189 protein-coding genes and 1 tRNA gene (2 of these 190 cut by a window edge) are annotated in these 230,686 nt (G+C 34.2%); 113 read left to right on the forward strand and 77 right to left on the reverse strand.

Annotated features, from left to right (window positions below; genetic code table 11):
* From ACEN2K_RS04535 to ACEN2K_RS04545, 3 genes are all read left to right on the forward strand, one after another.
* Positions 1 to 158, forward strand: the end of a protein-coding gene (locus ACEN2K_RS04535) for an arsenate-mycothiol transferase ArsC (RefSeq protein WP_441758133.1). Its footprint begins 475 nt before the window's first position; only the last 158 of its 633 coding nucleotides appear in the window; its start codon lies off the left edge, out of view; it ends in the stop codon at positions 156 to 158.
* Between the two features lie 2 nt (positions 159 to 160).
* Positions 161 to 1,231: an ACR3 family arsenite efflux transporter gene (gene arsB, locus ACEN2K_RS04540; RefSeq protein ID WP_441758134.1), complete on the forward strand. Its 1,071-nt coding sequence runs from the start codon at positions 161 to 163 to the stop codon at positions 1,229 to 1,231.
* Between the two features lie 204 nt (positions 1,232 to 1,435).
* Positions 1,436 to 2,023, forward strand: coding sequence for a DUF4202 domain-containing protein (locus tag ACEN2K_RS04545; RefSeq protein WP_441758135.1), 588 nt, complete (start codon positions 1,436 to 1,438; stop codon positions 2,021 to 2,023).
* A 120-nt stretch (positions 2,024 to 2,143) separates the two neighbouring features.
* Here the strand turns inward: ACEN2K_RS04545 and ACEN2K_RS04550 are convergent, their stop codons facing one another.
* The 4 genes from ACEN2K_RS04550 to rocD form a co-directional block, all read right to left on the reverse strand.
* A complete protein-coding gene (locus ACEN2K_RS04550) occupies positions 2,144 to 3,448 on the reverse strand; it encodes a M28 family peptidase (RefSeq protein WP_441758136.1) in 1,305 nt (434 codons plus the stop codon).
* A gap of 338 nt (positions 3,449 to 3,786) precedes the next feature.
* Complete coding sequence (locus ACEN2K_RS04555; RefSeq protein ID WP_441758137.1) at positions 3,787 to 4,134, reverse strand: hypothetical protein; 348 nt, start codon at positions 4,132 to 4,134, stop codon at positions 3,787 to 3,789.
* An 851-nt stretch (positions 4,135 to 4,985) separates the two neighbouring features.
* Positions 4,986 to 5,948: an arginase gene (gene rocF, locus ACEN2K_RS04560; protein ID WP_441758138.1), complete on the reverse strand. Its 963-nt coding sequence runs from the start codon at positions 5,946 to 5,948 to the stop codon at positions 4,986 to 4,988.
* Between the two features lie 11 nt (positions 5,949 to 5,959).
* Complete coding sequence (gene rocD, locus ACEN2K_RS04565) at positions 5,960 to 7,210, reverse strand: ornithine--oxo-acid transaminase (RefSeq protein WP_441758139.1); 1,251 nt, start codon at positions 7,208 to 7,210, stop codon at positions 5,960 to 5,962.
* Positions 7,211 to 7,443: 233 nt separating this feature from the next.
* On the opposite strand from rocD, the gene ACEN2K_RS04570 reads away from it, so the two are divergent.
* The 4 genes from ACEN2K_RS04570 to ACEN2K_RS04585 all read left to right on the forward strand — a co-directional run bounded on the left by ACEN2K_RS04570 (position 7,444) and on the right by ACEN2K_RS04585 (position 10,867).
* The gene (locus ACEN2K_RS04570; protein WP_441758140.1) at positions 7,444 to 7,896 is read left to right on the forward strand and encodes an Lrp/AsnC family transcriptional regulator; all 453 of its coding nucleotides are present in this window, start codon (positions 7,444 to 7,446) and stop codon (positions 7,894 to 7,896) included.
* A 105-nt stretch (positions 7,897 to 8,001) separates the two neighbouring features.
* Positions 8,002 to 8,775 carry a dienelactone hydrolase family protein gene (locus ACEN2K_RS04575; RefSeq protein WP_441758141.1) on the forward strand — a complete coding sequence of 258 codons (774 nt, stop codon included), beginning with the start codon at positions 8,002 to 8,004 and terminating at the stop codon, positions 8,773 to 8,775.
* Between the two features lie 31 nt (positions 8,776 to 8,806).
* A complete protein-coding gene (locus ACEN2K_RS04580; protein WP_441758142.1) occupies positions 8,807 to 9,841 on the forward strand; it encodes a DUF3667 domain-containing protein in 1,035 nt (344 codons plus the stop codon).
* A 6-nt stretch (positions 9,842 to 9,847) separates the two neighbouring features.
* A complete protein-coding gene (locus tag ACEN2K_RS04585; protein WP_441758143.1) occupies positions 9,848 to 10,867 on the forward strand; it encodes a M28 family peptidase in 1,020 nt (339 codons plus the stop codon).
* 141 nt (positions 10,868 to 11,008) lie between these two features.
* Here ACEN2K_RS04585 and ACEN2K_RS04590 read toward each other — a convergent pair.
* From ACEN2K_RS04590 to ACEN2K_RS04605, 4 genes are all read right to left on the reverse strand, one after another.
* Positions 11,009 to 11,084: transfer RNA gene (locus ACEN2K_RS04590), tRNA-His, on the reverse strand.
* 76 nt (positions 11,085 to 11,160) lie between these two features.
* Positions 11,161 to 11,877 carry a bacillithiol biosynthesis deacetylase BshB1 gene (gene bshB1, locus ACEN2K_RS04595; protein WP_441758144.1) on the reverse strand — a complete coding sequence of 239 codons (717 nt, stop codon included), beginning with the start codon at positions 11,875 to 11,877 and terminating at the stop codon, positions 11,161 to 11,163.
* Between the two features lie 85 nt (positions 11,878 to 11,962).
* Complete coding sequence (locus tag ACEN2K_RS04600) at positions 11,963 to 13,042, reverse strand: isochorismate synthase (protein ID WP_441758145.1); 1,080 nt, start codon at positions 13,040 to 13,042, stop codon at positions 11,963 to 11,965.
* A gap of 42 nt (positions 13,043 to 13,084) precedes the next feature.
* Entirely contained in the window at positions 13,085 to 13,513 is a 429-nt protein-coding gene (locus ACEN2K_RS04605; protein ID WP_441758468.1) for a PaaI family thioesterase, read from the reverse strand.
* Positions 13,514 to 13,630: 117 nt separating this feature from the next.
* On the opposite strand from ACEN2K_RS04605, the gene ACEN2K_RS04610 reads away from it, so the two are divergent.
* The 17 genes from ACEN2K_RS04610 to ACEN2K_RS04690 all read left to right on the forward strand — a co-directional run bounded on the left by ACEN2K_RS04610 (position 13,631) and on the right by ACEN2K_RS04690 (position 49,122).
* Entirely contained in the window at positions 13,631 to 15,148 is a 1,518-nt protein-coding gene (locus tag ACEN2K_RS04610; RefSeq protein ID WP_441758146.1) for a hypothetical protein, read from the forward strand.
* 207 nt (positions 15,149 to 15,355) lie between these two features.
* Positions 15,356 to 17,911 (forward strand): endonuclease, encoded by a 2,556-nt coding sequence (locus tag ACEN2K_RS04615; protein WP_441758147.1) that lies wholly within the window; start codon positions 15,356 to 15,358, stop codon positions 17,909 to 17,911.
* 112 nt (positions 17,912 to 18,023) lie between these two features.
* The gene (gene purL, locus ACEN2K_RS04620) at positions 18,024 to 21,707 is read left to right on the forward strand and encodes a phosphoribosylformylglycinamidine synthase (protein WP_441758148.1); all 3,684 of its coding nucleotides are present in this window, start codon (positions 18,024 to 18,026) and stop codon (positions 21,705 to 21,707) included.
* A 235-nt stretch (positions 21,708 to 21,942) separates the two neighbouring features.
* Positions 21,943 to 22,476 (forward strand): PaaI family thioesterase, encoded by a 534-nt coding sequence (locus ACEN2K_RS04625; protein WP_441758149.1) that lies wholly within the window; start codon positions 21,943 to 21,945, stop codon positions 22,474 to 22,476.
* Between the two features lie 82 nt (positions 22,477 to 22,558).
* Positions 22,559 to 23,920 carry a GAF domain-containing sensor histidine kinase gene (locus ACEN2K_RS04630; protein WP_441758150.1) on the forward strand — a complete coding sequence of 454 codons (1,362 nt, stop codon included), beginning with the start codon at positions 22,559 to 22,561 and terminating at the stop codon, positions 23,918 to 23,920.
* Positions 23,921 to 24,221: 301 nt separating this feature from the next.
* A complete protein-coding gene (locus tag ACEN2K_RS04635) occupies positions 24,222 to 24,989 on the forward strand; it encodes a hypothetical protein (protein ID WP_441758151.1) in 768 nt (255 codons plus the stop codon).
* A 634-nt stretch (positions 24,990 to 25,623) separates the two neighbouring features.
* On the forward strand, positions 25,624 to 28,800 hold the full coding sequence (locus ACEN2K_RS04640) for a PAS domain-containing sensor histidine kinase (protein ID WP_441758152.1): 3,177 nt from the start codon (positions 25,624 to 25,626) through the stop codon (positions 28,798 to 28,800).
* Positions 28,801 to 29,368: 568 nt separating this feature from the next.
* A complete protein-coding gene (locus tag ACEN2K_RS04645; RefSeq protein ID WP_441758153.1) occupies positions 29,369 to 30,949 on the forward strand; it encodes a sensor histidine kinase in 1,581 nt (526 codons plus the stop codon).
* A 4-nt stretch (positions 30,950 to 30,953) separates the two neighbouring features.
* Complete coding sequence (locus ACEN2K_RS04650; RefSeq protein WP_441758154.1) at positions 30,954 to 31,358, forward strand: response regulator; 405 nt, start codon at positions 30,954 to 30,956, stop codon at positions 31,356 to 31,358.
* 446 nt (positions 31,359 to 31,804) lie between these two features.
* Positions 31,805 to 35,998: a hybrid sensor histidine kinase/response regulator transcription factor gene (locus tag ACEN2K_RS04655; protein ID WP_441758155.1), complete on the forward strand. Its 4,194-nt coding sequence runs from the start codon at positions 31,805 to 31,807 to the stop codon at positions 35,996 to 35,998.
* Positions 35,999 to 36,185: 187 nt separating this feature from the next.
* Positions 36,186 to 39,248, forward strand: coding sequence for a SusC/RagA family TonB-linked outer membrane protein (locus ACEN2K_RS04660; RefSeq protein ID WP_441758156.1), 3,063 nt, complete (start codon positions 36,186 to 36,188; stop codon positions 39,246 to 39,248).
* Positions 39,249 to 39,269: 21 nt separating this feature from the next.
* Positions 39,270 to 40,751, forward strand: a complete 1,482-nt coding sequence (locus tag ACEN2K_RS04665; protein WP_441758157.1) for a RagB/SusD family nutrient uptake outer membrane protein — start codon at positions 39,270 to 39,272, stop codon at positions 40,749 to 40,751.
* 74 nt (positions 40,752 to 40,825) lie between these two features.
* Entirely contained in the window at positions 40,826 to 41,875 is a 1,050-nt protein-coding gene (locus ACEN2K_RS04670) for a glycoside hydrolase family 130 protein (RefSeq protein ID WP_441758158.1), read from the forward strand.
* Complete coding sequence (locus ACEN2K_RS04675; RefSeq protein ID WP_441758159.1) at positions 41,875 to 43,119, forward strand: MFS transporter; 1,245 nt, start codon at positions 41,875 to 41,877, stop codon at positions 43,117 to 43,119. The genes ACEN2K_RS04670 and ACEN2K_RS04675 overlap by 1 nt, the downstream gene beginning before the upstream one ends.
* The gene (locus tag ACEN2K_RS04680) at positions 43,112 to 44,842 is read left to right on the forward strand and encodes a hypothetical protein (protein WP_441758160.1); all 1,731 of its coding nucleotides are present in this window, start codon (positions 43,112 to 43,114) and stop codon (positions 44,840 to 44,842) included. The genes ACEN2K_RS04675 and ACEN2K_RS04680 overlap by 8 nt, the downstream gene beginning before the upstream one ends.
* A 139-nt stretch (positions 44,843 to 44,981) precedes the next feature.
* Complete coding sequence (locus ACEN2K_RS04685; RefSeq protein ID WP_441758161.1) at positions 44,982 to 47,450, forward strand: hypothetical protein; 2,469 nt, start codon at positions 44,982 to 44,984, stop codon at positions 47,448 to 47,450.
* A 31-nt stretch (positions 47,451 to 47,481) separates the two neighbouring features.
* Positions 47,482 to 49,122: an alpha-glucosidase gene (locus ACEN2K_RS04690; RefSeq protein ID WP_441758162.1), complete on the forward strand. Its 1,641-nt coding sequence runs from the start codon at positions 47,482 to 47,484 to the stop codon at positions 49,120 to 49,122.
* A gap of 46 nt (positions 49,123 to 49,168) precedes the next feature.
* Here the strand turns inward: ACEN2K_RS04690 and ACEN2K_RS04695 are convergent, their stop codons facing one another.
* The 7 genes from ACEN2K_RS04695 to ACEN2K_RS04725 all read right to left on the reverse strand — a co-directional run bounded on the left by ACEN2K_RS04695 (position 49,169) and on the right by ACEN2K_RS04725 (position 58,420).
* A complete protein-coding gene (locus ACEN2K_RS04695; RefSeq protein ID WP_441758163.1) occupies positions 49,169 to 50,701 on the reverse strand; it encodes a SulP family inorganic anion transporter in 1,533 nt (510 codons plus the stop codon).
* Positions 50,702 to 51,105: 404 nt separating this feature from the next.
* On the reverse strand, positions 51,106 to 51,474 hold the full coding sequence (locus ACEN2K_RS04700) for a response regulator transcription factor (protein WP_441758164.1): 369 nt from the start codon (positions 51,472 to 51,474) through the stop codon (positions 51,106 to 51,108).
* 219 nt (positions 51,475 to 51,693) lie between these two features.
* Positions 51,694 to 54,060 (reverse strand): response regulator, encoded by a 2,367-nt coding sequence (locus ACEN2K_RS04705; protein WP_441758165.1) that lies wholly within the window; start codon positions 54,058 to 54,060, stop codon positions 51,694 to 51,696.
* Complete coding sequence (locus tag ACEN2K_RS04710; RefSeq protein ID WP_441758166.1) at positions 54,057 to 54,488, reverse strand: response regulator; 432 nt, start codon at positions 54,486 to 54,488, stop codon at positions 54,057 to 54,059. Before ACEN2K_RS04710 ends, ACEN2K_RS04705 begins: the two co-directional genes overlap by 4 nt.
* Positions 54,489 to 54,510: 22 nt before the next feature.
* Positions 54,511 to 54,924 (reverse strand): response regulator, encoded by a 414-nt coding sequence (locus tag ACEN2K_RS04715; protein ID WP_441758167.1) that lies wholly within the window; start codon positions 54,922 to 54,924, stop codon positions 54,511 to 54,513.
* Positions 54,925 to 54,942: 18 nt separating this feature from the next.
* Complete coding sequence (locus tag ACEN2K_RS04720; protein ID WP_441758168.1) at positions 54,943 to 55,662, reverse strand: sensor histidine kinase; 720 nt, start codon at positions 55,660 to 55,662, stop codon at positions 54,943 to 54,945.
* Between the two features lie 7 nt (positions 55,663 to 55,669).
* On the reverse strand, positions 55,670 to 58,420 hold the full coding sequence (locus ACEN2K_RS04725) for a PAS domain S-box protein (RefSeq protein ID WP_441758169.1): 2,751 nt from the start codon (positions 58,418 to 58,420) through the stop codon (positions 55,670 to 55,672).
* Between the two features lie 597 nt (positions 58,421 to 59,017).
* On the opposite strand from ACEN2K_RS04725, the gene ppsA reads away from it, so the two are divergent.
* From ppsA to ACEN2K_RS04840, 23 genes are all read left to right on the forward strand, one after another.
* The gene (gene ppsA, locus ACEN2K_RS04730; RefSeq protein ID WP_441758170.1) at positions 59,018 to 61,432 is read left to right on the forward strand and encodes a phosphoenolpyruvate synthase; all 2,415 of its coding nucleotides are present in this window, start codon (positions 59,018 to 59,020) and stop codon (positions 61,430 to 61,432) included.
* Between the two features lie 18 nt (positions 61,433 to 61,450).
* Positions 61,451 to 62,206 carry an SDR family oxidoreductase gene (locus ACEN2K_RS04735; RefSeq protein ID WP_441758171.1) on the forward strand — a complete coding sequence of 252 codons (756 nt, stop codon included), beginning with the start codon at positions 61,451 to 61,453 and terminating at the stop codon, positions 62,204 to 62,206.
* A 90-nt stretch (positions 62,207 to 62,296) separates the two neighbouring features.
* A complete protein-coding gene (locus ACEN2K_RS04740; RefSeq protein ID WP_441758172.1) occupies positions 62,297 to 63,811 on the forward strand; it encodes a trypsin-like peptidase domain-containing protein in 1,515 nt (504 codons plus the stop codon).
* A 22-nt stretch (positions 63,812 to 63,833) separates the two neighbouring features.
* Positions 63,834 to 64,091: a zinc ribbon domain-containing protein gene (locus tag ACEN2K_RS04745; protein ID WP_441758173.1), complete on the forward strand. Its 258-nt coding sequence runs from the start codon at positions 63,834 to 63,836 to the stop codon at positions 64,089 to 64,091.
* 62 nt (positions 64,092 to 64,153) lie between these two features.
* The gene (locus tag ACEN2K_RS04750) at positions 64,154 to 65,143 is read left to right on the forward strand and encodes a 2-hydroxyacid dehydrogenase (protein ID WP_441758174.1); all 990 of its coding nucleotides are present in this window, start codon (positions 64,154 to 64,156) and stop codon (positions 65,141 to 65,143) included.
* An 84-nt stretch (positions 65,144 to 65,227) separates the two neighbouring features.
* Positions 65,228 to 67,816: a cation-translocating P-type ATPase gene (locus ACEN2K_RS04755; RefSeq protein ID WP_441758175.1), complete on the forward strand. Its 2,589-nt coding sequence runs from the start codon at positions 65,228 to 65,230 to the stop codon at positions 67,814 to 67,816.
* A 182-nt stretch (positions 67,817 to 67,998) separates the two neighbouring features.
* Positions 67,999 to 69,099 (forward strand): site-2 protease family protein, encoded by a 1,101-nt coding sequence (locus ACEN2K_RS04760; protein WP_441758176.1) that lies wholly within the window; start codon positions 67,999 to 68,001, stop codon positions 69,097 to 69,099.
* The gene (locus tag ACEN2K_RS04765; RefSeq protein WP_441758177.1) at positions 69,089 to 70,252 is read left to right on the forward strand and encodes a phospholipase D-like domain-containing protein; all 1,164 of its coding nucleotides are present in this window, start codon (positions 69,089 to 69,091) and stop codon (positions 70,250 to 70,252) included. Before ACEN2K_RS04760 ends, ACEN2K_RS04765 begins: the two co-directional genes overlap by 11 nt.
* A 253-nt stretch (positions 70,253 to 70,505) precedes the next feature.
* Positions 70,506 to 75,752: an endonuclease gene (locus tag ACEN2K_RS04770; protein WP_441758178.1), complete on the forward strand. Its 5,247-nt coding sequence runs from the start codon at positions 70,506 to 70,508 to the stop codon at positions 75,750 to 75,752.
* 514 nt (positions 75,753 to 76,266) lie between these two features.
* Complete coding sequence (locus ACEN2K_RS04775) at positions 76,267 to 77,322, forward strand: reverse transcriptase family protein (RefSeq protein WP_441758179.1); 1,056 nt, start codon at positions 76,267 to 76,269, stop codon at positions 77,320 to 77,322.
* Positions 77,323 to 77,434: 112 nt separating this feature from the next.
* The gene (locus ACEN2K_RS04780) at positions 77,435 to 77,893 is read left to right on the forward strand and encodes a DinB family protein (protein ID WP_441758180.1); all 459 of its coding nucleotides are present in this window, start codon (positions 77,435 to 77,437) and stop codon (positions 77,891 to 77,893) included.
* 188 nt (positions 77,894 to 78,081) lie between these two features.
* Complete coding sequence (locus ACEN2K_RS04785) at positions 78,082 to 78,984, forward strand: DnaJ C-terminal domain-containing protein (protein WP_441758181.1); 903 nt, start codon at positions 78,082 to 78,084, stop codon at positions 78,982 to 78,984.
* Positions 78,981 to 79,274, forward strand: coding sequence for a chaperone modulator CbpM (locus ACEN2K_RS04790; RefSeq protein ID WP_441758182.1), 294 nt, complete (start codon positions 78,981 to 78,983; stop codon positions 79,272 to 79,274). The genes ACEN2K_RS04785 and ACEN2K_RS04790 overlap by 4 nt, the downstream gene beginning before the upstream one ends.
* A gap of 330 nt (positions 79,275 to 79,604) precedes the next feature.
* Positions 79,605 to 82,676, forward strand: coding sequence for a PAS domain S-box protein (locus tag ACEN2K_RS04795; protein ID WP_441758183.1), 3,072 nt, complete (start codon positions 79,605 to 79,607; stop codon positions 82,674 to 82,676).
* Complete coding sequence (locus ACEN2K_RS04800) at positions 82,663 to 83,049, forward strand: response regulator (protein ID WP_441758184.1); 387 nt, start codon at positions 82,663 to 82,665, stop codon at positions 83,047 to 83,049. Before ACEN2K_RS04795 ends, ACEN2K_RS04800 begins: the two co-directional genes overlap by 14 nt.
* A 192-nt stretch (positions 83,050 to 83,241) precedes the next feature.
* Positions 83,242 to 84,744 (forward strand): thymidine phosphorylase family protein, encoded by a 1,503-nt coding sequence (locus ACEN2K_RS04805; RefSeq protein WP_441758185.1) that lies wholly within the window; start codon positions 83,242 to 83,244, stop codon positions 84,742 to 84,744.
* 4 nt (positions 84,745 to 84,748) lie between these two features.
* Positions 84,749 to 85,615 carry a ribose-phosphate pyrophosphokinase gene (locus tag ACEN2K_RS04810; protein ID WP_441758186.1) on the forward strand — a complete coding sequence of 289 codons (867 nt, stop codon included), beginning with the start codon at positions 84,749 to 84,751 and terminating at the stop codon, positions 85,613 to 85,615.
* 299 nt (positions 85,616 to 85,914) lie between these two features.
* The gene (locus ACEN2K_RS04815; protein ID WP_441758187.1) at positions 85,915 to 86,697 is read left to right on the forward strand and encodes an MlaE family ABC transporter permease; all 783 of its coding nucleotides are present in this window, start codon (positions 85,915 to 85,917) and stop codon (positions 86,695 to 86,697) included.
* A 5-nt stretch (positions 86,698 to 86,702) separates the two neighbouring features.
* Complete coding sequence (locus ACEN2K_RS04820) at positions 86,703 to 87,455, forward strand: ABC transporter ATP-binding protein (RefSeq protein WP_441758188.1); 753 nt, start codon at positions 86,703 to 86,705, stop codon at positions 87,453 to 87,455.
* Positions 87,456 to 87,463: 8 nt separating this feature from the next.
* Positions 87,464 to 88,450 carry an MlaD family protein gene (locus ACEN2K_RS04825; RefSeq protein WP_441758189.1) on the forward strand — a complete coding sequence of 329 codons (987 nt, stop codon included), beginning with the start codon at positions 87,464 to 87,466 and terminating at the stop codon, positions 88,448 to 88,450.
* Positions 88,451 to 88,474: 24 nt separating this feature from the next.
* The gene (locus ACEN2K_RS04830) at positions 88,475 to 89,512 is read left to right on the forward strand and encodes a pesticidal protein Cry7Aa (protein WP_441758190.1); all 1,038 of its coding nucleotides are present in this window, start codon (positions 88,475 to 88,477) and stop codon (positions 89,510 to 89,512) included.
* A gap of 11 nt (positions 89,513 to 89,523) precedes the next feature.
* Complete coding sequence (locus tag ACEN2K_RS04835; RefSeq protein ID WP_441758191.1) at positions 89,524 to 91,746, forward strand: glycosyltransferase; 2,223 nt, start codon at positions 89,524 to 89,526, stop codon at positions 91,744 to 91,746.
* A gap of 209 nt (positions 91,747 to 91,955) precedes the next feature.
* Positions 91,956 to 93,182 (forward strand): sodium:proton antiporter, encoded by a 1,227-nt coding sequence (locus ACEN2K_RS04840; protein ID WP_441758192.1) that lies wholly within the window; start codon positions 91,956 to 91,958, stop codon positions 93,180 to 93,182.
* Positions 93,183 to 93,242: 60 nt separating this feature from the next.
* On the opposite strand, the gene ACEN2K_RS04845 is transcribed toward ACEN2K_RS04840, so the two are convergent.
* Complete coding sequence (locus tag ACEN2K_RS04845; protein ID WP_441758193.1) at positions 93,243 to 94,370, reverse strand: cysteine desulfurase family protein; 1,128 nt, start codon at positions 94,368 to 94,370, stop codon at positions 93,243 to 93,245.
* Between the two features lie 87 nt (positions 94,371 to 94,457).
* Between ACEN2K_RS04845 and ACEN2K_RS04850 the strand changes: the two genes are divergently transcribed.
* Entirely contained in the window at positions 94,458 to 95,414 is a 957-nt protein-coding gene (locus ACEN2K_RS04850) for a hypothetical protein (RefSeq protein ID WP_441758194.1), read from the forward strand.
* An 81-nt stretch (positions 95,415 to 95,495) separates the two neighbouring features.
* On the opposite strand, the gene ACEN2K_RS04855 is transcribed toward ACEN2K_RS04850, so the two are convergent.
* Positions 95,496 to 96,047: a Smr/MutS family protein gene (locus ACEN2K_RS04855; protein WP_441758195.1), complete on the reverse strand. Its 552-nt coding sequence runs from the start codon at positions 96,045 to 96,047 to the stop codon at positions 95,496 to 95,498.
* Positions 96,037 to 96,210, reverse strand: a complete 174-nt coding sequence (locus ACEN2K_RS04860; RefSeq protein ID WP_441758196.1) for a hypothetical protein — start codon at positions 96,208 to 96,210, stop codon at positions 96,037 to 96,039. The genes ACEN2K_RS04855 and ACEN2K_RS04860 overlap by 11 nt, the downstream gene beginning before the upstream one ends.
* Before the next feature lie 113 nt (positions 96,211 to 96,323).
* On the opposite strand from ACEN2K_RS04860, the gene ACEN2K_RS04865 reads away from it, so the two are divergent.
* The gene (locus ACEN2K_RS04865) at positions 96,324 to 96,602 is read left to right on the forward strand and encodes a DUF2752 domain-containing protein (RefSeq protein ID WP_441758197.1); all 279 of its coding nucleotides are present in this window, start codon (positions 96,324 to 96,326) and stop codon (positions 96,600 to 96,602) included.
* 10 nt (positions 96,603 to 96,612) lie between these two features.
* Here the strand turns inward: ACEN2K_RS04865 and ACEN2K_RS04870 are convergent, their stop codons facing one another.
* Positions 96,613 to 97,314 carry a DUF1003 domain-containing protein gene (locus ACEN2K_RS04870; RefSeq protein WP_441758198.1) on the reverse strand — a complete coding sequence of 234 codons (702 nt, stop codon included), beginning with the start codon at positions 97,312 to 97,314 and terminating at the stop codon, positions 96,613 to 96,615.
* Between the two features lie 334 nt (positions 97,315 to 97,648).
* Between ACEN2K_RS04870 and epsC the strand changes: the two genes are divergently transcribed.
* From epsC to ACEN2K_RS04890, 4 genes are all read left to right on the forward strand, one after another.
* Positions 97,649 to 98,440 carry a serine O-acetyltransferase EpsC gene (gene epsC, locus ACEN2K_RS04875; protein ID WP_441758199.1) on the forward strand — a complete coding sequence of 264 codons (792 nt, stop codon included), beginning with the start codon at positions 97,649 to 97,651 and terminating at the stop codon, positions 98,438 to 98,440.
* A 1-nt stretch (position 98,441) separates the two neighbouring features.
* Complete coding sequence (cysM, locus tag ACEN2K_RS04880; protein WP_441758200.1) at positions 98,442 to 99,329, forward strand: cysteine synthase CysM; 888 nt, start codon at positions 98,442 to 98,444, stop codon at positions 99,327 to 99,329.
* Positions 99,330 to 99,339: 10 nt separating this feature from the next.
* A complete protein-coding gene (locus tag ACEN2K_RS04885) occupies positions 99,340 to 99,789 on the forward strand; it encodes a GNAT family N-acetyltransferase (protein WP_441758201.1) in 450 nt (149 codons plus the stop codon).
* A 113-nt stretch (positions 99,790 to 99,902) separates the two neighbouring features.
* Complete coding sequence (locus ACEN2K_RS04890; RefSeq protein WP_441758202.1) at positions 99,903 to 100,889, forward strand: aldo/keto reductase; 987 nt, start codon at positions 99,903 to 99,905, stop codon at positions 100,887 to 100,889.
* Between the two features lie 59 nt (positions 100,890 to 100,948).
* Here the strand turns inward: ACEN2K_RS04890 and ACEN2K_RS04895 are convergent, their stop codons facing one another.
* Positions 100,949 to 101,359, reverse strand: a complete 411-nt coding sequence (locus tag ACEN2K_RS04895) for an OsmC family protein (protein WP_441758203.1) — start codon at positions 101,357 to 101,359, stop codon at positions 100,949 to 100,951.
* A gap of 295 nt (positions 101,360 to 101,654) precedes the next feature.
* Here ACEN2K_RS04895 and ACEN2K_RS04900 point away from each other — a divergent pair, with 295 nt between their 5' ends.
* The 3 genes from ACEN2K_RS04900 to ACEN2K_RS04910 all read left to right on the forward strand — a co-directional run bounded on the left by ACEN2K_RS04900 (position 101,655) and on the right by ACEN2K_RS04910 (position 103,361).
* On the forward strand, positions 101,655 to 102,302 hold the full coding sequence (locus ACEN2K_RS04900; protein WP_441758204.1) for an SGNH/GDSL hydrolase family protein: 648 nt from the start codon (positions 101,655 to 101,657) through the stop codon (positions 102,300 to 102,302).
* Positions 102,303 to 102,429: 127 nt separating this feature from the next.
* Positions 102,430 to 102,813, forward strand: a complete 384-nt coding sequence (locus ACEN2K_RS04905) for a hypothetical protein (RefSeq protein WP_441758205.1) — start codon at positions 102,430 to 102,432, stop codon at positions 102,811 to 102,813.
* 101 nt (positions 102,814 to 102,914) lie between these two features.
* A complete protein-coding gene (locus ACEN2K_RS04910; RefSeq protein ID WP_441758206.1) occupies positions 102,915 to 103,361 on the forward strand; it encodes a VOC family protein in 447 nt (148 codons plus the stop codon).
* A 57-nt stretch (positions 103,362 to 103,418) separates the two neighbouring features.
* On the opposite strand, the gene ACEN2K_RS04915 is transcribed toward ACEN2K_RS04910, so the two are convergent.
* On the reverse strand, positions 103,419 to 105,266 hold the full coding sequence (locus ACEN2K_RS04915; protein ID WP_441758207.1) for a CocE/NonD family hydrolase: 1,848 nt from the start codon (positions 105,264 to 105,266) through the stop codon (positions 103,419 to 103,421).
* Positions 105,267 to 105,504: 238 nt separating this feature from the next.
* Between ACEN2K_RS04915 and ACEN2K_RS04920 the strand changes: the two genes are divergently transcribed.
* From ACEN2K_RS04920 to ACEN2K_RS04955, 8 genes are all read left to right on the forward strand, one after another.
* Complete coding sequence (locus tag ACEN2K_RS04920) at positions 105,505 to 105,921, forward strand: hypothetical protein (RefSeq protein ID WP_441758208.1); 417 nt, start codon at positions 105,505 to 105,507, stop codon at positions 105,919 to 105,921.
* A 183-nt stretch (positions 105,922 to 106,104) separates the two neighbouring features.
* Positions 106,105 to 107,121, forward strand: a complete 1,017-nt coding sequence (locus tag ACEN2K_RS04925; protein ID WP_441758209.1) for a ComEC/Rec2 family competence protein — start codon at positions 106,105 to 106,107, stop codon at positions 107,119 to 107,121.
* A gap of 5 nt (positions 107,122 to 107,126) precedes the next feature.
* Positions 107,127 to 107,819: a hypothetical protein gene (locus ACEN2K_RS04930; RefSeq protein ID WP_441758210.1), complete on the forward strand. Its 693-nt coding sequence runs from the start codon at positions 107,127 to 107,129 to the stop codon at positions 107,817 to 107,819.
* A gap of 181 nt (positions 107,820 to 108,000) precedes the next feature.
* Complete coding sequence (lgt, locus tag ACEN2K_RS04935) at positions 108,001 to 108,828, forward strand: prolipoprotein diacylglyceryl transferase (RefSeq protein WP_441758211.1); 828 nt, start codon at positions 108,001 to 108,003, stop codon at positions 108,826 to 108,828.
* A 154-nt stretch (positions 108,829 to 108,982) separates the two neighbouring features.
* A complete protein-coding gene (locus ACEN2K_RS04940) occupies positions 108,983 to 109,375 on the forward strand; it encodes a hypothetical protein (RefSeq protein ID WP_441758212.1) in 393 nt (130 codons plus the stop codon).
* Between the two features lie 144 nt (positions 109,376 to 109,519).
* A complete protein-coding gene (locus ACEN2K_RS04945; RefSeq protein WP_441758213.1) occupies positions 109,520 to 111,049 on the forward strand; it encodes a carboxypeptidase-like regulatory domain-containing protein in 1,530 nt (509 codons plus the stop codon).
* A gap of 21 nt (positions 111,050 to 111,070) precedes the next feature.
* A complete protein-coding gene (locus ACEN2K_RS04950) occupies positions 111,071 to 111,823 on the forward strand; it encodes a hypothetical protein (RefSeq protein WP_441758214.1) in 753 nt (250 codons plus the stop codon).
* A 108-nt stretch (positions 111,824 to 111,931) separates the two neighbouring features.
* On the forward strand, positions 111,932 to 112,384 hold the full coding sequence (locus ACEN2K_RS04955; RefSeq protein WP_441758215.1) for a hypothetical protein: 453 nt from the start codon (positions 111,932 to 111,934) through the stop codon (positions 112,382 to 112,384).
* 30 nt (positions 112,385 to 112,414) lie between these two features.
* On the opposite strand, the gene ACEN2K_RS04960 is transcribed toward ACEN2K_RS04955, so the two are convergent.
* A complete protein-coding gene (locus ACEN2K_RS04960) occupies positions 112,415 to 112,894 on the reverse strand; it encodes a hypothetical protein (RefSeq protein ID WP_441758216.1) in 480 nt (159 codons plus the stop codon).
* Between the two features lie 394 nt (positions 112,895 to 113,288).
* Between ACEN2K_RS04960 and rlmD the strand changes: the two genes are divergently transcribed.
* The 3 genes from rlmD to ACEN2K_RS04975 all read left to right on the forward strand — a co-directional run bounded on the left by rlmD (position 113,289) and on the right by ACEN2K_RS04975 (position 116,129).
* The gene (rlmD, locus tag ACEN2K_RS04965) at positions 113,289 to 114,704 is read left to right on the forward strand and encodes a 23S rRNA (uracil(1939)-C(5))-methyltransferase RlmD (protein WP_441758217.1); all 1,416 of its coding nucleotides are present in this window, start codon (positions 113,289 to 113,291) and stop codon (positions 114,702 to 114,704) included.
* Between the two features lie 89 nt (positions 114,705 to 114,793).
* Positions 114,794 to 115,315 carry a DUF6452 family protein gene (locus ACEN2K_RS04970; RefSeq protein WP_441758218.1) on the forward strand — a complete coding sequence of 174 codons (522 nt, stop codon included), beginning with the start codon at positions 114,794 to 114,796 and terminating at the stop codon, positions 115,313 to 115,315.
* The gene (locus tag ACEN2K_RS04975) at positions 115,287 to 116,129 is read left to right on the forward strand and encodes a DUF6048 family protein (protein WP_441758219.1); all 843 of its coding nucleotides are present in this window, start codon (positions 115,287 to 115,289) and stop codon (positions 116,127 to 116,129) included. The genes ACEN2K_RS04970 and ACEN2K_RS04975 overlap by 29 nt, the downstream gene beginning before the upstream one ends.
* An 84-nt stretch (positions 116,130 to 116,213) precedes the next feature.
* On the opposite strand, the gene ACEN2K_RS04980 is transcribed toward ACEN2K_RS04975, so the two are convergent.
* Both ACEN2K_RS04980 and ACEN2K_RS04985 read right to left on the reverse strand, forming a co-directional pair.
* Entirely contained in the window at positions 116,214 to 116,450 is a 237-nt protein-coding gene (locus ACEN2K_RS04980) for a hypothetical protein (RefSeq protein ID WP_441758220.1), read from the reverse strand.
* 120 nt (positions 116,451 to 116,570) lie between these two features.
* Positions 116,571 to 117,740, reverse strand: coding sequence for a THUMP domain-containing class I SAM-dependent RNA methyltransferase (locus ACEN2K_RS04985; RefSeq protein WP_441758221.1), 1,170 nt, complete (start codon positions 117,738 to 117,740; stop codon positions 116,571 to 116,573).
* A gap of 149 nt (positions 117,741 to 117,889) precedes the next feature.
* Between ACEN2K_RS04985 and ACEN2K_RS04990 the strand changes: the two genes are divergently transcribed.
* The 8 genes from ACEN2K_RS04990 to ACEN2K_RS05025 all read left to right on the forward strand — a co-directional run bounded on the left by ACEN2K_RS04990 (position 117,890) and on the right by ACEN2K_RS05025 (position 123,165).
* On the forward strand, positions 117,890 to 118,654 hold the full coding sequence (locus tag ACEN2K_RS04990) for a class I SAM-dependent methyltransferase (protein WP_441758222.1): 765 nt from the start codon (positions 117,890 to 117,892) through the stop codon (positions 118,652 to 118,654).
* A 94-nt stretch (positions 118,655 to 118,748) separates the two neighbouring features.
* A complete protein-coding gene (locus ACEN2K_RS04995; RefSeq protein ID WP_441758223.1) occupies positions 118,749 to 119,420 on the forward strand; it encodes a ZIP family metal transporter in 672 nt (223 codons plus the stop codon).
* Positions 119,421 to 119,611: 191 nt separating this feature from the next.
* Positions 119,612 to 120,430 (forward strand): N-acetylmuramic acid 6-phosphate etherase, encoded by an 819-nt coding sequence (gene murQ, locus ACEN2K_RS05000; protein ID WP_441758224.1) that lies wholly within the window; start codon positions 119,612 to 119,614, stop codon positions 120,428 to 120,430.
* A gap of 65 nt (positions 120,431 to 120,495) precedes the next feature.
* Positions 120,496 to 120,717, forward strand: a complete 222-nt coding sequence (locus ACEN2K_RS05005; RefSeq protein WP_441758225.1) for a DUF6095 family protein — start codon at positions 120,496 to 120,498, stop codon at positions 120,715 to 120,717.
* Positions 120,717 to 121,289 (forward strand): pentapeptide repeat-containing protein, encoded by a 573-nt coding sequence (locus tag ACEN2K_RS05010; RefSeq protein WP_441758226.1) that lies wholly within the window; start codon positions 120,717 to 120,719, stop codon positions 121,287 to 121,289. The genes ACEN2K_RS05005 and ACEN2K_RS05010 overlap by 1 nt, the downstream gene beginning before the upstream one ends.
* Entirely contained in the window at positions 121,290 to 121,865 is a 576-nt protein-coding gene (locus tag ACEN2K_RS05015; RefSeq protein ID WP_441758227.1) for a DUF1572 family protein, read from the forward strand. It abuts the gene before it with no gap.
* Between the two features lie 97 nt (positions 121,866 to 121,962).
* Complete coding sequence (locus tag ACEN2K_RS05020; RefSeq protein ID WP_441758228.1) at positions 121,963 to 122,343, forward strand: DNA topoisomerase IV; 381 nt, start codon at positions 121,963 to 121,965, stop codon at positions 122,341 to 122,343.
* 45 nt (positions 122,344 to 122,388) lie between these two features.
* Complete coding sequence (locus ACEN2K_RS05025; RefSeq protein WP_441758229.1) at positions 122,389 to 123,165, forward strand: TerC family protein; 777 nt, start codon at positions 122,389 to 122,391, stop codon at positions 123,163 to 123,165.
* A 58-nt stretch (positions 123,166 to 123,223) separates the two neighbouring features.
* Here the strand turns inward: ACEN2K_RS05025 and ACEN2K_RS05030 are convergent, their stop codons facing one another.
* From ACEN2K_RS05030 to ychF, 6 genes are all read right to left on the reverse strand, one after another.
* On the reverse strand, positions 123,224 to 125,929 hold the full coding sequence (locus tag ACEN2K_RS05030) for a DNA gyrase/topoisomerase IV subunit A (protein WP_441758230.1): 2,706 nt from the start codon (positions 125,927 to 125,929) through the stop codon (positions 123,224 to 123,226).
* A 7-nt stretch (positions 125,930 to 125,936) separates the two neighbouring features.
* Entirely contained in the window at positions 125,937 to 126,134 is a 198-nt protein-coding gene (locus tag ACEN2K_RS05035) for a PDDEXK nuclease domain-containing protein (protein ID WP_441758231.1), read from the reverse strand.
* Positions 126,135 to 126,429: 295 nt separating this feature from the next.
* Positions 126,430 to 128,292: a DNA topoisomerase IV subunit B gene (locus tag ACEN2K_RS05040; protein ID WP_441758232.1), complete on the reverse strand. Its 1,863-nt coding sequence runs from the start codon at positions 128,290 to 128,292 to the stop codon at positions 126,430 to 126,432.
* A 209-nt stretch (positions 128,293 to 128,501) separates the two neighbouring features.
* Positions 128,502 to 129,023, reverse strand: coding sequence for an NADPH-dependent FMN reductase (locus ACEN2K_RS05045; RefSeq protein WP_441758233.1), 522 nt, complete (start codon positions 129,021 to 129,023; stop codon positions 128,502 to 128,504).
* A 114-nt stretch (positions 129,024 to 129,137) separates the two neighbouring features.
* Positions 129,138 to 130,172 (reverse strand): MBL fold metallo-hydrolase, encoded by a 1,035-nt coding sequence (locus ACEN2K_RS05050; RefSeq protein WP_441758234.1) that lies wholly within the window; start codon positions 130,170 to 130,172, stop codon positions 129,138 to 129,140.
* A 179-nt stretch (positions 130,173 to 130,351) separates the two neighbouring features.
* Entirely contained in the window at positions 130,352 to 131,446 is a 1,095-nt protein-coding gene (gene ychF / locus ACEN2K_RS05055; RefSeq protein WP_441758235.1) for a redox-regulated ATPase YchF, read from the reverse strand.
* 311 nt (positions 131,447 to 131,757) lie between these two features.
* Here ychF and ACEN2K_RS05060 point away from each other — a divergent pair, with 311 nt between their 5' ends.
* The 3 genes from ACEN2K_RS05060 (at position 131,758) to ACEN2K_RS05070 (ending at position 136,057) form a co-directional block, all read left to right on the forward strand.
* Complete coding sequence (locus ACEN2K_RS05060) at positions 131,758 to 134,526, forward strand: TonB-dependent receptor (protein WP_441758236.1); 2,769 nt, start codon at positions 131,758 to 131,760, stop codon at positions 134,524 to 134,526.
* A gap of 129 nt (positions 134,527 to 134,655) precedes the next feature.
* Positions 134,656 to 135,399, forward strand: coding sequence for a class I SAM-dependent DNA methyltransferase (locus tag ACEN2K_RS05065; protein ID WP_441758237.1), 744 nt, complete (start codon positions 134,656 to 134,658; stop codon positions 135,397 to 135,399).
* A gap of 121 nt (positions 135,400 to 135,520) precedes the next feature.
* Complete coding sequence (locus ACEN2K_RS05070) at positions 135,521 to 136,057, forward strand: hypothetical protein (protein ID WP_441758238.1); 537 nt, start codon at positions 135,521 to 135,523, stop codon at positions 136,055 to 136,057.
* Positions 136,058 to 136,132: 75 nt separating this feature from the next.
* Here the strand turns inward: ACEN2K_RS05070 and ACEN2K_RS05075 are convergent, their stop codons facing one another.
* Positions 136,133 to 136,483 carry a 4Fe-4S dicluster domain-containing protein gene (locus ACEN2K_RS05075; RefSeq protein WP_441758239.1) on the reverse strand — a complete coding sequence of 117 codons (351 nt, stop codon included), beginning with the start codon at positions 136,481 to 136,483 and terminating at the stop codon, positions 136,133 to 136,135.
* 162 nt (positions 136,484 to 136,645) lie between these two features.
* Here ACEN2K_RS05075 and ACEN2K_RS05080 point away from each other — a divergent pair, with 162 nt between their 5' ends.
* The 4 genes from ACEN2K_RS05080 to ACEN2K_RS05095 all read left to right on the forward strand — a co-directional run bounded on the left by ACEN2K_RS05080 (position 136,646) and on the right by ACEN2K_RS05095 (position 140,553).
* Positions 136,646 to 137,704 (forward strand): acyl-CoA reductase, encoded by a 1,059-nt coding sequence (locus ACEN2K_RS05080; protein WP_441758240.1) that lies wholly within the window; start codon positions 136,646 to 136,648, stop codon positions 137,702 to 137,704.
* A 93-nt stretch (positions 137,705 to 137,797) separates the two neighbouring features.
* On the forward strand, positions 137,798 to 138,868 hold the full coding sequence (gene serC / locus ACEN2K_RS05085; RefSeq protein WP_441758241.1) for a 3-phosphoserine/phosphohydroxythreonine transaminase: 1,071 nt from the start codon (positions 137,798 to 137,800) through the stop codon (positions 138,866 to 138,868).
* A gap of 69 nt (positions 138,869 to 138,937) precedes the next feature.
* Entirely contained in the window at positions 138,938 to 139,888 is a 951-nt protein-coding gene (locus tag ACEN2K_RS05090) for a D-2-hydroxyacid dehydrogenase (protein ID WP_441758242.1), read from the forward strand.
* Positions 139,889 to 139,992: 104 nt separating this feature from the next.
* Positions 139,993 to 140,553: a DUF937 domain-containing protein gene (locus ACEN2K_RS05095; RefSeq protein ID WP_441758243.1), complete on the forward strand. Its 561-nt coding sequence runs from the start codon at positions 139,993 to 139,995 to the stop codon at positions 140,551 to 140,553.
* A gap of 39 nt (positions 140,554 to 140,592) precedes the next feature.
* Here ACEN2K_RS05095 and ACEN2K_RS05100 read toward each other — a convergent pair whose 3' ends face one another.
* Both ACEN2K_RS05100 and ACEN2K_RS05105 read right to left on the reverse strand, forming a co-directional pair.
* Positions 140,593 to 141,093: a hypothetical protein gene (locus ACEN2K_RS05100; RefSeq protein WP_441758244.1), complete on the reverse strand. Its 501-nt coding sequence runs from the start codon at positions 141,091 to 141,093 to the stop codon at positions 140,593 to 140,595.
* Between the two features lie 10 nt (positions 141,094 to 141,103).
* The gene (locus ACEN2K_RS05105) at positions 141,104 to 141,868 is read right to left on the reverse strand and encodes an MBL fold metallo-hydrolase (protein WP_441758245.1); all 765 of its coding nucleotides are present in this window, start codon (positions 141,866 to 141,868) and stop codon (positions 141,104 to 141,106) included.
* A 96-nt stretch (positions 141,869 to 141,964) separates the two neighbouring features.
* On the opposite strand from ACEN2K_RS05105, the gene ACEN2K_RS05110 reads away from it, so the two are divergent.
* Entirely contained in the window at positions 141,965 to 143,425 is a 1,461-nt protein-coding gene (locus tag ACEN2K_RS05110) for a TonB-dependent receptor (protein WP_441758246.1), read from the forward strand.
* A gap of 138 nt (positions 143,426 to 143,563) precedes the next feature.
* Here ACEN2K_RS05110 and bcp read toward each other — a convergent pair whose 3' ends face one another.
* Entirely contained in the window at positions 143,564 to 144,016 is a 453-nt protein-coding gene (gene bcp / locus ACEN2K_RS05115; protein WP_441758247.1) for a thioredoxin-dependent thiol peroxidase, read from the reverse strand.
* A gap of 253 nt (positions 144,017 to 144,269) precedes the next feature.
* Here bcp and ACEN2K_RS05120 point away from each other — a divergent pair, with 253 nt between their 5' ends.
* Positions 144,270 to 144,920, forward strand: a complete 651-nt coding sequence (locus ACEN2K_RS05120) for an endonuclease III domain-containing protein (RefSeq protein WP_441758248.1) — start codon at positions 144,270 to 144,272, stop codon at positions 144,918 to 144,920.
* Positions 144,921 to 144,992: 72 nt separating this feature from the next.
* On the opposite strand, the gene ACEN2K_RS05125 is transcribed toward ACEN2K_RS05120, so the two are convergent.
* Both ACEN2K_RS05125 and ACEN2K_RS05130 read right to left on the reverse strand, forming a co-directional pair.
* Positions 144,993 to 145,136 carry a hypothetical protein gene (locus tag ACEN2K_RS05125; protein WP_441758249.1) on the reverse strand — a complete coding sequence of 48 codons (144 nt, stop codon included), beginning with the start codon at positions 145,134 to 145,136 and terminating at the stop codon, positions 144,993 to 144,995.
* Positions 145,137 to 145,187: 51 nt separating this feature from the next.
* Positions 145,188 to 145,772: an RNA polymerase sigma factor gene (locus ACEN2K_RS05130; RefSeq protein WP_441758469.1), complete on the reverse strand. Its 585-nt coding sequence runs from the start codon at positions 145,770 to 145,772 to the stop codon at positions 145,188 to 145,190.
* A 353-nt stretch (positions 145,773 to 146,125) separates the two neighbouring features.
* Here ACEN2K_RS05130 and uvrA point away from each other — a divergent pair, with 353 nt between their 5' ends.
* Complete coding sequence (uvrA, locus tag ACEN2K_RS05135) at positions 146,126 to 148,909, forward strand: excinuclease ABC subunit UvrA (protein WP_441758250.1); 2,784 nt, start codon at positions 146,126 to 146,128, stop codon at positions 148,907 to 148,909.
* Between the two features lie 74 nt (positions 148,910 to 148,983).
* On the opposite strand, the gene ACEN2K_RS05140 is transcribed toward uvrA, so the two are convergent.
* The 5 genes from ACEN2K_RS05140 to ACEN2K_RS05160 form a co-directional block, all read right to left on the reverse strand.
* Positions 148,984 to 149,280 (reverse strand): hypothetical protein, encoded by a 297-nt coding sequence (locus tag ACEN2K_RS05140; RefSeq protein ID WP_441758251.1) that lies wholly within the window; start codon positions 149,278 to 149,280, stop codon positions 148,984 to 148,986.
* Positions 149,281 to 149,650: 370 nt separating this feature from the next.
* A complete protein-coding gene (locus ACEN2K_RS05145; protein WP_441758252.1) occupies positions 149,651 to 151,114 on the reverse strand; it encodes an oligosaccharide flippase family protein in 1,464 nt (487 codons plus the stop codon).
* 37 nt (positions 151,115 to 151,151) lie between these two features.
* On the reverse strand, positions 151,152 to 152,444 hold the full coding sequence (locus ACEN2K_RS05150; RefSeq protein ID WP_441758253.1) for a glycosyltransferase family 4 protein: 1,293 nt from the start codon (positions 152,442 to 152,444) through the stop codon (positions 151,152 to 151,154).
* A gap of 70 nt (positions 152,445 to 152,514) precedes the next feature.
* On the reverse strand, positions 152,515 to 154,935 hold the full coding sequence (locus ACEN2K_RS05155) for a YfhO family protein (protein WP_441758254.1): 2,421 nt from the start codon (positions 154,933 to 154,935) through the stop codon (positions 152,515 to 152,517).
* 45 nt (positions 154,936 to 154,980) lie between these two features.
* Positions 154,981 to 155,262, reverse strand: coding sequence for a DUF4834 family protein (locus ACEN2K_RS05160; RefSeq protein WP_441758255.1), 282 nt, complete (start codon positions 155,260 to 155,262; stop codon positions 154,981 to 154,983).
* A 130-nt stretch (positions 155,263 to 155,392) separates the two neighbouring features.
* Here ACEN2K_RS05160 and ACEN2K_RS05165 point away from each other — a divergent pair, with 130 nt between their 5' ends.
* Complete coding sequence (locus ACEN2K_RS05165; protein ID WP_441758256.1) at positions 155,393 to 156,358, forward strand: transporter; 966 nt, start codon at positions 155,393 to 155,395, stop codon at positions 156,356 to 156,358.
* 9 nt (positions 156,359 to 156,367) lie between these two features.
* A complete protein-coding gene (locus ACEN2K_RS05170) occupies positions 156,368 to 157,486 on the forward strand; it encodes a GTP cyclohydrolase (RefSeq protein WP_441758257.1) in 1,119 nt (372 codons plus the stop codon).
* 94 nt (positions 157,487 to 157,580) lie between these two features.
* On the opposite strand, the gene ACEN2K_RS05175 is transcribed toward ACEN2K_RS05170, so the two are convergent.
* On the reverse strand, positions 157,581 to 158,057 hold the full coding sequence (locus ACEN2K_RS05175) for a hypothetical protein (protein WP_441758258.1): 477 nt from the start codon (positions 158,055 to 158,057) through the stop codon (positions 157,581 to 157,583).
* 121 nt (positions 158,058 to 158,178) lie between these two features.
* Complete coding sequence (locus ACEN2K_RS05180) at positions 158,179 to 159,441, reverse strand: aminotransferase class I/II-fold pyridoxal phosphate-dependent enzyme (protein ID WP_441758259.1); 1,263 nt, start codon at positions 159,439 to 159,441, stop codon at positions 158,179 to 158,181.
* Between the two features lie 225 nt (positions 159,442 to 159,666).
* On the opposite strand from ACEN2K_RS05180, the gene ACEN2K_RS05185 reads away from it, so the two are divergent.
* Positions 159,667 to 160,470: an NYN domain-containing protein gene (locus tag ACEN2K_RS05185; protein WP_441758260.1), complete on the forward strand. Its 804-nt coding sequence runs from the start codon at positions 159,667 to 159,669 to the stop codon at positions 160,468 to 160,470.
* On the opposite strand, the gene ACEN2K_RS05190 is transcribed toward ACEN2K_RS05185, so the two are convergent.
* On the reverse strand, positions 160,467 to 162,848 hold the full coding sequence (locus ACEN2K_RS05190) for a 7TM diverse intracellular signaling domain-containing protein (protein ID WP_441758261.1): 2,382 nt from the start codon (positions 162,846 to 162,848) through the stop codon (positions 160,467 to 160,469). The two genes, ACEN2K_RS05185 and ACEN2K_RS05190, sit on opposite strands and share 4 nt — an antisense overlap.
* Before the next feature lie 170 nt (positions 162,849 to 163,018).
* Here ACEN2K_RS05190 and ACEN2K_RS05195 point away from each other — a divergent pair, with 170 nt between their 5' ends.
* The 4 genes from ACEN2K_RS05195 to ACEN2K_RS05210 all read left to right on the forward strand — a co-directional run bounded on the left by ACEN2K_RS05195 (position 163,019) and on the right by ACEN2K_RS05210 (position 168,693).
* Positions 163,019 to 164,527, forward strand: a complete 1,509-nt coding sequence (locus ACEN2K_RS05195; protein WP_441758262.1) for an FMN-binding glutamate synthase family protein — start codon at positions 163,019 to 163,021, stop codon at positions 164,525 to 164,527.
* A gap of 609 nt (positions 164,528 to 165,136) precedes the next feature.
* Positions 165,137 to 165,715 (forward strand): non-canonical purine NTP diphosphatase, encoded by a 579-nt coding sequence (locus tag ACEN2K_RS05200; protein ID WP_441758263.1) that lies wholly within the window; start codon positions 165,137 to 165,139, stop codon positions 165,713 to 165,715.
* A 205-nt stretch (positions 165,716 to 165,920) separates the two neighbouring features.
* Positions 165,921 to 167,837, forward strand: coding sequence for a DEAD/DEAH box helicase (locus ACEN2K_RS05205; protein WP_441758264.1), 1,917 nt, complete (start codon positions 165,921 to 165,923; stop codon positions 167,835 to 167,837).
* Between the two features lie 88 nt (positions 167,838 to 167,925).
* Positions 167,926 to 168,693: a carboxypeptidase-like regulatory domain-containing protein gene (locus ACEN2K_RS05210; protein ID WP_441758265.1), complete on the forward strand. Its 768-nt coding sequence runs from the start codon at positions 167,926 to 167,928 to the stop codon at positions 168,691 to 168,693.
* A gap of 341 nt (positions 168,694 to 169,034) precedes the next feature.
* Here ACEN2K_RS05210 and ACEN2K_RS05215 read toward each other — a convergent pair whose 3' ends face one another.
* Positions 169,035 to 170,498: an aminoacyl-histidine dipeptidase gene (locus tag ACEN2K_RS05215; protein WP_441758266.1), complete on the reverse strand. Its 1,464-nt coding sequence runs from the start codon at positions 170,496 to 170,498 to the stop codon at positions 169,035 to 169,037.
* Positions 170,499 to 170,599: 101 nt separating this feature from the next.
* On the opposite strand from ACEN2K_RS05215, the gene ACEN2K_RS05220 reads away from it, so the two are divergent.
* Positions 170,600 to 171,670 (forward strand): DUF3810 domain-containing protein, encoded by a 1,071-nt coding sequence (locus tag ACEN2K_RS05220; RefSeq protein WP_441758267.1) that lies wholly within the window; start codon positions 170,600 to 170,602, stop codon positions 171,668 to 171,670.
* Between the two features lie 274 nt (positions 171,671 to 171,944).
* On the opposite strand, the gene ACEN2K_RS05225 is transcribed toward ACEN2K_RS05220, so the two are convergent.
* The gene (locus ACEN2K_RS05225; protein ID WP_441758268.1) at positions 171,945 to 173,249 is read right to left on the reverse strand and encodes an NAD(P)/FAD-dependent oxidoreductase; all 1,305 of its coding nucleotides are present in this window, start codon (positions 173,247 to 173,249) and stop codon (positions 171,945 to 171,947) included.
* Positions 173,250 to 173,509: 260 nt separating this feature from the next.
* Here ACEN2K_RS05225 and ACEN2K_RS05230 point away from each other — a divergent pair, with 260 nt between their 5' ends.
* Both ACEN2K_RS05230 and ACEN2K_RS05235 read left to right on the forward strand, forming a co-directional pair.
* Entirely contained in the window at positions 173,510 to 174,004 is a 495-nt protein-coding gene (locus ACEN2K_RS05230) for an RNA polymerase sigma factor (RefSeq protein WP_441758269.1), read from the forward strand.
* Positions 174,005 to 174,009: 5 nt separating this feature from the next.
* Positions 174,010 to 174,642, forward strand: coding sequence for a hypothetical protein (locus tag ACEN2K_RS05235; RefSeq protein ID WP_441758270.1), 633 nt, complete (start codon positions 174,010 to 174,012; stop codon positions 174,640 to 174,642).
* Positions 174,643 to 174,681: 39 nt separating this feature from the next.
* On the opposite strand, the gene ACEN2K_RS05240 is transcribed toward ACEN2K_RS05235, so the two are convergent.
* Together ACEN2K_RS05240 and ACEN2K_RS05245 are read right to left on the reverse strand one after the other, a co-directional pair.
* The gene (locus ACEN2K_RS05240; RefSeq protein WP_441758271.1) at positions 174,682 to 175,491 is read right to left on the reverse strand and encodes a lysophospholipid acyltransferase family protein; all 810 of its coding nucleotides are present in this window, start codon (positions 175,489 to 175,491) and stop codon (positions 174,682 to 174,684) included.
* Positions 175,492 to 175,623: 132 nt separating this feature from the next.
* On the reverse strand, positions 175,624 to 176,262 hold the full coding sequence (locus ACEN2K_RS05245; RefSeq protein WP_441758272.1) for an NUDIX hydrolase: 639 nt from the start codon (positions 176,260 to 176,262) through the stop codon (positions 175,624 to 175,626).
* A gap of 95 nt (positions 176,263 to 176,357) precedes the next feature.
* Here ACEN2K_RS05245 and ACEN2K_RS05250 point away from each other — a divergent pair, with 95 nt between their 5' ends.
* The gene (locus ACEN2K_RS05250) at positions 176,358 to 176,792 is read left to right on the forward strand and encodes a DUF4268 domain-containing protein (RefSeq protein WP_441758273.1); all 435 of its coding nucleotides are present in this window, start codon (positions 176,358 to 176,360) and stop codon (positions 176,790 to 176,792) included.
* A gap of 155 nt (positions 176,793 to 176,947) precedes the next feature.
* Here the strand turns inward: ACEN2K_RS05250 and ACEN2K_RS05255 are convergent, their stop codons facing one another.
* From ACEN2K_RS05255 to guaA, 11 genes are all read right to left on the reverse strand, one after another.
* On the reverse strand, positions 176,948 to 177,358 hold the full coding sequence (locus ACEN2K_RS05255; protein WP_441758274.1) for a hypothetical protein: 411 nt from the start codon (positions 177,356 to 177,358) through the stop codon (positions 176,948 to 176,950).
* 12 nt (positions 177,359 to 177,370) lie between these two features.
* Positions 177,371 to 178,315 carry an NAD(P)H-dependent flavin oxidoreductase gene (locus ACEN2K_RS05260; RefSeq protein WP_441758275.1) on the reverse strand — a complete coding sequence of 315 codons (945 nt, stop codon included), beginning with the start codon at positions 178,313 to 178,315 and terminating at the stop codon, positions 177,371 to 177,373.
* Between the two features lie 15 nt (positions 178,316 to 178,330).
* Positions 178,331 to 179,956, reverse strand: a complete 1,626-nt coding sequence (locus ACEN2K_RS05265; protein ID WP_441758276.1) for a S8 family serine peptidase — start codon at positions 179,954 to 179,956, stop codon at positions 178,331 to 178,333.
* Positions 179,957 to 180,063: 107 nt separating this feature from the next.
* Positions 180,064 to 181,251, reverse strand: a complete 1,188-nt coding sequence (gene mnmA, locus ACEN2K_RS05270; RefSeq protein ID WP_441758277.1) for a tRNA 2-thiouridine(34) synthase MnmA — start codon at positions 181,249 to 181,251, stop codon at positions 180,064 to 180,066.
* A gap of 73 nt (positions 181,252 to 181,324) precedes the next feature.
* Positions 181,325 to 182,038, reverse strand: coding sequence for a toxin-antitoxin system YwqK family antitoxin (locus tag ACEN2K_RS05275; protein WP_441758278.1), 714 nt, complete (start codon positions 182,036 to 182,038; stop codon positions 181,325 to 181,327).
* A gap of 98 nt (positions 182,039 to 182,136) precedes the next feature.
* On the reverse strand, positions 182,137 to 184,035 hold the full coding sequence (yidC, locus tag ACEN2K_RS05280; RefSeq protein WP_441758279.1) for a membrane protein insertase YidC: 1,899 nt from the start codon (positions 184,033 to 184,035) through the stop codon (positions 182,137 to 182,139).
* 79 nt (positions 184,036 to 184,114) lie between these two features.
* Positions 184,115 to 185,728 carry a CTP synthase gene (locus tag ACEN2K_RS05285; RefSeq protein ID WP_441758280.1) on the reverse strand — a complete coding sequence of 538 codons (1,614 nt, stop codon included), beginning with the start codon at positions 185,726 to 185,728 and terminating at the stop codon, positions 184,115 to 184,117.
* A gap of 150 nt (positions 185,729 to 185,878) precedes the next feature.
* A complete protein-coding gene (locus tag ACEN2K_RS05290; protein WP_441758281.1) occupies positions 185,879 to 186,112 on the reverse strand; it encodes a DUF3820 family protein in 234 nt (77 codons plus the stop codon).
* Between the two features lie 46 nt (positions 186,113 to 186,158).
* Positions 186,159 to 186,560 (reverse strand): OsmC family protein, encoded by a 402-nt coding sequence (locus tag ACEN2K_RS05295; protein ID WP_441758282.1) that lies wholly within the window; start codon positions 186,558 to 186,560, stop codon positions 186,159 to 186,161.
* A complete protein-coding gene (locus tag ACEN2K_RS05300) occupies positions 186,560 to 188,515 on the reverse strand; it encodes a LysM peptidoglycan-binding domain-containing protein (RefSeq protein WP_441758283.1) in 1,956 nt (651 codons plus the stop codon). The genes ACEN2K_RS05295 and ACEN2K_RS05300 overlap by 1 nt, the downstream gene beginning before the upstream one ends.
* Before the next feature lie 124 nt (positions 188,516 to 188,639).
* Positions 188,640 to 190,169 (reverse strand): glutamine-hydrolyzing GMP synthase, encoded by a 1,530-nt coding sequence (guaA, locus tag ACEN2K_RS05305; protein ID WP_441758284.1) that lies wholly within the window; start codon positions 190,167 to 190,169, stop codon positions 188,640 to 188,642.
* A gap of 290 nt (positions 190,170 to 190,459) precedes the next feature.
* On the opposite strand from guaA, the gene ACEN2K_RS05310 reads away from it, so the two are divergent.
* A complete protein-coding gene (locus ACEN2K_RS05310; RefSeq protein WP_441758285.1) occupies positions 190,460 to 190,987 on the forward strand; it encodes a hypothetical protein in 528 nt (175 codons plus the stop codon).
* 65 nt (positions 190,988 to 191,052) lie between these two features.
* Here the strand turns inward: ACEN2K_RS05310 and ACEN2K_RS05315 are convergent, their stop codons facing one another.
* Complete coding sequence (locus tag ACEN2K_RS05315) at positions 191,053 to 191,715, reverse strand: hypothetical protein (RefSeq protein ID WP_441758286.1); 663 nt, start codon at positions 191,713 to 191,715, stop codon at positions 191,053 to 191,055.
* Positions 191,716 to 191,984: 269 nt separating this feature from the next.
* Here ACEN2K_RS05315 and ACEN2K_RS05320 point away from each other — a divergent pair, with 269 nt between their 5' ends.
* The 6 genes from ACEN2K_RS05320 to ACEN2K_RS05345 all read left to right on the forward strand — a co-directional run bounded on the left by ACEN2K_RS05320 (position 191,985) and on the right by ACEN2K_RS05345 (position 197,800).
* A complete protein-coding gene (locus ACEN2K_RS05320) occupies positions 191,985 to 192,368 on the forward strand; it encodes a RidA family protein (RefSeq protein ID WP_441758287.1) in 384 nt (127 codons plus the stop codon).
* Between the two features lie 72 nt (positions 192,369 to 192,440).
* Positions 192,441 to 193,697 carry a voltage-gated chloride channel family protein gene (locus ACEN2K_RS05325; protein WP_441758288.1) on the forward strand — a complete coding sequence of 419 codons (1,257 nt, stop codon included), beginning with the start codon at positions 192,441 to 192,443 and terminating at the stop codon, positions 193,695 to 193,697.
* Positions 193,698 to 193,764: 67 nt separating this feature from the next.
* Positions 193,765 to 194,772 carry a DHH family phosphoesterase gene (locus tag ACEN2K_RS05330; RefSeq protein WP_441758289.1) on the forward strand — a complete coding sequence of 336 codons (1,008 nt, stop codon included), beginning with the start codon at positions 193,765 to 193,767 and terminating at the stop codon, positions 194,770 to 194,772.
* A gap of 3 nt (positions 194,773 to 194,775) precedes the next feature.
* Complete coding sequence (gldI, locus tag ACEN2K_RS05335) at positions 194,776 to 195,474, forward strand: gliding motility-associated peptidyl-prolyl isomerase GldI (RefSeq protein ID WP_441758290.1); 699 nt, start codon at positions 194,776 to 194,778, stop codon at positions 195,472 to 195,474.
* A gap of 19 nt (positions 195,475 to 195,493) precedes the next feature.
* Positions 195,494 to 196,621, forward strand: a complete 1,128-nt coding sequence (locus ACEN2K_RS05340) for a peptidylprolyl isomerase (RefSeq protein ID WP_441758291.1) — start codon at positions 195,494 to 195,496, stop codon at positions 196,619 to 196,621.
* 33 nt (positions 196,622 to 196,654) lie between these two features.
* Entirely contained in the window at positions 196,655 to 197,800 is a 1,146-nt protein-coding gene (locus tag ACEN2K_RS05345) for a peptidylprolyl isomerase (protein ID WP_441758292.1), read from the forward strand.
* Between the two features lie 113 nt (positions 197,801 to 197,913).
* Here ACEN2K_RS05345 and ACEN2K_RS05350 read toward each other — a convergent pair whose 3' ends face one another.
* On the reverse strand, positions 197,914 to 198,354 hold the full coding sequence (locus tag ACEN2K_RS05350; RefSeq protein ID WP_441758293.1) for a hypothetical protein: 441 nt from the start codon (positions 198,352 to 198,354) through the stop codon (positions 197,914 to 197,916).
* A gap of 288 nt (positions 198,355 to 198,642) precedes the next feature.
* Between ACEN2K_RS05350 and ACEN2K_RS05355 the strand changes: the two genes are divergently transcribed.
* Positions 198,643 to 200,817: a PAS domain S-box protein gene (locus tag ACEN2K_RS05355; RefSeq protein ID WP_441758294.1), complete on the forward strand. Its 2,175-nt coding sequence runs from the start codon at positions 198,643 to 198,645 to the stop codon at positions 200,815 to 200,817.
* Between the two features lie 13 nt (positions 200,818 to 200,830).
* Here the strand turns inward: ACEN2K_RS05355 and ACEN2K_RS05360 are convergent, their stop codons facing one another.
* The 11 genes from ACEN2K_RS05360 to ACEN2K_RS05410 form a co-directional block, all read right to left on the reverse strand.
* Entirely contained in the window at positions 200,831 to 201,436 is a 606-nt protein-coding gene (locus ACEN2K_RS05360) for a GNAT family N-acetyltransferase (protein WP_441758295.1), read from the reverse strand.
* A gap of 135 nt (positions 201,437 to 201,571) precedes the next feature.
* Positions 201,572 to 201,928, reverse strand: a complete 357-nt coding sequence (locus ACEN2K_RS05365) for a hypothetical protein (protein WP_441758296.1) — start codon at positions 201,926 to 201,928, stop codon at positions 201,572 to 201,574.
* A 106-nt stretch (positions 201,929 to 202,034) separates the two neighbouring features.
* The gene (locus ACEN2K_RS05370) at positions 202,035 to 203,213 is read right to left on the reverse strand and encodes an AIR synthase related protein (RefSeq protein ID WP_441758297.1); all 1,179 of its coding nucleotides are present in this window, start codon (positions 203,211 to 203,213) and stop codon (positions 202,035 to 202,037) included.
* Positions 203,214 to 203,392: 179 nt separating this feature from the next.
* Entirely contained in the window at positions 203,393 to 204,889 is a 1,497-nt protein-coding gene (locus tag ACEN2K_RS05375; RefSeq protein ID WP_441758298.1) for a carboxypeptidase regulatory-like domain-containing protein, read from the reverse strand.
* A 34-nt stretch (positions 204,890 to 204,923) separates the two neighbouring features.
* A complete protein-coding gene (locus ACEN2K_RS05380) occupies positions 204,924 to 206,330 on the reverse strand; it encodes a CsgG/HfaB family protein (RefSeq protein ID WP_441758299.1) in 1,407 nt (468 codons plus the stop codon).
* A 1-nt stretch (position 206,331) separates the two neighbouring features.
* Positions 206,332 to 206,733, reverse strand: coding sequence for a curli assembly protein CsgF (locus tag ACEN2K_RS05385; RefSeq protein WP_441758300.1), 402 nt, complete (start codon positions 206,731 to 206,733; stop codon positions 206,332 to 206,334).
* 16 nt (positions 206,734 to 206,749) lie between these two features.
* Positions 206,750 to 207,073 carry a CsgE family curli-type amyloid fiber assembly protein gene (locus tag ACEN2K_RS05390; RefSeq protein WP_441758470.1) on the reverse strand — a complete coding sequence of 108 codons (324 nt, stop codon included), beginning with the start codon at positions 207,071 to 207,073 and terminating at the stop codon, positions 206,750 to 206,752.
* On the reverse strand, positions 207,070 to 207,474 hold the full coding sequence (gene csgH, locus ACEN2K_RS05395; RefSeq protein ID WP_441758301.1) for a curli-like amyloid fiber formation chaperone CsgH: 405 nt from the start codon (positions 207,472 to 207,474) through the stop codon (positions 207,070 to 207,072). The genes ACEN2K_RS05390 and csgH overlap by 4 nt, the downstream gene beginning before the upstream one ends.
* Positions 207,475 to 207,476: 2 nt before the next feature.
* Entirely contained in the window at positions 207,477 to 208,004 is a 528-nt protein-coding gene (locus ACEN2K_RS05400) for a hypothetical protein (RefSeq protein WP_441758302.1), read from the reverse strand.
* Between the two features lie 71 nt (positions 208,005 to 208,075).
* Positions 208,076 to 208,957 carry a hypothetical protein gene (locus ACEN2K_RS05405; RefSeq protein ID WP_441758303.1) on the reverse strand — a complete coding sequence of 294 codons (882 nt, stop codon included), beginning with the start codon at positions 208,955 to 208,957 and terminating at the stop codon, positions 208,076 to 208,078.
* A 714-nt stretch (positions 208,958 to 209,671) separates the two neighbouring features.
* On the reverse strand, positions 209,672 to 211,861 hold the full coding sequence (locus ACEN2K_RS05410; protein ID WP_441758304.1) for a glutamine synthetase III family protein: 2,190 nt from the start codon (positions 211,859 to 211,861) through the stop codon (positions 209,672 to 209,674).
* 284 nt (positions 211,862 to 212,145) lie between these two features.
* On the opposite strand from ACEN2K_RS05410, the gene ACEN2K_RS05415 reads away from it, so the two are divergent.
* Positions 212,146 to 213,102, forward strand: a complete 957-nt coding sequence (locus tag ACEN2K_RS05415) for a TerC family protein (RefSeq protein ID WP_441758305.1) — start codon at positions 212,146 to 212,148, stop codon at positions 213,100 to 213,102.
* Positions 213,103 to 213,206: 104 nt separating this feature from the next.
* On the opposite strand, the gene ACEN2K_RS05420 is transcribed toward ACEN2K_RS05415, so the two are convergent.
* Positions 213,207 to 213,698, reverse strand: a complete 492-nt coding sequence (locus tag ACEN2K_RS05420; protein ID WP_441758306.1) for a hypothetical protein — start codon at positions 213,696 to 213,698, stop codon at positions 213,207 to 213,209.
* An 85-nt stretch (positions 213,699 to 213,783) separates the two neighbouring features.
* On the opposite strand from ACEN2K_RS05420, the gene ACEN2K_RS05425 reads away from it, so the two are divergent.
* Together ACEN2K_RS05425 and ACEN2K_RS05430 are read left to right on the forward strand one after the other, a co-directional pair.
* Positions 213,784 to 214,371 carry a DUF1543 domain-containing protein gene (locus tag ACEN2K_RS05425; protein WP_441758307.1) on the forward strand — a complete coding sequence of 196 codons (588 nt, stop codon included), beginning with the start codon at positions 213,784 to 213,786 and terminating at the stop codon, positions 214,369 to 214,371.
* Between the two features lie 108 nt (positions 214,372 to 214,479).
* Positions 214,480 to 215,025: a type 1 glutamine amidotransferase domain-containing protein gene (locus ACEN2K_RS05430; RefSeq protein WP_441758308.1), complete on the forward strand. Its 546-nt coding sequence runs from the start codon at positions 214,480 to 214,482 to the stop codon at positions 215,023 to 215,025.
* Between the two features lie 137 nt (positions 215,026 to 215,162).
* On the opposite strand, the gene ACEN2K_RS05435 is transcribed toward ACEN2K_RS05430, so the two are convergent.
* Positions 215,163 to 218,603 carry a methylmalonyl-CoA mutase family protein gene (locus ACEN2K_RS05435; RefSeq protein WP_441758309.1) on the reverse strand — a complete coding sequence of 1,147 codons (3,441 nt, stop codon included), beginning with the start codon at positions 218,601 to 218,603 and terminating at the stop codon, positions 215,163 to 215,165.
* A 281-nt stretch (positions 218,604 to 218,884) separates the two neighbouring features.
* Here ACEN2K_RS05435 and ACEN2K_RS05440 point away from each other — a divergent pair, with 281 nt between their 5' ends.
* Positions 218,885 to 219,583, forward strand: coding sequence for a DUF4197 domain-containing protein (locus tag ACEN2K_RS05440; protein ID WP_441758310.1), 699 nt, complete (start codon positions 218,885 to 218,887; stop codon positions 219,581 to 219,583).
* A 33-nt stretch (positions 219,584 to 219,616) separates the two neighbouring features.
* Positions 219,617 to 220,471, forward strand: a complete 855-nt coding sequence (gene purU / locus ACEN2K_RS05445) for a formyltetrahydrofolate deformylase (RefSeq protein ID WP_441758311.1) — start codon at positions 219,617 to 219,619, stop codon at positions 220,469 to 220,471.
* Positions 220,472 to 220,694: 223 nt separating this feature from the next.
* Here the strand turns inward: purU and ACEN2K_RS05450 are convergent, their stop codons facing one another.
* The 3 genes from ACEN2K_RS05450 to ACEN2K_RS05460 form a co-directional block, all read right to left on the reverse strand.
* On the reverse strand, positions 220,695 to 221,480 hold the full coding sequence (locus ACEN2K_RS05450; protein WP_441758312.1) for an alpha/beta fold hydrolase: 786 nt from the start codon (positions 221,478 to 221,480) through the stop codon (positions 220,695 to 220,697).
* Between the two features lie 180 nt (positions 221,481 to 221,660).
* Positions 221,661 to 223,061 (reverse strand): di-heme oxidoreductase family protein, encoded by a 1,401-nt coding sequence (locus ACEN2K_RS05455; protein WP_441758313.1) that lies wholly within the window; start codon positions 223,059 to 223,061, stop codon positions 221,661 to 221,663.
* Between the two features lie 65 nt (positions 223,062 to 223,126).
* On the reverse strand, positions 223,127 to 224,296 hold the full coding sequence (locus ACEN2K_RS05460; protein WP_441758314.1) for an imelysin family protein: 1,170 nt from the start codon (positions 224,294 to 224,296) through the stop codon (positions 223,127 to 223,129).
* 281 nt (positions 224,297 to 224,577) lie between these two features.
* Between ACEN2K_RS05460 and ACEN2K_RS05465 the strand changes: the two genes are divergently transcribed.
* From ACEN2K_RS05465 to ACEN2K_RS05480, 4 genes are all read left to right on the forward strand, one after another.
* On the forward strand, positions 224,578 to 225,789 hold the full coding sequence (locus ACEN2K_RS05465; protein WP_441758315.1) for a DUF4856 domain-containing protein: 1,212 nt from the start codon (positions 224,578 to 224,580) through the stop codon (positions 225,787 to 225,789).
* Positions 225,790 to 225,850: 61 nt separating this feature from the next.
* Positions 225,851 to 226,972 (forward strand): imelysin family protein, encoded by a 1,122-nt coding sequence (locus ACEN2K_RS05470; protein ID WP_441758316.1) that lies wholly within the window; start codon positions 225,851 to 225,853, stop codon positions 226,970 to 226,972.
* A gap of 49 nt (positions 226,973 to 227,021) precedes the next feature.
* Positions 227,022 to 228,380 (forward strand): HTTM domain-containing protein, encoded by a 1,359-nt coding sequence (locus ACEN2K_RS05475; protein WP_441758317.1) that lies wholly within the window; start codon positions 227,022 to 227,024, stop codon positions 228,378 to 228,380.
* Positions 228,319 to 230,686: the 5' portion of a TonB-dependent receptor domain-containing protein gene (locus tag ACEN2K_RS05480; protein WP_441758318.1), read on the forward strand. 110 nt of this gene lie beyond the right edge of the window; only the first 2,368 of its 2,478 coding nucleotides appear in the window; the start codon lies at positions 228,319 to 228,321; the stop codon falls past the right edge of the window. The genes ACEN2K_RS05475 and ACEN2K_RS05480 overlap by 62 nt, the downstream gene beginning before the upstream one ends.

Consider the following 230,686-nt stretch of genomic DNA (forward strand, 5'->3'; position numbering starts at 1 on the left):
GTTGTCCTTTCATTGCCGGTGCCGAAAAGAGAATTCCGATTACTTTTGAAGATCCCAAAGCTTTTGACAATACGCCTGAACAAGCAGAAAAATACCACGAAAGAAGCATGCAAATTGCTACTGAATTATTTTATGTATTCTCACAAATTAAAAAATAAGTATGTCAGCAAATAATTGTGCTCCTGCAGCAGAAAGAAAAAAATTAGGCTTCCTAGATAGTTATTTAACACTTTGGATTTTCCTAGCGATGGCACTCGGTGTTGCTATAGGTTACTTTATCCCATCAAGCGGTGATTTTATCAACTCCTTTTCTACGGGAACAACTAATATTCCGCTCGCTATTGGGTTAATCTTAATGATGTATCCACCACTTGCTAAGGTAAAATACGAGCAAATGGGCCAGGTATTTAAAAACACAAAAGTTTTGGGCGCTTCGCTATTCTTGAACTGGATAATAGGTCCTATCTTAATGTTCTTTCTAGCGCTTATTTTCTTAAACGGCTACCCTGAGTACATGATAGGTGTTATCCTTATTGGACTAGCGCGTTGCATTGCGATGGTGGTGGTTTGGAATGACCTTGCCGATGGTGATAGAGAGTATGCTGCGGGATTAATCGCTTTAAACAGTATTTTCCAAGTGTTACTGTATAGCGTATATGCTTACATTTTTATTACGATACTTCCTCCCTATTTTGGTTATAGTGGTTTTGAAGTCAACATTAGCATTGGTCAAATTGCTGAGAGCGTGGGTATTTATTTAGGGATTCCCTTTGCTTTAGGAATCATTAGTAGGTATGCATTGATTAGCTTAAAAGGAGAAGATTGGTTCCAAAATAAATACGTGCCTTTTATCTCACCGATCACCTTGATTGCTTTGCTTTTTACAATCGTAATCATGTTCAGTTTAAAAGGAGAATTGATTGTTCAAATCCCGATGGATGTAGTTCGTATCGCAATTCCGTTAGTGATTTACTTTACCATTATGTTTGTCATTAGTTTTTTTACTGGGAAATATTTTGGTGCTGATTACTCAAAAAGTACCGCAATTGCCTTTACCGCTACAGGAAACAATTTCGAATTAGCGATTGCTGTTGCGATTGGTGTTTTTGGAATCAACAGCGGCCAAGCATTTGCTGGTGTCATTGGTCCTTTGGTCGAAGTTCCTGCGTTGATAGCTTTGGTAAATGTTGCTTTCTGGTTTCGTAGAAAATACTACACAATACCCTCGTAGGTTTATAAGTCTTAAACAAGATCATTACAAATATAGAAACCGTCTGGTGCCATATTAAATTCACAATTTAATAGGACAACAGACGGTTTTTCTATAAACAAGCACTTTTTTCAACAATAAGCTAGCCCTCCTTAATTACGGATTCCTATTCCTGCCAAGTAGTTTTTAGAATAATCCCGTATCTTTACTGCTATATCTTACTACATGACAACAACAGCCTTTACTAAAGCCAGCGAACAAATAGATGCTAAAAACGCACAAGATCCTAATAGCGAACTAGCTCAATCAATACGTTATCCTAAAGAACTACTGTATTCTAATAGAATGTACGCCCGTTTAATGGCATTTGCACCTAACGCTTCTGAAGCGGTACAAATCGCTTCCAAAGCGCAGCATATTTGTCGATGGGAGATAGCGCGCGAAAGCTATTCCATGGATCGGGTGGGTTATTTAAAATGGCGCGAAGAACTGAAAAAATTTCATGCTAAAACCACAGCAGCTATTTTAGAAGAAGTGGGTTATGATGCAGCATTTATTGCGCGGGTTTGTTTTCTAATCGAGAAAAAATTGCTCAAAAAAGATGAGGAAACCCAACTACTCGAAGACGTTATCTGTTTAGTGTTTCTAGAATTTTATTTTGAGGCCTTTGTACAAAAGCACGACAAAGAAAAAATGAAAAACATCATCTTAAAAACGTGGAATAAAATGTCCGAAAAAGGCCATCAAGAAGCGTTAAAAATTAATTACAGCGACAGCAGTCTACAGTTGATAAAAGAATCACTAGGGTTATAATAAAAGGAAAAACCATTTAGAAGTTAAGATTAGTGATTGGCAACACTTCTTATTCTTAATTTCTAAATGGTCTCTAATTACTATAGCGGTCAAACTCCTTATCCTACAATTAAAATTTTCTTATTTCAGCTTCGCTGTATCTACTCTTGTTGGCGTGTCTTTTCCACTGATGATGGTCGACGAACTAATTGCAATCGCTTTAATGATTTCGGTCATGTTATTCATATCTAACGTTCCTATTTCGTCGCTGGCTTTATGATAATTCGGTTCACTATCCATTTTTGAAGTCGAAATGGTATGTGCCGGAACTCCTAACCTTGCCAAAGTAGCGTTATCAGATCTATAGAATAATTGCTGCTCTGTGTAGGGATCAGCATAAAACTTAAATGGCGATCCTTCTAGATTTTTTTGAAGGATAGCTCCCATATTTGATTTTTCAAATCCAGTAATGTACGCCGAGTTTTTTCCCCATTTTGATTCAGTTCCTATCATTTCAAGATTGAACATCGCCATCACTTGCGCTGGGTCAAGTTGTTTAGAAAAATATTTCGAACCATAACCACCTAATTCTTCGGCCACAAAAGCAGTGAAGATTATAGAGCGCTCGTTGTTATTCATTTTCTTGAAATATTCTGCAAGTAAAATCACAGCCGTAGTTCCTGCAGCATCATCATTAGCTCCATTGTAAATAGAATCAGTGGCATCGTGTGGTGCTCCTTCTCCTGGCGAACCTACACCAAGATGATCATAATGTCCTGAAAAAATCACATATTCATTCGGTTTGCTTTTCCCTTTCAAAACCCCAACCACATTATTCAGTTTTTTTGTAGTAACCGTATTTGTAGCTTTTATCGAGTAATGCGTCGCTTCAGTTGGTCCAAAAACAAACACTACCGTGTTTTTCCCTGGATTAGCAGCCATTTGATTCATGTGTTGGATATTCGGAAGTATTTTCCTGAAAGATTCATCTACCAGTACTAACAGGTTTTTATCGCTTTGGTAGTATTCGTAGAACTTTGGTCCAAAAGAATCTCCAGCTCTTATATTCACCACTGCAATCGGACTGTCCTCTGTAAACGAAACTTCAGGTTGGTAGGAAAACGCAATCATAGAAGCCGCATCAATTGTCTTACCGTCAATTTGTACTTCTAAACTTTTGCGTACCGCCTCAGTCATTGCAAATTCCTGCTTGTAATCTTTGGCACCATTTAAGGTTTGTAAGCCTATTTTCTTGAATTGTGATTCAATATAGCCAGATGCTTTATCAATACCCGGAGTAAAAGCCCTACGCCCTTGCATATCATCTGCAGCAAGTACCGTTTCTACCTCAGTTACTTTCTTAACAGTAATAATTTTATCAATGGACTGCGCTTGCGCCATCAATCCTGAACAAAGGATAAGACCACTTAAAACAATTCTTTTCATAGTTCTAATTTTAAATAATAATCAATTAAATAGTAAGAGTGTCATTTTAATAATCTGTTACAGAAAAACACAAAAATAAATCCAAAACTTAGAGGAATAACAAACTGGCCTTTTTTATTGAGCAGCAGAAACATTCTCGGTTTTCAAGAACCTTCCCTCCTGCTGTTCGCTATATCTCTGCGCTGCGCTTCGAGGATGCCGCTACCATCAGGGCTAGGAAATAGGATTAATTTTCATAAAACAGTTGACTCAAAATTGTTATCATTTACGACGTAATCCTACAAGAATAGTGCAGCAATAAAGCAAAAACAGTCTGTATTAAAAACTATATTGAATCATTAATTCAAATAACCAACAAGAAAATTCAGTAATTGATAGCCTGCTAACCCGGTAATGATACCTGCAGCTATCCAAAATAGCCTTTGCTTTTTATTCGCTTTTACAATTGACTCATCAATTAAATTGCCGTTTTCCAACAGTCTAAGTTCGATTTCGTGTTTGTCAAATTGTTGGTATTTTGATTCTAATGTCAGATTACGAGAGCCCAATTGAACAGCATGTTTGATTCCAGAAAAAGAAAACTTACTAGAAATCTTTTCTCCATTTAGTAAAACACTTTCCATTCCAAAATTAGAGTTGAAGTATTCTATTTTATTATGGTCAATGTTGAATTCAGCGTATTTCATTGTGGGTTAAGTTAATTAGTTATTTGTAGTACTGTAGCTAATATAGTACTTTATTTTAAATGAATCATCTTACAATAGTATCATTTCCCCTTGTGATTAAAGTTGGTTAATACTCACAACAAGAAGCAGCTAAAAAATATTCTCATGCACAATTACATCAATTACCTACTCTTACTTATGAAAATAGGACAAAACGTTTGCAACGCGGCTCAATAATACTTAGAGGTAACGGTACCATTTTTTAATATAAAAAAACATTTGTTTTTTCGTCATCGCTACAACTACTATCCAGTTGAACGATTTGTCCAAATAAATTTCAGCCTCATCAAAAATTATCCGCTTTGCAAACGCAACGATTTATCTGTCAATTCACGTAGGCACTCGTCGCAAACGAAAACCAGAAAAAGGGGACGAACGAGCTTCAATAGGGTAGATAGGTTTAATAAATTACAGTCTAAACTTATTCCAAACACAGCAGTTGATCTATGAAAACTTTTAACAAATCATCTAGTAATCCACTCAATTTCAAAGATAAATAATTGACACCGATAATCTTAACGAGAAACCACATTCACACTATTTAATCCCCAAGTTCCCTAGCCCCGGTAGTAGTGGAAACCCCATGCAGCTAGAAAACCACTTTTACTGCAGCTGACAGAGCGACCGCAGGAAGCTCCTGCCAGCGCTTAGTAAAAGGGTATTATAGCAAATGGGTTGTAACGAATAACGGGTAGTAGCTCTATAAAAAGAAAACCTTAATTAATTAGCAGCTGGCTCTTTTTATCACAAAGAAAAACCCCAACAGCTATTACTAGATATTGGGGTTATGTATTTGTATTAAAGAATGCGTATTAAGCAATCCACAAATCTATGGTTTCAGTAATTTTTTCTAAAACTTCAAAAGCGGTTTCGGCCATTTTATTTCCTTTGGTATCTAATAAAGGATTTACCTCTACCACCTCTAAACAAACCACTTTTTTAGAAGCAACGATTTGATCGATGATGGCAATGACTTCATTTTGGTCAAAACCTTTGGGTACTGGCGTACCGGTTCCATACGAAATCATGTCACAATCCATAGAGTCCACATCAAAAGAAATGTAGATTAAATCACAATTTGATAACTTTGATAAAGCCTCGGCAACACATGTTTGAAGTCCTCTATAACGAACCTCATCGACCTTGTAATTCCTGATTTGTAATTTGTCAATTTGTTTATTTTCGGCGTCTTCTGTATCGCGAACACCAAAATAAATTAGGTTTTCGGGCTTGATTTTTTGTCCGGCCACACCTATGTTTTTCATGTTCTCCCAATGCTGTACAGTTTCGGGAGTGATATCATTGATTTTACAGTCTAGATTATCATCAGCCAGCGCTGCAGACAAAGGCATTCCGTGAATATTTCCAGATGGAGAAGTATACGGAGAATGCAGGTCGGCATGTGCATCGATCCACACCACGCCTAAACGTTTTGTGGGATAAACGGCTTTGATGCCACTAATGGTTCCCAGTGCTGAGGAGTGATCCCCTGATAGAACAATGGGAAAATAATTAGCCTCTAAATTATGCTTTACGGCATAACTCACCCGAGTGCATTGTTCTACGACATGCTCAATTCTTTTGGCAAAAGTATTGCGGTTTTTATCGTAAATACTTTCATTGTGTGTTTTCACATCTTCAAACGGGAAGCGGTTAAAATAATCACTATTTTGGTTGATAGCAGCAATTTCAATCGCATCAATTCCCATATCAGAGCCACGTGTTCCTGCTCCTATATCAGATCTGTTTTTAATTAATTTTATTGCTCTTTCCATATTATTACCAATTATTTGAAATCGTTAAGTGCTTTTTCGATAATGGCAAGGCAATCTTGAATTTGCGCTTCAGTAATCACTAAAGGCGGTGCAAATCTAATTTTGTTACCATGCGTTGGCTTAGCCAACAAACCATAATCTCTAAATTTAAGGCAAATATCCCAGGCTAAATCCGACTCTTCATCACTATTGATCACAATAGCATTAAGTAAACCTTTACCTCTTACTAAGGTAATCAATGAATTTCTAGATGCAATATCATTTAGTCCTTTTCTCAAAATTATTCCTAAACGTTCTGCATTTTCTGACAGGTTTTCATCTTTCACTACTTCTAGCGCAGCCATCGCAACTGCAGCAGCTACTGGATTTCCTCCAAAAGTAGAACCGTGTTGTCCTGGTTTGATTACATTCATAATCGCATCATTAGCCAATACTGCTGATACAGGATACACACCACCTGAAATCGCTTTTCCTAATATTAAAATATCCGGTTGTACATTCTCATGGTTTACCGCTAACAGTTTTCCTGTGCGCGCAATTCCTGTTTGAACCTCATCAGCAATAAACAATACATTGTGTGCTTCGCAAAGGGCTTTGGCTTTGGTCAAATATCCTTCGCTAGGAACATATACTCCCGCTTCCCCTTGGATAGGTTCTACTAGGAATCCAGCTATATTTGCACTTGATTGTAATGCTGCTTCTAAAGCCGCAGTGTCATCGTAAGGTATTTTAATAAATCCTGCGGTAAACGGACCAAAGTTCTTGCGGGCATTTTCATCATTAGAAAACGAAATAATGGTAGTTGTTCTACCATGAAAATTATTTTCACAAACAATAATTTGTGCTTGGTTTTCAGGGATTCCTTTCACTTCATAGGCCCATTTTCTACAAATTTTCAAAGCTGTTTCTACCGCTTCAGCACCTGTATTCATAGGCAGCACTTTGTCAAAACCAAAATACTTTGTTACATATTCTTCAAAAACACCCAACTGATCGTTGTGAAAAGCACGAGAAGTTAATGTCAAGGTTTGCGCTTGTTTTACCATCGCACCTACAATTCTAGGGTGACAATGCCCTTGATTTACTGCTGAATAAGCCGATAAAAAGTCGTAGTATTTTTTTCCATCTACATCCCAAACAAATACGCCTTCTCCTCTATCAAGCACCACCGGTAATGGATGATAATTATGGGCACCATATTTATTTTCTTTGGCTATTAATGCTTCTGATTTAGTTGAAAGTGTTCGATTTGTCTGTTGCATGATCTGTTTATTTTTTAATCTGTTATATAACAAAAATATAAAAATTAATTTGGTAAACAATGAAAAACCAAAGTTTTGACTTATAAAACTACATTAAAAGTTAATTATTAAATAAAATACGTATTTTAAAGTCAAATTAATTAAAATAAAAAAGATTTTATGCACCTAAAACAAAATTTATCTTTACATTTATACAGCTAAAAAAATAGCTTTTAATTTTTAATATATTTTAGATGGATACATTAGATGAATTTGATATAAAAATCATCAAAGAATTAGAAAAAGATGGCCGCATGCCGTACTCTTCTATTGCCAGTACGCTCAAAATTTCGAATACGATGGTACACCAGCGCATCAATAGATTACTCGAACAAGGCATAATAGCAGGAATAAAACCCATCATTAACGAAAAGAAAATAGGGTACGACTGGGGGGCATTTACCGGCCTTACTTTAAACAAGGACCAAGATTCGAATCGCATCATCGAAGAACTCAAAAAAATCCCTGAAGTGACCGAGTGTTACTACATCACAGGATCTTATACCTTATACATTAAAATGATTGCTAAGGATCACGAACACATGCGAAAATTGCTTTATGACAAAATTGATAACATACCTGGTATCGCTAAAACTGACTCGATGATTGAACTAGGTTGTGCATTTAAACGAAATATTTCCTTATAAATTAGTGGATTACAGTATAAAAAAACAATATTACAATCAATTAATTCTATTATTCCGCTTAACTTGCAGTGGTTAAATTCAGATATTTGTGTAAAATAAATTATTATGAAAAATATAAAATACTTCATTCTAGGGATGGTCATTTGCACCAATACCTCTTTTGCACAATTGAAAGCACAAATCTATAATGACGGTGCTCAAGTTTTAAATGGATATGCCATACAGCCATCCAAAAAATCGTTGCATAAACCCGGAATTCTCATTCTTCCCGCTTGGAAAGGAATTGACAAAGCATCAAAGGACATCGCAACTGAATTAGCTACTCTAGGTTACTATTCTTTTATCGCTGATATTTATGGCGAAGGAAACTACCCTAAAGACAATGCTGAGGCAGGTAAAAAATCAGGTTATTATAAAACCAACTTTGAGCTGTACCAACATCGCATTCAGTTAGCAATGGATCAATTGATTAAAACGGGAGCAAATCCTGATAATATCGTAGTGATTGGTTATTGTTTTGGTGGTACTGGTGCTCTTGAAGCAGCACGTGGTCATTTGAATGTAAAAGGGGTTGTCTCTTTTCATGGGGGTTTAGGCAAAGATGCCGCAAGACCTACTGAACCTATTACTGCAAAAGTGTTAGTATGCCACGGTGCTGATGATCCATATGAATCTAAAGAAGAGATTGCTGCTTTCCAACAAGAAATGCGTGATACTAAAGCGGACTGGCAAATGATTTATTATGCAAATGCAGTACACGGATTCACGAATCCTGAATACGGTGATGATAATTCTAAAGGAGCAGCATACAATGAAAAAGCAGCCAAACGCTCTTTTGAACACTTAAAACTTTTTTTAAATGAAGTTTTAAAGAAATAACTAGGCGACAGTAAAACCTAAATTCTTTATTATGAGTAAAAATCCTCAAAGAAAAGATAAGACGTGCTTAAATTGCAGATATGTTGTAGAAAACAAATTCTGCTCCAACTGCGGACAGGAAAACATAGAAATTAGAAAAACTTTCCATCAGCTATTTATTCATTTCTTTGAGGATTTAACCCATTATGAAAACGCATTTTGGAAAACGATTAAAAACCTTATTCTTAAGCCTGCTACTTTAACAAAAGAGTACTTATCTGGTAGAAGGCTATCGTACCTTGCCCCTATTCGTCTTTACATATTTATCAGTTTTATTACCTTTTTTTTGATAGGCGTCTTTCCTGATAAAAAAATAGATCTTGTTGAGCAGACTCCAAGCCAAACCACCGACTTAAAGATAAATAAACTCATCCACCCTGATGTACTTGCAAAAGACAATTTAGACTCCATACAACAAACGATTAATAAATCCGTTGCACTAAACGAACAAGTTGACAAACCTTATAATTTCGGCATTAGGACAGTACGGGAATTAGACTCCATACAAAAATATGGAAAGACAGAAGACAGATACAGTAGTTTTGAATATTCGGTTCTTAAAAAGGTTTTGACTGTTACTGAGCATAATACAGTAGATGAAATTATCGCAAAATTTAGAGTCTCATTTCTACACGATTTCCCCAAAGTATTATTTATTTACATGCCTCTATTTGCCTTTTTTCTCTGGCTATTTCACAATAAAAAAAAGTGGTATTACTTTGACCACGGTATTTTTACACTGCACTACTTTTCCTTTTTGTTATTACTTATTTTAATCCTGTTTCTTACTGATAAAATCTTTTTGTTATTAGAACCAACCAGTTTAACAAGTTTCATCAGCGGATTAATCTATTTTGCAGGCTTTGGCTGGATGCTTTATTATTTTTTCCCAGCGCATCACCGTTTTTATGGAGAATCAAGACTGATTTCGTTTATCAAAAGTATATTTCTATTTTTAATAAATTTTGTCGTAATAATTTTATTACTTTTATTGTTTGCCTTTTACACGTTTATAAATCTTCACTAATTAATAATGAAAAAAATAATTTCGTTGAGCCTACTTTTGGCTCTTTGTAGCAGTTGCGCTACTACCAAAGATGCTGTTACACTTGATAATTCTGATCCCACTAAATACATGGCGACTATTACAGCCAGCGATTTAAAAACGCATCTTTACATCGTTGCTGCTGATTCTATGGAAGGAAGAGAAACGGGATCTGAAGGACAAAAAAAAGCAGCCAAGTACCTGATCAGTCAGTATCAAAAAAATAATATTTCCTACCCTAAGGCTGCTCAATCGTTTTACCAAACAGTCCCTGCTGAATTCCTAAATAAAAAATATGGTGAGAATTTAAATGACTCTCAAAATATATGGGCATTCATCGAAGGATCAGAAAAACCAGACGAAGTAATTGTAATCTCTGCACACTACGATCACGTAGGTATTAAAAACGGTGATATTTACAATGGAGCAGATGATGATGGTTCTGGAACAGTAGCTTTATTAGAAATCGCTCAAGCTTTTGCAACAGCTAAAAAAGAAGGACATGGACCTAAACGTTCTATAATGTTTTTCCATGCGACAGGTGAGGAACACGGCTTGCTAGGTTCAAGTTATTATTCTGATAATCCTTTATACCCTTTTCAAAATACAGTTACTGATATCAATATCGACATGATAGGCCGCAGAGATATTGCACATGCTAATTCTAATAACTATGTATATTTAATAGGTGCCGACCGTTTATCTAGCGATTTAGATGCGATTTGTACTCTTGCGAATGCCAAATACACTAAAATGGATTTGGATTATAAATACAATGATAAAGCAGACCCAAATCATTTTTATGAGCGTTCTGATCATTACAACTTTGCTAAGCACGGTATTCCATCAGTATTTTTATTCAACGGTGTCCATGCAGATTACCATAAAAAAAGTGACACGGTAGATAAAATTGAATTTGATGCGTTAACTAAGCGAACACAACTGGCTTTTACGATTGCTTGGGAATTAGCAAATAGAGAAAACAGACCAGTAGTGGATAAACAATAATTTTCAATAAAAAGTTGCCCACTTTTAATTAAAAAATCAGATATAAAAAGTCCGTTTTGAAAGCAATCAAAACGGACTTTTTTTTTATTTCACTTTATTCCACAAAAAAAGCCTTGAATTTCTTCAAGGCTTTTGCTTTCTGGGTGGGAGACGGGGCTCGAACCCGCGACCCTCGGTACCACAAACCGATGCTCTAACCAACTGAGCTACAACCACCATTTGCTCTTAGCGGTGGCAAAGATACAACTAAAGTTTACTTCTGCAAACATTTTTTTAAAAAAAATACAGCAAATTTATAGCAAATCTGCTAAACTATTGACAGCCAAATACCTTTCTACTGTAAAACCTTCAGCGTGATCTACGCCTACTAATCTACCTAAGTCTCTAGAACGATAATTTAGACTTTCAAAGAAGTTTTTTGATGTTATAGGCGATTCTGGCTCCTTAGAGTCTTTATCATAAAACTGCGATCCGTAAGCCAAGATGGCTTCAATTTTTTTATCGGTAAACCCTGTGACATCCACAACAAAATCAGGTTCGACATTTTTCCATTGAATATAGTGATAAACTAACTTAGGTCTCCAAGCAGTTTGTTTTTCTCCCTCTAATTCTGTTTCTATACGCATCAATCCCGATAGAAAACAAGCATCAGAAACTAATTTACTTCCTTTAGAGTGATCAATATGGCGATCATCGATAGCATTACACAACACAATCTCTGGCTGGTATTTGCGTATCATTTTAATAATCTCTAATTGGTGCTTCTCGTCATTGACAAAAAAGCCATCTCTCATATTCAAATTCTCTCGCACAGCAACTCCAAGGATTTTTGCTGCTGCAGCCGCCTCTTGGTCTCTAATTTCAGCTGACCCTCTTGTTCCTAATTCGCCATGCGTTAAATCAATAATTCCTACTTTTTTCCCTAAAGAAATTTCTTTTAAAATTGTTCCTGCACAACCTAATTCAACGTCATCTGGATGTGCTCCAAAAGCCAATATATCTAGTTTCATTATTCTTATTATTTATTTTGTATGCTTGTTTTAATCTCTCTGTACTGTATGCTTACTCTATTTTCTTTTTTCTTTTTCTCGTCAACTACAAAATCCGCTTCATCGTCATGGACTTATTGACACTTTCCTTCCATTCCATTTCGGGACTGCTGTCTTTAGTGATGCCACAACCTACAAACAAGTGCGCTTTAGTAGTGTTGTTTTTTACATCCTGCTCTATTTTCATGCAGCGTAAATTAACGTATAAATCTGACTTAAGTTTCTCTTTTGCAAAGCCTCTCCTATTTAATTCACCTAGAAAGCCAGTGTAATATTCCCTATCATAACCTTCATTTTTAACTATAAATTGTTTGGCTACATCTTTGGGTAAACCACAAACAGCTGGTGTGGGATGTAAAACACTAACCACTTGTTTCAAATTTGAATTAGCATTCACTACGCCTTCAATATCTGTTTTTATATGCAGTAAGTTCCCCGCTTGTAAGGTATAAGGACTAGATACAGAAACTTCAGAAGTCAGCTCTTTTAAATTATTTAGAATAAAGTCGGTTACGAATTGTTGTTCCTCCATTTCTTTTTTCTCCCAAACAGCTTCTTCACCCTCCTTTAATTTTTGCGTTCCTGCCAATGCCATGGTGTAAAAATTATTTTTGTTGGCGTTCAACAAATGCTCTGGCGTTGCACCCAGCCACATACCAATTTTTGGGTGGTACCAGCAGTAGCAGAAAGCTGTTGGATACGTTTGAATCAATTTGGTAAAAACCGAAACCAACTCAAAATCTTTTAGCGCTACAATTTCTCTGCGAGATAAAACGACCTTTTTCATTTCTCCCGCTGCAATCGCATCAATCGCTTTTTGCACCACAGCTTCAAAATGTTCTTTTCCTTGTGTATGCTCTGGAATAGCAACTGCATCATCAATAGCTAGCTTTACCCTACTTGTTTGAGATTCCCATTTAACCGAATGTTCTTTTGGGATAAGAATCATTTGATTGTTTTCAAAAGGAGCAAAAACAAATCCACTTTCCTCTAAACTTTCAGCAAAATACAAATGGTCATTTTTTTGAAAATAACCGATGAGCTTATTTTTATTGGGTTTCCTGTAAATTACAAATGGTAAATGCTGTGCTTCTTGCTGTTTTACTTTAATGAAAAAATCAATCATATAGGCTATGTTTTAAGTCTAGTTTACACAAAAAATACGTTTTTATCGAGTCGATTTGGTCAAAACCATATTGGTTAATTTACAAAGCGAAATCAAATTTCCAGCTTCGTCTGTAATTTTTATTTCCCAAAGATGCAGAGTTCTTCCTTTATGAATGATGCGCGCCGTACCAAAAACAACGCCTTCGCGAATACTTTTTAAATGATTGGCCGAAATCTCTATACCGCGAATTTCCTGTTCTTTGTCATTAATAAAAAAGTGGGAAGCAGCACTACCTACACTTTCTGCCAAAGCAACAGAAGCGCCTCCATGCAACAACCCCATCGGCTGATGTACTGAGGAATTAACAGGCATTTTGGCTACTAAAAAATCTTCTCCTGCATCGATATACTCAATATTCAAAGTTTCCATCAATGTATTTTTAGAAAACTCATTACAATATTGTAGCATTTCATTTTTATCTAATACCATTCCTTTCATTTTATAAGATTGTAAAAATAAATAAAAGATAAGTCACAAAACAGTAAATACGAGGCTTATTCTGAATTCAAATTAGTTTTTTGCTATTTTTACACAAAAACAATGTCCATGCGGTTGGTAATTTTCCCCTTTCTTCTTTTAGTAATCATTTTGGCTAGCGCTTGCCGTTCCGATTTTGATACGGTTGCTAGTTCAGGAAAGTTGGGTTTTTCTAAAGACACTATTTATCTAGACACTGTGTTTTCTAACATTGGATCCAGCACGTACAGTTTAAAAGTATATAATAAAAGTAAAAGCGACATCAACATACCTACTATAAGATTAGGCAAAGGACTGACTTCAAAATATCGCATGACCGTTGACGGCATGCAAGGCACCGCAGGAAAATTATTTAGCAATGTTACCCTTTTAGCCAAGGATAGTTTGTACATCTTTATTGAAACAACCGCGAGCAGCACCGATGCAAATCCCACAGACTTTTTATACACCGATGCAATAGAGTTTGACAGTGGCGAAAACCTGCAAAAAGTACAATTAGTTACGCTAATTCAAGATGCGGTTTTCCTATACCCAAAACGTTTTGCTGATGGTACTAAAGAAACTTTGCCCTTGGCGGACAAGCAAGAAATTGAAGGCTTTTACCTAGATGAAAATGATGCTGTTAACGGTAATGAACTGCATTTTACCAAAAACAAACCCTATGTTATTTATGGATACGCTGCCGTTCCTTCAGGTAAAACAGCTGTATTTGATGCCGGAAGCCGTGTGCATTTTCATGCTAATTCAGGGCTTATAGTTGGCAATAAAGCCTCTTTACAAATTAATGGAAGCAAGTCAAACACTCCCGATTTAGAAAATGAAGTTATTTTTGAAGGGGATCGCCTAGAGCCACAATACGCTGCTGTTCCTGGACAATGGGGAGCAATATGGCTTACTGATGGAAGCACCAACAATTCAATCAATCAGCTAACCATTAAAAATGCTACCATAGGTTTACTGATTCAAAACAATGATGGAACAACTGTTCAAATAAAAAACAGCCAAATATATGATTCATCCAACTACGGGATTCTTGCGCAGACTGCTAAAATCAGTGCTCAAAACCTCGTTATCAACACTGCTGGAAAAGCAGCACTTTCTTGTAGCTACGGCGGAGACTATATATTTACCCACAGTACTTTTAACAATAATTGGAACAGTGTTTCCCAACTTGCAGTAGAAATAAGTAACTATAATTTAGGTGCAAGCCCCGAAATAAAGAACCTTACTCAAGCCACTTTTAACAATTGTATTATTTATGGTTCAAATACTAATGAGTTGCAATTGAATAAAAAAACGGCCTCCACTTTTAATTATCAATTCAACCATTGCTTGATAAAATTCAGCGAAAAATCTACAATACGTGAGTATCAATTCTTAACGGATGCAACACATTACAGCGGCATCTTGTTAAATCAAAGTCCGAAGTTTTTTAATATTGCTACTAACAAGTTGAATATCGACGCTAGTTCTGCCGCTTTCGCAAAAGGGAATTCGGCTTATCTCATACCATTGGATATTCTGGGAAACACAAGAACACTGCCTCCTGATCTTGGTGCTTATCAGACCAAAGAATTTGTAAAATAATCCGCCAGAAAACGGGATCAATTTCGTCCAATTAACATTCGAAAAAGAGATAAGAAAAAACCTAACTAAGTTAAAAATTTCTTAACCTTTTGTATTTCTAAAATATATAGATTTGTCGTGATTTAGAGTGTGATCTAAAAAATATCAATTTTTAGAAATCCTCTGAATTGCCCCCTATTTAATTAACCCAAATCTATTTTAAATTTTATGAAAAAAATCTACTCTTTCGTAATGCTATTATGCGTTACTGTTTGCATGGCGCAAATTCCGTCAGGCTATTACAACACAGCCACTAGTACGGGCTACACCTTAAAAACTCAATTGTACAACATCATCAAAGGCCATACTGATAATGGCTATGGTGGTCTATACACTACCTATCAGACATCAGATGTTGATAATTTTTATGAAAATGATGGAACTGTACTAGACATGTATTCTGAAAAACCAAATGGTACAGACCCTTACAATTATTCGACAGGATCCACACAACGATGCGGTAGCTATTCAAGCGAGGGCGATTGTTACAATAGAGAGCACATCATTCCGCAATCTACTTTTGGTTCTTCAGCACCTATGGTTTCTGATGCTCATTTCATCACACCTACAGATGGAAAAGTAAACGGACAACGCTCTAATTACCCACATGGAACAGTAGCTGCGGTAACTTGGACATCGCTCAATGGCAGCAAATTAGGATCGAGTTCCGTTTCTGGATATTCGGGAACTGTTTTTGAGCCTATAGACGAATTCAAAGGAGACATCGCTCGCATGTATTTTTATTTTGCAACTCGCTATGAAACCACTGTTTCGGGCTACTCCTATCCTATGTTTAATGGGACGAGCAACCAAGTTTTTACGACCGCATTTTTAAATATGTTATTAGCTTGGAACGCTCTGGACCCAGTTAGCCCAAGAGAAATTGCACGCAACAATGCTATTTATGGCACTCAAAATAATAGGAATCCGTATATTGATCATCCTGAATATGTACAGCAAGTTTGGAATCCATCAGGAGATATCCAAGCTCCTACTGCTCCAACTAATTTAATCGCTTCGAATACTACACAAACAACAACTAATTTATCGTGGACTGCAGCCACAGATAATGTAGCCGTTACAGCTTACGATGTATATCAAGGAAGTAGTTTGAAAGCAACTGTTACAGGAACCTCTTATGCTGTTACAGGCTTAACCGCTGCAACAGTTTATACTTTTTCGATCAAAGCCAAAGATGCAGCAGGAAACATTTCGCCCTCCAGTAATGTTGTAAACGTGACTACTAGTGGAACGGCTGCCATCGCATACTGCAGTTCACAAGGGAATAGTACTGCAGATGAAAAAATAGGCAAAGTTGTTTTTGGGTCCATCAGCAACAGTTCGACGGGAACAGCGGGCTATGAAAATTTCACTTCTTTTTCTACTAATGCCAGCCGCGGGACAGCTTATAACCTTACCGTAACTCCATTATGGACAGGCAGTGTATACAGTGAAGGCTATGCCGTTTGGATTGATTACAACCAAAATGGTCTTTTTACAGATGCTGGTGAAGAAGTGTGGACAAATGCTCCCTCTAGTTCAACCACAGTATCTGGTACTATCACCATACCAATAACAGCTACTTTAGGAGCTACAGGAATGAGAGTCGCAATGAAATACAATGGCGTACCCACTTCTTGTGAAGCATTCTCCTATGGTCAAGTTGAAGATTATACCATTAACATCACTGGAGGAAGTGCAGATACCATAGCACCCACTAGCCCAACAGCTTTGGCTGCTTCTGGGACCACGCAAACGACTACTAATTTATCGTGGACTGCAGCCACAGATAACGTAGCAGTTACCGCTTACGATGTGTATCAAGGTAGTAGTTTGAAAGCAACTGTTAGCGGAACCTCATATACTGTAACAGGATTGAGCGCTGCAACAGCTTATTCCTTCTTCGTAAAAGCTAAGGATGCTGCGGGTAATATTTCGGGAGCAAGTAACGCTGTCAACATCACCACTACAGCGGCTATTGGTGGAGCAACAGAATTATTCTTTTCAGAATACATAGAAGGTTCCTCTAACAATAAAGCGCTAGAAATTGCGAATGCAACGGGAACTTCAGTAAACCTAAGTACGTACTCCGTAAAAAAGCAAACCAATGGTGCTGGAGCTTGGAGTTCAGGAATTGCGTTAAGTGGTACCTTAACTTCTGGAAGTAAATTTACTTTAGTCAATAGTGCAATGGCTTCTAGTTGTTATCCTACTAGTTCCGCTAACATTGCTACATCGGCAACAGAATTGACATTCAATGGTAATGATGCCGTAGGATTATTTAAAAACGGCGTACTAATCGACATTATTGGGACCTTCAATGGAGGAACTGCTAACTTTGCTGCTGATGTGACTTTAAGAAGGAAAGCAACGGTAACCGCCCCTAACACAAGCTTTAATATTACAGCAGAATGGGATTCTTTCTCAGTAGATACTTGTAATAACCTAGGAAGTAGAGTAGTACAAACAAAAGACAAAACCACCACAATTGTGGAAACAGATAACATTCTTATCTATCCGAATCCTACTAATGGAGATTTTACAATTTACAATAGCAATCCAAAATTCACTGTAGAAATATTCAACCTAATAGGGCAAAAAATTCTTGAAAAACAAAGCATGAACAGCAATAGTTTGTCAGTATCTAAGCTATCAAAAGGAATCTATTTGATTAAAATCATAGATGCGACGCAATCCATCATTAAAAAAATAGTAATCAACTAGTTGAAACTAAATTAACACCCAATTAAAAAGCGGCAATTTTGCCGCTTTTTTTTATTAGAATTTTCATCTTAATTGTCTAAATTTGCATCGCAATACAACAAACTAAACAACAATGATCCATTTCTTTGAAAACCAAAGCAAAACTGTTTTTGCCGTACAAACGCAAAACGAAATTTCAGCTCAAGACATTTCAAAATTAAACTGGCTTTTTGCCGACTCCAATAAAATAGAAAAATCCGTACTGACGGATTTTTTTGTTGGCCCACGTGCCACAATGGTTACTCCATGGAGTACTAATGCCGTTGAAATCACTCAAAATATGGGGATTTCTGGTATTATCAGAATCGAAGAATTTCATCCCGTAACCGCAGATGCTACTGATTTTGATCCGATGCTTTCACAAAAATATGCAGTGTTAAATCAAGATATTTTTACTATCAATATTGAGCCAGAAGCTATTTTAGATATTGAAGATATTGCTGCTTACAATGCGCAAGAAGGGTTATCATTAAGCCCTGAAGAAGTGGAGTATCTAGACAACTTAGCTATTAAAATAGGTCGCAAGTTAACAGATTCAGAAATATTTGGTTTTTCACAAGCCAACTCAGAACACTGTCGCCATAAAATTTTTAATGGAACATTTATCATTGATGGAGAAGAAAAAGATTCTTCTTTGTTCAAAATGATTAAAAAAACTTCACAGGAAAACCCTAACGATATTGTTTCGGCATACAAAGATAATGTAGCCTTTGTCAAAGGGCCACGTGTAACACAATTTGCTCCTAAAAGTGCTGACAAACCAGACTTTTATGATGTAAAAGAATTTGATTCAGTTATTTCGCTAAAAGCAGAGACACATAATTTTCCTACTACTGTAGAACCTTTTAATGGTGCTGCAACAGGATCTGGAGGAGAAATTAGAGACCGTTTAGCGGGTGGACAAGGTTCGTTGCCCTTAGCAGGAACTGCAGTATACATGACGTCATATTCTCGTTTAGAAGAAAACAGACCATGGGAAAATGGAATGACCGAAAGAAAATGGTTGTATCAAACCCCCATGGACATTTTGATTAAAGCTTCGAATGGCGCTTCTGATTTTGGAAACAAATTTGGACAACCTTTAATCACCGGGTCGATTTTAACTTTCGAACATGAAGAAGACGCACGCAAGCTAGGTTTTGACAAGGTGATCATGCAAGCAGGTGGAATTGGATACGGAAAATTAGAACAAGCCATTAAGAAAACACCACAAACAGGAGACAAAATCGTCATCCTAGGTGGAGAAAATTATAGAATTGGGATGGGTGGTGCTGCAGTTTCTTCTGCAGATACAGGTGCTTTTAGCTCCGGAATTGAATTAAACGCCATTCAACGTTCTAACCCAGAAATGCAAAAACGTGCGGCTAATGCCATACGTGGATTAGTAGAAAGTGATGAAAACCCTATTGTATCGATTCACGATCACGGTGCTGGTGGACACTTAAACTGCCTGTCAGAATTAGTAGAAGACACAGGTGGGTTAATCGATTTAGACAAATTACCTGTAGGAGATCCTACACTTTCTGCAAAAGAAATAATAGGAAACGAGTCGCAAGAAAGAATGGGTCTGGTTATTGGTAAAAAAGACATAGACACTTTACAAAAGATTGCCGACAGGGAGCGTTCCCCAATGTATCAAGTAGGTGATGTAACGGGCGACCACCGTTTTACTTTTCAGTCAAAAACTACCGGTGCAAAACCAATGGATTTTGCTTTAGAAGACTTCTTTGGGAGTTCTCCAAAAGTAGTGATGACTGATAACACCATCGAAAGAAACTACTCAGACGCAGCCTACGATAAAAATAATATTGCTACCTATTTAGAACAAGTACTGCAACTAGAAGCTGTAGCTTGTAAAGACTGGTTAACAAATAAAGTAGACCGTTGTGTAGGTGGAAAAGTAGCCAAACAACAAACAGCAGGTCCTTTACAATTACCATTGAACAACTGTGGTGTAATGGCCTTAGATTACAATGGAAAAGAGGGAATTGCTACTTCACTCGGTCACTCTCCAGTAGCGGCATTAATTGACCCTGTTGCCGGTAGTAGAACGGCAATTGCAGAATCTTTATCGAATATTGTTTGGGCACCTATTAAAAACGGTTTGGACGGAATTTCACTTTCGGCTAACTGGATGTGGGCTTGTAAAAATGAAGGTGAAGACGCTCGTTTGTATGCCGCAGTTCAAAGCTGTTCTGACTTTGCAATTGAATTAGGAGTGAATATCCCAACAGGAAAAGATTCTCTTTCTATGAAGCAAAAATATCCAAACGAAGAAGTAATTGCACCGGGAACGGTTATTATTTCGGCAGCTGGAAATTGTATAGATATTCAAAAAGTAGTGGAGCCTGTTTTACAAAAAGACGGTGGTTCTATATACTATATCAATTTGTCTCAAGACGAATTCAAATTAGGAGGTTCTTCATTTGCGCAAACACAAAACAAAATAGGAAGCGATGCTCCTACTATTAAAGACGCTGCGTTTTTCAAAAAAGCATTTAATTCAATCCAAGATTTAATTCTTGACAATCAAATTGTAGCGGGTCATGATATTGGAAGTGGTGGATTAATCACTACTTTATTAGAAATGTGTTTTAGCCCGCTAACTCCCGAAGGAGGAACTGGCGACTTTGCTGAAGCTGGTATGAAAATCGCATTAGATGTTTTTAAAGAGAAAGATGCTATAAAAATTTTATTTGCTGAGAATATTGGACTTGTAATTCAGCCTAAAGATGATAGTATTTTGGAAAACAAATTAAATACTAATAAAGTAGAATTCTTTAAACTAGGAACGTTGACAACTGACGGTACTTTAGACCTAGGACTATCTACTTTTGACATCAAAGAATACAGAGACATTTGGTTCAAAACCTCATTTTTATTGGATCAAAAGCAATCTAAAAATGGAACAGCACAAGCACGCTTTGACAATTATAAAAACCAACCGTTAAGCTATACTTTTCCAGCACATTTTACTGGTAAGAAACCGTTAATTGATGCTTCACAAGCACGTCCAAAAGCGGCAATTATTCGTGAAAAAGGAAGTAATTCAGAACGTGAAATGGCAAATGCTATGTACTTGGCTGGTTTTGATGTTAAAGATGTTCACATGACCGACTTAATTGCAGGTCGTGAAACACTAGAAGACATTCAGTTTATAGGCGCAGTAGGTGGCTTCTCTAATTCGGATGTATTGGGTTCTGCCAAAGGTTGGGCCGGTGCCTTTAAATACAATGAGAAAGCAAATACAGCTTTGAAAAATTTCTTTAAACGTGAAGATACTTTATCTGTTGGTATCTGCAACGGTTGTCAATTATTCATGGAATTAGAGGTAATTAATCCAGAGCATGAAGTGCACGGAAAAATGCTGCATAACGACAGTCATAAACACGAAAGTATTTTTACTTCAGTTACCGTACAGGATAACAAATCAGTGATGCTATCAAGTTTAGCGGGAAGTACTTTAGGAGTTTGGGTTTCACATGGAGAAGGAAAATTCAATTTGCCTATGGGTGAAGAAAATTACAATATTGTGGCTAAATACGGTTATGAAAGCTATCCAGCAAACCCGAATGGTTCTGATTTTAATACCGCTATGCTTTGCGACACTACTGGTCGTCATTTAGTAATGATGCCACACATTGAGCGCTCTACTTTTCAATGGAATTGGGCTAATTATCCAGCTGATAGAAACGATGAAGTTTCACCTTGGCATGAAGCGTTTGTAAATGCTAGAAAATGGATTGACAAAAAATAAGTTTTTGATTTACTATATAGAAAGCGTTCTCTTAAGAGAGCGCTTTTTTATTGTAATTAACTAATAACAAAATGTTTGGCTTTACTATGCTAAAGTACATAAGTCGGCAAAGCATCCTTTTATATTTTAAATAGTACTTTAATAGATTTATGGGCTATTAGATTTAATTTCAACTCTTTTTTTATTTAAATTCGCTTTTAGCAAAAAAGCTAGAAATACAAATCCGAAGAAGTACATGTCCATTTATAAAAAATTAGCAGAAGTAGGTTCGAAATATATTGGAAAACCTACACTATTAAAATATGGTTTTAATTGGTCACCTATGTACCGACGAAGTACCGCTAAAATCACTACAGTTTCTAATGATCTATTAGATATCACCATTAAGCTTCCTATCTCCTATAAAAATAAAAACTATGTGAATTCAATCTTTGGAGGTAGTATGTTTGCAGCTGTAGATCCCATTCCGATGATTCAATTAATGCACTTAATAGGTGATGATTTTGTAGTATGGGACAAAGCTGCTGAAATTTTCTTTAAGAGACCTGCTAAAGAAAATTTATATGCTGATTTTAACTTTACGCTAGCTGAAGTAAACACGATAAAAGATATTGTCGCTGCTCATAAAGAATTTGAAATAATTAAAACCACCACACTAACTAATTTGGACCGCAGCATTATATACTGTGAAGTAAAAAAGACTATTTATATTGCTGATAAAAACTATTTTAAGGATAAAAGAGCTCTAAAAAAGCAAGTCATTAAATAATTTATCAAGTTGTAAATAAATTTGATTTTGAAACAGTTATTAATCTGTAAAAGATAATTTTATTTGTTTATTTTTACAGCGTATGAAGTATGAAAATAACGTCGCTGAAATAAACGAAGCACAAAGATTAAATGCCCTACAAGCATATAACATCCTAGACACTTTAACCGAGAAAGATTACGGAGATATAACCTTGATGGCTTCTATCATTTGCGATGTACCTATTGCATTGATTAGCTTTGTTGATAAAGACCGCCAATGGTTTAAATCAAACTTAGGTTTAAAAACTAAGAGCACTTTAAGAGAACACTCTTTTTGTACCCATGCCATTGAATCGCCTACTACTCCATTAATTATTGAAGATTCAAGAAAAGACGAACGTTTTAAAAACAATCCTTTAGTTCTAGGGGATCCCAACATTGTTTTCTATGCAGGAATACCTATTGTTACAGACGACGGTTACGGTCTAGGAACAGTTTGTATTATAGATAACAAACCAAGAAACCTTACCGAGAACCAAATTACCGCACTAAAAATGCTATCTAATCAAGCGATGAATTTACTACAGCTTCGTAAAGTCAATCAAGATTTGCACGATGTACAGTTTTCATTAGAAATTCAAAATAAAAAATTAGACGAGTATAATAAGGGCCTAAAGCAAATAATTGAACGTAACCTGTCAGACCGTACTAAAGAAATAGCCGATCAAAATGTTGCTTTGGAGAAAATGAACAAAGAACTACAAGCTTTTAATTATATCTCAAGTCATGATTTACAGGAACCACTCCGTAAGATTCAGTTTTTTAGTTCTATAATAATCGATAAAGAACTGCACCTACTTTCTGATAAAGGAAAAGATTATCTGCTTCGTATTGGTAAGGCTGCTGATCGAATGAGTGTTTTAATTAAAGACCTACTCGCCTACTCTAGAACGACAAGTTCTGAAAAAATATATGAAAAGGTTTCTATTGCTGCTTTAATTAAAGAAGTAGAAGATGATCTTCAGGAAGAAATCATGGAAAAAAATGCTCAAATAGAAATCATCAGTAACATAGAAATCTATGCGATAACATTTCAGTTCAGGCAATTAATCCATAATATTATGTCTAATGCCCTTAAGTTTTCTAAAGTAGGTGTCCATCCACACATACAGTTTACTGGATCTTTCAACCATAGCTCACATTTTAAGAAAGACCAATTAGAAAAAGATAAAAGGTATTTCTATCTAAAGATATCTGATAACGGAATTGGTTTTGAAAATATTTACAGTGATAAGATTTTTGAATTATTTCAACGATTAGGATCTAAAGAAATTCAGGTTGGCACCGGTATAGGCTTAGCTATTGTTAAAAAAATTATAGAAAATCACAATGGCTACATTGAAGCAGAAAGTGATGAAAATATTGGCACAACCTTTCATATATACATACCAGAAATTCTTTAATGTTGAATAGGCAAATTTACTATTCCTACTATTTTTTAAATGGCTACATAATTACATTATTTGTTTTTGGAACCTCTTTTACCTTGCGGATGAACCATTGCTTTAAATTCCACTTTAGCAATTTTCTAAAGCTGTAGTTGCGTCTTTTAACAGGAAATTACCGCTACCTCTAAATCCCGAAACATATCTATATAATTACATAACAAGTTTTTATACGTATTTCCGAAATTTGAATTATAGAAAATGAAGAACTTTAAAATGTTTTTCGCATTCGACCAAAATCATTCAAATAACCAGAATTATGAAAAAACTTTACTTAAATAACGGAAAAATAAATACAGTTTTTAATGACTTAGCGTTGACCCACAATGGTGTTTTAAATACCGACAATGGCGAACATCAAATTAGCTTTGATTCTGGTCTAATTAATGGTAATATTGAAGGCGTTTCATTTATAAACGGCATCAATGTAATTCAAGTTGATCTACGATTCTCTGATGATGTAAGACTAAGTGTTGAATCTCTAAATAAATCAGCTGTATTATTTGGTTATGTAACCAAGGGAAACATCAAACATAGTTCAGGTATTTCTGGTAAAAGAAATTGTTTAAGAGCCCATCAGTCGGGCATCTTCAGTAGCAAAAAGAACATCAACACGGTATTGTACTTTGAACAAAACAAAGAGTATAAATTTACATTGATACGTGTTTCTACAGAAAGTTTAGGAATTACACAAAATAGTGCTATCACTACAAAAATAGCAAGGGCTTTTAATCAAAATTCAGCAGGATTTACATACCAAGGTTTGCAAAATAATTCCATTGCTAAAAAGTTGGCAGCATATAATAATACCCAATCAAATGGGATGGTAAATCACGTATTGAAAAAAGAGCTTATACAGGAAATCTTAAATATTGAAATAGCACAACACACGGATGGTTTTACTAAAATTGCAAATCAAGTATCAGCTGCTGCCACTAAGCAAATCAAAAATTTAAAGTCATTTAGTTCACTAATTAAATCTTATTCTTTAGATCAACTATATTCTAAATTTTTAGTAGAAAAGTAACGGTTAATCATATAATTTTCATATAAAACTATGCTGAATATCTTATAGTGTCCTCTGTTACTTCTTACTTCAGCTAGCGCTCTTACGTGACAAAATTTCCATACCCTTTTTAAATCCAGTTAGTTTTTGTCGCGATAAAAACACTTTACATCTGCTCTACTGAGTAGAATTTTACTGCAAAATTAATCTGCCTTCTCCTATTTACCCTATTAGGAGCCATCTCTTCTATAATTTTATTCAAAATATGGTTTTAATTTAATATTTTTGAAGAAGGGAATACGAAAGTTGTACTACAAACTGAATTAGTAATGAATTCTAAGCGTTTAGTAAAGTTCAACTTTCAACTATTTTACTTTTAAAACCAAATTTCAACTAAGTTAAAATATGCAGCACGACATCATTTTTATAAGGACTAAAAATAATTTTAGATTTAAATTTAATTATTCCTTTTCTTTTTCTGCAGCATATCAATTATTATATTGCTATCCAAAGCTATTTAATTCCAAATGTTAATATTTATCTTAGAATTGCAGAATCATTGAAAATAGAAATACAGCAATCTACTTCAAATCCATTTCCAAATTATTTACATTTACGAATTATTTTTTTCTAAATCATCTTTAATTTTTACCAAATGCAACCTACTACTACAACCTACAACTTTCTCTCAAACGGCGGAGAAATGGGAAAATTAATGAGAGAAAAAGACTGGAGTAAAACTGCATTAGGAACTCCTGACACTTGGTCAAATAGTTTAAAGGTGATGGTTTCCGTAATGTTAGAAAACCCTTTTGCTATGTATATTGTATGGGGTGACGAGTACATTCAGTTGTACAATGACGCCTATACCCCAATATTAGGATTGGAAAAACATCCCCATGCTTTGGGAAGTAGTTCCTCAGAAACTTTCTCAGAAATTTGGCCCATTGTTGAGCCTATGTTTAAAGATGTGAAAGAAGGCAATGCTGTGAGACACTCTGAAATGGGCTTTCAATTACAAAGAAATGGTCGCTTAGAAGATTGTTATTTTGATTTCTCCTACAGTCCTATTCGTACTGAAAATGGAGAGATTGGTGGTGTACTCGTTACTACTATTGAAACTACTCAAAAAATGAAATACCAGAGTGATTTAAAAGAAAGTAATGATCAGTTACAGTTTGCTATAGAAGCGACTGAGTTAGGAACATTTGATTTAAATCCTAAAACTAATAAGTTTACAGCTAATGATAAACTGAAAGAGTTGTTTGGTTTTTGTAATACCACTGAGATTGAGATAAATTCGGCCATAGATGCTATTATCGAAGAAGATAAAAAAAGAGTTATTGATGCAATTGACGAAGTACTGGTCTATGAATCTGGAGGTAAATTTGACATCAAATACACCATTCGGAATTATGTAACTCAAAAAGAAAGTGTTGTTAACGCCAAAGGAAGAGTTTGGTTTAATGAAGACAAAGAAGCCATTCGATTCAACGGTACACTGCAGGATATCACCCAGCAATCGCTTGCTGAAAAAGAAAAGCAAAAACTCATTGCCATCATAGAGGCAAGCCAAGAATATATAGGTTTAACTGGGATAGACTCTACCATTCAATTCATTAATCCTGCCGGTTTAAAAATGTTAGGATGGGATTCTTATGAAGGTCGAACGATGATGGATTGTATATATCCCTCGGAAAGAGTTGTTGCCGAAAGAGATTTTCCTCAACTATTAGAAAGTGAAACCGAATATAATGAAATCCAATTTTGGAATGAAAAAACGGGCAAACCGTTTTGGATTCAGTGGAACGGTATACGAATAAAAGACCGTATCACTGACCAAGTTATCGGATTAGCTACAGTAAGCCCTAATATAACCGAGCGCAAAAAGAATGAGGAAAAAATTCGAACTAGTGAGAGGAACCTGCGACAAATGATTGTACAAGCTCCTATAGCAATTGCGATTTTAAGAGGCCCAGAATTTATTGTTGAGATAGCTAACCAAAAGGCCTTAGAATTATGGGGACGTACTGAACTTGAAATCGTAAACCAACCCTTAATGATAGGGATGCCGGAATTGATTTCTCAAGGGATTGGAGAAATTCTGACTGATGTATATCAAAACGGTACGCAATTCTCAGCTACAGAACTTCCAATTCAATTACTACGAGATACTCAATTAGAAACTTTCTATATCAATTTCTCATATGAGCCCTTGTATGATAATGACGGTAATGTTACCGGAATAATGGCCATAGGATTTGATGTTAGTGAACAAGTAATCGCTAGACAAAAAGTCGAAGCCAATGAGGAAAAACTGAATATTGTTATTAATGCGAGTGATTTAGGAACTTGGGAATACAATTTAAAAACTGATATTTCCATTTGTTCCGACCGTTGTATCGAGATACTAGGTTATAAAGAAGAGCGAAATGTCATCCATGAACAACTCCTTAAAAACATTCATCCAGACGATTTAGCTATTAGAAAAGAAGCCTTTGAACGATCGTACCAAACAGGAATTTTGCACTATGTGGCCAGAATTATTTGGGAAGACGACACCATACATTGGGCTGAACTAAAAGGTAAAGTTTTTTATGACACTGATGAAGAACCATTAGTTATCATGGGAACCATACGAGACATTTCAGAAGAACGCTTTTTTCAACAGCAGTTGCAAGAGAGAGAACAAAAATTTAGATTACTCGCTGATTCTATGCCACAATTTGTGTGGACTTCAGATCCATCTGGGGTATTGAATTATTTTAATCAATCTGTGTTTGATTTTACAGGTTTAACCGCAGAGGGAATTGCGCATAATGGATGGTTAGATATTGTACATCCAGACGATAGACCAAAGAATATTGAAGAATGGACCAAATCAATCACAACAGGAAAAGATTTTCTATTAGAACATCGCTTTAGAAAACATGACGGAAATTACCATTGGCAGCTCAGCAGAGCTACTCCACAAAGGGATGAAGATGGAAACATTCAAATGTGGGTAGGAACAAGTACGGATATTCAGGATCAAAAAATGTTTGCTAATGAATTAGAAGAACAAGTATCTGAAAGAACAGCTGAGTTAAACCAGAAGAATATTGACTTAGAGAACATGAACAAAGAACTACAATCTTTTGCGTATATTTCTAGTCATGATTTACAGGAACCGCTGCGAAAAATTCAGACTTTTGCATCTAGAATTATCGACAAAGAAAAGGACAATCTGTCCGATTTTGGAATCGATTATTTTTACAAAATCCAAACGTCGGCTAATAGGATGCAAACATTAATTCAAGATTTATTAGCCTATTCTCGTACCAGTAATAATGAGAAAAAGTTTGAATTGACTAACTTAAATGATATCATCGTTGAGACAACAAGTGATCTATTTGAAGAGTTAGAGCAAAGAAAAGGAATTATTGAAGTAGGCTCTACTTGTGAGTTAAAAGTAATACCTTTTCAGTTGAGGCAATTGCTACACAATCTTATTAGTAACTCTTTAAAGTTTGCAAAACCTGATGTATCACCTTATATCACTATTTCTTGCACGATTGAAGATGCTAATATATTAGAACCTAATAGATTTCTTGATAATGAAAAGTATTGCCACATTCAATATACCGACAATGGAATTGGGTTTGACCAAGAATACAGTGAAAAAATATTTGAATTATTTCAACGTTTAGGCGGTAAAGAGAAATACAGCGGAACAGGTATAGGTTTAGCAATAGTTAAAAAAATTATTGAGAATCATAAAGGTATAATTACAGCTACTTCTACTCTTAATATGGGTGCTCGTTTTGATATCTATATTCCTGTAAACCTTTAATTAATTTGACTAACTAAGAATTATTCTAATAGTGAACTAAAGATAGAATCTCATTATGAGCCATATGCACACTCACTGTTTACAAAAAAAAAAGCTTCAATTGTTGAACTAAGAAGGGAATTATCACATAACTTTTCTATAACTATCAATGGCTTTGAACTAGCAACAACTGCATTAATACATGCAAAATGAAAAAGAAATCTTTTAATAGCAAAAGCATCTGAGAATAGAGAAAATGCAGCAGGATATGGTGATGTAATTAGATAGATTTCATTGAATGACTGTAATTACTATTTTGATCAATTATTACAGTGACAAATAAGTTGTGCTTTTTGTATTCAGATCATACAGCTATTAATCAATTGGATGAAGTATCAAAACAAACAAAATGACATTCTATACTATTCAATTAAACTATTTATAATAAAATAGTTTTAAAAGAACTTTTTTTGTTTTAGATTTACTTTCTTAGTAGCAGTTTAACAAAAACGACACTAATACTTAATTGGCAACCCCTAATGTTCAATATCGTACGTTCACGATTTATTAATAGGGAAACATGAATCAGATGAAAAAAGATCAAGTACTAGCTAAACTAAGTATATTTATAATATTTATAGGATTATCTGTCTTAGTAGGATGGATTGCTGATATACAGATTTTAAAATCAATACTTCCTGGATATGTTTCAATGAAAATCAACACTACTGTTGGATTCCTTATTTCAGGTTATTTATTTTATTTCTTATCTACGAGAAAGTGGAATCAAGCCTGTACTATTTTTGCCCTAATCCTGACACTATTAGCTACTGCATCTTTGGCGCAAAATATTTTTGGTTATGACTTTGGTATGGATCAATTTCTAATAAAAGATTATGAAGCCATCAAAGCTGCCAGTCATTTTCCAGGAAGACCTTCTCCATCTACCTCCTTTTCATTTGCTTTATGCGGTTTATCATTTTTAGGCATCGCTTCTAAACGAACTATTTTTAACAAAATCTCTCAATGTTTGCTGCACGTTGTAACCTTGATTTCCTTTGTGGCCATTATAGGATATCTGTTCAATGTACCAATTTTTTATAAGCTATCTTTTTTCACTTCAATGGCTATCCACACCTCTTTTACCTTTCTTATTTTGTCAATAGGTATGTCGCTAATAAAACTCAAATTTGGGATTGTAGGGATATTTGTTGGTGACAAGACAGGAAATATTATGAGCCGTAATCTTTTTCCAAAAATAGGATTAGCTGTTATTATAATCGGTTTTTTACGACTTTTCACTCATCGTTACCAGTTAATTTCAGAAGAATTTGGTATTGCACTGTTTGTCACCTTTTTTATGCTAGTGGCCTTGTATTTTATAGTTTCAGCATCAAATCAACTGAACAGCATCGATGATCAAAGGAAAGAAGCTGAAAATAGTGTCATACTTGCAAATAAAAATTTAGAAAAAACGGTTAAAGAAAGAACACATCATTTAATGGAGCAAAATAAGCAATTAGAAAATTTTGCTTACATCATATCTCATAATCTTAGAGGACCTGTCAGCAATTTAAATTCCCTTCTGTATTTTTACAATGAAGAGAAAACAATGGAAGACAAGGATTTCTTAATAGGAAAATTTGAAAAAACAGTTAATAATCTAAGTGAAACACTTAATGAACTATTAGAAGTTGTCTCTATTCGAAATGATTTAAAAGAAGAAAAAGAATTACTATTTTTTCAAAAAACTTTTGACAAAACTTTAGAGTCTTTTCAGGGTCAGGCGATGGAATTCAACGCAACAATTACTAGTGATTTTGCCAGCGCTCCTTCTATAAAATATTCTTCCATATATTTAGAAAGTATAATGCAAAATTTGTTAAGTAATGCACTTAAATACCGATCGCCAAATCGTAATCCAGTCATTCATTTTGAAACAAAAACAATTGATAACAAAATTCAGATGACAGTTGCAGATAATGGATTAGGAATTGATTTAGTGGAAAATGGTACCCGATTATTTGGTTTTCACAAGGTATTTCACAAACACCCTGATTCTAAAGGTGTAGGTCTTTATCTGACCAAGGCACAAGTACTGGCTATGGGTGGTGAAATAACTGCGACCAGTGAGGTCGATAAAGGAACTACATTTAAAATATTATTTTAAGACAATGAAAAAAATTGAAACTATAGCAGTAATAGATGATGATGATATCTATCAATTTACTGCGCAGAGAACGTTCAAAACAATTGATACTGTTAAAAACGTCTACATTTTTTCCGATGGAAAAGAGGCTATTGATTATTTCTCTGCAAATATAAATAATCAGGAAAAATTGCCTGATGTTATTTTTCTTGATCTTAATATGCCTATCATGGATGGATGGCAATTTCTAAGAGAATACATTTTACTTAAACCGAGTATTGGTAAAAACATCATCATTTACATCGTTTCATCTTCTATGAATCCAGATGATTTACTAAAGGCAAAGACCATTAGTGAAGTACATGATTACATTGTAAAACCAATTACTGTGGATAAATTCAGAAAGATAATTAGCGCTATCGAATTATAATTGAACTAAAAATTGGAGTACTAATTTATATCTTAATTGAGGTATAAACATATATCCTAATCACTCATTTTATTAATTAAACATTTTTCTTTGCTGAATAGTGAATTAACAAAAAGAGTGATTGACAAGTATATATTTTTTGCAGCCTACAAATCACCGTTAATCTAAGGTAGAGACGTCAATCTCATCTACTTATTTTTATTGGATTAGCTATTTGCTACTTGTAACAGTTGTCCTCAAGAAGACAACTCAGCTTCATTTCACAAACTTTTAAGCGTTTTTTACGTACATTTGAAAATGAATTTTATCAATTGCACAGCTTGTATTTGCATAAAAAAATTAAAAAAAGTTTAGGAATATAAAACCATAAATACCACAACAGCCTGAATATATGTATAAAAGTATACGTTCTTGCTGTAGCCCATAAATCTTAAAAAGTTATTTAATTGAAGAATCAAATTCTATACTTAAATTTTCTATTACTATTACTTATTTCCTGTAGTAAGATTGAAAAAGCGAATCTTGACAATAGCTCTTTAACTTCTGATGAAGTAACTAATAAGGAAACTATTGATAGAATTTCAATTCCATTAGATACTATTACTACTAAATTTTCTTCCGAACAATTAGATAACACTAAAGGTTTATCCAATAGCTCTGTAAATACAATTTTTCAGGATTCACAAAATTTAATTTGGATTGGAGGTTGGGACGGTTTGAATAGGTATGACGGGAATAACTTTAAAATTTTTAGGCCTGAGCTGAACAATGAGAATAGTCTAAGCAATCAAGTGATTCTCAAGATAGATGAGGATGCAGCAGGTGCCATTTGGGTTGTAACTATGCACGGCATTAACCGTTATGACAAAAGAACAGATAGTTTTCAACGTTTTTATTTTCAAAGAAAGAACACCCCTCCTCTTTCAGAATCCGAATTTAATATTGCGTTAAATCAGTCAAAAAATGTATTTTGTGCGGTGAAAGACTGGGGAATTGGTTATTATAATGGAAGTGACTTCATAGCATTAAAATCCCAAAACTTACCCAAAAAAGCGGTGAGAAAAATGGAATTCACCAACAAAGGGACTTTAGTATTACTGTACGAAAATAACGAACTCTATCAACTTTTAAACGAGAAGGGTTTTGAAAACAAAACTACAGAGGCAGTTCTGATTGCTAATAACATTAAAAACTTTGAACTTTTACAGAATGAAAAAATAGTGACTATTGGTACTTCTGGTAGTGGCCACTTATTTTCCTTGTCTGATACTAAAAGAATAGTTCCGCTGGATAGCGGTATTGAAAACATAGTAGGAACAGTTCCAGAAGGAGTAGTGTTTACTTCGTCAAAAGGCTATAAGATAATTAATAGTGAAGGAAAAACTGTCGTCAAGAATTGGTTAAAACATTTAACTAATCAGAAGATTACGACTATTATCCAAGGCAGCGAAAACATCCTGTGGACAGGCACAGATGGTGATGGTATTTTTAAAATATATCCCCTAAAAAAATCGTTCAACCTCGTTTCTAAAACGATGATTCCAGAACTAGATGGTGGTATCGTAAGAACGTTTCTAGAAATTGAAGACAATTCGTTTTGGATTGGAACTAAAGGTAAAGGATTATTTAAAATTCCATCAAACTTTTATTTGAATCCTGACAAAACCTTTAACTATAGCCATTTCGATGAAAAAAATGGGCTTTCAAATAATGCTGTATTTTCCTTATGCAAAGGGCAAAATGACCTGATTTTCATAGGAACTGATGGCGAAGGAATTACCGTTTATGATTTAAAAAATTCAAAGCTAATTAATTGGTCGGCAATTCTGGGAACTTCCTCTGCTGATTATTTTAAATCAACCTATTCCATTTATCAAGATGCCAAAGGCTATATATGGATAGGCACAAATGGTTACGGCATGGTTAGGTGTAAAATAGAAAGAAGTGGCAATAAATTGCAGCTTAATGAATTTAAAAAATACCTAGCAAATAATGAAAACGCTAAATCTCTGAGTAGTAACATCATTTTCTCTATTGTTCCTAAAAATGAAAACCAGTTGTGGATCGGTACACGATTAGGTGGACTCAATCTTTTCAATAAAACATCTGGAGAATTTCAAATTTATAAAAACAGTAAAGACAACTCGTCTAGTTTGTCTAATAATGACATCTTAAGTTTGCATATTGATAGTCAAAACAAACTTTGGGTAGGAACAAGTTTTGGACTCAACGAACTAGTCGAAATAAAAAGCAACGGCCAAGCGGTTTTTAAAAGTTATACGACAAAGGAAGGTTTAGCGAATAATACCATTCACGGAATTGTATCTGATAATAAATCGAATCTTTGGATTAGTACTAATTTTGGATTATCTAATTTTATTCCATCAGCAAACAAATTCATTAATTACACCAAAAATGAAGGTTTGCAAAATAATGAATTTGCCGATGGCGCCTTTTATAAAGATCCAAAATCTGATTTCATCTTTATGGGAGGCATCAAGGGATTTAATTACTTTTTACCAGAAAAAATAAAAGAATCTACATTAGTTCCAGACTTACTAATCGATAAGATTAGTGGTCAAAATCAAGCCAAACCTTATTATCAAGGTTTAGTAATTGCCCCTACCTCTACTAGTCATCCGTCCATAGTGTTAGACCATAATCAAAACTTTTTTGATATAGAATTAGGCGCATTGACCTATATTAATAGTGAAAAATGCCAGTATGCATACCAATTAAAGAATTTTGACAAAGAATGGAATGCGATTAATAATCGCCGCATTATTTCATTTACAAATGTACCAAGAGGGAACTATTCACTTTGGGTAAAATGGTCTAACAGCGATGGAGTATGGAGCAAACCTGTTCATGCGATAGATATCAAGATAAAGCCCGTTTTTTGGCAATCTAATTTGGCCTTATTTATCTACTCCTTATTATTTTTCTTCTTTGTTCTATTTGTGATCAGCTATTATAGAAAACGTCAATCTCTAAGTCAAAATATCCTATTTAGAAAAAAAGAGGAAGAACTTCATGAGAACCGACTAAGCTTTTTTACAAACATTGCTCACGAGTTTCAAACTCCGCTTACCCTGATTGTAGGTCCTGTACAAAAGCTGTCAGAAACGACTAACCTCAGTGAAAGGAATCAGAAGTACATACAGATGATTCAGCGAAACTCCTCGCGACTGCTTTTTCTTACCCAACAATTATTAGAATTCAGAAAAGCCGAGTACGATTATTTAGACGTTTCGGTGAAAGAATTTGACATGGTCAATTTAGCCGAACAAATCGCTGAATTATTTGACGAATGGGCAATTGAAAAAAATATTGATTATAAGTTAGACATTCCATCTCAGTTATTAGGTTGGTATGACAAGGATAAAATTGAAAAAATTATTTTTAATTTAATGTCAAATGCTTTCAAGTACACTCCTATTAACGGACAAATTGATATAAAAATAGCAGTGGAAGATAGTCCAAAAAAGCAACTAAACATCACTGTTACCAACAGCGGTAAAGGTATCTCAGACGAAAAACTAGATGCCTTGTTTGATCGTTTTTTCTTAGCAGACACTATAAAAGACAAGGACAATAATATGTTTAGAACCGGTATTGGACTTGCCTATATTAAGAAACTTGTTACTGTATTAAGAGGAGAAGTACTTGTGTCTAGTATTGCCAATGAAACAACTACTTTTACAATAGTACTTCCTTGCTATAAAGAGGCATTTAGTCCTAAAGAAATCGACGATGATCAAAGTCACGTCATAATCTCTCAACATTTAAAAAATATTCTCGAAGATATTCCCAATAAAATGGACACCGTTCCTCAGAAAATATTATCTCTAGATACATTAGAAGATACCCGAAAGAAAGTCCTCATCGTAGAAGATGAAAAGGAAATTCACTTATTTCTCGAGGAATTACTCAGAGAAAAATACCAGATACTCAGTGCTTACAACGGTATTGAGGCGATCGAGATGATGGAGAAAGAAATTCCAGACCTTATTATTAGTGATATCATGATGCCGATGATGAATGGTATTGATTTTTGTGCACATGTTAAAAAGAACGTTAATACCTGCCACATTCCTTTTATTATGCTCACCGCAAAAGATTCGGTTTTGCAACGTATCGAAGGAATAGAAAATGGTGCCAACTCGTATATCCCAAAACCTTTTCATCCCGATCATTTATTAATTAGGGTTCAAAAGTTATTAGAAGAAAAAGAACTGATTTCAAAATACTTTACTCAAGATACGCTTGTAGACAATATCTCATCCCTTCCAGTTGAAAGCGATGATAAAGAATTTGTAAAAAAAGTAATTGAACTGATACGAAAGAACATCGATAATGAAAACTTGCAGAGTTTGTTTATCGAAAAAGAATTAGGAATTAGCAATTCACAACTGTATCGAAAAATCAAGCAAATTTTTGGTTTTACACCGGCGGATTTAATTCGTACTATTCGATTAAAATATGCTGCTGAACTTTTACGCAAAAATGTGCTAACGGTATCTGAAATTTGCTATCAATCTGGTTTTAACAACCGATCTTACTTTTACAGAGAGTTTAAAAAAATGTATGCTACTACACCTAAAAATTATCAATTAAAATACAAAAGCAAACCCAAATAACAATTAAAAACCTTAATACAAGCACTTTACACCCAAGTGTACACTTTTGATGAAATAGTGTACACTTTTTTTTGTGCCTTAGAATTACTTTTATCCCTAGCAACTACAACGTTGTAATAACAAAACTAACCATAAAAACAATGAAACAACTAAATCAAATTATTAATCAATCTAACACTCCCTTATGATGAAAAAAAGTCTTATATATAATTTGTTCTTACTAGGAACACTATTATCCGGAAGTACGCTTTTGGCACAAACTATTAAAGGTTTAGTTAGCGATGGCAGCGGTCCTGTCCCTCAAGTAAATGTTATTATTAAAGGAAAAAATGCAGGTACAATAACTGATTTTGACGGAAAATATACTCTTAATAATGTCGATTCAAGTGCGGTATTAGTTTTTAGTTATATAGGATATATTACTAAAGAAGTTCCTGTAAAGGGAATGTCAACTATCAATGTTACATTAGATCAAGACGCTCAAAAATTAGATGAAGTAATTTTAGTGGGATATTCTAGTTCTAAAAAATCTAGTTTATCTAGTGCCATTAGTACTGTCAACATGGACGACATGGCAAAAACCAAAGTTGCTGATGTAGCTCAGGCTTTGCAAGGTCAAGTGGCCGGAGTATTTGTCGCTGCAAATACAGGTGCCCCTGGAGACGGAATTAAAATACGTATTAGAGGAGAAGGTACTTTAGGAAATAATGATGTTTTGTATGTTGTTGATGGTGTTTCTACTAGAGACATTTCATTTTTAAATCAATCAGATATTAAATCACTTACTGTATTAAAAGATGCTGCTGCAGGTGCAATATATGGAGCCAGAGCTGCTGGAGGAGTGGTATTAATTACAACTAAAACAGGTTCTAAAGGTAAGATGAATATCACTGCCGATTATTTTACTGGTTTTCACTCCGCTACTAATCTTCCTAAAATGCTGAACGCAGACCAGTATTTGACAGTTCAGGATCAGGCTTGGCATAATACAGCAGGTAATAGTGCTAATGCTACAAGTCCTTATGCTGCAGATAGAAATAGAACAGACTTAGCAGATACAAACTGGCAAGATGCTTTATTTACTACTGGAATTTCTAAAAATTTCCAAACCTCCGTTAGTGGTGGATCTGATGCGATTCAGTATTTAATTTCTGGAGGATATTATGGAATTGACGGAATTGTGGTAGAAGGAAATGATACGTACCAACGTTTTAATTTTAGATCTAACGTTAATGCAAATGTTACTGATCGTTTTAAAGTAGGTACAAATCTTCAAATTAGTTACGCTAAACAAGACAAACTGTCTTCTAGTGGTGATGCTCCTGGAATTATTAGACATGCTCTAATACGTCCACCAGTTTTAGCTGTTTACAAAGACATCAATGATCCTAGCTATTCATCAAGTAATCCTTATACTGACCTTCCTTTTTATACAGGTCCTGATAGTGGATGGAGTAAAGATTATGAATATAGCTCTAACCCTATTGCTATTGTTCATTTTACAGATGACAAAAGAAATACCTACCAAACATTTGGTAACCTATATGGCGAATACGCTTTCTTAAGTGACAAATCATTGAAATTTAGAAGTAATTTAGGAGTTGATATTCAATTTTCTCACAACAAAAATTTTGCTGAAAATTTTGGAGATGCAGATATCAATGATACTGGAAATCAATATTACGGAATGGGTCGCAACAATAGACCTAATGGACTTGATGAGAATAGAGGAGAAAACATGACTTTCACCTTTAGTAACACCTTAAACTATATTAAAACCATCAATGACAATCACAATATTGATTTGTTGTTAGGTATGGAAAATATTAGTAGTAAAGCCTCTGCAATCGGAGGAAGTAGACAAAACTTTGACAATACTTCAAACAGTTTTAGGTATTTAGATTATGGAAGTACTACTAATGCATATAGTTCTGGATCAGCAGTAAACTGGGCTTTACAGTCTTTCTTTGGGTCGGCAACTTATGGTTATGACAGTAAATATTTTGCTACAGCAACAGTAAGAGCTGATGCATCATCTCGTTTTGGTCCTAATAACAAATGGGGATATTTCCCATCCGTTTCTGGAGCATGGGTTTTATCAAAAGAAAAATTCTTAGAAAATGCTGATTGGGTTTCAAATTTAAAATTAAGAGCGAGTTGGGGACAATCTGGAAATCAAGAAATACCAAACAATGCTTATGAGACATTAGTTTCTACTTCTGGGGGTGTGGTAAACATCATCCGTTATGGAAATCCTGATCTTAAATGGGAAACAACAACACAAACCAACTTTGGTTTAGACTGGAGTACGTTTCAAAATAAGTTATCCTTCACAGCTGATTACTTTATTAAGAAAACCAATGATATCTTGTTAGGTGTAACCTTGCCTGCAGTATCAGTAGGAGTTATTAATCAAACAATTGTAAATGCTGGAGCAGTAAGTAATAAAGGAATTGAATTGGGTCTTAATTATCAAAATAATGATCATGCCTTTAAATATAACATCAATGCTAACGTGGCTACATTAACTAATACTGTTGATAAACTACAAACCTATGTTAAGAGTATTAACGATGATCGTACCCATACAAAAACAGAGGTTGGACAACCAATCAGTTCGTATTACGGACTTGTATTTGATGGAATTTATCAAAATACTACTGAAATCAACACGCAATTGTTTGCCAATGCAAATGGTGTACAACCAGGAGACATTCGATTTAAAGATTTAAATGGAGATGGACAAATCAATGCAGATGATAGAGGTTTTATAGGAAACCCGATTCCAAAAGTAACTTACGGTGTTTCTTTTTCAGGAGATTATAAAAAATTAGACTTTTCATTTTTACTACAAGGAGTTGAAGGAGTGGATCGTTATAATGACTTAAAACAAATTTTAGATTATGATAGTCGTCCGTTCAATTCTACTACTGCAGTATTGAATAGCTGGAATGGTGAAGGATCAACAAATACTACACCTCGTCTAACTTTCAATAATAATGGTGGAGGAAATGTATCTAGTGTTTTTGTAGAAGATGCTTCTTATCTAAGATTAAAAAACTTAGAGATAGGATACACATTTAATTCTCAAAATTTTGGAATTAATAAGTTGAGAATTTATGCCTCAGGACAAAACCTATTTACAATAACTAATTATACAGGACTTGATCCAGAATCTACTTCACTGATTGACAAAGGAACGTATCCGCAGTCAAAAGCGTATTTAATGGGAATCCAAATCAGTCTTTAATAAACCTAAAAAAAAGTTATCATGAAAAATATATTAAAATCGTTGCTTGTATTGAGCGTACTGTTTTTATACAGCTGCCAAGATGAACTCACCTCTGACCCTATTGGTGCCACTACTTTAGAGCAAGCAAACACTACTCCAACATTAAGCGCTGTTGAACTTTCAGTTAATTCATCGTACCAATTATTATCTAATCGCTTAAACATACTAGCAGAATGGGACTGGAACGGTGGTCTGGTATTTCAAAATGATTATGTGTTGCAAGACATTGCTTCAGATGATATGGAAAAGAAATGGAGTCCTGACGGAGATCAAGTATGGATGGATGACATCAATAACTTCACATTCACTTCTTCCAATGGAGGTCCTAACGGTCTATGGAAATACGATTATGAAGGAATCAAAAGAACAAACATTGCAATTGGTTTTTTAACCAAAGAGGATATTGAAACCTTAACAGGAATTAGTTCAGCCCGCAAAAATCAATTATTAGGAGAAGCGTATTTTCTTAGATCCTACTATTATTTTTCTCTGGTAACTAACTTTGGAGATGTACCTTTAATTTTAGGTTCAGTACAAACATATCAAGAGGCTTTTGATGTAGCCGTTAGAGCTGACAAAGCAGTTGTTTGGGAAAACATTAAAAAAGATTTGGCTACAGCCAAAACCTTACTTCCTAATGCTAAATATTCTTCTACTACAGAAAAATGGAGAGTATCAAAAGGTGCAGTGATTGCGTTACAAGCTAAAGCCGCTTTGTATACTCAAAAATGGGCTGAAGTAATTACACTTGTTGATGAGTTGGCACCGTTAGGATATAGTTTGAATGCTAATTATTTTGACAATTTTAGTACAGCAAAAGAATACACTGATAATGAGGTGATTTTCTCTTACAACCACCAATCAGATACCAATCCTAGAAACGGAAACGGAATTTGTGCACCACTGGGTTGGGGATTTTTTGCACCAAGTGCTGACTTCTTAAATTCATTTGAACCTAATGATCCTCGAAAATTATATACTGTAGATGCCCCTAAACAATACATCAATAAAATGTTAGGTACTCTTGACGGTGGAAATAAAGGGAATGATGATGCACCTACTAATAAAGTATATATGCGTTATGCGGATGCTTTATTATGGAAAGCCGAAGCTTTAAATGAAACAGGAGATTTTGTAGGAGCTATTGCAATTATTAATCAAATAAGAGCTAGAGCTAGAAATACCGTTACTGCATTAGGTACAGTTGCTCCAGTAGGTACCTTACCTGCTCGAACTGCCTCTACTGATAAAGCAACAATTAAGGGGTGGTTAATCTCTGAAAGAAGAGCAGAACTTGGTTTTGAAAACCAAAGAATGCTAGACCTAAAAAGATGGGGAATTGCTAAGGCAGTTATGACTGCTCACGGTAAAAATTTCCAAGACAAACATATGTTGTATCCTATACCTCAGTCAGAGATAGATGCTTCTGCAGGTCTATTAACTCAGAATCCTGGATACTAAAAATTAAAATGATCTATTGCCCCAGAGAAGCAGTTGATAGCTGCTTCTCTTTTTAATTCGAAAATAAACATACCATGAATGATATTGCCAATCGACATATAAACAATCCGCTATTGTCTCCAAAAGATCTAAAGCCTAGTGATGAAAACATGCTTATTGAATGTTTACTCAATCCAGGAGCCTTTGAATTTGATGGAAAAAAATGGCTACTACTTAGAGTAGCCGAAAGAACGATTCAAAAAGAAGGCTTGTTGTCTGTACCTATTTACAATAACGAAGGAAAGGTCGAAATTTTAAATTTCAATTTAGATGATCCAAAATTGAATGCTTCAGATTCAAGAGTGATAAAATATGATGGTGTAGATTACCTAACTACTATATCGCATCTTCGCCTAGTGTGTAGCACTGATGGTGTCCATTTTGAAGAAGATAGCAACTACCCTCCTATTTTTGGTGAAGGAGAATATGAATCTTATGGAATAGAGGACTGCCGTGTTTCTAAAGTAGACGATACTTTTTATCTCACTTATACTATGGTATCTCCAAACGGTGTGGGTGTCGGTTTAAGAACTACTAAAGATTGGAAATCATTCGAAAAGAAAGGAATGGTTTTTAGTCCACATAATAAAGATTGCGCCATTTTTGAAGAAAAGATTAGTGATAAATTTTATGCGCTACACCGTCCAAGTAGTCCTGAGTTAGGCGGAAATTACATATGGTTAGCAGAGTCTCCAGATGGAGTTCATTGGGGAAATCATAAGTGTATTGCTAAAACCCGTGCGGGTAAATTTGACAGCAAAAGACTAGGTGCAGGAGCGGCTCCAATTAAGACTGATAAAGGTTGGCTCGAAATTTATCACGGAGCTACCTTAGAAAACAGATATTGCTTAGGTGCTATTTTACTAGACTTAAAAGATCCATCAATTGTATTAGCACGTTCAGAACAGCCTATCATGGAACCCAAGGAAAGCTATGAAAGAACTGGTTTTTTTGGGGAAGTTATTTTTACAAATGGACACATCGTTGATGGAGATCAATTACAAATGTACTACGGTGCTGCTGACGAATTTGTGGGATTAGCCACTTTCTCTATTGCTGCCATCTTAAAAACCTTAGAAATATAATGGAGACGCTAGCAAGAACAGGATTCAAAGACTTTTCAAGAAGTACTAAAATTTTAATTTTAACCAATTTAATATATGCCTTCGTCTTACCAGTGATAGATATATTTGTAGCTTCTTATATTATGAGAAATTCCAATGATCCATCAAAAGTAATGATGTATCAGTTAGCCATATACACGGGGATTCCCATTACTTTTTTTATAAATGGATTTCTACTGAATATGATAAATATCAAAAAACTCTTTTCGCTCGGTATGTTGTTGAGTGGAGTTTCTATGGTATATATGATGTCATTAGACGAGATCAGTTATTTCGGACTTGTGTCTGCGGGTTTAATTATGGGAATGTCTTTTGGCTTGTATTGGGCTAACAGAGATTATTTAGTATTAGCCACCACTACAGATAAGACTCGAAATTTTTACTACGGTCTAGACACTTTTTTCTACACGCTTACTGCTGTTATTGTCCCCGTAATTATAGGTTGGTATTTGATGAATGGAAGTGACAACACTACAAATGAAAGCGTCAATTCAGGATATAAAGTGGTGACGGGTATTGTTTTTATATTTACCATATTGGCATCAATAGTCTTTCACTTTGGCGATTATGACAAACCAAAGAATGAAAAGTTTCTTTATTTAAAGTTCCATAAATTATGGACTAAAATGTTGCAAATGGCCTTATTAAAAGGATTAGCGCAAGGTTTTATTGTAACTGCTCCTGCTATGCTAATGATGAAATTCTTTGCCTCAGAAGGCGCTTTAGGAACAGCACAGTCAGTAGGTGCAATTATAGCGGCTGTCATTATGTTGATTCTAGGCAAACTATCTAAACCTAAACATCGCCTGTTTATATTTAGTATTGGACTAATCTTTTTCTTTTTGGCATCGTTTTTTAATACTTTGATGTTTAATTCTACTGGAGTGATTATCTTTATCTTTCTATTATTGATAGCAAGGCCTATCCTTGATATTGCCTACTTCCCTATTCAACTGAAGGTGATTGATTTATTATCAGAAATTGAAAACAGAAACGAATTCTCTTATATTTTAAATCATGAATTTGGTTTGTATGCTGGACGTTTACTTGGAGCGGGAACATTTTTAGGAATAGCCTATTTTGGAAATGCCGATGATGCTTTGCGTTATGCCTTATTAATCATTGCGGTAATTCAACTATTATCTATCTTAATTGCAAAACAACTTTTAGCTCAACAATCTAAATTAGAAAATAAAGATGCGTAAAACAATTCATTTAGCAGCCTTCCTAGTTTTAATCAGTTTAAATTCCTGTAGTGTAAGTCAATCCAAAATGACGATGCTTCCTGCTGTACAGCAAGAATCGATGCAGCGAATTACAGCAATGCCTAATTTCCCTAAACCGTTTAAAATTCTTGATTTTAATAAGTTAGCCAAGGATTATGATGCAAAAGTTTATGACGTGAATCAAACGGGAAAATATTGGCCTCTAATCTGGAAAGATGATTCACGTAAAAACTTTGATCAGGAAACCTTTGGTATTTATACCGCTATGGGAGATGTAAGGCAAGGTGTGGAACATCACAAAGGGATTTTTCACGAATCATTAGCCAGTATCGGTTCTGTAATGGGTGCTAGTTTAGTGGGAATTGACAAGTCCAACCAAAAAGGGAAAGACTATGTAGGCATGTTAAAAAATTATTACAATAGCGATACAAAGTGGAATATCATTATGAACAACACTTCTCCAGAGGTAGCGTTGTTAGGTGGCGGTTACGCAAGAGACTGGTGGTACGATGTATACCCTAATTTAATGTTTTATGCCGTAGCTGATTTCTATCCAAACGAAAAAGACTATTCAGCTATTCAACGATCCGTTGCTGACAAGTTCTATCAAGCCGATTCAACTATGGCGGGCGACTACCAGCATTCCTTTTTTGATTACGCTACATTAGAGCCTAAAGACAGTTGGATTTGCAAGCAAGAAGATGCTGCAGCTGGTCACGCATATGTATTGTATGCTGCTTATCAAAAATTCAAGGATGCTAAATATTTAAAAGGAGCTGAATCCTCCTTACAAGCTCTGTTGAACCAAAAAGAGAATCGTTATTACGAAATTTTAATGCCTTTTGGAGCGTATGTCGCTGCCCGGTTAAATGCTGAGGAAGGTCGAAACTACGACTATTCTAAAGTTCTTGACTGGACTTTTAACGGTACGCCTGACTGTAGAAAAGGTTGGGGAATGTTGTTAGACAACTGGAACGGTTATGATGTTTCTGGATTAATGGGAAGTACGGTAGATCATGGAGGTTTTGCGTTCTTGATGAATACCTATGATTCGATGTGGCCGTTAGTTCCTATGGTGCGTTACGACCCAAGATATGCTAATGTGGTAGGTAAATGGATGCTTAATGCAAGTAATGCCATTAAATTCTTCTATCCTTACGAAATAGATGATGCTCACCAAACAATACCAGAACAAAAAGAATATACTAAAGGCGTTATTGCTTATGAAGGTTTGATCAAAAATTCCCACCTTAAAAAATACGAAAATTTAAAGGCTCCTATCGCGATAGGTGATGGTCCTAACTGGATGGAAGGAAATCCTGATGTTTCACAATTTAGCGTTTACGGAAGCGGACATGTAGGAATTGCAGGTGCGATTATTGAAAAAACCAATATCCCTGAAATTCTAAAATTAAACTGTTTAGCTACTGATTTCTATCGTAAAGATGCCTTCCCTACATTTCTTTTGTACAATCCCTTTGGTGAAGAAAAAAGTATTGATTATGCTATATCTAGTAACGGAAAAGTAGATTTATATGATGCAATTACACATCAAGTTATTTTGAAAAATGCATCAAAAATGGGCCAAATTACTATCCCAATGGAAAGTTCTCGTTTGATTGTTGAAATTCCCGCTGGATCTAAAATAGTCTTTAAAGACGGGAAATTTTATGCAAACAATACGGTGATTGCTTATTTATAAAATGAGCTTTTCAAAATAGTGTAACTTCTTAAAGACGGAAATCCGTTTCTTTAATTACAATTAGAAATGGACGATGACTGCAGTAAGTTACTCGTCCATTTTTTTTACAGCAATTTGTAATGCTAACTAACCAACAACTATGAACAACATACTAAACAGATTCAAAATACTTCTCGTAGCACTATTAATTTACCTATCAGGAATACCTGCACAATCACAAAGTCTCAAAATAAAAGCGGTAGGAGATACGCAAAAGGGGTACACTGTCGCAATTTATAATGCTAATCAATTATTACTTCAAAACACCGAAGAGTTTTCCATTCATATGGCTAATTTAGACTTGAGTGAAAATATTTCGATAACAGAATGGAAAGGTGAAAAGTGGAACGGAGATTCCAATAAAATAACCTTATCCAGAGATTCTTATATAACAGCGTTAGATTTGAATCTAACCATCGATGTTACTTATGAAATAGTGAATAAAAATGTTATCAAAAAAAGCATTAATTTGTTTCAATCTGGCATGCCAAGCCTGTATTATTCGATTGAAGAAACTGCAAAGCCCGCTGCCAAACCTTTAAAATACATCACATTTGAACATGATAATTTCCCTGGAGGTTTTGTTCATGAGATGTTCCCTTCGGCCGGATTTGTAACTCCTGACAATTTTGTGGTAGGTTTTTTAATGGATGCAGGCTATAAAAATCAATATACTAGAACCACACGTCGTCGCTTTAATGGCCACGGTGGCGGTTTTGTAGGAATGAGAAGATTGCCTGACCCTGCTTTAGTTTCTACAGCAAAGGCGTCAGAGAGAGAAAATGGTATACAGTACATCAAACAAACCTTTGGTGAAATGTATAATTTAGATGCAGGAAAGGAAGTTGCTGTTCCGCTAAATCGTGATTTTAAAAAAATAGGAAATGTTGCTGTTCAAAATAATCAGGGAAATTATATTCTCAATTATCATTCAAACGAACAGTCTGGAATAGAGTTTATGACCCCTATGAAAGACCAAAAAGCCTATACCCTATCTTTTCTTTCCAAAGGAACTGCTCCTATAGCAGTAAAACTATTTAGAACTAAAAATGGCAAAAAAACCGTAGAATTAGAAAATGGTGTCAAATACATTGATCGATTTCCTACTAAAGATAACGACTGGACACTGTTTAAAGGTAGTGTTTTAGTTCCTTATATTGAAAACGATAGCGTGTCCCTATTTATAGGCGCAACAGCTAGCGAACATTGTGAGCTGGAGTTAAAAGATTTAAAAATTGTGGAACACGAACCACAAAAGCAACCCTATAATAAACTAAATATGGGCGAAAAAACGACAAAGACCACTTATGTATTTGTTGAGCCGTGGAAAAACCATCACGATTATGTAATCGCATCACAAACACGTTTAGCTGAAGGCAAAGGCTTTAAAGGGTCAGAAATTGAGAAGATGCTCTACGCTAATTTTAATATGCTTACTTGGGTTACCTCTGTGAATGATTTTTCGCCTTTCAATGTGCCCAATATGAACTATGCTCCAGATATGTACAATAGAGATTCGTTTTTCTCCATTGTTTCTAGTTATAATAAGGAACTCAATTTAAGTATTTGGGAAAAATGGGGTAACACACAAACCCCTGAAGGCGGGATTGCTACTATCATTACATCTTACATGGGTTCCATAGAAGTGAAAGACAATGAAGCGACTATTCAATGGCTAATCTGGGCAATGATGAACAAAAGACGATTTGGTGTTAGCCTACCAAAAGAGAAGATGGACAAAGCAGTTGATTATGTGTTGAAGCAGTTTGATGAAAATAGAGATGGTATTTGCGAATCACGTTTCACTTTAAGTCAAATAGACATTATCGATTACCAACCCAAAACAAATCGTTTGGCTGTTAATCAAGGTATGCTAGCTATTGCATTACGAACTATTAAAGAATTGGGGTATCCAATTTCTGAGACGTATGTTCAAAAAGCCGAGCAAGAATACCGCAACTTCTATGATGAGAAGAGAAAACACATTTTGTTTGACAAAAATTTTCCAGATATCATGTCTTTGACCGACTTAGAACCTGAGTTTTTCTCCTTATGGTTATTTAATAAACCGATACTAACCGATGAAATGGTCACTAACCAATTGAACAAGGTACCTATGCTCAATAAAGTTCCTAATGCTCCTCATCCAGAAATGGGAACCACGGCACCTATTTGTTTCCGATTAACAAATGATGAAAAAGGCTATTCCTATTTGACTGCTGATTATCAGCCTTTCGGCGAATTTGGCACATCAAACTATGCGGATGGAGGAAGAGATGGCATGTATTATAATGGAGGAAGCTGGATGCGAGCTGAATATTGTGCTTATGCTGTAGGACAAAGACATGGATGGAGCAAAGCAAAAGCCGCCATGGAAAATAGAGCATGGGCAGAAATAAACTTAAATCCGAACTGGCCTTACAGTAAGGAATTTATTCCAACTAAATGGACAACTACTGACAGCTGGTGGCCGTCTACAAGAGGACTCTGCTGGAATGTTTTTATTCTTATGGCCGATGAAGTTGCTGGTTTAAGAACTCCAGATATGGATCCTGATTATCAAAAATAATACTACTTTACCTAACCTTGTATAACCAGATATGAAAAGAATACCGATAAAATTATTAACCCTTATTATCCTTGCTTTATTCTCTTGTAATAAAGAAAAGAAATCTTCTGATGATGCAATTTGGTGGAAAGAAACTGTTTTTTATGAAATCTATATGCCTAGTTACAAGGACTCAAATGGAGATGGTTTTAGTGATTTTAAAGGGCTAACGTCTAAGTTGGATTATATCCAAAGCTTAGGTGTCAAAGGGATTTGGTTAACCCCATTTTTAGAATCACCAAAAGTCGATAATGGCTATGATGTTGCTAATTATTATCAGGTCGACCCTACCTATGGAACAGTAGCCGATTTCAAATTATTTTTGGCGGAAGCCCACAAAAGAGATATTAAAATCATCATGGATATGGTAGTTAATCATACATCAACCGCTTCTAAATGGTTTCAGGAGTCCCGAAAATCCAAAGACAATCCCTATCGGGATTACTACATATGGAAAGACCAACCGAATAATTGGGAATCTTTTTTCGGCGGATCGGCCTGGGAATTTGAGCCAAATACAAAGCAGTATTACTACCATCAGTTTGACACTAAAATGGCAGACCTTAATTGGGGAAACCCAAAAGTAGTAGCTGAAATTCAAAAAATGCTGCGATTTTGGCTAGAGTTGGGTGTAGATGGCTTCCGAATGGATGTCATCAATTTCTTGACAACGGATGCTATTGCAAAAGACAATCCAATAAAAGATGGTGCTCAAGAACATCTGTACGATATCAATCAAAAAGGAGTAAAAAAAGCAATGAAAGCTATAAAATCAGTCGTTAATCAATATGATAATCGCTTTATAGTAGGAGAAATTGGAAGTGATAAAATAGAGGTTTTAAAACAATACCAATCTCCTGATTTGTTAGATGTCGTCTTCAATTTCAACTTTGGAAGCATTAAAGAATTTTCGGCTAAAAGAATCTTTGAGGAATTACAAAGTATGGAAAAAAACATGACCAACTATCCCACACTATTCTTTGGTAGCCATGATATGCCGCGCTTAGTAGATCGCTTAGCAAAAGATAAACCAGAAAGAGCGGAAAGTTTAGCAGCTTTATTGCTTACTGCAAAAGGAGTTCCGTTTATTTACTATGGTGAGGAAATTGGCATGCAAAACATCACTGCTAATTCGCTCGAAGAAATAATGGATGTCCAAGGTCGTACGCAGTATACATTGGCTTTAAAAGAAGGAAAAACAACAGCAGCTGCACTTAAAATTGGAAACGAACACAATCGAGATAAATCCAGAAGTCCTATGCAGTGGAATAAAGAAGCCTTTGCCGGCTTTTCAAATGCAGCAAGCTGGATAGAAGTAAATCCAAATTATAGTACTCTTAATGTAGCTTCATTAGAAAAACAAACGCATTCCCTGCTGCAAGCTTATAAAAAACTAATTGCGATGCGAAATTCAGAGGCTGTGCTACAGTATGGGACCTACACTAATCTTTCCTTTTCAAATGATTGCATTAGTTTTACGAGAAAATATAAGGAACAACAAATTAAATGCTATTTCAATTTTGGAACAAAACCTATTACTATAAAAGTGAAGCCCAATGAAACCATATTGGCTGGCGTAAATAAAATAAAACCTGACCACTATTTTATCACAAAAAGTAGCGTTAAGAAGTAATTCGATTATAAAAAAAGGACTTGAAATAAATCAAGTCCTTTTGTATTTAGTCTACTGCTACTTTGTAGGTAGGATCTTCAATTATATTGATGTCAATAACATCATCGGCATTGTGTAGTAACTGACGACAGTCAGCACTTAAATGACGTAAGTGTATTTTTTTACCAATTTTAGCATAACGCTCCGTCAATTTATTGACTGCGTCAATTGCGCTCATATCAGCAATTTTACTTTCTTTAAAATCAACAATAACTTCTTTAGGGTCATTTGCGATATCAAACTTTTCAGCGAAGGCAGTGGTAGAACCAAAAAACAAAGGCCCATAAATTTCATAATGCTTAACACCATTTTCATCCACATATTTCTTAGCACGAATACGTTTTGCACTTTCCCACGCAAAAACTAGAGCAGAAATAATCACTCCAATTAAAACTGCTAGAGCTAAATTATGTAATAAAATAGTGATTACAGCGACCAAAATTCCAACAAAAATATCCTGTTTCGGCATTTTGTTAATAATTCTAAAGCTGATCCACTCAAAGGTTCCAATGGCAACCATAATCATAACCCCTACTAAAGCGGCTATTGGCAGTTGTTCAATGATAGGAGCTCCAAATAAAATAATTACTAATATTGTCAGCGCAGCTATTATTCCAGACAGTCTAGCTCTCGATCCTGCAGAAAGGTTAACCAAAGTTTGGGCAATCATAGGACAGCCTCCCATTCCAAAAAAGAAACCATTTAGTAAATTTGCACCACCTTGAGCAATACATTCTCTATTTCCACTTCCTTTGGTACCCGTTATTTCGTCAACTAGATTTAGAGTTAATAAGCCTTCCGTTAAACCTACAGAGGCCATAATTAAAGCATAAGGAAAAACTAGTTGCAAGGTTTCAAAAGTCCAAGCTATATTAGGTACATGAAACGGAGGAAAACCTCCACTTATAGAGGCAATATCAGCAACAGTTTTAGTATCTATTCCTAACCCTAAAACTAATCCAAAAACCACAATAATTGCAACTAATGAAGCGGGAACTGCTTTTGAGATTTTAGGAAAAAATTGAACGATGGCAATGGTTAGCAATACTAAGCCTAGCATAATAAACAATGGATTACCTGATAACCAAACACTTTCACCATTCACAACGGTTTTAAATTGCTCTAGCTGCGACATAAAAATAATGATAGCTAAACCATTTACAAAACCAAACATAACAGGCTGTGGCACTAATCGTATAAATTTACCGAGTTTAAATAAACCCACAATAATTTGCAAAATACCCGCTAAAGCAACTGCTGCAAAGACATATTCTAATCCGTTTGATTTCATCAAAGCGATTAAAACGATGACAGTTGCCCCTGCTCCACCAGAAACTAATCCTGGTCGACCACCAAAAATGGCAGTAACAAGTCCCATTATAAACGCAGCATACAATCCTACTAAAGGCGGGAAACCAGCTAATATCGCAAACGACAATGATTCAGGAATCATAGTCATTGCAACGGTTAATCCAGCTAAAATTTCAGTTCTGTAGTTTACTTTTTGTGTGAAGTCGAATAAATTGAAATACTGTTTCATTCTTTTTTATAAAATATTTGTAATATTAATGGTTTCGGAAATGGTGCATCCGAAATTGACCATAAACCAATAAAAACTGGAGGTGACAAGTTTACCATTTTGTCTCAATGAAGACGTAGCAACTTGCAAAAATGGTCTGATCCATTTTAACAAGAATGGCAAAGGTAAATCTTTTTAAGCGATGTTCAAATAGAAAAGTGCTAATGCTAAATCTAGCACTAGCTGTAAATGTTTACTACATACAAATGCTTTAAACGATTTTACTAAGGTATGGGGGATCCTTAAAAATTTCATGAACTATAAATACATGAAATATAACCTCAATTACTATTAGGTCTAGTAACAAAGTACAAAATAAAAAAAAAGCCATACACTTATAACAAGTCCATGGCATTTACTATAATTTATGCTGCTTCAACAGCTACTAATCTCTTAATTCTAACAATAAGCTCATTAGGACTAAAAGGTTTCGTTATAAAATCATCAGCACCTAAGTCAAAAGCTTCTTGTACTGTTTTTTCTAAACCAACTGCTGAAAGTATTATTATTGGAATATCTAAATTCCATTCTACTTTTACATTTTTTACGATATCTAAGCCTGTTACAAAAGGCATCATAATATCGGTAATAATTATATCTGGTCTTTCTGATATAATTTTTGATAGAGCTTCTTCACCATTAGAACAAGCTATCACTTCAAAACCTTGTTTGATTAACTTAAACTGCATCGTTTTAAGCATCATAACTTCATCTTCAGCTATTAAAATTTTCATAATATTTCAATTAATTATCATTTGGGGGAAATAATTCCTTTGAATATTGGTAATCTCGGTATGTTAGAGTAAAATAAATTTTTATGTAGGTTTTAATCCATTTTACTTGTAATTGAACTAAATATAAAGACACAAATAAATCATGTTCTTCCCTATATTAGTTACTTACGTTTTTTATTTCATATTGGTTTTTATTTATGTTAAATATATTAAAATAATTTAATTGAATATAAATTCACTTTGGTTATTTAATTCGTGTATTGCTTTTAAACAAATTTCATTTAAACGATACACTTCTTCTTTTCGTAATGTTCCTAAAGGATTAGAAGTTAGCTCATTTTCAATGATTAAAATACTATCCATCCCTTTTTGAATACCCAACAAACTTATTGAAGATTTAAATTTATGTACTTCTTTTCTTAAGCTCTCTAAATCGTCTTTTTCGTTCCATTCTAATATTGATTGCAATGTAGAAGGGGTATTTTGAAGGAACAAGGTAACAATTTCTTTTATAAAATCAGCATCACCCTCTGTAAACTCGATCAAATAATCAAAATTCACTATTTTTTCGAAAGAATTTTCTTGTATTTGCTTATTTTCCTCTGCAATATATTCCCTCTTAATAGGCAAATTTAAATTTGTAAAAAGTTTATCGAGTAAGACACTAAATTCAAATGGTTTAGACAAATAATCATTCATACCATTACTCAAACATCTTCTTTCTTCATCAGCAGTAGCATGAGCTGTCATGGCTATGATTGGAACGTTAGACATAGGTGGTTTTAAATTTTCTCTGATGTATTTAGTAACTTCATTACCATCCATTTCTGGCATTTGAATGTCCATCAATATAATATCATAGACTTTTTTCTCTATTTTTTCGATAGCTACCATCCCGTTTTCGGCAATATCAATTTCCTTATCCCATTTCTTAAATAATTTTACGGTAAGCAATTGATTAAGCTCATTATCTTCGACCAATAATATTTCTATATCCTTTAAAAAACTAAAATCTAATTTTTTCTTTTTATCAGCAACAACATCTACATCACCGGCTTTAGCTTTAGTGTATGTAATCTTAAAAGTAAATGTACTTCCACTTTCAAGTTCGCTTTTTACATCAATCGTTCCACCTTGTAATTCTACTAATTTACGGGTAATAGTTAATCCTAAACCAGTTCCTCCATATTTTCTGGAAGTTTCATTAGAAGCCTGGCTGAAGCTTTCAAAAATGGTGCTGACTTTATTTTCAGGGATTCCTATTCCAGTATCTGTCACAGAAAATTGGATACCAATTTCAGTATCAGTTTCAGTTTCTTTTGAAATTGCTAATTCTATATAGCCTTTCTCTGTAAATTTTAAAGCATTACCTACTAAGTTGATCATAATTTGAGATAGCCTTGTAGGATCACCAATTAAAAGATCTTGTATACTTGGATGTATATCACTTAGCAATTTTATTCTTTTATCTTTAGCTGTAGGTCCAAACAATTCCATTACCGAGCCTACCGTTTTTTGTAACGAAAAAGGAACAGACTCAAAGGTCATTTTATCAGCTTCAATCTTAGATAAATCTAATATATCATTAATAATAGTCATTAAGTTTTGCCCCGCAGTTTTAATAGCAGAAACACTTTGCTTTTGATTATCATCAAGAGCCGTTTCTTCTAAAATTTTTGCAAAACCCACGATGCCATTCATAGGAGTCCTAATTTCGTGACTCATATTAGTAAGAAAACGCTCTTTTAATCGCACAGATTGTTCTGCTATATTTTTAGCGCTTATCAACTCTTCTTCAATACTTTTTTGAATGCTGATATCTTGTATAGTCCCTAAAATTTTGTAGGGTTTATTATGATCATCATTCAAACACTTAATGTATTCATTAATGTATTTGACAGTACCGTTTTTACTCAAAATACTGTGACTAAACATAACTTCATCAGTGTTCTTAGTTACTGCGTCTAACTTTCTTTCAAACAGTTCAATATCTTCAGGACTAATTAAACATGATCTAAAAACTCCCATAGAGGGTTTTTCATTTTTATTTAATTCTAAAATGTTGAATAATTCTTCAGAAAAATAAACGTCACCATTATTTAAATTAATCTCCCAACTTCCAATTTTAGCCAACTTTTGCGCTTCTGAAAGTCGGTTAGAATTCATTTTCAGTTCTAGCTCTGCTTGTTTCCTAAAATTCTGACTTTCATATAACTTCACCGCATTTCTTATACTGTGTGAAATACCGTCAGAGGTAAGCAAGGTCTTAGGCATATAATCAGACGCACCGGCCAAAATTGCTTGGCTCGCAATTTTTTCATCTCCTTGAGAAGTAATAAAAATTATAGGGGTTTCGATACCTAGGTCTCTCAGTTTTTTTAGAATATGAATTCCATCTAAATCAGGCATCATATAATCCAGGAAAATCAAATCATATGTCATTGATTCCATTTTCTCAAAGCCTTCTTTAGCAGAATAAGCACTTTCTACTTCGGCAATGATATCAGAGCGCGAAATGGATCGGACTATAGCAATTGAATCAACTTTATCATCATCAATTATTAAAATTTTTAACGCTTTAGTCATAGTTGGATGTTTACTCTTGAGAATTCAATAATATTTAAATATTCGTGAAGGATAGCAAACACTTCACTCTTTTTTTCAGTATTTAGTGGTTTTCGTATATATGCTGCTATATTATAACTCAGCGCTAATTTTTTATTAGCTTCGTTATCCGATGCTGTTAAAACAAAAACTAGTGTTGATTTTAAATCAGGATGTTTTCTAATTTGATTTAATAAATGAAGCCCGTTAAGTTTTTCATTGTTAATGTCTATAAAAAGAATCTTAGGAGCAGTGGCTATTTTACACCCTTCTTTTAATATTGTTAAGGCTTCAATATCATTTTTTGCAAATTTGAGCACTGCATGAATATTTTTTTCTAAAAAAAGATCTTTTATAAGCAATGCATCAACTTCGTCATTTTCTACCAAAAGAATATCGAAATGTTTCATATTAAAAGAGTATTAAATTGTGTTATAATTCACATAATTGCCAGAAATTCTTTAATGTGGCTACAGAGGATAAAAATTTCTCAAAAGACAATGGTTTTAGTATATAACCTGCAACATTAAGGTTATACGCTTTTATTTTATCACTATCTTCATTAGATGTTGTCATAACAAATACAGAAATATTTTTTAGCTTCTCATCAGCTCTCATTACTTTTAGAAACTCAATACCGTTCATTTTGGGCATGTTAATATCTAAGATAATAATTTTTGGCAAGGGAACTATATTATTTTCTAGCATCTCAAGTGCTTCAACTCCATTTCCTGCAATAAAAAGTGGGTTTTTAATGTTATTTTTAGAAAATGCCCTCTTGACATTCATTACATCGACTTCATCATCTTCCACTAACAATATGTTTACCAATTTTTCATTCATCATTTTTGTTGTATTTTTTTTTTAGATTAATGTCACTTTCGGCCAAGTAAATTCAAATATTGATCCTCCATCCTCAGCAGTAATGCATCGCATAGTGCCTCCTACCATATTGATTATTTTAGCTGAAATTGCTAAACCAGCTCCAGTAGTATCTACCCGGTCTTTAGAATTAACAGTATAAAAGATGCCAAATATTTTTTCCTTTACATCATCAGGAATTCCCGGACCATTATCACGCACGGAAAACAGGTACTGATCAGCAGTTTCCTTTACTGCCACAAAAATATCCTTTTTTTCTTTATCATGAAATCGGATCGCGTTGTCAAATAAACTCAATAAAACTTTTTGCAGTTTTTTACCCAAGGTATTGATCGTTTCACTTGATAAAGTTATATCCAAGTGAAAAACTGCTCCTGAATTTCCTACTGCCATTTCTACACAATCAGCAATTAAATTGGGAATATTTACATCATATAACTCCATTTCAAACCGTGAAACTCGCGATAATTCTAACAATGAATTCATCATGTTTTCCAATCTAACCACACGATTTTTTAGTAAACCAAAATTTTCTAAAATACCTTTGTCTTCAGTGCTTTTTAAATCTTCTTCTATCCATGTTGTTATATTGTTTATGGCTCTCATGGGACTCTTTAAGTCATGAGAAACAATATAAACAAACTCTTCATATTCTTTTTTTAGAGCGTTTAGTTCCTCTAAATGGTTTTTTTCTGATTCCAATTTAAATTTATTTAGGAAGTGTAAAAATAAAACTTGCTCCTGCCCCCTCTTCTGATTCGATAAATATAGTTCCTCCTTTTTCCTCTATAATCTTTTTAACGATAGACAATCCAATCCCAGTGCTTTCCTTTTTATCTCGAGCTTCAATGGTTTGAAACACTCCAAATACTTTATCATGGTACTCTTTTTCAATTCCAGGACCGTTATCACTAATTGTAAATTGATGAAAACTAGCTAACTCTACATACGAACATTCTATGATTCCTATTGGCTTATCATTGTACTTTACGGCATTACTAATAATGTTACTAAAAACTTGATAGAGCAGTATTTTGGCATTAAAAATCTCGGGCATCTGACTGTCGATAGCAACTTCAAATCCATGGGTAGGCACTATGGTTTCTACAATTTGTGTTAACATCAAATTCAAATCAATAGTCTCCATTTCGATTTTTGTTCGTCCGATTCTAGAGTAATCCAGTACACCGTTAATCAAATTTTCCATTCGTAAAATGCGGCCTCGCAATAAGCCCAAATTATTACTAACATCTTCGGGCATATCAGGCATATCTTCAACGATCCACTCCGCAAGATTGTTAATCGCTCGTAGCGGAGCTTTTAAATCATGTGAGACTACGTAGGCAAATTGATCTAGCTCCTTATTATTCTTTTCCAGGTCGACTAGTGCATTATTTAAATTTTCTTCTGCTAATTTTTTTTCTGTGATGTCTGAACTAATAGCAATGTACTGATAGGGTTCTCCTGCTTCATTTAAAAAAGGAACTATCGTTGAATCTACCCAATAGTAAGAACCGTCTTTAGCTATTTTTTGTAACTCTCCTTTCCAGATTTGACCATTGGCTATTGACAGCCAAATCTTTTTAACAAATCTATTGCTATAATTACCTGAAGCATCAACATAATGATATTGTCCTAAAAGTTCTTCTTCAGAATATTGGGAAATGTTGCAAAATTTATCATTAACGTATGTTAGTATTCCGTTTTGATCAGTAATGGTCACGATAGAAGATTCATCCAATGCAGCACGCACATCATTTATTTCTTTTGCTTTGTCCTCAATTTTTTTCTCTGCTAGTTTAATCTCAGTTACATCCTGAATATTCCCTTGCATTCCCACTACTTCACCTATTTCATTTTCAAAAGGGCTTCCAATTTCTAGAATATGTTTAATTCTACCATCGGGAAATAGAATCCTATAATTCACTTTAAAATCTTTTCCGTTTTCAAGGATATTATCACTTAATTCATCCAAGATAGGAAGATCTTCTGGGTGAATTCTTTTCCTATAAGCCTCATAAAGTTGATCACCTGGTATCTCATCTAATTCAAAAATAGTATAATGTCCTTTAGACCAAACGAGATTATTTGAAACAACATCAAATTTCCAACTTCCAATTTTAGCGATACGCTGAGACTCATCGAGTAAAATTTTGCTATTGATTAAACTTTGTTCAGCGGCTTTTTCTTTAGAAATATCTTTGGCAATCCCTAAATAGCCTGTAATTACACCCGAGCTATTTCTTATTGCTGTTGCTGATAATATTACTGGAAACGTAGTTCCATCTTTTCGAATATACGTCCACTCATTCGAATCAGCAATACCCCATTTTTGAGTTACGTAAGTAAACACACCAAATCCTGGTTCTATTATTTCACCATATTGCTTGGTTAAAACTTCTGCGCGGTTGACAATCTCTTCTTCAAGATGTAAGAAAGCAGGTGTCATTTGTCCAATAACCTCCTCTGCTTTATACCCCAATAAGTTTTCTGCACCATTGTTAAACTCCTTAATAGTCCCATCAATTTCAGTAGCAATGATGGAAAACTCAGAAGCATTTAATATTGCTGTTAAATTAGTAGTAGTATTTATTAATTTTTCCTCTTGTATTTTCTCTTTAGTCATATCCCTGGCAATGCAATATAAATTACCTGTTTCAGGGTCTGGTGACGTGTTCCAACTTAGCAAAACATAACTTCCATCTTTACATATATACCGGTTTTCAAAACTAATTGATTTATATCCTTGAGATAATTTCTCTACTTCTTTAAACGTTTTATCTAAATCGTCGGGATGAATAAAATCAACAAATAGCTGACCTTCTAATTCTTCTTTTGCATATCCCAACACTGTGGTAAAAGAAGGATTTACTTTAAAAAATCGGCCATCAACATTAGCAATACAAACCAAATCTTTAGAAAGTTCAACGAAATTTTGAAACTCTTTTTGAGCAATTAGTAATTGATTATTATTCTTTCTTAAATCCAATAAAGAAACTACTTGCTGTCCAAGTAGCTCGAGCGCTGATTTTTGATCTTCAGTAAGTACTCTTGGTTCCGTATCAATAACACAAAGTGTTCCTAGATTAAACCCTTCCTTATCTTTTAAAGGTGATCCCGCATAAAACCGAATTTTAGGACCTCCTGCTACTAACGGGTTATCTGCAAACTTAGCATCCTCAAGGGCATTATTTACCTCGTATAGCACATCTCCCATAATGGCATATTGACAAAATGAAATTTCCCTAGGTGTCTCTTTAGCTGATAATCCCACTGTAGACTTAAACCATTGTCTGTTTTCATCTAATAAGCTAACTAATGCTATAGGGGTTTTACAGATATAAGAAGCTAATTGAGTGATAGAATCATATTCTTTTTCAGGTAATGAGTCCATGATAGAATACCCATTTAAAGCCTTAATTCTATCTAATTCATTGGAGGGTATAGGTACATTTTTCATCTTAACAAAGAATTATTTTTAGCCGATAATATTTTACTTCTTAATGCTTAAACATATAAAAAAACAGGCTGTTTAACTATTTGAGGGCTTTTACAAAAATAATTTTTTTTTTGAATTATAGCTGTTTTTACACTTATATTATTCCAATTTACAGCTTTTAGGCAGATATACAGCAAATACAAGAGAAATTATAGGTTTTGCGTTACATTTAGAGTACAACTAATAGCTTGTTCATTATTATTGATATGTATAAAATTAGCAGTAAGAATAGCTGTCATTTTTATGAAAATGATTATTTTTTACAACATTTTAAAAATGAGTAAATATTTATCAGCCTACAATCAGCAAATACAACATAAATACCTATTTTACAATTACTTAATAAAAAATTAAGTTAAAAATAATAGTTTTTTATAGCCTTAAAAAAATTTAAATTACTTAAATTTACAGTATAGGTTCAATTTCGAGAAAACCTGCTTTCTCTTAATTTTTGTTGTAAAAACTACAACATATACTCCTCTACATATTTTTTTTGCAAACATTCCCCAAGTGTTTTTCATTGCTTTTAAGTATAGTAATCTTTTAATTATTAAATAAATGGTTAATTCTGAGCATATCTTATTCTTTGAATCTTTTGGCATCAATGATATTGCTAAAGTGGGAGGAAAAAATGCATCTTTGGGAGAGATGTACAATGAACTTAGTCCGTTGGGAATTAAAGTTCCTAATGGTTTTGCTATCACTGCACAAGCATATAGAGAATTTAGATCACAAAACATACTGGAAAAAAAAATACAGCAGCTATTAGCGACGCTGGATACCACTGACTATTCCAATCTATCTGAAATAGGAGAAAAATCTAGAAATTTAATTTTGAATGGGAGTTTTTCTGAAGCCTTGAAAAAACAAATTGCCGCTGCGTATCTCCAGTTATGCGAGAAAAGCAATACTACTAATTTAAGTGTAGCAGTCCGAAGCAGTGCCACTGCAGAGGACCTTCCTTCCGCAAGTTTTGCTGGTCGAATGGAATCTTTTTTAAACATTGCTGGCATTGACCAATTAGAAGATGCCGTTTTGCGCTGTTATGCTTCTTTATTTACAGACCGAGCTATTAAATACCGTCATGATATGGGCTTTGCCCAGATGGACATTGCCATATCTGTTGGGGTCCAACAAATGGTACGCAGCGACAAAGCCGCATCAGGAGTTGCTTTTACAATTGATCCTGATACTGGGTTCCAAAACACAATTATAATTAATAGTTGTTGGGGGCTTGGCGAAAACATTGTTCAAGGCACAGTAACTCCAGATGAATGGATGGTTTTTAAGCCAACATTAGTCAACAACAATTTCAATCCGATTTTAAAGAAAACTTTGGGCCAGAAAGAATTTACAATGACTTATGCCGAAAGTTTTGAGAATACATCCGCTGCAAAAACAATTGTAAACAATAAGACCTCCTTAGCGCAACAACAGCAATATTCATTAAAAGATGAAGAAGTGATTCAACTTTCTCAATGGTGTTATGCTATTGAAAAATATTACGACAAACCTATGGATATTGAATGGGCAAAAGATGGTATTGATCAACAAATTTACATTGTACAGGCAAGGCCTGAAACGATACATGGTAAAACGAGAAAACAAGTTACAGCCACCTATTATTTAAAAGAAAAAAGTAAGCTTATCACACAAGGTATTGCATTGGGCAATAAAATAACTTCTGGTAAAGCTAGAATTCTGGACAACCCTCAGCAAGGAAACCAACTTCTAGAAGGTGAAATTTTAGTAACTGACCTGACTAATCCTGATTGGGATCCAGTAATGAAAAAAGCGAGTGCTATTATTACTAACAAAGGTGGTCGTACCAGCCATGCCGCCATAGTAGCTCGCGAAATAGGAGTTGTAGCAATTGTAGGTTGTGGCAATGCCACTACAGCGATAAAAAATGGTCAAGAAATAACGGTGTCCTGTGCCGAAGGCAAAGATGGTTATGTTTATGAAGGTGCTTTACAATGGGAAATAAAAGAACAAGATTACAGCCAGTTAGCCATGCCTGAGACTGCGCCAATGCTAATCTTAGCAGATCCAGACCGCGCATTTGAATTGAGTAATTACCCCAATAAAGGCGTGGGTTTAATGCGAATGGAATTTGCTATTTCGAATACAATTAAAATTCATCCTTTAGCATTATGTGAACCCGATAAAATCACTGATGCTGAAACCCACTCCCAAATCAAACAACTCACCAAAGGCTATGAAGATGGAAAAAATTATTTTGTAGACAAACTGGCCGAAGCAGTAGGAATTGTGGCGGCAGCATTTTACCCTAAAGATGTGATTGTACGAATGAGTGATTTTAAGAGTAATGAATACGCAAATCTTATAGGTGGGAACTATTTTGAGCCTGATGAAGAAAATCCTATGATTGGTTTTAGAGGGGCTTCCCGCTATTATAGTGATTTTTATCGAAAAGGATTTGCGTTAGAATGTGAAGCGATGATTAAAGTTCGAAAAGACATGGGCCTCCAAAATGTCAAATTAATGATTCCGTTTTGCAGAACAATTGATGAAGGTAAAAAAGTGATCGCCGAAATGGCAAAAAATGGTTTAGTACAAGGAGAAGAAGGTCTTGAAATTTATGTGATGATTGAAATCCCTAGCAATGTCATTCTTGCTGATGAATTTGCAGCATTATTTGACGGTTTTTCTATTGGTTCCAATGATTTAACCCAACTAACTTTAGGACTCGATCGTGACTCTTCCTTAGTAAGCTATTTATTTAGTGAGCAAAATGACGCTGTTATAAACCTCATCAGGCAAACGATTGCTGCTGCAAAACGAAATCATATTAAAGTAGGATTATGTGGTCAGGCACCTAGCGACCTCCCTGAATTTGCACAATCTCTTGTAGAAGAAGGAATCAACAGCATCTCATTTAATCCAGACGCTTTAATCAAAGGAATAGAAAATATACTACAATCTGAAAAGAAAAATACAGTTAGATTATAAAACATTAAAAAGAACGCCATGGAAACATCATTTAAGAATAAGGTAGTCATTGTAACAGGAAGTGCTTTTGGGATTGGCAGAGCCACCGCTCTGGCCTTTTCAAAAAAAGGAGCTAAAATAGCTTTAGTAGATTGGTCTGAAGATACAGAAACGCTTACGCAAATAAAGCAAGCTGGCGGAGAGGCTATTTTTATAAAATGTGATGTTTCAAAAAAAGAAGATGTCAAAGCCATGGTTGAGAAAACGGTAGCTACATTTGGCACAATAGACTGCGCGTTTAACAATGCAGGAATCGAGGGAGCATCTGCCTTAACTGCTAACTGCACAGAAGACAATTGGGATAAAACAATCAATGTGAATCTTAAAGGGATTTGGTTATGTATGAAATATCAAATTCCTGAAATGCTCAAAACAGGAAAGGGGGCTATCGTTAATTGCTCTTCGGTAGCAGGTCTTGTTGGCTTTGCTGGTTTGCCAGCTTATGTAGCGTCTAAGCATGGCGTCATTGGTTTAACTAAAACCACCGCCTTAGAATATGCGAATCAAGGTATTCGAGTAAATGCGGTTTGTCCCGGAGTAATAAAGACAGCAATGATGGATCGTCTCACGGGTAAGAAGAAAGAGGTAGAAGCGCAATTCATTGGCCTGGAGCCCATGAATCGTATGGGCGAAGCGGAAGAAATAGCTAATACTGTCGTATGGATGTGTTCAGATGAAGCTTCTTTTATAACAGGACATGCCATGGCTGTAGATGGGGGCTTCGTAGCACAATAGTAATACATTTTAAAATTTAGAAAAATTCCTGTCAGTAATTAGAACTCGAACTAAAATTTACCAGCCACAATTTCATAAATCGTAAAAATCATGGATTTAGAAAACGAAAACTTTTACAAATACAAACCTTATTTTCTCATTATTTTCCTACTTCTTTTTCAAGGATGTCAAGGCCAGGTTACTAAAGACGAGAAAGATATTGAAGCCATGCAACAAAGCGCTGCAGTAGCCTCTAAGGAAATTAAGCTAAGTAGCCCCGTAGATTTTAAGTATGCAGCAAAGATTGCAACACCCGGCGTTGTAAATATTAAAAGTACGTACAAACCAGGAAATAACAGGTATCAGGAAAATTATGATAATCGAATACCTGATCAACTCAAGAATTTTTTTAAAGATGACTTTTTTTTTAGATTTTTTGATTTCCAAGTACCGCAATCTGAACCCTATATTCCGCAACCTATCATTGGAGGGGGATCAGGAGTTATATTAACTAATGATGGATATATTGTTACTAACAATCATGTAGTAAAAGAGGCTGATGAAGTAAATGTGACCCTTTTTGACGGGAGGTCGTATCCTGCAAAAATCATTGGTAATGATCCATTAACCGATTTAGCCCTTCTAAAAATTTCTGAAAAAAATTTATCCTTTATACAGTTCGGAGATAGTGATACTATTGAAGTTGGTGAATGGGTTGTCGCCGTTGGTAATCCTTTTAATCTTGCCTCTACTGTTACTGCAGGTATTGTTAGTGCCAAAGCTAGAAATATTAATATTTTAAAAGATCAAGGGGCTATTGAATCTTTTATACAAACTGATGCTGCAGTAAATCCTGGAAATAGTGGCGGCGCTTTAGTATCGTTACAAGGTAAATTAATTGGAATTAATACAGCCATTGCAACACCTACTGGAGTATATGCCGGATATGCTTTTGCAATTCCTGTAGATATCGTAAAAAAAGTAGTCAATGATTTGATGAACTTTGGTACAGTACAAAGAGGTGTTTTAGGAATAAATATTAGGGATTTAAATAGTACTCTAGCTAAAGAAATTAAGATTAATCGAGCTAATGGAGTTTTTGTTGATAGTGTAATGACCAGCAGTGCAGCAGAAAAAGCAGGAATTAAAAGTAGAGATGTTATTATTAGTGTTGACGATATAGAAACAATATCATCATCAAAATTACAAGAAATTATTTCGAGAAAACGGCCAGGTGAAAAAGTAAAAATAGCTGTGATAAGAAATGGAAAAGACAAAAAAGAACTTACTGCTATTTTGAAAAAAATGGAAGAAAAAGCACCTACTATTATAAATCATAGCAACCAGATTTTAGAAGAACTAGGAGTAGAATTAGAAGAAATAACGGCGGCTGATAAAAGGAAATACAAGCTTACAAATGGTTTAAAAGTGACAAAACTATCTAATGGTAAACTGAAGCAAAATACCTCCATGAAAATTGGATTTATAATCACTGCAGTTAACAAAATTGCAGTACATAATACACAATCATTTGTAGAAGCTGTTGAAAAACAACGGGGAGGAATAATGATAGAAGGAAAATATCCTGATAGTCCTATTACGTATTATTACGCTTTTGGGAGATAAAAATTTAAAAAAACAAGAAATTATGGAAACTAAATTATGTCAAAGCTGTGGAATACCCCTAGATAATGAGCAATTAAAAGGTACTAAAGAAAATGGTTTAAAAAGTGATGAATATTGCAAATACTGTTACGATGCGGGATCTTTTATAGATCCGCAAATGACGTATAACGACATGAAAGAAACAGTTGAGACTCAAATGAAAAAACTAAAACTTTCTGAAAGCCTGATTCAGGACACGGTAAACATCCTACCTACATTAAAGCGCTGGAAAACATTGTAAATAATAGCAATAGCTATCACCGCAAAATAATATTCCGTTACGGATTACTAAAACACCTCAAAATGAAAATCTTACTATACAGCATCTTTGATTATGACAAACCTTTTTTAAAGAAAGCCACACATGGCAAGTTAGAGTTAGAATATACAAATCAGCCATTAAATGAAGACACAGTGCATCTCGCTGCTGGATATGAAGGTATTTCCATTTTCACTCTTGATAATGCAGGTGCTGCTGTGGTTGAAAGGCTATATAATTTAGGAGTTAAGTACATTTCCCTACGTTCAGTGGGATTTGATCATATTGATTTAAAAAAAGCACGCTCTTTAGGCATTAAAGTAGCCAATGTACCAGAGTACTCGCCATACTCTATTGCTGAACATGCTGTTACCTTACTAATGACGCTCAATAGAAAGATTGTTCTGGGACAGCGCCTGATGCAACTGGGAGATTACCGATTAGATCACTTAATAGGTATGGACTTGCATGGAAAGAAAGTTGGAATTATAGGAACTGGTAAAACAGGGACAGCATTTGCAAAAATAATGCATGGTTTTGGTTGTACACTTCTAGCTAATGATCCTATTCAGAATAATGATCTCATTCAACAAACTCAAATCAGCTATACCTCATTAGAAGAACTTTGCAGAAAATCAGATGTGATTTCAATACATTGTCCTTTGAATAGACAGACCAAGTATCTTCTCAACAGAAGTCTTTTTAAAATCATGAAAAAAGGAGTCTATTTTATCAATATTGCCAGAGGTAGTATTGTCAATACAGAAGATTTAATTGAGGCATTAAACAATAATACAGTAGCAGGCGCTGGTTTAGACGTTTATGAAAAAGAAAGCGCCATTTTTTTTAAAAATCATCTTGGAGAAAAAGTGAAAGACCAATTATATGTGCTCCTCCACTCCCATCCAAATGTTCTTATAACTGGTCATCAAGGTTTTTTGACTCAGGAAGCTTTACAAGCAATTTCAGATACTACGATTGCTAATTTTAATGCTTGGCTTTACAATGGTACCTGTGAAAACGAACTTAATTAATTGTCCTTCATTACAAAATAAATGCTAATAAGAATTACCCACACTAAAAAGGACATTACTTTTTATTAATCAATTTTTGTAACAATGAATTGGCACTTAATTCCCATTGAACAGGTTGCTGCGTTGTTAAACACAACACCATCTGGCGTACAAGAGAAAGATGTTGTGAGATTATTAAAAAAGTTTGGTCACAATAAAATACAAAAAACAAGAAAACAAACTGTACTTAAGATGCTCTGGCATCAGTTAAGTAATTTTATGATTCTAATTTTGATTGCAGTAGCCATACTATCTAGATTCATAGGAGAAGCAACGGATACTTACATTATTTTGGCTATTGTATTTCTAAATGCAGTGGTAGGATTCATACAAGAATATCGTGCAGAAAAAGCTATTGCTGCCTTAAAAAATATGGTTCCAAGTCTAGCTAGAGTCATCCGTCAAGGAACGACTAGAGAAATACCAACTGTTACTTTAGTCCCCGGCGATGTAGTTATCCTAGAAGCTGGAAATAGCGTTCCTGCTGATGTTCGTTTTTTTGAAACACATCAGTTAAAAGTCGACGAATCTACTCTAACAGGGGAATCTTTAAATGTCCTTAAAAATAGTCATGCATTGCCTAAAGCCGACCATCAGTTGGGAGAACAACTTAACATGGGGTTCAAAGGAACCTTTATTACGCATGGCAGAGGGAAAGCTTATGTTGTTGCTACTGGAATGAACACGCAATTAGGAGGTATTGCAAAAATGATTCAAACCACTAAAAGTATTACTCCCTTGCAGAAAAAACTCAATATTTTTGGCAAGCATTTATCCCTTATTATTCTCCTATTTTGCTTAATGATTTTTGTAATCGGGTATCTCAATGGAGAAAAACCCTTATCCATGTTATTGATTGCAATTTCATTAGCTGTTGCCGCCATCCCAGAAGCTTTACCAGCACTAGTCACCATTGCATTAGCTTTTGGTGCAAAACGATTAGCCATAAAGAAAGCATTAATACGAAATCTAACTGCTGTGGAAGCTTTGGGATCAGTGACCTACATTGGCTCAGACAAAACGGGGACACTCACTCAAAATAAAATGGTTGTATCCCAAATATATGAAGTTCCTGCTGAAGTAGTTGAAGTTCCTGATAAGCTTGAAAATATACTTTTAAAAGCTATGGCACTCAACAATGATGTTTCTAAAGATGCTAATAGTATGTGGTTAGGCGATTCAACAGAAGTTGCAATGGTTCAATATGCTTTTCAAAATTATTATGACAAAGAACTAGTAGAAAAAATGAACCCTAGAATTGCTGAATTCCCTTTTGATGCATCTAAAAAATGCATGACTACCTTACATCAAACAGACAATGGCATCCTAGTAATTACTAAAGGCGCAGTAGATATTTTACTAACAAAAACAAAAGATAACCAGCTACATTTATTTCCAGAAATTAAAGAAAGAAACCACCAGATGGCTCATAAAGGATATCGCGTTTTAGGCTTCGGTATCAAAGAATTAAAAATTTTGCCAGAGGTTTTAAGCAGAGATGAAATAGAATCCTCCTTAACCTTTATTGGAATGGTAGCGATGATTGATCCTCCCAGAAAAGAGGCTAAGCAAGCAATACGGGAATGTCAAATTGCGGGAATAATTCCAATAATGATTACCGGAGATCATAAAGTCACCGCTTTGGCTATAGCCAAACAATTAGGAATTGTAACAAAGGATAACGATCTAGTCTTAAGTGGCAGTGAACTTGTAAATCTATCCGCTGCCAAATTTGAAGATATCGTTGAAAATATTCGGGTGTACGCCCGTGTAAATCCCGAGCAAAAATTAAAAATAATCCAAACTTTAAAAAAGAAAGGGCAGCAAATTGCCTTACTGGGAGATGGAGTCAATGACGCAGCAGCATTGAAAGAAGCTGACATAGGAATTGCTATGGGAATAAGTGGAACAGAAGTTGCCAAAGAAGCTTCGGACATGATTTTACTTGATGATAATTATGCTACAGTAATCATTGCCATTAAACACGGTAGAGTAATATTTGACAATATTCTTAAATTTATAAAATACATTCTCACTGGTAATTTTGGCGAAATTATCGCTATTTTTCTAGCACCGTTTTTTGGCTTGCCTATACCGCTATTAGCCATTCATATTTTATGGATTAACCTTGTTACAGATGGATTACCAGGATTAGCATTAGCATCAGAAGCTGCAGAATCCAACATTATGCAACGGCCGCCACGGAATCCAAATCAAAACATTTTTAGAGGAAGACTGGCTCTGCACATTTTTTGGGTTGGTTTTCTTATGGGAGCAGTAACATTAGCTATTCAGGCTTGGGCCATTCAAAGAGAAAATACCCATTGGCAAACAATGGCGTTTACAGTACTGTGTTTTAGCCAGATGGGACATGTGCTAAGCATACGGTCGGCTCATGAGTCTCTTTTTTCTATTGGAATATTCAGCAATAAATTTCTGATTGGAGCGCTGATGTTAACAGTACTGTTCCAGTTTTTAATAATATACACCCCTTTTTTCAATATGGTTTTTAAGACGCAACCCCTTTCTTTATTAGAACTAGGCATTACCATTGCGGTTTCGAGTATCGTATTTTGGGCAGTAGAACTAGATAAATATTTGTATCGATTAAAAGCTTCAAACTTCAGCAACTAGTTTGCCAGTAAAAACAAGTAAAATTTAGGTTAAAAACCTGCTTTAGAACTTCTTATTCCTACTTTTATTGTTGGATTAAAAATTGTAACTTTATTGAAATAGCAGTACAACAAATTGATTAACAAATAATTACCTATCCTGTAGTGCTACTAAACAATTATTAATTTAAAATAAATGGAAATATGAAAGGAACTTTTAAACTCGCAAAAGTATCGGGAATTGGTATATTTGTTCATTGGACATTTTCATTTCTTATTGCCTTTATCATTTTTGTTAATATCAGATCCGGTTACAATCAACTCCAAATATTGTGGTCTATCTTTTTTATACTTACCATTTTTGTTACTGTTATATTACATGAACTGGGACATGCCTTAGTGGCAAAAAACTATGGTATTGTTACCAAAGACATCACTTTACTTCCCATTGGAGGTCTAGCAAGACTGGAACGCCTCCCAGAAAAACCACTCGAAGAATTAACCGTAGCCTTTGCTGGACCTTTGGTAAATATCCTTTTAGCCGCTTTTACTGGAATTTTCATAACGCTTCCTGATAATGCAGAGGCCTTAGTGCTACAACTATCAGGCGGGATAAATTCATCTAATTTTCTATTAAACTTTTTTATAGTAAATATTGCTTTGGCAATTTTTAATCTGATACCAGCATTCCCAATGGATGGCGGCCGAATACTGAGAGCCTTACTCTCCTTTAAATTTAAAAAACATATTGCCACTAAAATTGCAGCTAGAATTGGCCAACTACTAGCAATCGGGTTTATGATCATTGGTTTTCTATCTAATCCTTTTTTAATTTTTATAGGTGTTTTTGTCTTTATGGGTGCCCAAATTGAAGCTAGCAGTACCGAGTCTAAATACGTGCTTAAAGGCTACAAAGTAAAAGATGTAGTAATGAAAAATTACCTATCTATTGATAAAGACCAGCCGCTATCAAAAGCAATTGAATTGTTATTAGATAGTCAGTCTAAAATATTTTTAATTACTAGCAACGACGAACCTATTGGCACCTTAAATAGAGATGAAATTATCGTCGCTCTTGCTAAAAGAGGTGAAAATACGCCTATTCACACCGCAATGAATAGCAATTTAGTTTATTTAGAAGAAAATACTTTGTTAGCAGATGTCTTTGATTTAATCTACAGCAGCAAGTCCACTTTAATGCTCGTAATGAATAAAAAACAACTAATAGGAACTCTAGATACAGAGAATCTATTAGAATTTTTATTGATTAAAGAGGTAAAAATTAAAAATGCTAATGAGTTATAGTAAATCAATACGTTTAGCAAGTGAAAACATTGAGCTGGTTCATAGTGGAACGGACTATTTCACACGTTTAAAAAAAATAATCAATGAGGCCAAGACCGAAATTCACTTGCAGTTTTATATTTTTGAAAATGACACTATCGGAAACGAAATCATAAAAGCTTTGTTAGAAGCTGCTTCTCGTGACGTTTCTATATATATTTTAATAGATGGTTTTGGTTCCTTTTCCTTTCCTAAACAATTGGTTAAAGACTTTAGAAACAATGGCATTCACTTTCGGTTTTTTTCTCCATTATTCTCTGCAAATTCTTTTTATATGGGTCGTAGGCTTCATCACAAAGTGGTGGTGGCTGATAGTCATGTGGTTCTTGTAGGCGGCATAAATATTGCTGACAAATATGTAGGGAATCTAAACAAAGAACCCTGGCTAGATTATGCTGTTTTAATCACTGATCTCAAAATAGCCAGAAACCTGCAAAGCTTGTGTCTGAATCTTTTCTTGAAGAAAAAGTTGCTGTTTCCTAAAAAAACAAAAGCCTTATTTCACAAACAATTCACAGCTATTATTAATATTATCCAAAATGATTGGTTAAAAAGGAAAAACGAAATTTATGATGCTTATTTAGATTCATTTGGCAATGCCAAAAAAGAGATAATTATCGTAGGAAGTTATTTTTTACCTGGCAGAAGATTATACAATGTTTTAAAAAAAGCATCAAAAAATAAGGTCAAAATAAAATTACTTTTATCTGGATTATCAGATGTTGCGCTGTCCAAGCGTGCTACTTATCACATCTACACCTCTTTGCTTGATGAAGGCATTGAACTTTATGAATGGAATAAATCAATATTGCATGGTAAAGCAGCAGTAGTTGATGGATATTGGAGTACGATAGGATCTTTTAACTTAAATAATTTGAGTGTTTATGGAAGTATTGAGATGAATGTCGAAATTAAATCAGTGAAATTCTCTTTGGAGTATGCAGCACATCTAAATAAAGTTTTGGCCAAGTGTCAAAGAATAACCCCAGAGTCTCTCCAAAAAAGGAATAGTATTTTTTCCTATTTTCTCAACTGGATTTCCTACTGGACGGCGAGGTTAATCCTTAATATTATTACTTACTTTCCACATAATCGTTATACACGGTTCTATTAAAATCACTCCTTATTATTGATGAAAATTGTAGTAAAATGACAGCTAGCACGGTAGTTTATGGAAAGACAGATTTGCCCCCTCCACATTCCTGAATCCAAACCTATTTAACGTAAAGGAGTTGGGTTGTCTATATTCAAAAAGTAGTGTTGCTTTATATCGAAGAACTTTGTATTTTTAACAATTTCTTAACAAGAAGGAAACGAATAAAAAAAGCGATTCTTTAATTTTACACTTTAATTAATTAACTCTCATTATGAAACACTTTTACTTAAAAAAGCAGCTGCTACTGGTAGCTGTATTTTCTTTTTTAAGTCTTTTATCATTTGGCCAGGTTCCCTCCTATTACAACGGGACCAACATAAACCAAACGGGAACTGCCTTAAAATCAAGTCTTGCTACCTTAATTAGCAGCAACACCACTAATTTAAGTTATACTCCAGGAGTATGGGATGCCTTAAAACAAACAGACTTAGATCCAAATGATCCTACTAAAGTCTTACTGATTTATGGTTACGATGACACAGATGGAGACATCACGAATGACCGAACTCGTTCTAAAGATCTTAATGGTGGAAACCAAGGGGAATGGAATAGAGAACACGTTTTTGCAAAATCATTGGGAAATCCTAATTTAGGAACTTCAGGTCCAGGTAGTGATGCGCATCATTTAAGAGCTTCTGATATTACTTTGAATTCAACAAGAAACAACTATCCGTTTGGTGATGGATCTGGAAATTCAAAATTAGTAAATGGTACTTATTGGTATCCTGGTGATGAATGGAAAGGTGATGTAGCGCGTATGATAATGTACATGCACCTAAGATATGGTAATCAATGTAATCCAAGTGCAGTAACAGTTAGTTCTCAAAATTATAATACTGATATGGCTGACATTCTTTTAGAATGGAATGCTGAAGATCCAGTATCTCAAGTAGAAATCAATAGAAATACAATATTAGAGGGAGTTCAAGGTAACAGAAACCCTTTTATTGACAATCCAGCATTTGCAACCACTATATGGGGAGGGCCACAAGCTCAAAATAGATTTGACGGAAGCGTAACTCTAGATACAGAAGCTCCAACTGCACCTGCAAATGTATACGCTACTAATACAACACAAACAGCAACCACGTTAACTTGGACACAGTCTACAGATAATGTTGGTGTTTTAGGATATAGAATTTATAACGGCGCAGTACTAATTGGCTCTTCGTCAACATCTACTTATGTTTTATCAGGTCTTACGGCAAGTACAAATTATAGCTTAACTCTGAAAGCTTTTGATGCTGCTGGTAACATTTCTAACGCTAGCAATAGTGTAGCAATTACTACTCAGGCAGGAACACCTCCTGCTACCTCTGTAGTTTTCATGAATGAAATACATTATGATAACAATGGTGCAGATGTAGGTGAAGGTGTAGAAATTGCAGGAACAGCAGGAACAGACCTTACAGGTTGGAGCATCATTCCTTACAATGGAAACGGTGGCGCTTCTTACACCCCTGTGGGGAATTTGACAGGAACAATTCCAAATCAATCAAATGGTTTTGGAACCGTGTTTGTGGGAATTAGTGGTTTACAAAACGGTGCGCCTGATGGTCTTGCATTAGTCAACAATCTAGGAAATGTAGTTCAGTTTTTAAGCTACGAAGGTTCATTTATTGCTACGAATGGTCCGGCAAATGGAATGACCAGTACAGATATTGGTGTATCTCAAACGGGAACAGAAGCTGCGGGTCTATCCTTACAATTGGTTGGAACGGGCACAGAATACAGTAATTTCACTTGGCAGGCAGCAACGCCGAGTACTTATGGAACGATCAACAGTGGACAATCATTTGCAAACACTACTGTTCCGCTTAGTGCACCAGCAAATCTGACGGCTAGTAATACGACTCAAACGAAAACGGAGTTATCTTGGGAAGCGGCAACAGCGGCAGTATCATATGAGATTTACAACGGTACTACGCTAGCGACTACCACTACTGCAACAACTTACACAGTCACTGGTTTAACTGCAAGTACATCGTATACTTTTACAGTTAAAGCAGTAGATGCTGATGACAATACTTCCGAAGCGAGTAATGCGGTTGCAGTTACAACACTTAGTAATAGCACTACACCTGCTCCAGCTGGTTCTGTATTTATTAATGAAATTCATTATGATAATGCAGGTTCAGATATTGGTGAAGGAGTTGAAATTGCCGGTCTTGCGGGAACTGATGTAACAGGATGGAAAGTGATTCCATATAATGGTAATGGAGGGGCAAGTTATACGCCCGTAGGTACCTTATCAGGAGTTATTCCTAATCAGTTAAATGGATATGGAACGGTATCAGTAAGTATTTCAGGATTGCAAAATGGCGCTCCTGATGGTATTGCCTTAGTTGATGCTGCTAATAATGTAATTCAGTTTTTGAGTTACGAAGGCAGTTTTACAGCAACAAATGGCCCTGCTGCGGGAATGACAAGTACCGATATTGGTATTGAAGAAGCAAGTACAGCTACAGTTGGAACTTCGCTTCAGTTAGTTGGAAAAGGAACAAAATACAGTGATTTTACTTGGGAAGCTGCAGAAAATACTTTTGGAGCAGTAAATAAAGGACAACGATTAGGTGACTTAGTTTTCATTAATGAAATTCATTATGACAATGCTGGAACTGATATAGATGAAGCTGTTGAAGTGGCAGGATATGCAGGAACTGATTTAACTGGATGGAGCATTGTACCTTACAACGGAAACGGTGGAGCTAGTTATGCTCCCGTTACTGCACTAACAGGTTCAATACCAGAACAATTAAATGGTTACGGAACAGTATTTGTAAAGATTCCTGGTTTACAAAATGGAGCACCAGATGGTTTAGCATTAGTAGACGCAACTGGAAAAGTAATCCAATTCTTGAGTTATGAAGGTGTTTTTACAGCTACTAACGGACCTGCAAACGGAATGACAAGTACAGATATTGGTATTGCCGAAGAAAGTAGTGCAGCTGTAGGAACTTCATTGCAGTTAACTGGAGCTGGATTTACTTATGCTGATTTTACTTGGCAAGCTACAAAAAGCACATTGGGTGCAGTAAATGCAGGTCAATTTTTTGGAAATGCATCAGATATAATAGTAGTAATCCCTATCGCAGAAGCACGTGCTAAAGCTGATGGAGAAATAGTGACTGTAACCGGAACATTAACAGTCTCTGACCAGTTTTCAGGTTCTGCTTATTTGCAAGATGCAACAGGAGCAGTTGCCGTTTTTGATAAAACAGTACATGGTTCTGGAATTTTCAAAATAGGTGATTCAATTACTGTTACTGGAACAAGAAGTAGTTACAGTGACCAAGTTCAAATTAGTCCGGTAAGTGCTGTTACAAACAATGGCCCAGCAAACCAACTTATCGAACCTCTTACTATTACTCTTAGCGAAATGGTCAATCATCCGGCTGAGTTAGTGCGTGTGGTAAACACTACTTTCCCTAAACCAGGAGCTATAATGTTTGGTAATTCTAATACTGATATTTCTGATGCCAGCGGTACAGCGCAATTGCGTATTGATGCTGATGTGGATGGCTTAGTTGGTTTTGGTCAACCAGAAAGCTGTGCTGAAATTATTGGAGTTGTAGGTAATTATTATGCCACACAACAGCTATTGCCTAGAATGAGAAGTGATTTCCCATGTGCTGATAAATACCAACAAACAGGAAGTGACTTAAGTATTTCTAAAGACAAAACTTTAGATATTGCCACTTGGAACGTAGCTTGGTTTGGAGACGAAACAAATTCACCAGCGGCAGGAAAACCTGACTCAGATGCGATTCAAAAAGAAGCAGTTAAAAATGTATTACAAACTTTAGATGCAGATATTTATGCTGTCGAAGAAGTTTCTGATGATGCGTTATTAGCACAAATGGTCAGCGAAATGAATGATTATAGTTATGTATTATCTGAAGCTACCTCATACCCTAATGATGTATCAGGTCCTAAACAAAAAGTAGGGTTTATATACAAAAACAAAACTGTTGAGCCGGTGAGCACTAAAGTATTGTTGCAAACAATTCACCCTTATTATAACGGCGGAGATACTTCAGCTTTAGTTAACTATCCTGATAGTGATAAGTCTCGCTTTTTTGCTAGTGGAAGATTACCTTTTATGTTGACTGCTAATGTTACTATTGACGGAAACAAGCAGCAAATTAATATTATTGACTTGCATGCAAGAGCCAATACTAGTGGTGATGCTCAAGGCAAATATGACATGCGTAAGTTTGATGTTGAGGTACTAAAAGACACTTTAGACACACAATATCCTAATGCTAATTTAATTTTACTTGGTGACTACAATGATGACGTTGACCAAACGGTTTCAAGTGTACCAACGACAGTCTCGACTTTTGAAGCGTATGTTAACGATGCTGCAAATTACACTGTAGTAACTAAGGAATTAAGTGATGCTGGTTTTAGATCGTATGCTACTTATGAGAATATGATAGACCATATTACGCTTTCTAATGAATTAGCCGCACTATACATTCCACAATCAGCACGAGTTCATTACGAATTTTATTCTAGTGATTACACAAAAACAGCATCAGATCACTTCCCAGTTTCAGCAAGATTACAGTTGAAATTGATGACTGCTGATGCGGTAACTGCAACAAATGTAAGCTGTAATGGCGAAGCTGATGGAACCGCAAGTATTAATGTGTCGGGCGGAATTTCTCCTTATACGTACCAGTGGAGTACAAATGCTACTTCAAATAGTATTGCAGACCTAAGCGCTGGAAATTACAGTGTTGTAGTTAAAGATGCCTTAAATAATACCATAACAAAGGACTTTACAATTACTGAAGCAACAGCAATAGAAATTCCTTCTGCAGAAGATGTTACTGTATATAATGGATACAGTGAGCAGTCTTGTACGACCCTTAATGCGGGTACAGTTACTGGTGGTGTACTACCTTACACTTATGAATGGAGTAATGGGGCTACCACTACTACAATTAAAGTTTGTCCAGAACCAACTACTACCTACACATTAACAGTAACTGACGCTAATGGATGTAGCGCTGTGACTGAACGTACAGTAAACGTAGAAGATGTGCGTTGTGGCAGTAACAGTAGACATCCAAAAGTAGAAATCTGTCATAGAGGAAAAGCTATTTGTGTTGATGATAATGCTGTTAAATGGCATCTAGCTCATGGTGATACTTTAGGAAGTTGTGCTGAACAAAATAATACCCCTCAACGCACTATTACAAATGTGAATGTATTTCCAAATCCATTTGTAAGCCATGTTAATGTTAGTATCAACAGTTCGACAAATGCAAAAGTTGACTTTTTAATTTATAACTTCTTTGGACAGTTAGTGCATCAAAGTAGCCAAAACATTAGTGCTGGAAAATCAATTTCTAATCTAGAGTTATCTAGATTAAGAAAAGGATTCTATTTCTTGAAAACTGTGGTTAACGGAAAAGTTAAAAACATTAAATACTTAGTAAAAAAATAAGATTTTTATAATCCTTTTACTACTTAATACCAGCTGCCCGGAATGTACTTTTCGGGCAGCTTTTTTTTGTTTCAGCAGGAAAAGTAAGAACATAAGACAAAATACTGTTGCAGTAATAAATAACTCCCTCTTATATTGATTAATTAGTAATTTTTTTTGTAACTTTAATACAGTTAACTATTTGACAAGTAATAAGTTAATTAATCATTATGGAACAAAAAAATCTAAAAAATAAAAAAGAGACCTGGATACAAAAGGATACCGCAAATAAGATTCCCAAGCTGGATAAAAAAACCATTTTTGTACCACTTCAAAATGAGTTACCATTCTAAGATATCCAAGGATCATGTTAGCTAAGCTAACGTTGGAGCAGTGAGTCACTGTTCTATAATTGAATGCTTTTTCAAGCACTGGGTTCAAAAGGCGCTGCGCAGAGCTCCGAACCTTTTGAACCCGTATTCTTAATTGGAGTGAGTGACAGAAAAGTCCTCACTCCATTAACAAATTAGATACCATGAATTTTGAAAAATACAAAACAGCCTTTACCGAAGAAGCTATAAAATCTGGCTACTCCTATGATACTATTGAGCATTGTATGAACTATGCCAGTAAACTGATTAAAAATGGTGTACCTATCATTTATAATTCGACTCATTTATCGCTTCTCGTTGGTTACAAAAAACAATATTTAAAAAAAGCAGCTTTATACAGCAACCACTTTTACAGAGATTTTACGATTATTAAAAAAAATGGTAAAAAGAGAATTATCTCAGAACCATTACCTAGTCTCATGGAAATTCAGCAGTGGATTTTGCAAAACATTTTATATCAAGTTCCCGTTAGTCCTTTTGCGAAAGCGTACAAACCAAAAACATCTCTGTCAGAAAATCTAAAATTCCATAAAAAGCAGCGCACTGTTTTTACTTTAGATTTAGAAAACTTTTTTCCTTCTATTTCTGCTGATAGCATCGAAAAGGTTTTTATCGAAATGGGGTATTCCAATGCCCTTGCTCGCTTACTCAGTCAGTTGTGTACGCGAGACAATAGCCTGCCACAAGGAGCACCCACAAGTCCTTATCTTTCTAATTTAATATTTAGGGAAGCTGACAAATCTATTGCAAACTATTGTATTGCTAATCGGATAAGATATACTCGCTATGCCGACGATCTGAGTTTCTCAGGTGATTTTGATTCTAAATCTGTACTCCATTTTGTAACAAATGTAGTAGAACAACTAGGTTGTAAAATAAATACCACTAAAACCAAATTAATGACTCCTAATATGAGACAGACAGTAACAGGAATTGTAGTTAATGATAAGCCACAAGTTGTTTTTCATAAGCGCAATGCCTTACGTCAAGCAATGTACTACATTCAGAAATATGGAATAGATGAGCATATAGCTTTTAGAGACATTCGTCAATCAAACTACTTACAACATCTGTTAGGTAAAATTAATTTTGTACTGCAAATTAACCCAAACGATCCAGAATTCATTGGTTACAAATCCTTTCTGATAGCATTAAAAAAGAAACAATCAAACCATCCTCTAAATGCAGTGGTCATGTAAAAAACATTACCTCAACAAATATTTATAAAGATTGCCTAAGGATTACCCACTTTTAGTAGCTAAAACGCTATCAAAAGTTGACATCATAGTAAACAAGCAAACACTACCTTGAATGAAATCAAACACACAATTACTTATCGAACTTTGGAAAGAAGCACGAACGCGATTTACAAACCAATTAACGCAAATTACTGAAAATGATTTAAAAAAAAGACTGCCACCCTCCCCTAACAGTCTCGGTTTTCTCATCCGCCACGTAGGAGATGTTGAATTACTTTTTGCCAAAAATGTTTTTGGAGAGAGTGACGTTAAAGTAATTGCAAAAACCGTAATTGCACAAAAAGACACAGGAGAATGGACTTCGCTTGACGAACTTAAAACACATAATGACTATGCCTTTAAAAGTTTATTAAAGAGTATCGAAAAACAAACGGTAGCCGATTGGGAAGGTATGATTACAACAAAGGAATTTGGCACAAAAACAAAAACAGAAGCCTTTGGAAGGATAATTTCTCATACCGCTTATCATGCTGGTCAAATGATGATGATTAACAAATATGGTACTGTATAAAATCTTAAGAATATATCCCTTTTGCCCAAACACAGACCTATTTCATACATAGCAAATAAAATGCTTTAACATTATCTATCTTCTTAAAAATGATTAAATTTGGAAGAAGCAACTCAATTTACTTTCGTAAATGATTGTATTTGAATTTAGAAATAGACTATTAACGATATACCTTAATTATAGTAAAGATGGCATTTATAGATTACTACAAAATTTTAGGAATTAGCAAAACTGCAACGGAAGCCGAGATAAAAAAAGCATTCCGAAAAATGGCTCGGAAATACCATCCTGATCTAAATCCAAATGACAAAGATGCTGAGAAAAAATTTAAAGAAATTAATGAGGCTAATGAAGTATTAAGTCATCCAGAAAACCGTAAAAAATATGATCAATACGGAGAAAACTGGCAACAGGCTGAACAATATGAGAGCGCTAGACAACAGCAGTCACAATATCAAAGAGGGGGGCAACAAGCTGACTTTGGTGGTTTTGGTGGCGGAGCAGATTACTCCGATTTTTTTGAATCTATGTTTGGAGGTCAAGCTGCTGGCGGTAGAGGAAGACAAAGAGCACAATATAAAGGACAGGATTTTAATGCTGAACTGCATTTAGATTTAAAAGATGTTTATACCACACACAAACGTACGCTGACTATTAATGGCAAAAACATTCGGCTCACCATACCCGCAGGAGTAGAGAATGGACAAATCATTAAAATTACAGGTCATGGTGCAGAAGGTGCTGGTGGTGGCCCAAAAGGAGACTTATACATCACGTTTACAATTGAAAATCACACTAACTTTAAACGAGACAAAAGTAACCTGTACAGTACTGTGGATTTAGACTTATATACCGCTGTTCTGGGCGGAGAAATCACTGTAGATACCTTTGATGGAAAAGTAAAACTCAATGTAAAACCAGGGACACAAAATGGCAGTAAAGTAAAGCTAAAAGGCAAAGGCTTTCCAGTGTACAAAAAAGAACCCCTTTTTGGAGACCTCTATATAAATTACCAGATAAAAATACCTACCCATCTTACTGATAAAGAAAAAGATTTATTTACGCAACTTTCTAAATTAAGATCATCATGAGTACCGAAAACTTAATTACCCTACATACCTTGTGTACCCATTATAAAGTAGAAGTATCCTTTTTCAATAATTTAAATGAATTAGGATTAATCGAAATTCAAGAGATTGAAGAAACACCTTATATTCATAATGATGCCATTTATGAAATTGAAAAAATAATAAGGGTACATCAGGACTTAGAAGTGAATCTAGAAGGTGTAGATGTCGTTTTAAACTTATTAAAAAAAATTGACTCTCTCCAAAAAGAGTTGGTTGCTGTTAGAAACCGATTACTGCTTTATGAAAATTAATAAATTGAATCTTCAATAAAATTGGAACTCTTTAAAGTACTTGTTTGTTAATTACTTGCTACCTTTTGCGCTTTATTCCTATATTTGTGTAAATACCACTACATTTAAAGTACTCCATAAAAATTAAAACTTTTTTTATGGCTTTTTCCATTTATCAAATTTATCCTTTATATTTACTAAACACCTAGTTAAGTATGAGGATTAATCCCATTAACTATCATGAGTTTTTATGAAAACCTGTGCTATTGTAGGCCATTTATAAAAAATTAATAGCACAAGATGGAGTGTAAAACCTCTTTCATTTTTAATACCATTAAGTAATTAAACAATATGAGTTACCTTAAAAAAGAGTTTTATGAACTTTTAAAAAACGATTTTTCAGTTTTTGATTTTATTCAAGAATGGGGAGTTGATGGTTTATCCTATAGAGATATTGAATATGAAGAAAATGAATGGATTAATTCTAAATTTTGGTCAACGCTCGGTTATGATTCGACTGAAATGCCTAATAGAACTTCCGCTTGGCAAAAAATAATCCATCCTGATGATTTGAAAAAAGCGAGTCAAGTTGACATTGTGGAATTTGACGAGATTTTAAGGTACAAACATAAAAATGGCGGACTGGTAACAGTTAGATGTAAAGCCATACCTATTAAAGATAAAGACGGACTGGTTACAAGAATTTTAAGTGCTCACACTAAAATAAGTCATAAAGAAGAAAATAATGCTGATGAAGAAACTTTAAAACAACAGCTTGATAAATATATTAAACAAGAAGATTTTCTAAAAAAGTGTAACGAAGCAGCACGTATCGGCTACTGGGAAGTAAATCTACTAAATCAAAGTTTATACTGGAGCGGTATGACCAAAGAGATACATGAAGCTGCTTTAGATTTTGAACCGGATTTAGAAACTGCGATTAATTTTTATAAAGAAGGGGAATCAAGAGATTTAATTACTAAATCTTTCGGACGTGCAGCTGCAGAAGGTATTCCTTTTGATCATGAATTACAAATTGTGACCCTAAAAGGAAATATAAGATGGGTTCGCTCTATAGGACAAGCGGTTTTTTCTGATGGTACGTGCACTCGTGTATATGGTACTTTTCAAGACATCACACAAGTAAAAAATTCTAACATTGCATTAATACAAGAAAAAGAAAAATTATTAAGTGTCATCGAAGGGACCAATGCGGGAACTTGGGAATGGAATATTCAAACTGGAGAGACAAATTACAATGAACTTTGGGCAAAAATATTGGGGTATTCCCTCAAAGAATTAGAACCTATTAGTATAAAAACCTGGAAAAATTTAGTGCACCCAGATGATTTAGAAAAATCTGATCAGCAATTGAAAGATTGTTTTGATAAAAAAACAGAATATTATAATTCAGAATACCGTATGCGTCACAAAGACGGGCATTACATCTGGGTTTTAGACAAAGGTAAGGTGATTAGCTGGACTAGTGACGGCAAACCACTGATGATGTTTGGCACCCAATACGATATCACGGAGCAAAAAAAAATTATCAATAGAAATATTGTATTTATCGAGCAAACCCCTACCGCTATAGCGATGTTTGATAATAATATGCGTTACCTAGCCTCTTCAGAAAAATGGAAAGAAGATTACAATCTTAAAGACAAAACAATTATTGGAAAATCCCACTATGAACTCTTTCCAGAAATTGGAACTGAATGGAAAAATATTCACCAAAAATGTTTGAATGGATTTGCTGAAAAAAGAGACGAAGATAAATTCATACGTAAGGACGGCACCGTTCAATGGTTAAAATGGGAAGTCAAACCATGGTACAATGATAATGGAACCGTTGGCGGCCTAATTATGTATACTGCGGATATTACAGCTCGAAAAAAAACCGAAGAACAGTTGCGTATTAGTGAAGAAGCCTTCCGTGGTAACTTTGAGAATGCCGCTATTGGAATGGCCTTATTAGATGAAAAAGGGAATTGGCTAAAAGTAAACCGCAGCCTTTGCATGATGTTAGGCTATTCTGAACAGGAATTAATGGTTCAGAGTTTTCAAGACATTACCCATCCTGATGATTTACAAGCTGATTTAAAATTACTAGACGAACTTGTAAAAGGTAGGCGGTCATTTTACCATATGGAGAAAAGGTACATTTGTAAAAACGGCCGTATCATAAATATTATTTTAGCCGCTTCACTAGTACGAAATACAGAAAATCATCCTTTGTATTTTATTTCTCAAATTATAGACATCACACCACAAAAAAATGCAGAAAGAGAATTAGCAGACACTATATCAAAAATGCAAAGTTTAATAGAAGCTAGTACTCAGGTTTCTATCATCGAAACTGACAAAAAAGGAAACATTACTACTTTTAACAAAGGAGCAGAAAACCTTTTAGGATATAGTAAAGAAGAGGTGCTATTCAAACAAACTCCTGCGCTCATTCATTTAAAAGAAGAAGTTGCAGCAAGAGCTCTAGAAATTAAAACTAAATACAATGATATAGTAGAAGGTTTTAAAGTATTTACCTATGCCGCTAATAAAGGAGAATACGACACTCGAGAATGGACCTATATTAAAAAAGATGGCACTCAGTTCCCAGTTCAACTAACCGTGACTGCCATAAAAACTGAGGGTAAAATCACAGGTTATTTGGGTATAGCCGTAGATATTAGTTATATAAAACAAACCGAAAAAGAAATACAATCTTTGCTGTTAGTAACCAAAGATCAAAATGAAAGATTAAAGAACTTTGCACATATAGTCTCCCATAATCTACGATCTCATTCTGGAAATATAACGATGATGTTAGATTTATTAAATTTTGAATTTCCAGAATTGTCAAAAAATGAGTTCATACAACTTTTAGGAACTGCTTCTGAAAATTTGAAAGAAACGATTACCCATTTAAATGAGGTGGTATTAATAAATACTTCGTTGAGTGAAAATCTACAAAACTTAGAATTGCGAGAGTACATGGATAAAACCATAAAGAATGTTTCTGTTATTGCCCAAAAAGCAGAAGTACAAATTTATAATGAAATTGATCCTGATGTGAAAATCCAAGCTATTCCAGCTTATCTCGATAGTATATTACTCAATTTTATTACAAATGGAATTAAGTACAGGTCAGCTGATCGAGATAGTTTTATAAAAATATCCTCAACGATAAATGATGACTTCGTTATTTTAAGTATTGAAGACAATGGCATCGGAATCGATATGAAAAAAAATAGAGACAAACTTTTTGGGATGTATAAAACCTTTCATTCCAATAAAGATGCTCGAGGTATTGGGTTGTTTATTACCAAAAACCAAATAGAAGCCATAGGTGGTAGTATAAAAGTAGAGAGTATACTAAATAAGGGCACAACTTTTAAAATATATTTTAAACATGAAAAAAATTGATATAGCTTGTATAATAGATGATGATCCAATTTTTATTTTTGGGACCAAAAAAATTATGCAAATAGCAAATTTTTGCGAAAGTTTTATGATTTTTCACAATGGAAAAGAAGCTTATGATAAGTTAAAAATAATAATAGAAAATGGTAGTAAATTACCTGATCTTATCTTGTTAGATTTAAACATGCCTATCTGGGATGGTTGGCAGTTTCTAGATGAATTTGTAAAAATCCCTAATGAAAAGATCATCACAATTTATATTATCACCAGCTCTGTGGACCCTGCAGATATAATAAGAGCTAAATCGTATGACAGGGTTAGTAATTATATCGTGAAACCTATAACCATGGAAGAGTTAAAAAAAATACTGTCCTAAATTTATTTTATTTCATTAGCTAATTTATAGTTTGGATATCCCCCCTATCTTTAATAAACTAAAATTATTTTGAATCAGCATTTAACTATATAATTGTTGTCTTTGTCAGACCGCTTAAAAAAATAATGCGATAGCGCTACTTTGTACAGTTTAGCTTGTTTAGGCAGTTATTAATCTTTAAAACAAATTAAAATGGCCGCCAACTTTAACAGCTTAAAACTAATTCGTCTAGGTATCGAAACCCAGAAAGAGTATGTCGTTTTTATGCGTTTTGACTGCACGATATGCAAATCAGAAGGTTTTGAGGCACTTAATAGAATAAAAGTATCGGTAAATAACAAGTCAATAATCGCTACGCTATATATTATCACAGATGGTATTCTGGAAACTGGGAAAGCGGGTTTATCTGAAAGTGCTTGGCGGTTTTTGGGAGCCAAAGAAGGTGATGAAGTCACTTTTGCACATGTACAACCTGTGGACTCCATGAGACATATTCGGTCTAAGATGTATGGCGAACAACTGGATGATTCAGCATTACAAAACATCATCACTGATATTGTAAATGGTCAATATTCTAATATTGAAATCGCCGCTTTTATAACAGCCTGCGCTGGCGACAACCTTAATATTCAAGAAATTATTGGTCTAACTAAAGCAATGGTCAATACTGGTAAAAAATTAACATGGAACCATAAAATTATAGTCGACAAACATTGTGTAGGAGGACTTCCAGGCAATCGCACTACTCCAATTGTTGTTGCTATTGTGGCGGCACATGGACTAACTATTCCTAAGACTTCTTCCAGGGCAATAACTTCGCCTGCAGGAACGGCAGATGCACTAGATACAATGACAGTGGTCAATTTAGATATCAACCAGATTAAGAAAGTCGTAGAAAAAGAAAATGGTTGTTTTGTTTGGGGTGGATCCATAAAATTAAGTCCCGCCGATGACATTTTAATTCGGATTGAAAGAGCCCTAGATGTGGATAGTGAAGGTCAAATGATAGCATCCGTATTATCTAAAAAGATTGCAGCAGGATCTACACATGTAGTCATTGATATCCCGATAGGAAAAACAGCCAAAGTTAGAACAGAGGAAGATGCTGAAAAACTCAAATATTATTTCAATGTGGTAGCCAAAGCTCTTGGGTTACAAATTAAAGTACTTTTTACAGATGGCTCTCAACCTATTGGTAAAGGCATTGGTCCATCTTTAGAAGCCATCGATGTATTAAGTGTATTAAGAAATGAAACAGAAGCTCCACAAGATTTAAAAAACAAATCGTTACTAATTGCTGCCAGCATCATTAATCTGGCTGACAAAGAACAAAAAAATAACGGACTCACAATTGCTGAGGAGATACTTGCAAGCGGAAAAGCATATAATAAATTCTTAGCGATTTGTCAGGCACAAGGTGGGTTCAAAGAACCTACAACCGCTCCTTATAGCCAAGACATCAAAGCTGTAACCTCTGGAACGGTTACACAAATTGACAATAGAAGGTTAGCCAAAATAGCAAAGTTAGCCGGTGCTCCACAAGATTTAACTGCTGGTATTATCCTTAAAACTCCTTTGCAAACTAATGTCAAAGCGGGAGATACTTTGTTTACCATTTTTTCTGAATCCAAGGGAGAACTTAATTATGCTTTGAAATATTTAGAATCTCAAATAGGTATCATTTTAATACAATAATCTGATGAAAAAGATATTTTTTGCCCTTCCAGGAAATGAAATTATGGCTGATTTACTAATCTGCAAGCAGCATGGAGAAAAGGGTGAATTTACGTTGCGTCATTTTCCTGATGGAGAAACCTATATCCGTATTTTATCAGAGGTTAAAAATAAAGAGGTTGTGATTGTATGCACACTCAATCAACCTGATGACAAACTACTCCCACTCTACTTTTTGGCTAAAAACTGTAAAGATTTAGGTGCAAAAAAAATAATACTTATAGCGCCGTACCTAGCTTATATGCGCCAAGACACCATTTTTAATCCGGGTGAAGCGGTTACCTCAACTTATTTTGCCAGTTTACTATCTAGTTTTATAGATTCTTTAATTACGATTGATCCCCATCTACACCGCCGAAGTACGCTCAGCGAAATCTATAATGTTCCTACTAATGTAGCTCATGCAGCAAACCATATCGCTGACTGGGTTAAAAAAAACGTCGTGACTCCGCTATTTATTGGTCCTGATAGTGAAAGTGAACAGTGGGTTGCTAAAGTAGCCGAGGATGCCCAAGCCCCTTTTTTAATACTTTCAAAAATCAGGCATGCTGATGACGAGGTAGTAATTTCTATTCCGGATGTATCACTTTTTAAAAACCACACCCCTATATTAGTCGATGATATAATTTCTACTGGCCGAACTATGATGGCTACCATTGCACATTTAAAAAAGGCCGAAATGCAACCGCCTATTTGTATTGGCGTCCATCCTTTATTTGCTGGAAATGCTTATCAAGACCTGCTCCATGCGGGCGCCAATACAATCATAAGTTGCAATACCATCCAGCATGTAAGTAATCATATAGACATTTCTGATTTGTTGCTGCCTTAAACCTACTCGATTAAAATACAAAGCGCTTTTTGTCATACTATTTCTTTCAAACTTCACCCTCTCTATCCTTAAATCTGAAGTCCCTATCATTTTAACAGCCAACTTAAGATAACAATATGTAAAAACAGGAGATTTGATAGTGGGTACTATTATTTTTAAAAGCTTGGCGTTCATTGCTGATTTTTTCGATAAAAGCACCTATAAACTCGGTAAACAATACCCTAAATTACTGATAATAAGCATAATAATTGTATATTTGAGTAGCACGCATTTGTTAAGCAATTAATTTAGCACTACCTATGGATAGCCTTTTAAAAATCACTGAAGCCATTAAACGTTTTTTACTAGAGATAGGCGAACTTTCCTATTTTGCGGGACGTTTTTTTAGACAGCTTTTTAAAAGACCCTTTGAATTTAAAGAATTTATTCGGCAATGTTACTATATGGGAAATCGGTCTTTATTGTTAGTTGCAGTTACAGGATTTATTATTGGTTTGGTTTTTACATTGCAGTCAAGACCCACCTTGCAAGAATTTGGTGCAGTGTCTTGGATGCCCTCTATGGTGAGTATCTCGCTCATAAGAGAAATAGGCCCTATTATAACCGCTTTAATATGTGCCGGCCGAATAGGCTCTGGGATTGGTGCAGAAATAGGTTCGATGAGAGTTACAGAACAAATTGACGCTATGGAAGTATCGGGTACTAATCCCTTTAAATACCTTGTCGTTACCAGGATTTTAGCTACTACTTTCATGCTGCCCATTTTAGTTTTTTTTGGTGATGCTATTGCCATTTACGGTTCGTTCTTAGTAGAAAATATTAAAGGGAATGTCTCTTTTTTGCTGTATTTCAACCAAGTTTTTGATGCCTTAGAATTTAGTGACTTAATTCCCGCAACGATAAAAACATTCTTTTTTGGTTTTGCCATCGGTCTAGTAGGTTGCTTTAAAGGATATTACTGTAAAAAAGGAACGGCAGGTGTGGGAGTTGCTGCTAATTCGGCTGTAGTATTTACTTCGATGCTGCTTTTTATAATAGATTTTGTTGCTGTATTTGTTACGGATATATTTTATGACTTATAATGCTTATGGACAATCAACCATCTCATATCGAACCAATAATTAATATTAAAAATTTAAAAAAAAGCTATGGTGAAAATCATGTGTTGAATGGTTTTAATATGCACCTAAATGAAGGAGAGAATTTAGTGATTATGGGCAAATCTGGTTCAGGAAAGTCAGTAATGATTAAATGCCTTATCGGTTTAGAAAGAGCTGATGAAGGAACTATTGAAATTATGGGGCGAGATATTAGTACACTCGATAGAACAGCATTAGACGAATTAAGAACTGAAATAGGATTTTTATTTCAAGGAAGTGCGCTGTACGATTCGATGACCGTTAGAGAAAATTTAGAATTTCCGCTGCGCAGGCATACTAAAAAATTTGGTGTACTAAAAGACACGACACCTCTAGTAATGGAAGCACTTGAGAATGTTAGCCTGGCGGATGCCGTTGACTTAATGCCAGTAGAGCTATCTGGAGGAATGAAACGGAGGATCGCATTAGCGAGAACACTGATTCTACAACCTAAAATAATATTATATGACGAACCCACAACGGGACTGGATCCCATAACCTCAAAAGAAATTTTGATTCTTATGAAATCCATTCAAGAAAAATACAATACCTCAGCAATAATCATTACCCACGATGTCGACTGTGCTCGCGTTATATCTAATAGAATGATTTTACTAGTGGATGGAATTAATTATGCCGAAGGAACATTTGCTGAATTATCAAAATCAACTGACCCTAAAGTTCAAGCGTTTTTTAAATAATTACAACTATGGAAAAAACAACATCACAAAAAATACGTCTCGGCCTTTTTATTACATTGGGTTTATTACTTTTTGTAACTGCCATTTATTTCATTGGCGATAAGCAAAAGTTATTTGGTCAAACCAGTCACTTAAAAGCCATCTTTAGCAATGTAAGTGGCCTACAGCTGGGGAATAATGTGCGCTATTCTGGTATTAATGTAGGGACTGTTCAGTCTATCGAAATGCTCAACGATACTACCATTAGCGTTAATATGATCATTGACAAAGCGATTTTTAAGCATATTAAAAAGGATGCCATTGCTACCATAGGATCTGATGGATTAGTGGGAAGTATGATTATTAATATACTCCCAGGAAATGGTTCTCAGATTCCCATAGAAGCAGGAGATGAGATACAGTCTGAAGATCGGGTGCGCACTGATGACATTTTAAATACTTTGAGCAAAACGAATGAAAATGCAGCCCTACTAACAGTTGATTTACTTAAAATTACTAAGGATATTACGGATGGAAAAGGTTCTGTGGGCGCTTTAATAAATGACACCGTAATGGCCAGAGATCTAAAAGAAACACTCCATTATTTAAAAATGACCAGCAAAGGAACCTCAGAATCTGTTGCTAATTTAAACAGACTCATTTCCTCTTTAAATAATAAAAACAATGTAATAGGGGTTTTAAAAGATACGGCTGTGGCCAATAATATAAAAACAGTTGTTTTGAATTTAGATCAATCATCAGCCGAAATTGATAAAGTGGTGCGCAATTTAAACCAAACGATTGTTAACATGAAAGATGGAAAAGGAGCCATAAACTACTTATCAAATGATCCCAATTTAGTTAGAAAAGTAGACTCAACCATGTCAAATATCAATGAAGCTAGCAAACGCTTAAATGAAAATTTAGAAGCTTTGAAACACAATTTCTTATTCCGAGGCTATTTTAGAAAGCAAGAAAGACAAAAAAAGAAAGAGGAAAGGCAAAATAGTAACTAATTAAGAGGCATTAAACGGTACACCATGATCACGATAGAAAAACTAGGAATAATTTTAAGTCCAACAAACTTAGCGTTTGAAAACATGGGCGTATTGAACCCAGCTGTCTATCAAGATAGAAATACAGTACATATATTGTATCGTGCAGTACAAGAAGGTAATTTTTCTACAATTGGTTATGCCAAAACTGAAGGCCCTTTAAAAATTATAGAAAGAAAAAAGGAACCACTAATCTCCAGAAATTTTGATTACGAATCACAGGGTATGGAAGACCCCAGAATAGTGAAACTAGATGGAGTGTATTACGTAACATATACAGCATATGACGGAATTAATGCGATGGGTGCCTTAGCTACTTCCAAAGATTTAATTCATTTTGAGAAGAAAGGAATTATCACTCCTCAAATAAATTATCAGGAATATGAAAATCACGTAAACTGCTGTAATCCCTCAAAGTTAAACCCAAAGTACCATCAATATTACAATCTGTTTTCCCAAATAGGTTTAGTAGGAGATGAAACCCGTTTACTAAGAGATAAGGACGTCGTGCTTTTTCCCCGAAAAATCAAAGGGCAATTTGTCTTATTGCACCGCATTTGGCCTGGAATTCAAATCGTGAAATTTGATAATTGGGAAGAACTAACCTTAGCTTTTTGGGAAGAATATTTAATGAACTTAACGGACCATATTATATTAGATCCAAAAGATCCCTATGAGGTAAATTATATAGGTGCGGGTTTACCACCTATAGAGACTCCTGATGGATGGCTCCTTATTTATCATGGAGTTCATGAAACCACTATTGGAAAAACCTACCATGCTAAAGCAGCTTTACTGCATTTAGATCATCCAGAGATGGAAATATCCAGATTACCCTACCCCTTATTCTCTCCTACTAAAAAATGGGAAAAAGAAGGTGTTGTCAATAATATTGTATTTCCTACAGGACATGCTTTGTTTGAAAATGACTTATACATCTACTACGGCGCCGCTGATAAACATATCGCTGTAGCAAAATTAGACATTCTCGAATTACTCCTAGAGTTAAAAAAGCAACCTTAAAAAAATAGACAATGAAAATTGAAAAAGGAATCAAAATGCTAATTGTAAGTTCCTACCCGCCTAGACAATGCGGACTAGCAACTTTCTCCAACGATATTGCAAATGCAATAAAAAATGTTTTTGGCGCTACTTTGCCTATTGAAGTATGTGCGCTACAAAATACGATCTCTACCTATGATTATGGACCTGAAGTAACCTACATTCTTCCCACAACCGAAGTGGATGAATACCGTAATGTAGCCGAAAAAATAAACACACGAGAAGACATCGCATTAGTTTGTATTCAACATGAATTTGGTCTTTTTGGAGGGGAATATGGTAACCATATCCTATCCTTTATTTTGGCTTTAAACAAACCTATTGTTATTATTTTCCATACTGTCTTACCCCATCCCGACGAAAGGCGAAAAAAAATAGTTCATGCCATTATTGATCTCGCTGATAAAGTGATTGCACTCACTCTTAGATCTAAAGAAATATTAGTTAAGGAATATGACAGTGACCCATTAAAACTACAAGTTATTCCGCATGGGAATCACAACATACTTTGGGAAGAAAAAGAACTTTTGAAAAAACAATATAATTATGCTGACCGAGTGGTGCTCTCTACTTTTGGTTTGATTAGCGAAAACAAAAATATCGAAACCATTTTAGAAGCACTGCCCAATGTAATTAAAGCATATCCTAAAATAATTTATTTAATTATTGGTAAAACGCATCCTGAAATTATCAAGCAACAAGGCGAAGAATACAGAACCAAATTAACTGATTTAGTACATGATCTACAGCTAGACAATCATGTATTATTTATTAATGAATACCTAGAATTAAAAAAGTTATTGCAATACCTCACCTTATCAGATATTTATCTTTTTTCTTCAAAAGACCCTAATCAAGCAGTGAGCGGAACCTTCGCTTATGCCATGAGTAGCGGCTGCGCCGTGATATCCACTCCCATTCCACATGCGGTAGAAGTATTAACCGATGGCAATGGCATTTTATTGAAAAGTTTTGATAAGCCACAAGAATTTACAGATGCGCTACTGCAATTATTAGAAAACGAAGAACAAAGAGTGCAAATGGCTCGCAATGCTTTTTCGGCAGCACATGCCTCCTCTTGGGAAAATATTGCTATCCAATACCGCTTGCTATTTGACCAATTAACCAATAGAGAAGATGATTTAAAATTTAGCTATCCTGAAATAAGATTAGATCATATTGAAAAAATGACAACGGACTATGGAATTTTACAATTTTCAAAATTTAGTGAGCCAGACCCTGAATCTGGTTATACTTTAGATGATAATGCCAGAGCATTAATCAATATGGTCATGTATCATAACATTTATAAAGAGGAAAAATCAATGCAGCTGGCCGCTATTTATCTCAGTTACATCGAAGGCATTCAGCGTGATAATGGCTGGTTTGACAATTATAAAGATTATGAACACAATTTGACTTCTCAAAATAATGAAGTAAATCTTGAAGATGCTAATGGAAGAGCAATCTGGAGTTTAGGGTTTGTTATCGCCTACAAAGATATACTACCATCCGATTTAGTTACTCGGGCAGAAAAGTGTTGGAACAAAAGAATAAAAAATATCCATGAAATTAGCTCACCACGAGCCATTGCTTATGCTTTAAAAGGGTTGTATCACTATTATCAAAGTTATCCTGATCCCGCTATAAAGGCGAGTATCGAAAAATTTGCTGATGAGCTACTGCATCATTATAACATCAATTCAGATAAAAATTGGTGTTGGTATGAGGACTATATGACCTATGCTAATAATGTCCTTCCAGAAGCAATGATGTTTAGTTATCTGGTGACCCGCAATCCTAAATACAAGAAAATTGCCGTGGTAACCTTCGATTTTTTATTGTCTAATTATTTTATGAAAGGACAATTAAAGGTGATTTCAAACCGAGGCTGGTTCAAGAAACAGAATGAAAGGGTTTTTCATGGAGAACAGCCCATTGAGGTTGCCACCACAATAATAGCACTAGACTTGTTTTATGAAGTCACAGCTAATCAAAAATATAAGGAACAGCTAAAATTAGCATTCGTGTGGTTTTTGGGGAACAATCATCTCAAACAAATCATGTATAATCCAGAAAATGGCGCTTCCTACGATGGACTAGAAGACAAACAAATAAACATCAATCAAGGTGCTGAATCGACCTTATGTTTCTTTAAAGCCCGACTGCTGATGGAAAAATACATAGAAGAGTAAATGAATTACTAGCTATAAAATTGAAAATGGCACGTTTTTTAAATCTGACATCCTTTAAAATTGAAATAAAGAATGATTAATAATAGACGAATTCAGCTCTAAATGAATAAATTTGTATTTTAACAATCAAATGTATTATCTTACATCGCCTGCAATATCATTTATAGCTAGGATTAGGCAGTCTAACTTAAAAAATTAATTATTTTTCTATGACAATTATAATTGCACTTTGTCTCTTGCTGTTAGTTGCTTACTTGTTTGATCTTACAGCATCTATGACAAAAATACCTTCAGTAATTTTGTTGCTGTTATTGGGCTGGATAGTGAGAGAATTTACTATTCTGTTTGATATAGATATTCCAGATCTCTCTTCGACACTTCCTATATTAGGAACAATAGGACTGATTCTTATTGTTTTAGAAGGTTCGTTAGAACTCGAACTCAATAAATCTAAAATTGGTTTAATTAAAAAATCATCGTTAGGAGCCTTTCTTCCATTACTGGTTTTGGCATTTTCTCTGGCCTACTTACTGCATTATTATGGCGGCTATTCGTATAAAGATAGTTTAACAAATGCAATTCCGTTTTGCGTGATTAGTAGTGCTATCGCTATTCCAAGTGTTAGAAACTTAAGCTCCAGTCAAAAAGAATTTATCATTTATGAGAGTAGTTTATCGGATATTTTTGGAGTGGTATTCTTCAATTTTATCGCTTTCAACTCTAGCTTTGGCTTGGACACTTTTGGCTATTTTTGCTTAGAGATATTAATTATCATTGCTATTTCATTTGTTGCCACCATATTACTTTCTTTTTTATTAAATAAAATTGACCACCATATCAAGTTTGTACCAATCATTCTGCTAATTATTTTGATCTATGAAATTTCAAAAATTTACCATTTACCAGCGCTGATATTCATATTGGTTTTTGGTTTATCCATTGGTAATTTAGATGAATTAAATCATTTTAAATGGGCGCAACGCTTCCGTTTGGATTTACTAAATAAAGAGGTTGCAAAATTCAAAGAATTGATAGTTGAAGCCACTTTTTTAGTGCGAGCGCTGTTCTTTTTATTATTTGGGTATCTGATTAAAACATCCGAAATCATCAATACGGATACCCTTATATGGGCGGTCGGTATTGTCTTTATCCTTTTTATTTTAAGATTAGTACAGCTTAAAATATCGAAAATACCCATGTTCCCATTATTATTTGTGGCTCCTAGAGGATTAATAACGATTTTACTTTTTCTTTCTATTACTCCAGAACACAATATCCTATTGGTAAACAAATCATTGATTATACAAGTTATTCTGCTAACAGCAGTGATTATGATGCTTGGTTTGATGATAACTGCTAAACAAAGAGAATCCATACTGGAAGAAAGAAGAAAAGCTAAAGAGAAAGCGTTGAAAGAAGGAGAAAGTATTGCTTAACCGCAGTTCACAAACAGTATATAAATAAAAAAATCCGCTAGTAGCGGATTTTTTTTATGTCTATTTCAGACTAGCTAAAGCCGCTAGTAACAAGTCGATATCTTCTTTTGTATTGTAATGACTCAGTGAGATGCGCAAACTTGGTTTCTTCAAATCCTCATCAGAAAGCATTTCTGCTAGCACATGTGAAGGCCTGATACTACCACTTTGACAGGCGCTACCCCGTGAGACCGCTATTCCTTTCATGTCTAAATGAAACAAAATCATTGCTGTTTTATCCTCAGAGAAAGGCAGTAAAACATTTACTATATTGTAGAACGTATTTGCGCCACCATTGATACTACAACCAGGAAAAGAAGCTTGCAGCTGCTGTATCAGGTACATTTTTAGATCCGAAATATACTGCTGTTCTTCTTCTAAATTTTCATACGATAAAGCTAAGGCTTTGGCCATTCCGGCTATTTGATGAACTGCTTCCGTTCCCGGACGCAATCCTTTCTCTTGCTCACCGCCATAAAACAGTGGCTGCAGCCCTGAATTTTTTCGAACAAAAGCAAAACCTACACCTTTCGGGCCATGAAATTTGTGTGCACTGGCTACAATAAAGTCAATAGGTAGCTTTTCTAAATCAATCTTGGTCTTACCAATGGATTGCACCGTATCTGAATGAAATAAAGCACTATGTTCTTTGCAAATACGCGCTACTCGTTCCAGATCTAAAACGGTTCCTGTCTCATTATTCACATGCATTAAACTCACTAAAGTCTTAGCTTCTGTTGCTAGTAATTCTACTAAGTGTGTTAAATCAATCGTTCCATCAGCCTTTACATTTACATAATCCACTTGAATATTAAATTCCTTTTGCAATACTAATACCGTATGCAAAACAGCGTGATGCTCAATTTTACTAGTGATAATACGACTTACTTTTAAGTCTTTAACAGCCGAACGTAGAATCCAGTTATCCGCTTCAGTACCACAAGAAGTAAATATGATTTCTTGTGCAGCTGCATTGATCTGTTTTGCAATCCCCTTTCGAGAAAGCTCTAAAACACTTTTGGAATTGCGTCCCAAGCTGTGTGTAGAAGAAGGATTTCCATAATGTTCTGTCATGACTGTTGCCATCTCTTGAACCACTTCTGGTCGTATAGCAGTCGTTGATGCGTTGTCTAAGTATACTTTTTTCATTACTGCAAAGTTATGAAATATCAATTGTGTATTCTCCAATATCAATTGTCATTTTTTTAGCTATTTTTGTACTAAATAAACAATACAATGAAAAGAGTACTAAGCCTACTAGTTTTTGCCTGGGCATTAAATGGCTGTGATGACGGTAATTTGATCCAAGAAGATATCAATTTTGAAGATGCAACAACCCAAAGTTGTAGCACAAATAATATTATTTATAAGTTAAATGATAAAGAAGCCTTGCTTCTTGAGATTCCACAAACTAGTTTTAAAAACGAACCATCTGGGGATATACCCACTACGCTAAGCATTAATGGAACTAATCGCGTGGTGTATCGTTTTTATAATGGTACAGTAACATCTGATAATATTTGTGAGACCATTCCTCCTGCTACACCTGTTGTAAACAATCAATGGAATGCCACTGACGGAACAATCCAAATAACAACAACGAGTGTTAAAACAGTAAATACGACTGAAAATAGTACCCGAATTAGTGGTTACAGTCATAATATTGTATTCAAAAATATCACTTTCGCAAAAGAGAATGGTACCCAAGTTTACGAAACATTTCCATTTGGCACTTATACTACTTCAGCAACTACGCTCCCATTTAACTTTGACAAGACCTTAGATAAATGTAGCAATTCTAATTTAGTTTACGACTTTACAACAAGTGAAGCTTTGATGCTCAATATAGATCCAAGCTTAATCGTTAATGAAATAACTGCGGCTAACGCTCCTAGAAAAGGACTTATTAGTGCTTCAAAAAACAGCTTAACATACCGTTTATTTGCCGATCTTTTAACCGGATCTTACTTTTGTAATGCGACAACACCTACTACTCCAGCTTTAAAAGAAGAGTGGAATGCGGTGGCCGGTGTAACTGATGTAAGTGGTATCGTAGAGGTCACAACAACTACAAATGGACCTAACAGTTTCAAGCATACAATCGTGCTAAAAAAGGTCACTTTTAAGAAAGGAAATAGCAATTTTTTACTAGGTGATAATTATATTTATGGCGACTTATTAACTACAAATTAAGCCCTATTTTTGAACCAAAAAGAACTAAAAAAAATCCCATTTGAAATTTTCAAATGGGAATTTTTTATCGTTTAAAAGGCTTTATTTACTGTTTTGTTTGATGTAAACTTCGGTTGCACCTTGACCGTATTTTTGATAATTAGCTTCTCTAAAATCTATGTTATCATAGCGGCCTAATAAAAAATCGAGCTCTGCTTTTAGAACACCTTCCCCCACACCGTGGATAAAAACAATTTTGGGAATGCGATTTTTAATCGCAAATTCCACATGCCTCTTTGCTGTTTCTGACTGCAAAGTTAAGATATCATAATTAGACATTCCTCTCTTGTTTTGCACCAATTTTTCGATGTGTAAATCAAATTCTGGGACTGGTCCATCCTGTCTGTCTTTGCGTTCCTTTACAAAACTTCGCGGTTTTGGGATTGCTTTTTCCTTTTTAATTTCATCTATATCAATTCTTTTAATAGAGTCCATTAAATTACTGGTGTCGTTTACTTTAAGTAATTCGTTGACATTAAATGTCATCATAAATCCATCCTCTGTTTCAATCGTAATTTCTTTGTCTTTAACAAGCATCACAATTCCGTTTATAGCTTCATCAAGCACAGAAACTTTATCTCCTTTATTCAACATCGTTGTCTTCTTTTTCTTGATTTTTACTCGGTGTTTTTGAACTAAGTTGCATCATTCCAAACATAAATACAACGATAGCAATCACGGTTATATATACATTTTTCTCTTCACTCACCTGCTGATAAAAAGCAACAACAATTGCAATTATCATTATGGGGATCATTAACTTTTTCATATCTTTATCTATCAGTTTCCAAAAGTAACAAATTTAAAAATAGCTTTGTTTATTAATAAATAAGATTCCTTTTTATTTCAATAAGCCTCAAAAAAAAACAGATGAATTTAGAAAAATACATGCTCCCTTGTTTAAGCAAAACACTCTTTGGAGTGGAGTGTTTAGGATGCGGATTTCAGCGCTCTTTTTTACTTTTACTTCAAGGGGAATTTGCTGCTTCTTTTGAGATGTATCCAGCCATTTTTACGAGCCTTATTTTTTTAATTTCCTGGGCTAGTACATTTGTTTTTAAAGGCATTTTTTCTCAAAAAACCATCATTATTTTAGCAGTAATAAATGCTGTTTTTATGATTGCAGGATATGGTTATCATCATTATTAAAAAATCCAGCTCACTTATTTATTCTACTCAAAATATCATTCATCATTTCGATTTGGATTTTTTGAATTTCAATAAGCTCTTCTTGTTGGTGCATGATTAAATGATCTAATTTTTCATGAAGCATTCTAATTTCAAGTTCTGATTTTAAATTAATCATATAATCTTTTTTTCCTCTTTCCCTGTCTTTTTCTTCCTGCCTGTTTTGACTCATCATGATCACGGGAGCCTGAAGTGCAGCAAGGCAAGATAAAATTAAATTTAGCAAAATAAACGGATAGGGATCAAAACCCTTATTGGTCAAAAAATAAATATTTACGAAAATCCAAATTAAAATAAATACTCCAAAGAGAATTATAAATTTCCAGCTTCCGCCAAAGTCGGCTACTTTATCAGCTACTATTTGACCATAAGTGCGCAGCTCTACTTCGTCCTCGACCTGACTTACCAATGATTTTTCTTCATCAAAATCAGCCAGAAGTTTAGACTCAATTTGAGAGAGCTCCCCTATCTCTTTCAGCAAGAAACCCGAAATGTATTTTTCGCGGTACATATTAAGTTCACTTACAGACAGGAACTGCTCGCTATTAAAATCAGGATAATCTTCTTTTATCAATGCCATAATGGGATTCCGGATCGTCTTTCCAGAAACCCTATTAGAAATTGAAAATTCTTTATGTGTCAGATCACTGCTAAAAGTGGTTTTGATTTTCATAACTATCGTATTAACTCCATGAATTTTCTTGAGGGCCAAATAAGATTTTAAATTTACAATAAAAATGCCTTCTTTTTTCTAGTCAAATTCTCCTATTTCTTTAATTGAAGTTAAAAAAAAGCCTATTCACAAAAGAGCCGAATAACTAGCGTATATAATCCAAAATACTTCAATATATTTGTAAAACATTATGTTAGCAAACACCCATATGTACACAAGCAACAACAATTTATTTTCTTTACAAGGTCTACAAACATCTTTGTACCATTGTTGTTGTCATTTCTAGATTACCGTTTACCACACCCTTTTCTATTAACATTTCAATCTTATAATCGTGACGAAAGAGCAGATTATCCAAAATATTAGTGCTTTAAAAAGCCATTCTTCCATTAATTATGGAATTAAAACAAAAACCGAAACTTTTACTGAGCAGTTGTTCTATACTTTGTTTGACGGCAACGCGCCTTTAGATCAAAGTATCGATGAACTCGAAAAACGTTTTAAAGAAATATCAGTAATAGCCTGCAAAAAGCCGCAAGGCATTTGCGATTCTATCTGGGAAGATTTTCTTGCAGCACTACCTTCAGTATTAGAAATGCTAAATCAAGATGCCCAATACATTTTAGAAAACGATCCAGCATCAAACAGCATAGAGGAAGTGTATCTTGCTTATCCTGGTTTCTATGCGATTGCTATTTATCGTTTAAGCCATGTGTTGTATAAATTAGACTTGTTATTATTTTCACGTTTAATGAGTGAATATGCCCACCGCATTACAGGAACCGACATTCATGCGGGTGCCGAAATAGCTTCTCCATTTTTCATCGACCACGCTACGGGAATCGTAATTGGAGAAACCGCGGTTATCGCTAAAAATGTCAAGATTTACCAAGGGGTTACGCTGGGTGCACTAAGTGTGAGTAAAGACATGAAAAATGCAAAAAGACATCCTACAGTAGAGAAAAATGTATGCATTTATGCGAATGCTACTATACTTGGGGGCGCAACTGTCATCGGTAAAAATAGCATTGTGGGTGGAAATGCTTGGGTGACTAAATCCATTCCTGCCAAATCCGTCGTATTAAACACCACTACAACTGAAGTAAAAATTAAAGAGATCAAATAATATGGAACCTCAAAAATTGGTTAACCTTATCGGAAATACACCATTAGTCATAGCAACTAACTTGGTTAAAAATAAAAATGTACAGTTATTATTAAAATTAGAAGGCAATAATCCGGGTGGAAGCGTTAAAGATAGAGCAGCTTACAACATGATTGTGTCGGCACTGGAAAGAGGAGATATTAAAAAAGGAGACAAATTAATTGAAGCCACCAGCGGGAATACTGGAATTGCTTTAGCCATGATTGCCCAATTATTAAATATCGAAATAGAATTAGTTCTTCCAGAAGACTCTACAAAGGAGCGTACCCAGACGATGCGTGCTTATGGCGCCACCGTAACTTTAACCCCTGCCAGTACAGGAATTATTGGCTCTAGGGATTATGCCGATAAAAAAGTCGCTGCTGGTGGCTATGTGATGTTGAATCAGTTTGCCAATGATGACAACTGGAAGGCGCATTATAAAACCACTGGACCCGAAATATGGAAGGATACCAATGGTACTGTTACGCACTTCGTATCTGCTATGGGAACTACAGGAACCATCATGGGAACCTCAACCTATCTAAAAGAAAAAAATCCAGCGATTCAAATTATCGGAGCGCAGCCTAGTGATGGCTCTCAAATACCAGGTATTAGAAAATGGCCACAAGAATACTTACCAAAGATTTTTGATGCATCCAAAGTAGACCAAGTAATTGAAGTAAGCGAAGAGGAAGCACGTACCATGACCAAACGTTTGGCACTTGAAGAAGGAGTTTTTGCCGGAATGAGCAGTGGTGGCTCAGTGGCAACTGCAGTAAAAATTGCCGAACAACTAGAGTCGGGTGTGATTGTAGCGATCATTTGCGACCGCGGAGATCGTTACTTATCGTCTGACTTATTCGACTAAAAGCATCACTATGATAAAGATTATTAGAACTACGCCTGAAAATACCGACTTCCTACAGCTGATACAGCTGTTAGACAAAGACATCGAACTGAGAGACGGTGAGGAACATGTATTTTATGCGCAGTTCAACAAAACGGATACTATAAAACACGCTATTGTTGTTTATGAAAATGATCGTGCAGTGGGTTGTGGTGCTTTTAAACATTATGAAGAGCAGGTCGCTGAAATTAAAAGAATGTATGTTAATTCTGAAGATCGTGGCAAAGGGATTGCCTCTAAGATCTTAAAAGAATTAGAATCTTGGGCTAAAGAAGAAAACTTCAATAGTTGCATCTTAGAAACGGGACACAGATTTCCAGAAGCTGTTGCTTTGTACAAAAAAAACGGATTTGCCATAACGGCTAATTACGGTCAGTACCAAGGTGTGGCGGACAGCATTTGTTTTCAAAAAACAATTTAAAAAACGGCTGTTTTAGATTAGGACAGAATTGAACAGCTATTAAGGCTACAACAAAGTAATTAAGACAGTGAATATTGATTAAGAAGCGTATTTGAATCTAAAACTAAAATAACATGAACTATAGAAAACTAGGTAAAATTAATTTGCACATCTCTGAAATATCACTTGGAACATGGCAAGTGGGTGGAAAATGGGGATCTTCATTTGATGATAAAAATGCAGATAAACTTATCAATACTGCTATTGACAACGGAGTGAATTTTATTGATACTGCTGATGTTTATGAGGATGGGTTAAGTGAAACGGCAGTAGGTAGAGTCGTACGATCCCGTTCAGAAAAAATTTATGTTGCCACTAAATGCGGTAGGCAAATTAATCCCCATACCAGTGAAGGCTACCAACCTAAAGTGCTGCAAAAGTTTGTTGAAGACAGCTTAAAAAGGACTGGATTAGAAACTTTAGATTTAATACAACTCCACTGCTCGCCTACGCAAGTGTATTACCGTCCTGAAATTTTTGAAATGTTTGATCGTTTGAAAGAGCAAGGTAAAATTCAAAACCTAGGGGTAAGTGTCGAAAAAGTGGAAGAAGGTTTAAAGGCTATTGAATATCCAAATGTAAATACGGTTCAGATTATATTTAATCTTTTCAGACAAAGACCTTCGGAGTTGTTTTTTAGCGAAGCAAAAAAGAAAGATATTGGAATCATTGCCAGAGTTCCGTTAGCCAGTGGCTTACTCACAGGTAAATTTGATGCTAACACTACATTTGATTCTCAAGATCACCGCAATTTCAATAGAAATGGAGCAGCGTTTGACAAAGGGGAAACTTTTGCAGGAATTGATTATGAATTAGGTTTAAAAGCGGTAGCCGCCTTAAAAGAGTTATTTCCAGATGTGCCTAATTTAGCTCCCATAGCATTGCAATGGATTTTAAGTTTTGACGAAATAAGCTGTATTATTCCTGGGGCTTCAAAAGTCAGCCATATAGAATCTAATTTATCCGTTTATGACTTACCAGAGTTAACTCCTGAAAAGATACAACAGATGAATGCGATTTATAAGCAATACATTAAACCCCAAGTTCACCAGAACTGGTAACGCATAAAAAAAGGCTCAATTTATAGTAAAATTGAGCCTTTCTATTTTAGTAAAAGTGCTTAAGCTAAAGTAGCTGTCGAACTAATTTTAGTATTCAATAATTTTGAAATCGGGCAATTTTTCTCTGCCTTAGTAACTAATTCTTGAAAAGCACTTTCGCTAATACCATTTACTTTGGCATTGACTGTTAAGTGAGAACTCACTACACTTCCATCTTGAAAGTCCACATCACATTTTGTTTCGATGCTATCAATTTCATGTCCTGCTTCTCCTATGTAAGCTGACAATTGCATTGTAAAACAGCCAGAATGCGCTGCTGCAATCAATTCTTCTGGGTTTGTCCCTACTCCTTCTTCAAAACGAGAACCAAAAGAATATTGTGTGTTATTTAATGTTGTACTTTGTGTCGATATTTTTCCAGCTCCCTCTTTTAGAGAACCAGTCCAAACTGCAGTTGCATTTCTTTTCATAATGTTACTTTTTTAATTTACTCAAATTTAAGGTTTTAAAAATGTAGTCTTTTATGTTCATTATTTTTTTAACGAAAATTTAAAATATGTTTTCCTAAAAACCCCAATACTACAGGCGAATCCCTTTTGGCTACAGCCCTAAAAATAGTATACTTCTAAATACCTGATGATTGTATCGTATGGATTAAATTCATAAGTTTGTTACACTAACCTAGTCGCAAAACGACTACTAACTAATCTGGTTACCATGAAAAATTTCAGATTACTACTTGGATTTCTTTTTATCATTTTCTGTATGTCACAAAAACTAACTGCTCAAGACTGGCCCAATTTAACTAAATACCAAAAACAAAATGCGCAACTTACGGTTCCCGCTGCGGGACAAAGTAGGGTCGTATTTATGGGGGATTCCATCACAGAGTTTTGGAGTACCGTAGATGGCAATTATTTTCAAAGTAAGAACTACATCAATCGAGGAATTAGCGGACAAACTACTCCGCAAATGCTGCTGCGTTTCAGAGCTGATGTAATTGCATTAAAACCCACTGTAGTGGTCATCTTAGCTGGAATTAATGATATTGCTGGGAATACAGGTCCTGCTAGCTTAGAAATGATTACTAATAATATCTTCTCGATGATAGAATTAGCCAAAGCTCATAATATCAAAGTAGTGCTTTGTTCCGTGCTTCCTGCTTTTGACTTTCCGTGGAAGGCAAATCAAGAACCGGCAGATAAAGTCACCGCTTTAAACAACCTTTTAATCAATTATGCCGATGCGCATAACATTCTGTATGTGGATTATTACTCGGCAATGGCTGATGATCGTAAAGGTTTGCCTCTAGCCTATTCTGATGATGGTGTGCATCCTAATAAAACAGGTTATCAAATTATGGAACCGCTTGTAGAAAATGCCATCACGCTGGCACTTTCTATGAAACAATAGGAAACTAAATAAACGTCTCTATAGCAGCTTATCCCAAAAATTCCTTTTAAAAATGGATAAGCTAAAATAAAATGCTTAAATTAGTAGTAACAAACTTAATACTAGATTGTTACACAATTGCAAAGCTATGAGAACGCTATTTTTCATCGGGTTATTATTTTGTACTGTTCTAAGCGGTTGTAGCTCAGAGGCGCCCGCTAGTCAGGAAGAAGAAATGCAGCAACTCGAAAAAAGCTATATCGAATTAGTTCAACTATCAACTAGCCAGCAATGCACAGATGCTTCTGAGTGGCATTTTACTGCTATAGGTTCAAAAGCCTGCGGAGGTCCTACCGGTTATATGGCCTATTCCTCAAAAATAAATACAGCGCTTTTTCTCGAAAAAGTAAAAATCTATACGAATGCCCAGCGCGATTTTAATACTAAATGGGGAATTAATTCTACCTGTGAAGTCGCCCCTGCCCCAATAAGTATTCAGTGTGAGAATGGAAAAGCCGTTTTAAAATACTAGCAATCGTTTTAAATACAATCGAGCGCACAGTATTAAAAAACTGCGCAACGATCTGCACTAATTTTAAAAAAAAATTAGCTACTAACTACAAACATCACATTATGGCAAGAGTAAGTACTTATCTTAATTTTCCTCGCAATACAGAGGAAGCTTTTACTTTTTACAAATCTATTTTTGGAGGCGAGTTTGCTGGCTACGGAATTGCTCGTTTCAGTGACATTCCCGCTGCCGAAGCAATGCCGCCTATTGCCGAAGCTGATAAAAACTTAATTATGCATATTGAGTTGCCAATCCTAGGAGGCCATGTATTAATGGCTACAGATGCTCCAGAAACAATGGGTTACCAGGTTAAATCTGGTAACAACGTACACATCAATCTAGAACCCGATACCCAAGCCGAAACCAATAGCCTATTTGAAGGTTTATCAGAAGGCGGTACGATTACTATGCCGTTGCAAATGATGTTTTGGGGATCGTACTTTGGTAGTTGCACAGATAAATTTGGCGTACACTGGATGTTCAACTGCAATGAAAAACAAACGCTATAAAACAACAAACCCAGTCACTGTAACAGGACTGGGTTGAATTTTATAGAGGGACTTCCGTTATTTTACAACAGTAAATATAATTTTAGAGTCGGCATAGACGCGCTGCGTTTGTTTCTTAAAGTCGGCTGCCTTAGCCTTAAAGATATTGTCTACATACGTTTGCGGATTCAAGTCAATAAACGGAAACCACGTACTTTGCACTTGTATCTGTATTTTATGTCCTTTCTTAAAGGTGTGCATCACATCTTGTAACTTGATATTTACGGCTGTTTTTTGATTCGGCACAAAAGGTTCTGGATTCACAAAACTATTTCTAAAACGCCCTCTCATAACCTCACTACGCACCATCATATGGTAATTGCTCATTTTTAAATAAGGAGCAATCTCTGGCGTTTCTGGTTCCTCATTAGGAAACACATCAATCACCTTTACAATCCAGTCGGCATCTGTACCCGAAGTAGCTACTTGCAGTTGGGCTAAAATTGCTCCCGCCAGCGTCGTGTCTTCATTCAATCTTTCTGTTTCAAAAACCAGTACATCTGGGCGTCTGGCAGCAAAACGCTGATCATCGGTCATGTATTTGCGAGGGGTAATTCCTTTTTGATTAATATCTTCAGTAAAAGGAACAGGCTTTTTAGGATCACTTATGAATTCTAGAAAACCTCCCGCTTTTTGTGCTTGGGTTGTCAGTTTATTTTCAGCCAAATAAAAACTTTCTTTAACGGTGTTTTTTGGAGGCCAAACGGCATAGGTTTTCCAGTCTTTAGTTCCTGTATCAAATACATAGGCTTCTGGTAATTTATTTTCCCCTTTTCCATTCTCTTTTAAGAAATGACGAAAAAAGTTGGCTTCAATATTCTTTTGATAAAAACTAGAAATGCTGTCCCCAAAATTGATATTCCCAATCGTCGCTGTTGCGGTATTTCTAGCCCAATCTCCATGGCTCCAAGGTCCCATAACAATAGTATTGTAATTAGAACTGCTTTTTTCAATGGTTTGATAGGTGTTCAAAGGACCGTATAGATCCTCAGCATCAAACCAACCACCTACAATCATCACCGCAGGTTTTATATCTTTTAAGTGCTGTAGAATGCCTCTTTTTTGCCAGAAATCATCATAATTAGGGTGTTCTTTTAGCTGTTGCCAAAATTCATTCTCTTTCCCATAATAGTTATCAAGGTTAGACAGCGGACCTGCATCTAGAAAAAACTGGTAATCATCCTTAGTGCCCATATCCGGGAATTGGTACCAAGCCTTAGTCACTTTTTCCGATTTTTGAATTCCGAATAAAGGCGTGGCTTTCCAATAACTCAATAAATAGGCGCCATTATGATGAAAATCATCAAAAAAGAAATCGCTAATACACGCCTGAGGCGAAACCGCTTTTAATGCCGGGTGCTTGCTCAATAGTGAATAAGTCGAATAAAATCCTGGGTATGAAATTCCCCAAACGCCGACATTTCCATTAGAATTAGCCACATTTTTAACCAGCCAGTCAATGGTGTCATAAGTATCTGAAGCTTCATCGACCTGATTTTTCCCTTCTTTATTAGGGATAAACGCGCGCATGTTGTCATACAAACCAGCGCTCATCCAGCGACCACGTACGTCTTGGTAAACGATGATGTAACCTTCGTTCATCATGGTTTCACTAGGACCAATGCTTTTTTTAAATTGATTTTCTCCATAGGGCGCACAGCTGTAAGGCGTGCGTTGCATGATAATAGGGTATTTTTTAGATGTGTCCTTAGGCGAATAAATGGCCGTAAATAAGGTAGCGCCATCGCGCATTTTAATTTGCACTTCTTTCTTGGTGTAATGTTGTCCCACAGTGCTGGGGCTGTTGTCTTGTGCAAATACGCTGCCAGTAAGTACTAAAAGCGCAATAAAGAATAATTTTTTCATGTAGATAATCGCTAATTATAGAACTGTAAATATATTTAGAATAATATCAATTATAAAATTTAGTTTAAGGTAGGAGTATAAATCACTAAAAGTGGGTATTGTGGGAATGGGTTTTAAATTGAATATTTACCAAAAGTAAAATAACATCAAAAAAGGCATATGTTTATGATGCTATTTACTAGTTATGCGACATATTAGAAAAACCGAAAACCGAAATAACAAAAAACCAAATATTAAAATGAACAAGGTATTTTACTTATTAACAATAGGATTACTTTTGGGAGTAAACTTAAACTCAAAAGCTCAAAATGTAACACAATCCAAAATCGAACTGAATAAAGTTTTGTGTAAAAATTGGAAAGCCGATTATGCAATGATGGGCGGAATGAGAATAAATCAATTACCAAATAATATCGCTTTTGAATTCGAATTTAATCCTGATAATTCCTATACTGTAATTAAAGACAAAACTAAACAAAAAGGAAAATGGATTTTTAATGAGAATAAAAAATATATTGACCTTTCTGTGAATAACAAAACAAATTCACGCATAATTAAAATTAATGAAAATGAACTTATATTAGTTTTAGTTTCTGACGGAAAAAGCAATCCTCCAGGTTTACCAAATATGGAAATCTATTGTAAAAGTAAATAGAAAATACGTTGCATAACAGCCGTTTGGCGAGATTGGGGTTTTAGGCTTAATGGAAAGTTGGTCTTGTATTTGGAAAATTTGTGTTTAACCGAAAAATCTCGCCTCTTTAATCCCCAACCTCGCCAAGCGCCAGAACGTTATGCGATAGCTTAAAATCACAACCTTAAATAAAAAAATACAAATATGTCAATAATTCATTTTTTAAACGTCTTAGAAGGAGACTGTAACATAATACAACACGATAGCGGTAGAACTACAGTAATAGACATCAGCAATGGATATAATGATTATGATACTATAGAAGAAATTGCTGTTAAAAATTCAGAGCTTAGAAAAGCTATGTATGAAAGAACGCAAGTACCTACCAATAAAAAAGATTACAAACAGAAAAAAAATCCTGACAATCCTATATTTTATCTTAAAGAAAAAGGTATTCAGGATATTTTTAGATTTATAGTTACTCATCCAGACATGGATCATCTTGATGGAATAAAAGACTTTTTTGACGAATTTACAATTACAAATTTCTGGGACACTGACAATAAAAAAGAAATATCTGACAAGGCAGGTTCCGGCGGATACAATATGGAAGATTGGAAGTTTTATAAAAGTCTTAGGGATGGAAAAATATCCCCAAGCACTAGATTAACATATTTTTCCAATAATTCCAATCTTTATTACAACCAAGATTATATTGAGATTTTATCTCCAAACTCTTCAATAATTAAAGCTTGCAACGAAAAAGGTAATTGGAATGATTCTTCCTACGTAATTCTTTACACTCCTCCAAAAGCAAATGGTGGTAATTGGAAAATTTTATTAGCAGGTGATAGCGAAGATTTAACATGGGAACACATTATAGCCAATCACGCTGACAAAGTAAAAAATATCGATATTTTATTTGCACCACATCATGGAAGAGATTCAAATAGAAATTTTGATTTTTTAAAATCTCTTACACCGACAATAACACTTTTTGGAAATGCTAATTCTAAACACTTAGCATATCCCAAATATCCAGGAACAAGAATTACAAATAACCAAGCAGGATATATAATACTTGATATTTCAACTCAAAATATTAAGCTATATGTCAAAAATGCAGAGTTTGCGAAGGATTTCAGAGCAAAACGAGGTTGGGATAGTCCACCTTACAACGCAACTCATAAAGCATACTTTATATGTCAATTAACAGCTTAATAAATATGACAGTCAAAAATTACTATTTTAAAGCAAGACTATTTCCCACTGTTTTAACAGCAATACCAGCAATATTATTATATAACAAGTTTGTTGCAAACCTTTACCACGACAAACTTGAAAATATTTACTCTGGTTTACCAACTATTACTGATGTTATATTTTCAGGAGCGATTATCTTTTTACTTGTTCAGATAAATCGTTTTTTATCCAAAGAAATATTTCAAAGACTTTATTTTAAGGATGAAATAAATATGCCAACAACCAATTTTTTGCTTAAGTCAAATTCTGAACTTGAAATAAGTATAAAAGAAAAAATAGAAGCTAAAATAAAAAACAGATTTGATATAAACCTGCTTTCAACAACTGAAGAAACATTAGATGAACAAAGAGCAAGAAAACTAATATCTACTACTGTTTCACAAATTAGAAACCTTTTAAGAGAGAACACTTTACTTTTACAGCACAATATTGAATATGGTTTTTTTAGAAATTTGATTGGTGGTTCATTTCTAGCGTTAATAATTTCATTAATTATTGTTGTCTCTTCATATTACACAGCAGACATAGTTACTCGAAATCTAGGTTTGATTTTAGCTAGCATTTACTTTTTACCCATTTTGCTAAGTAAGTTTATAATAAATATATACGGAAAATACTATGCTAAAATTCTTTACGAGCAGTTCTTAACCATCTGATAACAAAAAAGCCATCGCATAACCGCCATTTTGAGCTAGCTGGAATTTAGTGGGATTAACGTTTTTAATCGTATTTTCGCTAAGCCAAAAAATGAGCGGTTATGAACTTCCAGTCCTTTCGAAGCGGTTAAACGCTGGCAGATTTAGCCTAAAAATTGCAGTAAAATAAAAATTAAAAAACATGATTGCAAATTACATCAATTGGGATGTTGATCCTGAAATAATAAATATTTTTGGTTTCCCATTAAAATATTACGGCCTTTTATTTGCATGCGGTTTGCTATTAAGTATGTACATTCTAAAAGGAATTTTTAGAAGAGAAAACTTAAAAGATAGCGCACACGAAGCGTTGTTTATTTATGGCATAATTGGAATTTTTGTTGGAGCAAGATTAGGGCATTGTTTATTCTATGATTTTGACTATTATTCAAAAAATCTATTAGAAATTATTTTACCTATTCACAAAAGTCTTACTGGAGAGTACCAGTTTATCGGTTATGCAGGTCTAGCCAGTCACGGAGGAGCTGTTGGATTACTAATTTCCCTCTATCTTTATTCAAAAAAATATGATATAAAATACCTTAAAATACTGGACTTAATTGCCATTGTAGCGCCACTTGGTGCAACATTCATACGTCTAGCAAATTTAATGAACTCGGAAATGATAGGTAATCAAACTACCGTGCCGTGGGCTTTTATTTTTAGACGTGTAGACAACATACCAAGACATCCAGGACAACTTTATGAAGCGATTTCGTATTTAATAATTTTCATTATGGTATTAACTATTTATAAAACAAAAAATATAAAATTAGGGAATGGTTTTTTGTTTGGTTTAGTAATAACATTGATTTTCATAATGAGAATCTTAATTGAGTTTTTAAAAATAAATCAAGTAGAATTTGAAAATGGTATGCAATTAAATATGGGACAACTATTGAGTTTACCATTTATAATAATCGGTTTGTTCTTTATAGGGAAAAATTTAACCCAAAATAAAATTAAATAAAAAACAGCCAGCACAGCCATATTGAACGAGCTGGAAATTAGAAAGCGAATCTTTTGGAAGGAGTAAAAACACTGGTTTAAAAGTTGCACTACATCCAACAACCTATGAAATTAGTGTTTTATTTGAGCTAAACGTAAACAGAAAATAAATAGAAATGGAACAAGAAATAGAAAAAGTATTAAACTTTTTAAATAAGTATGATTACCGTTTTTCAAGAAAAAACAATTCGATTTTTGTGAATTTAGAACTTTCTCAACAAATAAAAATTGAATTTCAAGAACCAAATAAAATAATTATAACGGACAAGCTTATTGGGTGGAATTTTTTGACAGGGATGGTGCAAATGAGTATAAAAAATGCTTTGCTTTATAATTTTGTTGGACTGATTTTACTAGGATTTATTTGCTTCTATGCTGACAACATAGAAAAAGGCTTAAATCTAATTGTATTATTTTTAGTATTTATTACTTGGATTATTTTGTTTTCAGGTTTCTACCTGGTAAAACTTGAAGGTTTCAAAAACCAATTAATGAACGGTACTAAGTAATAACGAAATTAATAAAACGCATACCACAGCCATATTGAACGGTCTGGAAGTCAATGGTATTCTCGGTTTTTTACTCTAATTTAGATTACTTATTTCAGTAACAAAACCCGCTCTTCTTCGTCTTATTTAAAACACAGTATATCAATGAGAACGAACTTCTACTCCGCCATTTGCATCCTGCTACTTTTCCAACAGGGAATTGCTCAGAACATAAAAGCCAAAATCATTGATGCCGCCACAGCGGAAAGCATTCCGTATGCTACAATTAAGGTTAACGACTCGCAAAGCTTGATTTCTAATGGAGAAGGGTATTTTTCGCTTTCAGAAAGCAACAGCAAAGAAGAAACGGTGCTTCATGTTTCCTACTTGGGTTTTGTCAACCGACAATTGACTGTGGCTGAATTAAAAAAACTTGATTATATTATTCAACTGGCACCAGCAATTTACGAACTCAGCGATGTCACCGTATCGAACATCAAGCCCAATCCGAATGAGATTATGGCCCATGTGAAAGCCAACCTCAGTAAGAATTACACCACGGCCGAAAAAGGATCGAAAGACATGATCTTTTATAGAACCTCTGATTACTTTACACCCAACTTAATTGATATCGAAATTGACCAATCAACTGGTTTTAACAAGCAAGGCTTAACAAAGGTGAACAATGACTTGCAAGCGTTTGCTAAAAAATTGATTGCACACCCACCGGTATCTTTTACAGATGTGCTTTGCAATTACTATTCAGTTAAAACTAAAAAAGATAATAAGTTTGTTTTTAACTCCAAACTTGATGTTTTAAAAGCGACCACTTTAAAGAATGAAGGTCAATCAACATCGTTAGACGATCTTGAGAAAAAGGCTAAAGACTTAATGCTGCAGCATCTTGACACCACTAAATTTTACCGCTTTAAAAGTGGTCTTATAGGATCACGTGATACCATCTCGTTTAGCAAAGAGTTCCAAGCTAACGATAAAAAGACGAGTAGTATCACAATAGAAAATCAATTATCAGTTACAAAAAGTAAGCTAAACAGCTTTATGTACCGCAATAATTTCTTGAGTAACGATAAATTTGATTTTATTCAAAAACCAGAACGTTACGACTACACTTTTGAGGGCATGACCTATACTAATGACAATGAATTTGCCTATGTACTTACTTTTAAACCTCGAAAAAGCAAAGCCCACTTTACAGGGAAATTGTACATTTCTGAAAATGATTATGCTGTCCTTAGAACAGACTATATTCTCGATGAAGGAGAGCAATTAGGCAGCTTTAATATGAAGTGGATTTTAGGTGTAAAAGTAGCCGAAAATGTGAGTAAGGGAACAGTTATCTACAAGAAAAGAGCCGAAGACGACAGCTATTTCATGCAATATGCTGCTACTGAAACTGGCAATTATTTTTACCTGCATCGCCCGTTAAAATTAATCGAATTGACCCGTGGTGATAAAGACATATTAGCACTTGATTTTAAAATCGAAGCCAATACAAGAACTAAAACCGAGTTTTTAAACATGTCCCGCACCGAAACAACTGCTACTGCCATTGCAAAGATTAAAGAAGAAGATTTTAAATATCTAAACATCAAATCGTACGATCCCATGATTTGGAAAGATTACAATGCTATCGAACCGTTGCAGGAAATGAAACAGTTTAAAGCTGTTCACTAACTAATTAAAAATGCACACCTTATGAAATTAATGCTTTCAGTGTTTTGTCTGTTTTCGATATCTATGTTGTTTTCACAACAAGCAGCAGTGGGCAGCATCAACCTAGCGGATATTCAGTTGTGTCAATTGACTCTTGCTGATCTAAAACAACAAGACAAAAACTTACAAGAAGTGGACGTAATAGAAATGGGTTTATGTGCTGATGGTTTTGTAACAGACAGCCGGTTTGAAAATAGAAAAGCCTACAGTTCTCAATTGTATCCTGGAATCCTTTTTCAAACCCAACAATACCAGGACAACATTAGTAAAATTAGATTAACAAACGAGTTCAAAGGATATCTTCCTGACGGAACCTATATTGATTTAAACAATTTGACTGCCAAAATGGTGCTGAAGAATTATCCCAACTTAAATACCTGGAATTCTAAAGCTTGCTCTAATTACTGGTCTTTAACCAATAAAGAAATTTACTTTTTTGTAAAAATCAACAGCGATAAAGAACCAAGATATCCCATAGACGAATTGTACTATTTAGAGCAGCGCATTGAAGGCATTGATATTGTGAGCGATTGTAATGTCGCAAACGAGCCCACAAATGCTAAAAATGAGCCGCTTTACCTCTTTGATGGAAAAGAAATAAATGCTGCCGTACTGGCAAAGCTTTCGCCAAATGACATTGAATCAATTCATGTTTTAAAAGATAAAAATGCAACAGATCGATATGGTGAAAAAGGGAAGAATGGTGTCATTGAAATTTTCATAAAGAAGAAATAGACAAGCAATGCCTGCACTTTTGAAAAAGAAAGCCGCTGCTGTTAAAAATCTTTTTGCTATTTAATTTATTCTACATTTGCTATTCTTAAAAAGTAGCAACACGCAGTTATGTTTTCAAAAACAAAATTCAAAGAATGGTTTGATCGGTATAAATATGCCGAGTTGGCTGCCAGCAGTGCTGCCTTATTAGGATCGCAGTTCAGCAGAATTTTTGACCCGATAGTAACTGCTTATCTCATTACCTTTTCAGAATACATTGCCTTTTATGGGGTGATTATCATTACTGCCTTTGTACAACGTTCTAAAAAAAATAAACTAGCGGGACAACAAACAACTACTTCAGATGTACTGTTAATTATCAAAAATTTGCTGTTGGAATTTGGTTATCCTGCCGTAGTGGATATGCTTTTTGTACGTCCTTTTTGTATGTATTGGTTGCCGCTGCTAACGGGGAACGCCTTAACAGGTGTGATTGCTGGAAAAATATGCGCCGATGTGGTTTTTTACTTTTTGACGATTGTTAATTACGAATGGATGAAAAGCAAAAATCATTTTAATTAATTTTAATCGCTTTTAATACAGTTTGATCGCTTAAGCTTTAGTATTCCTCATAAAATCACCGGCTTCAGTAAAGACAAAGACTACATAATCATTATCAATGTACACTCCTATTTCATAGGTAACCTCTTGTTTATTATCCGTTACTAATAAGGCTTCAATTATAGGGAAGCTCGGATAATTTTCTTTCATATACTGCGTAACGCCTTTGGGCAACTCTTTACGATCTACCGTTGCAGCAAAGGCCTGCTGTCTTCCATCAGCGGTATAACTTGCATGGCAATACCTGTTGTCAAAAATAAATTTAGCGATATAGACTAATTGCTGGTTATTATACCCTTGGTATCTCGAAAACCAAACGGCATCGTTAGCAGGATAGCTGTTGTTGAAGGTCTCTGTTACGATTAGTGGTATATTTCTTTCTAATTTTGAACTCCCATTGTTTTGAGCCTGAGAACTGAGTCCGAAGCTGCATAAAACAATCAGAAATAAGGTAGGAATAACTGTTTTCATAATAATTGTTTTGCTTAAAATTACGATAATTAATTAAAAATCAGCAATCAAGATCTGGGTTTAGCATAAATTTATAACTATAAATAAGGATGCACGACAAACTACTAGCTGATGCTATTGTTATTAGGATCGAAATAGTTTTTAGCGCTCATCACACTCTACAGATCCCTACTCCCCTGCCCCCGATTGCCGCGAAAAACCCGAAGTATCCACAGCCTACAAAGCCGTGCGAGAAAAGAGCGACCGCAGGGAGCTCCTTTTATAGCCGGATTTGTGCTGTGGTAACGAGGATTTGTAGCAAAAAGCGGGATAAGGCTCAAATAAAAAACACTTCTTTTTGAAAATATTTGCCAAATTGAATTTATAAAAGTTTACAAACGCTTATTTTTGCGCCATGGGAAGAAAAAATACAGACAAGGTTGTCTTTCATCAAATAAAAGTCCTTGATGCAGGTGCAAAAGGCGTATCGGTAGCAAAAGCGCCGGATGGTAAAGTAGTGTTCATACCGAATGTGGTTCCGGGTGATGTGGTTGATGTACAAACTTTTAAGAAACGTAAGTCGTTTTATGAAGGGAAAGCAGTGCATTTTCATGAGTTATCAGAGCACCGTGTAGAACCAGTTTGCCAACACTTTGGGGTTTGTGGTGGTTGCAAATGGCAAAACATGAACTACGACCAACAGTTATATTACAAGCAAAATGAGGTTTTGAACCACTTGCAACGCATAGGGAAAATTGAACTTCCAGACTTTGAACCTATCTTAGGTTCAGAAAAAAAGTTTTTCTATAGAAACAAAATGGAGTTTTCATTTTCTAACAGCCGCTGGCTAACGGAAGCTGAAATTAGCAGTACAGAAGATTTAGGAAATAGAAACGCACTAGGTTTTCACATTCCGAAAATGTGGGATAAAATCTTAGACATTAACAAATGTCATTTACAAGAAGATCCTTCAAATGCTATTAGAAATGAAGTTAGGGATTTTGCTAACAAACATGGATTGACTTTCTTTAACCCAAGAGAACAATCTGGTTTATTGAGAACATTAATGTTACGTACCGCTTCTACTGGAGAAATCATGGTGTTGATTCAGTTTTTTGAAGACGATAAAGACAATAGAGAGTTAATTCTTGACTATTTATACGATAAATTTCCAGAGATTACTTCTTTACAATACGTGGTGAATAACAAGGCTAACGATACCTTGTACGACACTGATATTAAGTTATACAAAGGGCGTGATTATATCTTAGAAGAAATGGAAGGTTTAAAATTTAGCATTAATGCCAAATCTTTTTACCAAACCAATTCAGACCAAGCCTATGAATTATACAAAATAACACGTGATTTTGCCGGATTGACAGGAAACGAAATTGTGTATGATTTATATACTGGAACGGGTACTATTGCTCAGTTTGTATCTAAAAAAGCAAAAAAAGTAATAGGCGTTGAAAGTGTTCCTGATGCTATTAAAGATGCAAAAGCAAATGCGGTACGCAATGAAATTACTAATTGTGAGTTCTTTGTAGGAGACATGAAAGTGGTGTTCAATGATAGCTTCATTGCACAACATGGACAACCGGATGTTATTATTACCGATCCACCTCGTGACGGAATGCATAAAGATGTGATTGAACAAATCATGAAAATTGCTCCTGAAAAGGTAGTTTATGTAAGTTGTAACTCGGCTACGCAAGCGCGTGATTTAGCATTAATGGATGAAAAATACAAAGTGACGCGTGTACGTCCTGTAGATATGTTTCCACAAACACATCATGTGGAAAATGTAGTTCTTTTAGAAAGAAGAAACTAGTTTTCAGAGCTCAGAAATCAGTGATCAGATCGAATAGGACTGAGCACTGAATACTGTCAACAGAAAACGAAACACTGAATATGTATCATATGAAAAAAATAATTCTTCTAGTAATTGCCATTGCCTCCACTTTTTCCAGCTGTGAGAAAGATGATATTTGTGATGCCAATACCGTTACTACTTCTCGATTAGTGATTTCGTTTTACGACCTCGCCAATTCTACTACGCTTAAAAACGTAACTGATTTAAAAATTATTGGTGAAGGAATGACCGAAGGAATTAGTTATAATGGAAGTACTTTAATTAATGGAAGTACCGTTTCGATTCCGTTAAAAACGGATGCTGATGTGACTAGTTTTCGTTTTATTTTAAATTACGGTAACAGCAATCCAGCGATAGTTAATGAAGACAATTTACTTTTTAATTATAGTAGAGAAAACAGCTTTGTTTCTAGAGCCTGTGGTTTTAAAACCGTATTTTCCTTAGACAGCACCACTCCTTTTGTTCATACCGATGGCGCGACTGCTGATCAAAAATGGATACAATACATAGCAGTTAAAAATAGAACTATCGATAACGAAAATGAAACACACCTTGAAATATATTTTTAGTATTTGCCTCGTTTTTAGTCTGTTCATTAGTAACGCCCAAGAAACGACTCCTGAGATAACTGTTCCTAAAAACACACAAACGGAGGAAGGTGTTATTCCTGCCAATTCGTTTAAAAATGCAGAACAGCTGCCTCAAGAAGTACAAACAGATACGATACCCGTTGTAAAAACGAACAGGTATGGCTTGCGTGTAGGTATTGACTTATTCAAACTGACGCGTGCACTGTATGATAAAGATTATAAAGGGATTGAATTTGTAGGGGATTATCGTTTGACAAAGAAGTATTTCCTGGCTGCCGAAATTGGTAACGAGAACAAAACTACTGACGATGATCGCTTGAACTTTACCACTAAAGGTTCTTATATTAAAGCTGGATTTGATTACAATGGTTATGAAAACTGGCTGGACATGGAGAACATTATCTCAATAGGATTGCGTTACGGTTTTAGTAGTTTTAACCAACAGCTGAATAGCTATAAAATTTACAATTCCTCACCCTATTTTGACGAAATACCTCAAATAGCATCAGGAGAAAAATACAACGGACTTACCGCTAGCTGGGTAGAAGTAGTGGCAGGAGTTAAGGCCAAGGTTTTTAATAACGTTTTTGTAGGTTTCAGTTTAAGATTAAACACCTTAATAACTAATAAAAAACCAGGCAATTTTGACAACCTCTATATACCGGGTTTCAATAGAACTTACGATGGTAGTTTTGGTGTTGGATTTAATTATACGGTTTCTTACTTTATACCTATTTATAAAAAGAAAGTACTTCCAGTGGAAACTTCAAATAAGAAGTCCCCAAAAAAATAAATACTGTGTTGTAAAAATTGAAAAGGAGCTAATTATAATGGTATAATTAGCTCCTTTTTATTTTAGTGCTGGATCAACTAGTAGTTATCCTACTTCTTTAACCTCTTTGATAAAAATCCATTTCATATACAACTTTTCGCCGTCATTAGTTTTTATAGCCTTGAATTTAGGCGATAACAAGGTTCCTACTACAAATGCAGTCATAGGAATCCACAATCCTGTCAAATTAGTGTATTGGTCTACTAAATAACGAACGGAAATAAACAATATGGCAAAACAGCCTAAATGATATAAAAATGCTCGTACTTGTAATTTGGTCATGGTATATTTTTTAAGGTTTAAAAAAGCTCAAAGTGCGATACTGTTTATAACTCATAAATGTGCCGCCTTCTATTTTGTTCTCACTTTCCTATTCTTTCTTTTTTCTATATGCTTATTTTACTATTCCCCCTCAGTTACCTGAAATTTAGTTCTTTTGCTGCCTTCGTACATTTCGTATTTCACTAAACGTGCTTCGATGCTGGCATTAAACAATTTGATTTTTCTAGAAGGTCTTAAGCCTACAAATTTCAAAGCGTCAAGATTCCCTGTAATGAACCAAGCGTTTGTTCCAGGATAGTTTTTCTTTAAAGTATCGCCAATGTTCTTGTAAAATTCTTCCATGTGAATATCCAATCGCTCATCATAAGGCGGATTAAATACCATGTGTAATTTTCCTTCGGTTGTTTTCTCAGTATCAAAGAAATTTTGCTCTTCAATAGTGATGTATTCATCAAGGTTAGCGTTTTTAATATTGTCTTTGGCTTTTTGAACCGCAGATGGCGCTTTATCGTATCCTTTTATAGTGTAGTGAAATTCCCTAACTCTTTTTAATAAACTATCTGTAATATTGTCAAACAAGTCATTGTCCCAATCTTTCCACTTTTCAAAAGCAAATTCTTTACGATTGATATTTGCTGGAATGTTGCAGGCAATCATAGCTGCTTCTGCTAAGAAAGTTCCTGAACCACACATAGGGTCTAGAAAATCTCCTTGTCCATCCCAACCAGAAAGTAGTAATACTCCTGCTGCAAGCACCTCGTTTATAGGAGCGATATTGGTCGCTGTTCTATACCCACGTTGGTGTAATGAATTACCCGAAGTGTCTAAAGCTACTGATACCTGATCTCTGTCAATATGAATATTGATTCTTAAATCAGGATGCGCTTTATCAATGCTAGGACGTTGACCCGTTCTTTCTCTAAATTGATCCACAATGGCATCCTTACACTTTTGAGAAACAAACTCAGAGTGATTAAAATTGTCAGAGTGAACAGTGGCATCAATAACAAAGGTTTGATTAGCATTGATGTATTTAGACCAGTTTACTCCCGCAACACCTTTATACAACGCTTGCTCATTGTTAGCCTTGAACGCATAAATAGGTTTTAGGATTTTTAAGGCAGTACGCAAAGACAAATTAGCCTTGTACATAAATCCTTTATCTCCTTTAAAACTAACCATTCGCACTCCCTGCTCTACATTTTGAGCACCTAGTTGTTGCAATTCTTTTGCTAATATCTCTTCAAAACCAAAAAAGGTTTTGGCTACCATCTTAAAATTATCTTCCATTTTTACGTATCATTTAAAACAAGGCTATTTGCAAATCAACAAGCACTTGTAATAAAAATTATATGAATCAGTTTGTATCGCTACGGATTCGTTATTTTTCAGCAAAAATACACTAAATTTGCCGGATAGAATAAATTGAAAAAGAATAAATGTCTGAAGAATTAAAACCAACTGCCTTAAATCAAGATCAACCAACGCAAACTTGGTTTAGTTCTTGGTTTGACACCCCTTATTACCACATCTTATATAAAGACCGAAATTATAGAGAGGCGCAGGTATTTATGGATAATTTAACCCATTACCTCAACCTTCCTGAAAAAGCAAAAGTATTGGACTTAGCTTGCGGAAAAGGGCGTCATTCCATTTACTTAAATCAATTAGGATTTAATGTTTTAGGTGCCGATTTATCAGAGAACAGCATCCTCGAAGCCAGTAAAAATACGAATGACAACTTAAGCTTCAAGGTGCACGACATGCGAGAGCCCTTTGAAGAAAAATTTGATGCTATTTTTAATTTGTTCACCAGTTTTGGTTATTTTGAAAATGACGAAGACAATCTAACCACTTTAAAAGCAATCAAAGAAAGTTTGTCTGAATATGGTTTTGCCGTGATCGACTTTATGAATGTTACTCAGGTATTAAATACCTTAGTCCCTGAAGAGACAAAAACGGTCGATGGAATTGATTTTCATTTAAAGCGTTATTTGAAAGATGGGCATATTTATAAAGAAATCGATTTTGATGACAAAGGACAACACTTTCATTTTACTGAAAAAGTAAAGGCATTAACGCTGCACGATTTTGAAACTTTAATGGAAGAAGCAGGTATCTATCTTTTGGATATTTTTGGAGACTACAAATTAAAGAAATTCTATAAAAATGATAGCGAGCGCTTAATTATGATATTTAAGTAAACTACTTTTATTCGATTCTCACAACAAGACGAAACGAATAAACAGTTAAAAAATCAAACCGCTAAACGATTCAACAAACCGTTAATCACAAAACATGAATTACCTTTTACCATTAGTTGCTGTACTATTAGGATATGTAATTGCACTGGTTATCAAACCAAAGAATAAAACGAACCTAAAACTATTACTAGCTTTTAGCGGTTCTTTTTTACTATCGCTTACGGTAATGCATCTTTTACCTGACGTGTATGAAACGCAAAATCCTACTATTGGAGCCTTTATTATGGTGGGAATTTTATTTCAAATCATTTTAGAGTTTTTCTCTAAAGGTGCTGAGCATGGGCATGTTCACGGGCATCCTAACATGTCGCACATACCCTGGTTGCTCTTCATAAGTTTGTGTATTCACGCTTTTTTAGAAGGATTTCCCGTGGGGCATCATCAGGATAACTTAGCCATCGGTATTGCCATTCATCATTTACCTATTGCCATTATTTTGACCACTTTTTTCATGAATTCACAGCTGAATAAAAAAGCCATTTTTGCCTTCATGATTACCTTTGCTATTATGACGCCGCTAGGTACTTTTGTGTCTGATTTTTTGCCTATTCTAAATAATTACCATACTGAAATAACGGCCGTTGTAATTGGAATTTTATTCCACATTTCATCTACTATAATTTTTGAAAGCAGCGAAGGTCATAAATTTAATATTGCCAAAGTCTCTATGATTGTGCTTGGAATCGCATTGGCCTATTTCTTATAATACAAGCTTTTGGGCGTGCCCCATTTTCTGAAAAAAACAGAAAAATGGGTCGGGCTATACGCTATATCTCTCCGCTACGCTGCGAGGATACCGCTACTATCCCTCACGCAACAAAAAAGGAAACAACAGCATTCATAATGCTCAAAAAAAACTTTGTAACTTTGAGCCTCAATAACTTTGCAATTCATCAAATGACATTTATTAAAACTACGGAACAAACTTCAAAATACCAACATTTAGAAAAAATGTCAGTAAAAGAATTGCTCACTAATATCAATGAGGAAGACAAGATTGTGCCATTAGCCGTTGAAAAATCCTTACCTCAAATTGAAGCCTTGATTACTCAAGTGGTGGTAAAAATGAAACAAGGCGGACGCTTATTTTACATTGGCGCTGGTACTTCTGGAAGATTAGGGATTGTTGATGCCTCTGAATGTCCTCCTACCTTTGGTGTTCCTTTTGATTTAGTAAATGGAATCATAGCTGGTGGTGACGCAGCAATACGCAAAGCTGTAGAAAATGCCGAAGACAATGCCACCCAAGCATGGAAAGATTTACAAGAACACAAAATATCTGATAAAGACGTTGTTATAGGAATAGCAGCATCTGGAACCACACCTTATGTTATTGGTGGTTTAGAGGCCTGTAATAAAAACAATATTGTAACAGGAAGTATTTCATGCAATGAAGGAAGTCCGTTATCTAAAACGGCACAATTTCCTATAGAAGTTGTAGTAGGTCCTGAGTTTGTAACAGGAAGTTCCCGAATGAAAGCAGGAACGGCTCAAAAATTAGTTTTAAACATGATCTCAACTGCTGCCATGATCCAACTAGGAAAAGTAAAAGGCAATAAAATGGTAGACATGCAATTAAGCAACAGCAAGCTTGTCGATCGTGGGATTAGAATGATCATGAGCGAAATTCCCGTTAGCTATGAAGAAGGGGCACAATTACTAGAAACTCATGGGAATGTTAGAAAAGCAGTTGATGCATTTTTAAACAACAAATAACACTAATCCTTTTTAGTTTTTCAGTTAATTCCTTAACTTTAAATTTTTAAATCTAAACCTATTTTATGGCCACCAATAAAGAACTTTTATCCAAAGGAATAAAATATTTAGCGTATGCGCTACCGCTACTCTTTATAGGGCCATCAATAATTTATAATGCCTTCATGAACAAAGATTCACTGTGGCATTATTTAGTATTAGCTATAGGAATTAGCGCCTGTGTCGCTGCTGTTTATTTTATGTTTTTAGGATTAAAAACGGTAATGAAAGGCATATTCAACGACTAATGGAAGATTTAATACACATCCAAAAAACATTCGAGAAAGTTATTTTCATTGATAAAAAAGTTAGTAATCGAGAATTTGAAGATTGCATCTTTAAAAATTGTGATTTCTCAAACAGTGATTTCTCAAACAATACTTTTATGGATTGCGAGTTTATAGATTGCAATCTATCAATGACTAATTTAACCAATACCAGTTTAAAAACGGTACAGTTTACTAATTGTAAATTGCTGGGAATTCTATTTACAAATTGTGCTGATTTTATGTTTTCAGTGGCGTTTACGGAATGCATTTTAGACTACGCTTCTTTTGCCAATAAAAAAATGCCAAAGACTCCATTTACTTCCTGCTCAATGAAAGAAGTGAATTTTGTGGGTAGTAATTTATCAAATGCTGTCTTTGATAATTGCAATTTAGAACATGCGCTCTTTAACGAAACACAGTTAAAAGAAGTGAATTTTGTTACTGCTTACAATTATAAAATTGATCCGGAATTTAATCCGATGCGGAAAGCAAAATTCTCTACGCAGGGTATTCCTGGATTATTAGAGAAATACGATATAAAAATTCAATAAATGGACGCAGCCGAATCTTATTTGATCAGTGTAAAAAAGCAGTTTTTATATTACAAAACGTTAGGAGAAAAGGCCATAGAACAACTGGAAGAGAGTCAGCTTTTTGTTGCTTGTAATGAAGATACTAATAGTATTGCTACTCTTGTCAAACACCTATCCGGAAACATGTTATCGCGCTGGACAGATTTTTTAACGACTGACGGTGAGAAAGAATGGCGAAATAGAGATCTAGAATTTAAAAATGATTTAGATACTAAAGAAGCGGTATTGGATGCTTGGAATAAAGGTTGGGACTGCTTGTTTTTTGCTTTAGACAATCTCAGTTCCGAACAGTTATCCGAAATTATTTATATTAGAAATGAAGGACACACTGTGATTGAAGCGATTAACAGACAATTAGCCCATTACCCCTATCATGTGGGACAAATGGTTTTTTATGCTAAGCAATTAAAAAAAAGTGACTGGGAAAGTTTGTCCATAGCCCGCAACAATTCCGTGATGTACAATGATGCGAAATTTGCTCAAGATAAAAGCTTGCAGCATTTCACTGATGAAGAATTAAAAAAATTACAATAATAATTGACAATAGCCCTGATTGCAGTGGAAATCCTTTTTATTTTTTCTTTAAAAATAAAAAGATTGCAGCGCAAAGCAGGAAATAGCTCCAAAAAAAATGAAAAAAATATTAGTACTCCCACTACTGCTTTTAGTTGTATCCTGTTACAATGTAGAACGCAATTGTAAAGATTTTAAAACAGGTAAATTTAGATTTGATTATGAAGTAGATGGCGTGAAGAAAACGACTTTCTTTGAACGCAATGACAGCATCGAGATTGAAACTTTTGATGGAAAAACAGATACTGCATCAGTGCGATGGGTAAACGACTGTGAGTATGTGCTTAAAAAATTGCATCCGAAAAATATGGCTGAAGAAAAATCCATAGACATGAAAATATTGACTACTTCTAGCGATACGTATACCTTTGAGTTTGGTATGGTAGGAGTTCCGCAAAAACAAAGAGGTACAGTAACAAAGCTATCAGACTTAGACTAAAACTTTAGATCAACAAATAAATTTATAACTCTTAATTACCTTTAGATGGAAGTATTTTTAAATCCAGATGCGTGGATTGCTTTATTGACCTTGACTTTTTTAGAAATAGTTTTAGGGATAGATAATATCATTTTCATCTCTATTGCCACAGGAAAACTTCCTGCCGAGAGCCGAAAAAAAGCCACTAAAATAGGAATGTTCTTGGCTATGTTTATGAGAATCGCTTTGCTTTTAGGGATTTCGTATTTAATAGCGATGAAAGAACCTTGGTTTACGCTAGATTTTAGCTGGTTAAGCGCCCAAATTTCTGGTCAAAGTATCATCTTATTGCTTGGAGGACTTTTCTTGATTTATAAGAGTACCAATGAAATCAGAGAAAAAGTGGATGAAAAAGGCCAAGAAGAAAAAGAATTAGGAAAAGCGGCAACTAAATCCTTTAGCAGTGTATTGCTTCAAATCATTTTGATTGATTTAGTCTTTTCTTTTGATAGTATTTTAACGGCTGTAGGGATGACAAATGGTGTTCAAGGTGCCTTGTACATTATGATTACTGCAGTAGTTATATCGGTACTAATTATGATGCAATTTGCAGTACCTGTAGGCAGTTTTGTCAACAAGCATCCTTCAATACAAATTTTAGGACTTTCTTTCTTAATCCTGATTGGATTTATGTTGATTACTGAAAGTGCTCATTTATCAAATGCTTTAATCTTTGGTAGTCATGTAACGGCAGTGCCTAAAGGGTATTTGTACTTCGCTATTTCGTTCTCCTTAATGGTAGAGGTTTTAAATATGAAAGTGTCTAAGAAAAACAAAAAATAAGATTACTAATTTTTTACTATACAAACATAAAAAAAGCTCCGAATGGAGCTTTTTTTATTTAATCTTTAAACAATATTACTTGTCCATCCTCATCCAATTGAATTTCTGAACCATCATCATTTGTCGTTGGTCGTTCAGGAACTATTTCCTCTGGAACTTCATAAGGCAATGGATCTAACATATTAACCTGTTTCAGTCGGTCAGTGGTTAACTGATTTCCTAATGCTTTAAAACCTTTGACAGCTATAAAATCTTCGATATCAATAGTAACACTTTCTTTTTGAACCCCTTTTATTTTAGGGAAAATCAATTCGGCTACAGGACGATAATCAGTAGATACAATTTCTAACTGCGAGTTAGGATGTTCTGTGATAAAGCTTTCCTCTTTATTTTCAGTTTCTACTAAAAAGCGTTTTAAATAATACCGTTCTTTTTCACCGTCATAATAAATTGCTGATATTGGTTTTTTGGGCACCCATTTTTCCAATACAATCATGTCCGTTTCAAAATGTGTTGTTAATTCAGGAATTACCACTTTCAATTTTCCAGATTGCTGGATGATCAAAATCTTATCAGTTGGCCTGAATTCACCTAGTAAATCACCTCTACCGTCAACATTTAAGCGGCGTACCGTTTCATCGTACCACACCTTTCTTGGTAGTAATGTAGAGATTCCTTTCTCTTTAATTTCAATCTTTTTAATAGGGTATTTACTAGCCAAATTCCCTTTGGAAGCACGTCCCTTTATGGCAAGTTTAGCAAAATCAATATCAAATTTTAATTTCTTGATACTTCCTACCTGTCTGAGTATAACGGTAATTACCTCAGCTTCTCCATTAGGGTTGCAAGTGAAATACAATATCTGAGATCCTTTAGTACCGTTAGTTAAATCGTACAATTTATCACGTGTAACTCCAGATACATTAAAACGCTTAATATAAGAAGGCCCTGACTTCCCATCACGGTAGATCAAGTTATAGATAGTGCGTTTGTCACTTTTATCAAAAATAGCGACATGTATAATGTCTTTACCTACAAAGGTCTTGGCGTCTACTTTTGTAATCATCATACTACCGTCGCGTAAAAAGACAATTACATCATCGATGTCTGAACAGTCCGTAACATACTCATCTTTCTTAAGGCTTGTCCCTACGAAACCTTCTTCTCTATTTACATACAGTTTAGTATTTCTAAGCACCACTTTTGTGGCTTCAATATCATCAAAAATACGTAGTTCAGTTTGACGCTCGCGACCTTTACCGTATTTCTCTTTTAGTTTTACAAAATAAGCTATCGCAAAATCAATTAAATGCTCTAAATCGTATTTTACCTGCTCTATATTTCCTTCTAAAGCTTCAATTTTATCTTGGGCTTTGTTGCTATCAAATTTAGAGATACGCATGATTCGAATATCTAACAAACGTAAAATATCTTCTTCAGTAATGGCGCGTTTTAAATGTTTAATGTGTGGTTTCAATCCATCATCAACTGCCTGAATAACATCTTCACGAGTCGTTTTCTCCTCAATATCACGATAGATTTTATTTTCGATAAAAATACGCTCCAAAGACAAGAAATGCCATTGCTCTTCTAGTTCTCCTAACTGGATTTCGAGTTCGCTTTTTAATAATTGCACCGTTCTATTAGTCGAAATTTTCAACATATCAGAAACCCCAATAAACAATGGTTTATTATCCTCAATAACACAGCCTAAAGGTGCTACTGATGTTTCACAAGCGGTAAAAGCAAATAAAGCATCTATCGTTTTATCAGGAGAAACACCTGGATACAAATGGATTAAAATTTCCACATTGGCAGCAGTATTGTCCTCAATCTTTTTGATTTTGATTTTGCCCTTTTCATTGGCTTTCAAAATACTATCAATTAACGTTGTAGTATTCGTCGAAAACGGGATTTGGGTTATCACCAAAGTGTTTTTATCGAGTTGGGCAATCTTAGCACGTACTCGTACCCGTCCGCCTCGCATTCCGTCGTTATAATTAGACACATCAGCAATACCTTGTGTCATAAAATCAGGATAAATTGTAAACGGTTTTCCTTTTAATATTTTTACCGAAGCATCAATTAGTTCGTTAAAATTGTGAGGCAATACTTTGGTCGAAAGACCTACCGCAATACCCTCGGCTCCCGAAGCTAAAAGCAGTGGGAATTTTACAGGAAGATTATTAGGCTCAGCGCGACGACCATCATAAGAAACACCCCAGTCCGTAATCTTTGGACTGTATAATACTTCCAAAGCAAACTTTGATAAACGGGCTTCAATATAACGAGAAGCGGCAGCGCTATCTCCAGTGAGTATATTTCCCCAGTTTCCCTGACAGTCAATTAATAATTCTTTTTGACCTATTTGTACCATCGCGTCACCTATACTGGCATCTCCGTGTGGGTGATACTGCATGGTGTGTCCTACCACATTGGCAACTTTATTGTATCGACCGTCATCCAACTCTTTTAAGGAGTGCATAATACGGCGCTGTACAGGTTTAAAACCGTCCTCAATAGCAGGGACAGCTCGCTCCAAAATCACATAAGAGGCATAGTCCAAGAACCAATCCTTGTACATTCCTGTTACCTTAGTAATGGTATCAGTACCTTCTTCATTATTGTTATAAAAATGTCCGTCGCCTGTCGATTTTTCAACTCCTTTAGAGGACTCCTGTTCTTGATTTTCATCAACAGCATTATCATCTGAGTTAACATCTTCATGCTCTGGATTTATATTTTCTTCTTCCTCGTCTTTCATATAGTGATTACGAAATTAATTTTATTAAATCTTCTTTACTAGGTAAAACGGTTTTGTATTTACTGGCAAAAATTTGTTCGTTATTCTCAGGCAATGTATAATCGACAACTACATCGCTTTTATTTTGACACAGCGCAATTCCAATGGTTTTATTCTCCCCTTCTAAACGTTTTTCTTTATTACAATAATTGACATCCATCTGCATCTGTGCCGAATCGTATTGACCTTTTAATTCTCGTTCACTCCAATTGTATTTCTCAGATTGTATCTCGCAAAAATGTCTTTCTTACTCATCTTCGATTTGCATCTGGAAACTATAATGTAACCAAGTAAGTTTATAATAAGACCTAAATAACTCAAAATAAGTACACGTCATCGTTGAATTTACCGTGGGTAAAACCTGTAGGCGGGCATTTTGCAATAGTGCAACAAGCTGAGAAAATAAAATTTTATTTTGAAGACTTTTTGACACTCGTATTTATTCCCAAAAGCTTATCACGTTACTCTTTCTCAACCACATCCAGTTCGACTTTCAAGTTTTTAATAATAAACTCTTGTCTATCAGGCGTATTTTTTCCCATATAAAAGGATAACAATTGCTCTACTGAGGTGTTTTTATCCATCATTACAGGATCTAAACGAATGTCTTCGCCAATAAAAAACTGAAATTCATCTGGTGAAATCTCCCCTAATCCCTTAAATCGAGTGATTTCAGGTTTTGGTTTTAACTTCTCAATAGCATCTTTACGTTCTTCTTCAGAGTAGCAGTAAATAGTTTCTTTTTTATTTCGTACTCTAAACAGCGGTGTTTGCAAAATATATAAATGCCCTTCTTTTATCAATTCTGGAAAAAATTGCAAAAAGAAAGTTATGAGTAATAATCGAATGTGCATTCCATCGACATCGGCATCCGTTGCGATTACAATGTTATTGTAACGTAAGTTTTCCATGTCGTCTTCGATATCTAGCGCAGCTTGCAGTAAATTGAACTCTTCGTTCTCATAAACAATTTTCTTGCTCATTCCGTATGAATTCAAAGGCTTACCACGCAAACTAAAAACCGCTTGTGTATTCACATCGCGCGACTTAGTAATCGATCCCGAAGCCGAATCTCCCTCTGTAATAAACAAGGTGCTTTCTAAATAACGTGCGTTTTTAATATCTGGTAAATGTACGCGGCAGTCCCGTAATTTTTTATTGTGTAAACTGGATTTCTTAGCACGGTCTTTGGCTAATTTTCTAATACCCGAAAGTTCTTTACGCTCTCTCTCCGCTTGAAGAATTTTGCGCAAAAGCAAATCAGCTGTTTCTGGATTTTTATGTAAATAATTGTCTAGTTTATTCTTAACAAAATCATTTACAAAAGTACGTACAGATGGCATTCCAGGCTCAGATCCCATGTCAGTTGAACCCAACTTTGTTTTAGTTTGTGACTCAAAAACCGGTTCCATCACTTTTACACTTACCGCACTCACAATGGATTTTCTAACATCAGACGGATCAAAGTTTTTATTGTAAAACTCCCGTATCGTCTTTACTATCGCTTCTCTAAAGGCCACTAAGTGTGTTCCTCCCTGCGTAGTATTTTGTCCATTCACAAAAGAATGGTATTCCTCGCTATATTGTGATTTACTATGTGTTAATGCTACCTCAATATCGTCCCCTTTTAGGTGAATGATAGGATATACCATATCTTCTTCGGCAATATTTTCATCTAATAAATCTTTTAATCCATTGTCTGAAAAGTACTTTTCCCCATTGTAGATAATTGTCAATCCTGCATTTAGATAACAATAATTTTTTAGCATTTTAATTACATATTCATTTCTGAATTTGTAATTTTTAAAAATGGTTTCATCTGGAATAAAAGTAACCTTGGTCCCTTTTCGTTTTGTAGTGTCAATAATCTCTTCTTCGAGAACTAAATTACCCGCAGAGAATTCAGCCGCTTTTTGTTTCTCGTCTCTTACAGATTCTACACGAAAATAATTGGATAAAGCATTTACAGCCTTGGTTCCTACTCCATTAAGACCTACTGATTTTTTAAATGCTAGAGAGTCATATTTCCCCCCAGTATTCATCTTCGAAACCACATCAATTACTTTTCCCAAAGGAATTCCACGTCCATAATCTCGTACAGCAACTGTTTTATCTCTAATCGATACTTCAATCGTTTTACCCGCTCCCATAACGAATTCATCGATACAGTTGTCGAGTACTTCTTTTAATAAAATATAAATACCATCATCTGGCGAAGAACCATCTCCAAGTTTCCCGATATACATACCAGGACGCATACGGATGTGCTCTTTCCAGTCGAGTGACCGAATATTATCTTCGGTATATTGATTTTGATCAGACATTGTGGGAGTTTATCGATTTTGTGCTAATATAGGGCATCTCGATATATTTTAAAAGCGCTAAAGGGCAAAGTTATTAAGAATGATATTGACATGTATTTTTTCTAATGAACTAAAGGCCACCGAATACAAATTTCTAAAATTACGACATAAAAAATAATAAATTACAACCGTTAGAAGGAAACCATCATGTAAAATAACAAGTTTAAAATTTATATGGCAGCAATGATATCTTTTAATTGCTTATCTAATTCTGGATTAGAAATCTGGCCTTTGTCAACATTAAAATTATCATTAAAACTAGGCAAAGAAAATGTTGCTTTAATATCAGCACCATAACGTGGCAACGCATTTTTCCCTATCTCTAAAACAGCCGAACCACCTCTAGCTCCGGGAGAGGTTGCCATAAGAAGCATCGGTTTATTTTTAAATACTTTAGGATCAATTCGAGAACACCAGTCAAAAATATTTTTAAATGCCGCTGAATAACTAGAGTTATTTTCAGCTAAGGAAATTACTAGAAAGTCGGCACTTTCTATTTTAGATAAAAATGATTTTGCCTTCTCATGTTGCCCGATACTTTCTTCGACATCAACACTAAATATAGGCATTTCATAATCGTTTAAATCCAGCACTTCCACTGCTGCATTTTCAAAGAGAGAAGCGGCGTATATGGCTAATTTTTTATTTATTGAGTTTTTACTAGGGCTTGCGCCAAAAGCTATGATTTTCATGTTTTTTTTATAAATATACTAAATTATTGGCAAAACAAAAGGATAGAAAAAGCGTATACATACCATCAGTGTTTAGCAATCAACACATTACACTACTTATAAAATATTTTTATTCTAATGTATTTCTTGCCACCATTTTGAGACACTAGTGGACTTTACATGGAAAAGCTCTCCTATTTTTGGCACTATGAAATTCAATTTCTCCAGTTTGCTTCTTTCAACAAATCGCTCTACTGGCTCTTGCCAAGAATGCTGTGCTAAAGCAAAACCAGCCCAATGTACAGGCATACAATTAAGAACTCTGGCATCCAGAGCAGCTTGCACACTTTCTTCGGGGTACATATGAATTTGATGCCAATTTTCGTTGTACTGACCACATTCCATAAAAGCAAAGTCAAAAGGACCTAGCCGTTCCCCTATTTCTGTAAAATGAGTGCCGTAACCGCTATCTCCACTAAACCAAATATTCTCTTGTTCCGTTTTTAAAACCCAACCACCCCAAAGCGATTTGGCTCTATCAGTAAAACCTCTTCCAGAAAAATGACGAGTTGGTGTGAACGTTATTTTAATGTCTCTAAATAACATGTCCTCCCACCAATTAAATTCGGTTATACAATCCTCAGCTATTCCCCACGAAACTAAATGTCTTTTAACGCCTAAAGCCACATAAAAATGCCTGGTTTTATCTTTAAGCTTTAATATACTTTTGTAATCTAAATGGTCGTAATGATCATGTGAGATAAGCACCAAATCAATTTCAGGTAAATCATCAATAATACCTAACGTAGCTGTACTAAATCGTCTGACTTTAAAAGGTGCTATTGGAGCAGCGTCATCACCAAACATAGGATCAATTAATATATTGCTGTTGTTCAAATTCATGTAAATGGCTGAATGCCCATACCAAATACTCTGCATAGCATCATGAGAAAATTGCCACTGCTTATTAAAAGGAATTATAGGTATGGACTGCGCCTCTCTGCCTTCCTTTTTAAAAAATTGTTTATTCAAAAATTCAGGTAGCTTAGACCATGAAAAATCCATACTAGTTGTTTCTAAATTTTCAAAGATAGTCCCATTCCAGTGCGTTGATTTTGAATATTTTTCTAAATCAGATTTAGAAGGTTTTGCGCCAAATTGTTTTCTCATAATTAATTTAATTCTAAAAAATAAAGCTAGGCAAATACTGTATTCACTCACACTTCTACACCCCTATTAAAAGTAAAAAAACCTGCAAAATTACTTTTGCAGGTTTTTTCTATAGTAAATCTATTTATTTTTATGCCTTATTCTTTTTCTAAAAGTAGGAAGCTTGACAATTTTTAAAATTACACGTTGAAACGGAAATGCATTACATCACCATCTTTAACGATGTATTCTTTTCCTTCTACTTTAAATTTACCCGCTTCTTTAGCTTTGGCCTCAGAGCCATACGCTACATAATCTTCATAAGAAATAACTTCTGCACGGATAAAACCTTTCTCAAAGTCAGTATGAATCACTCCAGCTGCTTGAGGTGCCGTTGAACCAATATTGATTGTCCACGCACGCACTTCCTTAACACCTGCGGTAAAATACGTTTGTTGCTTTAATAATTTGTAAGCAGCACGAATTAATACTGATGCTCCTGGCTCCGTTAATCCCATATCTTCAAGGAAAACTTGACGCTCTTCATAACTTTCTAATTCAGTAATATCAGCCTCAGCACCTACTGAAAGAATAATCACCTCAGCATCTTCATCCTTCACTAATTCCTTTACTTGATCCACGTATTTATTTCCGTTAACTGCCGAGTTTTCGTCAACATTACACACATACAAAACTGGTTTTGCAGTGATTAATTGAAAACCTTCCATTAACACCTCTTCGTCATTACTCTCAAGAATAATAGTTCTAGCTGATTTTGCTTGTAAAAGAGTGTCTTTGATTCGGTCTAACAACGCTTTTTCAGTTTGCGCTTCTTTATTCCCTGTTTTTGCAGCACGGTTTACTTTCTCCAATCGCTTCTCAACAGTATCTAAATCTTTTAATTGCAATTCAATGTCGATAGTTTCTTTATCACGAATAGGATTTACGTTTCCGTCAACATGGACAATATTATCGTTATCAAAACAACGCAATACATGAATAATAGCATTACACTCTCTAATATTTCCCAAAAATTGATTTCCTAATCCTTCCCCTTTACTAGCACCTTTAACTAAACCTGCAATATCTACAATATCCACAGTAGCCATTTGTACACGCTCTGGTTTCACTAACTCTTCAAGTTTGTTAATACGAGGATCTGGAACGTTTACAACACCTATATTAGGCTCAATAGTACAAAAAGGAAAGTTGGCACTTTGCGCTTTAGCATTCGACAAACAATTAAACAAAGTTGACTTTCCAACATTAGGTAATCCTACAATTCCTGCTTTCATGATATTTAGATTTACAGATAACTTCTTACTGCTATTCGTATTAGTATTGACTTTAAAATTTGCAAATATAAGATTAAATATACGTTAGCACTCAAAATCACGAAATTATTGTTTTGAAAGCATTAATTGATGTCATAAATATGTTATTCTCAAGGTTAACTACTTTAATTGCGACGATTGACAATTTAAAGCGGTTGATTTTAAAATTTCAAATATTTACCAGATAATCAATACATTTTATTAAAATTTTGTTAAAAAATTTATATATTGCAAAACATATTAAACCAAACAAAAACCAAATTAACTTAGTTATGAAAAAAATCACATTATTATTTTTACTACTTAACGTCAGTTTTCTTTTTGCTCAAAAAGAAATCTCAGGAGTAGTAAGAGACAATTCAGGTGCGGCACTTCCCGGTGTCAACATCGTAGAAAAAGGAACACAAAATGGTGTATCAACCGATATGGACGGAGGATACAAAATAAGGGTAAAAGAAGGAGCAACTTTAGTTTTTAGTTACATAGGATTTAATAAAGTGGAAAAAGCAGCTAGTGCTAGTACCATCAATGTAGTGCTTTCACAAGAAGGCGGTCAGGCTTTAGATGAAATTGTAGTAACTGGATCTAGAACAGCTCCAAGAAGTAACACTACATCCGCTTTGCCTATTGATGTTATTTCTTCTAAAGACTTAACTTCTACAGGTCAAGCAACTTTTGACAAAGCATTACAGTACAAAATCCCATCTTTTAACACGGTTCAAACACCAGTAAATGATGCAACTTCATTACTAGATCCTTATGAAATCAGAAACATGGGACCAAGTAGAACATTAATCCTTATTAATGGTAAACGTAAAAATTTAAGTGCTTTGCTTTACACACAAACCTCTCCAGGACGTGGTGAAACAGGTGCTGATATCTCAGGAATTCCTACAGATGCAATTAAAAGTGTGGAGATTCTTCGTGATGGTGCATCTGCACAATACGGATCTGATGCAATTGCAGGGGTAATGAACATTATTCTTAAAGACAATAAAGGAGACGGTTCTGTAACTATAAGAAGTGGAATGACTTCTGAAGGTGATGGTGAAATGATAGGCGTTAGCGTTAACAATGGTAGCTCAATTGCTGAAGACAAAGGATTCATTAACTATACAGTAGATTTCTCTAAAGTAAATCAAGCAAATAGACCAGGAACAGTTGATGCTGCTGGTGAAGCTGCCGATTTTGGTGCCGATATTGCTGACGTTCAACAATTTTTATCTCTTAAACCAGATGCAGGAAACATCAATGGTTCTCCTGAAACTGCTGCTGCTAAATTTTTAGTAAATAGTGGATTTGATTTAAGCGAACAAACAGAATTGTATTTTAATGCTGCTTACATCTATAAAAAAGTAAACAGTTTTGCTAACTACAGAACACCATATTGGAGAACGGAAGCTGATTATCCTTATTTAGCTGACTTCTTCCCTAACGGTCCTAATGGAACATACATAGGATATGTACCTACTTTTGAAGGTTTGTTAAATGATTACAACGGAACAGTAGGTTTAAAATCTAAAATCAATGACTGGAATGTTGACTTGAGTTTCACTACAGGTGGGAATACACAAACCTATACCGTAAGTAACTCTCACAATAGAAATGAAGTGTATGCTCCAAGTTGGAATCCAAACACAAATACATTTGAACCAGTAGAATTATACAGAGAAAATAGCCCGGTATCATTCAACCCAGGAGGAACACGTTTTTCCCATAATGTAGGTAACATTGATATCTCTAGAGTATTATCTGACAAGGTAAGTATCGGTATCGGTTCTGAGATGAGAGCAGAAACTTTTGAAGTTATCGAAGGTGAATTAGCATCTTATGATGGTGGTGGTGCCGATTCCTTTGCAGGTAACACGCCTCAAAATTCAGGAAAATGGAACCGTTACAATATTGGAGCTTATTTCAGTATGGACTACGATGTAACTGAAGCTTTTTTATTAAGTGGTACGGTTAGAGCTGAAAATTATTCTGATTTTGGTGATGCCTTCGTTTACAAAGTTAGTTCAAGATATAAATTTGATGACATGTTAACGCTAAGAGCTTCTTACTCTACTGGATTTAGAGCTCCAACATTACACCAAATTTACACTCAAAAATCACAATACTCTTTTGTTCCTGGACAAGGAATTCAAGTAGGTGGATTAGTAAACAACGTGTCACCACAAGCGTCACTTTTAGGTTTAGACAAATTAGATGCTGAGAAATCTAAAAACTTCACTATTGGTGTAGGTGGAAAAATTTCAAGAAATTTCAACTATACAGTTGACTACTATAACATTGCTGTAAAAGACAGAATTGTTTTGGGTTCTGAAATTACAGGAACTGCTTTTGATTCAGATGGTAATAATATAGGTACAACCCCACTTGATGATGTATTAAGAGCCAATAATTTATCTGATGTTAGTTTCTTTGCTAATGCTATTGATACTAAGACATCTGGAATTGACGTAGTTTTAAATTACAACAACATTATGATTGGCGAAGGAGATTTAGATTTTAGTTTATCTGGGAATTACACGATCAAAAACGAAAGAGATGGAGCAGTTAAGAATCCAACTTTAGTTGAAAATGCAGGTCAATCTATTGTAAATCCTACACAAGAAGCTTTATTCTTTACTTCTAGACCAAAAACAAAATGGATTTTAGGAGCTAACTATGAAATTGGAAAAATTGGGTTATCATTAAACAATACTTACTTTGGAAAGACTACTTTCAAACAACAAGGTATGAGTAATGATTTAAGAACTGAATTCACGCCAAAAATTGTTACTGACTTAGGAGTAAGTTTTTCAGCTACTGAAAAATTAACCTTATCATTAAATGTAAACAACCTATTAAATGTTTTACCTGAATGGAGTTTCAAAGCAGAAAATGCTGCTGGAGCAACTTTATTAGCAGATCCTGCTCAGGTTAAAAACCAATCTAACTTGATTACCTTCAACCAACGTTATTCTCAAATGACGTATGATGGATATCACTTTAGTCAATTAGGTACTATGTTTAACCTGTCATTAAACTATAAATTCTAATCTTAAATAGAATATTCATTAAAGGGACATCATTTGATGTCCCTTTTTTTATATCTTTTTTTTACGTAATTTTATAAAACACTATTATTTAAAGGTTTATACACAATAAAATCTTAAAATTTATCCATTATGGCAAACTTATACCAAGGGGAAATGGCTGCAATTTTTGACGCTATGTATCAAACCTTTATTGACTATGATGAGGAATATCTTTTTTACAACACTCTTATTCAAGAATACCATGCTCAAACGATTTTAGAAATAGGTAGTGGCACAGGCAATCTTGCTAAAAGATTCAAACAAAACAATCAACAGTATACTGGCTTAGATTCTAGTAAAAGTATGATTGATATCGCACAAACAAGAAATCCAAAAGGCTTATTTATACATGGAGATATGCGTGACTTTACTCTAGAAAAAAAAGTGGACGCAATACTAATCACTGGCCGATCCACAAGCTATTTGACCTCTAATGATGATATTTATGAAACATTTGATTCCATCTATAAAAGCATAACCCAAGATGGCATTATTATATTTGATTTCATTGATGCTAACCGTTTTATCCCTTTTATAAAAAACAATAAAATGATCATCCATGAAGCAGCTTACAAAGGAATTAATTACATCAGGGAAAGCAGTTGGGAAACGACAACATTAGATAATATTATGCTAGAATGGCATGCAAAATATTACACTATAGTAAACAATAACAAAGAGGTGATTTTTAATGATTACTCTACTGTGCGTGTATTTACTTTAAATGAAATTCAAATATATCTTTACTTAAATGGCTTTGAAATTATCAAAACAATCGATCGGAAAACTTATGCCTACGATACTTATGTTATTGTAGCCAAAAAAAGAAAGTAAGTTTTACTCATTATTTTTTTATATTATTTTTAAAACTATAACTTTTTGCGATAATAACATAACAAACTAGCTTTCAGATAGCTGTATATTTGAACAATACAAATCATTAAAAACAGATATTATGAAAACTATAGTTTTAGGAATCGCAGCTTTTTTATTTACGTTAAATATTCAGGCGCAGAACAAAAATGTAAAATCAGAAGTGAAGACGAAGGTAACAACTATAAAAGATTCTCAGGGAGAAAAAAAACTAGTGAAAACCGAAGAAATTAATGAAGTTCAAGCTATTGAATTAAAGGACGCCGACTCAAAAGTTTTAAATAAAGATACTAAAGAAACTCCTGTACAAGTAACAGCAAGTACTAAAATTACAGCTGATGGAGTAACCCGTTTAATTGATGTAGATAGGTCAGCTTATTATGAATTAGACGGAGTGAAATATGAAGTTGCCACCGATAAAAGTGGTTATACCCTTTCTACCCCAAGTGGAGAACGCAAAGCAATTTTAAGAAAGACATCTAACAACAATTATATCTACAAATCTAAAGATAAAACTTCTTATGGGTATTTTGATGCTGATGGAAATTTAATCTTAGAAAATTATGATGAAGCTTCTGATACTGTAACTATTACAACTTACATGATTGATAAAAAATAAGCCATCGTTTCTTTAAGTAAAAAAAAACCTGAACAATTGATTGTTCAGGTTTTTTTATTTGCAATACTTGCATATTTATTCGTTATGTAAGAATGCTTGTCTGTTTAATAACGTTTCTTCTGATTCTACATGATTGTCATCTGGAATACAACAGTCCACAGGACAAACTGCAGCACACTGTGGTTCATCATGGAAGCCTTTACATTCTGTACACTTCCCAGGTACAATATAGTAAACTTCATCAGAAATTGGTGTTTGTGCTTCTTCAGCATCCATTTCAGTCCCATCAGGAAGCACTACTTTTCCAGATAAACTAGTACCATCTTTGTATCTCCAATCATCTGCACCTTCGTATATAGCTGTATTCGGACATTCTGGTTCACAAGCACCACAATTGATGCATTCGTCGGTTATTATAATTGCCATTATTATTTACTTTTGGCTTTAAGCGATAATGCTTTAAGCAGTTTTATAAATTAAATTTGTTGTAGCTAGAAATTGACCTTATCATCCAATAGCATTGCTAAAACCTTATAAAAGATTACTTTTGTGCAAAATTACAATCAAAACAATTCATAAACAAACATTATGACATTAGAAGTTAAAAAAAACATTTTCATTGAACTGGGTAAATTTTTAAGCCAATTCGATAGTAATGAGACTATTAAAAAAGAAAACGTTCTTAAAAATGAATTGTTTTTTGATGATTGTAACAAATTAATCGAATTATCACAATCTCATAACGGATGGTACACCCCTGAACAAGTGTACTTTTCTATCCAATCTTGGGCATCAGCATTAACTGAGGAAAATCTTAATAAGTGGTTATCGAATTACGATTTTGATAACGTAACACCAAAAAACATTGCTTTAATTCTTGCAGGAAATATTCCGCTTGTGGGCTTTCATGATTTTTTATCTGTCTTAATAACAGGCCACAATGTCCTTGTAAAAACTTCCTCAAACGATCAACACCTACTGCCTTTTTTAGCAAAATATCTCATTGCAATTGAACCTGAATTGGCAAACAAAATTACTTTTGTCGAAGGAAAATTAGAAAATTTTGATGCCGTTATTGCAACAGGAAGTAATAATACAGCGCGCTATTTTGACTATTATTTTAAAGATAAACCTTCGATTATCAGAAAAAACAGAAACTCGGTAGCGGTATTAGATGGAACTGAAACTAAAGAGCAATTAGTAGCTCTTGGCGAAGATATTTTTAGGTATTTTGGTCTAGGATGTCGCAATGTTTCTAAACTTTTTGTACCTGAAGGTTACTCCTTCAATGCGTTTTTTGAAGCAATTTTTGAATACCAGGATGTCATACATTATGAAAAGTATGCTAATAATTATGACTACAACAAAGCGGTATTTTTGATGAGTAATTTTAAACTACTCGATAACGGTTTCCTTACTTTAAAACAAGACAACAGCTACGCCTCTCCGATTTCAAGTGTTTTCTATGAAAATTATGTTTCTTTAGCTGAGCTTCAAGATAAGTTACGCAAAGAGCAAGACCAAATTCAGTGTATTGTTAGTAATGATCTAGTTGAAGGCAGTATAGCCTTTGGGCAAACACAGCAGCCACAATTATGGGATTATGCAGATAATGTAGACACTATATCGTTTTTGTTAATAAGATAGCGTAAATATGGTTAATTATTGCGAATAAATTAACAGTTATTCAAGTTGTATTCCCGAAATTTGCATTTTAATTTTTTGGACATAAACTACACCATGAAAAAACACAACTACAGCGCAGGACCATGCATTTTACCACAAGAAGTTTTTGAAAAATCAGCTCAAGCTATTTTAAATTTTAATGACTCCGGATTATCCATCTTAGAAATTTCACATCGTAGCAAAGACTTCGTTGCTGTTATGGACGAAGCTAGAGCCTTGGCTTTAGAATTGTTAGGATTAGAAGGAAAAGGATACAAAGCACTTTTTCTTGCAGGAGGAGCGAGTTTAGAGTTTTTAATGATCCCTTATAACTTGATGAAAGAAGGCGGTAAAGCTGCTTATTTAGATTCAGGAACATGGGCAAGTGGAGCTATAAAAGAAGCAAAATTCTTTGGAGAAACTGTGGTTGTAGCTTCCTCTAAAGAAGAAAACTACACTAATATTCCTAAGGGATACACTGTACCAGCCGATGCTGATTATTTTCATTGTACGAGTAACAATACCATTTTTGGAACTCAAATGAAAGAATTTCCTTCATTAGACATTCCAATGGTTTGCGACATGAGCTCTGACATCTTTTCGAGAGTACTAGATTTTTCTAAATTTGATATCATCTATGCAGGAGCACAAAAAAATATGGGCCCAGCAGGAACTACATTAGTAATTGTAAAAGAAGAAATTCTAGGCAAATCAGGTAGAACTATACCAAGTATCTTAGATTATGAAAAACATATCAAAGCAGAGAGTATGTACAACACTCCAGCTGTTTTTCCCGTATACGCGTCTCTATTAACTTTACAATGGTTAAAAAAATTAGGCGGAATTGCTGCTGTTGAAAAATTAAACAACGCTAAAGCAGATTTACTTTACACAGAAATTGACAGAAATCCATTATTTAAAGGTGCTGCAGCTGTTGAAGACCGTTCTAAAATGAATGCAACTTTCTTATTAAACAATCCAGAACATGCAGCTACATTTGACGCAATGTGGAAAGAAGCTAATATTTCTGGGATAGCCGGACATCGTTCAGTAGGTGGTTACAGAGCATCTATGTACAACGCCTTACCTATTGAAAGCGTTCAGGTTTTAGTAGATGTAATGAAAGAATTGGAAAACAAAGTTTAAAGTTTAAAAGTTTAAAGTAAAACCACTCTAAACAAATCAAACATTAAACAAATTAAAAAAAAATATATAATGAAAGTATTAGCAAACGACGGAATTTCTAAAAGTGGAATTCTAGCTTTAGAAAAAGGTGGATTTGAAGTAATAACTACAAAAGTAGCGCAAGAGCAAGTGGCTAACTATGTAAACGAAAATGACATTAGTGTGGTTTTAGTTCGCAGTGCTACCAAAGTTCGTAAAGATATAATTGACGCATGTCCTGGATTAAAAATCATTGGTCGTGGTGGTGTAGGAATGGATAATATTGATGTGGATTATGCTAAAAGTAAAGGAATCCATGTTATTAACACGCCTGCTTCTTCATCAGAATCTGTTGCAGAGCTAGTTTTTGCTCATTTATTCTCAGGTGTTCGCTTCTTACATGATGCTAATAGAAACATGCCTCTGGAAGGAGATACCAACTTTGATGGTTTGAAAAAAGCATACGCAAATGGTGTTGAATTAAGAGGAAAAACACTGGGAATTGTTGGAATAGGTCGTATTGGTCAGGCTACTGCAAAGATGGCTCTTGGTTTAGGTATGAAAGTGATTGCTGCAGACAGTTTTATCCCAACAGTTGATGTTAAAGTGGAATTTTTTGACGGACAATCTATCACTACTACTATAGTTTCTCAATCACTGGAATCTGTATTCAAAGAAGCTGATTTTATCACGCTTCACGTACCTGCACAAGATGGTTATATCATCGGTGAGAAAGAATTGGCAATTATGAAAGACGGTGTAGGTATCGTCAATTGCGCAAGAGGTGGTGTTATTGATGAAGTAGCATTAGTAAAAGCGTTAGACAGCGGTAAAGTTTTGTTTGCTGGTCTAGATGTTTTTGAAAATGAACCTACTCCAGAAATGACTATTTTAATGAATTCTAAAATATCATTAACTCCACATATTGGTGCTGCTACAGGAGAAGCTCAAGACAGAATTGGAACTGAATTAGCTTCGCAAATCATCAGTTTAATTGGGTAATTAGCGAAATAAAATAGTAAAATTCATAAGAGGGTTTGTTAATTCATTTTAACAATCCCTCTTTTTTTTGTAAATTGTAAATCAAACCAATTTAAATACTTAAAATGTTCGAACAATTAACTCAATTAGCCCATCAATTTGGGCAAAATGCTGTCGTAAAAAATGATGCAATTCCCGATGAAAAGAATGAAGCTGTAATCAATGAAGCCAGTACTTCTGTTATTTCAGGATTACAAAAAATGATAGCTGAAGGCAACGTAGACCAGATAGCTGGATTATTCCAAGGTAATAATGCAGAAGACAGTTCTAATCCTGCAGTACAAAAGCTAACTCAACAACTATCTGGTAGCTTGGGAGAAAAATTAGGCATCAATAGTAGTACCGCTGCTAGCGTAGCTTCAACTTTGATTCCGAAAATACTAAGCGCACTAGTAGGAAAAGCAAAAGATCCCAATGACTCTAGCTTTGAAATATCTGATATTATAGGCGCCATTTCTGGAAATGGAGACAATTCAGGAATTATGGATGCGATCTCAAAATATGGTGGCCAATTTGGATTAGATCAAAATGCCGATGGTAAAGTAGATATTAACGACGCTATGTCTGCACTAACTAAAAATGGTGGTGGATTAGGTGGCGCCTTAGGTAGTCTTTTCGGAAAATAAATTATAAAAAAAACGCTGCAACTAACTGCAGCGTTTTTTTTACTTTTGATACAGTAGTGACTGAATCACTTCGAACGAAATGGTGTCGTCGTTATTCACAAAGTATTTTAACAATACTTCTCCCCAAATATCACCATCACTATAATCTGCGATAATCCATCGGTGGTTAATTATTCTCACCTTATTGATTATAAATTTATTCGCCCCTATTTGATCTTGTCCCGTGTACGGATTTCCTTTAGGATTAGCATTATAATCCAAAAGTTGTTCTTTAACAACGGGAATTAATTTTTCATAATGAATGGTTTTAGTAGCACTGCTTGAATCGAAATAATTTTGAGCGTTTTCATTTTTTTCCAATGAAAAGTAGTTAGCATCCACTAATTTATTAGACACTGAACTCAAACTATCTTTCAGTTTTTTAGTTACCCTTTGATATCTTTCCTGTTCAAAAGCCACCTCTTTACTATAGAACATATATGTAAAAATATTCATTAGGACTAAAAGGATGAACGCGTAGAGTAAAAATGATTTTTTCATTTACTATGAATTATATTGTTATTTCTAAATTATCATAAGCCAAGAAAACATTTTCTGGGAGTCTTTTTTGTACCTCCTCATGAAAACCAAATAAGTGACTTATATGCGTGAGATATGCTTTTTTAGGTTGCACCAAAGCTATAAAATCTAATGCTTCTTGCAAATTAAAATGGGTATTATGAGGTTCTTCTCTTAAAGCGTTTACAACCAATACATCCAAACCTTCAAGTTTCTTCATTTCTACGGTATCAATCGTTTTTACATCAGTGAGATAAGCAAAATTATCAAATCTAAAGCCAAATACCTGTAAATCGCCGTGCATCACATTAATAGGTATTACCATTTTATTTCCCAAAGAAAAAGGCTCGTTATTAACTACTTCGAAGGTTTTTACAGAAGGAGCTCCCGGATACCTGTTTTCAGTTTCAAAAACATAATCGAAGCGTTTTTTCAAGTTATCAATTACCCTTTGGTGTGCATATATAGGCATTTCACCTTGTTTGAAATTAAAAGGGCGTATATCGTCAATACCTGCTGTATGATCAGCATGCTCATGAGTAAAAAGAATCGCGTCTACTTTCTGACAATTTGAAGCTAGCATTTGCTGCCTAAAATCAGGACCGCAATCGATAACGTAAGAATGACCTTCCCAGGAAATCCAAATAGAAACCCGGAGTCTTTTATCCTTATTATCAATGCTTTTACAAACGGGATGATTGCTTCCTATTACAGGAATGCCTTGTGATGTACCAGTACCTAAGAAATATACCTTCAATGCTATTTTATTTTTTTACAAAAATAGGATTAATTCTCTTTCATTAGAAACCTATTTAATTAACTTTGTAACATATTAGCCATATTTAAAATAAAAATGGATACTCAAATCAAACTAAAAGGTGACAAAGTCATCGCACAAATTCCTTCGATAAAAGACAAAGCACTACGTATAAATTTGAATGAAAATATATATGGAACCTTTGCTGAAATAGGTGCTGGACAAGAAACTGTGAGACATTTTTTTAGATCAGGTGGATCTTCTGGAACAATAGCCAAAGCCATGTCAGCTTATGACAAGGATTTTAGTGATGCCATTTATGGTATTGAAGAGGATGGACGTTATGTGACAGAGAGCAGACTTAAAAAAATGCTAACCATGGAAGGTGAGCTAGTTGAAAAACGTTTAAGTCGTGAGAAGCATCCTAATAAAATGTTTTTTAGTTATGCAAATACAGTTGCCACAATTGATTTTGCTAAACAATTTAAAGGTCATGGTTGGGTAGGAATTCGCTATCAAATCGAACCAGATGAAGATTACAACGAAATAATTCTTCATATTCGTTTTAAAGAGACTGATGCAAGATTGCAACAAGAAACTTTGGGCGTTTTAGGTGTTAACTTAATTTATGGCGCCTTTTACAAATACAATGACCCTAAACGCTTATTGCGTTATTTATATGACCATTTAGACAAGGACCAACTAGAGATTGATACTATTAATTTCTCTGGGCCTCGTTTTGCTGATGTAGACAACCGTTTAATGAGTTTGCAATTAGTAAAAAACGGCATGACTGATGCCGTTATGTTTGATCCAAATGGTAAAAACATACTTCCTGCTGCCATCCTATACAAGAAAAACATCCTTGCTTTAAGAGGAAGCTTCCGTCCTGTTACTAAGGTAAATATGGATATGTATGAGAAGTCTTTGAAGATGTTCATTGAAGAGAATAAAGTAGAAAAAGAAAACACCTTAGTCGTATTTGAGATTACACTTTCAAACCTGCGTTCAGACGGAGAAATTGACGAACGTGATTTCATGGATCGTGCCGAATTACTTTGTTCGTTAGGACAAACGGTGATGATTTCAAATTTCCAAGAATACTATAAAGTTGTGGAATATTTTGCTAACTACACGAAAGCCAGAATGGGATTAGCCATGGGTGTGAATAATTTAGTAGACATCTTTGATGAGAAATATTACCGCCATTTAAGTGGAGGAATTCTAGAAGCATTTGGTAAATTGTTCTATCGCGACATGAAGGTATTTTTATATCCAATGTTAGATGAAAATGGGGAGATCATAAATTCAGATAATTTAAAGGTTCATCCAAGAATGAAAGAATTGTATAAATTCTTTAAGTTCAACGGTAAGGTAATTGACATCGATAATTATGATCCTGAAACATTAGAAGTTTTCTCTAGAGAGGTCTTAAAAATGATTAATGAAGGTAAACCCGGTTGGGAACCGATGCTTCCATCTGGAATTGCAGAAATCATTAAAGAGCACTACCTTTTTGGATATAATCCTAATAAAATTTTGAAAGAAATCAATTAATAGATAATGGCAGCCATACTCATTAAATTAATGAGATAAAAACAAAGTCCGGATCAGAGTCAATAATCAACTCATTTCCGGACTTTAGTTTTATGCATTTTTCAATCTTTTATATTCTTGCATTATTTATACAAATGCTTATTTCAGAATTTGTGCGGCATGCTCTTTTGTTTTTACTTTTTCTATCACTTCATCAATTATTCCGTTTTCATCGATGATGAACGTTGTTCTATGAATTCCGTCGTATTCTTTTCCCATAAATTTTTTAGGTCCCCACACGCCAAAGGCTTCAATAACTGATTTATCTTCATCTGCTAACAGAGGGAATGGGAAATCATACTTTTCTTTAAATTTAGCTTGTTTTGCTTGAGCATCAGCGCTTACTCCTAGCAAGGCATAATTATTTGCTTCAAAACGTTCAAAGTTATCTCTCAAATCGCAAGCTTCGGCTGTACAACCTGGAGTACTGGCTTTTGGATAGAAAAAAACCACTAGTTTTTTTCCTTTATAATCAGATAATTTATGGGCAATCCCGTCTTGATCTACACCTGAAAATGCTGGTGCTTTATCTCCTTTTTTTAATGTTGTCATACTAGTATCGGTGTTAGTTTTGAGTTATTTTGAGTTTTAGATTTTGGGCACATAAAGTGTTGAAATGCCCCAGATGGAAGTGAAAAGCCCAGACTTTAAAAAACTATATTTTTCTAGACTCTAAAGAGCGACCAAAGGAAGCTCCTTTATAGTCATTAGAAAAAAGGTTTTATAAAGGAGGACTTGTAACAAACAGCTGGATTAGGCACATCCTAAAAATTATGCTAATTTTACAAGATATAAATTTACAAAAATGACCAAGCAAGAACGGGTAACATTTGTTATAAATACGTTAAAAGAATTATATCCCACGATTCCGGTTCCTTTGGACCATAAAGATCCTTATACTTTGTTGATCGCCGTCTTACTTTCGGCTCAGTGTACAGATGTACGTGTCAATCAAATTACCCCTTTATTATTTGCCAAAGCAGACAATCCATATGATATGGTAAAATTGAGCGTAGAAGAAATTAAGGAAATAATTAGACCATGTGGGCTTTCGCCAATGAAATCTAAGGGGATACATGGTTTATCCCAAATATTAATTGACAAACACGACGGACAGGTGCCGCAAAGTTTTGAACACTTAGAAGAGCTACCTGCTGTGGGACATAAAACGGCAAGTGTGGTTATGTCTCAGGCTTTTGGAGTTCCTGCTTTTCCAGTAGACACGCACATACACCGGCTAATGTATCGATGGAACCTAACCAACGGTAAAAATGTAGTTCAGACAGAAAAAGATGCCAAACGCATATTTCCAGAGGAAATATGGAACGACCTGCATTTACAAATTATTTGGTACGGCAGACAATATTCACCAGCGCGTGGTTGGGATCTTGAAAAAGACATTATTACCAAAACAATAGGAAGAAAAACGGTTTTGGACGGCTATATTAAGAAATAAAATGCTTTAAAATACAAACTCCACTATGTATAAAAAAACATAGTGGAGTTTATTGTACCTAATATAAATTCATTAGTTAACGATAATTTCAAAAAGATCACTGTCAGTTTTTATAACATGCAATGCTTTTGAATAATTTAGTAAAAAAGAAACGACTTCTTTTTTGGGTTTCATTGTTTTAGATACAAATGAATCTTTAGAGTAAATTTTCGCCATGTTGTACAAATATTTAATTTATAATACAACGAGTAAAAAGTGTTTATATTGCTAATTTGTCAAAACAATTTGATGTTTGTCAATAACTTTTCTCAAATTCATTAAAGCATAACGCATTCGCCCTAAGGATGTATTAATACTTACACCAGTAATTTCTGAAATTTCTTTAAAACTCATATCTTGATACATACGCATAACTAGCACTTCTTTTTGATCCAGTGGCAGTTCTTCTAGAAGCTTTCTGACATCAATTTCAACCTGGTCTGATATCATTCTGTTTTCAATTGTAGGTGTATCATCAGACATAATAGAAAAAATAGAAAACTCCTCAGTCTCTCTATATAATGGCATTTTTTTATTGCGTCTAAAGTGATCAATAATCAAATTATGAGCGATACGCATCACCCATGGAAGAAATTTACCTTCTTCATTATAGGAATTTGATTTTAAAGTTTTGATTACTTTGATAAATGTATCTTGAAAAATATCATTAGAGATATCCTTATCTGATACTTTAGAATAAATGAAACCGTAAATACGGGATTCATGTCTTTTAATTAATGTTGCCAAAGAAAGTTCATTTCCCGCAACATAGTTTTGTACCAATAAAGCATCTGGAAGTTCTACATTAGCCATAGTTATACCTTTTAGTTTTTTGATTAAAATTTGGAGCAATTTTCTCTAAAAAAGTATTTTTGTGCTATAGGCTAATTATAATTTATTGTTAATATAGAATCCAAATTTAGTGAATATTTTTTTTAAGAAGCAACTGATATTAAGAAATTTTAACATTTAAATACAATTACAGCTTAATGCAGTAGAAGTTTTACATAAAAACGGCATCAGTTATATGATTTTAAATCATTAATTTACAAATAATAGTCTGTTCTAGATTGAAACAATAGCCTGTTTATAACTTAAATTTGTGACTTGTTGAATTACTACTCTCTGTTCAAAATTGATTACTTTTGTAGAAATACAAAGTTTTTATGCAAGTTGACTTTTCTAAATTAGATCCAAAGAAAAATATAATTATAAAAGGCGCGGAAGTACACAATCTAAAAAGTGTAGATGTCGCCATTCCAAGAAATAAATTAGTGGTAATTACCGGACTTTCGGGTTCTGGAAAATCCAGTTTAGCTTTTGATACGCTTTATGCAGAAGGGCAGCGCCGTTATGTAGAAAGTTTATCTTCCTATGCACGGCAATTTCTTGGTCGACTAGATAAACCAAAGGTAGAATATATCAAAGGTATCGCTCCCGCAATTGCTATTGAGCAAAAAGTTAATACCACTAATGCGCGGTCAACGGTAGGAACATCGACAGAAATATACGATTATATTAAATTACTCTATGCTCGTATTGGTAGAACCTTCTCTCCTATTTCTGGTCAAGAAGTAAAGAAAAATACCGTGACGGATGTAGTAGCTGATGTTAAAAACTTAGAAATTGATAGTAAGTGGTTACTGCTTGCTCCTATTCATTTAGAAAAAGGTCGGAAATTAGAAGACAAACTAAAAGTACTTTTGCAACAAGGCTTTGCAAGAATTTTAGTTGATAATGAAATGGTACGATTGGATGATTTACCAACTGGTTTAGGTAAAAAAGAAATCTTACTTATCATTGACCGAATTGTAGTCAAAGAGGAAGAGGAATTTTACAATAGACTTGCTGACGCAGTACAAACAGCTTTTTTTGAAGGGAAAGGAATTTGTTATTTACAAGAATTAAAAAGCAATAAAAGACTTTCTTATTCCAATAATTTTGAACTAGACGGTATAACTTTCCTTGAACCTAATGTCCATTTATTTAGCTTTAATAATCCCTACGGAGCTTGTCCTGTATGTGAAGGTTACGGTAATATCATAGGTATTGATGCCGAATTAGTGGTCCCAAATACTACACTCTCTGTATTTGAAAATGCTATTTTTCCATGGCGTGGTGAAAGTATGAGTTGGTATCGCGATCAATTGGTCAATAAAGCCTATAAATTTGATTTCCCTATTCATAAACCTTACTTTGAATTAACGACTGAACAAAAAGAGTTGATTTGGACAGGAAATAGTTCTTTTCAAGGATTGAATGATTTTTTTAAAGAACTTGAAGAGAAGAATTATAAAATTCAAAACCGCGTAATGCTCTCTCGCTATAGAGGGAAAACTAAATGCTATGCATGTAAAGGGAAACGCTTGCGTATTGAAGCCTCTTATGTTAAGATTAATTCAAAGACAGTTTTAGAGTTAGTCGATTTACCAATAAGACATTTAGTCGAATTCTTTAAAAACTTAGAACTAGACGTTTACGAAAAGCAAATTGCAAAACGTTTACTTATTGAAATTAACAACAGACTCTCTTTTCTAACCGAAGTAGGATTAGATTATTTGACACTAAATAGAAATTCCTCTACCTTATCTGGAGGAGAATCACAACGTATTAATCTTGCAACCTCATTAGGAAGCAGCCTGGTGGGTTCGATGTACATACTAGACGAACCAAGTATTGGTTTACACCCAAAGGATACAGAACGATTGATCAAAGTATTGTTGTCTCTTCGTGAATTAGGAAATACGGTAATCGTAGTGGAACACGATGAAGACATCATGAAGGCTGCAGATATGATCATTGACATAGGTCCAGAAGCAGGTTCGTATGGAGGGGAATTAGTAGCTCAAGGAACCTATGATGAGATATTACAATCTACCTCGCTTACCGCTAAATATTTAAATGGCGATTTAGAAATTGCTGTACCTAAGAAAAGAAGACCTTTCAAGAACTTTGTAGAAATTAAAGGTGCTAGAGAAAACAATTTACAAAACGTTGATGTTGTTTTCCCCTTAGATGTTCTAACAGTAATAACGGGAGTTTCAGGAAGTGGTAAAAGTACTCTGGTAAAGAAAATATTATTTCCAGCGATGCAGAAAAAGCTCGATAATGCTGGAGAAAAAGCAGGCCAATTTAGCGAAATAACAGGATCTTTTTCCCAAATTAAGCATATAGAGTATGTAGATCAAAACCCTATAGGAAGGAGTTCGCGCTCTAACCCAGTAACTTATATTAAAGCTTATGATGACATAAGAGAATTGTTTGCTAAGGAGAAGTTATCTAAAGTAAGAGGGTATTTACCTAAACATTTTTCATTTAATGTGGATGGCGGACGCTGTGAAACTTGTAAAGGGGAAGGAACCATTAATGTAGAAATGGTTTTCATGGCTGATGTACAACTTCCATGCGAAACATGCAATGGTAAACGCTTCAAGAAAGAGATCTTAGAAGTAACATTTGAGGGTAAAAACATTCATGACATTCTAACGATGACTATTGATGATGCACTTGCTTTTTTTGATAAAAACAAGCAGGCTAAAATTACTCAAAAATTAAAACCATTACAAGATGTAGGTTTAGGTTATGTGCAGTTAGGTCAATCTTCTTCAACATTATCTGGTGGTGAAGCACAAAGGATAAAATTAGCTTCGTTTTTAGTAAAAGGGGCTACAAAAGACAAAGCATTATTTGTCTTTGATGAACCTACAACAGGCTTACACTTTCATGATATTAAAAAATTACTGGCTTCATTTGATGCTTTAATTGAGAAAGGACATTCGATTTTAGTAATAGAGCACAACTTGGATTTGATTAAATGTGCCGACTGGATTATTGATTTAGGACCAGAGGGTGGAGAAAATGGAGGGAAATTACTAGCAGTAGGAACTCCCGAAGATATTGTAAAAAATAAAAAATCAATCACTGCCCATTATTTAAAAGATAAGTTATAAATCACAAAACTTTAAGATAAAAAAAAATAGCCTAGTATCCATACTAGGCTATTTTTTTGCTAAAAAAGTTTTTATTAATTGTAGCATTTATCTTCAAATGCATTTCCATCTTCATCAATGGCAATTAATATTCTTTTTTCGCGAGAGGAAATAAAGCTTTGGTACATCCAAGGTATTGACCACAACCCCAATGTAACGCAAGAAAAAAGAAAATGGATATTGTGATTTACTTTCATTCCTTTTTTAGATAGCACAGCAAAAGGCAATTTATCATTTCTCTCTTCTACAACAAACCCTTTATTAATTTTTTCCCTTAGAATGTTTGAGAATTTAATGGTATTCTCATCCTTAATTAATGCTTGGTTTTTCATAATAATTGTATGATTTAATTTCAACATTGTTATTTACTAGAACAATAATGAAATAACAAAATTAAGCGCTTAATTGACGTCTCACAATACCCACTTTTAGTGATATTTGAAAAACTTTGCTATTTAATTACTTCATCCCAGTAATTTACTCACACAAATGTATTTTTTAAATCATCTATATGTATTACAACATATTCATATTGTGTTATAAGATTTTAAGTAGTGCCATTGTACAGCAAGTATTAACCATGATTACAGCCATTAGAAATAGGTTGCGTCAAAAATACTATTTTATGCGCTGTTAAGATTACTACTATTTACAGAAGAACAACTATTCTTATATTGTCCAGAAGAAGTGATGGAATTTGAATTATTTTTTGATTCTTTTGATTAAGGAATCTAGAACCCCATTAATTTCCTTGGAAATTTTAAACTTATAATTGAGGTAAACATACAAAACAGTCACGAGTACTGATTTTAAGGCTATCCCTACAATTGGATGTACAGGAAACTCCCAAAAATAAAACAGTACAAAAAGCAATCCAGTCAGTCCTAAAGAAGAAATAGTTTGATTAGTAAAAGGGTATAAATGCATCCTTTTAACCACAAAAAGTAATTTGGCTAAACTATATAGAGTAATAGATAATAAAGTCGCAAAAGCAGAGCCTAGTATTCCATATCGCGGAATAAAAAATATATTTAAAGCAATGGTTAGAAATACAAGTAATAAACCCAAAAACAAAACCATCCTATAATATTTAGAATTGAATATGATGGCGTTATTGTTCCCTAAAATCAAGTCAAAATATTTAGACAATCCAATCATAAAAACAACCAAAATACCGCCACTATATTCCTTTGGAACTAATTCATAAAGTTGGTTGATATTTACAAAAATACAAAGCATCACAAAACCTCCCACTACTTGTAAATTAATAGAGGTTTTTTTATATAAATCATTCAACTCATCATGCTTATCTTCATGCATTAATTTTGCAGTTATAGGATAAACAATCTGGTGCATGGCACGACTTGGTACAGAAATTACTAATGCGATATAGGTTGCTACAGAATAATAGGCTATATTTTCAATGACCATATATTGATTCAACATTAGTTTGTCGCCATCTAAAAGCAAATTAGCAACACTACCAGAAAGGATAATGTAAAAGGTATATTCTAAAATTGCTTTTACATTAGGCGGAATAGTAAATTGAAATTTTGGTTTCTTTATTTTAAAAGCATAAAACATAGTAACTAGTAGAGCCAAAAAATAAATTCCTGCGGTTACATAAACAAAATCAACAACAGTCATCCATTTAAAATACACTGCAATTAAAGCAAACAACGAAAACAATCTAAGACCAACTTCCTTAATAAAATTTCCAAAAACCGAATGCATATGAACTCTGGCCCAAGCATAGAAAACCTCAAAGTATGCCATGCATAATCCAGTAAAAGGTATCAGCCATATAAAGGTTTTGACAACAGGATTTTTCTTCGAAACAAAAAGCACTAAATCGTCGAAGAAAAACAAACCTAGAAATGCTAATGGGATACATAATAGTAAAGGAAACAAGACAGTAAATGATAAAAAACGCTCCCTTTCTTCCTCAGTTTTATACTGAGAGTAAAACTTTACTAAAGTATTTTGCATACCAATAGCAAAAAGAGGCATAATCACATTTGCCGCTGACAAGATATAATTTGTAACCGCATAATAGGTAGCTCCCAGAAAAATAGGATACAAATAAAGCGTATTTATAGCTCCTACACCAAAACCAATATACGTAATTACAGTGTTTTTTAAAGACTGATTTAATACTATTCCCATTCTCTATACTTGCGAGACTTGAACCAATCTCTTTATATTATTTATTAAGCAGTGTTACTAATTCCTTAGTCAAATTTTTTCTTGAATATTGCTGTAAACCAATTCCATGAGATTGCAGTTTACCTTCTAAAAACTGCCTATAAAAGTCCAAAAGTACACTTTTTAGCCTTTCTTTTTCAGAATATTCAAAAAACACACCCGTATTAGTTTGGGTAATAATTTCGGCAAAATCAGAATCTTTAGGACCTATAGCGACGATCGGTCGGTTAGAAACCATGTATTCAAATAACTTGCCTGGAATAATGCTTTTAGTATCCACTGAATCAATTTCAATCAATAATAGCACTTGCGATTTTTTTTGATGCGCGATCGCCTCACTATGAGAAACATAACCCAAATTATTCAGATAAGGGTTCAAAGCAAATTGTTTTATCGTTCCCAAAACCTCTTGACTTACTGCACCAATTAGTTTTATCTCTAAATGCGTTTTAAATGCAGGGATTTCTGTGATCAGTTCGACTAAAACTTCCCACAAGATAATAGGATTTCGCTCTGATAGAAATGACCCTATGTGTGCCAAAGAAAATTTAGAATCTACAACTTGACTCGCTACAGTCTCCACATCAAAACCATTAGTAATCACAGCAATTGGTTTTGTTGTAATCTCTTGAAATTCAGTCTTTGTAGTCTTACTCGTTACTATAAGACTATCCGCAGCATTCATCACTTCCTTTTCTAATTGCTTATGCTTTTTTGCTGCATAATTCGAGAGTCGTAACGCCTTGTGATATCCTATAGTTGTCCAGGGATCACGAAAATCAGCAAACCATTTCACATTCGTACTTTTTTTTAATTGCAATGCAATTAAATGCAGACTGTGCGGTGGACCAGATGTAATAATTGTACCTATATTATGTTCAACTATGTATTTTTCCAAATACTTCACTGATGGTTTTACCCAGAAAACACGGGCATCAGGAATAAATAAATTCCCTCTAATCCATAAAAAAATCTTATCTAAAGTTGACTGCTTTTTCTGATTTGGAATAATCCCTGAACTTATCTTCTTCGTCTTGTTTTTCGATAAAAATGACGCCAATTGATAAGGCTCAAAAATTTTATGTTTTAAAATAATCGCCTGATCTGATACTTCGTTAACTAAATCTTTATCTAGAATGGGATAAGTAGGATTCTCAGGAATATAAACTACCGGCTGAACACCAAAATCTGGTAGATATTTGACAAATTTTAACCAACGCTGCACTCCAGGCCCACCCGCTGGCGGCCAATAATAAGTAATTATTAGAATTTTCTTTTTTTTAGGTTCCAATAGAAGATGGGTTTAATTTGTGCTAAAGCAATGCCTATATAAAAACAATTATTGAAAGTTCATTTTACGGCTATATTTCTTTCCCTTTTCTTTTAAGATAGATACCACCTACTAGAAGTACCAACATAATCGCTGCACTAATTAATGTAATCGTACTTCCTGTTTTTACAACCTCTGGTTCAAATTTAAATTCGATTGTATGTTCGCCAGCAGGAACCATCATGGCTCTAAGAACATAATCTACCGGAAAATGAGAAGTTTTCACACCATCTACGTAAGCATTCCAACCCTTCTCATAATAGATTTCAGAAAAAACAGCCAAGCCCTCATTTTGATTTTTCGAAGTGTATTTTAAGTAATTTGGTTTGTAAACTTCTAATGCGATAGTTCCGCTGTCATCTAGATTGCGTTTTAATCGAGCATTATGGAACTTATCACCGTATAAATGAATATTGAAAATAGCAGCACGTTTAGTATCAAACTTATTCAATAATTTCATTTCGTCATTGGCTTTGTTAACCAATTTCACATCTCTTACAAACCATGCATTCCCATTTGCATCAGGGTTGATAGCAGGGAAATCTTTACCCTCTTTATCTTTTTGAATCACATACTTAACATTTAACATATTAAGGACTTCAAGATTATTTTTGGCTAATTGATAGTCAAATAATTGTTGTACTCTTCTAGGACGAACAGCACTATATCCTCCAATTGACTTATGGAAGTAAGAGGACCTTGCACCCATTAAATCTTGTACCTCAAATACTCTAAAGATTCCTGGATCTTTTAAAATTTCACTATCTGTAGGTGTTTCTTGAAAAGGAACTTGTACTTGGCGACTTGATACAAAATCTTTTTTTGAAACGTATTTTTTATCTACAAAGAATAAATCAGAAACCATGAATAAACCCACTAACACAATTGCTGTAGTATGTGCTAATTTATTTTTAATATACAACCACAATACTCCTGCTGTTACAATAACAAAAAAACCAGAACGCAATAAATCAGCATTAAATAAACTTTTTCTGTCACTTACTAATGCATCTACAAATTGTGGACCATAACTTTCTAAATAATAGCTGTCGTTCGCTCCAGCAAAGCTAAACAGGCCTTTACTTAAAAATAATAGTACAATAATTCCCAAACTAATTGCTGCAGCTTGCCACAACGGTTTAATTTGTTGGTCTCTTTCTAATTTAAAAAAGGATTGAAGTCCCATTATTGCAAGAACTGGAAAACATAATTCTAGGATAACTTGAATAGAGGATACCGCTCTAAACTTATCATACATCGGGATATAGTCGATAAAGAAATCGGTTAAAACAGGAAAGTTTTTACCCCAAGACAACAGCAAAGAAGCTACTGCTCCAGAAAGAAAAACATATTTTAATTTACGGTTATCAACGAATAATGCTAAAATTCCAAGGAAGAAAACGATTACCCCAATGTACGCAGGCGCAGCAACGATAGGTTGGTCTCCCCAATATGTTGGCATGCCCGAAACAAAATCAGTAGCCTGAGCATCAGGAACACCGTTCCCAATCATTAGCTCATACATATCGCTATCCTTACCTACGTTTTCATTATTTGATCCACCAAAAATCCTTGGCGCAATCAAATTGAAACTTTCCAATACTCCGTAGCTGTATTCTGTAATGTAATCCTTGGTCATTGCACTACTTGTCGTATTTGCTGAACCATCAGGGTTGTAAGTTAATTCGCTTTTTGATCGAATACTAAAACCAGCATATTCTGCTGTAGCCATTAAATTAGTAGCATTCGCTCCTACCGCTAAAATACCAGCAATAGCTAGAAAACCAAAAGATTTTAAAAGTGGTTGGTATGCTTTGTTTTTGACATCTATATAAATGTAGTAAGCCGCTAAAATTAAAAGAAAAAGCAGTAAATAATACGTCATCTGAAAGTGATTCGCATTAATTTCCAGTGCTGCTGCAAACATGGTCAACAATCCACCGACGATATAACGACGTTGAAACACTAGTATGACTCCGGCAATAACAAGTGGCATATAGGCTATTGCATGCGCTTTGGCATTGTGCCCAACTCCTAATATGATAATAAGATAAGTAGAAAAACCAAAAGCTAAAGCCCCAAAAAATGCCTTTAAAGGATCAATTTTAAGCACTAATAATAGACCATAAAACCCTAAAAAGTATAAAAATAAATAATCTGCGGGACGGGGTAAAAAACGTAACGCATCATCTATTGCACCAATATAATCATGTGGATATTTAGCTCCTAACTGATAAGTAGGCATTCCTCCAAAAGCACTATTCGTCCAATAAGGCTCTATATGTTCTGAAGCCCTAAAATCATTTTGCTCCTTTGCCATACCAGTATATTGCACAATATCTGATTGGAAAATTTGTTTTCCCTGCAAGACAGGATAAAAGTAAATTAATGAAACGACTACAAAACCTAAAATAGCAAGCGCGTGCGGATATAACTTATTTATAATTTTCAATTTAAGAGCTTTTTAAAGAATATGAATGTGTAAACAACAGCAAATTTAGTCTATTTCTTCGTAATCCACATAATCCCCAACTTTTTTGGTTTCCCGTGGATTTTTGACGTTTTCCGTGTTGTAAATTATTTCATCCTTAGACTGCGTAGTGTTCCATGAAGCCCCTTGTGAACGCTGTTGTTGCTGTTGGAAATTATCGCCTGCTTTTTGGACCACTTTCTTTACTAAAAGCGGTAAAAATAGTTTAGCCAAAAACTTAAAAATATAGTAAAAAGCGAGTATGTAAAAAAGTGTTTTTATAAAACCTGTAAAAGAAGCAGCTTGCATAATCAGTATTTTTTTTACAAAAATAATAAATCCTAGCCGAAACTTCAGGACAAAACTAAACTATCATTCTTAAATAAATGATAAAATATAGTACATTTGAAAAGCGTTATCACTTTTAAAAGCTGAAAATATGTCAAGACTGAACCAACTATTTTTAATCGTCCTACTTACAATCCCAAGTATTCACTATGGACAACATACTGATCAAATCAATTCAAATAGACCTGGAGAAACCATGTCGGCTTATGCCGTAGGTAAAAATGTTATTCAAGGCGAAGTTGGTATTTATGGTATAAAGCAAAACCATAGCTTACTAAATTATGATGCTAATGGATTTGGATTGGATGCTACATTAAGATGGGGATTATTGTTTGAAAGACTTGAAATCATTGCCGACATACAATACCAAAACGAGAAATTTACTTCTAATTACCTTGACACAAATAGATCGGCATTGAAACAAACTAACTTAGGAGCTAAATATCTTATTTACGATCCTTTCAAGAATTATAAAGAAAAGATTAATGTGTATAGCTGGAAAGCGAATCGTCGCTTTAAATGGCGCCAATTTATTCCTGCAGTTTCTGTTTTTGCAGGTGCAAATTTTACAATGAAAAACAATCCTTATTCCTTTTCTCCAGATGCAAGCATTTCTCCAAAAGTGATGTTGATCACTCAAAATCATTTAGGCGACGGAAGCTGGGTTTTTGTAACTAACATCATTGGTGACTATATTGCAACTGATTACCCTAGTTATGGCTACGTGCTGACATTAACCAAAGGATTCAATGATAAATGGTCAGGTTTTATAGAAAATCAGGGGTATAAAAGTGATTTTTACAGTGATGCCATCGTTAGAGGTGGCGCAGCTTACCTTCTGAATACTGATATGCAAATAGATGCTTCTATAAGCACTAGTCTAAAAGACACGCCTTCTATTCTTTATGGAGGAATTGGATTTTCTTGGCGCTACGACGCAAATCATCAGGATGTGGTTATGGATCTTGATAATGGAGGAGGAAAGAAACCAAAATCAGTTCGTAAAGCAGAGAAGAAAAACAAAAAACGTAAAGAAGCAATCGATAAGAAATCTTAAAAAAATACCATGATTACAATAAAAGAAGCTATTACTAAAAGTGAATTAACCGAATACATAAAATTCCCTTTTTCATTATATAAAGACAATGAATTCTGGGTTCCGCCAATTATTGCTGATGAATTAGAATCTTTTGATAAAACTAAAAATCCTGCATTTGAAAATGCTGAAGCTTACTTTTACATTGCTTATAAAGACAATAAAATTGCAGGCCGTATTGCAGCTATTATCAACTGGAATGAAGTTAATGACATGCAAAAAAAGAAAGTACGTTTTGGATGGTTTGATGTCATAAATGATATTGAAGTAACTAAAGCTTTACTAGAGAAAGTCTATGAATTAGGGCAAAAACACAACTTAGAACATATTGAAGGCCCTATGGGATTTTCTAATTTAGATAAAGTAGGTGTGCTTACGGAAGGTTTTGACCAACTAGGGACTATGATAACCTGGTACAATCATCCCTATTACGCAACACATTTTGAACAGTTGGGATACGTTACTGAAAAAGAATATATAGAGAGTAAATTTCCTTTTGAAAATGTAAAACCAGAATTCTTCAAAAAAGCCAATGAATTAGTCAAAAGAAGATACCAATTAAGTCCTTTAAATTTCAAAACAACAAAAGAGGTTATGCCTCACGTCGATAAAATGTTTGATTTATTTAATGAGTCATACGCCAACCTTTCATCGTTTGTTGCCGTTACTGATGTTCAAAAAGAGTATTTTAAGAAAAAGTACATTGGTTTAATAAACCCCGAATACATAAAATTTGTAGAAGATAAAGACCATAATATCGTTGCATTTAGCATCGTTATGCCCTCGTTTTCAAAAGCATTACAAAAAGCTAAAGGAAAACTATTCCCTTTTGGATTCATACATTTACTTAAAGCTAAAAAACAAAGTAAAGATATGATTTTTTACTTGATCGGTGTTCATCCTGACTTTCAAAACAAGGCCGTTACCGCTGTCATATTTAATGAATATTACGAGACTTTCAAAGAAAAAGGAATTGTAAACTGCTACAGAACTCCAGAGTTAGCAGATAACGTGGCAGTGCATAATTTATGGAAACATTTTAATCCCGTAGTTCACTGCAGAAGAAAAACTTTTAAAAAATTACTCTAAATATCGGTTAATATTGTACACAATTTAATACCAATAAAAATATCCATTAGCATACGCTAATGGATATTTTTATTTTGTCTAATAAGTATTAAAATTACTCCTTACAATCAATCTTATTGTAGACTACATTACTGTCAAATTTGATTTTGCTTTTATCTTTGATCATCATTTTTCCGTTAGCTTCTAAAACTTCACCATGTCCTTCAACAATAGTATTAGAATCTTTTTTAAGAAAAACCAATTCCCTTACAGATGTTTTTCCCTCAGATTGAAAAGTATAATCAGCAAATATCGTATCGCCTTTTACATTACCTAACAGCGTTCCAAAGCTTTTATCCTTTTGATAGTAGGAATAATCTAACTCACCTTCAAATTGGTTTACATCATTAATCGCGACAGTTAGCGTGATAGTATCTTTCTCAATTACCGCTTGATAACATTCTTTTGACGTAGTTTCTAGTGGAGCTTCTACTTGTACTTGTGGAGCGCTTACAGCCTCTTTTTTATTGTTCATGCAAGAGGTAGATATCGCTAACAATAGTATGGTTGAAAATAAATATACATTTCTCATAGTAGTTTCTTTTTATGGTTATTATAAATGTAAATTTAACTATAACAAAAAAAAATCCATTCATAGAATGAATGGATTTTGTTATGTAATTCCCACATGGAGAAATTATAATATTATCAGATTAAGCATCTAAATCAACTGTAGTTCTAGCTGCAATTTCTTTATACGTACCATTTACTAATTTTTCACGTATTGCTTCAAAAGCTAAAAGTGTTTCATCAATATCAGATAGTGTATGCGAAGCTGTAGGGATCATTCTTAATAAGATTATTCCTTTTGGAATCACGGGATAGATCACAATTGAAAGGAATACGCCGTAGTTTTCTCTTAAATCATTTACCATAACCATTGCTTCTGGCACACTTCCTTCAAGATAAACGGGAGTAATACAAGTGTTTGTATCACCAATATTAAAGTTTCTTGAACGCAATCCAGCTTGCAAAGCATTTACATTTTCCCAAAGTTTATCTTTCAATTCTGGGTGGTTACGCAATAACTCTAAACGTTTCAATGAACCTATAGTTTGAATCATTGGCAATGCTTTAGCAAACATTTGCGAACGTAAATTGTATTTTAAATAATCGATAATTTCTTTATCAGCAGCTACAAAAGCACCAATATTTGCCATTGATTTAGCAAATGTAGAAAAGTAAACATCGATTTCATCTTGAACTCCTTGCTCCTCACCTGCTCCAGCTCCTGTTTTACCAAGTGTACCAAAACCGTGTGCATCATCTACAAGTAAACGGAAATTGTATTTTTGCTTCATAGCAACAATCTCTTTCAATTTACCTTGTTGTCCACGCATCCCAAAAACACCTTCGGTTATAAATAAAATACCGCCTCCGGTTTCAGTAGCCATTTTTGTAGCACGTTGCAGGTTTTTCTCCATACTTTCTAAGTCATTGTGCTTATAAGTAAAACGTTTTCCCATATGCAAACGAACCCCATCAATAATACAGGCATGTGAATCTACATCATATACAATAATGTCGTTTTTAGTAACCAAGGCATCAATAATAGACACCATTCCTTGGTAACCAAAATTTAATAGGTAAGCTGATTCTTTCATTACAAAAGCAGCTAATTCTTCTTCTAATTGTTCATGGTATTTAGTATGACCACTCATCATTCTCGCTCCCATAGGATAAGCTGCACCAAATTGAATTGCTGCATCAGTATCCGCTTGTCTCACCTCAGGGTGATTTGCTAAACCTAAATAGTCGTTCAAGCTCCAGTTCAAAATATTTTTACCACCAAACTGCATTCTAGGTCCTAATTCACCTTCTAGTTTTGGGAAAACAAAATATCCCTCTGCTTGTGAAGCCCATTTTCCTAATGGTCCCTTATTGTTTTGAATTCTTTCGAATAAATCCTTTACCATAATATATTTAAGTAATAATTTTAATTTTAAGAAGTTGCAAAAATAATTATTTATATTTTATAAAAGTCTTGAAAGTAAATTTATTTTTTTGTAGCTATTCCTGCTATTCACTCTATCTTTTACTTTTATAAGAAAAAAGTAAAAGGATGCCGTTACTATCAGGGCTAAAACGCATCTTATCAATAAACTTTGTATCTTTGAAAAATCACGCAATGCAAGAATAATATGTCACAAAACACTAAAGAACTAAAATTAGCCGTCTTAATTGATGCTGATAACGTCCCATATAGCAATGTCAAAGGAATGATGGAGGAAATTACAAAGTATGGAACTCCCACTACAAAACGTATTTATGCTGATTGGACAAGACCTAATGCTAATGGTTGGAAAGCGGTTTTGCTAGAACATGCCATTACTCCCATCCAACAATATAGTTATACAACTGGTAAAAATTCTTCTGATTCTGCATTAATAATAGATGCTATGGATTTATTGTATTCAGGAAAGCTAGATGGTTTTTGTATCGTTTCTAGTGATAGTGATTTTACACGTTTAGCGATACGTCTTCGTGAATCAGGGATGAAAGTCATTGGTATTGGAGAGCAAAAAACCCCAAAACCATTTATTAGCGCTTGTGACCGTTTTGTATTTATAGAAGTTTTAGACGGTGCCATAAAGAAAAATGCACCTAAGAGAGTTTCTAATACGGGAACAAAGAAAGTAGTGGAAAAAAATCCTGAAAAAGCTATTGAGAAAAACATTAGAAAACCACTTAATAAAATCGACGAACCTACAATTGATCTTATCGAAGACTCTATTGATGACATAGCTGATGATAGTGGATGGGCTTTTCTAGGTGATGTAGGAAACCTAATTGTCAAGAAAAAACCAGAATTTGACCCCAGAAATTATGGCTTTCCAAAACTGACTCCGATGTTAAAATCTCTAACAGATATATTAGACATTGATGAAAGAGATTCAGACAAAAAAGGAATTAAACATGTGTATGTGCGTTTGCGCTATAGTTAAACCAATTCTTTGATTACCTGATACAACAAATCCTTTTTTATAGGTTTTGATAAGTAATGATTCATCCCTATTTCTGAAACGCGTAGTTTTGTACCTTCCATTACATCTGCCGTTACAGCTACAATAGGGATCGTTTTATTTTTCTCACCCGCCTCACCATTTCGTATCGCTATGGTTGCTTCGTAACCATCCATAACAGGCATTTGCAAGTCCATTAAAACAATATCAATAGTATTATCTTTAAAAGCATCTAAGCCTTCTTGCCCATTATTAGCATAAATTACTGTAGTATTCAACCATTTCTTAGTGATCATTTTAATCACCATTTGATTAATAGAATTATCTTCAACTACAAGAATGGTTTTTCCTTCTAAATCATAGACTTCAGGCTCTACTGGCAGCTGCATTTTCTTATCTTCGGCAACAACCTCATAATCAATACTTAATTTACAAGTAGTTCCTTTTCCTAATTTACTATCTATAACCACAGTTCCATCCTGCATATCTACCAATGTTTTTACAATATAAAGCCCCAGTCCAAGGCCACCAAACTTTCTTTTATTATCAATATTATTTTGCGAAAAAGAATCAAAGATACTGTCTTTCTTTTCCTGAGAAATTCCCACTCCTGAATCTACAATAGTGATGAGCAATCGTGCTTTTTTATCAGAAAGCATTTCAATGTCAAACTTAAACATCACATAACCTTCAGATGTAAATTTGATTGCATTATTCAGCACGTTGTTTACAATTTGTATCAATCGCACTTCATCTCCCATAAAAAAATTGGGAACAGTATCAGGTTGAGCAAAAACAAATTCTAAATCTTTATCCTTAGCTCTAATTTCCGCATTATTTTTAAGACTTCTCAAAACTGCCAAAGGACTAAATTTAAATTTCTCAATTTTAATCTCTTTCTTTTCAATCTTTGAAAAATCTAGAATATCATTGACAGAACTCAGTAAACTAGTAGAGGAATATTTTATCACTTGGCAATTCCTTTTTATTTTATCGTCTTCGACATCACTTGAAATGGAATCAATCAAGTTTAATATAGCGTTTAACGGAGTACGCAGTTCGTGACTAATATTAGACAAAAAGTACGACTTTAAATCATTCATTTCTTCTGAGCGAACTAAGGCTATTCTATTAAGTTCATTTTTTTCGTTCTTTAAATTCCTAATTAAATTAGACATCGAAAGCGATAGAAAAATAACCTCCAGTCCAGTACCAAATTTGGAACTATTTTGAGTGATAAAATTATTAGCTACAATTCCGAAATTGTTCAAAATAAATACTGTAAAACCCAATATTAAAAAAAAGATACCAATAACAAAGAAGGAATCTACTGGTTTCTTTTTATAATAGAGATAACAGATAGAGATTACAATTAAAATCAAAAATGACAATCCTAGCACATTTACAACAATATAGCCATAAGGGAATACAGCTGGAATAAATATAACACTTAGTAGAAGTATAGTAAGCAAAATATAACTAGCCTTGAAAACGCTGTAGAAGCCCTTGCTATGTTCTTTAATTTTCAAGAATACCTCACTGTATTTACCTGATAAAAACGCAGCTATAATAGCTAAAAACAACACGGCATGATTTGAAAACCATCCTGCAAAAGGCGTTATGTATTTAAAGAAAAATCCATCTAAGGCAAATTGAAGTAGTCCTACAAAAACAACATACAAACTGTAGTACAAGAATGTTTTTTCGCGTAAAGCGAAATAGAAAAAGAAATAAATGATTGCTGCTATTGTTAGTAGTCCGTAAAAGAAGCCAAAAAGGTATTGCTCAAAAGAAACCTCATCAATGAATCCCGTTGCTGAATATAGAATCATGGGAATCTTTATAACTTCACCATCGCTTTTTAAATGTAAAAACAATTTAAGTTTTGTATGTGGCTCAATTATAATTTTAAAAATTGATTTACGATTTTCAAAGGAACGTTCAGCATAAGGAATACTATCCCCACTTATTTGTTTTTTAATTTCCCCTGTAGCTTCATCAATAATAAATAACTCAACTACATCAGTTATTGGTCGGGCGGTTTCAAAATAATAATGGCGGTCTGAGTCAGTTGCATTTTGAATCTCTGTTTTAGCCCAATAATGACTTTGAGTAAACCCTAAATCATCGTTCTCAGTAACTAACGGCTCAGGTTTTAACGAGTTGTAATTAGACATTACATACTGAATATCTAAATTTCTTTGACCTACATTTGCAACAGAGGCATATTTATGAAGGGAAATTCTATCAGCTAAAGAATCAGATTGTATTACAAATTGAGAATAGGACTTATTGAAAAACAACAACAAGATAACTATCTTTATGAAAGATATGCTTTTGAATTGTGTTTTTATTCTCATATTTACCTATTATTATAATTTTATATACGTTAGAAGAACAACTTTAGATTTAATTAAAAGTTGTCTCTATCCGAAAAAGATAAATATAGAGACATTTATTTAAACAAAGTAGCTTTTAAACATTAAAAGCGTTTTTCCTACTAATTTTCTGACCTACAAACTTCTTTCTCATGAGAAAAAAATTTTTTACTTATGGAATTGCTTTACTACTAATCACATTAGCAATTCATTTTTACTTTAAGACAACAATCTTTTACCCTTTACTGTTATTAATTATCCTCGTCATTGGTTTATTAAACAGCCTTCAGAAAAAACATGCAATATTAAGAAATTTTCCCGTTTTAGGCTATTTTAGATACCTATTTGAAATGATTGCACCCGAAATTCAGCAGTATTTCATTGAAAAAACCACTGACGGAAAACCTTTTTCTAGAAACGAACGATCATTAGCATACCAAAGAGCTAAAAATATTGATGCCACTACTCCTTTTGGAACGCAGCTAGACATCAATCAATCCAGTTATGAAGGAATAAAGCATTCTATATTTCCAGCTAAAGTAAATCATGACTTAGCTAGAATTACGGTTGGTGGCCCAGACTGTAAACAACCCTACTCTGCTTCATTATTAAATATATCAGCGATGAGTTTTGGTTCTTTAAGTGAAAATGCCATTGTTGCACTTAACAAAGGTGCAAAGCAAGGAAATTTTTATCACAATACAGGTGAAGGTGGATTAACCGATTACCATTTACAAGGCGGTGATATCACTTGGCAAATTGGAACGGGTTATTTTGGCTGTCGCACGGCGGATGGAAATTTTGATGCTGAAAAATTTATGCATAAATCAATACATCCGTCGGTAAAAATGATTGAAATCAAACTATCACAAGGAGCTAAACCTGGCCATGGAGGCGTTTTACCAGCAAGCAAAAATACTGAGCAGATAGCCAAAATTAGAGGCGTAGTGCCACATACTACTATATTATCTCCCCCAAGTCACAGTGCCTTCGCTGATGCCAAAGGTTTGGTTCATTTTATTAAGGAACTGCGACGATTATCAGAAGGCAAACCTATAGGATTTAAATTATGTATAGGACAAACCAGTGAATTTGAATTGATATGCCAAGAAATGATTGTTGAAAATTGCTATCCCGACTTCATAACTGTGGACGGCGCTGAAGGAGGAACGGGAGCCGCTCCTTTAGAATTTTCTGATGGTGTGGGTATGCCTTTTGAGCCAGCTCTGATCTTTGTCAATCGCACATTAATTAGCTTAGGAATCCGAGATAAAATTAGAGTAATCTGTAGTGGGAAGATCATATCAGGATATTCCATATTACGAGCTGTAGCAATGGGAGCCGATATTTGTAATAGTGCTAGAGGTTTTATGTTTTCATTAGGTTGTATTCAGGCTTTGCGCTGTAACAATAATAGTTGTCCTACAGGAGTTGCTACTCAAGATAAAATGCTAATGAAAGGATTAGTAGTTACTGACAAGGCTGAAAGAGTATATCATTTTCATAAAAACACCTTGTTTGCCGCAAATGAACTTTTAGCAGCAGCAGGCAAATCCAGTTTTAATGAGGTTGATAATTCTATTTTTATGAGAGGAGATGAATTTACTACTTTATCAGACCTTTATTTCCCCGACAATCTAACTAATGTATCCCGATTCTAGATTCAACTCCAAAAAAAAGGAGGGCGTTTATAGCCCTCCAACTGTAAGTTTTGATTTATCATTTTCAAACTACTATAAAAGTAAGCTTGAACTAAGAACAACTGTCTCTTTTCAGATAGGTTAATTCAATTAATTAATCAAAACCACATATCAAAGATAAGAATTAAATCGAATGCAAACACAAGTAAGAACCTGATTAACAAGTTTTTAACTTTTTACAAGACTTAATTACGAAATCTGCAATAAAAAGTTCAGTTTACTGCAAAAAAAGGAGGGCGTTTATAGCCCTCCAATTGTAAGTTCTGATTTACCATTATCAACTCACACTAATTGTGTAGCTGACTATTGAATTGTTATCTTATGTGAAGAATAACAAAAACAAGTAATTAATCAAAACCACATTATAAAGGTAGTAATAAAACGCACTTAAACTATTATATAACTGCAGTTTAACTCCTATTTAACATGAATAAGAAATACTTTGATTTAAATGCAATAAAATGGTCCAAATATATTTTTTACAGTAATAGAATTAATTCCAATTTTAATCAGCTACAAATTCGATAGTAATAATTGTATCTTTGAAAATGTAAATCTCAAATTATAACTATGAAAATTGTTTTTGCATCAAATAATGAAAACAAAATAAAGGAAATTCAGCAATTACTACCCGAAAACATTCAAATAGTCAGTTTAGCAGCGATAGGTTGTCACGAAGAAATTCCAGAAACCGCAGATACCATTGAGGGTAATGCTATATTGAAAGCTAATTATGTCACAGAGCATTATGGCTACGATTGTTTTGCTGATGATACTGGGTTAGAGGTTCAGACACTAGATGGCGCGCCAGGAGTATATTCTGCTAGGTATGCAGGAGCGCAGAAAAATGCTGATGACAATATGAACAAGTTGCTAGAAGCATTAATTGAAAGAGATAATAGAAAGGCCCAGTTTAAAACAGTTATTGCCCTAAACCTAAAAGGAGAGCAACATCTATTTACAGGAATTGCTTCTGGCGAAATAACCACGAGCAAATCAGGAGATAAAGGTTTTGGCTATGATCCTATTTTTAAACCCGAAGGTTTTGAAGAAACCTTCGCCGAGTTGTCATTAGAAACCAAAAATAAAATCAGTCACAGAGCATTGGCAACCCAAAAATTGCTGCAGTTTTTTGAAACAGCAAAATAATTGGCTAAAATCCAACAAATCTGATTCAAAATAATTAGATTTTATACAGCCATTTGACTATTTATTTTAAAACAGCTTACTTCAGTTAGCAAATAAAAAATATAACATATTGATTATCAAACAGTATTAAATCCTTAAAAGTTAAAATAGCATTAGTTTATGTCGATAATTTAGAGTAATTTTGCACCCTATTTTAAAAATACATATGAATAAATTTGAACAATTAGGATTGAGTGAATCGTTACTGAAGGCGATTTTAGATCTAGGATTTGAGAATCCGACCGAAGTACAGGAGAAAGCGATTCCCCTATTATTGGAAAAAGACACAGATATGGTTGCGTTGGCTCAGACAGGGACAGGGAAAACGGCAGCATTTGGTTTTCCAGTTATTCAGAAGATTGATGCCAACAACAGAAATACACAAGCATTAATTTTATCTCCAACACGCGAATTGTGTTTGCAGATTACCAACGAAATTAAAAACTACTCTAAATACGAAAAAGGTATTAATGTGGTAGCAGTTTACGGTGGAGCTAGCATTACAGAACAAGCAAGAGACATTAAGAGAGGCGCACAAATTATTGTTGCAACTCCAGGAAGAATGCAAGACATGATTAATAGAGGATTGGTTAACATTTCTCAAATTAACTTTTGTATTCTAGACGAAGCGGATGAAATGTTGAACATGGGATTCTACGAAGATATCGTAAACATCCTTTCAACTACACCAGACGAAAAAAACACATGGTTGTTCTCTGCAACAATGCCTGCTGAAGTAGCACGTATTGGGAAACAATTTATGAAAGATCCTATTGAAATTACTGTAGGAGCTAAAAATTCAGGTTCATCAACTGTATCACATGAGTTTTACCTTGTAAATGCACGTGATCGTTATGAGGCTTTGAAACGTTTAGCTGATGCTAACCCTGATATTTTCTCAGTAGTTTTTTGTCGTACTAAAAGAGACACACAAGCTGTTGCTGAAAAATTAGTTGAAGATGGATACAGCGCTGCTGCATTGCACGGAGATTTATCTCAAGCGCAACGTGATGGTGTTATGAAATCGTTTAGAGGAAGACAAATCCAAATGCTTGTAGCTACTGATGTTGCAGCACGTGGAATTGATGTTGATAATATTACTCACGTAGTAAACTACCAACTTCCTGACGAAATTGAAACGTACAATCACCGTTCTGGACGTACAGGTCGTGCTGGTAAATTAGGTACATCTATCGTTATTGTAACAAAAAGTGAATTGCGCAAGATTTCTTCTATCGAAAGAATCATCAAACAAAAGTTTGAAGAAAAAACAATTCCTTCTGGAATTGAAATCTGTGAAATCCAATTATTACATTTAGCAAATAAAATTAAGGATACAGAAGTTGATCACGAAATTGACAACTACTTACCAGCAATTAACAATGTTCTTGAGGATTTAACTAAAGAAGAATTGATTAAGAAAATGGTATCTGTAGAGTTTAACCGTTTTATTGCTTACTACAAGAAAAACAGAGACATCTCTTCACAATCAGGTGAAAGACGTGAGCGTGATGACAGAGGTGAAGGTGCTTCAAGAGGAAACAGTAATGGTGGTGCAACAAGATATTTTGTAAACATTGGTTCTAGAGATAACTTTGATTGGATGTCATTAAAAGACTACTTAAAAGAAACACTAGATCTAGGTCGTGATGATGTCTTTAAAGTGGACGTAAAAGAAGGATTCTCTTTCTTTAACACAGATCCTGAGCATACTGATAAAGTAATGGAAGTATTGAACAACGTACAATTAGAAGGACGTCGTATCAATGTTGAAATTTCTAAAAATGACGGTGGTGGAAGACGTGATCACAACGGAAGAAGTTCTGGTGGTGGTTTTGGCGGAAGAAGCTCAGCTCCAAGACGTGAAGGAAGCTTTGCTCCAAGACGTGAAGGTTCAGCTGGTTTCGGAGGAAGAAACTCAGCTCCTAGAGAAGGCGGTTTCGGAGGAAGAAGTTCAGCACCTAGACGTGAGGGAGGTTTTTCTGATAGAGCTCCTAGAGGAGAAGGTTCTTCTGATAGAGCACCTAGACGTTCAGAAAGTTATGGTGATTCACCAAGACCTAGAAGGCCAAGAAGAGACTAACATTTATTGTTAATTTTCTTATAATTATACTGAGAAACTACAAAATATTTAATCCTGATTTACTACTTTTAAAGTCTTAAACCAGTTTATGAAATATTTTGTAGTTTTCTTTTTTTTGACAATATGCTTAAGCAGTCATGCCCAGACTGTCTCCCACTCTGAAAAAGTATCCGGTTATATTTACAATGACAACACTAAATTGCCATTAATAAATGTCAACATCATTAATATTAATAAAGTAAGAGGCGCAAGAACGGATGCAAGTGGTTATTTCGAAATTGACGTTCAACCTACAGATACCTTACACCTATCACTTTTAGGATTTCAATCATTAAGGGTAAAAGTTACTAATGACTGGATTAAAAATAAAATGGCTAAAATTTACCTTACAGAAAAAGCCATTGCACTAGAAGAAGTTGTTATCAGACCATTTAACCTTACCGGTTATCTTGAAGTTGACTCTAAAACCATCCCCACAAAAGAAAATTTCAGATATAGTATTTCTGGTTTAACACATGGTTACGAAGCTGGAGAATATTCTCCTGATGCTTTTGGACGTGTATTAGGTTCTATATTTAATCCTGCTGACATGCTATATAATTTCTTTGGTAAAAATCCGAAAGAGCTTAAAAAGCTACGTGAAATGAAGAAAGATGACACCGTGCGAAATCTATTAGAGTCAAAATTTGACAGAGAAACAATAGCCGTGCTTTTAGGAGTTGATAAAAAAGAAATAGCTGAGATACTACAACGTTGCAATTACTCTGAATCATTTATACAATCAGCAAACGACTTACAAATTATGGATGCTATAAGTGGTTGTTATGAAGAGTATAAAATCTTGAAAAAACGATAAATTAGAATAGCTATTCTAACCTAAAATAAAGAAGACCTTTAATCCTCATTATGCAGCAGTATAGTGAGGATTTTTTATTCTACTAAAAATAAATAAACTAGAAGTAAACAATATTAATTACATTTACCTAGACACAACTAACTAATCTATAAAAAACAATTATCATGGCAAAAAGTCAAGACGCAAAGAAAACGGCTAAGAAAGAACCGTTAAAAACAGCTAAGGAAAAGAAAGAAGAAAAAAGAGAAAAGAAAAATGCTCCTAAAAGAGATTAATTTCCCATAAAATAACAAACCCTCGACTATTACTAATCGAGGGTTATTTATATCTAATACTTTCTGTTACTTAACTGGAATATTCGCTAAAATTTCCAATAAGAATTTCCAGAATTTCTGAGACGAAGTTATACTCGCTCTTTCATCTGGTGAATGTGCACCATGAATTGTGGGTCCAAAAGAAATCATGTCCATCTCAGGGTAATTTGTACCTAAAATTCCACATTCTAAACCTGCATGGCAAGCTACTACTCTTGGTTTTTCTCCAGTTTGTTTTTCGTAAATCGGCACTAAAACATCTAATATTTCTGATTCTGCATTAGGAGTCCAACCTGGGTAAGAACCCGAAAGTTCCACTTCGCATCCCATTAATTCAAATGCTGAACGCAAACTATTAGCGACATCAAACTTAGCTGTCTCTACAGAAGAACGTGTTAAACACTGTACCGTTAGATTCCCATCCCCTAATACTACTTTAGCAATATTATTAGATGTTTCCACCAGGTCAGCAAAATCAGCGCTCATACTATATACCCCATTATGAGCCGCATACATCGCTCTAACAAAATAAAACTGTGCAATAGAAGGCATCACTTTAGTAGGAGTTTCTTCTAATTTTTCAAAAACAACTTCTAAATTGGGTTCAGTCGTTTTTAATTCTGTTTTAATATCGTTAACAATTTGCTGCATATCGAATACAAAAGCCTCATCATATACTTCGGCGATGATCACTTTAGCAACGCTTTCTCTAGGAATAGCGTTACGTAAACTACCTCCTTGAATTTCAGAAATTTGTAAACCAAAATTATCAAAACCATCAAATAACAGACGGTTCATAATCTTATTAGCATTTCCTAACCCTTTATGAATATCCATACCTGAATGGCCACCCTTCAATCCTTTAACGGTAATTTTATACCCTACAGAAGCTTCTGGAGTTTCCTCTTCATCGTACTCTGCTGATGCCGTTACATCAATACCACCAGCGCAACCAATATCTATTTCATCATCTTCTTCAGTGTCTAAGTTTAATAATATTTGACCTTGAAGGATGCCCCCTTTTAAATTTAAGGCACCCGTCATTCCTGTTTCTTCGTCGATGGTAAACAAGGCTTCAATAGCTGCATGTGGAATATCAGTGCTTTCTAAAATTGCCATAATTGCGGCAACTCCTAGTCCGTTGTCTGCTCCTAGTGTAGTTCCTCTTGCACGTACCCAATCTCCATCAACATACATGTCAATTCCCTGTGTATCAAAATCAAATACCGTATCGCCATTTTTCTGGTGAACCATATCTAAATGTCCCTGCATTACAATGGCTTTGCGATTCTCCATTCCTGGAGTAGCTGGTTTGCGAATAATTACATTACGAATATCGTCTTCAAAAGTTTCCAAACCTAAGTTTTTCCCAAAGTCTTTCATGAACTCAATAACGCGTTCTTCTTTCTTTGATGGACGTGGAACTGCATTTAAATCGGCAAACTTATTCCAAAGTACTTTTGGCTCTAAATTTCTTATTTCTTGACTCATTTATTGTTGTTTGAAGTTTAACATTTTTAAAGTTCAAAGTTACAAAGTTTAAATTCTTTTTCGGTAGTAATTGATATTGTAATTATATTTACAATCTTTATATGAAAACTTTGAAATCAAAATACTTTCTCCCCCTTTTTTTAGTTGTACAAATTCTTATTTTACAAATTATTTCTTCTTTTCCAAAAACTGTAGAATACTATTACAGTAATGGTTTTTATCCTGTTGTGGCGCAATTTTCTAGAGCAAGTTTTAGTTGGTTTCCTTTTTCAATAGGAGACTGCATCTACTTTATTTTAATTGCGCTGTTAATTAAATGGTTTTGGGATCAAAGAAAAACATGGCGTACAGCATGGAAGAACAACAGTTTACAACTACTAAGCTTTTTTTCCTTGTTTTACTTTTTATTTCATGTACTCTGGGCTCTGAATTACTACCGCCAACCTTTATATGAAAAGATGGGAATTAAAAAAGAATACAGTAATGATGACTTATTTGATTTTACAAAAAAACTTATCATTAAAACGAACGACATCCATCAGCAGATTACTAAAAATAATAATAGTAAAGTAGTATATCCTTACACACAGGAAACCACTTTTAAAAAGACTTTGCAAGGCTACGCAGAACTTTCCAGTCATTATGATTATTTTACCTTCAAAAAATTGAGTACAAAAAAATCATTACTCAGTTTACCACTTTCTTATATGGGCTTCAGTGGGTATTTGAATCCTTTTACAAACGAAGCACAGGTCAATTACTTAATTCCGATGTACGGATTTCCTACGACAGTTAACCATGAGATGGCACACCAAATGGGTTATGCTAGCGAAAGTGAATGTAATTTTATAGGCTTTCTAGCTTCCATTAACAATAAAGACCTGTATTTTAAATACTCAGGTTACAGTTTTGCATTAAGTTACTGTCTAAGCAGCATTAGAGGTCAAGATGAGCTTCTTTACAAAACATTATTAAAAGATATCCATCCAGGAATCTTAAAAAACTTTCAAGAGAGTCGTGATTACAGAAAGAAATACCAAACCCCTATTCAAAATGGATTTCATAGTTTCTACGATAGCTTTTTAAAAGCTAATCAACAAAAAGATGGCATGGATAGCTACAGTAAGTTTGTCGACTTAATGATTAACTATTATAGAACAGGTAGTTTGTAGTAGTTATTTTATAATTGATATGACACTGTAAAAATGTCCCACCGAAATAATCGGCAATTTTTAACCTAGTTTCTTTTTAAGCACTCAATGCTTTAGAAACCAACACTCTAACCTTTGAAACTCTGAGAATTTGAGACTCTGTAGCTTTGAATCTCTTAAACTTTTCAACTCAGTAGCTTTAAAACTTTAAAACACTGAAACATTTAAACTCTGAAACTTTTAAACTTTGAAACTTTGAGACTCTGAGACTTTGAAATTCTGTACCTTTAAAAAACTATACTTCATCACTTGTAAAGGTGGTAAAACTTTTCTTTTTATAAGGCCGAATGATTAGCCTTCCTTCTCTGTCAAAACGGATATAGTTGTACACCCAATTTAGAAAAACTACTGCTTTATTTTTAAAACCAATTAGAGAAAACAGATGCACAAACATCCAGACAAACCACGCGAAAACTCCACTAAAATGGTAATGAGGTAAATCGACTACAGCTTTATTTCTACCAATAGTCGCCATAGAACCTTTATCATTATAAACAAATGGCTTCAATGGTTTATTTGCGATTAATTTAATTATATTTTCTCCCAAAAGTTCGCCTTGTTGTAAAGCAGGTTGTGCCATCATAGGATGACCTTGCGGAAAATCTTCGCTTTCCATAGAAGCAATATCTCCAATAGCAAATATGTCAGCATATCCTTTTACTTGATTAAACTCATTAACCCTTATACGCTCTACCCTTTCTACTAAAGACTGAGCATGCAAACCTGCAACTACAGCACCTTGCACACCGGCTGTCCAAATAACCGTCGCTGTTTCAAAAGTTAAATCAGAATTTGTGGTAATGGTACGACCGTCATAATTTGTAACTCTAACATTCTTCCAAATCTTAACGCCTAAGCTATTTAAGAATTTTTCTGCTGCTGCGGATGATTTTTCAGACATGGTATTGAGTATCCGATCACCACTTTGAATAAGGTTAATTTCCATTTTAGCAATATCAAGATCAGGGTAATCTTTTTGCAAAATTGCTTTCTTCATTTCGGCCAAAGCACCTGCTAGCTCTACACCTGTAGGCCCACCTCCTACCAAAACAAAATTGATCAAACTATTTTTCTCAGCTTCATCTTTTGTTAGTACCGCTTGTTCAAAATTTTCTAAGATTAAACTCCTAATATTTAATGACTGCGGAATGGTCTTCATTGCCATGCTGTAGCGCTTGATATCTTTATTTCCAAAATAATTAGTTTTAGAACCTGTTGCAATAACCAAATAATCATAGCTTAGATCACCAATTTCAGCAATTATCTTTTTGTTTTTAGTATCTATTTCTTGAACAGAAGTAAGTCTAAAATAACAATCTTCATATTCCTGAATCACTTTACGAATAGGATATGCAATAGATCCTGCCTCAAGCCCACCTGTAGCTACCTGATATAATAAAGGTTGAAATGTATGGTAATTGTGTTTGTCTAGAAGGACTACCTGAACTTTTTGATTTTTAAGTTGTTTAGCCAATGCGATTCCGGCAAAACCTCCGCCAATTATAACAATTCTAGGTAAACTTGAATTTGGGATATTCATAAGTATATTTTATTTCAACTTTTAAAAAATCAAATATACAAAGTTTAGCTTTCGTTGTTCTGTTTTACTGTATTTGAAAATGAAATTTTGAAAGATACCAGCTATAAATAGCCCCGATGGAAATGGAAATCCCACAAGCGCTAGCGTGTGGATTGCAGTGAACAGCGGGACAACTGTTTATTGTATTTCAAAATATTTTGCTTCAAAAGAAAATAGCAGTACTTTGTAACAAAATCTAAATTTAGATTACTAACGTATATATGAGTGAGAATCTAGAACATTCCTTTGTGAAGCAATTGCAAGCAAATCAGAATATAATCCATAAGATATGTCGATTATATACTGATTGCGAGGACTCTCATAAAGATTTGTTTCAGGAAGTCACTATTCAATTATGGAAAGCTTTCCCGAAGTTTAGAGGCGACAGTAAATTTTCTACCTGGGCCTATCGTGTAGCTTTAAACACTGCTATTACTTTATATCGAAAAAACAAACGCTCGATAGCGACCGTTGAGTATGAAAGCAGGCAGCACTTTACCAAAGAAATTGAATATAATTATGAAGAGGAGGAACAAATAAAGTTAATGTATAAGGCAGTTTACCAATTAAATGATATTGAAAAGGCCTTAGTTTTTATGTATCTCGAAGACAAAGATTATCGGGAAATAGCAGAAACTTTAGGAATTAGCGAGGTCAATGCTAGAGTGAAAATGAACAGAATAAAAGGGAAACTAAAAAAAATATTAAATCCTTAAGGAATATGAAAGAGCTGGATTTATTAAAAAAGGACTGGAAGAAAAACGAAAACTCGTTTGAACAGATATCAGAGATTGAAATCTACAAGATGTTGCATAAAAAATCATCTTCTATAGTGAAGTGGATTTTAATTATTAGCATTTTAGAAATAGTATTATGGACAACAATTAGTGTTTGTTTTAATACTGATGATTATTTTAAAAGTATGAATCACGATGAAATCATCATGATTTTAAAAGGGCTCACTTACTTTAACTACGGAGTAATTCTAGTTTTTATCTATTTATTTTATAAAAATTATATTAAAATAACCACTACTGTGTCTACTAAGCAATTAATGAAAGACATATTAAAAACTCGCAAAACCGTTCAGTATTACGTTGGATACAATTTAGGGATGGCAGTTTTGAGTTTAATTATTGGTTTTATTATTGCCCTAGCTTACAATCCTGAGACGGCAGTACTTACAGAACGTATGGGAGACAATAGCAAAGTATTAGCCATTACCATTGTAGTTATTGTATTAACACTAGCTGGATTTTTTGGTTTTTTCTGGTTATTTTATAGATTACTTTACGGAATTCTTCTTAGAAGGTTATATGCTAATTACAAGGAATTAAAGAAAATTGATTTATAAAAAAAAGAGTTCGCCATGGCGAACTCTTTTTTTATCTTTTTAATATTCCCACTGACGGAATTTATTTAGTTTTTCTTGCTCTTCGATTTCTTCCTTAGGAATCACTTTTAAAAAGGAACAATGCTGCTCAATTGCATATTCAACTTTTTCTACAATTTCATCAATGGTATCGTTGTCATAATCAATATCCAGAGGTTCCTTGATAATAAAAGATTGTAGGATACCTTTCTTTTTCATTCGAAGTCCTTTCTTATCAAAAGATCGTCTAAAGCCGTCAATTACAATAGGGACTACTATAGGTCGGTGGTCTTTAATAATATGGGCAGTTCCTTTACGCACAGGTTTAAATGATTTAGTAGTTCCTTGCGGAAAAGTAATTACCCAGCCATCTTTAAGTGCTATTTTTATATTCTCAGTATCGTTAGGGTTAACCTCCTTTTTGTCAAGTACATCCACTCCTTTAGCTCTCCATGTGCGTTCTACAGATATAGCACCTGCATAAGCCATAATTCGTGTTAACAAACCCGCTTGCATGGTTTCTTTGGCAGCAACATAGTAGATATTCATCTTGGGCTTCCATAAGTACAATACATTTTTAATATTGTCCTCCCTACCTTTTAAACTGGCATTGAAAACATGAAACATAGCCACAACATCAGCAAAATACGTTTGATGATTGGAAATAAAAAGTACATTGTTATCTGGTAGGTTTCTAATTATTTCAGAACCTTCTATCTGTAATTCATTAAACCCTCGATAACGTCTGTGCGTCATGGCTCCAAAAATTCGAATTAACCATCTTTTTAAGAATAAGATATGACCAAAAGGATTTCTTTTCAATAATCCCATAAAATTGTGTATTAATTTTCTAAATTAGGACTACAAACTTACGAAATTTATTTTTGAAGCAAATCTAATTTCCTGTTGTAAACCTTTAATTTTAGTAGGATTCACCTCTTAAAAAGAAATGGCAAATAAAAACTACAAAACGGTTTTTAACACCTCTTTTAACTCACTCAGCATCATTGCTGTAGCACCCCAAACCACATGCCCATCAATTTCAAATGCTGGAACATTAATGTTTTGAGCATAAGAAGTAGATAATTTAGCTTCAATAATAATGTCCTCACTTAAAAAAACAGATAAGGGTAACTCAATTATACCTGCTACTTCCGTTGGATCAGCTATAAAACATAATTCTTCTTTACAGATGCCCAAAAAAGGATGGACCATAAAATTACTAGGCGGAATATACATAGGTGTAAAAGGCTTGATAATCTCCATAACAGTAGGTGATACACCTACTTCTTCATGTGTTTCCCGTAAAGCTGTGTGAGAAAAATCTATATCTTGCGTTTCATATTTACCTCCTGGAAATGCAATCTGGGCAGAATGGACACCTTTGTAAGTATTTCTAACAATGAGTACTAAATGTGTAATTCCGTTCTTAGGATAAAAAAGCATCATAACAGCCGCTACCTTTGGCTGTACCTTATGGTTCATTATTTTATTCAAATTTTTAAGCCTTTCTGTAGGCGCCATTATTGCATGTGCTTTTTCAGCAGGAAGCTTTACTTCGGCTAAATTGGGAACATGTTCTAAAAAATATTGAAAATCCATAATCAAAGTCTATTTTTGTAATCAAAAGAGTTTATAAATATAGTCTAGAAAATAGTTGCTCGCAAATTTTCTAAATCAAAATCAAAACAAACAAAATGTACAGCAAAGAAGAAACTCAAAAACTAAAAAGAGAATTCTGGGTAACATTCGCAGAGAAATACCCAAGGAAATGGGTACTATACGACACTAAAATTAAAGACTTCTCTTTTAAGTTTTATGTAGACAATAAAAAAGCGCAGGTGTTAATCGATATTGAACACCGCAATAACGATATCAGAATTGCTTATTTTGAAAAATTAGAAGCATTAAAAAACATCCTTGAAGACGAATTTATAAAAGATCTTGTTTTTGAAAAAAATCACACCTTAGAAAGTGGTAAGACTATTAGCCGAGTTTGGGTAGAGAAATCAGGTGTAGGTGTTAGTAATAAAAATAACTGGGATGCGATTTTTGACTTTTACAATGAAAAAATGAATGCCTTAGAGCTTTTCTACTTAGAATACGACGGATTTATAAAAGATATAGATTAATTATTTTGGGGTGCCCTTCGCCAAGCTACGGTCGCGCTGTACATTCCAAGTCCTCGCTCTTCCTTCGTCAGGCTGTGGGCTTTACATTTCCATCCCTCACCCAAACAAATTACACAAAAAGTCGCTCAGGGCGACTTTTTTTTGTATCATGACAATTACATTGTAAAAATGTTATAGACTATAATCCGATCATCATACGTGATGTACAACTGTTTTCTATTGTCTTGCTTTTTCCTGGTTATTATGGAAACCGTGCAATCTTCACCATTATTATCTTTACAACTAAACGAGTACACAATATCAGTTTCTGTCTCTTCAATAGGTTGGTAAACGATGATCTCAAATAATTGAATAATTTGGGAATAAACAACAAATCTGCTTTTATCCGTATCGAGCGTTACTAATAGGTTAACCAAATTTAAGTCGGACCACTTGCCCCATTTGCCTCTTTCATTTTTTTGCAAAACACTAAATCCAGAAGTTTTAAATTTATATTGCTGGCTGTATGATTGCTGCATACCTAACGCTAAGAAAAGCAGTACGATGTATAATTTAATTTTGTTCATTGTCTATTTTAATTAGAAATCAAATTTTGAAACTTGAGCTTGAGCTGTTTTAAAATCAGCTATCATTTCTTCAACAATAGCTTCGGCAGATTTAATAGAATGAATTAAACCAGCAACTTGCCCAATCTCTAATTCTCCGTCTTCTAAATCTCCTTCAAACATCCCTCTTTTTGCTCTTGCACGACCCAGAAAAGCTGCAAGTTCCTCTTTAGTTGGACACTTTAAATACAATTCCTGTAGCTCTTGGAAAAAATGGTTTTTAATTAATCGCACGGGAGCCAACTCTTTTAAAGTAAGCTGGGTGTCCCCTTCTTTTACTTCTACAATTGTTTTCTTAAAAAGCTCATGCGCTGATGACTCCACGGAAGCTGCAAACCGGCTTCCTACCTGCACGCCATCTGCTCCTAAAGCCATAACTGCTAACATTCCCTGACCAGTTCCAATTCCTCCTGCCGCAATTATCGGTATGCTAACCTTCTCTTTAACCATGGGAATTAAGGTTAAGGTCGTCGTTTCATCCCTACCATTATGACCACCTGCTTCAAAGCCTTCAACAACTACCGCGTCTACTCCGGCATCTTGCGCTTTCAATGCAAATAAGGAACTACTAACTACATGCACAACCACGCTTCCGTTTTCTTTTAGATAAGAAGTCCAGGTTTTAGGATTTCCTGCAGAAGTAAAAACGATTTTTACACCTTCTTCAACGATAATTTTCATTATCTCTTCGATATTGGGGTACAACATGGGAACATTGACTCCAAAGGGTTTTGAGGTTGCTTTTTTACATTTCTGTATGTGTTCTCTTAAAACTTCAGGATACATGGAGCCTGCACCTATTAAGCCTAGTCCTCCAGCGTTACTTACAGCACTTGCCAGCTTGTAACCGCTCACCCATATCATTCCGCCCTGAATAATAGGATATTTAATTTTAAAAAGTGATGTGATTGTATTCATTTAGTAGGTTAAATGTTAGTATTTTACTATTTTTCCGCTGTTAGAAAAAGCATCTGATTCAAATCTATAAATATACATTCCGTTACTCAATGTCTGTAGCGAAATAGGTTCTGAACTCTTTGATAGTTCCTTTTCCAAAATTTTCTGACCTTCAATAGTATACAGAATTACTTTGCCAGTATTAAAATTTTCAGGAAAAAAGACAATATCTTTTGTGGGATTAGGATACAGGTGAAAATAATTCATTGGAATATCATTTACAACTAAAGCTTTAGAAAGTGCTAAACTAAAGTTAGGTATTCCATAACCATATTGAGAACTTGGTGTAGTGAATCTGTTAGCCGACTCAAGAACTAGTTGTCTTATTTCTTTATTTGTCTTAGAAGGAAAGGCCTGCCACAAACAAGCAATCATTCCTGCCATGATTGGACTGGAAAATGAAGTCCCATTAGCGGTACTAATCTTTCCCAATTCATCTGACAAAACTGTGCTAGCCCCTTGAGCCATAACATCTGGTTTTACTCTGCCGTCAAAGGAAGGCCCAATAGAACTAAATGAAGCTCGTGTTTCGGAAGCGGTAACTGCACCAATTGCTAACACAGAAGCAGCATCAGCTGGCGCAGCAATGTAAGGTTCAGAAGTGCCACCTGAATTGCCTGCGGATGCAACAATAATCATTCCTCTGCTAAATGCTATTTCAGCACCTTTAGAGATAAATGCTGTTTTACCATCCATTTCACTGTAGGTATGATTGTAAGCGGGTTTATCATAATCAAAATAACCTAAGGACGTATTAATAATATCTACACCCAAACTATCTGCTTGTTCTGCAGCTTCAACCCATAGAGATTCTTCTACCGGATTTTCAGATAAATTGTCCTCAGTAATAAACAAATAATAGGATGCGTCTGGAGCTGTTCCTACTAATTCGTTCTCTTTATAACCTGCCATCGTAGATAACACAGAAGTCCCATGAGAGCTTCCTGTGTAAAAATTAGCATTTCGGGAAACAAAATCATAGCCTCCTAATATTCGTTTACTTTCTCGCAGTCTTTGAAACGGCAGTATCGTATTCACATTAGGAAAGCCACCATCTAAAACTGCAATAACAATACCAGCGCCAGTAAAGTTTTGTTGATGTAAAGCATCACCATGTAGCATTTGGATTTGATTAGAAGAAGATCCATAACTATAATCCACCTTAGTATCTTTTACTTTAGCTTGATTTTTTACTTTGTTTGTTTGCTTAGCTTTAATTGTGGAAGCTATTTTAGCCGTTTGATTTAAGGATTTATTTGCAAAGTCTATAGAACTGACAAATTCATAAGTTTTTAAAGAATTAATAGCAGCTTGAGTACCTCGTACATGAACAGCATTCAACCATTTAGATTTGGCGAGAACTGTAACTCCAGCTAAATCCTCTACCAATTCTATATAATCCTTATTAATGGGAACATCCTTAAGATCTAGTGGGATTTTTTGATTAGCCCTTCTATCCAATGCTCTTTGAGAAAGCATTTTTAGTGGCGCATCAAAATAACTTTGCGAATCAGTTTTAGCAGTAAAATACACCCAAGCATCCTCTTGAGAAAAAGCTACAGTGGATAGTAATAAAAAAAGAAACACATAAAGTTTTTTCATAGCCAGCTTTTAAAGGTTTTCGCTACACTAATACTGCATTTATCAAATATTAATATGTGATAAATGCAGTAATCATAATGTGTAATTTATGATACCAAAGTACTAAACTAAGAAATTACTCCCGAACCAACTAATTCATCTGCTAAATACCAAGCACAAAATTGTCCTTCGGTTATTGCAGATTGGGGTTCATCAAAGGATACATACATTCCTTCTTCAAATTGATGTAAAGTGGCTTTTTGTAATGGCTGTCTGTAGCGTATTCTGGCCATAACTACCATCGTTTCACCGTTGGCTAAAGCCAAATCATTACGAACCCAATGCACTTCTGATTGGTCTATAAATAGTCCTGTTCTAAACAAACCAGGATGTTGGCTGCTCAATCCAGTATATATGGTATTCGTTTCTACATTTGTTCCTATAATGAATAACGGATCCTTAGTTCCACCTACATTCAGACCTTTCCTTTGACCAATAGTAAAATAATGCGCACCTGGATGCTTACCTACTACTTTACCCATTTCTGGTGAATAGGCAATCTTATTAGCTGCTAAAGCCAGTTTTTCTTTTTGCGTAAATACTTCCTTAACTACTGGACTGTAAACAGGATCATTTTTGTCAATTTGAACTATTAATCCTTCTTTTGGCTGCAATTTTTGTTGTAAAAATTCTGGTAAGCGAACTTTACCAATGAAACATAATCCCTGAGAATCTTTTTTCTCTGCGGTGATTAATTCCATCTCAGCAGCTATTTCACGAACTTCAGGTTTAGTTAACTCACCAATAGGAAATAAAGATTTAGCTAATTGCTCTTGAGACAATTGGCATAAAAAATACGATTGATCTTTATTAGTATCAGCACCAGCACGCAGCTGATACACAGTTTCGCCGTCAATAGTCGTTTCACTTTTCTTACAATAATGTCCTGTAGCTACATAATCAGCACCAAGGTTCAATGCAATCTTCATGAAAACATCAAATTTTATTTCGCGATTACAAAGTACATCAGGATTTGGCGTTCTTCCTTTCTCATACTCGCTAAACATGTAATCAACGATTTTTTCTTTATAATCTTCACTTAAATCGACTGTTTGAAAAGGAATTCCTAATTTTTCAGCAACTAGTAAAGCATCATTACTATCTTCTAACCATGGACATTCATTCGAAATCGTAACAGAATCATCGTGCCAGTTTTTCATAAAAAGACCAATAACTTCATACCCTTGCTGCTGCAATAAATATGCGGCAACACTCGAATCTACACCTCCAGAAAGTCCTACTACAACACGCTTCATTTTAAAATCTTTATTATTTTTACAAGACTGCAAAGTTACAAAGTTTTATTAGAGTAATGTTCTATGTGTTATGTTAATTACGACTGCCTTTATTTTGTTTTTCAGGATACGTCATATTCATTTCTTTAGTCTTTTTTCCTTGTTCGAAAAATTCCCAGATTCCCCATTTTTTATCATCAACAAATTGACCTTTAGAAACCACATTTCCTAATGGATCTCTAAAGATAGCTAGGCCATTGTACTTATCGTTTTTATAAATAGCTTCTTCTAAAACAACTCTATCCGCAGCATAAATCTTACTAAGGCCGTTTTTCTGATTATTTTTATAATTAACTTCTTCAGCGATTTTACCATTTGGGTAAAATACTGTTCGTATTCCTTCTAATTTTCCATTCTTATAATTCTCAATAGTCATAATTGTTTTAGAAGCTTGATGGTAATATTTCCATTCTCCTTCAAAAAGCTTATTGATGACTTTACCTTCACTCACTTTATTATTTGCTTGATCGTAAAAAATGGTATAAGCACTATTGTCTTTTTCATTAAATTCACGTGTAGCAATGACTGTAGAAGCTTTAGTATCATCAAAAAACTTAAACAACCCTATTTCTTTTCCATGAGAAAAAGTACCTTCATATCGCGGTCTTTTAGAAGCTTCATAAACCCCTTTCCATAATCCATCTTTTTTTCCATTAGTATCTAATGAATTCAAAGTTGATTGTGCCCCCACTGTTCCTACACTTAATAAAAGAGCAACAATTAAACCTAATTTTTGTACTGATTTCATACCCTATTCTATTTTTATCAATAACGAATCTAATGACTTTAAATTACATTTTAAAGCACAAAAAATCCCGAATGAACGGGATTTTTTAAAAACTAATTTTATTTCTTTTTTTGTTGCGCTTTAACTGCTTCTTGTTGTTCCATCACTTCTTGAAGCTTTCTTTGAAATTTACCTTGTTTCTTAGGCTCTTTCAATTTATTCTCTTGAATTTGAGCGTGAATTTTATCACTATCTATAATGTAATTTTTGATTACAAGCATAATTCCGATTGTAATAGTATTAGATACGAAATAGTACAAACTCAATCCTGATGCATAACTATTAAAGAAAAACAACATCATTAATGGCGAAACATAAATCATGATTTTCATCATTTTAGCCATATCCGGCATTCCTTCTTGTTGAGGAGCTGCCATTTGCTGGTCTCCAGTAGTCATTTTCATATAGAAGAAAATAGCTATAGAAGCTAAAATAGGGAACAAACTAATATGATCTCCGTATGCTGGTATATGAAATGGTAATTTATATACCGAGTCAAAAGAAGACAAATCATCAGCCCAAAGGAATCCTTGTTGTCTCAACCCAATTGCTGACGGGAAGAACTGAAATAAGGCATAAAAAACAGGCATTTGTAACAATCCAGGTACACAACCAGCCATAGGATTTACCCCCGCTTTGTTGTATAACTTCATTGTTTCCTGTTGTTTTTTCATTGGGTCTTTCTTATACTTATCTCCCAATTCTGCAATTTCAGGTCTTAATACTTTCATTTTTGCTTGAGACAAAAATGATTTATATGTAATAGGTGACATCACTAATTTTACTAAAACAGTAAATAAAATGATCGCCCATCCATGTTGAATAAACATGCTTAAGAAACTGTACATTGGAATAAACGCATGACGGTTAATCCAACCGAATATTCCCCAACCTAATGCCACGATATCTTCTAAATTTCTATCATATGATTTCAACAGCTTGTAATCTGTTGGACCATAGTACCAGTTCATTTCTTGATCAATCTCTCCGTTTTTAAACGCTAATGGAACGATCGCTTTAAATTGTTTTGTATAAACAGTATCTACTTTATCGTCCTTAACTAAATTTGTAGAATACAATTCCGCTTTTTCGAAAGGGGTTTTAGTCAATAATATCGATGAAAAGAAGTGTTGTTTGTAAGCCACGTAAGAAACATCATTAACGATATCGTCTTCTTGACTTCCAAGACCCAAGTAATTACTTTTCCCTTCTTCATGCTCATAATACAACTCTGAATAACGGTTCTCGTAACTTATACTTTTTTCATTTGTATACGTTTTTAAATCCCACTCTAAGTTTAATGGCTTTGATGTATTTAGCACTTTATTTAATCCTTGAGACTGAACGTCAAAATCAAGCATATAATCATTCGCTTTCAATACATACTTATACTCTAAGTACTCATTTTCTCCCGCTTTTAAACGCATAGACAAAATTTGGTCTTCACCATTTTTTGTTAATGTTGGTTCAAAATAAAGATCTTTTGTATTTAAAGTATGGTTATCATTTGTATATAACTGAATATTTAAATTAGCATTATTGTCTTTAATCAATTTGACTAACTCCCCAGATCCTTTTTTAAATCTTTCGTAATTCTTCAAAGTTACTTCGGCAATATACCCTCCTTTATTAGCTATTTTTAATTTCACTAATTTATTTTCGATGGTCGTGTAAGCTTCTTTTGCAGAAGGCAGTGAAGCCGAATATGCAAAATTACCTAATGATTTTTGCAACTGAGCCATTTGTAAAGTATCTCCTTGTGCCACAACAGCTGGAGTAGACTTAACTTTAGCATCCACTTCATTTACCTTAGCATCTTTAACTACTAATTCTTTCTTTGCTTTATCTGCTGCAATTTCTGCGTCAGTTGGTTGATTTTTGTACATTATCCAAATTAATATACCAAAAATTAATACAAAACCAATTAGCGAATTAGGGTCAAACTTTTTTTGTTCCATTATATACAATTAATTATTTATTGCCAAGCTTAATTACAAAGCCAGAGAGGCATTACTACTTTTATGCGTATTCTAAATATTATTTTTTCTTAGCCTTTACTGCGGCTGCCACAAAATTCACAAATAAAGGATGTGGATTAGCTACTGTACTCTTATATTCTGGATGGTACTGAACTCCTATGAAAAAAGGATGATCCTCTATCTCAACAATCTCAACTAAACCAGTATCTGGATTCACTCCTGAGGCCTTTAAACCAGCTTTCTGTAAATCCTCAACATAGGCACTATTGTATTCATAACGGTGACGGTGACGCTCTGATATGTTAGTTTCACCATAAATCTTATAAGCTAAGCTGTCTGGTTCAATTGTACATTTCCATGCACCTAAACGCATTGTTCCTCCTTTATCCGTAATGTTTTTTTGTTCTTCCATCAAGTTGACAACTGGATTTGCAGTTCGCTCATTCATTTCAGTCGAATTGGCGTCAGCAAGACCCAATACATTTCTTGAATATTCAATTACAGCCATTTGCATTCCCAAACAAATACCAAAAAACGGCATTTTATTTTCACGTGCATAACGCACAGCTTCAATTTTCCCTTCTATACCTCTTTCTCCAAATCCTGGAGCTACAAGAATTGCATCTAATCCTTTTAATTTATCAGTAACATTTGCAGCATCAATATACTCTGAGTGAATAGAAACAACATTCACTTTTGTTTCATTTGCCGCACCTGCATGAATAAATGCCTCTAAAATAGACTTATAGCAGTCCTGCATTTCGACATATTTACCAATCAAACCAATATTTACAGAATGCTTAGGATTTTTTAATCTACGTAAAAAAGTATTCCAGTTTTTTAAATCTGGTGCTGCCTTTTTGGGTAAATCTAATTTCTTTAAAGCCACTACATCTAATCCTTCTTCAAGCATTAAATTAGGAACTTCATATATCGTTGCTGCATCAATTGATTGAATTACAGCCTCTCTTTTTACATTACAAAATAAAGCTAGTTTATTACGTATTTCATCAGAGATTTCATGTTCTGTTCTACATACTAAAATATCCGCTTTAATACCACTTTCCATTAATGTTTTAACAGAATGCTGTGTGGGTTTTGTCTTTAATTCACCCGCTGCAGCCAGATAAGGAACTAAAGTTAAATGAATAACTATTGCATTACTTTCTCCTAAATCCCAAACTAACTGACGAACTGATTCAATGTAAGGTAAAGATTCAATATCCCCTACAGTTCCACCTATTTCAGTAATAACGATATCATAATCACCTGAATTACCAAGCAATTGCATTCTATCTTTAATTTCATTTGTAATATGAGGCACTACTTGTACAGTCTTACCAAGAAATTCTCCTCTTCTTTCTTTCTCAATTACAGATAAATAAATTCTACCCGTAGTAACATTGTTAGCCTGAGAAGTAGGAACATTTAAAAAACGTTCATAATGACCTAAATCTAAATCAGTTTCAGCACCGTCATCAGTAACGTAACATTCTCCATGTTCATAAGGATTTAACGTTCCTGGGTCGACATTTAAATAGGGATCAAATTTTTGAATCGTTGTCCTGTACCCTCTTGCTTGTAACAATTTTGCCAAAGATGCTGCTATAATTCCTTTTCCCAAAGAAGATGTCACACCACCAGTAACAAAAATATATTTTGTTTGATTCATTATGTTGTTGTTTGTATTGTAGTTGTGTAAAAAACTTGGCAAAAATACGATTATAAATTGAGAATATGCTAATTTAGAAATGAGATAATTTTTAAATTTCTCAATTGATTAGCGACAAATAGCTTCATAAAAAAACCTCATTGAATTAAATCAATGAGGTTTTGGATACCTTTTTTTAATATTCCGAATTAATTCTTCGAGTCCGTTTAATTTCAATTCATAAATCAATTTTAACTGCTCTCCTAACTCTCCTTTAGGAAATCCTTTGTTATGATACCAAACGATATAATACTCAGGTAATTCGATTAAAAACCTGCCTTCGTATTTACCAAAAGGCATTTTAGTATGTGCTAACTTTATTAGTTGTTGTTGGTTTTGATCCAATGTGTACGATTTAAAGAATAGTGATTAATCTGCAATAATTATTAGCTTACTTCCACTTGAAAGTTATTTTCTTATCGATTTCAGCACTCAAACTTAAAAAAACTGGACATGTCATTGCTGTTTTCTCTAGTATCGCCTTATGTTTTTGCTCCACAACAACATTCATGTCAAATGAAATTTCTACTACTCCTATTCTCCTTGGGTCGGCATTCATAACTTTATTGACAGAAGCTACAGCGCCCGTTAAATCAACTGCTAAATCCCTAGCCTTAATCCCCATTACTGTCATCATACAGCTCGCCAATGCATTTGCAACTGTATCAGTAGGTGAAAAAGCTTCTCCTTTACCATTATTATCAAGAGGAGCATCTGAAATAATTTCACTTCCAGACTGCAAATGAATAGAGGATGTTCTCAAATCAACCAAATACGTTACTTTTGATGTCATTATTTAGCTTCTTTAATCGTTAAATCTGAATCATAATACATTATAAAAACACCTTTATTAGTATATCCACCGTCTGGTTTTTTATAATACTCAAATTTATTTTCTACCTGTTCTGTAGCGGCTGCATTAACTGTTTCTTCAAACTTCACATCCTGAACTAAACGCATCATTGTATCAAAAGTAACATCAAAACCACGAGTAGCATAATCACTTGGGAAAATGTTATTGATTTTTCTATATTTCTTATCAAATATTGCCGCCTCTGGCGAAACATTATCCCTTGTTACAGATGGGTACATTAATTTCAATTTAGTCAAATTTAGAAATTTAATCTCATCAGTATCTAATGTTTCATTTGGTTCTAAAATCACTAATTGCACTTGATAAGCAGGCATCGAACTAACCATCGCTGCAATTGTTGTTTTTACCATCCAAGTATTAGCGGTTTCCATAACAACGTAATTCATCCTGTCTTTAACCAACATGCTTTTCAAACTCTCTGTTGAAACACTACCATTATCCTTAAAAGCCACTAAAGGAACTGACTTTTGATAGTCCTTAAGGTATTGAAGTATGGACTCTTTCTTCCTATCAACAACAGCCATAATGTTTCCATTGTGCGCACGCATGTAATCAAACATCGTGTTTTTTATCACTTCATTTGTTGGAATAGTCTGATATAAATTATTGTAAGGATTTCCAAGATCTTTTGAAAGGGGAGAAATAACAGGAACATTATTTAACGCCACTAGCTGTGCAGCCGTTTCTGCATTGCTTTGGTAAAAAGGCCCTACAATTGCATTAGCCGTTTCTAGTTTATTGTCACGAATTAAAGTCGCAACCGAAGAACCGTTTTTAGTTTCTTGTGAATCATAAATTTCTATATCAATAGGCAAGCCTAAAGTTTTAGCAGAATCAATCGCAATTAAAGCACCTGCATAAAAATCAAGTGTCATATTCAAAAACTTGTCCTTCTTTAAACGACTGTATGTTGAATTTATGGTATCTCCTTCTATTCTAGAAATATTAAAAGGAAGCAACATAGCCATACGCTTGCGTTTTCCTTCAGTAATTATTTTCGACAAAGCCGTGTATTCCTTTTTCTCTTCCTTAACCGCTTTAACTTTAGAGGGAACTTTTAATATCATTCCTATCTCTACGCCATTAAGCAACTCAGGATTGAGTTTTAACAACTCTTCCTGTGTTAAATCAAACATTTTAGAAAGACTGTACAGCGTTTCTTTAGGTTTTACTTCATAATCCAAGTAAGCAACAGGTATCAAGGCAGCCGTCATCTTTTCTTTAGCATTCTCGCTGTTCACCACTGCAGCATCTACTGCCTTAGGAGCCTTAGTGCCCCCTCCTTTGATAAGTAATCGATAACCAATAGGTAAATTTTCGACTACATCAGGATTGCGCTTTTCCAGCTCAGCAATAGTGATTCCGTATTTTTTAGCAATAGAATATTTAGTTTCTTTTGGAAGTACTTCATGATAAATTCCCTTTGCTGCAACTGCAGATGGAGTAATTGAACTAGTTTTAATAGCATCTTTAGAAGGAATCACTAGCACCATTCCTATTTGCAAACCTTCTTGTTCTATTAATGGGTTCGCTTTTTTCAATTCGGCATCACTAACACCGTATTTTTTAGAAATACCGTATAAGGTTTCTTTGGCAAGCACTAAATGAGTAATCCCTTGATTAGCAACTACAGTTTTTTCTACTACAGTCTTCCCGTCTGATTTTGCAGGAATTAACAGTACACTGTTAGGTTTTAAACCACTTTGTGCATCTGGGTTTAATTGATAAATGTCATAAGGTGTTACCTTATACTTTTGGGCAATTTGATTGATCGTTTCTCCTTTTTCTACTTTATGTGTCAATGTTTTTCCTTGCGAAAAAACAGTTCCTGTAAACATAAAACATGCAACACAAATGCCTAAAAAATATTTCATTATATCTGTTTATAAAATTATTGATTCAAAGATAACAAAACGGTATCAAATTTTATTCCAAAAATCTGATACCGTTTTTATATATAGAACTTAAAATTAAAATTCTTATTGTTGACAATTTAAATTATTCCCATTCAATTGTTGCTGGTGGCTTAGAGCTAATATCATATACTACTCTATTGACACCTTTTACCTTATTGATAATGTCATTAGACACTTTCATTAAGAAATCATACGGCAAATGCACCCAGTCAGCCGTCATACCGTCAGTAGATTCTACTGCACGAAGCGCCACTACTTTCTCATAAGTACGTTCATCACCCATAACTCCCACACTATTAACAGGAAGTAAAATAGCTCCCGCCTGCCATACTTTATCGTATAGTCCCCATGATTTCAATCCGTCAATAAATACTTTATCTACATCTTGCAAAATTTGAACTTTCTCAGGCGTGATATCGCCCAAAATACGAATAGATAATCCTGGTCCTGGAAAAGGATGTCTACCTAGTAATTCTGGATCAATACCTAAAGAAGCTCCTACTCTACGCACTTCATCTTTAAAAAGCATACGAAGCGGTTCTACAATTTTAAGCTTCATGTAATCAGGTAACCCTCCAACATTGTGGTGCGATTTTATGGTCGCAGACGGTCCTTTTACAGAAACCGACTCAATGACATCAGGATAAATAGTTCCTTGTGCTAACCATTTTACGTCTTCAATTAGATGTGATTCATCATCGAAAACTTCGATAAAAACTCTTCCTATAATTTTACGCTTAGTCTCAGGGTCACTAACGCCAGCCAATTCTGACAAGAAGCGATCTCCAGAATCCACTCCTTTTACATTTAATCCCATTCCTTTGTATTGATCTAATACATTTTGGAATTCATTTTTTCGAAGCAAACCATTATTTACAAAAATGCAATATAGGTTTTTACCAATAGCTTGATGCAATAAAACTGCTGCTACAGTAGAATCTACTCCACCAGAAAGTCCTAAAACAACTTTATCATTACCTACTTTTTCTTTCAACTCAGATACCATTTCTTCAACGAAAGCTTTAGGTGTAAAATTCTGAGGTACTTCGGCAATTTTTACTAAGAAATTCTCTAACATTTTTGAACCATCAGTTGAGTGAAAAACCTCTGGATGGTATTGAATAGCATAAGTAGTTTCACCTTCTATTCTATAGGCTGCAAATTCTACATCATGCGTACTTGCTAATTTAATAGCATTAGTAGGCAAAGCTTTTATGCTATCACTATGACTCATCCAAACTTGGCTATTCTCAGAAACATTTTCAAAGAACACTTCGCCCTCTTTGATATATGACAAATTAGCCCTACCATATTCTCTAGTGTTTGATGCCGCTACTTCACCACCACTAAAGTGAGATAAGTATTGTGCGCCATAACAAACAGCAAGCATTGGTAACTTACCTCTAATTTGTGATAAATCAGGATGAGGAGCATCTTCTGCACGAACAGAAAAAGGACTTCCACCTAATATTACGGCTTTATAACTGGATAAATCACTCGGAATGTGATTATAAGGGAATATTTCGCAGAATATATTTAATTCGCGAACTCTACGCGCAATAAGTTGAGTGTATTGCGATCCGAAATCTAAAATAAGTACGTTGTGTTGCATGCGCAAAAATACTTTTTATATTCGGAATTGAAAAATTGATTTTTGAAAAAAATTGATTTTTTTATAAATCAATAAAAGTGATGAATTATAACCAAACATATCACATAGAAATAATGTGAAAATTGAATACCTATCAAACCTATTGGTAAATTTGCAAACTAGTTTTTTTTCAAAATACCTCATAATAGTTATAACATTTACTGCCATTAATACAAAACTTTTTTCTTTAGCTTACTTTTACACTTTGCTATCAAATAGCAATATTTTATTAAAAATTTAAATTTTAGAAAATGAAATTAAAAACATTAACCCTAATCACACTGGTTGCAATAACTGCTATTTCTTGCAGCGTTATTGATAATCTATTAACCTTTTCCATTTCGAATAGCACATCTTTTAAAATTGAAAGTGGTTTTCCCCTTGGAACTGCCTTTGAAGTGATTACTCCTGAAGTTACCACAAACTCTAGTGCTGTATTTGAAAACAACAATACTAAAGCGGAGCTAGTAAAAGATGTAAAACTGAAAGATTTAAAAATTAGCATAACAGATCCAAGCGATAAGAATTTTAGTTTTTTAAAATCCATCCATTTGTACATCTCAACTGATGCTAATGATGAGATTGAATTAGCTTATTTAGAAGACATCAATTCTACCACTAACACAATTGATCTAATTCCTACATCACAAAGACTAGATAAATACATTAAAGCTTCTAGTTATAAAATACGTACTAAGGCTGTTATTAAAGAGTCTATAACTAAAGATATTACTGTAAAAGCAGATATGAAATTTAATGTGACAGCAGATCCATTTTAAAAATCAAACATTTTTAAAATTCACTAAAGCAAAAAACCGTTGGGCTATTCCCAACGGTTTTTTTATTATTCTTTGATCAAAATTATAGTGGCTTTAAAACCAGTTCCAAGATTCCACTGACTGGCCGATATCAAACCGCCTTTATCATCATACACTTTAAACTCTGCTGTGTTAGGTCCAGAGCTTCCTTGGTTTAAGGCTTCAAAATCAATTTTATTAAAGCCTTTTACTAATTCAATTTCGAATCCCTTAAAATCACTATCTAAATTTACTTGGTATTCAATTACCTTATCATTTAAATACACTCTAATTTGATCCCCATCTACATAAGCTGCATCACGATACTGTACTTTAGCTGTAAGCGAATTTGTTTTGAAATCGCCTAAGTTTTGATTTTTCCTGTAGACAATACTACCTTCTGGACTCTCTTCTTTTTTATTCATTTTATCCCTTATAGCATCTCCTGGATTAACAAAGTTATTTTGAGGTGTCATAGAAATTGTAGCAGGTTTACCTATTTGAAAAGCCGAATTAGACGGTAAAGCATCTGGCTTTTTAAAAATATTTGGAGCTACAATCACTGGTGGTTCTACTGGAGGTGTTTTTTTGTTTGCTTTAATACCCATATCTACTGGGGGAATAGCTTTAAATTTACTGCTAAATTCATTCTGCGCATATCCTGTAGCTGTTAAGCCTACTATTAAAATTAAAAAAAGCAATCTTTTCATATTATTTATTTATTGAATTGTCTATTTATTTTTTAAAAATAAAAAAAGCAAAATTATAATGACATAATAGCAATGTAATTTAACTCAGTATTACAACTATACTATTTAAAAATTATTATTTTAAATAAAATTAATTACTTATCACAGCGTATAGATTTTACTATTGAATCAGTCACTTTTATGACTATTTTTCATAAATTGCAAAAAATATACCAAAGATAGGTTCTGATTTAATTCTTTAATCAAAACCACCTAAAATCATAAGCGCTATGAAAAGAGAAAACATACTATCAGGTTCAGCCTGGGAAGAAAAAATGGGATATTGTCGTGCTGTTCGCATTGGAAATATTGTAGAGGTTTCTGGTACTGTAGCTATTGTTGATGGAGATAAAGTAAAAGCCACTGATGCTTTTGCACAGACAATCAATATTTTAGAGCGAGTGGAAAAAATTTTAGAAGATTTAAATGTAAGCATGAAGGATGTGATTCGCACACGAATATTCACAACAGATATCAACACCTTTGAAGCTGTCGCAAAAGCACATGCATCTTTTTTTAAAGATATTAAACCTACTACTGGTTTTTATGAAATTAGTAAATTAATTGCTCCCGAATATTTAGTTGAAATAGAATTTACAGCAGTAATTGCTTAAAAACAATATATTTTGAGTGGATTGTAATACTTTAGCAAAATTGTACCTTAGCAATTCCCTTTTCTACAAAGAATGATTTTAAAAAACAGTTCAAAACTACTCATCAGCTCCTTAAAATGGATTTTTATATGTGCACTTATAGGTGTTTTATCTGGTTCTGCTTCTGCATTGCTTTTAGTAGCATTGCAATGGGCTTCCCAATATAGAGAAAATCATGACTGGATCATATGGTTATTGCCTTTAGGAGGATTATGTATTGGCTTAGGATACTACTATTACGGAAACTCTGTAGTTAAAGGAAATAATTTATTATTGGAAGAATACGACAGACCCAATAAGATTATCCCGCTAAAGATGGCTCCATTTGTGCTTTTAGGCACAATAATCACTCATCTTTTTGGTGGTTCAGCTGGTCGAGAAGGAACTGCTGTACAAATGGGAGGAGCACTAGCTGATCAATTGACCACCCTATTTAAACTTAGTGCTACCGACAGAAAAACAATTATTATTTTAGGAATTAGTGCTGGTTTTGCCTCGGTATTTGGTACACCACTTGCAGGCGCACTCTTTGCAATTGAAGTATTGTATTTTAGCAAAGTGAGCTTTACAAGTATTCCTTTATCCTTCATAACGGCCTATTTTGCTTACTTTACTGTTGAATTATGGCAGGTGAAACACACACATTACTTTATCCCTATAGTTCCTGAATTAAATTTTCAGTTGTTTTTATGGATTATTCCGGTAAGTATTCTTTTTGGAATAGCAGCTATGTTATTTTCAAGAAGTACACACTATTGGGGTACTTTATTTTCTAAAACAATTAAATATCCCCCTTTTCGTCCTTTTATAGGTGGTCTGATTTTTGCAGTAACGATATATATTATTGGAACAAATAAATATTTAGGCTTGGGAGTACCAGTTATTGTTGAATCATTTTCAAAGCCAAGTGAGTACTATGATTTTTTATTAAAAATACTATTCACCGGATTTACACTTGGCGCTGGGTTTAAAGGCGGAGAAGTCACACCACTATTTTTTATAGGAGCCACTTTAGGGAGTACATTGTCTCTCTTTATACCGCTACCAATAGCACTACTAGCTGGAATGGGTTTTGTAGCCGTTTTTTCCGGAGCCACTCACACTCCAATTGCTTGCACCGTCATGGGAATAGAACTCTTTGGTATTGATAGCGGCCTGTATATTGCGATAGCTTGTTTTATTGCTTATTTAGCTTCAGGTTCTATCGGTATATACCATTCACAAATTGTTAAAGGACCTAAATACCACTTATATCAGCATCTAAAAAAGAGAAATTTAAAACAGTTTTAAATCCAAACTGTTTGATAATTATAAATGATTTTAAACTTTACATTAAAAAAATGTAATTTCGCACACTATGAAAATACAAGACATTCAAGCAATAGCGTTGTTATTAGCAACACCAAAAAAAATTGTAATCATTCCACATAGAGGGCCTGACGGCGATGCTATGGGTTCTACATTAGGATTGTACCACTTTTTATTAAAATACAATCATGAAGCGATCGTGATTGCTCCAAATGAATTTCCTGACTTTTTAGCATGGCTTCCTGGTGCTGAAACCGTTAAAATATTCGAAAAAGATAAAGAAAACTGTACTAAACTACTTGAAGCAGCAGATTTAATTTTTACATTAGATTTTAATGCTTTACACCGCACTGGAGGAGACATGGAGCAGGTTTTAGCGCAACAAAAAGCGCCATTTATTATGATTGATCATCATCAAAAACCAGATGATTATGCTGCTTATACCTATTCGGACACTTCTTTTGGATCTACATGTGAAATGATTTATAATTTTATATCCTTTCTTGATAAAAAAGAAGCAATTGATAAAACAATTGGAACTTGTCTATATACTGGTATCCTTACAGACTCAGGTTCTTTCCGTTTTCCAGGTACCACAGGAAACACACATCGTATCGTAGCAGAGTTGATCGACATGGGCGTTGAAAATACTGTTATACCCAATTTACTTTTCGAAAATAGTTCATACCACAGATTACAATTATTAGGTAGAGCTCTTCAAAACATGAAGGTACTCACAGATCACAATACTTCTTACACTACCCTAACCCAAGAAGAATTAGATCTATTTGAGTATATAAAAGGGGACACGGAAGGAATTGTAAATTATGGATTAAGTATAAAAGGTGTTATTTTTACAGCCATTTTTATTGAAAATAAAGACGAAAAAATAATTAAAATTTCTTTCCGCTCACAAGGTGATTTTGATGTTAATCAGTTTGCAAGAGATCATTTTCATGGCGGCGGACATCGCAATGCAGCAGGAGGAAAATCAGAGGTTTCAATGGAAGAAACTATAATTAAATTCGAAAAATTAGTTGCACAACTAACGATATAACACATGAAAAAATTGACTAAATTAATTATAGCAACATTACTTTTTTCTCTAATGCTTACTGGTTGTAAACAGCGTCAAGAAGCAAGAAGACCCATTTCGCACAGTTCTGGAACTTTCATGAAGAAGTCCGTTGTTCGAAATAAAAAGCTTGTAGCCAGTGAAGAGGATTTAATAAAAGCTATAATAAAGAAAAACAGTGAAGTGGAATATTTTGCTTCGACTAAGGGCTACTGGTACGCTTATGACACTAAAAACCCAGCTGATACTATCACTCCTAAAAAAGGTGACATTGCTTTCTTTGATTATGAAATCAAAGATTTGGACGAGAACATCATCTATTCTGAGTTAGAATTAAGACCTCAAACCTATTATGTTGATAAGCAAGACATCATGATGGGACTTAGAAGCGGAATTAAACTAATGCATAAATCTGAAAAAGTTCGTTTTCTATTTCCTTCTCATATGGGTTTTGGTTATCATGGAGACAATAAAAAAATTGGAGTAAACCAACCTCTGATTGTTACTGTTACCCTTAGAGATTTTATGCCAGAAACAGTTTATAAACAAAGAAATACTGCTCCTAAAGTCACTAAAGAAACAACATTGAAACCAACTACTAAAGACAGTACTCCCGCGCCAGCAGTAGTTCCTGTTAAAAAACCTGTAGTTGTTCCAACAAAAGCAAAAGACACTTTAAAATAATAAGTTAATTAACCCTGATATGAAAAAAAGAATCCTATTCGTATTACTAGCAATTGCTACCTTATCTTCTTGTAAAGAGGACAAAAATAATCTTCCTGATGGTTTATATGCCAAAATTGAAACAAATAAAGGAGAAATTATTGTGGCTTTAAATTATAAAAAAGCACCGATTACTGTAGCTAATTTTGTAACGCTTGCTGAAGGAAAAAATGATTTTGTTACTAACAACAATCTTAAAGGACGTCCGTTTTTTGACGGATTAAAGTTTCACAGAGTCATCAATGATTTTATGATACAAACGGGAGATCCTTTAGGGACAGGCTCGGGTGATGGTGGGTATAAGTTTAAAGATGAAATCACTGATCTACGTTTTGATGAGGGTGGCTTATTAGCAATGGCTAATAATGGTCCTGCAACAAATAGCAGTCAGTTTTTTATCACGCATCTTGCTACACCTTGGTTAGATGGTAAGCATACTATTTTTGGTCATGTTGTAGAAAAAGGGATGGAAGTCGTTAATCAAATACAGCAAAACGATTATATCAATAAGGTAACTATAATTCGTAATGGAGAAGCGGCTAAAAAATTCAACGCAGTCAAAACATTCTATGACTATTTTTCGGTAGAATCAAAAAAACAAAAAGAAAAACTTGCCATAGATGCACAAAATAAAAAAGCCTATGACGAAAAATATAAGGATGTACGCGAAGACAAAGTGAAATTTTTAAATGCATTGAAAAGTAAAGCAACAAAAACTTCAACCGGACTTAAGTATGTAGTGACAAAAAAGACTGGGGCTAAAAAACCTGCTAAAGGTACACCTATATATATTCACTATGCTGGTTTTCTAGAAGATGGGCAGCTATTTGACACTAGTATTGAAAATGTGGCTAAGACTTTTGGAAAATTTGACCAAAACAGAGCAGATCAAGATGGTTACCAACCAATTCCTTTTCAGGCCGGCAGAAAAGATGGTATGATTCCTGGATTTATTGAGGGATTAGAAAAACTATCTTATGGCGAAAAAGCGGTTTTATTTATTCCATCTCATTTAGCTTATGGCGCTGGTGGAGCTGGAGATGTTATCCCGCCAAATGCGAATATAGTTTTTGAAATAGAATTAGTCGAGGCAGCTTCACAACAATAAACAAATACGTAGTTTTTTCTTAAATTATACCATATGAAACTAAAACTTTTAGGCCTTTTAATCTTAGGCTTTTTAAACATTCACGCACAAGGCACAAAAAAAGCAACAGGAAAAAAAGTTACTCCAGAAGGAATCTTTGCCTTAATTTCAACTAACAAAGGAGATATAACTTTACAGTTAAATTATGAAAAAGCACCTGTTACTACCGCTAACTTTATAAGCCTAGCTGAAGGTAAAAACCCTTTTATAACAGATGCTAAATTAAAAGGGAAACCTTTTTTTGATGGTTTAAAATTTCACCGAGTGATCAATGACTTCATGATACAAACAGGAGATCCGCTTGGAAACGGTTCTGGTGGAACAGGATATGCTTTCAAAGATGAATTTACAGACCTACAATTTGACAAAGGTGGAATTTTGGCAATGGCTAATTCTGGACCAGAAAGTAACTCTAGTCAATTTTTTATTACGCACAAAGAAACACCTTGGTTAAACAATCGCCATACCATATTTGGTCACGTAATTGAAGGGATGAACATCGTAAATAGCATTGTTCAAGGAGATGTCATTACTAAAGTTACTATTTCTCGCAAAGGGAAATCAGCGAAGCAATTTAATGCCGAAAAAGTGTTTGCACACTATTTTAATAATAAAGCTGAAGACGCTAAAATACAAGCGGCTAAGGAAGCGGAAGCAAAAAGAATTGAAAACGAAAAATATGCATCAGTAATCGCTGAAAAAATTGCTTATTTTAAAAATATAAAAGAAAACGCTACCACTACTCCATCAGGACTAACTTACAAGATAGTTCAAAAAGGAAGCGGAATTAAACCTGTTGACGGTAGCACTTTCTATTTTCATTATGCAGGCTATTTTGAAGACGGTAATCTATTTGATAGTAGTTATGAAGAAGTAAATAAACTTTATGGAAAATACGATGCAAATCGTGCTTCGCATAATGGATATAAAGCTTTCCCATTTGAAGCAGGACGCAAGGAAGGAATGATCCCAGGCTTTTTAGAAGGATTAAGTTTAATGTCTTACGGAGATAAAACAGTACTATTTATCCCTGCAAATTTAGCTTATGGGGAAAAAGGCGCAGGAGGAGTAATACCACCCAATGCCACTTTAATTTTTGAATTAGAAATGTTTGAAAAACAACCTGAACAAAAATTATAATAAGATTAAAAAAGAGAGAAACCCGATGTACTTAACGTATATCGGGTTTTATTTTTTTTTAGGATATTCAAATGCAGATAGATAATCTCAAGTTTCAAAAGAAATGGTGACTATTATTTACTCTTAAACTTCCAATCGAATTCATCTTTCTGGTTGATTATCGCTCCAATTTCAAACTTCACTACCTCATCAAATTCGGTTTGAAAGATAATCCAGTTTTCTTCATTGAAATAATTTTCAAAAGTATCGAATTCTTCTTGTGTAAATTTAGATATGCCATGTTGTGACAATTCCTTTTTGACATCAGTTATTTTTTTACCGATAATCTTTTTACCAAAAAGCTCAATATCTGGACTAGAAGCGACCATATAACCCAATTTAAACTCTTCTTCTTGATAGAACGTAAGCCTTATTTTAAGGGCATTGTATGCAAAAATCACATTGTCATCTTCATCCTTATAATTCCTATCTGGCTTACCATATATAGCAGTAACATCTTTCTGCTTCATCCCGAAAATGAGTTTATCAATTCCGTTTTTTAAGTTTACTTTCATTTCATTTAATTTTAAGCAAAGTTCGCAAAGTTTTTGTAAAGTGTGCTATAAATTTATTTTTAAAATATAGTGGTTTAAAAATCATCTTGCTGTTATAGAATATTAAATGCAATGCAACTACAATGGATGCCGGTTATAAAAAGCTTTCTAGTACAAATAGTAATACATTATTTTATTTAACCTAAAAAATATCATAAACCCTTACAAAATAAGATATAAATCACTAACTTTCATACACATAAGATTCCTAAATTATTTAACTATTTGTCAATTTAAAATTAGTACACTATGAGAATTTCTTTTGAAAAAAAAATATTCCTTGGATTTATAATCAATGTACTTATCGTATTAGTTTCTGGTTTAATTTTTATTACAAGAATAAATGTTGATAGAGATATCGCTAATGATTCATTTTTAAATTGGATCGAAATTACATTATTTATTTTATCAATAATATTATTAGTAGTAGTATATTTTATTATTCGCAGCCAACTTGAGGCTAAAAATAAATCACAAAAACTTCTATCTGATAGTAGGAAGTTACTACTTTCTATCATTGATAATACCACTAATCCCATATTTATCAAAAAAATAGATGGTGAGTATTTGTTAGTTAATAGGCAATTTGGTAAACTTTTAAAAATTACAACTGATGAAATATTAGGAAAGACAGATTATGATTTTTTACCTAAAAATATTGCAGATGCTTATCGCGATTCTGATTTAGAAGTGGTTAAAAAACTTCAAGAATTAAAAACCGAAGAAACCATTATTCAAGAAAATGAACCACATACCTACATTGCAGTAAAATTCCCATTATATGACTCAAATGATCGTATTTATGCCATTGGAGGAATTTCTACTGATATTACAGACAGAAAGAAATTAGAGAATTCATTAAAAGCGGCTGATAAGTTCTTTAATATGTCTTTAGATATGATGGTTATTGCTAAAAATGATCTCTTTATAAGAGTTAATCCCGCGGCCTGTAAAATTTTAGGTTATTCTGAAGATGAATTAACTACCTCATCTTACCTAAAATTCATCCATCCTGAAGATCAAGACGTAACTAAGCAGGAAATTACAAAATTAGAGCAAGGAAATCTTACCATAAAATTTGAAAATCGATGGATTGCCCAAGATGGTTCCATTAAATGGTTATTATGGTCTTCATCTCCTGATGTAGAAACAGGACTACTGTATGCAGTAGCGAGAGATGTAACAGAACAAAAAGAAACCGAAAAATCACTACTGTCTGCTGAAAAATTCTTTAATATGTCTTATGACATGCTTGCCGTGGGTAAAGGAGATTATTTTGTAAAAGTTAACCCGGCATTTACTAGGACTTTGGGATACGATCAAAAAGATATGGATCATAAAACCTTTTTATCCTTCACACATCCAGAAGACACCCAAGCTTCAATAGACGCTATAAACAAACTTAAAAAAGGAGAATCGCTAATTAGCCTTCGAGCGCGAGCAAGATGTAAGGACGGTAGTTATAAATGGCTGGACTGGACCAGTACAATTGATATAGTTACTGGCGATATGTTTGCAGTAGCACGAGACGTAACTAAGTTAGTTGAATTTGAGGAATCTTTGAAGATGACAGACAGCTTTTTTGATATGGCGTTTGACATTCTTACTGTAGCAAAAGAAGAACATTATATTAAAATTAACCCTGCTTTTACTAAAACATTGGGGTATGATCAAAATGATTTAAATCAGATAAAATTCACTGATTTAACACATGACGATGATAAATTGTTAGTTGAAAAAGTTTTGGAAGAATTATTGAAAGGAGAACCCATCGTAAGTTTTAAAAACAGAATTCGTTGTAAAGATGAAAGTTATAAGTGGATCCACTGGCATTGCAGTTATGATCCAGTCAAAGGTATTATTTACATGGTGGGCCGAGATATTTCTGAACAAATTAGAATTGAAAATGAAGAAAAGGTAATTATTAACAACTTATATGAGAATGAAGAAAAGCTACGATTAATACTCGAAAATATTGGTGACGGTGTAATTGTAGCCAATGTCGAAAAAGAAATTATTATGGCAAATTATGTAGCCAATGAAATATTTGAAATAGAAGAAGGCGAAAAAATTTCTCTGAATCTAACAGATCATTTCCAATTGTATTTCCCAGATGAGAAAACTATTTTTCCATCGCAAAATTTGCCCATGGAACGCGCTCTTAATGGTGAAGTAACAAACGATATTGATATTGTATTATGGGATCCAACAACCAAAAATAAAAAAAGAGTACTCATTAGTGGAAGACCATTAATTGATCAAAATGAAAATGTAGTTGCTGCCGTGGTTACTATCAAAGACATCAGTAAATATAAAGAAATGGAAAAAGAACTGATAAAAACAGAATCCAAATATAGAAAACTGATTGGTTTTAGAAAGGATGAAGAGAGCGAAGAAAGTGAAGATATTGAAGACAAAAAATAGAACTCCAGTCAAATTAAATACTTTTGATACTGGCCATCAAGTTTGGTTTCACTTTTTCAAACCATTCTTTTTTTAATATGCTTAATACGATTGTATCACGACGTACATCACTGTCATATGTTGGCATATGATTTCGTAGTACACCTTCCACAACACAGCCGATACTTTTCATTGCTGCAATACTTCTAATATTAGCATTATCAGCTCTGAACTCTACCCTTTCTACATGCAATGTTTCAAACGCATATTGTAATAATAAAAACTTGCAATGTTTATTTAGACCTGATCCTCTAGTTTTTGCACTATACCAAGTATAGCCTAATTGTAGTGTTTGATAATTTAAATTAATATCATAAAACCGAGTACTGCCTACATATTTATTAGTTCTTTTATCGAAAACTATAAACGGAAGTTGCGTTTGATCTTCTTTAGCTTTTACTGCTAAATCTATATAGCTGGTTAGATTCTCACTGCCATTTGCTCTTACTAAAGAATAATACCAAGTTTCTGGTTCATTTAAAGCATATTCCAGTAAATAATCAAAGTCGCTACGCTCTAGTAAGCGCAGTTTGACTATTTCATCTTCAAGAACAATATTTTGAGGAAATTTAATATGCATTTTACAAATTATTTTTTAACAATAGTACAAATTTTCACAATAAGTTTAACACTAAGTAAAAACTAAAAAAGACATTAAAAATTAAAGATTATCTTCAATTTTTAATGTCTTTCAATATTTAAAAGTTGGAACAGATTATTCAGTCATTTCATCGTACCGCTCTGGGACTTGTGGGTCATACAGAGGACACTTGAATTCTTCCATAATATCTACTAGTTTATCCATCGTTTTGCCTTCGGTACCATAACAATCAATTTGTATACTTTGAGGTGTAGTTTTCACTTGAAATGCTCCCACTCCATTACTGTTTTTCCAGCTCGTATCGTCTACTTTTTCCCATTTTGAAAATACAGATGCTATTCTATTTAGGATTAGCTGTATAGGCAATTCCTCTAGGCCATCAATAGTCGCTTCTTCTTCTAAAGATTCATAAACCTCCTGGTGATTAAGATAAACACCCTCTAGGTATTTCCAAAAAAGTAATTCGTACATATAGTTTATTTTTAGCCCCGATCGCAGCGACATCCTTTATGTTCTTTCTTTAAGAACATAAAGATACAGCGGAGAGCGGGATTAGCTTCATAAGTTAAAAACTCAATTAATATTCAAAAGTTCCGTACTCGCTACTGATTGTTAATTTTTTATCAGCGGCAGCTTCTACTCTTCCAACAATTTGCGCATCTACATTGAATGATTTTGAGATCGCAATAATATCTTCAGCAATGGCTTCAGGAACGTATATTTCCATTCGGTGACCACAGTTAAATACTTGATACATTTCTTTCCAATCTGTTTTAGACTGCTCTTGTATTAATTTAAAAAGTGGTGGAACCGGAAATAAATTATCTTTTATAATATGTAGCTTCTCAACAAAATGTAAGATTTTAGTTTGAGCACCCCCACTACAATGTACCATTCCGTGAATGGAATCAGAGTTATAGTTGTCTAGAATTTTTTTAATGATAGGTGCGTAGGTTCTTGTTGGTGATAAAACTAGTTGACCAGCATCAATAGGCGAATTTTCTACAGCATCAGTCAGTTTAACTTGACCTGAATAGACTAAATCTTCAGGAACAGCCGCATCAAAACTTTCAGGGTATTTAGTAGCCAAGTAGTTATCAAATACATCATGACGTGCTGATGTTAGTCCGTTACTACCCATTCCGCCATTATAACTTTTTTCGTAGGTTGCTTGACCAAAAGAAGCCAAACCTACTATAACATCACCCGCTTTAATATTAGCATTGTCAATTACTTTAGATCGCTTCATGCGAGCTGTAACTGTCGAATCTACAATAATGGTTCGCACAATATCGCCCACATCGGCAGTTTCTCCACCAGTTGAATGAATACTTACTCCAAAAGAGTCTAATTCTTTAATCAATTCCTCTGTACCGTTTATAATAGCCGAAATAACTTCAGCAGGAATTAGGTTTTTATTTCTACCAATTGTAGAAGAAAGCAAAATATTGTCAGTAGCTCCTACACAAAGTAAATCGTCAATATTCATGATTAATGCATCCTGAGCAATGCCTTTCCATACGGATATATCTCCTGTTTCTTTCCAATACATATAAGCCAGAGAAGATTTAGTACCTGCTCCATCTGCATGCATTATCAGGCAGTAGTCCTCCTCTTGTGTTAAGTAGTCGGGAACAATTTTACAAAAAGCCTGAGGAAATAAACCTTTGTCAATATTCTTTATAGCATTATGCACATCTTCTTTGGATGCCGACACACCTCTAAGGGCGTATCGTTTACTCGTATCTGAACTCATGTAGTGTAGTTGTATAAGCTGCCAGTGAGCAACTAGGTTGTGCGAGCAAAGATAAATATTTTTTTGTTTAAGAGTATGCTCTGCTGGGAAGAGTTTTAGCAATCAATTTTGTACTTAGGTATAAAAAAACACCCAATTCTAATGAATTGGGTGTTTTTAATATTGTAAATTTAACTATATCATTCCCAGTCAGGCATGCTTGCATTGGAGAACAAAACGGTACGTATTGCACCAGTGCTACTTGTTCCACTAGTCGATTTTATTATGCTTTTTGTAGACAATCCATCATTTGAAGTATTCATAAAAATAAATTCAGCTTCATTAGGCGAATATCTTATATCTAGATCTAATGTTCCTACTGGCTTTTCTAATCCTAGTTCAGTGGTAATAGATGAACTAAGTACATGTTGAAAACCCCTGGAATCTAATTGCCTGTAATTGGCATCTTCAAAACCGGATACATCTCGGGTAAAGATTATCTTCTGTCCATCAATTGAAAAATTTAATCCTCCAACAGCTCCTGAAGTTCCTGAAACAACAGTATTAACTACCGTGCCTGCAGTATTGATAATATAAATCTCAGCATTATATCCACTAGCATCATTAACTTTTAAAGCAATTTTAGCACCATCATTACTCCAGTCACATTCTGATATAAACTTCCCGTTTGGAGTTTGATAAATTTTTGTCAAACCACTACCATCATTATTTATTCGATACAGTTTGTCGAAGTATGGATAAATAATTTGGCTTCCCGAGGCATTCCACGAAAAATTGATGAAATCCGGATTAAATCCGGTTATAGGCACTGAATTTGTAACTTTGAAAACACCTGAACCATCGGGATTCATTGTATAAATATGATTCTGCGCTCCGCTTGCTCTAATAAAAGCAATTTTTTTGGCTTGATTATTTTTTCTTGGTCGCCAACTACTTATATTTGAAGAAGTTAACTGCAGTTGTTTACCGCTGTCGTCGCCAGAATAAATAACATAATTATCACTTTCTTTTTTAACAAATAAAAACCGCGAATTTGGAAATGCCATTGTAGTAAAAGTTCTAGTAGCGCTCAAAACAGGTGGATTTATACCGTCTGATACTGATATCTGCCAGTAATACTTGGTACTGTACGTAAGTCCTTTTAGAGTATAATTTATTTTAGATATATCAGAATAAACAACAACTTCATTGTTACTGTCTTTTTTTAAAATGACCTCATATTTCAGACTATCTTTCTCTGGATCGGTTGCTGTCCAAGTTAGGTTTAATTCCAAAGCCTGATTTATAGCATTATCTGAAGGAGATGTCAATACTGGTGCAGTAGGAGGTTTGTTATTAGTGGTAGATAATTTAAGTTCAAATACTAAATTACTTGATTTATCAGTATTAACAGTAGCCGCTTCAAACTTAGTAATGTAACCTTCTTTTTGAGCCTCGAAAGAATAATCCCCAACTTTCACATTAGGAACAACAAACTTCCCTTCTTCATCAGTAAAAACAATACTGGTGTTTGGATTTGAAAATACCTTTACGTTCGCTAAAGGTTTAAAATCTACGGCGCTTACTACTTTACCTTCGACAGTTCCAAATTCATCTCCTGCAAGCTTTTCTTCGGTACAAGAGAATACTGAAATTAACAAGATCATCAAGCTAATTTTAAGATAAATATTTTTCATCATTATAGGATTAAAATTATTAATGAGCTATGAATTATTTAATTTTGGTAACATTCAAATTTTTAGAGCTCAAAGATTTATTTTTATTTGGAAAATAAATTGTGAGACCTATACCAAAACGATAATAGAAATCATCACGAACCCCTCTTTCTAAATAATCAATATTGTCACTAAAGTTCAAGTTGTGCTCTCCATACATTTTAATCCCTATAGAATTAGTAGCCATATATTCAAGACCAGCTCCATATTGAATTTTAGTGTGAAAGTTCTCGAATTTCTTATTGAACCCATAGCCACCTCCTGCATAAATATAAGGAGATAATTTATCTTTAGGTAGTATTAGCAATTCAGCATTTAAGTCGAAAGTGGCATAACCAACATCTAAATAGTTTTTATTTGCTAATTTAATCACGTTTGTAGATGCACTTAAGTTAAGGCCTGGAATTAAGAAGTATTTTAAAGCACCGCGACCCATCGGTCTCATTTCAGAATTAGGATAATCACCATCCATCAAGGTCGTTCCACCACTAAACTCTATAGCAAACTTTGACCTTCGTTCCTTTAAATTCCTTCCAAATATGGTTGTATAATCAGCTTCTTCATTTTCGTTAGCATATTTTTTTAAGACTGAATCAATTTCTGGTTGAGGAATATCCGCTTCCCATATACCATCTTTAATTCCTTCCAAAACTAGAGTTGAGACTGCCTTCTCTATAGCTTCTGTGACAGCCATTTGAACAGGTTCATTAGTGGTATACCCAGTTTCAACTTCTAACAATCTCTTAAAATTAACGTACTTAAAAAGACTTTGATCAATGGCTTGAGAAAGAATTGTTTTAGAAATGTAAACTGATTTTAAAATTTTACCATTCGCAGTGGATACCATTCTAAGATAAATGGTTACTCGATCCTGTCTGTATTTAATAGAACCTCCTGTGCCAAAATATCGGGCACCGAAACCACCAGTGATAATATTAGAATCATAAGAAATAATACCTCCTTCTAATAAAACACCAGCATATAGTAAAGGGGTAATTTGAGGAACATTAGGATCAACATCCTTTGAATACTCTTGCCGTGTTGAACGTATTAAATTTCGCTCCTGAAGCAGATTTCCTATATTTTCTCTTTCTATAGGGATAAACCATTTAGAATCTTCTAATGCTTTCAATAATATGGAGGTAGCTCCTTGAGTTACAGCTGTGCTGAAAGTACTTCCATTCTCAGAGGCTTTATATTGTCCCGTTTGATCTCTAAACTTATAAAGACCAACGACGATTTGTTCCTTAGGTTTAGGTAAGTCCTTAAGAAAGGTAGTAGCAGGGGTTGACTCTCCCAGTACAGCTTTTTCTACACCGGTAGGTTGGTTGTAATAAGCTCCACAACTGGTTAGAAAAATAAATAAAATTAAGGTAAGATAGTTATAGTTATATAATCTCATGTTACTGATTTGGGATGATTACTTGTGTTTGTTCTCCTGTTTTTGTATCCAATATATCTACAGTAAGGCCTCCAGAAGAAGGGTAAATATCAACAGATAGACTACCAAAAGAGTAGCTTCCTACCTTTAGTCCATCGCTACCAAACTGTTGTCTGAACAACGAACCAGAGAGTTGGCTCAAAAGTAAAGAATTTAAATTGGCAGTAAAGTTTTCCAATTCAGTTTTCTGAACTGCTGAACTTCCCTCCTCTTTAAATTTATTCTGCGATTCAGCTGAACTTGCTAGCCACTGATAATTAAAGGTATCACCTCCAAAAGCCGGGTTTTTTGGTTTGTATACCAAATCTTGAGCACTTGCTAAAAAAGTTCCTAAAATGAAAAATGAAAAAATGAGTACTTTCATAATGAAATAAATAAAATTAATATTGTATAAAATAATTGCTCTCTTTCTCTAAATTCTTAATATACAAATAAGTTGCATAAAGAGCTTCTTTTGCTACAGCGTTCAAAAACTCTTCATCTGGCTTAGTCAGAAATTCATATACAACATCATTAGCAATATTTATTGAAATTTTAGTGTTTCTCGCAAAACTAATTTCTTCACTTATTACAATGATTTCTTTTGCATTTATTTTATTATCATTATACAGGTAATAATATATATCATAAAAATCCTTACCCATTTTAGTCTTAGTATCATCAGTAACTATCCCAGTTAATTGAAATCCCTCAACATGATTTATATTTGCATCATTTTTTTTTTTTCATCAAAAGCTATTCTATCCTTTCCTATTAACTTTTTACTTTCATTATAAAACAGCAGCATAACAATAACCTCATCTCCTTCTCCAACATTAATCTGTGTTTCAGAAAGTTTCTTTGTTTCACTAGGGTTCAAATTGAAAAGGCCTTCTTGCTCATTGGTAGAATGATTTCCATTAATAGAATTTTTTCTAATTATTGATAATTTGTATGTTAAACTTTGAACTATATCCGTAAGGTTTTCGGCAATACCCGTGACTTTTATATTTCCATCAACCTCCTCCTTATCAATCTTAGCTTTGACAATAGAATTTGTCATCTGACTATAAGTACTACCAAAAGATAAAATTAGAACTATGTAAACAAACATCTTTTTCTTCATATCTATTTAGTATTTAATATAATGACGTTTGCCCCTTTTCCTAATTGAGTCACTTTCATGTTATTAGAAATAGAGTTGGAACCAAAATTTTTAATTTGTAGATTATCTCCTCTTTGTACCATTTCCATATTAACATTATTAGTTGTGTAGAAAGTGTAATCCTGAATAGTATTCCTATTTCCTTCTTGTAAAATTTTTTGATTTATTTCAGCACCATTTTTATATAAGCTTAATTTATTATTATCCCCTTCTTGAACAGCAGCAATGCTTATTTTTTTTCCTTTAACATTTATATCAACTTGATCAAATTTACCGACTTGCTGAATTATAATTCCATTACCCAAACTTTTATTCTCTATTTCCTTTTGACTATTATTAGCCACAGCTGAAAATTTATAAAATTCAGCGTTTTTTAAAAATAAAAATGATGGATCATTTCCATAATCCATATTTTGACTATCCTCTTTTTGAGCATAGACACCAGAAGACAGAAATAAAAAGACTATACTATATAATGTAAATGCTTTCATAACTCTTTTTTATTAAAATTTAATAGGATAGCCTTCAAAAAAGCTATCCTATTAATTAATTAAATTAATTATTAATTACTTTGATTAACAGTACTCAGATGACCATTTCCTGATTGACAAACTAAACTAACATTACCTGCACTAAATACACCAACAGTAGCTTGAGTACCAAATGAACGGTTACCATTGCCAATTTGCAAAACGTTTTCAAGATTTTTAAATCCTGTTTGAGTTGAATTTGCTAAGTTACTGTTCCCGTATTGATAATGATTTGATTCATTTTTATTACTTGAACTAGCATAACCAGCAGCATTTTGCGTTTGATTTGACTCATTACTTAACCCACCTTGACTTGCATAAGCCATATTCCAGTTACCCGTTTGAGTTTGGTTTGCAATATTATATCCAGTTGGCAATACAGGAGCTCCAGGAAAAACTGGACTTGGGTCGCAACTTGCAAAAACTGTTGGAACCGGATTACCACTTGTACCTTGGTCTATAATAGCCGTATTATGATTACCTGTCTGTGTTTGAGTTGCTGTATCATGTCCTTGATTTTGGAAAGGGTTTAAGCTTCCTAATTCATCTTGCCAAATAGTTGCTTTATTATCATTACCCTTTTGAGTTTGAGTTGCAGTATTACTCCAGTTGTTTTGAGAAACATACGCATCATTTCTCTTTCCATCTTGCATTACGGTGGCTTTATTACCATTTGAAATATTATAGCCAAATAAGTCTACTTGCATTGGGTTTAAACCTTGCTCTACTTTAGCTTCATTAGACTCGTTTTTTTGCGTTACACTTGACATTTGATTCCAACCTCTTTGTGTAACAGTTGCGATTTCAGTAGCACCACTTTGATTAACATGACTGTTATTTGATAATGGACCTTGAGCATAAGACATTGCTCCTACGAATAGCATCGCTGAGATGCTTAAAATTACTTTTTTCATAATAAATATATTTAATTGGTTATTAATACAAACTATTATGTAGGTTTTAAAAAAACTAAGGGCATAGCTTTTTTAATTATCGTAGGTTATAAAAAAGTGATTTGGGAACCTCCTTTTCATTAGAATAATTAACAAGGTTTTTAGTATAAATACATAACCTTTATTTGATTATTACATTTCAAAGATAGAAAACATTTTTAGAAAACACCCCCGTATAAATACTTGTTTTTCATATAATTAGGATATTTTCGATGAAATGCAATTCTATAAGGACGAACTACATTTTTTTTACGGTTAGCTATCAGAAAAAATTTACGAGTTTTAGTTTTAAGCACAAATATTAAGATAAATACAAGATATTTGGTATTTTAATACGAATTATTCCTTAAATATACTATTATAATAAACATTTAAAAATCAGAATCCATTACTATAGTCTGCACCTACCAATTGAGCAATAAATAGATTTGTAATATAATTTTGCTGATAATAATACTGAGACTAATTACAATGCAGCCAATCATATTTGACTAGAAATTTCTAGTGTATTAAAAAATTGATAAAATGCATGACCTCTTAAAACAGTACTCTATTCCGAGTTCACTTCATGTTAGAGTTCCTTAATATTAAATAGTATTCCACGCCACAAAATTTTAATCCAAAAAAAAAAGCCTGTCTAATTAGACAGGCTTTCTTAGCTTTATGAGACTATTACTATTTTGTAAATAACAATTCTCTATATTTAGTCAATGTCCATAATTCATTGTCCACTAACAATTCTAATTTATCGCAGTGCTCACGAATTATTTCGAAGTACGGTTTAACATTATCACAGTATGCCTCAGCCATAACTTGTGCGTCTGTTAATACGTTTGCTTTCTTTCTTTCGTTAGTCATTTCAAGTACCTTAGAATTAATTCCTTCGATATGCTTAGAAATTGATTTAATAATATTGATTTGCTCTTTAGCGATTGTTTCAAAATCAGCTCCAAAAATATCTTTTATCCCTTTTACATTCTCAATTAATGTATTTTGGTAACGAATTGCAGTTGGTATTACGTGGTTTGTTGAAATATCTCCCAATACTCTACTTTCAATTTGGATTTTCTTAGTGTATTCTTCTAATTCAATTTCATAACGTGCTTCCACTTCTATATGGTTCATAATTCCCATATCAGAAAATAAATCTAAAGCTTGTTTAGAAGCTCTCGCTTTTAATGCTTGAGGTGTCGTTTTAAAATTACTCAATCCTCTTTTAGCAGCCTCAATTTCCCAAGCCTCACTATACCCGTCTCCTTCAAAAAGAATCTTTTTAGAATGCTTGATATACTCTCTTAATACATTAAAGATAGCATCATCCTTCTTCATGTCTTTAGATTCAATCAAAGTATCTACCTCCGCCTTAAAGTCTTTCAGTTGCTTTGCAACAATAGTATTTAAAGTAGTCATTGCGTTTGAACAGTTTGCTGTAGAACCTACGGCTCTGAACTCAAACTTATTTCCTGTAAAGGCAAAAGGTGATGTTCTATTTCTGTCTGTATTGTCTAAAATTACTTCAGGAATTTTACCAACTACATTTAATTTCAAATCCGTTTTTTCCTCAGGAGATAATTTCCCTGTAGTCACTCCTTCTAATTCTGCTAAAACTTTAGTTAATTGTTCACCAATAAAAACAGATATAATTGCTGGTGGTGCTTCGTTAGCTCCTAAACGGTGATCATTACTTGCAGTTGCAATCGCCGCTCTTAATAAAGCTTCGTGATCGTTAACCGCTTTTATCGTATTTATAAAGAAAGTTAAAAACTGCAAATTAGTCATAGGTGTCTTACTTGGACTTAACAAGTTAACTCCAGTATCAGTCGCTAGTGACCAGTTGTTATGTTTCCCTGAACCATTTACACCTTTAAAAGGCTTCTCATGTAATAACACTTTTAAATCGTGACGCTCAGCTACTTTTTGCATCACATCCATTAAAAGACAGTTGTGGTCAACCGCAAGATTTGTTTCTTCGAATATAGGCGCAAATTCAAATTGATTTGGCGCTACTTCATTATGACGTGTTTTTACCGGAATTCCTAACAACATACATTCTTGCTCTAAATCTCTCATATACGTTAATGCACGTGTAGGAATAGACCCAAAATAATGATCATCTAATTGTTGCCCTTTAGCAGATGTGTGCCCTAGCAACGTTCTTCCTGTCATCATTAAGTCAGGACGAGACTCAGCCAGCGATCTATCAATTAAAAAGTATTCTTGCTCCCATCCCAATGTAGCTGTAACTTTTTTCACATTTTTATCAAAATATCTGCAAACATCTGTAGCAGCATCATCAATTGCAGATAATGCTCGTAATAAAGGAATTTTATTATCTAGCGCCTCTCCTGTATAAGAAATAAATACCGTTGGAATACATAAAGTCGTTCCATATATAAAAGCTGGAGATGTTGGATCCCATGCTGTGTACCCTCTTGCTTCAAATGTATTTCTAATTCCTCCATTTGGAAAACTGGAAGCATCTGGTTCTTGTTGTACTAATTGTGCACCTCCAAATTTCTCTACTGGATCACTCCCGTCATAAGAAGTTTCAAAAAATGCATCATGCTTTTCAGCAGTTGCTCCTGTTAATGGTTGAAACCAGTGTGTATAATGTGTTACTCCTTTGGCAAGAGCCCACTCTTTCATACCCATTGCGATATAATCAGCTAATTTTCTATCAATTTTAGTTCCATGCTGAACAGCACCTTGCACTCCTTTAAAAGCATCTGAAGTCAAGTATTGCTTCATTGCTTTATCATTAAAAACATTGGAGCCAAAAATCGCAGATTTTCTTCCTGACTCTTCAAATTGAACTGGTTTTCTTGTTGAAGCTTCCTTCAACGCTTGGAAACGTATTGTTGACATAAATTTTTTTTTTTGATTAAACCCCTCTTAATAGTGTGCAAATATAAAATAATTATCACTTTGCTGAAACTTTACCTCTATTTTTTATGGGTAAAGTCTAAAAAATTACACATTTAACAAAATCACCCTCCTAAATTGCTAACTTATTATTTAAATTACATTATTTTACAAAATCGCTATTTGCTTATTTTAATGAATTAAGAACTAAAAAATTAAGTTTACTCGAATAGCTTTTAAATTTTGAATTCAAAAGGTATCTTTGTTTTTCAAAATAAAATAAATCTATGATTGTCTGGATCTCTTTCTTAGCTGCCGTATTACTATTTTTAGCACTCGATTTAGGTGTTTTTAATAAAACACCACATATTATAAGCACCAAAGAAGCGAGTAAGTGGACAGCAATATGGGTATCACTCTCTTTTTTATTTTCTGGAGTAATCTATTGGCTATACAGTTATAATTATATTTCTAATCCAGATAACCTGAAACCCTCAGTTGCTGCAATGAAGTATATTACCGGTTACTTAATCGAATTGTCATTAAGTGTCGATAATATCTTCGTAATCGCTATCATTTTCACCTCGTTCAAAATTCCAAAAAAATACCAGCATCGGGTCTTATTTTGGGGAATCTTAGGTGCAATTGTGTTTAGAGGATTAATGATTTATTTTGGAGTACTCCTTATTCACAAATTTAGCTGGACTACTTATATTTTTGGAGCATTTTTATTTTATACCGCAATGAAAATGTTATTTACTGGTGATGGAGATGAGTTTGAACCAAAAAAATCATTTGTTTATAAGGCACTACGAAAAATAATTCCTGTCACTAGTCATATTGATGGAGAACATTTCTTTGTAAAAAGAAGGCACATCAATGCAGCTACCCCACTATTTGTTGCTTTAATTGTTATTGAAGTTATGGATGTCATTTTTGCACTAGACAGCGTTCCTGCTATATTAGCAATAACAAGCGATCCATTCTTAGTTTTCAGCTCTAACATCTTTGCGATTTTAGGGTTGCGATCCATGTATTTCTTTTTAGCTAATATGCTTGAAAAGTTTAGCTACTTAGAATTTAGTCTTATTGCGATATTAAGTTTTGTGGGACTTAAGATGCTGCTACATGATTTTATAGAAATTCCCGAGTGGGCTTCTCTTTCTTTTATTGCTCTGTCATTAATAGCGGGAATCGTCGTTTCTCTAAAAATGAACAAAACCAATACAAATATTCCGGATTAGGAATAACAGAATTTCCTTTCTATATAAATACAAATGCCCCCAATAATATCAAACTTTGGGGGCATTTTATATTTAGGAAGTTCAAAATATAAGAAGTACACTCTTTATAAGTCAATTTTTTGAATTTGGCTCTTATTGATATTAAGAGCAGACATAACCGACTCAAAGTTGTTTTTATCTAATGACTTAGAGTAATTTGCGGGTACAATTACAATTCTTAAAACCTGATTAAGTCTAAATTCAGAAGGGACCGTTTGTAAATTACTTCCATTTAAATAAACACTTACATCAGTATTAGTATAATCGTAATCATAACTAAAATCAAAAGAACCATCACTAAAATAATGTGTTTCCGGCAAAAGTTTCCAAACATCACTTCCTTGGTATGTGCCTGTTAAACGATACACTAATACCACATCAGATGAGTAGATAGCAGGATTAAAATTAATTACCTTATTGTAATTATTAGAAGAGGTAAATGAAGTAGTTACTTCAAATACTTCACTGACAGTATCATCATCTACATAATCAGTAGTTGTACAACTTTGCAAGCTTAACATTCCTACAATAGCTAAAAGGGTAAATATCTTTTTCATAATATATTTTTTAAGGGTTAACTGTAAATTAGTATTCATTAATTATGCCAAAGTTTATATTATCAAAAAATTGTAATTTTGAATTATGGAAAAACAATTAAAACTTTATATGGTCATGTTAGGTTGTACACCACAAGGCCGACTTACAGAGCAACACGACATATTTTTTGGAATAGCCAGTAGTTTAAAAGATTTGGTTCCTGCAATGAAAGCTTTCTGGCCTGAAGCCAAAGGGAAAATTCACATTGATGCATGGCGCGAAATCACCTATGTTGATGGCTATAATATTGAGATACTTTCTAAAAACGAATCTACTAGTAACAAAAAAGAAGACCATTTATTCTTTATTAATTTAGGCGGATATAAAGAAAATGAATTTGAGGAATACCATTATAAAATGGTTACTGTTGCCCAAAGTTTAGGTCTAGCATCTAAGAAATCCAGAAAAACTACATTCTATAAACATTGTGGCTTTGCAGGTGGAGGAGAATCACACATCGATGATAAATATGGTATTGATGTCGATGATATCTATAAAGTAACTGATATATTAGACCCTGCTTCTAAGGAAAAATATAGTTTAAATATCACTAAATCTGTCGATAATAAGCCTGAAGACGAGCTTCATATTGGCTACGTTATGATATCCAAATTACTTAAAATGGAATCTTAACAACTTACTATTTAACAAACTTTAAACTTATTTTAATAGGGCGTTAAGATTTGTTCGCGAAGATGATTTGTAATTTTATTCCACTATTAATTATTAAATATAAATTTTATGGAAAAGAGAATAGCTATTTTAGCAACAAACGGATTTGAAGAAGTTGAATTAAGTTCACCAAAAGAATATTTAGAGAAACAAGGCTGGAAAGCCGAAATCGTAAGTCCTGAAAGTGGAAGTATAAAGTCATGGGCCTCTACTGATTGGGGTAAAGATTACAAAGTTGACCAAGTATTATCTAATGTAAAAGCATCTGATTATGATGCATTAGTTTTGCCTGGTGGTGTTATCAATCCAGATAAATTAAGAACAAACGATGACGCATTAGATTTTATCAAAGGATTCTTTGAAGCAGGAAAACCAGTAGCAGCGATTTGCCATGGACCGCAAATTTTAATTAGTGCTAAATTAGTTGAAGGAAGAAAAATGACGTCGTTCCCTTCCATAAAAATTGATTTGATGAATGCTGGAGCAGACTGGCATGACGAAGAAGTGATTGTAGACAAAGGATTAGTAACGAGTAGAAATCCAGATGATTTACCCGCTTTTAATAAAAAAATGGTCGAAGAAATTAAAGAAGGAAAACACCAACCACAGGTATAATCCTCACAACAGAATATAAAAAAATGCGGAAATTTTTCCGCATTTTTTTTTTGTTTAAATATTTTGTTTAGATCTCGATATAAATCGGGATAAGCGATTCACATACTTTTTTGCTTCGCAGAAAAGTGGTTCTCTGCTTACATATTTCTTCTATACTGTCCTCCTACTTCAAATAAGGCAGCAGTAATTTGTCCTAGTGTACACACCTTAGTTGCTTCCATTAAATGATTAAATAGATTTTCATTTTTAATGGCTGCATCCTGAATATTATCTAGCTGTACTTGAACTTGCTTTGCATTCGCTTTATGCAAATTCTCCAAAGTTTGAATTTGGAATTGTTTTTCTTCTTCAGTAGCACGTATCACCTCAGCAGGAATCACTGTTGGAGAACCTTTTGAACTCAAGAAGGTATTTACTCCAATGATTGGGAACTCACCAGTATGTTTCAACGTCTCATAGTACAAACTTTCTTCTTGAATTTTAGAACGTTGGTACATGGTTTCCATAGCTCCCAGCACTCCACCTCTTTCTGTTATTCTATCGAATTCCTGTAAAACTGCCGCTTCTACTAAATCTGTCAATTCTTCGATGATAAACGAACCTTGAATTGGGTTCTCGTTTTTGGCTAGCCCTAACTCTTTATTGATAATCAATTGTATTGCCATTGCACGACGTACTGATTCTTCTGTAGGCGTTGTAATAGCTTCATCATAAGCATTAGTATGCAATGAATTACAGTTATCGTATATAGCATATAATGCTTGTAATGTGGTACGAATATCATTGAAATCAATTTCTTGAGCATGTAAAGAACGTCCTGAAGTTTGAATATGATATTTTAACATCTGTGCTCTCTCGTTAGCTCCGTATTTGTTTTTCATGGCTTTCGCCCAAATTTTACGTGCCACACGACCGATAACTGCATACTCAGGATCTACACCATTCGAAAAGAAGAAGGATAAATTAGGTCCAAAGTCATTGATATTCATTCCACGACTCAAATAGTACTCCACGTAGGTAAATCCGTTTGAAAGCGTGAAAGCCAACTGCGTGATTGGGTTTGCACCCGCCTCAGCAATATGGTATCCTGAAATAGAAACCGAATAAAAATTACGTACATTATTAGTAATAAAATATTCCTGAACATCTCCCATTAAACGCAAAGCAAATTCAGTAGAGAAAATACAAGTATTTTGTGCTTGATCTTCTTTTAAGATATCGGCCTGAACCGTTCCACGAACTTGAGAAAGGGTTCTTACTTTGATTTCGTTATAGACTTCTAAAGGTAAAACCTGATCTCCAGTTACTCCTAAAAGGTATAAGCCTAAACCATTATTTCCTTCTGGTAAATCGCCGTTATAAACGGGGCGCTTAACACCTTTGTCTTTGTATATTTTGCTAATTTTAGCCTCAACGTCTTTTTCCAGTCCGTTTGCTTTGATATACAATTCACATTGTTGATCAATTGCAGCGTTCATAAAGAAACCAAGCAACATAGGCGCTGGTCCATTAATTGTCATACTAACCGAAGTTAATGCGTGAACTAGGTCGAAACCAGAATACAATTTTTTAGCATCATCCAGACAGCAAATAGAAACTCCTGCATTACCAATTTTTCCATAAATATCTGGACGTAAATGTGGGTCGTTCCCGTATAAAGTCACACTATCAAAGGCTGTTGATAAACGCTTAGCTGGCAATCCAGCACTTACATAATGAAAACGCTTGTTTGTTCTTTCAGGCCCACCTTCACCTGCAAACATACGTGATGGATCTTCTCCTTCTCTTTTAAAAGGATACAATCCTGATGCAAAAGGAAATTCTCCTGGTACATTTTCTTGCAAGCACCATCTCAAAATATCACCCCAAGCTTCATATTTAGGCAAAGCAATTTTTGGGATTTGGGAATGTGATAATGACTCCGAATGTGTTTTTATTTCGATTACCTTATCTCTCACTTTAAAGGAGTAGATTGGGTTTTTATATTTGTTTACTTTCTCATCCCAAGTTAGAATTACTTCCCAATTGTAAGGATCTAAATCCATTTTTACTTTATCAAATTGATTTAGTAAAAGGTTTAAGAATATATTGTTCTCATTGTGTTCTTTAATAGCACTTGGATAAACCGATGTATCATCAATTCCTATCTTGTTAATCACGGGTACATTTCCTGAAACCGACTCAATAGTTTTAAAAATACCGTACAATTTTTGAGCTACTTTTTGTTGGCTCAAAGCAGTTTCATCATATTTTCTATTGCTTTCAGCAATTTCAGATAGGTAACGTGTTCTGTGAGGCGGAATTACGAAGATCTTCTCACTCATTTCGCGAGTTACTTCAAAAGTTGATTTTAGATCCGAATTTGTTTTCTCTACAATCTTATCCATGATCGATTTGTAAAGTGTATTCATTCCGGGATCATTAAATTGCGAAGCAATTGTTCCAAAAACAGGCATATCATCAGGACTTGAATCCCATAGATTATGATTGCGTTGGTATTGTTTTTTAACATCACGCAAAGCATCAAGCGCGCCACGTTTGTCAAATTTATTTAAGGCTACTAAATCAGCAAAATCAAGCATATCGATTTTTTCTAATTGCGTTGCCGCTCCAAACTCAGGTGTCATAACATATAATGAAACATCAGAATGGTCCATGATCTCTGTATCTGATTGACCGATTCCCGAAGTTTCAAGAATAATGATATCGTATTTAGCCGCTTTAATGACTTGAATCGCATCAGCAACGTATTTTGACAACGCCAAATTCGATTGACGCGTTGCCAACGAACGCATGTAAACACGAGGATTATTGATTGCATTCATACGGATTCTATCTCCTAATAAAGCACCTCCCGTTTTACGCTTGGATGGATCAACAGATATTAAGCCAATGGTTTTCTCTGGGAAATCGATTAGGAAACGACGAACTAATTCATCTACTAAAGAAGATTTTCCAGCTCCACCGGTTCCCGTGATTCCAAGTACAGGCGTTTTGCAGTCTTCGTTTATTTTTTGAATTGCTTCTAATGCTGGTTTGGCAATATCCGGAAAATTCTCGGCTGCAGATATAATTCTAGCTATTGCTGTTGGATTTTTTGACGCTAATTGCGATACCTCATCCGTTAATTTATCTCCTGTAGGAAAGTCAGATCGTTGTACTAAATCATTAATCATTCCTTGCAATCCCATAGACCGCCCATCATCTGGTGCATAAATACGGGTAATACCGTAGTCTTGTAATTCAGCAATTTCAGTAGGTAAAATAACACCACCTCCGCCTCCGAAGATTTTTATATGTCCTGCACCTTTTTCTTTTAGCAAATCATACATGTACTTAAAATACTCATTATGACCACCTTGATAAGACGTCATAGCAATAGCATTAGCATCTTCTTGAATAGCAGTATTCACCACTTCTTCTACACTTCGATCATGACCAAGATGAATTACCTCCACTCCCGTAGATTGAATAATTCTTCTCATTATATTTATTGCTGCATCGTGACCATCAAATAATGAGGCTGCAGTTACGATTCTTACTTTATTCTTAGGAATATACGGTGTTTGTGGATTCATTTTGAGAATATGATAATTTTAAGCGTGCAATTTACAAATTTTTTTAATGATTGTCTGCGCTTGCTTTGAGATGTTAATAAAAAAGCAGAAAACTTTCATTTTAGCCCCGATGGAAGCGGCATCCCAGCCAATTATAGCTAGGATACTAGCGATAATTGGCTGGATACAGCGGACAGCGGGACGACTGTTGCTAAATAATTACTAAAGTTTGTGCTTCAAATGGAAATTATGGGGCTTTTTTTGAATTAAGTAGTATTTTTGAGAGATATAAAAGAAAAGACATGAAAAAATTATTGATTTTAGTTGCCGTATTTACTTTATCAAGTTGCGCAGAGATGCAACAAGTGATGAACCAGTTTCCACAAAATGGCTATGTTGACATCTCAGCGGGATTGAGAGAGGCATTGAATAATGGAATTTCCAAGCAAGTAACAAAACTGACTACTACAGATGGTTTTTATAAAAATGAAGCAGTAAAAATCCTTTTGCCTGCAGAGCTTAGAAAAGTGGACGCGGGTTTAAGAAGCATCGGACTTAGCTCTCTTGCAGACGAAGGACTTAAAGTACTGAACCGTGCTGCAGAGGATGCTGTTAAAGAAGCTACACCTATTTTTGTAGATGCCGTGAGAAATATAACATTTGGTGATGCAAAAACGATATTATTAGGGAACAATACTGCTGCTACCGCTTATTTACAGAACAGCACATCAACAGCTTTGTATGCTAAATTCAATCCTGTGATTAAAAACTCTTTTAGTAAGGTTGGCGCCGATAAAGTTTGGGCTAACATTATCAACAAATACAACAGTATTCCTTTAGTTAATAAAGTAAATCCTGATTTAAATGATTATGTAACTAATGAGGCGATGAACGGTGTATTTAAAATGATCGCTGTTGAAGAGCTAAATATCCGTACTAATATTGCCGCAAGAACTTCACCATTATTACAGTCTGTTTTTGCCATGCAAGACAGAAAATAAAATATAGCTATACCAAAAAACAACCAACCAAAAATGCAAAAAATAACCTTACTAATACATTGCAAAGATCAAAAAGGGATTATTGCAGCAGTAACTAATTTCATCGTAAAAATAGAAGGTAACATCACCTACATCGATCAACATGTTGATGTGGAACAAAATGTTTTTTTTATGCGATTAGAAAGTGACATTAGTAATGCAAATATCTGTTTAGAAACTATTAAAGAAGATTTCAGAGAAACGATTGCCGTAGATTTTAATATGGCGTGGGATATTTACAATAAAGATCTAAAACCTAAGATGGCCTTGTTTGTATCAAAATATAATCATTGTCTTTATGATATATTAGGACGTTATAGCGCTGGAGAACTGAATGTTGAAATTCCGTTGATTATTAGCAATCACATGGATTTAAAACCCATTGCTGATCAATTTAATATTCCGTTTTACCATGTTCCATTTACTAAAGACAATAAAGAAGAAGGTGAGAGAAGACAAATAGTATTACTGCAGCAATATGGTGTTAATTTTATTGTTTTAGCCCGTTACATGCAAATTATAACGCCAAAATTGATTGCGCTTTATGAAAATAAAATCATCAATATTCACCACTCCTTTTTGCCTGCATTTCCTGGTGCAAAACCGTACCACTCGGCATTCAAGCGTGGTGTAAAAATTATTGGAGCTACCAGTCACTATGTTACAGAGGAACTGGATGAAGGGCCTATTATTGAACAAGATATTACCAGAGTTTCCCATATTAACTCTGTAGAAGATTTCATTATGAAGGGAAGAGATTTAGAACGTATCGTCTTGGCAAGAGCCATAAAATTACATTCACAAAGAAAGGTAATGACATACAGTAATAAAACGGTTATCTTCTTATAAGAGGACGAAGTTTTGTCAGAAGCTAAAAAGTAATAAGCATGTTTTTATTCCTGTATAATTTGATAAAATTAATCTTAACTAATATACAACAAACTAATAACAAAACCTTAACAGCAATATCTCAGCTTATGGCCGAACTTTGCAGAAGTAATAAACTGGTTATTTATTATTTGGTTTTGGTTAGTTAAATAGTGCCAGCATCTTTCAAGGTGCTGGCATTTTTTTATTTAGTCGTATTCATAAATCGCAAAACTGCATCATTGAAAGCCAAGGGTTGCTCTACGTTCACCACATGTCCTGCATTTTTTATAACAAAAAGCTTAGAGGACTTATAATGGCTAGCAACTACTTTGCGAACAGAGGGAAGAAACATATAATCTTCTTCTCCCATTACATATAAGGTAGGAATATTTACTTCTACTTGGCGAAACCATTTTAGCACGGGATTAATCTCAGCAGTAAGTTTGAACCATTTAATAAATTCCTTTTGATACAATTTCTTAGCTTCATTTATAAAAAGCATTCTGGACTGCTTGTGATTCTTTTTAGGCATAATCACAAATGCAAAGAATCGGTACAAAACTAAATACGGCAATACGTACTTAAAAGCATTTCCCAAACGCATTAAAAGCTGCGAACGAAAATTCATTTTTAGGATTGCGCCACCCAAAATCATAGATTGAACCCGCTCTGGATTCATCTCTGCTAATTGTCGAATTAAAATTGTTCCTAGCGAAATCCCCACAAAATGTGATTTCTTAATCTTTAAAAAATCTAATACCTCTAAGATATCATTGGCCAGAGCCGAAAAAGTATACTTCTGTTTGAAAGCGGTTTTAAGTGCCGATTTTGAATTGCCATGTCCACGTAAATCCAGTAATAAAACATTGTAGTGTTTCTGGAAATCCCTAATTTGCTTGAACCAAATTGACGAACTACCACCAGCGCCATGCACAAATGTCACCCATTGCGTGCTATTGCTATTTTCGTAAACTGTATAATTGATCAATTTATTTTTTTTGGCAAAAATAGCACAATATTTTTTAATCAAAATAACTTCCTACTATTGTGATTTTAATCAAGAAAAAGGGGGATATAAAATTGCTGAACAACTTATTATAATACCGCACCAAATAAAGAAAGGGATTCAATTTATAGAATCCCTCTTTTACTACTATGAATAGCGTCATTATAGCGAATTAATAAAATCCAGTAGATTCTTTCTTTCAATTGTTGTCAACTCTTTAAAACTATTTTTAGCCTTTTGAGCTTCACCACCGTGCCAAAGAATAGCCTCAGTAACGTTTCGAGCCCTACCGTCGTGTAATAGATTAGTATGTTTGTTAACTGTACTGATCAAGCCAATGCCCCATAAAGGCTGTGTTCTCCACTCACTACCCGATGCTTCAAAATCAGGAGCATTATCTGCTAAAGCTGTTCCCATGTCATGTAACAATAGATCCGTATATGGGCGAATAGTTTGATTGCGTAACGCAGTTATAGTATGGGTCTTCCCAGTTTGTATTTTAGGAATATGACAACTTGTGCAATTGATAGTTTCGAATATTTTTTTCCCCTCTAATACATTCTGCTCTGTGTAATTTCGCCTTGCTGGCACGGCTAGAGTACTCGAATATAAAGCAACTTTATTAAGATTGGCATCAGAAATTTCAGGTGAACCTCCGTTTGGAATCGAATTACAATCAACTCTAGGAGGACAATTTTCGTTAGGAAATAAACTAGATGTAATTCCGATGTCTCCAGAAAACGCTGCTGCTACTTGCTGGCGCACGTTTGGTTGATTGGCCTTCCAGCCAAATCTTCCTATTTTCTTAGAATTAGAAGCGATGTCATAAACGTAATTAACTTTACCTGAAATTCCGTCCTTGTTCGCATCATTAGGATCAGCAAAACCTAATAATGTGCTGTCATCAATTGCTTCTAATAATCCCAAACCTACCATTTGATTAGCAACTCTTGGAGATATTTTAACTTCTGCAGCTAAGCCGCCGTAGCCTAAAGTATTAATCTGGTATGTTGGTTTCCTTAGTACTACAACCGTTCCATCTGCCAGCGTTTCCGTAATATCTTGATAACTGATATTGAATTTACCTTTAACCGTTTGACCTAAGATAGCATTGTCTTGTAATTGACCACCATACATAGGGTCTTGAAAAGAGCTTCCATCACTATTTACTCCATGGACACTTAGTCGTAATAACAAACCATGTGCTGTTTCTCCATCAAATAAAGGGGCTCTACCGCGACCATCTTTAAAATGACAACTAGAACAAGATACAGCATTGAAAAACGGACCTAATCCATCACGAGCAGTCGTTGAGGCTGGTGCTGTTATCCAACTTTGTCTGAAAAATGAGTTTCCAATACCAAAATCACTTTGCTCATCAAAAGTTAAATTAGGCGCAGAGAAACCAAACGCTTCTTCAGAAGTATTAAAAAATGTCGTTTCACCACCTGAAAACTTCTCGCCTTCTTCGGCAACTAGTGGAATGTATTTTTCATCAGCATCACTACAACTGGCTAATTGAAGTCCCACAATTAACACTAAAATTTTTATACTATTCTTCATTTTTTATAAAACAGAAAAAAGTGTTCTTTAAAAAGAACACTTTTAATTATACATGCTTATTTAAATTATCCGTTGACGATAATTCCAATTTTAGTAGCACCTGCTAATAAATTAGCTCCTAAATTTTTAAGTTCCAGTACAGCTACTCTAACTTTGGCTCCTTCAGGGGAGTTTAATCCACCAGATATAGCTAAATCAAATGGAGTTTGTATTGCTGCTACTTTGTTTAATGAAGCAGTTACGGCTACATCAGTGTCAGTATAAACAGACACATTAGCTTGTTTGACTAAATCTTCTAATGAAGGACCATCAATAGTTCCATACTTTCCTTGGTAGACATTAATTACCCCTTGCAAGTTCAGTGCGATATCTCTATGTGTATTATCACTAAAACAAGAATGTTCATCTTCTTGATCAGCATTTCCTAAAGCCACATCCATACGTTCTACAGGTAATTCTGCAGATACAAGAGTGGTAATTCCTAAATACATGTTTTTGATTGCTGTGTCTTCTGCTAATGCTAAGAATGTATTTCTATAAGTACCTCCTACTTTCCATTGGTTCACTAAATAATCCAAATGGTCTGTCAATAAATCAGCACATACTTTTAAGTAATCAGCTCTTCGTAATGCATTGGCAGCAGTACCACCAACAACATAATCAGTGTAGGGTCTTAATCCTGCTTTGTTTTCTGAAGGCGCTGTTAAGTCTTGTCCCCAAAGCAAAAATTCAATTGCATGGTATCCCACACTAATGTTTTTTTCTCCACCATTTTCATTTTGAGCTTCAAGAAATGCCTTATTGATAACAGGAAACAGTACAGGATTGTTGATTATTCCAGATGTGCTAGCTCCTTCTACATAATCAATGTAGTTTTCATCTAATGGCCATGCGTTTAAAAGACTTTCAGGTCCGTTCTCATCATCAATAGGTCCATTAGCAAAACGGAAGGCTTCGGTAGTACCGTAACTCTCTCTAGACTCTTTCCATTTTAACTTTGCAGCATCAAAATTTGCTTGAGTAGGAGTTGTTGTGAATGTAGTAATTGCCGCTTCTAAAACAACTGCATCATCAAAAGCCTTTTTATAATTGGCATAAACAATATCAGCATAGTTTGCGATAACTTGTTTTTTTGTGACATTTGATTCTGCTGTGTCATCTTTATCGTTACTACAAGAGAAAACTAATCCTCCAATTAATAAAAATAATGATGTTCTTAAAAGTACCTTCTTCATAGTATTGTTATTTAGAATAATTAAATTTAAGCAAAAGTATAGGGATTATTCTAAAACACAAATTTTATTTAGATTTAATTTAAATAAAATTTAACGTAATAGGATAACCTTTTGTTTTTATGGCATTTATTCATGATACTATTTTTACACTGTATTAAAATCTTTAGGTAGTATAAAAGACCATAAAAAATTATTTAGAAATAATCTAAACAAAAACTTGATAAAATAAAATTGAGTTCTATCTTTGCAAAAATTATTTTTATTTAATCTTAATAACTCACATGAAATATTCTAAAGTCTTTTTTACGGCATTATCTATTGCATCATTATCAATGGTTTCTTGTTCAAACGATGATAGCACAACTGCTGAAGAAACTCCTAACTACAGCGTACCTGAGACCTATACCTTTGAAAGGAACAATACTACAACAGTAGATTTTTCTGGACAAAGTAGTCGCATTTTAATGCTAGAAGAATTAGGAAATGTTATAAAGTTAGCAGCTAATAATGGAACTGCGGCAGACCTAACGGTTATGACTAATATGTATTCAAATACAAATAATCCTTTTGAAACTGCAGCTCTAAATACCTCAGGAAAGCAATTAAAAGATAAGACAGCCGCTTCACTAGATTACTTTCAATTATTTCTAGGTGGTGGATCTACTGCTGAAAAATTAAGCGTTCAATCTTATTTTCAAACGCAATTAGCATTAGCTAACACCGCTAGTTTAGGTGCGACTGCATCTGCTGGTGTAGCAGGTTCTTATTTAGATGGAACTAGTAAAAGGTTATTTGCAGCCAACGGTTTAGAACCACAACAAGTACTTTTAAAAGGTATGATGGGTGCTAGCTTTATGGATCAAATAGTGAACAATTATTTGAGTAAAAACAAATTAGACGAAGGAAACAATAAAGTAAATAACAGTAATAAAATTGTAGAAGACAGCAAAACGTACACTACAATGGAACACAACTGGGATGAAGCATACGGTTACATCTACGGTGTTGACGGAACAAAGTTTTGGAGCAGCTACATCAACCAAGTAAATGCTGATGCTGAATTCAATACATTGAGCGCTGATATTAATTTGGCTTTCCGTAAAGGTAGAGCTGCAATTGTGGCCAATGATTATGCTACTCGTGATGCACAAATTGCAATCATCAAAGCTAAGTTAGCTTTAGTACCTGCCGTTAGAGCTGTTTTTTACCTACAAGAAGGAAAAGGAAAACTAACGACAGACAAAGGAGCTAAAGCATTCCACGCATTGTCTGAAGCTTATGGTTTTATCATCTCTTTACGTTATACAAATAAACCCGGGACAGATAGCCCTTATTTTACAAAAGCAGAAGTGGATACTATGTTAGCTACTATGGTTAGTGGTACAAATGGATTTTGGGACATCGATACTTTAGGTGCTAAATTAGATAGCCTTTCGTTACAAATTGCTACGCGATTTGGATTCACAGTGGCTGAGGCAGCTACCGTAAATTAATTTAGAATAATTACAGATAAGTACATTTGCTTTTGTATTTTTGCAAAAAAAAGAAGTTGACATGAAAAAGAAACTATTTATATTTTTTAGCGCTTTAATTACTATTGTAGCCTGTTCATCAAGTGACAATAGTGACGGTACTACTGGAGGAAGTAATTATGACCGCAAAGTACTTCTAACTAACTGGGCTGACAATATTATTATTCCAAGTTATGTGAATTATCAAGCTAAAGTTGAAATTTTAGCTGCTAATATCAGCACGTTTAATGCAGCAACTACAGAAGTGAATTTACAGGCTGTAAGAACTTCTTGGTTAGAAGCGTATAAAGCGTATCAATATGTGGCGATTTATAGTTTTGGTAAATCAGAAGAAATCAACTTAAAAGAAAGTGCCAACACGTATCCAACTAGTGCTAGTGGAATTGAAGCAAATATTACTGCTGGAACTTACAACCTAGCGTTACTTTCTCAATTTGATAAACAAGGGTTTCCAGCTTTAGATTATTTGATAAATGGTTTAGGTAATACAGATGCTGTTATTATGACCTATTATAGTACCAATGCTAATGCTACTAAATATAAAAAGTATTTAACTGATGTTACCACTCGTTTAAAAACAAATGTGGACACTGTATTAGCTGATTGGAATTCTGGATACAAGGCAACTTATATTGCTAATAGCGGTACATCAGTAAGTAGTTCTGTAAATATAACGACAAATAATTTTGTTAAGAATTTAGAGAAAAATGTACGTTCTGGAAAATTAGGAATTCCGTCTGGCGCCCTGTCTAGTGGAGTTACGTTCCCTGAAAAAGTTGAGGCTTATTATAAAAATGATGTTTCTAAAGAGTTACTAAATACTGCAATTAAAGCATCTCAAGATTTCTTTAACGGAAAACATTTTAACAGTGCAACAACTGGTGAAGGATTAAAAAGCTATTTGGATTACTTAAACACAGTACGTAGTGGAGAAAAATTAAGTACGATTATCAACAATCAGTTTGCTACTATTTTTACCGTAAATGCTACATTAAACAATAGTTTTTCGAATCAGATCGCTATTGACAATACAAAGATGCTTTCAGCATATGATGCTTTACAGCAAAATATAGTTTACACTAAGCTAGACATGATGCAAGCTTTAAATATTACTATTGATTATGTAGATGGTGATGGTGACTAATTACGTCGGTTAATTTATAAGACTAATTACTAAATAGTAGCTTACTATCATGATTCAAAATTATTTCAGACAATATACATCAGCCGCAACGCTAGCCTTTTACAGGCTAGCGTTTGGTTTAATGATGCTATTGAGTTTGATTCGTTTTGCGAGTTATGGTTGGATTAAAAAATTCTATATAACACCCGAATTTCATTTTACATATTATGGCTTTGGCTGGGTTAAGCCTATCGGTAATTATACGTACCTACTCTTTATCATAGCTGGAATTGCTGCAGTATGTGTAGCGATTGGTTACAAATATAAATGGGCCATATTAAGCTTTTTTCTGAGCTTTACTTACATTGAGTTAATGGATAAAACTACGTACCTCAATCATTATTATTTCATCACGATTATAAGTTTTGTGCTGATATTTTTGCCCGCAAACTGTTATTTTTCTATTGATGCTTATAAAAACGAAAAGCTACGTTTTCAAAATATACCAAGATGGAATATTGATATTCTAAAACTATTGTTAGCCATTGTCTATTTTTATGCAGGGCTGGCTAAAATTAATTCAGACTGGCTTTTAGAAGCCATGCCGCTTAAAATATGGTTACCTAATAATTCTAACCTTCCTTTCATTGGGTCACTGCTAAATCAGAATTGGGTACACTATGCCTTTAGTTGGACTGGTATGCTTTATGACCTAGGTATCGTATTTTTATTACTGTATAAAAGAACGCGACTGTTCGGCTTTATTTTAGTGGTTGTATTCCATATTTTAACAAGAATATTGTTCCCAATAGGAGTTTTTCCTTACGTCATGATCATTAGCTCATTGATTTTCTTTGATGCAAGTTTTCACAAAAAAGTATTGCGTTTTATTGCTAAGCTATTTTCAACTAATATTATTATCTTCGAAAATGGTAAGAAAAAAATGGAGCATAAAACAACTCTTTACAAGTCAAAAATGGCTTTTATCAGCTGTTTTGTTGTCTTTCAACTTTTGTTTCCCTTTAGGTATTTATGTTATCGAAATGAACTTTTTTGGACCGAAGAAGGTTTTCGGTTTTCTTGGCGCGTGATGCTTATGGAAAAAGCAGGATACATTACCTTTACCGTCAAAGATGCGGTCACTAAAAAAGAAATAACAGTAAACAACAGTCATTTCTTGACGACATTTCAGGAAAAACAAATGGCGTTCCAACCTGATTTTATTTTACAATACGCACACTATTTACACAATTATTACCTGCAGCAAGGCGTTAATGATCCTGAAGTTTATGTAGAGAGCTACGTAGCCTTAAACGGTCGGTTAAGTCAGAAATATATAGATTCAAAAATAAATTTAGCAAACGAAAATGAAAGTTTCAAACACAAAACTTGGATACTCCCTTTTAATGACAACATTAAAGGATTTTAGGCTATTCCTATTCTTATTGTTCCCACTTTTGTCTTTTGCCCAAAATAAAATTTCGGGTACAGTAACAGATGGCAATGGAAAAAAATTAGTAGGCGTTGAAGTTTACAACAAGTCTACTAACACAAAACTGTTTACAGACGCTAATGGTACTTTTGAAATAGACCTAAAAAAATCAGCAAGTTTTGATTTTGTATTTTTTAAAGAAGGCTACAGCATCGTGGAGCAAAATAGCATCTCTACGGGGAGTTCGATTAGAATAGTTTTAAACAAAATTAATAATCTAACGGAGGTTATTATTAGAAAGCAAAACGAAAAACTGCATGCCATTCATAAACTGAAAGATATTGAAGGAACAGCAATTTATGCCGGTAAAAAGACTGAAGTAGTTGCTATTGACAAGCTAACCGTAAATAAGGCCACAAATAATGCACGTCAGGTATTTGCTCAGGTGGTGGGTCTAACTATCAACGAAAGTTCAGATGGTGGATTGCAATTGAGCATTGGTGGACGTGGACTAGATCCTAACCGTACTTCCAACTTCAATACCCGTCAAAATGGGTACGATATCAGTGCAGATGTTCTAGGGTATCCGGAAAGTTACTATGCAAGTCCTACTGAAGGTCTAGAAGAAATTCAAATTGTTCGTGGTGCGGCATCCTTACAATACGGAACACAATTTGGTGGTTTAGTCAACTTTAAATTAAAATCACCTACTAAAAAAGCTTTTGAATTCATTACAAGAAACACAGTAGGTTCCTATGGTTTGTTTACTAATTTCACTTCTATGAGTGGTACCAATGGAAAGTTTAGCTACTATACTTTTTACAATTACAAACAAGGAAATGGTTTCAGACCTAATTCTGATTTTGAGAGTAAAAACTATTTTGCTAATCTTAATTATAAATTTAATGACAAGACTTCGCTTCATTTTGATTATACTTATTTCAATTACCTAGCACAGCAAGCGGGTGGTCTAACGGATGCTATGTTTAATGAAAACCCAAGACAAAGCAACCGCACACGCAACTGGTTTGCGGTAGATTGGAATTTATTTGCTTTGAAATTAGAGCATAAATTCAATAACAATGCTGACTTTTCCTTACAATTATTCGGACTAGATGCCAGCAGAAAAACAGTGGGTTATCGTTCTAATCGTGTATCAAATCAAGATACCGAAGGAACAGTTCGAGATCTAATTTCAGGTGATTTTGTCAACTGGGGTGCCGAAGCGCGCTATCTTAAGAAATACAATTTAAAAGGAAACAGCAGTGCTTTTTTAATAGGAGCCAAATACTACCAATCGAGAAACACTGGATTACAAGGACCAGGAAGTACTGGAAGCGATGCTAATTTTAACTTAGCGAGTGAACAATTCCCTTATTATGCTAATCAGTCTAATTACACTTTCCCCAATTTAAACCTTGCTGTTTTTGGAGAAAACATATTTAAACTTACTTCTAACTTTTCAGTCACACCGGGTTTTCGATTTGAAAAAATTAGAACACAAGCTGAAGGTTCGTACCGAAAAATCAATCTAGATTTAGCTGGAAACGTGATTCTAGACGACGAGCAATTTGAGAACAATATAAAAGACAGAGATTTCGTTTTATTAGGTGTTGGATTGAGTTACAAGCCAAAAAACCAAATAGAAATCTACGGAAATGTTTCCCAAAATTACCGTTCGGTTACCTTCAATGACATTCGTACTGTAAGTCCAAGTCAGGTAATTGATAATGACATTTCAGATGAAAAAGGTTATACGTCAGATATTGGTGTTCGGGGACAACTGGGTGACAAAGTAACTTTTGACGCCAGTATTTACGGACTGTATTACAATGACAAAATAGGAGAATATGAAAGACGTAACCCCAATGGATCAGCAGCCGTAGTGCGTTACCGTTCTAATATAGGGACAGCCGTTACTTATGGTTTTGAAACTATGTTTGACTGGAGTTTGAGTAAAACATTCTTTAAAGGAAATGATAATTTTAGTTGGAATGCATTTTCAAATATAGCCATTACTGATTCAGAATACTTAAAATCGGACGCTCCAAATATTGAAGGAAACAAAGTAGAATTTGTCCCACTTTTCAATATCAAAACGGGAACAGGAATCGGGTATAAAAACTTTATGACCAGCTTACAGTTTAGTTATGTATCATCACAATTTACGGAGGCTAACAATAGTAAAACAGATCCTAATGACAATACCTATGGTATTTTTGGAGAAATACCAGCCTACTACGTAGCCGATATATCTTGTTCTTATAAATGGAAAATGTGGAAGTTAGAAGCCGGTGTTACTA

The sequence above is a fragment of the Flavobacterium sp. W21_SRS_FM3 genome, assembly GCF_052113625.1.
Taxonomy (GTDB): domain Bacteria; phylum Bacteroidota; class Bacteroidia; order Flavobacteriales; family Flavobacteriaceae; genus Flavobacterium.

Bases quoted from the DNA above. Each gene is read 5' to 3' on its own strand.
- ACEN2K_RS04570 (WP_441758140.1), top strand. From the start codon at position 7,444: ATGGATACATTAGATGAATTTGATATAAAAATCATCAAAGAATTAGAA.
- ACEN2K_RS04780 (WP_441758180.1), top strand. From the start codon at position 77,435: ATGAAATCAAACACACAATTACTTATCGAACTTTGGAAAGAAGCACGA.
- ACEN2K_RS05020 (WP_441758228.1), top strand. From the start codon at position 121,963: ATGAAAAAAATATTAGTACTCCCACTACTGCTTTTAGTTGTATCCTGT.
- ACEN2K_RS04925 (WP_441758209.1), top strand. From the start codon at position 106,105: ATGTCAATAATTCATTTTTTAAACGTCTTAGAAGGAGACTGTAACATA.
- ACEN2K_RS04665 (WP_441758157.1), top strand. From the start codon at position 39,270: ATGAAAAATATATTAAAATCGTTGCTTGTATTGAGCGTACTGTTTTTA.
- ACEN2K_RS05320 (WP_441758287.1), top strand. From the start codon at position 191,985: ATGAAAAGAGAAAACATACTATCAGGTTCAGCCTGGGAAGAAAAAATG.
- ACEN2K_RS04660 (WP_441758156.1), top strand. From the start codon at position 36,186: ATGAAAAAAAGTCTTATATATAATTTGTTCTTACTAGGAACACTATTA.
- ACEN2K_RS04870 (WP_441758198.1), bottom strand. From the start codon at position 97,314: ATGAAAATCAAAACCACTTTTAGCAGTGATCTGACACATAAAGAATTT.
- ACEN2K_RS04985 (WP_441758221.1), bottom strand. From the start codon at position 117,740: ATGGAAGATAATTTTAAGATGGTAGCCAAAACCTTTTTTGGTTTTGAA.
- ACEN2K_RS04760 (WP_441758176.1), top strand. From the start codon at position 67,999: ATGAAAGGAACTTTTAAACTCGCAAAAGTATCGGGAATTGGTATATTT.
- ACEN2K_RS04825 (WP_441758189.1), top strand. From the start codon at position 87,464: ATGGAAAAAACAACATCACAAAAAATACGTCTCGGCCTTTTTATTACA.
- ACEN2K_RS05015 (WP_441758227.1), top strand. From the start codon at position 121,290: ATGGACGCAGCCGAATCTTATTTGATCAGTGTAAAAAAGCAGTTTTTA.
- ACEN2K_RS05100 (WP_441758244.1), bottom strand. From the start codon at position 141,093: ATGAAAAAATCATTTTTACTCTACGCGTTCATCCTTTTAGTCCTAATG.
- ACEN2K_RS05465 (WP_441758315.1), top strand. From the start codon at position 224,578: ATGAAATATTCTAAAGTCTTTTTTACGGCATTATCTATTGCATCATTA.
- ACEN2K_RS04905 (WP_441758205.1), top strand. From the start codon at position 102,430: ATGAGAACGCTATTTTTCATCGGGTTATTATTTTGTACTGTTCTAAGC.
- ACEN2K_RS05010 (WP_441758226.1), top strand. From the start codon at position 120,717: ATGGAAGATTTAATACACATCCAAAAAACATTCGAGAAAGTTATTTTC.
- ACEN2K_RS04860 (WP_441758196.1), bottom strand. From the start codon at position 96,210: ATGATCCCCATAATGATAATTGCAATTGTTGTTGCTTTTTATCAGCAG.
- ACEN2K_RS04795 (WP_441758183.1), top strand. From the start codon at position 79,605: ATGAGTTACCTTAAAAAAGAGTTTTATGAACTTTTAAAAAACGATTTT.
- ACEN2K_RS04685 (WP_441758161.1), top strand. From the start codon at position 44,982: ATGAACAACATACTAAACAGATTCAAAATACTTCTCGTAGCACTATTA.
- ACEN2K_RS05090 (WP_441758242.1), top strand. From the start codon at position 138,938: ATGAAAGTATTAGCAAACGACGGAATTTCTAAAAGTGGAATTCTAGCT.
- ACEN2K_RS04950 (WP_441758214.1), top strand. From the start codon at position 111,071: ATGAAATTAATGCTTTCAGTGTTTTGTCTGTTTTCGATATCTATGTTG.
- ACEN2K_RS04580 (WP_441758142.1), top strand. From the start codon at position 8,807: ATGAGTAAAAATCCTCAAAGAAAAGATAAGACGTGCTTAAATTGCAGA.
- ACEN2K_RS04605 (WP_441758468.1), bottom strand. From the start codon at position 13,513: ATGGTATTAGATAAAAATGAAATGCTACAATATTGTAATGAGTTTTCT.
- ACEN2K_RS05050 (WP_441758234.1), bottom strand. From the start codon at position 130,172: ATGAGAAAACAATTTGGCGCAAAACCTTCTAAATCTGATTTAGAAAAA.
- ACEN2K_RS04735 (WP_441758171.1), top strand. From the start codon at position 61,451: ATGGAAACATCATTTAAGAATAAGGTAGTCATTGTAACAGGAAGTGCT.
- ACEN2K_RS05230 (WP_441758269.1), top strand. From the start codon at position 173,510: ATGAGTGAGAATCTAGAACATTCCTTTGTGAAGCAATTGCAAGCAAAT.
- ACEN2K_RS05255 (WP_441758274.1), bottom strand. From the start codon at position 177,358: ATGAACAAAATTAAATTATACATCGTACTGCTTTTCTTAGCGTTAGGT.
- purU (WP_441758311.1), top strand. From the start codon at position 219,617: ATGCAAAAAATAACCTTACTAATACATTGCAAAGATCAAAAAGGGATT.
- ACEN2K_RS05175 (WP_441758258.1), bottom strand. From the start codon at position 158,057: ATGAGAAATGTATATTTATTTTCAACCATACTATTGTTAGCGATATCT.
- ACEN2K_RS05165 (WP_441758256.1), top strand. From the start codon at position 155,393: ATGTCAAGACTGAACCAACTATTTTTAATCGTCCTACTTACAATCCCA.
- ACEN2K_RS04815 (WP_441758187.1), top strand. From the start codon at position 85,915: ATGGATAGCCTTTTAAAAATCACTGAAGCCATTAAACGTTTTTTACTA.
- ACEN2K_RS05310 (WP_441758285.1), top strand. From the start codon at position 190,460: ATGAAATTAAAAACATTAACCCTAATCACACTGGTTGCAATAACTGCT.
- ACEN2K_RS04695 (WP_441758163.1), bottom strand. From the start codon at position 50,701: ATGAAACAGTATTTCAATTTATTCGACTTCACACAAAAAGTAAACTAC.
- ACEN2K_RS05130 (WP_441758469.1), bottom strand. From the start codon at position 145,772: ATGGCTAATGTAGAACTTCCAGATGCTTTATTGGTACAAAACTATGTT.
- ACEN2K_RS05035 (WP_441758231.1), bottom strand. From the start codon at position 126,134: ATGCAGATGGATGTCAATTATTGTAATAAAGAAAAACGTTTAGAAGGG.
- rlmD (WP_441758217.1), top strand. From the start codon at position 113,289: ATGGGAAGAAAAAATACAGACAAGGTTGTCTTTCATCAAATAAAAGTC.
- ACEN2K_RS05095 (WP_441758243.1), top strand. From the start codon at position 139,993: ATGTTCGAACAATTAACTCAATTAGCCCATCAATTTGGGCAAAATGCT.
- ACEN2K_RS05365 (WP_441758296.1), bottom strand. From the start codon at position 201,928: ATGTACGAATTACTTTTTTGGAAATACCTAGAGGGTGTTTATCTTAAT.
- ACEN2K_RS05075 (WP_441758239.1), bottom strand. From the start codon at position 136,483: ATGGCAATTATAATAACCGACGAATGCATCAATTGTGGTGCTTGTGAA.
- ACEN2K_RS04920 (WP_441758208.1), top strand. From the start codon at position 105,505: ATGAACAAGGTATTTTACTTATTAACAATAGGATTACTTTTGGGAGTA.
- ACEN2K_RS04645 (WP_441758153.1), top strand. From the start codon at position 29,369: ATGAAAAAAGATCAAGTACTAGCTAAACTAAGTATATTTATAATATTT.
- lgt (WP_441758211.1), top strand. From the start codon at position 108,001: ATGATTGCAAATTACATCAATTGGGATGTTGATCCTGAAATAATAAAT.
- ACEN2K_RS05225 (WP_441758268.1), bottom strand. From the start codon at position 173,249: ATGAATATCCCAAATTCAAGTTTACCTAGAATTGTTATAATTGGCGGA.
- ACEN2K_RS05195 (WP_441758262.1), top strand. From the start codon at position 163,019: ATGAGAAAAAAATTTTTTACTTATGGAATTGCTTTACTACTAATCACA.
- arsB (WP_441758134.1), top strand. From the start codon at position 161: ATGTCAGCAAATAATTGTGCTCCTGCAGCAGAAAGAAAAAAATTAGGC.
- ACEN2K_RS04855 (WP_441758195.1), bottom strand. From the start codon at position 96,047: ATGTTGAATAAAGGAGATAAAGTTTCTGTGCTTGATGAAGCTATAAAC.
- ACEN2K_RS05440 (WP_441758310.1), top strand. From the start codon at position 218,885: ATGAAAAAATTATTGATTTTAGTTGCCGTATTTACTTTATCAAGTTGC.
- rocD (WP_441758139.1), bottom strand. From the start codon at position 7,210: ATGCAACAGACAAATCGAACACTTTCAACTAAATCAGAAGCATTAATA.
- ACEN2K_RS05065 (WP_441758237.1), top strand. From the start codon at position 134,656: ATGGCAAACTTATACCAAGGGGAAATGGCTGCAATTTTTGACGCTATG.
- gldI (WP_441758290.1), top strand. From the start codon at position 194,776: ATGAAAAAATTGACTAAATTAATTATAGCAACATTACTTTTTTCTCTA.
- ACEN2K_RS05190 (WP_441758261.1), bottom strand. From the start codon at position 162,848: ATGAGAATAAAAACACAATTCAAAAGCATATCTTTCATAAAGATAGTT.
- mnmA (WP_441758277.1), bottom strand. From the start codon at position 181,251: ATGAAGCGTGTTGTAGTAGGACTTTCTGGAGGTGTAGATTCGAGTGTT.
- ACEN2K_RS05425 (WP_441758307.1), top strand. From the start codon at position 213,784: ATGGAAAAACAATTAAAACTTTATATGGTCATGTTAGGTTGTACACCA.
- ACEN2K_RS05275 (WP_441758278.1), bottom strand. From the start codon at position 182,038: ATGAAATCAGTACAAAAATTAGGTTTAATTGTTGCTCTTTTATTAAGT.
- ACEN2K_RS04625 (WP_441758149.1), top strand. From the start codon at position 21,943: ATGTCCATTTATAAAAAATTAGCAGAAGTAGGTTCGAAATATATTGGA.
- ACEN2K_RS04670 (WP_441758158.1), top strand. From the start codon at position 40,826: ATGAATGATATTGCCAATCGACATATAAACAATCCGCTATTGTCTCCA.
- ACEN2K_RS05370 (WP_441758297.1), bottom strand. From the start codon at position 203,213: ATGAGTTCAGATACGAGTAAACGATACGCCCTTAGAGGTGTGTCGGCA.
- ACEN2K_RS04630 (WP_441758150.1), top strand. From the start codon at position 22,559: ATGAAGTATGAAAATAACGTCGCTGAAATAAACGAAGCACAAAGATTA.
- ACEN2K_RS04675 (WP_441758159.1), top strand. From the start codon at position 41,875: ATGGAGACGCTAGCAAGAACAGGATTCAAAGACTTTTCAAGAAGTACT.
- ychF (WP_441758235.1), bottom strand. From the start codon at position 131,446: ATGAAAGCAGGAATTGTAGGATTACCTAATGTTGGAAAGTCAACTTTG.
- yidC (WP_441758279.1), bottom strand. From the start codon at position 184,035: ATGGAACAAAAAAAGTTTGACCCTAATTCGCTAATTGGTTTTGTATTA.
- ACEN2K_RS05030 (WP_441758230.1), bottom strand. From the start codon at position 125,929: ATGAAAGACGAGGAAGAAGAAAATATAAATCCAGAGCATGAAGATGTT.
- ACEN2K_RS05265 (WP_441758276.1), bottom strand. From the start codon at position 179,956: ATGAAAAAACTTTATGTGTTTCTTTTTTTATTACTATCCACTGTAGCT.
- ACEN2K_RS04705 (WP_441758165.1), bottom strand. From the start codon at position 54,060: ATGACTAAAGCGTTAAAAATTTTAATAATTGATGATGATAAAGTTGAT.
- ACEN2K_RS04600 (WP_441758145.1), bottom strand. From the start codon at position 13,042: ATGATTGATTTTTTCATTAAAGTAAAACAGCAAGAAGCACAGCATTTA.
- ACEN2K_RS04975 (WP_441758219.1), top strand. From the start codon at position 115,287: ATGAAACACACCTTGAAATATATTTTTAGTATTTGCCTCGTTTTTAGT.
- ACEN2K_RS05250 (WP_441758273.1), top strand. From the start codon at position 176,358: ATGTACAGCAAAGAAGAAACTCAAAAACTAAAAAGAGAATTCTGGGTA.
- ACEN2K_RS05360 (WP_441758295.1), bottom strand. From the start codon at position 201,436: ATGCATATTAAATTTCCTCAAAATATTGTTCTTGAAGATGAAATAGTC.
- purL (WP_441758148.1), top strand. From the start codon at position 18,024: ATGATCCATTTCTTTGAAAACCAAAGCAAAACTGTTTTTGCCGTACAA.
- bcp (WP_441758247.1), bottom strand. From the start codon at position 144,016: ATGACAACATTAAAAAAAGGAGATAAAGCACCAGCATTTTCAGGTGTA.
- ACEN2K_RS04820 (WP_441758188.1), top strand. From the start codon at position 86,703: ATGGACAATCAACCATCTCATATCGAACCAATAATTAATATTAAAAAT.
- ACEN2K_RS04885 (WP_441758201.1), top strand. From the start codon at position 99,340: ATGATAAAGATTATTAGAACTACGCCTGAAAATACCGACTTCCTACAG.
- ACEN2K_RS05200 (WP_441758263.1), top strand. From the start codon at position 165,137: ATGAAAATTGTTTTTGCATCAAATAATGAAAACAAAATAAAGGAAATT.
- ACEN2K_RS04900 (WP_441758204.1), top strand. From the start codon at position 101,655: ATGTCACAAAAACTAACTGCTCAAGACTGGCCCAATTTAACTAAATAC.
- ACEN2K_RS05345 (WP_441758292.1), top strand. From the start codon at position 196,655: ATGAAACTAAAACTTTTAGGCCTTTTAATCTTAGGCTTTTTAAACATT.
- ACEN2K_RS04615 (WP_441758147.1), top strand. From the start codon at position 15,356: ATGAAAAAAATCTACTCTTTCGTAATGCTATTATGCGTTACTGTTTGC.
- bshB1 (WP_441758144.1), bottom strand. From the start codon at position 11,877: ATGAAACTAGATATATTGGCTTTTGGAGCACATCCAGATGACGTTGAA.
- ACEN2K_RS05405 (WP_441758303.1), bottom strand. From the start codon at position 208,957: ATGAAAAAAGTAATTTTAAGCATCTCAGCGATGCTATTCGTAGGAGCA.
- rocF (WP_441758138.1), bottom strand. From the start codon at position 5,948: ATGGAAAGAGCAATAAAATTAATTAAAAACAGATCTGATATAGGAGCA.
- ACEN2K_RS04850 (WP_441758194.1), top strand. From the start codon at position 94,458: ATGAAAAGAGTACTAAGCCTACTAGTTTTTGCCTGGGCATTAAATGGC.
- ACEN2K_RS05080 (WP_441758240.1), top strand. From the start codon at position 136,646: ATGACATTAGAAGTTAAAAAAAACATTTTCATTGAACTGGGTAAATTT.
- ACEN2K_RS05330 (WP_441758289.1), top strand. From the start codon at position 193,765: ATGAAAATACAAGACATTCAAGCAATAGCGTTGTTATTAGCAACACCA.
- ACEN2K_RS05435 (WP_441758309.1), bottom strand. From the start codon at position 218,603: ATGAATCCACAAACACCGTATATTCCTAAGAATAAAGTAAGAATCGTA.
- ACEN2K_RS05315 (WP_441758286.1), bottom strand. From the start codon at position 191,715: ATGAAAAGATTGCTTTTTTTAATTTTAATAGTAGGCTTAACAGCTACA.
- ACEN2K_RS05245 (WP_441758272.1), bottom strand. From the start codon at position 176,262: ATGGATTTTCAATATTTTTTAGAACATGTTCCCAATTTAGCCGAAGTA.
- ACEN2K_RS04725 (WP_441758169.1), bottom strand. From the start codon at position 58,420: ATGAAAAATGTACCTATACCCTCCAATGAATTAGATAGAATTAAGGCT.
- ACEN2K_RS04740 (WP_441758172.1), top strand. From the start codon at position 62,297: ATGGATTTAGAAAACGAAAACTTTTACAAATACAAACCTTATTTTCTC.
- ACEN2K_RS05285 (WP_441758280.1), bottom strand. From the start codon at position 185,728: ATGAATCAAACAAAATATATTTTTGTTACTGGTGGTGTGACATCTTCT.
- ACEN2K_RS05040 (WP_441758232.1), bottom strand. From the start codon at position 128,292: ATGTCTGATCAAAATCAATATACCGAAGATAATATTCGGTCACTCGAC.
- ACEN2K_RS04865 (WP_441758197.1), top strand. From the start codon at position 96,324: ATGAATTTAGAAAAATACATGCTCCCTTGTTTAAGCAAAACACTCTTT.
- ACEN2K_RS04635 (WP_441758151.1), top strand. From the start codon at position 24,222: ATGAAAAAACTTTACTTAAATAACGGAAAAATAAATACAGTTTTTAAT.
- ACEN2K_RS04640 (WP_441758152.1), top strand. From the start codon at position 25,624: ATGCAACCTACTACTACAACCTACAACTTTCTCTCAAACGGCGGAGAA.
- ACEN2K_RS04990 (WP_441758222.1), top strand. From the start codon at position 117,890: ATGTCTGAAGAATTAAAACCAACTGCCTTAAATCAAGATCAACCAACG.
- ACEN2K_RS04755 (WP_441758175.1), top strand. From the start codon at position 65,228: ATGAATTGGCACTTAATTCCCATTGAACAGGTTGCTGCGTTGTTAAAC.
- ACEN2K_RS05475 (WP_441758317.1), top strand. From the start codon at position 227,022: ATGATTCAAAATTATTTCAGACAATATACATCAGCCGCAACGCTAGCC.
- ACEN2K_RS04765 (WP_441758177.1), top strand. From the start codon at position 69,089: ATGAGTTATAGTAAATCAATACGTTTAGCAAGTGAAAACATTGAGCTG.
- ACEN2K_RS05380 (WP_441758299.1), bottom strand. From the start codon at position 206,330: ATGAGATTATATAACTATAACTATCTTACCTTAATTTTATTTATTTTT.
- ACEN2K_RS04775 (WP_441758179.1), top strand. From the start codon at position 76,267: ATGAATTTTGAAAAATACAAAACAGCCTTTACCGAAGAAGCTATAAAA.
- ACEN2K_RS04960 (WP_441758216.1), bottom strand. From the start codon at position 112,894: ATGAAAACAGTTATTCCTACCTTATTTCTGATTGTTTTATGCAGCTTC.
- ACEN2K_RS05355 (WP_441758294.1), top strand. From the start codon at position 198,643: ATGAGAATTTCTTTTGAAAAAAAAATATTCCTTGGATTTATAATCAAT.
- ACEN2K_RS05025 (WP_441758229.1), top strand. From the start codon at position 122,389: ATGGAAGTATTTTTAAATCCAGATGCGTGGATTGCTTTATTGACCTTG.
- ACEN2K_RS05300 (WP_441758283.1), bottom strand. From the start codon at position 188,515: ATGAAATATTTTTTAGGCATTTGTGTTGCATGTTTTATGTTTACAGGA.
- ACEN2K_RS04970 (WP_441758218.1), top strand. From the start codon at position 114,794: ATGAAAAAAATAATTCTTCTAGTAATTGCCATTGCCTCCACTTTTTCC.
- ACEN2K_RS04810 (WP_441758186.1), top strand. From the start codon at position 84,749: ATGAAAAAGATATTTTTTGCCCTTCCAGGAAATGAAATTATGGCTGAT.
- ACEN2K_RS05215 (WP_441758266.1), bottom strand. From the start codon at position 170,498: ATGAGTCAAGAAATAAGAAATTTAGAGCCAAAAGTACTTTGGAATAAG.
- ACEN2K_RS04840 (WP_441758192.1), top strand. From the start codon at position 91,956: ATGACAATTATAATTGCACTTTGTCTCTTGCTGTTAGTTGCTTACTTG.
- ACEN2K_RS05060 (WP_441758236.1), top strand. From the start codon at position 131,758: ATGAAAAAAATCACATTATTATTTTTACTACTTAACGTCAGTTTTCTT.
- ACEN2K_RS05170 (WP_441758257.1), top strand. From the start codon at position 156,368: ATGATTACAATAAAAGAAGCTATTACTAAAAGTGAATTAACCGAATAC.
- ACEN2K_RS05180 (WP_441758259.1), bottom strand. From the start codon at position 159,441: ATGGTAAAGGATTTATTCGAAAGAATTCAAAACAATAAGGGACCATTA.
- ACEN2K_RS04800 (WP_441758184.1), top strand. From the start codon at position 82,663: ATGAAAAAAATTGATATAGCTTGTATAATAGATGATGATCCAATTTTT.
- ACEN2K_RS04550 (WP_441758136.1), bottom strand. From the start codon at position 3,448: ATGAAAAGAATTGTTTTAAGTGGTCTTATCCTTTGTTCAGGATTGATG.
- ACEN2K_RS04945 (WP_441758213.1), top strand. From the start codon at position 109,520: ATGAGAACGAACTTCTACTCCGCCATTTGCATCCTGCTACTTTTCCAA.
- ACEN2K_RS04845 (WP_441758193.1), bottom strand. From the start codon at position 94,370: ATGAAAAAAGTATACTTAGACAACGCATCAACGACTGCTATACGACCA.
- ACEN2K_RS05160 (WP_441758255.1), bottom strand. From the start codon at position 155,262: ATGCAAGCTGCTTCTTTTACAGGTTTTATAAAAACACTTTTTTACATA.
- ACEN2K_RS05005 (WP_441758225.1), top strand. From the start codon at position 120,496: ATGGCCACCAATAAAGAACTTTTATCCAAAGGAATAAAATATTTAGCG.
- ACEN2K_RS04830 (WP_441758190.1), top strand. From the start codon at position 88,475: ATGATCACGATAGAAAAACTAGGAATAATTTTAAGTCCAACAAACTTA.
- ACEN2K_RS05385 (WP_441758300.1), bottom strand. From the start codon at position 206,733: ATGAAAGTACTCATTTTTTCATTTTTCATTTTAGGAACTTTTTTAGCA.
- ACEN2K_RS04650 (WP_441758154.1), top strand. From the start codon at position 30,954: ATGAAAAAAATTGAAACTATAGCAGTAATAGATGATGATGATATCTAT.
- guaA (WP_441758284.1), bottom strand. From the start codon at position 190,169: ATGCAACACAACGTACTTATTTTAGATTTCGGATCGCAATACACTCAA.
- ACEN2K_RS05235 (WP_441758270.1), top strand. From the start codon at position 174,010: ATGAAAGAGCTGGATTTATTAAAAAAGGACTGGAAGAAAAACGAAAAC.
- ACEN2K_RS04745 (WP_441758173.1), top strand. From the start codon at position 63,834: ATGGAAACTAAATTATGTCAAAGCTGTGGAATACCCCTAGATAATGAG.
- ACEN2K_RS05220 (WP_441758267.1), top strand. From the start codon at position 170,600: ATGAAAACTTTGAAATCAAAATACTTTCTCCCCCTTTTTTTAGTTGTA.
- ACEN2K_RS04980 (WP_441758220.1), bottom strand. From the start codon at position 116,450: ATGACCAAATTACAAGTACGAGCATTTTTATATCATTTAGGCTGTTTT.
- ppsA (WP_441758170.1), top strand. From the start codon at position 59,018: ATGGTTAATTCTGAGCATATCTTATTCTTTGAATCTTTTGGCATCAAT.
- ACEN2K_RS04995 (WP_441758223.1), top strand. From the start codon at position 118,749: ATGAATTACCTTTTACCATTAGTTGCTGTACTATTAGGATATGTAATT.
- ACEN2K_RS05120 (WP_441758248.1), top strand. From the start codon at position 144,270: ATGACCAAGCAAGAACGGGTAACATTTGTTATAAATACGTTAAAAGAA.
- ACEN2K_RS05430 (WP_441758308.1), top strand. From the start codon at position 214,480: ATGGAAAAGAGAATAGCTATTTTAGCAACAAACGGATTTGAAGAAGTT.
- ACEN2K_RS04915 (WP_441758207.1), bottom strand. From the start codon at position 105,266: ATGAAAAAATTATTCTTTATTGCGCTTTTAGTACTTACTGGCAGCGTA.
- ACEN2K_RS05185 (WP_441758260.1), top strand. From the start codon at position 159,667: ATGTCACAAAACACTAAAGAACTAAAATTAGCCGTCTTAATTGATGCT.
- ACEN2K_RS05045 (WP_441758233.1), bottom strand. From the start codon at position 129,023: ATGAAAATCATAGCTTTTGGCGCAAGCCCTAGTAAAAACTCAATAAAT.
- ACEN2K_RS04585 (WP_441758143.1), top strand. From the start codon at position 9,848: ATGAAAAAAATAATTTCGTTGAGCCTACTTTTGGCTCTTTGTAGCAGT.
- ACEN2K_RS04805 (WP_441758185.1), top strand. From the start codon at position 83,242: ATGGCCGCCAACTTTAACAGCTTAAAACTAATTCGTCTAGGTATCGAA.
- ACEN2K_RS05400 (WP_441758302.1), bottom strand. From the start codon at position 208,004: ATGAAAGCATTTACATTATATAGTATAGTCTTTTTATTTCTGTCTTCT.
- ACEN2K_RS04750 (WP_441758174.1), top strand. From the start codon at position 64,154: ATGAAAATCTTACTATACAGCATCTTTGATTATGACAAACCTTTTTTA.
- ACEN2K_RS05210 (WP_441758265.1), top strand. From the start codon at position 167,926: ATGAAATATTTTGTAGTTTTCTTTTTTTTGACAATATGCTTAAGCAGT.
- ACEN2K_RS05295 (WP_441758282.1), bottom strand. From the start codon at position 186,560: ATGACATCAAAAGTAACGTATTTGGTTGATTTGAGAACATCCTCTATT.
- ACEN2K_RS05460 (WP_441758314.1), bottom strand. From the start codon at position 224,296: ATGAAGAAGGTACTTTTAAGAACATCATTATTTTTATTAATTGGAGGA.
- ACEN2K_RS04680 (WP_441758160.1), top strand. From the start codon at position 43,112: ATGCGTAAAACAATTCATTTAGCAGCCTTCCTAGTTTTAATCAGTTTA.
- uvrA (WP_441758250.1), top strand. From the start codon at position 146,126: ATGCAAGTTGACTTTTCTAAATTAGATCCAAAGAAAAATATAATTATA.
- cysM (WP_441758200.1), top strand. From the start codon at position 98,442: ATGGAACCTCAAAAATTGGTTAACCTTATCGGAAATACACCATTAGTC.
- ACEN2K_RS04785 (WP_441758181.1), top strand. From the start codon at position 78,082: ATGGCATTTATAGATTACTACAAAATTTTAGGAATTAGCAAAACTGCA.
- ACEN2K_RS04690 (WP_441758162.1), top strand. From the start codon at position 47,482: ATGAAAAGAATACCGATAAAATTATTAACCCTTATTATCCTTGCTTTA.
- murQ (WP_441758224.1), top strand. From the start codon at position 119,612: ATGACATTTATTAAAACTACGGAACAAACTTCAAAATACCAACATTTA.
- ACEN2K_RS04710 (WP_441758166.1), bottom strand. From the start codon at position 54,488: ATGAAACATTTCGATATTCTTTTGGTAGAAAATGACGAAGTTGATGCA.
- ACEN2K_RS05110 (WP_441758246.1), top strand. From the start codon at position 141,965: ATGGATACTCAAATCAAACTAAAAGGTGACAAAGTCATCGCACAAATT.
- ACEN2K_RS04700 (WP_441758164.1), bottom strand. From the start codon at position 51,474: ATGAAAATTTTAATAGCTGAAGATGAAGTTATGATGCTTAAAACGATG.
- ACEN2K_RS05350 (WP_441758293.1), bottom strand. From the start codon at position 198,354: ATGAAAGTAAACTTAAAAAACGGAATTGATAAACTCATTTTCGGGATG.
- ACEN2K_RS04575 (WP_441758141.1), top strand. From the start codon at position 8,002: ATGAAAAATATAAAATACTTCATTCTAGGGATGGTCATTTGCACCAAT.
- ACEN2K_RS05420 (WP_441758306.1), bottom strand. From the start codon at position 213,698: ATGAAAAAGATATTTACCCTTTTAGCTATTGTAGGAATGTTAAGCTTG.
- ACEN2K_RS05415 (WP_441758305.1), top strand. From the start codon at position 212,146: ATGATTGTCTGGATCTCTTTCTTAGCTGCCGTATTACTATTTTTAGCA.
- csgH (WP_441758301.1), bottom strand. From the start codon at position 207,474: ATGAAGAAAAAGATGTTTGTTTACATAGTTCTAATTTTATCTTTTGGT.
- ACEN2K_RS05325 (WP_441758288.1), top strand. From the start codon at position 192,441: ATGATTTTAAAAAACAGTTCAAAACTACTCATCAGCTCCTTAAAATGG.
- ACEN2K_RS04770 (WP_441758178.1), top strand. From the start codon at position 70,506: ATGAAACACTTTTACTTAAAAAAGCAGCTGCTACTGGTAGCTGTATTT.
- ACEN2K_RS05240 (WP_441758271.1), bottom strand. From the start codon at position 175,491: ATGGGATTATTGAAAAGAAATCCTTTTGGTCATATCTTATTCTTAAAA.
- ACEN2K_RS05140 (WP_441758251.1), bottom strand. From the start codon at position 149,280: ATGAAAAACCAAGCATTAATTAAGGATGAGAATACCATTAAATTCTCA.
- ACEN2K_RS04610 (WP_441758146.1), top strand. From the start codon at position 13,631: ATGCGGTTGGTAATTTTCCCCTTTCTTCTTTTAGTAATCATTTTGGCT.
- ACEN2K_RS04555 (WP_441758137.1), bottom strand. From the start codon at position 4,134: ATGAAATACGCTGAATTCAACATTGACCATAATAAAATAGAATACTTC.
- ACEN2K_RS04790 (WP_441758182.1), top strand. From the start codon at position 78,981: ATGAGTACCGAAAACTTAATTACCCTACATACCTTGTGTACCCATTAT.
- ACEN2K_RS04910 (WP_441758206.1), top strand. From the start codon at position 102,915: ATGGCAAGAGTAAGTACTTATCTTAATTTTCCTCGCAATACAGAGGAA.
- ACEN2K_RS05340 (WP_441758291.1), top strand. From the start codon at position 195,494: ATGAAAAAAAGAATCCTATTCGTATTACTAGCAATTGCTACCTTATCT.
- ACEN2K_RS04835 (WP_441758191.1), top strand. From the start codon at position 89,524: ATGAAAATTGAAAAAGGAATCAAAATGCTAATTGTAAGTTCCTACCCG.
- ACEN2K_RS04715 (WP_441758167.1), bottom strand. From the start codon at position 54,924: ATGATGAATGAAAAATTGGTAAACATATTGTTAGTGGAAGATGATGAA.
- ACEN2K_RS04940 (WP_441758212.1), top strand. From the start codon at position 108,983: ATGGAACAAGAAATAGAAAAAGTATTAAACTTTTTAAATAAGTATGAT.
- ACEN2K_RS05070 (WP_441758238.1), top strand. From the start codon at position 135,521: ATGAAAACTATAGTTTTAGGAATCGCAGCTTTTTTATTTACGTTAAAT.
- ACEN2K_RS04955 (WP_441758215.1), top strand. From the start codon at position 111,932: ATGTTTTCAAAAACAAAATTCAAAGAATGGTTTGATCGGTATAAATAT.
- ACEN2K_RS05470 (WP_441758316.1), top strand. From the start codon at position 225,851: ATGAAAAAGAAACTATTTATATTTTTTAGCGCTTTAATTACTATTGTA.
- ACEN2K_RS04930 (WP_441758210.1), top strand. From the start codon at position 107,127: ATGACAGTCAAAAATTACTATTTTAAAGCAAGACTATTTCCCACTGTT.
- ACEN2K_RS05410 (WP_441758304.1), bottom strand. From the start codon at position 211,861: ATGTCAACAATACGTTTCCAAGCGTTGAAGGAAGCTTCAACAAGAAAA.
- ACEN2K_RS05125 (WP_441758249.1), bottom strand. From the start codon at position 145,136: ATGGCGAAAATTTACTCTAAAGATTCATTTGTATCTAAAACAATGAAA.
- ACEN2K_RS05260 (WP_441758275.1), bottom strand. From the start codon at position 178,315: ATGAATACAATCACATCACTTTTTAAAATTAAATATCCTATTATTCAG.
- ACEN2K_RS05145 (WP_441758252.1), bottom strand. From the start codon at position 151,114: ATGGGAATAGTATTAAATCAGTCTTTAAAAAACACTGTAATTACGTAT.
- ACEN2K_RS04895 (WP_441758203.1), bottom strand. From the start codon at position 101,359: ATGAAAAGAAATGCAACTGCAGTTTGGACTGGTTCTCTAAAAGAGGGA.
- ACEN2K_RS04890 (WP_441758202.1), top strand. From the start codon at position 99,903: ATGAACTATAGAAAACTAGGTAAAATTAATTTGCACATCTCTGAAATA.
- serC (WP_441758241.1), top strand. From the start codon at position 137,798: ATGAAAAAACACAACTACAGCGCAGGACCATGCATTTTACCACAAGAA.
- ACEN2K_RS04545 (WP_441758135.1), top strand. From the start codon at position 1,436: ATGACAACAACAGCCTTTACTAAAGCCAGCGAACAAATAGATGCTAAA.
- ACEN2K_RS05205 (WP_441758264.1), top strand. From the start codon at position 165,921: ATGAATAAATTTGAACAATTAGGATTGAGTGAATCGTTACTGAAGGCG.
- ACEN2K_RS05375 (WP_441758298.1), bottom strand. From the start codon at position 204,889: ATGAAAAATATTTATCTTAAAATTAGCTTGATGATCTTGTTAATTTCA.
- ACEN2K_RS05455 (WP_441758313.1), bottom strand. From the start codon at position 223,061: ATGAAGAATAGTATAAAAATTTTAGTGTTAATTGTGGGACTTCAATTA.